The organism is Nocardia vulneris (assembly GCF_001613425.1).
Classification (GTDB): domain Bacteria; phylum Actinomycetota; class Actinomycetes; order Mycobacteriales; family Mycobacteriaceae; genus Nocardia; species Nocardia vulneris.
In genome coordinates this window covers 1-222,296 of record NZ_BDCI01000029.1, presented here as the reverse complement: position 1 = coordinate 222,296, position 222,296 = coordinate 1, and the positions used below count along the sequence as shown (strand labels likewise).

200 protein-coding genes and 1 pseudogene are annotated in these 222,296 nt (G+C 69.2%); 115 read left to right on the top strand and 86 right to left on the bottom strand.

The features are described 5' to 3' along the window. The 8 genes from NVU01S_RS28515 to NVU01S_RS43625 form a co-directional block, all read left to right on the top strand. Positions 1-644 (top strand): NlpC/P60 family protein (locus tag NVU01S_RS28515; protein ID WP_169815268.1); only part of this gene is annotated, 644 nt, incomplete at its 5' end. Between the two features lie 157 nt (positions 645-801). Continuing rightward, on the top strand, positions 802-2,022 hold the full coding sequence (locus NVU01S_RS28510; protein WP_043669334.1) for an AAA family ATPase: 1,221 nt from the start codon (positions 802-804) through the stop codon (positions 2,020-2,022). Continuing rightward, positions 2,019-3,005 carry a DUF58 domain-containing protein gene (locus NVU01S_RS28505; RefSeq protein WP_226887274.1) on the top strand — a complete coding sequence of 329 codons (987 nt, stop codon included), beginning with the start codon at positions 2,019-2,021 and terminating at the stop codon, positions 3,003-3,005. The genes NVU01S_RS28510 and NVU01S_RS28505 overlap by 4 nt, the downstream gene beginning before the upstream one ends. Beyond that, positions 3,002-4,003, top strand: a complete 1,002-nt coding sequence (locus tag NVU01S_RS28500) for a VWA domain-containing protein (RefSeq protein ID WP_014986315.1) — start codon at positions 3,002-3,004, stop codon at positions 4,001-4,003. Before NVU01S_RS28505 ends, NVU01S_RS28500 begins: the two co-directional genes overlap by 4 nt. Before the next feature lie 206 nt (positions 4,004-4,209). Next, positions 4,210-4,932 (top strand): 3-oxoacyl-ACP reductase FabG1, encoded by a 723-nt coding sequence (fabG1, locus tag NVU01S_RS28495; RefSeq protein WP_014986314.1) that lies wholly within the window; start codon positions 4,210-4,212, stop codon positions 4,930-4,932. Positions 4,933-4,974: 42 nt separating this feature from the next. Beyond that, complete coding sequence (gene inhA / locus NVU01S_RS28490) at positions 4,975-5,811, top strand: NADH-dependent enoyl-ACP reductase InhA (RefSeq protein WP_014986313.1); 837 nt, start codon at positions 4,975-4,977, stop codon at positions 5,809-5,811. Between the two features lie 20 nt (positions 5,812-5,831). Then, entirely contained in the window at positions 5,832-6,893 is a 1,062-nt protein-coding gene (locus NVU01S_RS28485) for a ferrochelatase (RefSeq protein WP_043669328.1), read from the top strand. A gap of 73 nt (positions 6,894-6,966) precedes the next feature. Beyond that, complete coding sequence (locus NVU01S_RS43625) at positions 6,967-7,545, top strand: hypothetical protein (protein WP_063048181.1); 579 nt, start codon at positions 6,967-6,969, stop codon at positions 7,543-7,545. A gap of 136 nt (positions 7,546-7,681) precedes the next feature. Here the strand turns inward: NVU01S_RS43625 and NVU01S_RS28475 are convergent, their stop codons facing one another. From NVU01S_RS28475 to NVU01S_RS28465, 3 genes are all read right to left on the bottom strand, one after another. Then, positions 7,682-8,425, bottom strand: coding sequence for a S1 family peptidase (locus NVU01S_RS28475; protein ID WP_043669325.1), 744 nt, complete (start codon positions 8,423-8,425; stop codon positions 7,682-7,684). Positions 8,426-8,538: 113 nt separating this feature from the next. Further along, entirely contained in the window at positions 8,539-9,351 is an 813-nt protein-coding gene (locus NVU01S_RS28470) for an Rv1486c family protein (protein WP_043669322.1), read from the bottom strand. A gap of 90 nt (positions 9,352-9,441) precedes the next feature. Next, positions 9,442-10,269: a DUF3097 domain-containing protein gene (locus NVU01S_RS28465; RefSeq protein WP_043669319.1), complete on the bottom strand. Its 828-nt coding sequence runs from the start codon at positions 10,267-10,269 to the stop codon at positions 9,442-9,444. Positions 10,270-10,412: 143 nt separating this feature from the next. Between NVU01S_RS28465 and NVU01S_RS28460 the strand changes: the two genes are divergently transcribed. The 6 genes from NVU01S_RS28460 (at position 10,413) to NVU01S_RS28435 (ending at position 17,999) form a co-directional block, all read left to right on the top strand. Then, positions 10,413-10,844, top strand: coding sequence for an NfeD family protein (locus NVU01S_RS28460; RefSeq protein WP_029900578.1), 432 nt, complete (start codon positions 10,413-10,415; stop codon positions 10,842-10,844). Further along, the gene (locus tag NVU01S_RS28455) at positions 10,844-12,121 is read left to right on the top strand and encodes an SPFH domain-containing protein (protein ID WP_043669316.1); all 1,278 of its coding nucleotides are present in this window, start codon (positions 10,844-10,846) and stop codon (positions 12,119-12,121) included. The genes NVU01S_RS28460 and NVU01S_RS28455 overlap by 1 nt, the downstream gene beginning before the upstream one ends. 36 nt (positions 12,122-12,157) lie before the next feature. Beyond that, positions 12,158-13,450 (top strand): ABC transporter substrate-binding protein, encoded by a 1,293-nt coding sequence (locus NVU01S_RS28450; protein WP_043669312.1) that lies wholly within the window; start codon positions 12,158-12,160, stop codon positions 13,448-13,450. Next, positions 13,447-15,354: a hypothetical protein gene (locus NVU01S_RS28445; protein ID WP_043669309.1), complete on the top strand. Its 1,908-nt coding sequence runs from the start codon at positions 13,447-13,449 to the stop codon at positions 15,352-15,354. The genes NVU01S_RS28450 and NVU01S_RS28445 overlap by 4 nt, the downstream gene beginning before the upstream one ends. 55 nt (positions 15,355-15,409) lie before the next feature. Then, positions 15,410-17,113, top strand: coding sequence for a hypothetical protein (locus tag NVU01S_RS28440; RefSeq protein ID WP_043669306.1), 1,704 nt, complete (start codon positions 15,410-15,412; stop codon positions 17,111-17,113). A gap of 208 nt (positions 17,114-17,321) precedes the next feature. Beyond that, the gene (locus NVU01S_RS28435; protein WP_043669303.1) at positions 17,322-17,999 is read left to right on the top strand and encodes an O-methyltransferase; all 678 of its coding nucleotides are present in this window, start codon (positions 17,322-17,324) and stop codon (positions 17,997-17,999) included. Between the two features lie 43 nt (positions 18,000-18,042). Here the strand turns inward: NVU01S_RS28435 and NVU01S_RS28430 are convergent, their stop codons facing one another. From NVU01S_RS28430 to NVU01S_RS28420, 3 genes are all read right to left on the bottom strand, one after another. Further along, the gene (locus NVU01S_RS28430) at positions 18,043-18,615 is read right to left on the bottom strand and encodes a 3'-5' exonuclease (protein WP_043669299.1); all 573 of its coding nucleotides are present in this window, start codon (positions 18,613-18,615) and stop codon (positions 18,043-18,045) included. Between the two features lie 49 nt (positions 18,616-18,664). Beyond that, the gene (locus NVU01S_RS28425) at positions 18,665-19,660 is read right to left on the bottom strand and encodes a zinc-binding dehydrogenase (RefSeq protein WP_043669297.1); all 996 of its coding nucleotides are present in this window, start codon (positions 19,658-19,660) and stop codon (positions 18,665-18,667) included. 85 nt (positions 19,661-19,745) lie between these two features. Further along, positions 19,746-20,426: a TetR/AcrR family transcriptional regulator gene (locus NVU01S_RS28420; protein ID WP_029900570.1), complete on the bottom strand. Its 681-nt coding sequence runs from the start codon at positions 20,424-20,426 to the stop codon at positions 19,746-19,748. A gap of 92 nt (positions 20,427-20,518) precedes the next feature. Here NVU01S_RS28420 and NVU01S_RS28415 point away from each other — a divergent pair, with 92 nt between their 5' ends. Next, the gene (locus NVU01S_RS28415) at positions 20,519-22,018 is read left to right on the top strand and encodes an MFS transporter (protein ID WP_043669292.1); all 1,500 of its coding nucleotides are present in this window, start codon (positions 20,519-20,521) and stop codon (positions 22,016-22,018) included. 4 nt (positions 22,019-22,022) lie between these two features. Here NVU01S_RS28415 and NVU01S_RS28410 read toward each other — a convergent pair whose 3' ends face one another. Then, positions 22,023-22,892, bottom strand: coding sequence for an SDR family NAD(P)-dependent oxidoreductase (locus tag NVU01S_RS28410; protein WP_244467216.1), 870 nt, complete (start codon positions 22,890-22,892; stop codon positions 22,023-22,025). Positions 22,893-23,048: 156 nt separating this feature from the next. Here NVU01S_RS28410 and NVU01S_RS28405 point away from each other — a divergent pair, with 156 nt between their 5' ends. Genes NVU01S_RS28405 through NVU01S_RS28395 form a run of 3 tightly spaced genes read left to right on the top strand, consistent with a single transcriptional unit; the run spans position 23,049 to position 25,075 of the window. Further along, entirely contained in the window at positions 23,049-23,699 is a 651-nt protein-coding gene (locus NVU01S_RS28405; protein WP_082032002.1) for an urease accessory protein UreF, read from the top strand. A 25-nt stretch (positions 23,700-23,724) separates the two neighbouring features. Further along, a complete protein-coding gene (gene ureG, locus NVU01S_RS28400; RefSeq protein WP_042261910.1) occupies positions 23,725-24,441 on the top strand; it encodes an urease accessory protein UreG in 717 nt (238 codons plus the stop codon). Then, positions 24,431-25,075 (top strand): urease accessory protein UreD, encoded by a 645-nt coding sequence (locus NVU01S_RS28395; RefSeq protein WP_043669285.1) that lies wholly within the window; start codon positions 24,431-24,433, stop codon positions 25,073-25,075. Before ureG ends, NVU01S_RS28395 begins: the two co-directional genes overlap by 11 nt. Positions 25,076-25,428: 353 nt before the next feature. On the opposite strand, the gene NVU01S_RS28390 is transcribed toward NVU01S_RS28395, so the two are convergent. After that, positions 25,429-26,148 (bottom strand): hypothetical protein, encoded by a 720-nt coding sequence (locus NVU01S_RS28390; RefSeq protein ID WP_043669530.1) that lies wholly within the window; start codon positions 26,146-26,148, stop codon positions 25,429-25,431. A 272-nt stretch (positions 26,149-26,420) separates the two neighbouring features. Further along, positions 26,421-27,902, bottom strand: a complete 1,482-nt coding sequence (locus tag NVU01S_RS28385) for an NAD(P)/FAD-dependent oxidoreductase (protein ID WP_052280518.1) — start codon at positions 27,900-27,902, stop codon at positions 26,421-26,423. 302 nt (positions 27,903-28,204) lie between these two features. Here NVU01S_RS28385 and NVU01S_RS28380 point away from each other — a divergent pair, with 302 nt between their 5' ends. After that, the gene (locus NVU01S_RS28380; protein WP_244467215.1) at positions 28,205-29,626 is read left to right on the top strand and encodes a cytochrome P450; all 1,422 of its coding nucleotides are present in this window, start codon (positions 28,205-28,207) and stop codon (positions 29,624-29,626) included. A gap of 43 nt (positions 29,627-29,669) precedes the next feature. Here the strand turns inward: NVU01S_RS28380 and NVU01S_RS28375 are convergent, their stop codons facing one another. Beyond that, positions 29,670-30,560, bottom strand: coding sequence for a serine hydrolase (locus NVU01S_RS28375; protein ID WP_043669524.1), 891 nt, complete (start codon positions 30,558-30,560; stop codon positions 29,670-29,672). Positions 30,561-30,667: 107 nt separating this feature from the next. Further along, on the bottom strand, positions 30,668-30,820 hold the full coding sequence (locus NVU01S_RS28370; RefSeq protein WP_228832178.1) for a hypothetical protein: 153 nt from the start codon (positions 30,818-30,820) through the stop codon (positions 30,668-30,670). A gap of 404 nt (positions 30,821-31,224) precedes the next feature. On the opposite strand from NVU01S_RS28370, the gene NVU01S_RS28365 reads away from it, so the two are divergent. From NVU01S_RS28365 to NVU01S_RS28325, 9 genes are all read left to right on the top strand, one after another. Beyond that, positions 31,225-32,358 carry a GGDEF domain-containing protein gene (locus NVU01S_RS28365; RefSeq protein ID WP_052280516.1) on the top strand — a complete coding sequence of 378 codons (1,134 nt, stop codon included), beginning with the start codon at positions 31,225-31,227 and terminating at the stop codon, positions 32,356-32,358. Between the two features lie 237 nt (positions 32,359-32,595). Beyond that, positions 32,596-35,994: an exodeoxyribonuclease V subunit gamma gene (gene recC / locus NVU01S_RS28360; RefSeq protein ID WP_043669279.1), complete on the top strand. Its 3,399-nt coding sequence runs from the start codon at positions 32,596-32,598 to the stop codon at positions 35,992-35,994. A 100-nt stretch (positions 35,995-36,094) separates the two neighbouring features. Continuing rightward, positions 36,095-39,520, top strand: a complete 3,426-nt coding sequence (locus tag NVU01S_RS28355; RefSeq protein ID WP_052280515.1) for a UvrD-helicase domain-containing protein — start codon at positions 36,095-36,097, stop codon at positions 39,518-39,520. A 67-nt stretch (positions 39,521-39,587) separates the two neighbouring features. Then, positions 39,588-41,504, top strand: coding sequence for an exodeoxyribonuclease V subunit alpha (recD, locus tag NVU01S_RS28350; RefSeq protein WP_043669515.1), 1,917 nt, complete (start codon positions 39,588-39,590; stop codon positions 41,502-41,504). A gap of 43 nt (positions 41,505-41,547) precedes the next feature. Next, positions 41,548-42,027: an RNA polymerase sigma factor gene (locus tag NVU01S_RS28345; protein WP_209444788.1), complete on the top strand. Its 480-nt coding sequence runs from the start codon at positions 41,548-41,550 to the stop codon at positions 42,025-42,027. Next, positions 42,027-42,644 (top strand): methylated-DNA--[protein]-cysteine S-methyltransferase, encoded by a 618-nt coding sequence (locus NVU01S_RS28340; protein ID WP_244467220.1) that lies wholly within the window; start codon positions 42,027-42,029, stop codon positions 42,642-42,644. Before NVU01S_RS28345 ends, NVU01S_RS28340 begins: the two co-directional genes overlap by 1 nt. A gap of 61 nt (positions 42,645-42,705) precedes the next feature. Beyond that, a complete protein-coding gene (locus NVU01S_RS28335) occupies positions 42,706-43,434 on the top strand; it encodes a 2OG-Fe(II) oxygenase (RefSeq protein ID WP_043669272.1) in 729 nt (242 codons plus the stop codon). Positions 43,435-43,441: 7 nt separating this feature from the next. Beyond that, a complete protein-coding gene (locus NVU01S_RS28330) occupies positions 43,442-43,705 on the top strand; it encodes an Ada metal-binding domain-containing protein (protein WP_043669268.1) in 264 nt (87 codons plus the stop codon). 61 nt (positions 43,706-43,766) lie between these two features. Beyond that, positions 43,767-44,273: a methylated-DNA--[protein]-cysteine S-methyltransferase gene (locus NVU01S_RS28325; protein ID WP_043669266.1), complete on the top strand. Its 507-nt coding sequence runs from the start codon at positions 43,767-43,769 to the stop codon at positions 44,271-44,273. A 55-nt stretch (positions 44,274-44,328) separates the two neighbouring features. On the opposite strand, the gene NVU01S_RS28320 is transcribed toward NVU01S_RS28325, so the two are convergent. After that, positions 44,329-45,270, bottom strand: coding sequence for an alpha/beta hydrolase (locus NVU01S_RS28320; RefSeq protein ID WP_043669510.1), 942 nt, complete (start codon positions 45,268-45,270; stop codon positions 44,329-44,331). A 282-nt stretch (positions 45,271-45,552) separates the two neighbouring features. Between NVU01S_RS28320 and NVU01S_RS28315 the strand changes: the two genes are divergently transcribed. From NVU01S_RS28315 to NVU01S_RS28300, 4 genes are all read left to right on the top strand, one after another. Next, the gene (locus tag NVU01S_RS28315) at positions 45,553-46,149 is read left to right on the top strand and encodes a TetR/AcrR family transcriptional regulator (RefSeq protein ID WP_043669262.1); all 597 of its coding nucleotides are present in this window, start codon (positions 45,553-45,555) and stop codon (positions 46,147-46,149) included. 102 nt (positions 46,150-46,251) lie between these two features. After that, positions 46,252-47,454 (top strand): cytochrome P450, encoded by a 1,203-nt coding sequence (locus NVU01S_RS28310; RefSeq protein ID WP_043669259.1) that lies wholly within the window; start codon positions 46,252-46,254, stop codon positions 47,452-47,454. Positions 47,455-47,459: 5 nt separating this feature from the next. Continuing rightward, the gene (locus NVU01S_RS28305; RefSeq protein WP_043669256.1) at positions 47,460-47,690 is read left to right on the top strand and encodes a ferredoxin; all 231 of its coding nucleotides are present in this window, start codon (positions 47,460-47,462) and stop codon (positions 47,688-47,690) included. Between the two features lie 139 nt (positions 47,691-47,829). Then, on the top strand, positions 47,830-49,029 hold the full coding sequence (locus NVU01S_RS28300) for a sensor domain-containing diguanylate cyclase (protein WP_052280514.1): 1,200 nt from the start codon (positions 47,830-47,832) through the stop codon (positions 49,027-49,029). 3 nt (positions 49,030-49,032) lie between these two features. Here NVU01S_RS28300 and NVU01S_RS28295 read toward each other — a convergent pair whose 3' ends face one another. Then, positions 49,033-49,851 carry an SDR family oxidoreductase gene (locus NVU01S_RS28295; protein WP_043669251.1) on the bottom strand — a complete coding sequence of 273 codons (819 nt, stop codon included), beginning with the start codon at positions 49,849-49,851 and terminating at the stop codon, positions 49,033-49,035. 159 nt (positions 49,852-50,010) lie between these two features. Between NVU01S_RS28295 and NVU01S_RS44640 the strand changes: the two genes are divergently transcribed. The 4 genes from NVU01S_RS44640 to NVU01S_RS28275 all read left to right on the top strand — a co-directional run bounded on the left by NVU01S_RS44640 (position 50,011) and on the right by NVU01S_RS28275 (position 54,200). Next, entirely contained in the window at positions 50,011-51,615 is a 1,605-nt protein-coding gene (locus NVU01S_RS44640; RefSeq protein WP_052280513.1) for a protein kinase domain-containing protein, read from the top strand. 114 nt (positions 51,616-51,729) lie between these two features. Then, a complete protein-coding gene (locus tag NVU01S_RS28285) occupies positions 51,730-52,584 on the top strand; it encodes a hypothetical protein (protein WP_082032000.1) in 855 nt (284 codons plus the stop codon). Positions 52,585-52,614: 30 nt separating this feature from the next. Then, entirely contained in the window at positions 52,615-52,929 is a 315-nt protein-coding gene (locus NVU01S_RS28280) for a hypothetical protein (RefSeq protein WP_043669245.1), read from the top strand. Between the two features lie 107 nt (positions 52,930-53,036). Further along, complete coding sequence (locus NVU01S_RS28275; protein ID WP_043669242.1) at positions 53,037-54,200, top strand: alpha/beta hydrolase family protein; 1,164 nt, start codon at positions 53,037-53,039, stop codon at positions 54,198-54,200. Between the two features lie 4 nt (positions 54,201-54,204). On the opposite strand, the gene NVU01S_RS28270 is transcribed toward NVU01S_RS28275, so the two are convergent. After that, positions 54,205-55,092, bottom strand: coding sequence for a Sco1979 family transcriptional regulator (locus NVU01S_RS28270; RefSeq protein ID WP_043669238.1), 888 nt, complete (start codon positions 55,090-55,092; stop codon positions 54,205-54,207). Positions 55,093-55,393: 301 nt separating this feature from the next. Between NVU01S_RS28270 and NVU01S_RS28265 the strand changes: the two genes are divergently transcribed. Both NVU01S_RS28265 and NVU01S_RS28260 read left to right on the top strand, forming a co-directional pair. Then, on the top strand, positions 55,394-56,578 hold the full coding sequence (locus NVU01S_RS28265) for a sensor histidine kinase (protein ID WP_043669236.1): 1,185 nt from the start codon (positions 55,394-55,396) through the stop codon (positions 56,576-56,578). Beyond that, positions 56,575-57,228: a response regulator gene (locus NVU01S_RS28260; RefSeq protein WP_043669233.1), complete on the top strand. Its 654-nt coding sequence runs from the start codon at positions 56,575-56,577 to the stop codon at positions 57,226-57,228. The genes NVU01S_RS28265 and NVU01S_RS28260 overlap by 4 nt, the downstream gene beginning before the upstream one ends. A gap of 1 nt (position 57,229) precedes the next feature. Here the strand turns inward: NVU01S_RS28260 and NVU01S_RS28255 are convergent, their stop codons facing one another. From NVU01S_RS28255 to NVU01S_RS28240, 4 genes are all read right to left on the bottom strand, one after another. Further along, positions 57,230-58,798, bottom strand: coding sequence for an alpha/beta hydrolase (locus NVU01S_RS28255; protein ID WP_043669230.1), 1,569 nt, complete (start codon positions 58,796-58,798; stop codon positions 57,230-57,232). A gap of 182 nt (positions 58,799-58,980) precedes the next feature. Beyond that, positions 58,981-59,826, bottom strand: coding sequence for a hypothetical protein (locus NVU01S_RS28250; RefSeq protein ID WP_156161544.1), 846 nt, complete (start codon positions 59,824-59,826; stop codon positions 58,981-58,983). Positions 59,827-59,963: 137 nt separating this feature from the next. After that, positions 59,964-60,386: an SgcJ/EcaC family oxidoreductase gene (locus NVU01S_RS28245; RefSeq protein WP_043669223.1), complete on the bottom strand. Its 423-nt coding sequence runs from the start codon at positions 60,384-60,386 to the stop codon at positions 59,964-59,966. 33 nt (positions 60,387-60,419) lie between these two features. After that, the gene (locus NVU01S_RS28240; protein WP_043669219.1) at positions 60,420-61,367 is read right to left on the bottom strand and encodes a helix-turn-helix domain-containing protein; all 948 of its coding nucleotides are present in this window, start codon (positions 61,365-61,367) and stop codon (positions 60,420-60,422) included. Positions 61,368-61,437: 70 nt separating this feature from the next. Between NVU01S_RS28240 and NVU01S_RS28235 the strand changes: the two genes are divergently transcribed. Both NVU01S_RS28235 and NVU01S_RS28230 read left to right on the top strand, forming a co-directional pair. Then, complete coding sequence (locus NVU01S_RS28235) at positions 61,438-61,770, top strand: cupin domain-containing protein (protein ID WP_043669502.1); 333 nt, start codon at positions 61,438-61,440, stop codon at positions 61,768-61,770. 46 nt (positions 61,771-61,816) lie between these two features. Continuing rightward, positions 61,817-62,443 carry a LysE family translocator gene (locus NVU01S_RS28230; protein ID WP_244467214.1) on the top strand — a complete coding sequence of 209 codons (627 nt, stop codon included), beginning with the start codon at positions 61,817-61,819 and terminating at the stop codon, positions 62,441-62,443. A 10-nt stretch (positions 62,444-62,453) separates the two neighbouring features. Here the strand turns inward: NVU01S_RS28230 and proS are convergent, their stop codons facing one another. Together proS and NVU01S_RS28220 are read right to left on the bottom strand one after the other, a co-directional pair. Beyond that, positions 62,454-63,893 (bottom strand): proline--tRNA ligase, encoded by a 1,440-nt coding sequence (gene proS / locus NVU01S_RS28225; RefSeq protein WP_043669213.1) that lies wholly within the window; start codon positions 63,891-63,893, stop codon positions 62,454-62,456. Positions 63,894-63,903: 10 nt separating this feature from the next. After that, positions 63,904-64,542 (bottom strand): DJ-1/PfpI family protein, encoded by a 639-nt coding sequence (locus NVU01S_RS28220; RefSeq protein ID WP_043669499.1) that lies wholly within the window; start codon positions 64,540-64,542, stop codon positions 63,904-63,906. Positions 64,543-64,605: 63 nt separating this feature from the next. On the opposite strand from NVU01S_RS28220, the gene NVU01S_RS28215 reads away from it, so the two are divergent. Next, positions 64,606-65,943 carry an aminotransferase-like domain-containing protein gene (locus NVU01S_RS28215; protein WP_043669210.1) on the top strand — a complete coding sequence of 446 codons (1,338 nt, stop codon included), beginning with the start codon at positions 64,606-64,608 and terminating at the stop codon, positions 65,941-65,943. A gap of 204 nt (positions 65,944-66,147) precedes the next feature. On the opposite strand, the gene NVU01S_RS28210 is transcribed toward NVU01S_RS28215, so the two are convergent. Beyond that, complete coding sequence (locus NVU01S_RS28210; RefSeq protein WP_043669207.1) at positions 66,148-67,056, bottom strand: LysR family transcriptional regulator; 909 nt, start codon at positions 67,054-67,056, stop codon at positions 66,148-66,150. A gap of 75 nt (positions 67,057-67,131) precedes the next feature. On the opposite strand from NVU01S_RS28210, the gene NVU01S_RS28205 reads away from it, so the two are divergent. Continuing rightward, on the top strand, positions 67,132-68,643 hold the full coding sequence (locus NVU01S_RS28205) for an MFS transporter (protein ID WP_043669204.1): 1,512 nt from the start codon (positions 67,132-67,134) through the stop codon (positions 68,641-68,643). A 186-nt stretch (positions 68,644-68,829) separates the two neighbouring features. Here the strand turns inward: NVU01S_RS28205 and NVU01S_RS28200 are convergent, their stop codons facing one another. Next, positions 68,830-70,833, bottom strand: a complete 2,004-nt coding sequence (locus tag NVU01S_RS28200; RefSeq protein ID WP_082031999.1) for an FAD-dependent oxidoreductase — start codon at positions 70,831-70,833, stop codon at positions 68,830-68,832. 284 nt (positions 70,834-71,117) lie between these two features. On the opposite strand from NVU01S_RS28200, the gene NVU01S_RS42120 reads away from it, so the two are divergent. Next, positions 71,118-72,131, top strand: a complete 1,014-nt coding sequence (locus NVU01S_RS42120; RefSeq protein WP_082031998.1) for a type IV toxin-antitoxin system AbiEi family antitoxin — start codon at positions 71,118-71,120, stop codon at positions 72,129-72,131. A gap of 188 nt (positions 72,132-72,319) precedes the next feature. Here the strand turns inward: NVU01S_RS42120 and NVU01S_RS28190 are convergent, their stop codons facing one another. Then, positions 72,320-72,772, bottom strand: coding sequence for a GNAT family N-acetyltransferase (locus NVU01S_RS28190; RefSeq protein WP_082031997.1), 453 nt, complete (start codon positions 72,770-72,772; stop codon positions 72,320-72,322). A 172-nt stretch (positions 72,773-72,944) separates the two neighbouring features. Here NVU01S_RS28190 and NVU01S_RS28185 point away from each other — a divergent pair, with 172 nt between their 5' ends. Continuing rightward, on the top strand, positions 72,945-73,790 hold the full coding sequence (locus tag NVU01S_RS28185) for a S1/P1 nuclease (protein WP_052280512.1): 846 nt from the start codon (positions 72,945-72,947) through the stop codon (positions 73,788-73,790). A 77-nt stretch (positions 73,791-73,867) separates the two neighbouring features. Here NVU01S_RS28185 and NVU01S_RS28180 read toward each other — a convergent pair whose 3' ends face one another. From NVU01S_RS28180 to NVU01S_RS28165, 4 genes are all read right to left on the bottom strand, one after another. After that, a complete protein-coding gene (locus NVU01S_RS28180; RefSeq protein ID WP_043669481.1) occupies positions 73,868-74,890 on the bottom strand; it encodes an NAD-dependent epimerase/dehydratase family protein in 1,023 nt (340 codons plus the stop codon). A 136-nt stretch (positions 74,891-75,026) separates the two neighbouring features. Next, positions 75,027-76,025 carry a hypothetical protein gene (locus tag NVU01S_RS28175; protein ID WP_156161543.1) on the bottom strand — a complete coding sequence of 333 codons (999 nt, stop codon included), beginning with the start codon at positions 76,023-76,025 and terminating at the stop codon, positions 75,027-75,029. A gap of 118 nt (positions 76,026-76,143) precedes the next feature. After that, positions 76,144-77,184 carry a fatty acid desaturase family protein gene (locus NVU01S_RS28170; RefSeq protein ID WP_052280511.1) on the bottom strand — a complete coding sequence of 347 codons (1,041 nt, stop codon included), beginning with the start codon at positions 77,182-77,184 and terminating at the stop codon, positions 76,144-76,146. Between the two features lie 207 nt (positions 77,185-77,391). Beyond that, positions 77,392-78,141 (bottom strand): nucleotidyltransferase domain-containing protein, encoded by a 750-nt coding sequence (locus NVU01S_RS28165; RefSeq protein WP_043669192.1) that lies wholly within the window; start codon positions 78,139-78,141, stop codon positions 77,392-77,394. A 171-nt stretch (positions 78,142-78,312) separates the two neighbouring features. Here NVU01S_RS28165 and NVU01S_RS28160 point away from each other — a divergent pair, with 171 nt between their 5' ends. Next, positions 78,313-79,404 (top strand): NAD(P)/FAD-dependent oxidoreductase, encoded by a 1,092-nt coding sequence (locus NVU01S_RS28160; RefSeq protein ID WP_373864218.1) that lies wholly within the window; start codon positions 78,313-78,315, stop codon positions 79,402-79,404. Positions 79,405-79,420: 16 nt separating this feature from the next. Here NVU01S_RS28160 and NVU01S_RS28155 read toward each other — a convergent pair whose 3' ends face one another. The 9 genes from NVU01S_RS28155 to NVU01S_RS28115 form a co-directional block, all read right to left on the bottom strand. Next, positions 79,421-79,621: a hypothetical protein gene (locus NVU01S_RS28155; RefSeq protein ID WP_052280510.1), complete on the bottom strand. Its 201-nt coding sequence runs from the start codon at positions 79,619-79,621 to the stop codon at positions 79,421-79,423. Between the two features lie 83 nt (positions 79,622-79,704). Beyond that, positions 79,705-81,819: an MMPL family transporter gene (locus NVU01S_RS28150; protein WP_043669184.1), complete on the bottom strand. Its 2,115-nt coding sequence runs from the start codon at positions 81,817-81,819 to the stop codon at positions 79,705-79,707. Then, complete coding sequence (locus NVU01S_RS28145) at positions 81,816-83,015, bottom strand: peptide synthetase (protein WP_043669181.1); 1,200 nt, start codon at positions 83,013-83,015, stop codon at positions 81,816-81,818. Before NVU01S_RS28145 ends, NVU01S_RS28150 begins: the two co-directional genes overlap by 4 nt. Positions 83,016-83,046: 31 nt before the next feature. Further along, the gene (locus NVU01S_RS28140; RefSeq protein ID WP_052280509.1) at positions 83,047-84,096 is read right to left on the bottom strand and encodes an NAD-dependent epimerase/dehydratase family protein; all 1,050 of its coding nucleotides are present in this window, start codon (positions 84,094-84,096) and stop codon (positions 83,047-83,049) included. Next, positions 84,093-84,359, bottom strand: coding sequence for a hypothetical protein (locus NVU01S_RS28135; protein ID WP_043669175.1), 267 nt, complete (start codon positions 84,357-84,359; stop codon positions 84,093-84,095). The genes NVU01S_RS28140 and NVU01S_RS28135 overlap by 4 nt, the downstream gene beginning before the upstream one ends. Beyond that, entirely contained in the window at positions 84,356-86,029 is a 1,674-nt protein-coding gene (locus NVU01S_RS28130; protein ID WP_052280508.1) for a fatty acid CoA ligase family protein, read from the bottom strand. The genes NVU01S_RS28135 and NVU01S_RS28130 overlap by 4 nt, the downstream gene beginning before the upstream one ends. Continuing rightward, a complete protein-coding gene (locus tag NVU01S_RS28125; RefSeq protein WP_043669172.1) occupies positions 86,026-86,943 on the bottom strand; it encodes a beta-ketoacyl-[acyl-carrier-protein] synthase family protein in 918 nt (305 codons plus the stop codon). Before NVU01S_RS28125 ends, NVU01S_RS28130 begins: the two co-directional genes overlap by 4 nt. An 8-nt stretch (positions 86,944-86,951) precedes the next feature. After that, positions 86,952-88,001 carry a 3-oxoacyl-ACP synthase III family protein gene (locus tag NVU01S_RS28120; RefSeq protein WP_043669169.1) on the bottom strand — a complete coding sequence of 350 codons (1,050 nt, stop codon included), beginning with the start codon at positions 87,999-88,001 and terminating at the stop codon, positions 86,952-86,954. Positions 88,002-88,492: 491 nt separating this feature from the next. Continuing rightward, positions 88,493-89,158 (bottom strand): TetR/AcrR family transcriptional regulator, encoded by a 666-nt coding sequence (locus tag NVU01S_RS28115; protein ID WP_052280507.1) that lies wholly within the window; start codon positions 89,156-89,158, stop codon positions 88,493-88,495. A 114-nt stretch (positions 89,159-89,272) separates the two neighbouring features. On the opposite strand from NVU01S_RS28115, the gene NVU01S_RS28110 reads away from it, so the two are divergent. Beyond that, positions 89,273-90,151, top strand: coding sequence for a ferredoxin reductase (locus NVU01S_RS28110; RefSeq protein ID WP_156161542.1), 879 nt, complete (start codon positions 89,273-89,275; stop codon positions 90,149-90,151). 68 nt (positions 90,152-90,219) lie between these two features. Here NVU01S_RS28110 and NVU01S_RS28105 read toward each other — a convergent pair whose 3' ends face one another. Continuing rightward, positions 90,220-90,891, bottom strand: coding sequence for a TetR/AcrR family transcriptional regulator (locus NVU01S_RS28105; RefSeq protein ID WP_043669167.1), 672 nt, complete (start codon positions 90,889-90,891; stop codon positions 90,220-90,222). Between the two features lie 148 nt (positions 90,892-91,039). Between NVU01S_RS28105 and NVU01S_RS28100 the strand changes: the two are divergent. Next, a pseudogene (locus NVU01S_RS28100) lies at positions 91,040-92,611 on the top strand (succinic semialdehyde dehydrogenase). 33 nt (positions 92,612-92,644) lie between these two features. After that, on the top strand, positions 92,645-93,475 hold the full coding sequence (locus NVU01S_RS28095) for an SDR family NAD(P)-dependent oxidoreductase (protein WP_043669164.1): 831 nt from the start codon (positions 92,645-92,647) through the stop codon (positions 93,473-93,475). A gap of 4 nt (positions 93,476-93,479) precedes the next feature. Here the strand turns inward: NVU01S_RS28095 and NVU01S_RS28090 are convergent, their stop codons facing one another. Together NVU01S_RS28090 and NVU01S_RS28085 are read right to left on the bottom strand one after the other, a co-directional pair. Next, a complete protein-coding gene (locus tag NVU01S_RS28090; protein WP_043669161.1) occupies positions 93,480-94,280 on the bottom strand; it encodes a putative protein N(5)-glutamine methyltransferase in 801 nt (266 codons plus the stop codon). A 244-nt stretch (positions 94,281-94,524) separates the two neighbouring features. Next, positions 94,525-95,397, bottom strand: a complete 873-nt coding sequence (locus NVU01S_RS28085; protein ID WP_043669158.1) for a YdcF family protein — start codon at positions 95,395-95,397, stop codon at positions 94,525-94,527. A 258-nt stretch (positions 95,398-95,655) separates the two neighbouring features. On the opposite strand from NVU01S_RS28085, the gene NVU01S_RS28080 reads away from it, so the two are divergent. The 7 genes from NVU01S_RS28080 to NVU01S_RS28050 all read left to right on the top strand — a co-directional run bounded on the left by NVU01S_RS28080 (position 95,656) and on the right by NVU01S_RS28050 (position 102,596). Then, positions 95,656-96,507 carry a bifunctional 5,10-methylenetetrahydrofolate dehydrogenase/5,10-methenyltetrahydrofolate cyclohydrolase gene (locus NVU01S_RS28080; RefSeq protein ID WP_043669155.1) on the top strand — a complete coding sequence of 284 codons (852 nt, stop codon included), beginning with the start codon at positions 95,656-95,658 and terminating at the stop codon, positions 96,505-96,507. 222 nt (positions 96,508-96,729) lie between these two features. Further along, on the top strand, positions 96,730-98,037 hold the full coding sequence (locus tag NVU01S_RS28075; protein WP_043669153.1) for an MFS transporter: 1,308 nt from the start codon (positions 96,730-96,732) through the stop codon (positions 98,035-98,037). A gap of 78 nt (positions 98,038-98,115) precedes the next feature. Then, a complete protein-coding gene (locus NVU01S_RS28070) occupies positions 98,116-98,835 on the top strand; it encodes a GntR family transcriptional regulator (RefSeq protein ID WP_043669151.1) in 720 nt (239 codons plus the stop codon). A 122-nt stretch (positions 98,836-98,957) separates the two neighbouring features. Continuing rightward, positions 98,958-99,500, top strand: a complete 543-nt coding sequence (locus tag NVU01S_RS28065; protein ID WP_043669148.1) for a thiamine pyrophosphate-binding protein — start codon at positions 98,958-98,960, stop codon at positions 99,498-99,500. Further along, positions 99,497-100,090 carry a thiamine pyrophosphate-dependent enzyme gene (locus tag NVU01S_RS28060; RefSeq protein ID WP_244467213.1) on the top strand — a complete coding sequence of 198 codons (594 nt, stop codon included), beginning with the start codon at positions 99,497-99,499 and terminating at the stop codon, positions 100,088-100,090. The genes NVU01S_RS28065 and NVU01S_RS28060 overlap by 4 nt, the downstream gene beginning before the upstream one ends. Beyond that, complete coding sequence (locus NVU01S_RS28055) at positions 100,087-101,466, top strand: aldehyde dehydrogenase family protein (protein WP_043669146.1); 1,380 nt, start codon at positions 100,087-100,089, stop codon at positions 101,464-101,466. Before NVU01S_RS28060 ends, NVU01S_RS28055 begins: the two co-directional genes overlap by 4 nt. Then, a complete protein-coding gene (locus tag NVU01S_RS28050) occupies positions 101,463-102,596 on the top strand; it encodes a mandelate racemase/muconate lactonizing enzyme family protein (protein ID WP_043669144.1) in 1,134 nt (377 codons plus the stop codon). Before NVU01S_RS28055 ends, NVU01S_RS28050 begins: the two co-directional genes overlap by 4 nt. A 9-nt stretch (positions 102,597-102,605) precedes the next feature. Here NVU01S_RS28050 and NVU01S_RS28045 read toward each other — a convergent pair whose 3' ends face one another. Then, a complete protein-coding gene (locus NVU01S_RS28045) occupies positions 102,606-103,367 on the bottom strand; it encodes a DUF8176 domain-containing protein (protein ID WP_156161541.1) in 762 nt (253 codons plus the stop codon). 219 nt (positions 103,368-103,586) lie between these two features. After that, the gene (locus NVU01S_RS28040) at positions 103,587-104,012 is read right to left on the bottom strand and encodes a MarR family winged helix-turn-helix transcriptional regulator (RefSeq protein WP_043669463.1); all 426 of its coding nucleotides are present in this window, start codon (positions 104,010-104,012) and stop codon (positions 103,587-103,589) included. A gap of 83 nt (positions 104,013-104,095) precedes the next feature. On the opposite strand from NVU01S_RS28040, the gene NVU01S_RS28035 reads away from it, so the two are divergent. Next, on the top strand, positions 104,096-105,853 hold the full coding sequence (locus tag NVU01S_RS28035; protein ID WP_043669142.1) for an ABC transporter ATP-binding protein: 1,758 nt from the start codon (positions 104,096-104,098) through the stop codon (positions 105,851-105,853). A gap of 6 nt (positions 105,854-105,859) precedes the next feature. Here NVU01S_RS28035 and NVU01S_RS28030 read toward each other — a convergent pair whose 3' ends face one another. The 4 genes from NVU01S_RS28030 to NVU01S_RS28015 all read right to left on the bottom strand — a co-directional run bounded on the left by NVU01S_RS28030 (position 105,860) and on the right by NVU01S_RS28015 (position 109,629). After that, positions 105,860-106,768 carry an alpha/beta hydrolase gene (locus NVU01S_RS28030; RefSeq protein ID WP_043669141.1) on the bottom strand — a complete coding sequence of 303 codons (909 nt, stop codon included), beginning with the start codon at positions 106,766-106,768 and terminating at the stop codon, positions 105,860-105,862. A 145-nt stretch (positions 106,769-106,913) separates the two neighbouring features. Continuing rightward, the gene (locus NVU01S_RS28025) at positions 106,914-107,663 is read right to left on the bottom strand and encodes a L,D-transpeptidase (RefSeq protein WP_043669139.1); all 750 of its coding nucleotides are present in this window, start codon (positions 107,661-107,663) and stop codon (positions 106,914-106,916) included. Between the two features lie 243 nt (positions 107,664-107,906). Beyond that, complete coding sequence (locus NVU01S_RS28020; RefSeq protein ID WP_043669460.1) at positions 107,907-108,872, bottom strand: TIGR03557 family F420-dependent LLM class oxidoreductase; 966 nt, start codon at positions 108,870-108,872, stop codon at positions 107,907-107,909. A 97-nt stretch (positions 108,873-108,969) separates the two neighbouring features. Then, positions 108,970-109,629 (bottom strand): cyclodeaminase/cyclohydrolase family protein, encoded by a 660-nt coding sequence (locus NVU01S_RS28015; RefSeq protein ID WP_043669136.1) that lies wholly within the window; start codon positions 109,627-109,629, stop codon positions 108,970-108,972. 118 nt (positions 109,630-109,747) lie between these two features. Here NVU01S_RS28015 and NVU01S_RS28010 point away from each other — a divergent pair, with 118 nt between their 5' ends. After that, positions 109,748-110,788 (top strand): LLM class F420-dependent oxidoreductase, encoded by a 1,041-nt coding sequence (locus NVU01S_RS28010; protein WP_042261013.1) that lies wholly within the window; start codon positions 109,748-109,750, stop codon positions 110,786-110,788. Positions 110,789-110,795: 7 nt separating this feature from the next. On the opposite strand, the gene NVU01S_RS28005 is transcribed toward NVU01S_RS28010, so the two are convergent. Beyond that, positions 110,796-111,920 (bottom strand): hypothetical protein, encoded by a 1,125-nt coding sequence (locus tag NVU01S_RS28005; protein WP_043669134.1) that lies wholly within the window; start codon positions 111,918-111,920, stop codon positions 110,796-110,798. A 68-nt stretch (positions 111,921-111,988) separates the two neighbouring features. Further along, entirely contained in the window at positions 111,989-113,431 is a 1,443-nt protein-coding gene (locus NVU01S_RS44310; protein ID WP_052280503.1) for a YiiX/YebB-like N1pC/P60 family cysteine hydrolase, read from the bottom strand. Here NVU01S_RS44310 and NVU01S_RS43615 point away from each other — a divergent pair. Then, positions 113,409-113,936: a hypothetical protein gene (locus NVU01S_RS43615; RefSeq protein ID WP_156161540.1), complete on the top strand. Its 528-nt coding sequence runs from the start codon at positions 113,409-113,411 to the stop codon at positions 113,934-113,936. The genes NVU01S_RS44310 and NVU01S_RS43615 overlap by 23 nt on opposite strands. A 1,254-nt stretch (positions 113,937-115,190) precedes the next feature. On the opposite strand, the gene NVU01S_RS27990 is transcribed toward NVU01S_RS43615, so the two are convergent. The 8 genes from NVU01S_RS27990 to mftR form a co-directional block, all read right to left on the bottom strand. Continuing rightward, the gene (locus NVU01S_RS27990) at positions 115,191-115,529 is read right to left on the bottom strand and encodes an STAS domain-containing protein (protein WP_029892966.1); all 339 of its coding nucleotides are present in this window, start codon (positions 115,527-115,529) and stop codon (positions 115,191-115,193) included. 178 nt (positions 115,530-115,707) lie between these two features. Continuing rightward, positions 115,708-116,343, bottom strand: coding sequence for a flavin reductase family protein (locus NVU01S_RS27985; RefSeq protein ID WP_043678436.1), 636 nt, complete (start codon positions 116,341-116,343; stop codon positions 115,708-115,710). A 118-nt stretch (positions 116,344-116,461) separates the two neighbouring features. Further along, positions 116,462-118,807 carry a SpoIIE family protein phosphatase gene (locus NVU01S_RS27980; protein ID WP_043678434.1) on the bottom strand — a complete coding sequence of 782 codons (2,346 nt, stop codon included), beginning with the start codon at positions 118,805-118,807 and terminating at the stop codon, positions 116,462-116,464. Between the two features lie 40 nt (positions 118,808-118,847). Then, positions 118,848-119,483: a SpoIIE family protein phosphatase gene (locus NVU01S_RS27975; protein WP_043678433.1), complete on the bottom strand. Its 636-nt coding sequence runs from the start codon at positions 119,481-119,483 to the stop codon at positions 118,848-118,850. Further along, the gene (locus NVU01S_RS27970; RefSeq protein ID WP_029892962.1) at positions 119,476-119,889 is read right to left on the bottom strand and encodes an ATP-binding protein; all 414 of its coding nucleotides are present in this window, start codon (positions 119,887-119,889) and stop codon (positions 119,476-119,478) included. Before NVU01S_RS27970 ends, NVU01S_RS27975 begins: the two co-directional genes overlap by 8 nt. Then, a complete protein-coding gene (locus tag NVU01S_RS27965; RefSeq protein WP_029892961.1) occupies positions 119,879-120,268 on the bottom strand; it encodes an STAS domain-containing protein in 390 nt (129 codons plus the stop codon). The genes NVU01S_RS27970 and NVU01S_RS27965 overlap by 11 nt, the downstream gene beginning before the upstream one ends. A gap of 14 nt (positions 120,269-120,282) precedes the next feature. After that, complete coding sequence (locus NVU01S_RS27960; protein WP_042259746.1) at positions 120,283-121,188, bottom strand: STAS domain-containing protein; 906 nt, start codon at positions 121,186-121,188, stop codon at positions 120,283-120,285. A gap of 127 nt (positions 121,189-121,315) precedes the next feature. Further along, positions 121,316-121,909 carry a mycofactocin system transcriptional regulator MftR gene (mftR, locus tag NVU01S_RS27955; protein WP_043678431.1) on the bottom strand — a complete coding sequence of 198 codons (594 nt, stop codon included), beginning with the start codon at positions 121,907-121,909 and terminating at the stop codon, positions 121,316-121,318. A 40-nt stretch (positions 121,910-121,949) separates the two neighbouring features. Here mftR and mftE point away from each other — a divergent pair, with 40 nt between their 5' ends. Together mftE and mftD are read left to right on the top strand one after the other, a co-directional pair. After that, on the top strand, positions 121,950-122,717 hold the full coding sequence (gene mftE, locus NVU01S_RS27950; RefSeq protein ID WP_082032336.1) for a mycofactocin biosynthesis peptidyl-dipeptidase MftE: 768 nt from the start codon (positions 121,950-121,952) through the stop codon (positions 122,715-122,717). 12 nt (positions 122,718-122,729) lie between these two features. Beyond that, positions 122,730-123,959 carry a pre-mycofactocin synthase MftD gene (gene mftD / locus NVU01S_RS27945; protein ID WP_043678428.1) on the top strand — a complete coding sequence of 410 codons (1,230 nt, stop codon included), beginning with the start codon at positions 122,730-122,732 and terminating at the stop codon, positions 123,957-123,959. A 4-nt stretch (positions 123,960-123,963) separates the two neighbouring features. Here mftD and NVU01S_RS27940 read toward each other — a convergent pair whose 3' ends face one another. Continuing rightward, complete coding sequence (locus tag NVU01S_RS27940) at positions 123,964-124,434, bottom strand: MarR family winged helix-turn-helix transcriptional regulator (RefSeq protein ID WP_043678425.1); 471 nt, start codon at positions 124,432-124,434, stop codon at positions 123,964-123,966. Positions 124,435-124,732: 298 nt separating this feature from the next. Here NVU01S_RS27940 and NVU01S_RS27935 point away from each other — a divergent pair, with 298 nt between their 5' ends. Continuing rightward, positions 124,733-126,409 (top strand): fumarate hydratase, encoded by a 1,677-nt coding sequence (locus NVU01S_RS27935; RefSeq protein ID WP_167829439.1) that lies wholly within the window; start codon positions 124,733-124,735, stop codon positions 126,407-126,409. 4 nt (positions 126,410-126,413) lie between these two features. Here the strand turns inward: NVU01S_RS27935 and NVU01S_RS27930 are convergent, their stop codons facing one another. Further along, complete coding sequence (locus NVU01S_RS27930; protein ID WP_043678421.1) at positions 126,414-127,580, bottom strand: alkane 1-monooxygenase; 1,167 nt, start codon at positions 127,578-127,580, stop codon at positions 126,414-126,416. A gap of 295 nt (positions 127,581-127,875) precedes the next feature. Between NVU01S_RS27930 and NVU01S_RS27925 the strand changes: the two genes are divergently transcribed. The 7 genes from NVU01S_RS27925 (at position 127,876) to NVU01S_RS27895 (ending at position 134,044) form a co-directional block, all read left to right on the top strand. Continuing rightward, positions 127,876-129,180: a glycosyltransferase gene (locus NVU01S_RS27925; RefSeq protein WP_052281150.1), complete on the top strand. Its 1,305-nt coding sequence runs from the start codon at positions 127,876-127,878 to the stop codon at positions 129,178-129,180. Positions 129,181-129,342: 162 nt separating this feature from the next. Continuing rightward, on the top strand, positions 129,343-129,810 hold the full coding sequence (locus NVU01S_RS27920; RefSeq protein WP_042259754.1) for a hypothetical protein: 468 nt from the start codon (positions 129,343-129,345) through the stop codon (positions 129,808-129,810). Between the two features lie 479 nt (positions 129,811-130,289). Further along, a complete protein-coding gene (locus tag NVU01S_RS27915) occupies positions 130,290-130,544 on the top strand; it encodes a hypothetical protein (protein ID WP_043678418.1) in 255 nt (84 codons plus the stop codon). Beyond that, positions 130,541-130,864 (top strand): hypothetical protein, encoded by a 324-nt coding sequence (locus tag NVU01S_RS27910; protein WP_043678416.1) that lies wholly within the window; start codon positions 130,541-130,543, stop codon positions 130,862-130,864. Before NVU01S_RS27915 ends, NVU01S_RS27910 begins: the two co-directional genes overlap by 4 nt. Before the next feature lie 52 nt (positions 130,865-130,916). Further along, on the top strand, positions 130,917-131,438 hold the full coding sequence (locus tag NVU01S_RS27905) for a M15 family metallopeptidase (protein WP_082032335.1): 522 nt from the start codon (positions 130,917-130,919) through the stop codon (positions 131,436-131,438). Positions 131,439-131,613: 175 nt separating this feature from the next. Beyond that, entirely contained in the window at positions 131,614-132,618 is a 1,005-nt protein-coding gene (locus NVU01S_RS27900) for a poly(ethylene terephthalate) hydrolase family protein (RefSeq protein ID WP_156161855.1), read from the top strand. Positions 132,619-132,646: 28 nt separating this feature from the next. After that, positions 132,647-134,044 carry a serine hydrolase domain-containing protein gene (locus NVU01S_RS27895; RefSeq protein WP_082032334.1) on the top strand — a complete coding sequence of 466 codons (1,398 nt, stop codon included), beginning with the start codon at positions 132,647-132,649 and terminating at the stop codon, positions 134,042-134,044. An 18-nt stretch (positions 134,045-134,062) separates the two neighbouring features. On the opposite strand, the gene NVU01S_RS27890 is transcribed toward NVU01S_RS27895, so the two are convergent. From NVU01S_RS27890 to NVU01S_RS27875, 4 genes are all read right to left on the bottom strand, one after another. Next, positions 134,063-138,247 (bottom strand): TIGR02680 family protein, encoded by a 4,185-nt coding sequence (locus tag NVU01S_RS27890; RefSeq protein ID WP_043678412.1) that lies wholly within the window; start codon positions 138,245-138,247, stop codon positions 134,063-134,065. Between the two features lie 4 nt (positions 138,248-138,251). Next, positions 138,252-139,664 (bottom strand): TIGR02678 family protein, encoded by a 1,413-nt coding sequence (locus tag NVU01S_RS27885; protein ID WP_043678450.1) that lies wholly within the window; start codon positions 139,662-139,664, stop codon positions 138,252-138,254. 85 nt (positions 139,665-139,749) lie between these two features. After that, the gene (locus tag NVU01S_RS27880) at positions 139,750-141,630 is read right to left on the bottom strand and encodes a TIGR02677 family protein (protein ID WP_244467450.1); all 1,881 of its coding nucleotides are present in this window, start codon (positions 141,628-141,630) and stop codon (positions 139,750-139,752) included. A 118-nt stretch (positions 141,631-141,748) separates the two neighbouring features. Further along, on the bottom strand, positions 141,749-142,864 hold the full coding sequence (locus NVU01S_RS27875; protein ID WP_307683570.1) for an NsdA family TPR-like regulatory protein: 1,116 nt from the start codon (positions 142,862-142,864) through the stop codon (positions 141,749-141,751). A 352-nt stretch (positions 142,865-143,216) separates the two neighbouring features. On the opposite strand from NVU01S_RS27875, the gene NVU01S_RS27870 reads away from it, so the two are divergent. Next, the gene (locus NVU01S_RS27870) at positions 143,217-143,522 is read left to right on the top strand and encodes a hypothetical protein (protein ID WP_029902050.1); all 306 of its coding nucleotides are present in this window, start codon (positions 143,217-143,219) and stop codon (positions 143,520-143,522) included. 503 nt (positions 143,523-144,025) lie between these two features. Here NVU01S_RS27870 and NVU01S_RS27860 read toward each other — a convergent pair. Further along, positions 144,026-144,910 carry a PAC2 family protein gene (locus tag NVU01S_RS27860; RefSeq protein ID WP_029902048.1) on the bottom strand — a complete coding sequence of 295 codons (885 nt, stop codon included), beginning with the start codon at positions 144,908-144,910 and terminating at the stop codon, positions 144,026-144,028. 218 nt (positions 144,911-145,128) lie between these two features. Here NVU01S_RS27860 and metH point away from each other — a divergent pair, with 218 nt between their 5' ends. The 6 genes from metH (at position 145,129) to NVU01S_RS27830 (ending at position 155,402) form a co-directional block, all read left to right on the top strand. Next, positions 145,129-148,725 (top strand): methionine synthase, encoded by a 3,597-nt coding sequence (gene metH / locus NVU01S_RS27855; RefSeq protein ID WP_156161854.1) that lies wholly within the window; start codon positions 145,129-145,131, stop codon positions 148,723-148,725. Between the two features lie 391 nt (positions 148,726-149,116). Next, positions 149,117-150,820 carry a serine/threonine-protein kinase gene (locus NVU01S_RS27850; protein ID WP_043678407.1) on the top strand — a complete coding sequence of 568 codons (1,704 nt, stop codon included), beginning with the start codon at positions 149,117-149,119 and terminating at the stop codon, positions 150,818-150,820. A gap of 146 nt (positions 150,821-150,966) precedes the next feature. After that, positions 150,967-151,605 carry an HAD family hydrolase gene (locus NVU01S_RS27845; protein ID WP_052281148.1) on the top strand — a complete coding sequence of 213 codons (639 nt, stop codon included), beginning with the start codon at positions 150,967-150,969 and terminating at the stop codon, positions 151,603-151,605. A 224-nt stretch (positions 151,606-151,829) separates the two neighbouring features. Beyond that, positions 151,830-152,693: a HalD/BesD family halogenase gene (locus NVU01S_RS27840; protein ID WP_043678403.1), complete on the top strand. Its 864-nt coding sequence runs from the start codon at positions 151,830-151,832 to the stop codon at positions 152,691-152,693. 61 nt (positions 152,694-152,754) lie between these two features. After that, positions 152,755-153,591: a class I SAM-dependent methyltransferase gene (locus NVU01S_RS27835; protein ID WP_063048178.1), complete on the top strand. Its 837-nt coding sequence runs from the start codon at positions 152,755-152,757 to the stop codon at positions 153,589-153,591. After that, a complete protein-coding gene (locus tag NVU01S_RS27830) occupies positions 153,588-155,402 on the top strand; it encodes a choline/carnitine O-acyltransferase (RefSeq protein WP_043678398.1) in 1,815 nt (604 codons plus the stop codon). The genes NVU01S_RS27835 and NVU01S_RS27830 overlap by 4 nt, the downstream gene beginning before the upstream one ends. 90 nt (positions 155,403-155,492) lie before the next feature. Here NVU01S_RS27830 and NVU01S_RS27825 read toward each other — a convergent pair whose 3' ends face one another. Continuing rightward, positions 155,493-156,461: an NAD(P)H-dependent flavin oxidoreductase gene (locus NVU01S_RS27825; protein ID WP_043678396.1), complete on the bottom strand. Its 969-nt coding sequence runs from the start codon at positions 156,459-156,461 to the stop codon at positions 155,493-155,495. A gap of 146 nt (positions 156,462-156,607) precedes the next feature. Between NVU01S_RS27825 and NVU01S_RS27820 the strand changes: the two genes are divergently transcribed. The 5 genes from NVU01S_RS27820 (at position 156,608) to NVU01S_RS27805 (ending at position 159,666) form a co-directional block, all read left to right on the top strand. Continuing rightward, entirely contained in the window at positions 156,608-156,871 is a 264-nt protein-coding gene (locus NVU01S_RS27820; RefSeq protein WP_014986213.1) for a phosphoribosyl-ATP diphosphatase, read from the top strand. A 45-nt stretch (positions 156,872-156,916) separates the two neighbouring features. Then, positions 156,917-157,768, top strand: coding sequence for an ATP phosphoribosyltransferase (hisG, locus tag NVU01S_RS27815; RefSeq protein WP_043678393.1), 852 nt, complete (start codon positions 156,917-156,919; stop codon positions 157,766-157,768). 159 nt (positions 157,769-157,927) lie between these two features. Next, positions 157,928-158,062 carry a hypothetical protein gene (locus tag NVU01S_RS45280; protein ID WP_280140878.1) on the top strand — a complete coding sequence of 45 codons (135 nt, stop codon included), beginning with the start codon at positions 157,928-157,930 and terminating at the stop codon, positions 158,060-158,062. Then, positions 158,062-159,252 (top strand): YeiH family protein, encoded by a 1,191-nt coding sequence (locus NVU01S_RS27810; RefSeq protein WP_043678391.1) that lies wholly within the window; start codon positions 158,062-158,064, stop codon positions 159,250-159,252. Before NVU01S_RS45280 ends, NVU01S_RS27810 begins: the two co-directional genes overlap by 1 nt. 189 nt (positions 159,253-159,441) lie before the next feature. Further along, positions 159,442-159,666 (top strand): hypothetical protein, encoded by a 225-nt coding sequence (locus NVU01S_RS27805; protein WP_043678389.1) that lies wholly within the window; start codon positions 159,442-159,444, stop codon positions 159,664-159,666. A gap of 4 nt (positions 159,667-159,670) precedes the next feature. Here the strand turns inward: NVU01S_RS27805 and NVU01S_RS27800 are convergent, their stop codons facing one another. After that, positions 159,671-160,582, bottom strand: a complete 912-nt coding sequence (locus NVU01S_RS27800) for a RecB family exonuclease (RefSeq protein WP_052281147.1) — start codon at positions 160,580-160,582, stop codon at positions 159,671-159,673. 77 nt (positions 160,583-160,659) lie between these two features. Here NVU01S_RS27800 and NVU01S_RS27795 point away from each other — a divergent pair, with 77 nt between their 5' ends. Continuing rightward, positions 160,660-161,493, top strand: coding sequence for a tRNA (adenine-N1)-methyltransferase (locus NVU01S_RS27795; protein WP_043678385.1), 834 nt, complete (start codon positions 160,660-160,662; stop codon positions 161,491-161,493). 115 nt (positions 161,494-161,608) lie between these two features. Here the strand turns inward: NVU01S_RS27795 and NVU01S_RS27790 are convergent, their stop codons facing one another. After that, the gene (locus tag NVU01S_RS27790; RefSeq protein WP_228832190.1) at positions 161,609-162,193 is read right to left on the bottom strand and encodes a WKL family lipoprotein; all 585 of its coding nucleotides are present in this window, start codon (positions 162,191-162,193) and stop codon (positions 161,609-161,611) included. A 107-nt stretch (positions 162,194-162,300) separates the two neighbouring features. Between NVU01S_RS27790 and arc the strand changes: the two genes are divergently transcribed. Further along, entirely contained in the window at positions 162,301-164,061 is a 1,761-nt protein-coding gene (gene arc / locus NVU01S_RS27785) for a proteasome ATPase (RefSeq protein ID WP_014986206.1), read from the top strand. Positions 164,062-164,112: 51 nt separating this feature from the next. Here arc and NVU01S_RS27780 read toward each other — a convergent pair whose 3' ends face one another. Further along, on the bottom strand, positions 164,113-164,457 hold the full coding sequence (locus tag NVU01S_RS27780; RefSeq protein WP_043678383.1) for a hypothetical protein: 345 nt from the start codon (positions 164,455-164,457) through the stop codon (positions 164,113-164,115). A 187-nt stretch (positions 164,458-164,644) separates the two neighbouring features. On the opposite strand from NVU01S_RS27780, the gene NVU01S_RS27775 reads away from it, so the two are divergent. From NVU01S_RS27775 to NVU01S_RS27760, 4 genes are all read left to right on the top strand, one after another. After that, on the top strand, positions 164,645-165,892 hold the full coding sequence (locus NVU01S_RS27775; protein ID WP_052281146.1) for a carboxylesterase/lipase family protein: 1,248 nt from the start codon (positions 164,645-164,647) through the stop codon (positions 165,890-165,892). An 18-nt stretch (positions 165,893-165,910) separates the two neighbouring features. Beyond that, entirely contained in the window at positions 165,911-166,546 is a 636-nt protein-coding gene (locus NVU01S_RS27770) for a TetR/AcrR family transcriptional regulator (RefSeq protein ID WP_043678382.1), read from the top strand. Beyond that, entirely contained in the window at positions 166,539-168,062 is a 1,524-nt protein-coding gene (locus tag NVU01S_RS27765; RefSeq protein WP_244467448.1) for an ArnT family glycosyltransferase, read from the top strand. The genes NVU01S_RS27770 and NVU01S_RS27765 overlap by 8 nt, the downstream gene beginning before the upstream one ends. A 70-nt stretch (positions 168,063-168,132) precedes the next feature. Beyond that, positions 168,133-168,432: a hypothetical protein gene (locus tag NVU01S_RS27760; RefSeq protein WP_175068920.1), complete on the top strand. Its 300-nt coding sequence runs from the start codon at positions 168,133-168,135 to the stop codon at positions 168,430-168,432. 299 nt (positions 168,433-168,731) lie between these two features. On the opposite strand, the gene NVU01S_RS27755 is transcribed toward NVU01S_RS27760, so the two are convergent. Beyond that, complete coding sequence (locus NVU01S_RS27755) at positions 168,732-169,460, bottom strand: peptidylprolyl isomerase (RefSeq protein WP_043678378.1); 729 nt, start codon at positions 169,458-169,460, stop codon at positions 168,732-168,734. A 218-nt stretch (positions 169,461-169,678) separates the two neighbouring features. Beyond that, positions 169,679-171,079 (bottom strand): aminotransferase-like domain-containing protein, encoded by a 1,401-nt coding sequence (locus NVU01S_RS27750; RefSeq protein WP_063776044.1) that lies wholly within the window; start codon positions 171,077-171,079, stop codon positions 169,679-169,681. A 1,493-nt stretch (positions 171,080-172,572) separates the two neighbouring features. Here NVU01S_RS27750 and NVU01S_RS27745 point away from each other — a divergent pair. The 9 genes from NVU01S_RS27745 (at position 172,573) to NVU01S_RS27705 (ending at position 183,104) form a co-directional block, all read left to right on the top strand. After that, the gene (locus NVU01S_RS27745; RefSeq protein WP_042259795.1) at positions 172,573-173,409 is read left to right on the top strand and encodes a nitrilase-related carbon-nitrogen hydrolase; all 837 of its coding nucleotides are present in this window, start codon (positions 172,573-172,575) and stop codon (positions 173,407-173,409) included. A 16-nt stretch (positions 173,410-173,425) separates the two neighbouring features. After that, positions 173,426-174,847: a dihydropyrimidinase gene (gene hydA, locus NVU01S_RS27740; protein WP_043683249.1), complete on the top strand. Its 1,422-nt coding sequence runs from the start codon at positions 173,426-173,428 to the stop codon at positions 174,845-174,847. Between the two features lie 52 nt (positions 174,848-174,899). Next, complete coding sequence (locus tag NVU01S_RS27735) at positions 174,900-175,934, top strand: TIGR03842 family LLM class F420-dependent oxidoreductase (RefSeq protein WP_043683234.1); 1,035 nt, start codon at positions 174,900-174,902, stop codon at positions 175,932-175,934. Positions 175,935-176,241: 307 nt separating this feature from the next. Further along, positions 176,242-177,123 carry an ABC transporter permease gene (locus NVU01S_RS27730; protein ID WP_043683239.1) on the top strand — a complete coding sequence of 294 codons (882 nt, stop codon included), beginning with the start codon at positions 176,242-176,244 and terminating at the stop codon, positions 177,121-177,123. A 220-nt stretch (positions 177,124-177,343) separates the two neighbouring features. Next, on the top strand, positions 177,344-178,252 hold the full coding sequence (locus NVU01S_RS27725) for an ABC transporter ATP-binding protein (protein WP_043683242.1): 909 nt from the start codon (positions 177,344-177,346) through the stop codon (positions 178,250-178,252). Next, positions 178,249-179,037, top strand: coding sequence for an ABC transporter permease (locus NVU01S_RS27720; RefSeq protein WP_052281465.1), 789 nt, complete (start codon positions 178,249-178,251; stop codon positions 179,035-179,037). The genes NVU01S_RS27725 and NVU01S_RS27720 overlap by 4 nt, the downstream gene beginning before the upstream one ends. Beyond that, complete coding sequence (locus tag NVU01S_RS27715; RefSeq protein WP_063048177.1) at positions 179,034-180,176, top strand: ABC transporter substrate-binding protein; 1,143 nt, start codon at positions 179,034-179,036, stop codon at positions 180,174-180,176. Before NVU01S_RS27720 ends, NVU01S_RS27715 begins: the two co-directional genes overlap by 4 nt. 1 nt (position 180,177) lies before the next feature. Beyond that, the gene (locus tag NVU01S_RS27710) at positions 180,178-181,485 is read left to right on the top strand and encodes an aspartate aminotransferase family protein (RefSeq protein ID WP_043679760.1); all 1,308 of its coding nucleotides are present in this window, start codon (positions 180,178-180,180) and stop codon (positions 181,483-181,485) included. Positions 181,486-181,568: 83 nt separating this feature from the next. Further along, a complete protein-coding gene (locus NVU01S_RS27705) occupies positions 181,569-183,104 on the top strand; it encodes a glycosyltransferase family 39 protein (RefSeq protein WP_043679757.1) in 1,536 nt (511 codons plus the stop codon). A 9-nt stretch (positions 183,105-183,113) separates the two neighbouring features. On the opposite strand, the gene NVU01S_RS27700 is transcribed toward NVU01S_RS27705, so the two are convergent. Continuing rightward, positions 183,114-184,589, bottom strand: coding sequence for a bifunctional phosphatase PAP2/diacylglycerol kinase family protein (locus tag NVU01S_RS27700; RefSeq protein ID WP_043679798.1), 1,476 nt, complete (start codon positions 184,587-184,589; stop codon positions 183,114-183,116). A gap of 82 nt (positions 184,590-184,671) precedes the next feature. Between NVU01S_RS27700 and NVU01S_RS27695 the strand changes: the two genes are divergently transcribed. Together NVU01S_RS27695 and NVU01S_RS27690 are read left to right on the top strand one after the other, a co-directional pair. Next, positions 184,672-185,040: an arsenate reductase family protein gene (locus NVU01S_RS27695; protein WP_043679754.1), complete on the top strand. Its 369-nt coding sequence runs from the start codon at positions 184,672-184,674 to the stop codon at positions 185,038-185,040. Between the two features lie 98 nt (positions 185,041-185,138). Continuing rightward, the gene (locus tag NVU01S_RS27690; RefSeq protein ID WP_014986186.1) at positions 185,139-185,819 is read left to right on the top strand and encodes a TIGR00266 family protein; all 681 of its coding nucleotides are present in this window, start codon (positions 185,139-185,141) and stop codon (positions 185,817-185,819) included. 175 nt (positions 185,820-185,994) lie between these two features. Here the strand turns inward: NVU01S_RS27690 and NVU01S_RS27685 are convergent, their stop codons facing one another. After that, complete coding sequence (locus tag NVU01S_RS27685) at positions 185,995-186,498, bottom strand: NUDIX hydrolase (protein WP_043679795.1); 504 nt, start codon at positions 186,496-186,498, stop codon at positions 185,995-185,997. 85 nt (positions 186,499-186,583) lie between these two features. Between NVU01S_RS27685 and NVU01S_RS27680 the strand changes: the two genes are divergently transcribed. Together NVU01S_RS27680 and NVU01S_RS27675 are read left to right on the top strand one after the other, a co-directional pair. Further along, complete coding sequence (locus NVU01S_RS27680; RefSeq protein WP_043679751.1) at positions 186,584-186,967, top strand: nitroreductase family deazaflavin-dependent oxidoreductase; 384 nt, start codon at positions 186,584-186,586, stop codon at positions 186,965-186,967. Positions 186,968-187,111: 144 nt separating this feature from the next. Next, positions 187,112-187,336: a hypothetical protein gene (locus tag NVU01S_RS27675; protein WP_156161908.1), complete on the top strand. Its 225-nt coding sequence runs from the start codon at positions 187,112-187,114 to the stop codon at positions 187,334-187,336. 132 nt (positions 187,337-187,468) lie between these two features. On the opposite strand, the gene NVU01S_RS27670 is transcribed toward NVU01S_RS27675, so the two are convergent. The 13 genes from NVU01S_RS27670 to NVU01S_RS27610 form a co-directional block, all read right to left on the bottom strand. Further along, complete coding sequence (locus NVU01S_RS27670) at positions 187,469-188,599, bottom strand: hypothetical protein (RefSeq protein WP_063776057.1); 1,131 nt, start codon at positions 188,597-188,599, stop codon at positions 187,469-187,471. A 208-nt stretch (positions 188,600-188,807) separates the two neighbouring features. Then, entirely contained in the window at positions 188,808-189,695 is an 888-nt protein-coding gene (yidC, locus tag NVU01S_RS27665; RefSeq protein WP_043679745.1) for a membrane protein insertase YidC, read from the bottom strand. Between the two features lie 94 nt (positions 189,696-189,789). Then, on the bottom strand, positions 189,790-190,089 hold the full coding sequence (locus NVU01S_RS27660; RefSeq protein ID WP_029895741.1) for a DUF6412 domain-containing protein: 300 nt from the start codon (positions 190,087-190,089) through the stop codon (positions 189,790-189,792). Between the two features lie 68 nt (positions 190,090-190,157). Then, positions 190,158-190,943 carry a helix-turn-helix domain-containing protein gene (locus NVU01S_RS27655; protein WP_043679741.1) on the bottom strand — a complete coding sequence of 262 codons (786 nt, stop codon included), beginning with the start codon at positions 190,941-190,943 and terminating at the stop codon, positions 190,158-190,160. 151 nt (positions 190,944-191,094) lie between these two features. After that, complete coding sequence (locus NVU01S_RS27650) at positions 191,095-192,474, bottom strand: condensation domain-containing protein (protein WP_063776056.1); 1,380 nt, start codon at positions 192,472-192,474, stop codon at positions 191,095-191,097. Then, the gene (locus NVU01S_RS27645) at positions 192,474-193,925 is read right to left on the bottom strand and encodes a condensation domain-containing protein (RefSeq protein ID WP_043679738.1); all 1,452 of its coding nucleotides are present in this window, start codon (positions 193,923-193,925) and stop codon (positions 192,474-192,476) included. Before NVU01S_RS27645 ends, NVU01S_RS27650 begins: the two co-directional genes overlap by 1 nt. Continuing rightward, positions 193,916-195,367: a condensation domain-containing protein gene (locus NVU01S_RS27640; RefSeq protein WP_052281246.1), complete on the bottom strand. Its 1,452-nt coding sequence runs from the start codon at positions 195,365-195,367 to the stop codon at positions 193,916-193,918. Before NVU01S_RS27640 ends, NVU01S_RS27645 begins: the two co-directional genes overlap by 10 nt. Before the next feature lie 437 nt (positions 195,368-195,804). Next, entirely contained in the window at positions 195,805-197,862 is a 2,058-nt protein-coding gene (locus tag NVU01S_RS27635) for a CocE/NonD family hydrolase (protein WP_082032385.1), read from the bottom strand. A gap of 250 nt (positions 197,863-198,112) precedes the next feature. Further along, positions 198,113-199,285: a PucR family transcriptional regulator gene (locus tag NVU01S_RS27630; protein ID WP_014986175.1), complete on the bottom strand. Its 1,173-nt coding sequence runs from the start codon at positions 199,283-199,285 to the stop codon at positions 198,113-198,115. Positions 199,286-199,303: 18 nt separating this feature from the next. Continuing rightward, entirely contained in the window at positions 199,304-201,112 is a 1,809-nt protein-coding gene (locus NVU01S_RS27625; protein WP_052281245.1) for an AMP-dependent synthetase/ligase, read from the bottom strand. 165 nt (positions 201,113-201,277) lie between these two features. Further along, positions 201,278-202,900, bottom strand: coding sequence for a right-handed parallel beta-helix repeat-containing protein (locus NVU01S_RS27620; protein ID WP_156161906.1), 1,623 nt, complete (start codon positions 202,898-202,900; stop codon positions 201,278-201,280). 110 nt (positions 202,901-203,010) lie between these two features. After that, positions 203,011-204,777, bottom strand: a complete 1,767-nt coding sequence (locus NVU01S_RS27615; RefSeq protein ID WP_043679728.1) for a DUF4873 domain-containing protein — start codon at positions 204,775-204,777, stop codon at positions 203,011-203,013. Then, a complete protein-coding gene (locus tag NVU01S_RS27610) occupies positions 204,774-205,673 on the bottom strand; it encodes an AurF N-oxygenase family protein (protein ID WP_043679725.1) in 900 nt (299 codons plus the stop codon). The genes NVU01S_RS27615 and NVU01S_RS27610 overlap by 4 nt, the downstream gene beginning before the upstream one ends. A gap of 99 nt (positions 205,674-205,772) precedes the next feature. Between NVU01S_RS27610 and NVU01S_RS27605 the strand changes: the two genes are divergently transcribed. Then, a complete protein-coding gene (locus tag NVU01S_RS27605) occupies positions 205,773-206,483 on the top strand; it encodes a TetR/AcrR family transcriptional regulator (protein WP_029895718.1) in 711 nt (236 codons plus the stop codon). Between the two features lie 17 nt (positions 206,484-206,500). Here NVU01S_RS27605 and NVU01S_RS27600 read toward each other — a convergent pair whose 3' ends face one another. Beyond that, positions 206,501-207,028: an NUDIX hydrolase gene (locus NVU01S_RS27600; protein WP_043679721.1), complete on the bottom strand. Its 528-nt coding sequence runs from the start codon at positions 207,026-207,028 to the stop codon at positions 206,501-206,503. A gap of 64 nt (positions 207,029-207,092) precedes the next feature. Between NVU01S_RS27600 and NVU01S_RS27595 the strand changes: the two genes are divergently transcribed. Then, complete coding sequence (locus NVU01S_RS27595; protein ID WP_156161905.1) at positions 207,093-207,854, top strand: DUF6882 domain-containing protein; 762 nt, start codon at positions 207,093-207,095, stop codon at positions 207,852-207,854. Between the two features lie 11 nt (positions 207,855-207,865). On the opposite strand, the gene NVU01S_RS27590 is transcribed toward NVU01S_RS27595, so the two are convergent. Beyond that, positions 207,866-209,071 carry a DUF418 domain-containing protein gene (locus NVU01S_RS27590; RefSeq protein WP_052281243.1) on the bottom strand — a complete coding sequence of 402 codons (1,206 nt, stop codon included), beginning with the start codon at positions 209,069-209,071 and terminating at the stop codon, positions 207,866-207,868. A gap of 202 nt (positions 209,072-209,273) precedes the next feature. Between NVU01S_RS27590 and dop the strand changes: the two genes are divergently transcribed. The 8 genes from dop to NVU01S_RS27550 all read left to right on the top strand — a co-directional run bounded on the left by dop (position 209,274) and on the right by NVU01S_RS27550 (position 215,580). Next, positions 209,274-210,773, top strand: coding sequence for a depupylase/deamidase Dop (dop, locus tag NVU01S_RS27585; RefSeq protein ID WP_043679717.1), 1,500 nt, complete (start codon positions 209,274-209,276; stop codon positions 210,771-210,773). 287 nt (positions 210,774-211,060) lie between these two features. Next, positions 211,061-211,255 carry a ubiquitin-like protein Pup gene (locus NVU01S_RS27580; RefSeq protein ID WP_014986166.1) on the top strand — a complete coding sequence of 65 codons (195 nt, stop codon included), beginning with the start codon at positions 211,061-211,063 and terminating at the stop codon, positions 211,253-211,255. Further along, positions 211,252-212,109: a proteasome subunit beta gene (gene prcB / locus NVU01S_RS27575; protein ID WP_043679713.1), complete on the top strand. Its 858-nt coding sequence runs from the start codon at positions 211,252-211,254 to the stop codon at positions 212,107-212,109. The genes NVU01S_RS27580 and prcB overlap by 4 nt, the downstream gene beginning before the upstream one ends. Further along, positions 212,106-212,873, top strand: a complete 768-nt coding sequence (gene prcA, locus NVU01S_RS27570; protein WP_043679710.1) for a proteasome subunit alpha — start codon at positions 212,106-212,108, stop codon at positions 212,871-212,873. The genes prcB and prcA overlap by 4 nt, the downstream gene beginning before the upstream one ends. A gap of 168 nt (positions 212,874-213,041) precedes the next feature. Then, positions 213,042-214,400 (top strand): Pup--protein ligase, encoded by a 1,359-nt coding sequence (gene pafA, locus NVU01S_RS27565; protein ID WP_014986163.1) that lies wholly within the window; start codon positions 213,042-213,044, stop codon positions 214,398-214,400. Positions 214,401-214,502: 102 nt separating this feature from the next. Continuing rightward, a complete protein-coding gene (locus NVU01S_RS27560; RefSeq protein WP_043679705.1) occupies positions 214,503-214,880 on the top strand; it encodes a nuclear transport factor 2 family protein in 378 nt (125 codons plus the stop codon). A 60-nt stretch (positions 214,881-214,940) separates the two neighbouring features. Next, positions 214,941-215,180, top strand: a complete 240-nt coding sequence (locus NVU01S_RS27555; RefSeq protein ID WP_043679701.1) for a FitA-like ribbon-helix-helix domain-containing protein — start codon at positions 214,941-214,943, stop codon at positions 215,178-215,180. Further along, on the top strand, positions 215,173-215,580 hold the full coding sequence (locus tag NVU01S_RS27550) for a type II toxin-antitoxin system VapC family toxin (protein ID WP_244467499.1): 408 nt from the start codon (positions 215,173-215,175) through the stop codon (positions 215,578-215,580). The genes NVU01S_RS27555 and NVU01S_RS27550 overlap by 8 nt, the downstream gene beginning before the upstream one ends. Here the strand turns inward: NVU01S_RS27550 and NVU01S_RS27545 are convergent, their stop codons facing one another. After that, positions 215,581-215,889, bottom strand: a complete 309-nt coding sequence (locus NVU01S_RS27545; RefSeq protein ID WP_029895696.1) for an MTH1187 family thiamine-binding protein — start codon at positions 215,887-215,889, stop codon at positions 215,581-215,583. 87 nt (positions 215,890-215,976) lie between these two features. Between NVU01S_RS27545 and NVU01S_RS27540 the strand changes: the two genes are divergently transcribed. From NVU01S_RS27540 to NVU01S_RS27515, 6 genes are all read left to right on the top strand, one after another. Continuing rightward, positions 215,977-216,972, top strand: a complete 996-nt coding sequence (locus tag NVU01S_RS27540; RefSeq protein ID WP_141691999.1) for a helix-turn-helix transcriptional regulator — start codon at positions 215,977-215,979, stop codon at positions 216,970-216,972. Further along, on the top strand, positions 216,969-217,940 hold the full coding sequence (locus NVU01S_RS27535; RefSeq protein WP_043679698.1) for a helix-turn-helix transcriptional regulator: 972 nt from the start codon (positions 216,969-216,971) through the stop codon (positions 217,938-217,940). Before NVU01S_RS27540 ends, NVU01S_RS27535 begins: the two co-directional genes overlap by 4 nt. Beyond that, positions 217,937-218,962, top strand: a complete 1,026-nt coding sequence (locus NVU01S_RS27530; protein WP_244467498.1) for a 2-dehydropantoate 2-reductase — start codon at positions 217,937-217,939, stop codon at positions 218,960-218,962. The genes NVU01S_RS27535 and NVU01S_RS27530 overlap by 4 nt, the downstream gene beginning before the upstream one ends. Positions 218,963-219,074: 112 nt before the next feature. Further along, on the top strand, positions 219,075-219,350 hold the full coding sequence (gene tatA, locus NVU01S_RS27525) for a Sec-independent protein translocase subunit TatA (RefSeq protein WP_014986157.1): 276 nt from the start codon (positions 219,075-219,077) through the stop codon (positions 219,348-219,350). A 129-nt stretch (positions 219,351-219,479) separates the two neighbouring features. Continuing rightward, the gene (gene tatC / locus NVU01S_RS27520; protein WP_043679694.1) at positions 219,480-220,433 is read left to right on the top strand and encodes a twin-arginine translocase subunit TatC; all 954 of its coding nucleotides are present in this window, start codon (positions 219,480-219,482) and stop codon (positions 220,431-220,433) included. A 2-nt stretch (positions 220,434-220,435) separates the two neighbouring features. Then, positions 220,436-222,296: DEAD/DEAH box helicase (locus NVU01S_RS27515; protein ID WP_156522235.1), on the top strand; the 1,861-nt coding region annotated here is incomplete at its 3' end.

The following is a 222,296-nucleotide window of genomic DNA, read 5'->3' as shown; positions in this document are numbered from 1 at the left end:
GCCAGCGGGACGCGTATCTGGCTTGGGATCAACAACGCAAGGCCGAGGAGGCCGCCGTGCGCGCCGCGGCCGCCGCGGCGGCGGCCCGGGCCGCCGCCGACAAGGACGCGCAGGCCCGCGCCGGTCAGCTCAACACCGAGCAGCGCCCGCACACGCAGTTGGGGGACGCGCCGCCGCCGAAACGCTCGACGCCGCGCCCGTCGTACCCGTCGGTCACCGGCTCGGCCGCGGTGGAGACGGTCGTCGACCGCGCCATGTCGCAATTGGGGGTCATCTACTCCTGGGGCGGCGGCGACGCGAACGGTCCGACGCTCGGCATCCGCGACGGCGGTGTCGCGGACAGCTTCGGCGATTACAACAAGGTCGGCTTCGATTGTTCCGGTCTGATGATCTATGCCTTTGCGGGGATCGGGGTTTCGCTGCCGCACTACAGCGGGTACCAGTACAACGCCGGTACCCGAGTGCCGGTGGCCGAGCGCGCTCGCGGCGACATGCTGTTCTGGGGACCGAACGGCAGCGAGCACGTCGCGCTGTACCTGGGTGACGGGCAGATGGTCGAGGCGCCGCAATCGGGCGAGGTGGTCCGGGTTTCGCCGGTACGTGAGGGCGGCATCATGCCGTACGCGGTGCGGATCGTCAGCTGAACTGGTTCGATGACTGCGAACACGCGGCAGCGACGGATTCGCCGCAGCGGAGGAGTCGAAGCTTCGAATTCTCTTCATGTCGGGTCCGGTTGCGGCACATACGGCCATTACCTGGAATAGTTGTGGCAGCACGCACAGGACCAAGGCGAAAGCGGGGATGTTGGTGACTTCGACAGACGGTGTCAGCGGGGCGAAATTGGCGAAAGATGCGCCTGCGTCCACGTCGAACACCCTGGAGCGAGACGTCCAGACCCTGGAGAAGGCGATCTACGAGGTCAAGCGGGTGATCGTCGGTCAGGACCGGCTGGTCGAGCGATTGCTCGTCGGCGTGCTCGCGCGAGGTCACGTCCTGCTCGAAGGTGTGCCCGGCATCGCGAAGACCCTGGCCGTGGAGACCTTCGCCAAGGTGGTCGGCGGCTCGTTCTCCCGCGTGCAGTTCACCCCCGACCTGGTGCCCACCGACCTCATCGGTACCCGCATCTTCCGGCAGGGCCGCGAGGAATTCGATACCGAGCTCGGCCCGGTCGTGGCGAACTTCGTGCTCGCCGACGAGATCAACCGCGCGCCGGCCAAGGTGCAGTCCGCGCTGCTCGAGGTGATGGCCGAGCGGCACGTGTCGATCGGCGGCAAGACCTACCCCATGCCGAATCCGTTCCTGGTGATGGCGACGCAGAACCCGATCGAGAGCGAGGGCGTGTACCCGCTGCCCGAGGCGCAGCGCGACCGCTTCCTGTTCAAGGTCGTCGTCGACTACCCCTCGGTGGAGGAGGAGCGCGAGATCATCTACCGGATGGGTGTCACCCCGCCGGAGGCGACGCGCATCCTGGAGCCCGAGGAGATCGTGCGGCTGCAGAAGGTGGCGGCCAATGTCTTCGTGCACCACGCGCTGGTCGACTACGTGGTCCGGGTGATCGCGGCGACCCGCAGGCCCGCCGATTTCGGCATGCAGGACGTGGCGAGCTGGATCTCCTACGGCGCCTCGCCGCGCGCCAGCCTCGGCATCATCGCCGCGGCCCGCGCCGTCGCGCTGATCCGCGGCCGCGACTATGTGGTGCCGCAGGACGTGGTCGAGGTGATCCCGGATGTGCTGCGCCACCGCCTGGTGCTGTCCTACGACGCGCTCGCCGACGAGATCAGCCCGGAGGACGTGATCAAGCGGGTGCTGCAGACCGTCGGCCTGCCCCAGGTCGCGCCGCAGGCCGTCGCGCCCGGCGCCGCCGCCGGTTCCGCTGCGCCGCAACAGCTTCCGCAGCAGCAGCCGGGTTCGCCGCAGGGCATCCCGCAGCCGCCGCAGCAGCAGCAGGGCGCCCCGCAGCCGGTGCCGCAGCCGCCGAACGGGCAGCAGTCCCAGCCCGCCGGCAACGTCCAGAACAAGTGACCGCAGCGCCGGAACCGCCGTACCGCGTGGCCACGTCTCCGCATGCGCCGCCCTCGTTCCAGGCCGGCGAACTGACCGATCCGCGGCTGACCGCGGCGCTGAAAACGCTGGAGCTGACGGTGCGCCGCCGGCTCGACGGCGTGTTGCACGGCGACCATCTCGGGCTGATCCCCGGCCCCGGTTCGGAGCCGGGAGAGGCGCGCACCTATCAGCCGGGTGACGATGTGCGCCAGATGGATTGGTCGGTCACCGCCCGCACCACCCACCCGCACGTGCGGCAGATGATCGCCGACCGCGAGCTGGAAACCTGGATGGTCGTCGACCTCTCGGCGAGCCTGGACTTCGGCACCGCGCTGTGCCAGAAGCGAGATCTGGCGATCGCCGCCGCGGCCGCCATCACCCACCTCACCAGTGGCGGCGGCAACCGGATCGGCGCGGTCGTGGCCACCGGCGAGCGGTTGGTCCGGGTGCCCGCGCGTAGCGGCCGGGTGCACGCGCAGTCGCTGCTGCGCAGCATCGCGACCACGCCGCACGCGCGCGACGGGGTACGCGGGGACCTGCGCGGCGGCATCGAGTCGCTGCGCCGCCCGCAACGCAAACGCGGTCTCGCGGTGATCATCAGCGATTTCCTCGGCGAGATCGATTGGCAGCGTTCGCTGCGCGCCATCTCGGCGCGGCACGACCTGCTCGCGGTCGAGATCATCGACCCGCGCGATCTGGCGCTGCCCGATATCGGCGATGTCGTGCTGCACGATCCGGAAACCGGGCGCACCCGCGAGTTCAGCGTGACGCCGACGCTGCGCGCGGATTTCGCGGCGGCGGCGCAGCGGCACCGGGAGCAAGTCGAACAGGCCCTGCGCAGCTGCGGCGCGCCGGTCCTCACCCTGCACACCGATAGGGACTGGATCGCCGACGTGGTCCGGTTCGTGTCCACCCGGCGCCACAGCCTCGGCGCCCCGAGCGGGCGGGTCCCACGTCAGTGAGTATTTCGCATTTCACCGCCGCGCTCTGGCTCGGCTTCCTGGCCGTCCTCGCGTTGATCGCGCTCGGCTATGTCCTGGTGCAGCGCGGCAAGTACAAGCACATGCTGCAGTTCAGCAACATGGAGCTGCTGGAGAAGGTCGCGCCCGCGCGGCCGAGCCCGCTGCGGCACGTGCCGATCGCGCTGATGCTGGTCGGCCTGGTGTTCCTGACCATCGCGGCGGCTGGGCCGACCGCGGTGAAGAAGGTCGCGCGCAACCGCGCCACGGTCATGCTGGTGATGGACGTGTCGCTGTCGATGGAGGCGACCGACGTGCCGCCGAGCCGGATCGAGGTCGCGAAGAAGGCCGGTAAGGAATTCGTCGACGGCCTGCCGAACGGTTTGAACATCGGCTTCATCACCTTCGCGGGCACCGCGTCGGTGATGGTGTCGCCGACGACCAACCACGAATCGGTGAAGGCGGCCATCGACAACGCCAAGCTCGCCGAGCGGACCGCGACCGGCGAGGGCATCCTCACCGCGCTCAACGCGATCGACACGCTCGCGTCGGTGCTCGGCGGCGCGCAGGAGCCGCCGCCCGCACGGATCGTGCTGATGTCGGACGGCAAGCAGACCGTGCCCGCGTTCGAGGACGTGGACAACCCGCGCCACGAATTCGTCGCCGCGCGCCTGGCGAAGAACAAGAACGTGCCGATCTCGACGATTTCCTACGGCACCAGGTGGGGCAAGGTCAGCATCCCGCGCGAGGACGGTTCGCGCGACGACGTGCCGGTGCCGGTCGACGACGACGCCATGCGCGAACTCGCCCGGCTCTCCGGCGGCGAGTTCTACACCGCGTCCACCCTGCAGGAACTGAGCAAGGTGTACGACACCCTCGAACAGCAGATCGGGTTCGAGCTGACCCGGGGTGATGCGAGTCGTCCGTGGTTGCTGCTCGGCCTGCTGATCACCTCCGCCGGGGTGATCACCGGACTGCTCTACCGTCAGCGCCTGCCGTAACCGAGTGACCCTGGCGCCACACATGTTTCGGCCTGCGCCGGAGGCGTCGACGCCGGGGTGCCGGGCCGCCGCGGCGTCGCGGATCGGGTCGCGCGCCGGGGCCGGTGACCGTTCTGTCCGAACCGCGCCGCCGTCCTCGCGGACCCGTCCGGACCAGCGCCGGGCGGGTTTCCGGGCGGCGGCTGCCACCAGGTAGGTTGTTCCCCATGTCGAACATCACATCCCGGTCTGTCCTGGTCACCGGTGGTAACCGTGGCATCGGTCTCGCAGTCGCGCAGCGCTTGGTGGCCGACGGTCACAAGGTCGCCGTCACCCACCGCGGTTCCGGCGTGCCGGACGGGATGCTCGGCGTGAAATGCGATGTGACGGACGCGGAATCGATCGACCGCGCGTTCACCGAGGTCGAGGAGAAGCAGGGTCCGGTCGAGGTGCTGGTGGCCAACGCCGGCATCGTCGACAACACGCTGCTGATGCGGATGAACGAAGAGCAGTTCACCCGCGTGATCGACGCCAACCTCACCGGCGCCTTCCGCTGCGCCAAGCGCGCCAACCGCGCCATGCTGCGCGCGAAGTTCGGCCGGATCATCTTCCTCGGCTCGGTGGTCGGCCTCAAGGGCGCACCGGGCCAGGTCAATTACGCCGCGGCCAAGGCCGGCCTGGTCGGCATGGCGCGCGCGATCACCATGGAGATCGGTTCGCGCAACATCACCGCCAATGTGGTGGCGCCCGGTCTGATCGAAACCGATATGACCCGCGAAGAGATGACCGACGAAATGCGGGACCTGGTGCTGAAGTACGGCATTCCGGCCAAGCGGATGGGCCAGCCGGAGGAGGTCGCCGGCGCGATCAGCTTCCTGGCCTCCGACGACGCGGGCTACATCACCGGCGCGGTCATCCCGGTCGACGGCGGCTTCGGCATGGGCCACTAGTCTTTTCACCACACAACCCGAAATCAGGAGAACCGAGAACCCATGGGCGGACTGCTCGAAGGCAAGACCATTCTGGTGACCGGCATCATCACCGACTCGTCGATCGCGTTCCACGCGGCCGCGGTCGCGCAGGAGCAGGGCGCGAAGGTGATCATCACCGGCATTCCGGAGCGGCTGCGGTTGATCGACCGCATCGCCAAGCGGCTGCCGCAGGAGGTCCCCCCGGCCATCCCGCTCGACGTCACCAGCGAGGAGAACCTCGCCGAGCTGCCGGACAAGCTGCGTGAACTGGCGCCCGAGGGCATCGACGGCGTGCTGCACTCCATCGCGTTCGCGCCGCGCACCCTGATGGGCCCCGAGGCGCTGCCGTTCCTCGACGGTCCCGGCCCCGACGCGGCGAAGGCCTTCGAGATCTCGGCGTGGAGCTACGCCTCGCTGGCCCGCGCGGTGCTGCCGGTAATGAACGAGCGCGGCTCGATCGTGGGCATGGATTTCGATCCGCGCACCGCGATGCCGTTCTACAACTGGATGGGTGTGGCCAAGGCCGCGCTCGAGTCGGTGAACCGGTACGTCGCTCGAGAGGTGGGCGCGGCCAAGAAGATTCGCTCCAACCTGATCGCCGCCGGCCCGATCAAGACGCTCGCGGCCAAGGCGATCGCGGGCACCGCGACCGACGACGCCGCCAAGCTCAACCAGCTCAACGAGTACTGGGACGGCGCGTCGCCGATCGGCTGGGACGTCGACGACCCGACCGTGGTCGCCAAGTCGATCGTCGCGATGCTCTCGGACTGGCTGCCGGGCACCACCGCCTCGATCATCTACGTCGACGGCGGAGCCAGCCACAACACCTGGTTCCCCGAGGACATGTCGATCAACTGAGTCATCCCGGAGGAGGGAACGTGGCACGGGCCGCCGACGCACTGCTGTTGCTGTCCTTCGGTGGCCCGGAGCGCCCCGAAGACGTGATGCCGTTCCTGGAGAACGTCACCCGGGGCCGGGGCGTGCCGCGCGCGCGGCTCGACGAGGTCGCGCAGCACTACCTGCACTTCGGCGGGGTGTCGCCGATCAACGCGCTCAACCGGGACATCATCGCGGCGGTCGAGGCCGAATTGGCCGCGGCCGGCATCGATCTGCCGGTGTACTTCGGCAACCGGAACTGGACGCCGATGGTGGAGGACACCGTGGCGCGGATGGCCGCCGACGGTGTGCGTTCCGCGCTGGTGTTCCCGACCTCGGCCTGGGGCGGCTACTCGGGGTGCCTGCAGTACCACGAGGACATCGCCAGGGCGCGAACGGCTTTCGGCGACGGTGCGCCGGAGCTGGTGAAGCTGCGCCAGTACTTCGATCACCCGCTGCTGATCGACGCCTTCGCCGACGCGATTCGCGCGGCGCGGCAAGAACTTCCGGCCGAGCGCCGCGACGCCGCCCGGCTGGTCTTCACCGCGCACTCCATTCCGATCGTCGCCGACACCGCCGCGGGCCCGGCGGCGGACGGCGGCCACCTGTACAGCCGACAGGTCGCCGAGGCCGCCCGATTGGCCGCCGCCGCAACGGGGTTCACCGACTACGACGTCGTCTGGCAGTCCCGCTCGGGTCCGCCGCAGGTGCCGTGGCTGGATCCCGATATCGTGGATCACCTGGACGATCTCGGCGCGAAGAACGTCGAAGCGGTCATCGTCTGCCCGGTGGGCTTCGTCTCCGATCACCTCGAGGTGATCTGGGATCTCGACAACGAGGCCCGGGAGAAGGCCGCCGAACTCGGGATGGCGTTCGTGCGCGCGGGCACCCCCGGCACCGACCCCCGTTTCGCGCGCATGGTCGTCGAGTTGATCGGCGAGCAGCTGGCCGACGCGCCGGCGCGCCGGCTCGGCGAGGTCCCGGGTTACGGCTGCACGCCGAACGGCGCGCCCTGCTTCCTCGGCTGCTGTGCCCTCCCAAGTCGGGGCACCGTTCATCGATGACTCACGAATAGGTCTGCGATAGCATCGCTCTCGCCTTCGGACGAAGCCGAAGCGGGGCGCAAGGTGAGATTTGATGACATATATCGACATGATGACCACTACCGGACTGTTGGACCTGGGGGCATGGTCCGACGACACCGTGTGGACGGCAGCACTGGAGACCACGGAAGCACGCCGGCGGGGGAGCCGGGGCGGCAAAGGTGGCTCCTGGGTCGTGGGGCTGATCTGCCTCGGTCTGGTCGTCGTCGGCATGGTCGTCATCATCTGGCTCTCCCGGAGAAACAGAGGACAGAACCAGAACCAGCTGCCGCCACACGGTAACGGCGCGCAGCCATACCAGCAGCAGGTCGCCGGGCAGCAGCAGTACCCCGGACAGCAGTACCCGCAGCAGCAGGGATATCCGCAGCAGCAGGGGTACCCAGGACAGCAGCCGGGTTACCAACAGCCGTATCAAGCGCAACAGCCCTACCAGGGCCAACAGCCCTACCAGGGCCAACAGCCCTACCAGGGCCAACAGCCCTACCAGGGCCAACAGCCCTACCAGGGCCAACAGCCCTACCAGGGCCAACAGCCCTATCCCGGCCAGCCCTACCAGCCGCAGGGCCAGCAGTACCCGCAGCAGTCCCCGTACCCACCGCACCACCAGCACTGATTCGGGGTTCGCGCACCTTTTCTGACCTCCCGCACCCCGACTCGCCGTGCGACACACCGTGTCTCGCGACAGAAGGGGTGCGGGGGATGAGGCCACCGAATCAGTGGGGCGGCGACGCGGTAGGCGCGCTCGCCTGTCAGAACATGACGGTGGACAGGCGGGTGTAGAGGCCGGGGTAGCCCGGTTCGGCGGCTCCCTTGCCCCACGAGGTGAGGGCGACCAGTTCGCCGTCGACGAGAAGTGGGCCGCCGCTGTCGAATTGGTTGGCGTCGGCGTCGGTCGACCCGGCGCACAACGCTTCTCGGGGGTCGAAGGCGGCGCCGTAGGCGGCGCAGTCGGCGTCGAGCGGGACGGTGGCGGCGTGCAGCAGCGGGTTCGCCCAGTCGTCGTCGGAGGTCGCGCCCCAGCCCAGGATGGTGCCCGAAGTGCCGTGTGCCGCAGCGATACGCACCGTCGGGCGCTGGACCGGATGGTCGAGCGTGAGGATGGCCAGGTCGTTGTGGTAGGCCAGGTCGGTGCCGAACACGGTGACCCGGAAATCCGGATGCACCCGGACGTCGGTGACGCGGACCGAGGTGCCCGCGTCGGTGCGCAGGTCCGATCGGTCGAAGGTGACGCGCAGCGCGGCGGGTACCCGCCCGGTGAATACGGCGCAGTGCGCGGCGGTGACCACCTGGTCGGGGGCGATCAGCGCGCCCGCGCAGAACTGCCCACCGGGGCGCAGCGGCAGCAGGGGCGTGCCGATCGCCACCAGCCACGGGTACGCGGACGCGTCGGCCGGTTGTCCGCCGACCACCGCGGCCGCCTGCGGCATGGCGGGCAGGCCGATGCCGATCGCCGCCGCGGTGACGACGGCCGCGAGTATCGCGGTGCAGCGCATCGCACACCTCCTTTGCTCGACTTCTCGAAGCACACTATTGCGGGACCGCCCCGAGCGCGACCGGAAGCGGATTCGATTGCGGCGCAACGGGACAAACGCCCCGAAGCGGGCACTCAGGCGCTGCGTGCCGCCGCGTGCACCGCGACCAGCCGCGCCGCACGGATCGCGTCCCACAGCGGGCGCAGCAGCGACTCCTGGGCACCGATGGCGGTCGCCGAGGTCGGCGAGGACGCCGGTTCCCGTTGCGCCACAGTGAGAATCGCGGCGACATGGTCGGCGGTGTCCAGAATCTTCCTGGCCCGCAGCGGAATCGAGTCCGGGTAGTCGTGCCGGGAGTAGTCCGCGAGCTCGGCCTCGATGAGTTCGCGCGGATCCGAATCGGCCGACCCCACCGAGGTGGTGTGCAACTGCATCAGCGCGTCGGCGGCGTCGCGGACCGCTTCGCGCATAGCGTATTCCGCCTCGCCGAGCGACATGTCGGGGCCGGGCTCCGCCGGAATCGGTGTGCTGTAGACCGACCACTGCAAGGTGTCCTCGTCGGTCCACTGCGGGATCAGGCCGGTGCCCTCCGTGCCCGGCGCGCCGAGCAGCAGACCCTCCTGCGCCTCGATCGCGTCGGCGGCGAAGGCGGTGCCGACCGGCAGGCCGCGCACGTCGCCCGGCACCGGCAGCACCAGCCGGATCTTCGCGCCCGGCTCGGCCATCGCCTCGCGAATCACCTTGAGCAGCGCCATCATCCCGGTGCCCGGCAGGTTGCCGCGCGAGGACCAGGGCAGATCGGAGCGGCCACCGGTGATCGGGTCGCCGGCCGCGATGGTGTGCCGGCCCGCCCAGGCGTGCAGGGCCTCCAATACGTCGTCGGGCGCGCTGCAGCCGGCCAGCCAGGAGCCGGCCCACACCGTCAGCGTGGCACTAGGAGAGCACATAATTATCGAGCATAAAGGGTGATGGTTATTCACGGGCATTCCCGCGAGGGGCATTCCTGAGCAGCGCCGCGAGTACCTCGGCGGACGCGGCTATTCCGGCTCGGTGACGAAGTCGATGAGTCGTTCCACCGCACCGATGAGCGGTGCCTCGAGGTCCCGGAAGGACTCGACCGCGCCGTAGATCCGGCGCCAGCCGTCCTGCGGGGTGCCCCAGCCCAGCCGGTCGCAGATGCCGGTTTTCCAGTCCTCGCCGCGCGGCACCTGTGGCCACGCGTCGATGCCGACCGTGGCGGGCCGCACCGCCTGCCACACGTCGATGAACGGGTGGCCGGTGACCAGTACGTGCGGGCCGAGCCCGGTGGTGAGCTGGGTCTCCTTCGAGCCGGTGACCAGGTGGTCGACCAGTACGCCCACCCGCCTGCCCGGGCCGGGCTCGAACTCGACGAGCCGCTCGGCCAGGTTGTCCAGCCCCTCCAGATGCTCCACGACCACGCCTTCGACCCGCAGATCGTGGCCCCAGACCCGCTCGACCAGCGCGGCGTCGTGCACGCCCTCCACCCAGATCCGGCTGGTCCTGGCGACCCGCGCGCGCAGCCCCTCGACCCTGGTGGAGCCGGAAGCGGACCGCGTCGGTTTCTGCGGCGCCGCGGCCGTCGGCCGGACCAGCGTGACGGGCTGACCGTCGATCAGGAACGCGGCCTCGCGCAGCGCGAACAGCCGCACCGCGCCGCGTGCGTCCTCCAGCTTGACGAATTCGCCGTCGTAGCTGCGGTCGAAACCCACCACCGCGCCGCAGAATCCGCTGGCCGCGTCCTCGACGACGAGGTCGCGTTCGGCGCTGACCTGCGGTACCGCCCGCTTTTTCGCCCGGGAGTGCCCGGAGAAGATATCGCCGCCGTACCTGTCATGCCCGCTCATCCGCCCGAACTTAGCAGGCGGACATCCGTATTCGGTTCCGCGAATCGCGGGGCGCACGGTCGACACGCCGGTCTACAACATTCCAGGCACACATGATCGACAACCAGCGCATCCGGTTGCCGACGCGCACTAGAGTGGGCAGCGTGGCCGCAATAGTTTGGCTGGTCGCGGGGATCCTGCTCGCGGCCGCGGAAATGCTCACCGGGGACCTGACCTTGCTCATGCTCGGCGTCGCCGCGCTGGGCACCGCGGGTGTGAGTTCCGTCGCGGGCACGTCGGTGGTGGTGGACGCCATCGTCTTCGGCGTGCTGACGTTGGTGTTGTTTCTCGGGGTGCGGCCGGTGCTGCGCCGCCGTTTCGGCAATCCGCCGCCGATCCCGACGAACGTCGATGCCCTGCAAGGCAAGTCGGCGCTGGTGCTGGAGCAGGTGGGCGCGCATTCCGGTCAGGTGAAGCTGGGCGGGGAAGTGTGGACCGCGCGGCCGATGGACGAGTCCGAGGTGTACGAACCGGGTACGAAGGTGTTCGTGATGAGGATCGACGGCGCGACCGCCGTCGTGTGGAAGGGGCCGTGATGGCTGTACTGATCGTTGCCGCCGTACTCGTCCTGCTGGTCGTGGTGGTGGTCTTCAAGTCGATCGCGCTGGTGCCGCAGGCCGAGGCGGCGGTGATCGAGCGGCTGGGCCGGTACTCGCGCACCGTGTCCGGCCAGCTGACGTTCCTCGTGCCGTTCGCCGACCGCATCCGCGCCAAGGTGGACCTGCGCGAGCGGGTGGTGTCCTTCCCGCCGCAGCCGGTGATCACCGAGGACAACCTGACCCTGCATATCGACACCGTGGTGTACTTCCAGGTCACCAGCCCGCAGGCGGCGGTCTACGAGATCAGCAACTACATCGCCGCGGTCGAGCAGCTCACCGTCACCACGCTGCGCAACGTGGTCGGCGGCATGACCCTGGAACAGACCCTGACCTCCCGCGATCAGATCAACGGCCAGCTGCGCGGCGTGCTGGACGAGGCCACCGGCCGCTGGGGGCTGCGTGTCGCGCGGGTCGAGCTGAAGAGCATCGATCCGCCGCCGTCGATCCAGGAGTCGATGGAAAAGCAGATGAAGGCCGATCGCGAGAAGCGCGCCATGATCCTCACCGCGGAGGGCACCCGCGAATCACAGATCAAGACCGCGGAGGGTTCCAAGCAGGCCCAGATCCTGTCCGCCGAGGGCGCCAAGCAGTCGGCCATCCTCGCGGCCGAAGGCGAACGGCAGAGCCGCATCCTGCGCGCCCAGGGCGAGCGGGCGGCGTCCTATCTCCAGGCGCAGGGTCAGGCCAAGGCCATCGAAAAGGTCTTCGCCGCGATCAAGAACGGCAAGCCGACGCCGGAACTGCTTGCCTATCAGTACATGCAGACACTGCCGATGGTCGCGCGCGGCGACGCCAACAAGGTGTGGTTGGTGCCCAGCGATTTCGGTAAGGCGCTCGAAGGCTTCGCGACCAGCTTCGCCACCAAGGGCGAGGACGGCGTGTTCCGTTACGAGCCACCGTCTTCCGACGGCGAGCAGGTCAAGGTGGAGGACGACTCGGACGTCGCCGACTGGTTCGACACCGCGTCGGACCCGACCATCGAGCGCGCGGTCCGCGCGGCCGAGGCCACCGCGCGCACGCCGGTGGAGGGTTTGATGTCGCCGCCGCCCGCGGCGCCGCATCAGCCGGCACCGCATCAGTCGGTGTTGCCGCCGCAGGAGGAACAGCAGGCGCTGCAGCAGCAACCGCCGCAACAACCGCAGCAGCAACCGGCCTACCGGCCCGAGGACCCGCACGGCAGGCCGTGGCAGCCGCCGGAGAACTTCTCGAAGTAGGCCGATTCTCGACGACGAGGCGGCTGCGGGGGGTTGATGCGAACCAGGCGAGAACTCTTGCAGGTGGCGCTCGTCGCGCCGCTCGCCGCCGCCTGCGCGCCCGATCTGCTGCTCGGCAACCCCGGCGCGGTGCGCGTCGGGGTGTCGTGGAGCGGGACCGAGCTGACGGCGTTCCGCGCGGTGCTGGCCCGCCTCGGCTTTCCCCATCCGGTGGACGTGGTGCCGCTCGGCGACGAGATCGAGACCGCGTTCACCGCGGGCGGGCGCTCGGCGCCCGACCTCGTGATGCTGCCGCAGGCGGGCCGGGTGCGCCCGCTCGCGGAGCGACGCAAGCTGCGGCCGGTGTCCGAACGGCTGTGGTCCGACGGCGCGGACCCGGCCTATCCCGAGATCTGGCGACAGCTGTTGCAGCACAACGGGAAACACTATGGCGTACCGTTCAAGGCCGCCGACAAGTCGATGGTCTGGTACGACCGGCAGCTGGTCGAGCGATACCGGCTCGGTGACCCCGCGGGCTGGACCCTCGCGGACTGGCTGGACCGGATGGAGTTCCTCGCCGACTCGCCGGTGCGGTTGCTCGCGCTCGGCGCGGCCGACGGCTGGGTGCTCACCGACGTGTTCGAGAACGCGCTGCTCGCCGAATCCCCGCGCATCTACGACGAGGTCGCCGCGGGCCGCGCCGATCGCACCTGGGAAAGTCCCGCGGTGCGGGCTGCTTTCCGGCATCTGGGCTCGCTGTGGGGGCACCGGCACGCCTTCCCCGGCGGTATCGCGGTGGCCCTGACCAAGCAGTTCCCGGACGCGGTGCGCGAGGTGTTCGAGCACCGGCGCGCGGTGATGGTGGTCGCGCCGGATTTCGCCGAGCCGATCGTGCGCGCCGCGGTGCGCCGGTCGAGACGGCGGGAAGAGGTGGTCGGCGTCGCCGCGTTTCCGGCCGTCACGCCGGAGGTGGCCGCGCCGCGGATCGTCGGCGGCGACGTGATGGTGGTGACCGAGTCGGCCACCGACCGGGCCATGGATCTCGTTGCGGCCCTTGCCGCGCCGACGGCACCGGTCCCGTGGATCGAGGGCTACGGCGGCTTCATCGCGCCGAATCTCCGTACCGAGGCCCGGTATTCGGCGCTCCTGGGACCGGTGGCGCGCACCCTGCGGACGCGCAGCGCGTTCGATCTGTCCGACCGGATCGGCGCCGTCGGCGGCCGGAACGGGCTGTGGCGCATCCTCACCGACTTCTTCACCACGGTCGGCAACGGGGCGACGGAGCGGCTGGACGAGGCGACCGACCGCGCGATCGCCGCCCTCGACGCGGTGGATCGGCGGCGGCGGTGACCGGACAGCAGGACTTCCAGGCGCACGGGCTGCTGCTCGAACTCAGCGGACGCCGGATGCGCGGACCGCTGGTCGCGGGCAGTCACCCGCGGCGGTGGACCGGTCCGGCGGCGGTGCTGCCCGCCACGGTGCTGACCGTGGTGCTGATCGTGGCACCGGTGGTGTGGACCGTGGTGAGCGCGGCCCGGGCGCGACCGCTGCTGGTGGTCTCCTGCCTGGGCGCCGCGCTCGGCGCGGTCGGGCTCACCCAGTTGGCCCGGCAGCGACGGGTCACTGGGTTCCGGCTGCTCGTGCGGTGGCGGAGATGGCTGCTGCGGCACCGGATACCGTTGCCGCGGTGGACGATTCGAGCCGTGTGGTACCCGATCCGGCTGGTCCTGTGGTCAGGTGCGCTGGTGCTCGCAGCCGGTGGGCTGTGGTTGCTCGCGACCGCGCTCGGCCACGACGGCAGGTGGTCTTACCTGCGCACCCTCGGGTGGTTGCTGGTCGTGGTGCTCATGCTGGCGGCGGCGTTGGGCGTGGCGTGGTGGGCGCGCGATTCGCAGTGGCTGTGGCGGCCGCTCATCGTTTCGTTCGGCATCTCGGCGGTGGTGTCCGGCGTGGCCTTCCGGCTGATCTTCGAGTTCTTCGGTGACCTGCTCCGCATCGAAAGCGTTGTGGGGTACTGGCTCTGGTACGGGCTGATGTTGTGCTCGGCCTTCGTGTGGACCTGGTTCGGTTTCGTCACCGGTCTGTTCCGGGCGGGGATCCGGGCTATCGAGCACGATTCGGTCCGTGCGGGCTACCTCTATCACGGCGACGGCCGGTTTCCGTTGCGGCTCTTCGAATTACTGCGTCCGGTGGTGCTCATCGTCGGGCTCGCCGTCGGGGTCGCCGCCGCGCGGGTGTTCGACGTGGTGCTGATCGGCGTGCCCGGTTCGATGCAGTACGAACTGGACAGCGCGAGCGTGTACTGGTGGCGGCTGGCCACCGACTCGGAGATCGACGCGGGCGTGGCGGCGGCCTACGGTCTGCCGCTCGCGGTGTTGGTCGGGTTCCTGGCCTGGCTGTTGCAGACCGACGTGCGCAGGCACCGGACGAGCTTGTCGGCCTCGCCCGCGCCGCCCGCCGTCGCGGCGCGTCCGCGCCGGAAACCGTTGCGACTGCTGGGGATCGTCGCGGTCTCGCTGCTCGCCCTGGTCCCGATCGGCTGGCTGATCTATGCCAGTTTCCAGGACCGCGACGGGTTCGGGACCGGTGCGATCGAACGGGTGTGGCGCGACCCGGCCCTGCTGCGCTCGCTCGAAACGACCGTGTGGGTGGCGGGTTTGGCCACCCTGGTCGTGGTCGCCGCGGCGGTGCCGGTGGCGTATCGGCTCGCCGCGCTGCGGCCGAACCGCTCGGCCGCGACGATCGCGGTGGTGGCGCTGGTCGTGCTCTCGGTGCTGCCGGTGCAGAGCTATCTGGGACCGGTGCACACGTTCATCGACGCCTATGGGCTGTCCGGCACGCGGATTCCATTGATCCTGCTGCATGCCGCCTCGGGTCTGCCGATCGCGATCCTGGTGCTGCGCGGCGCGTTGCTCGCACCGCCGGACAGTCCTGCCGCCGACGCGCTGCACGGACTGGCCGTTCCCGGCACCGTCGCGCGGCGTGTGCTGGCCTCTGCGGGGCCGGCGCTGGGCGCGGTGGCCGTGCTCGAATTCATCCAGGTGTGGAACGATTTCGTGATCGGGCTGCTGATCAGCGGGGCGGGCGCGACGCCGTGGTCGCTGCTGCTGTGGGGCGAGGCGCGCCAATTCGGCGAGAACTCGGCGCAATTGGCGGCCGGTGCGTTGATCTCGGCGATCCTGCCGGTCGCGCTGCTGCTGGCCACCTGGCGGCGCTGGCTGGTGCCCGGACTGACCGGGGGAGCGCTGCGATGAGCGACAGGCGCAGCATCGTGCGGCACGGTAATCCGAGCATCCGTGTGGTGCGGTGATGAGCCGCCCGGACGAGCAGGCGCGCTCCGACGACCAGGCGGCGGCACCGAGTACGCCGAGATCGACCATCTGGCAAGGGTTTCTGGGCACCGCCTCGGTGGTGGCGTACGCGCTGCTGTTCGAGCTGGCGCGCAGTCTGGTGATCAATTCGCTGGGCGACAGCACGGCGGTCAAGGTCCTCGCGGGCACCCTGCGTTGGCTGTCGGTGCTGGTGATCGTCGCGGCGGCGGTGTACGTGGGCTACCGCTTCGTCCAGTGGTATCGCGAAAGAGTGCGCGTCACCGCGGAACTCGCGTTGCTCGCGGATCTGATCGAGCCTGCGCCGCAGCGGGCGGCGGTACACCGGTGTCCGGGTCCGCCGCGCCATACCGCGGCGTTGAACGATCGAATCATCGTGGCGGTGCTGCGCGACCTGCCGGTGCGCGACTTCGAGGCCGCGGCGCTGCTCACGGTCTTGAGCGCGGCGCTCGACGCGCCGGCCAGATTGCCGTTGGAGCGGCTGGCTTCTCGGCCGACGGCCGCGGTGCTGCTCGGCGAGCTGCGCCGGGACAACATCGTGGCCACCGCAGGCGCGCAACGCTATTGCCTGCGCAGAGTGCCCGTGCTGCCGGTACGCACGGACGTGCGCAAGGGCGCGCGCTGGTCCGCGGCAGTGACCGCGCTGGTGCACCATTACGCCGACCGTGCGAGCCGCTGGGCGCTAGCCTTGGAAACGGTGCGTTTCGCGGCCGGTGCGCGTCGCTGGTTCGAAGCGGAGGAAGAGTATCTGCGCACGCTTGTCACGAAATGCGCGGCGCTCGGCGCGAAGCTGCCCGCGGCCGTTGCGCCGGATCTGGTGCGGATCTGCGACGCGCTCGATTCCTGGTACGCGCGAATCGGGTTGGGGGAGAACAACGCCGGACTAGCGGTCCGAGTCTGCGAGCTCCCCGGGATGAACGACCTCGTGCTGTACCGGGATCTGGCGCGGATGCGGGCGAACCGGTTGCGCGGCAGGCCCGGTCGCTATCGGCCGCGGAGTCTGTCCACCAGCCTGGCCGCGCGCTGGGAACATCGTGCCGCGCTGCGCCTGCTGGACCGGGCCCGGCCGCGGGACCTACCCGGGGTGGTCGCGCGACTAGAAGCGTCGTGGTGGTTGCTGCCGCGTGAGGATGTGGCGGGTGAGGTGTGCGCGTTGATCAACCTCGCCATCGCCCATGTCCGCCAGGGGCGGCTCGACGCCGCCCAGGACCGGCTCGACCTCGCCGAATCGCTCACCCGCACCGGTCGCGACCCGGACGGTCGCGCGCACGTGCACGAGATCATGGGCATCGTCTGGTGGGCCCGCGGCGACTCGGCCAAGGCGCTGCGCCGCTGGCAACAGGCGCTCGGCGAGTATCGCGTCATGGTGGACGAGCACGGCATCGCCCGCTGCCTGCAACATCTGGGGTCGGCCCTGCTGGAGGACCCCGGTCACGCCGAGACGTTGCTCGGTCCCGGCCTGTCCGCCCCCGAAGTCACGCGCCAGATCACCGGCTGGCTCGCCGAAGGCCGCCGCCTGCACCGCGGTCTGCGCTACGCCGGACACTATGCGGCCCAGGCCGATTCGCGGTTCGCGGCCGCCCGCCGCGCCGGTCTGCGCGGACTCCTCGACCGCACCCCACCCTTGACCGCGCTGGACCGCATCGATCGCTGGCCGCTGCCGGTCGTCGACGACCCGCATTAGCCGCACCTGTTCGATCCGGAGCGGGCTGTGCGCGCCGGCGGCCGGCATCACGGACATCGTCTGGCTGTCGGGGTTGAGCTGGTGTAGTGCCGCACTCGATCTGGTGTGCGGGGACGGGTGCGTGGATTTCGGAAGGCAGGCGGGAATGTGCGCCACGGCACGCGCGGGCCGGACACGCCGATCCGGTCACGGTGGCAGACTTTTCGGTATGACGACACCTGATTGGGCCGATGTGGACCGCTACCTGGTGGACACCCTCGTGCAGGACGTGGCGACGGCGGCGGCCTTGACCGCGAATGCCGCGGCGGAACTGCCCGCGATCGACGTCTCCCCGCCGCAGGGCAAGTTCCTCTATCTGCTGGCGAAGACGGCGCGGGCGCGGCGCGTGCTGGAGATCGGCACGCTGGGCGGGTACAGCACGATCTGGCTGGCCCGGGCGGTCGGCGCGAAGGGGCAGGTGATCACCTTCGAGTACCAGCCGAAGCATGCGGAGGTGGCCCGGCAGAACCTGGACCGCGCCGGTGTCGGCGACCGCGTCGAGATCCGGGTCGGCGCGGCCTTGGACAACCTGCCGGTGCTGGCCGAGGAGAACCCGGAGCCGTTCGATCTGGTGTTCATCGACGCCGACAAGGTCAACAATTCGAACTATGTGCAGTGGGCGCTGCGGTTGACCCGCCCCGGCTCGGTGATCATCGTCGACAATGTCGTGCGCGAGGGCGGTGTGGCCGACGCGGACTCCGCCGACCCGATGATCCAGGCCAGCCGCGCTGTCCTCGCGCTGCTCGCCGCCGAACCGACCCTCGACGCCACCGTGGTGCAGACCGTCGGCAGCAAGGGCTGGGACGGCTTCGCCTACGCGGTGGTGAACGGCGACGCGGACGACTGAATTCGTTGTGCCGCTGCGGATCACCCGGTCCGCGGCGGCGATGTCAGCCGGTGTTCGTCACCCGCCAGGCCCCGCGGCCGGCGATGTCGAGGACCAGCGCGGCGATGTTCCATGCGTCGTCCGCGCCGCTGTGATGCCACCCTTCCAGCGGTAGCCCCGCGATCTGCAACGCGCCCGCCATCCCCTGCCGCTTCGGCAATCCGTAGGCCTCGCTGAACACCAGCTTGGCGTTGGTGTGCCTGCTGCCGAACGGATAGGCGGTGCCGGTGGCGGCGCACTGGTTGCGGAACTGTTTGCGGTCGTAGTCGCCCCAACTGGCCCAGGGGCGCGTCCCCGCCGCATGTTCGGCCGCGAGCAGGCGGCAGGCTTCGGCGAATTCGACACCTGTGTCCACCTCGTCCTGGGTGAGCCCGGTGAGTTCGGTGCAGAATTCGCTGACCGTGGAACGGGCGGGCCGCACCAGGATCCGATGTTTCGTGGTCCGCGCACCGGAGCCCAGATCGACCACGGTCAGACCGATTTCGATGATCTCGCTGACCGTGCCGGGCGGCGGCGTGCCCGCCCAGCACGTCGCCTCGACGTCGACGACATTGAGTAGCCCCGTATTTCCGCCCATGCTCGTCGAGGGTAGGGAGACGCCGGGTCGCGCTCAATCGCTTTTCGGGTCAGGGGACGAGAACGACCTTGCCGGTGGTGCCGCGCTGCTCCAACGCGCGGTGGGCGGCGGCGGCCTCGGCGAGCGGAAAGCGTTGCACGGCGGGGCGCAGGCGGCCCGCGGCGGCCGCCGCGATGGCCTGCTCTTCGAGCGGGCGCAGGTCGCCGCCGACCCGCTGCAGCATGGCGGGACCGACGACCAGCTGTGAGGTGATGTCCCGGGCCGCCAGCTCGTCCGCGGAAAAGGGCGGTGTGGCAGCATCTTTCGGGCTGGATCCGGAGGCGCCGTAGACAAGGTGCCGCCCGCCCTTCCCTACGAGATCCAATGCCCGGCGGGCGATCTCGCCGCCGACCGAGTCGAACAGGATCGTCGCGGTGCGGTCACCGAGGAAGGTGCGCACCTCGTCCGGCCAGTCGGCTCGCAGATAGTCGACCGCGAGGTCGGCCCCATTGCGTTGCACCAGTTCGACTTTCGCGGGGCCGCCGGCCAGTCCCAGGACGGTCGCGCCCACGTTCTTCGCGGCTTGCACCAGTAGCGTGCCGAGGCCGCCCGCGGCGGCCGTGACAAGGGCGATACTGTCCGGGCCGAGATCGGCGAACAGCAGGACGCCGAGAGTGGTGCGGCCGGTGCCGATCATCGCGACCGCTTCGGCGGGGTCCAGTGCATCCGGAATCTCGTGCAGCCGAGATACTTCGGTGACGGCGAGTGCCGCGTACCCGCCGGGCACCATCCCGAGGTGAGCCACCACCCGCTTGCCGACCCAGCTCGGGTCGACGTCGGCGCCGACCAGATCGACGGTTCCGGCTACCTCGCGCCCGGGCACCGTCGGCAGTTCGGGCGCCGGGTACGGCCCGGCCGCCCCTTTGCGCAGCGCGGTGTCGATCAGGTGGACGCCCGCCGCGGCCACGGCGATCCGCACCTGGCCCGGTGCGGGTTGCGGGTCGGAAACGGTTTCGTAGCGCAGGTTCTCGGCCGGGCCGAAGGCGTGGAGGCGAATCGCGTGCACGGTGGCTCCTGTTCGTGGGGCAGACGCCACCCACCGTGCAACATCAAGTCAGGTTCAGGTCAACTCGGCGTGTCGTCGCGGCGAGTCACGCCGACCCGGCGTGCTGCTTCGCCCTGACCTCGAAACCGTCGCAGAGCGCCGACAGCCCGACGTACAGCAGTTCCTCCTGGGTGAGGTCGCTGACGCCCGTACCTTCCAGATCGGCGAGCGCGGGCGGCACCGGATACTGTGATTCTCCTTTCAGCATGGTGCGCAGCCCGTTGTCGCCTTCGGGGTTCATGCCTTTGCGCGCCATCAGGGTGGCGCTGATGTGCGGCAGCGTCGCCCCGGAGATGTAGTTCCAGATCGTGAACGCCATCGTGGTCGCCTCGCGAGTGGAAACATTGAGTTCGGACAGGCCCTCGACCATCCACGCCAGGCACGCCAGACTCTGCGGGCCGAAGCTGTAGCGCGGCGTGGCGAAGGTGAGCAGAACCCACGGATGTTGCAGGTAGAGCGCCCAATCGACCTCGGCGGCGATCCGCACCCGGTCCCGCCAGGACCACTGCTGTCCCGCCGGCGACGGATACGGATTGCGGCGGGCGACCTCGTCGGTCATGGCCGCGAGCAACTCGTCCTTGTTCGCGACGTGCCGGTACAGCGACATGGCGCCGACGCCCATGGTGTCGGCGATCCGGCGCATCGACAGGGCGTCGAGTCCCTCCTCGTCGGCGAGCGTGATGGCGGTGTCGATGATGGCGGCCCGATTGAGCTTGACCTCAGTCATCCCATGACTCACTTTCACTTCCAGGAGAGGTTGCGTACACTGTACCCGACCTTGTGCGTACGGCGTACGCGAGACGGAGAGGAAATTTCAGGATGACAGACGTCGAGGCCGCGCGCGCCGCGCAGGCGCCGGCCGCCGGCTCGCGCCGTGCCTGGCTGGGCTTGACGGTATTGCTGCTCCCGGTGCTGCTGGTGTCGATGGACATCTCGGTGCTGTTCCTGGCCATGCCGACGCTCACCGAGGATCTCGACCCGTCTGCCGCGCAGCAGCTGTGGATCCTCGACATCTACGGCTTCCTCATCGCGGGCCTGCTGATCACCATGGGCAACCTCGGCGACCGGATCGGGCGGCGCAACATCCTGCTGGCGGGCGCGGCCATCTTCGGTATCGCGTCGGTGCTCGCCGCGCTGGCGCCCAGCTCGGCGGTGCTGATCGCGGCCCGGGCGCTGATGGGTATCGGCGGCGCGACCCTGCTGCCGTCCAGCCTGGCGCTGATCTCGAGCCTGTTCCCCGACGCCAAAGAACGCGCGGCGGCGATCGGCGTGTGGACCGCGTTCTTCGCGGGCGGCTCGGCCGTCGGACCGATCATCGGCGGCGTGCTGCTGCACCAATTCTGGTGGGGCTCGGTGTTTCTCATCAACATCCCGGTGCTGCTGATCCTGCTGGCGCTCGGCCCCTTCGTCCTGCCCGAACACCGCGCGGGCGTGCGCGGACCGCTGGACCTGCCCAGCGTCGCGCTGTCCATCGGCGGCATCCTGCCGCTGGTGTACGGCATCAAACACGCGGCGGCGGAAGGAATCGACGCCGAATCCATCGTCATCGCGCTGATCGGCATCGCGGTGCTGATCATCTTCGTGCGCAGGCAGCGCAAACTCACCGACCCGCTGCTGGATCTGCGACTGTTCACCCGGGCCGGATTCTCGGTGGCGATCGGCTCCAGCCTCGTCGGCATGATGTCGCTGGCCGCGCTGAGCTACCTCACCAGCATCTACCTGCAGTCGGTCACCGGTCGCGATCCGCTCGCCGCGGCGTTGCTCGGCATCCCGATGGCGGTGGCGGTGTTCGTCTTCTCGATGAGCGGCGCGCGGGTCGGCCAGCGCTTCGGCGTCCGCAACAGTTTCACCTTCGCGCTGGCCGCCGCGGCGGTGGGCAATCTGATGCTGCTCGGCGTCGGCGTGCACGGTGGGCTCTGGTGGTACCTGGTCGGGTCCACCATCGCGGGCGTCGGTTACGGCATCGCCTTCACCCTGGTGTCCGATGTCGCGGTGTCCTCGGTGCCGCCCGAGCGGGCCGGTTCGGCGGTCGGCATCTCCGAGACCAGTTTCGAACTCGGCAATTCGCTGGGTCTGGCGCTGCTGGGATCGCTTGCGGCGCTGATCTTCCGGTCCGGCGGCGACTACGCGGCCACCATCGGTGAGACCATCCAGAAGGCGAACGGCGACGCGGCGCTCATCGAGTCCGCGCGCCAATCCTTCGTCTCCGGCATGCATATCGCGACCGCGGTGGGCGCGACCATCCTCGTCGCCATGGCGATGATCGCCTACTTCGCCTCGCCCCGGCGGCTGGCGCCGGGCGCGGGCGCGGCGCACTGAGCGCTCACCGGCGGAAGGCGCGTTCGAAAAAGCGCTGAACCTGGTTGCGGGTCAGGTTGGTCCAGGCCTGGACGGGGCTGGACCACCAGGGCGCGATCTCGCGCGGCTTGGCCGTGACGGCGTGGCAGACCAGGTCGGAGGCTTCGTCGACGGTGAGGCCCGGCACCCGGCTGAAGTCGGTGGGGGCGCTCATCCTGGTGTGCACGAGCGGCATGTAGATCGAGGTGGTGGTGACGCCGTCGCCGGACACCTCGGCGGCGACACTGCGCAGCCAGACGTCGAACGCGGATTTCGACGCGCCGTAGGCCGCCCACTGCGGCGCGGGCGGCATGAGCACGCCCCAGGTGGAGATGTTGACGATATGCCCCTGCCGGCGTTCGCGCATGTCCGGCAGCAGCGCGAGCAGCAGCCGCACCGGGCCGAGATAGTTGATGTCGATGGTGCGGGTGAAATCGTGGAAGCGGTCGTAGGATTCGTCGATCGATCGGCGAATCGACTTGCCCGCGTTGTTGATCACCACGTCCAGGTGGCCGTGCTCGGCGAGCAGCCCGCGCGCCAGTAGTTCGACGGCGTCCATATCGGTGAGGTCGGTGGGGTAGACATGCGCGGTGCCGCCTTCGGCCGCGATATCGGCGGCGACCTGGTGCAGGTCGTCGGCCGAACGCGCGACGAGCAGCACGATCGCGCCCGCGGCGCCGAGCTTGCGCGCGCTGGCCTTGCCGATGCCATGTGACGCCCCGGTCACCAGGACGACCTTGCCCGCGACCGCCTCGCGCAGCGTCTGCTCGCGCGGCCGGGAGGTCGGATACAACAGCCGGCTCGCCACTCGCTCGGCGAGCGGGCGTCCGTTGCTCTGGGCCGGAGTCTCAGTCACTCCTCCGACTTTATTAGCACAGCGTCAATTCGGCGCTCGGTATCGCGATCACGATCGGTCCCGGTGCTACCCGCGACGTGCGCTATCGTCCGCGCCCGGCCGCGTTCGAGGTGGCCGGGACACGCTTGCACGACACGCCGGGCATAAGATCCGTCGGTGGGTGAAATCGGTTCGGCGAGCCTGGCGACGCTGTTCGCGTTGGCGGATTCGCGGTTGCCGATCGGCGGGCACGTGCACTCGGGCGGAGTGGAGGAGGCGATCGCCTCCGGCGTGGTGCGGGACGTGGTGACGGTCGAGCTGTATCTGCGCCGGCGGATCCGGACCTCGGGATTGGTCGCGGCGTCGCTGGCGGCCGCGGTCTGCGCGGGCGCGCTGACGCCGGAGCGGGCCGAGGCCGAGGCCGATGCGCGCACGCCGTCGCCCGCGGCCCGTACGGCGTCCCGGGCACAAGGGCGCGGCCTGCTGCGACTGTCCAAACAACTGTGGCCACACCATGATTGGGCCGCGGTCGGCCCGCGCCCGCACCTGTCCACCGTGTTCGGCATGGTCGGCGCCGCCTGCCTGGTGACGCCGCAGGAGATCGCGGGCGTGGTCGTCTACACCACGCTGACCGGCGCGGCGACCGCCGCGCAACGGCTGCTCGCGCTCGATCCCGCCGCCATCGCGGCCTGCACGGTCCGCCTCGCCGACCTGTGCGACCGCACCGCCGCCGACGCGGTCGACGACCTCGCCTGCCTGTCCGACCCGCTGCAAGACGTGCTCGCGCAACGCCACCTGCACCGCGACATGCCGCTGTTCGCCAGTTGAATCCCGGAAGAAGGAGATCGCCACCATGCCACCGCATCTGATCGACGGTGAACCGCACGACCATTCGCACGATCGCCCGAAGCGCGCGCGCACCGCGGGGGAGGCGCTGCGCATCGGCATCGGCGGTCCGGTCGGCTCCGGCAAGACCGCGCTGGTCGCCGCGCTGTGCAGGCAGCTGCGCGACGAGCTGTCGCTGGCCGTGCTGACCAACGACATCTACACCACCGAGGACGCCGACTTCCTGCGCAGGCACGCGGTGCTGCCGGACGAGCGGATCACCGCGGTGCAGACCGGCGGCTGCCCGCACACCGCCATCCGCGACGACATCACGGCCAACCTGGACGCGATCGACGATCTGATCGCGGCGAACCCGCCGCTGGACCTGATCCTGGTGGAATCCGGCGGCGACAACCTCACCGCGACTTTCTCCTCCGGCCTGATCGACGTGCAGATCTTCGTGGTCGATGTGGCCGGCGGGGACAAGGTGCCGCGCAAAGGCGGTCCGGGCGTGACGTTCTCGGATCTGCTGGTGGTCAACAAGACCGATCTGGCTCCGCTGGTGGGCGCGGATCTCGGCGTGATGGAGCGCGACGCGGCGAAGGTGCGCGAGGGCCGCCCGACCGCGCTGATCTCGCTGACCGACGACCCGGCCGCCACCCCGGTGCTCGCCTGGGTGCGTACCCAACTGCGGCTGCTCGCCGACCAGGACCGCGCCGCCGCCGAAGCCCCTGTTGCGCACTGAACTCCGGATCATCGCGCGGGTGGCGACGCTGCCCGAGATCCACGCGAGCGGCGGGCTCTCGGCCCGCCGCACCGGGCCGGACACGGTGCACCTGATCGGCACCGCCGCGACGCCGCTCGGGGGCGACGAACTCGACATCACGGTGGTGGTCGGGGCCGGGGCGCGGCTGGTCGTGCGCTCGGTCGCGGCCACCATCGCGCTGCCCAGCGCCGCGACGCCGATGTCGTTGGCGCACTGGCGGTTCGAGGTGGGCCGCGGCGGCGAGCTCGACTTCGATCCCGAGCCGACGATCGTGGCGGGCGGGGCGCAGCACCACACCGTCAGCACGGTCCGGCTGGCCGCCGAGGCCCGGCTGCGGCTGCGCGAGCGGGTGCAGATCGGCCGGTCCGGTGAGGCGCACGGCGGCTGGCGCGGCGACCTGATCGCCGATATCGGCAAGACGCCGCTGTTGCGCCATCGCCTGGAACTGGGTCTGGGCGCCGCCGCCGACGACGCCCTGGACGCCCCCCGCGCGCTCGAGAGCGAGCTGCGCTACCCCGACGAGCGCCCCGAGGAAACCGTGGGCCTCACCGACTCCCGCCTCCCGCTCGCCGCGGGCGGCACCCTGCGCACCCGCACCAGCGCCGCGCTCTGACTCCCCGCACCCTTTCCGTCTTCCCGCACCCGCTGCGGCCTGCCACAGCGGGTGCACGAACACGGAAAGGGTGCGCGAACACCGAAGTGGTGCGCGATCGTAGGCGCGGGGACGCTGGAAGCGGTGTGCGAGTTCGGTTTCCGTTCGGTCTCCGCGCGGCGTTTGCTGTTGTGTTGCGAGCCTTTGGCGGGTAATGCGACTCGCCGGAGTGCAGCGCGCGCGGCGCGCCGATGCGCAGAGTGGCGCACGTCACCTCCAGGGTTAGCGCAGCCGGATCGGGACAAAAGGGAAGGGTGGGAACTCGACAGCGTGGTCGGGTTCCCACCCTCGGTGGGTGGCGCACTAGTTCGTGATCAGTCGCCGACGACCCGCGACGGCGCGTTGAACGCATTGACCGCGCCGACGGCCGCACCGGCCGCCGCGCCGATCGCCGCGGCGGGCACGGTGATCACGGCCGCGCCGACGCTCGCGCCGAGCATCGGGCCCGCGACCACGCCGACGGGCAGCAGCGGCAGTCCGAGCGCCAGTCCCACCACGCCGCCGACGAGCGCGGAGGTCGCGGCCACCGGCACGGCCGCCGCGGCACCGGCGACGGCACCCATGGCGGCGGTGCCGACGGTCTGGCCCGCGATCCGGTCGGACCGGCTGCGCTCCATGCCGATCGAGTCGAGGAACGTCGCCAGGTTGGCCTCGGCCATGGCCGCGTTGTCGTTGATCTGGATCGCCTGTTCCTGGTCCATCCAGGTCGGCGCGTCCACCTGCACGTCACCGAAGCGGAACTTGCCCGAGGGCGGCGCGATCGGCGGCACCGGCGCGACCGGGACGGGCGCGTGCAGCACGCCGACCGGGGCCAGGTACTTCTTCTCCGGCAGCGGGCGCGACCACTGCAGCGAGCTGTAGGTGCTGTCCGGGATGTTCAGGCCCTCGTAGGGCATCGCGTTCGGCGGCTCGGCGGCCGGCCACTGGGCCGGCTGAGCGGGCTGCGTCGCGGGATTGGGTTGTGCAGGCTCGGCGTTGGCGGTGCCGGTGCCGACCAGTGCGAGGACCAGCGGAACCGCACCTGCCGCGACCATCGAGCCCACCTTCTGCCGCTGCGGGTTGGGGGCTCTGTGCTTGCCTGTGCCCATAGGTAGATCGCCTTTCGTCAGGTCGGGAATAGCTGTCAGGTTCGACGCCCCACATTCGGATCCACCGGGCACCTGGATGGGTCGAAATTCGGGCGACACAACAGCTTTGGCGTTGCCTGGAAATAGCTACTCGCGGGTCGGCACGGCTGCCCCTCGAACGGCTTCGGCGAGGCCGGTCTGTTGACCGGGCCTCGCCGAAGGGAGCAGGCGCGGGTACGTCAGCTGACGCGGCCCTCCGCCGCGGCCTTGGCCTTCTCCAGCAGCTTGCCGTTGTCCGCGGGCGGCGCGCCGAGCGCGGCGGCGAGCTCGTCCGCGTCTTCCTCGTCGGCATTGACCTGTTCGAGCGCGAGCCGGGCGACCACCCACTGTTCGGTGGCGGCCATCTGCCCCCGGCTACGGCCGAGGAACGTGACGAACCACTGGATCACGGTGACGATCCGGCTGCGGTAGCCGATCAGGTAGTACAGGTGCAGCGCGAGCCAGGCCAGCCAGGCGAAGAACCCGCTGAATTCCAGCTTGCCGACCTGGCACACGGCGTTGAACCGCGACACCGTCGCCATGCTGCCCTTGTTGAAGTACTTGAACGGCTTGCGATCCTGCGGAGCCTGACCGTGCAGGCCCGCCTTGATCTGCTTGGCGGCGTAGGTCGCGCCCTGGATGGCGCCCTGCGCCTGACCCGGCACGTTCGGCACCGACATCAGGTCACCGACCACGAAGACGTTCGGGTGGCCCTTGATCGTCAGGTCCGGTTCGACGATGACGCGCCCGGCCCGGTCCACCTCGGTGCCGTCGGACCGCTCGGCCAGCATCTTGCCCAGCGGGCTGGCCTGCACACCCGCCGACCACACCTTGCACGAGGATTCGATCCGGCGGATCGTGCCGTCGGCGTCCTTCACCGTGACGCCCAGCGCGTCGATATCGGTGACCATGGCGTTGAGCTGGATCTCGACGCCCATCTTCTCCAGCCGCTTCTTGGCCTTGCTGCCGAGCTTCGGGCCCATCGGGCCGAGCACCGCGCCCGCGCCCTCCAGCAGCACCACCCGCGCGTCGCGCGGATCGATGTTGTGGAACGTGCCCTCGAGCGTGCGGTCGGCGAGTTCGGCGATCTGCCCGGCCAATTCGACGCCGGTCGGTCCCGCGCCGACGACCACGAAGGTGAGCAGCCGGTCGCGCATCTCCTGGCTGGTGGCCAGCTCCGCGCCCTCGAACGAGCCGAGAATCCGGCCGCGCAGCTCCAGCGCGTCGTCGATGGTCTTCATGCCGGGCGCGAAGGTCGCGAACTGGTTGTTGCCGAAGTAGGACTGCTGTGCGCCGGTGGCCACGATCAGGCTGTCGAACGGGGTGACCGTGTTCGAGTTGAGCAGTCGCGAGGTGACGGTCTTGGCTTCGAGGTCGATGTCGATGACGTCGCCGAGCAGCACCTGTGCGTTCTTCTGCTTGCGCAGCACCAGCCGGGTCGCGGGAGCGATCTCGCCGACCGAGAGGATGCCGGTCGCGACCTGGTAGAGCAGCGGCTGGAACAGGTGGGAGGTGGTTTTGGAGATCAGCGTGACGTCGACGTCGGCGCGCTTGAGGTGCTTGGTGCCGAACAGGCCGCCGAAGCCCGAACCGATCACCACGACCTGGTGGCGCCGGTTCTCGTGCGTACCCGTCGCCCGGCCACTGCGCCCCGCCGAATCGCTACGCGATGCTGTGGTCATTGTTCATCGTCCTGCTCCTCGACAGACCGGGGATACTCTTCCCCCGCGAACGGTTGCTGACAGGTGTCAACCGTAGCCGGGTCGATCGTGGCCGTCGCGGCGACGTCCCTGTTCCGGGTGTGTCGCGCCGCGCCGGCGCCGGAGTGCGTTGCGGCGAACCGACCTTGGGCACCGGCGAAAAAGAATAGGATGAATACGGTCGTTCAGGGAGGTTTGCCATGGTCGCCGGGGACCGGGTCGTTGGCAGAAAAACCAGCGCGCGCGGGAAATCCGGGAGACCGCCCGATTCCGAGAACATCGGATTGATCGAAATACCGCACGACCATCTCCTGGATCGCGCACTCGATCTGATTCCGGAACGGCACCATATTCTCGCCCGGCCGCCCAGCGGCAGCGAAACCACCGCGGTGCACGGCGACGCCGGGCTGCCGTATCTGGGCCGCATGCTGCAGTACATGCGGTGGGGCCCCGCCGAAATGATGGGCCGGTATCGGAAATACGGTCCGGTCTCGATGAATACCTCGCTCGGGGTCGACCGGGTGCTCGTCGCGGGGCCCGATGCGCTCGAGGAAGTGCTCGGCCGGCGGCGCCGCGATTTCGGCCAGGGCTGGGACTATTTCATCGGCCCGTTCTTTCGGCGCGGTCTGCTGTTGCTCGAGTTCGACGAGCACAAATTCCATCGCCGGATCATGCAGCAGGCTTTCACCAGGGACCGGTTGGCGGCGCACTTGGCGGCGCTGACCCCGGTGGTGCGCGCCGGCATCGAGCGCTGGGTGCCGCAGGGTGGCGACGCCGAACGGACCGTGCGTTTGTATCCGACCTTCAAGGAACTGACCCTCGATATCGCGGGGGAGATGTTCATGGCCGCCGATGTCGGGCCGCAGCGTCGCGAGCTGGTGGACGCGTTCCTCGACTGCACGCACGCGGCGCTCGCGCTGATCCGGCATCCGGTGCCCGGCGGCAATTGGCGGGCGGGCCTGCGCGGCCGTCGCGTGCTGGAGGACTACTTCCGGGCGATGCTGCCGGACAAGCGGCGGACCGAGACCTCGGACCTGTTCTCCGGCCTCTGCCACGCGCGCAGCGAGGACGGCGGCGTGTTCGGCGACGCGGATGTGGTGAACCACATGATCTTTCTGATCATGGCCGCGCACGACACCACCACGACCGCGGCCACCGCGCTCACCTACTACCTGGGCAAGCATCCGGACTGGCAGCAGCGGGTGCGGGCCGAAGTGCTCGCGCTCGATGCCCGAACCGACGGTGCCGCACCGACTATCGCGGACCTGGAGGGCTTGCGTGATCTGGATCTGGTGCTCAAGGAGAGCCTGCGCTTGATGCCGCCGGTGCCCGGTCTGTGCCGGCGTGCGGTGCGCGATACCGAGATCCTGGGCCACTACATTCCGGCGGGCACCCAGATCGACCTCGCCTATCAGGTCAACCATCTGCTCGACGAATTGTGGACCGAGCCAGAGCTGTTCGACCCCGAACGGTTCAACGAGCAACGGCGCGAGGACAAATCGCACCGGCTGGCGTTCCTGCCGTTCGGTGCGGGCGCGCACAAGTGCATCGGCATGCACTTCGGCACGTTCGAGGTGAAGACGGTGATCGCCGCGCTGGTGCGTGCGTACACCTGGCAGATCCCCGACGAGTACCGGATGCCCTGGGGTTTCACCACCATTCCGTTCCCCAGGGACGGGGCGCCGATTACCCTGCGGCGCCGCTGAACTTGCGCGTCCCGCACCCGGAACGGTTGCGGGACAACAGGTATCAGCGTCCGGCGAACAGCATCTCCGCGACCTTGGTGTCGGTGGCCGCGCCGTCTTCGTAGCCGCCCGCGTTACCCATCGCGGTCATGATGGCCAGGGTGTATCGCTCGCCGGGACCCGCGAAGCCGACCGAGTTCACCACCCAGCCGCCCTGCTCCTCGGACCAGCCGTTCTTCAGGCCCGGCCGCATCGGCGCGCCCGCGCCCCACACGCCCCAGTGCTGGTTGCTGTCCACCGAGCGCATCCGGTCCAGCAGGTAGGCGCGGTCGTCGGGGTGCATCTGGTTGAGGATGTTGTCCATCAGCCGGTCCAGGTCGGCGGCGGTGCACTTCTGGAACGACCAGTCCGGGAACAGCGCGGTGTTGGTCGGCTGCGGAACCAGGGTGGCCATGCCGTTGGCGCGGAAGGCGTTGTTGAACGCCATCCGGTCCAGGCCCGCGTACTTGGCCCAGAGCACGTCGGTGGCGCGGTCGTTGGAGGTGGCCAGCATGGATTCCATCAGGCCGCGATCGTCCGGCGTGAGGTTGATCGCGCCGACCCGGGCCCGGTTCAGCAGATCCTCGGCGATGGCGAGCTTGATGGTCGACGCCGTCCAGACCGCGTTCTCGGCGTTCGCATTCGCGTACACGCCACCGGAAACCCGGTCGCGCACAACGTAACCGGTGACGCCGGGGCGCCCCTTCAGGTAGTTGTCCACCTTGCTGATCCGATTGCTCATATCGCAGTCGAACCCGGATAGGCAGGCATCGGTATGCGCCAGCGGCACCGGCACGGCGGACGCGTGCGGGAGCAGGGCGGGCACGCTCGGGATGAGGATCGCCGCGGCGGCGAGGACACAGGCGGAGGCGGCCACACGGGGAACGGCGCGGGTGGCGGGCGACGGGTAACGCACGGTGGAACACGATCGCACATCGGAGCCCGAGACGCACGTCTTGAGCTGAAGTCCGGCTTGTGCTATCACGCTTGTGCCCCAGCGGGTTTCAGCCATCCGCGGGTCGTTCAGCGGAACGCGGCCTGCAGTTCCTCTACTGTGCGGCCGTTCAGCCGATAGCAGTGCTCGAACGCCTCGGAGTGCTGATCGCGCGGCCAGGAATGTAGGACGACGGTGCGGCCGTAGCCTCGCGAGTTGACGAGCTCCCAGCGGTCTCCCACGCGGCGGACTGTGAACCCGCCCCTCGGGACCAGGGGAATCACCATCGCATCCATGAACGCGAACCAGCCTTTCGGTGCTCTCTCGTTCCTCCCCGGATGAGCACTGTCGCACATCGGCGGCGCGGATCCGAGCGGACACGGCGAAGGAACGTGTTCTGGTGTGGTTTAACTCACTCCTCTTGTTGGGTAGACCATTTGGTCGCTTTGCCGCCCCGGGGGCGTGCGGCGTGCGATCGGTGCAGGTGGCCCGGCGTGGCGCGGGATGAGTGAACGTGTTCGATGCAGGTGGGGAGCGATTCATGCTGTGACGTTCCGTTACAGTTAACATGCCGCAATCATGCGGCGCCGTTGTGGGCAGCATGCACAACCGGCCGGACGCTCGAAGACGACGCGAGGCGGTGACCATGACCGATATCCGACGGATCTTCCGGGCCTGGTGGCGTGAGCGGGTCGACTACCGCTGGCTGGTCGAGACCTTCGCCTCGCACTCCGCGCTCGCGGCGCTCAAGCTGATGGTCGGTACCGCGGGACTGGTGATGATGGCGATCACCCTGCTGGCGCTGGTCTCACACGCCGGTCAGGCCGGGCCGGTCGGCGTCACCCAGGCGATCGCGGTGAGCGTGCTGGCCGGGCTGTGGACCTTGCGCTGGTGGCTGCTGCCGTGGCCGTCCGAGCGCGAGTCCCTGGTGTGGGTCGCGGCCATCGATATCGGCATCACCGCGAACAACATCCTGGTCCAGGACCGGCTGCTCGGCGCCCTGGGCATCGTCCTGCTGGCCACCACCGGCGGTTACGTGACGATCTTCCACGGGCCGCGGATCCTGGCCTGGCATCTCGGCTGGTCGCTGCTGTCGATCGTGCTGCTGGCGGTGCTGCTGGTGATCGGCAAGCCGGGCGACAACGCGCACGCCACCGGCGATCCGGCGCTGGCCGTCGGCGTGGTGCTGGCCAATCTCGCGGTGACCGGCGTGGTGCTGCCGGTCGTGCAGTTCTGTCACTGGCTGCTGCGCCTGGACGCGCTGTCCGATCCGCTGACCCGCCTGCTGAACCGGCGCGGCCTCGATTCCCGCCTCGCGCAGTACGCGCACCGCGGCCAGGGTGGCCCGGTCTACGTCGTGATCATCGATCTGGACCGGTTCAAGGCCGTCAACGACACCGCCGGGCACTCGCTCGGCGACGAGGTACTGGTCCGGACCGCGGACTGCCTGCGCGCCGCGGTGCCGCCGGACGCCGTCGTCGCGCGCACCGGCGGCGACGAGTTCGTGGTGGTCGGCACGCTACGTGCGGAAGCACTCGAGGTACTGGCCGAACGCATGCGGCACGCGATCGCCGCGACGGACACGCTGCCGATCCCGATCACCGCGAGCATCGGCACCGCGATATCGGATCAGAACGCGGTATCGGATCAGAACGCGGAAACGAGCATGCGAGACCTGTTCCGGCGCGCCGATTCCGCCATGTACCGCGCGAAACAACTGGGCGGCAACACCGTCATCGCCGGCCGCCCCGACGGCGCCGCGCAGATGGTGCTGGATTGAGCAGGAATTCGGCGGCCGCGTGCCGTGCTGAGCGGTGATCCGGGGGCGGGCCGCCGCGTCGGGCTGGTGCTCCGGCAGCGGATGGGTCGACCGGCACGGCGCTTCGGCGGGTAGTGCGCTCGCCGCGCAAGGGTTGGGCGTATAAACGTGCGGGATGTCGCGTGGTTCCGGCGCGACCGAGGAGCCGCGCGAATTCCACCCCCGCAGTCCGACCCCGCACCGAACGAGAGGGCGCAGATGCCGTTGCACATCCACCGTGCCGAGCGCGCCGACGTGCTGGCGGACGAGCTGGCCGGACTGCTGGCCACGCCGCTGCCGGACCCGTTCGCGGCGGAGGTGGTGGCGGTGCCCGCGAAAGGCGTGGAACGGTGGCTGACCCAGCGCCTGTCCGGGGTGCTCGGCGTCTCCGGTGAGTCGGGCGCGATGGCCTTCGCCCCGTCCACCGGCACCGCGTCGACCGACGGCGTGGCCGCGAACATCCAGTTCCCGTCGCCGGCCGCGCTGGTCGGCACGGCGCTGGCCGCGGCGAGCGGGGTTCGGCCCGAAGACGATCCGTGGGCGCCGGACAATCTGGTGTGGACCTTGCTGCGGGTGATCGACGCCTCGCTCGGGCAGCCGTGGTGCGCGGTGCTGACCCGGCATCTGGGTGCACAGGACGGCACCGGGCGCGATCATCGGATCGGGCGCCGCTACGCCACCGCCGCGCACCTGGCCGCGCTGTTCGACAGTTACGCGAGCCAGCGACCAGGCTTGCTCGCGGCATGGTCCGCGGCATCGGACACCGACGGCGCGGGCAACCCGGTGCCCGAGGACCTGTTGTGGCAGCCGGAACTGTGGCGGCGCCTGCGGGCCGAGGTCGGTACGCCGAGCCCGGCGGAGCGGCTCGACGCCGCCTGCGCACGGCTGCGCGCCGAACCGGAACTCGTCCCGCTGCCCGCGCGCTTCTCGCTGTTCGGCGCGACCCGGCTCGCGACCGATCAGCTCGCCGTGCTCAGCGCCCTCGCGCAGACCCGGGACGTCCATGTGTGGCTCCCGCATCCGAGCCCGGTGATGTGGCGCGCGCTGAGCGCGGCGCCCGCGGCGCGTACCCGCGCGGCCGACCGCAGCGCCGCGGCGGTGCACCACCCGTTGCTCGCGGGGCTCGCCCGGGACGTGCGGGAGCTGCAGCAGCGCCTGGCCGGCGCGGCCGCCACCGATACCCACCATCCGGTCTCGAATGCGGCTGAGCCGCTGTCTGATTCAGTGGAGCCGACGTTGCTCCGCGCGGTACAGGCGGGCATCCGCGACGATCGGTGGCCGCCCGCCGCGGTCCGCGCGGGTGACGGCACGGTGCAGGTGCACGCCTGCCACGGCCCCGCGCGCCAGGTCGAGGTGCTGCGCGAATGCCTGCTCGGCCGGTTCGCCGCGGACACCACGCTGGAGCCGCGCGACGTGCTCGTCATGTGCCCCGAGGTGGAGACCTACGCCCCGCTGGTCCGCGCCGCGTTCGGGCAGCAGAGCGCGGGATCGGCCGGGCCCGTACCGGATTCGGCCCATCCGGCGCACGGGCTGCGGGTGCGGCTCGCCGACCGCGGCCGCGGCATCACCAATCCGCTGCTGGCGGTGATCGGTGTGCTGCTCGAGCTGGCCGACGGGCGGGTCACCGTCACCCAGGTGCTGGATCTGGCAGCGGCCGAAACCGTGCGGCGGCGTTGTGGTTTCGACGACGACGATATCGAGCGGCTGCGCGAGTGGGCCGCCGAATCGGGTGCGCGCTGGGGGATCGGCCAGCGGCAGCGGCAGGCCTTCGGCCTCGCCGACTTCGCGCAGAACACCTTGAACAGCGCGGTGGATCGCATCCTGCTCGGGGTGACCGCGGGCGAAACCTCCGAGGACTGGCTCGATCTCGCGTTGCCGCTGGACGACGTGGACAGCAACGATGTCGACCTGGCCGGCCGGTTCGCGGAATTCATCGATCGGCTCGCGGTGTGCCTGCGCGATCTGCGCGGCCCCCGGCCCGCGCACGAGTGGGCGGCGGTGCTGAGCCGTGCGCTGGATCTGCTGACGGACGTACCGAATTCGCAGTCCTGGGTGCGTACCGAGGCGCGTGTCGAACTCGCCGCCGCGATCGAGCGCGCGGGCGAGATCGACCTGCGCCTCGCCGACGTCGGGGTGCTGCTGCACGCGCGACTGGCCGCCCGCCCCACCCGGGCCAACTTCCGCACCGGCGAGCTGACCGTGTGCACGCTGGTGCCGATGCGGTCGGTGCCGCACCGGGTGGTGGTGCTGCTCGGCCTGGACGACGACGTGTTCCCGCGGGCCGGCGGCGTCGACGGCGACGACGTGCTGGCCCGCGATCCGCTGCTCGGCGAACGGGATCCGCGCAGCGAGGACCGGCAGCTGCTGCTCGACGCCGTCCTCGCGGCGCAGGAGCAGCTGCTGGTGTTCCACACCGGGGCCGACCCGGTGAGCGGCGCGCACCGCCCGCCCGCCATCCCGGTCGCCGAGCTGCTCGACGTGCTGCGGGCGCACGTGGGTGGGCCGGGTATGGACACGGTGGTGACGCGACATCCGTTGCAGGGCTTCGACCGTCGCAACTTCCGGGCCGACGCGCCGTTCAGTTTCGACACGGTGGCGCTGGCCGGCGCGGTGTCCGCGGGGCAGCCGGCGCAACCGCGTCCCGCGTTCCTGCCCGAGCCGCTGTCCACCCCGGAACTCGCCGATGTCGCACTGGCCGACCTGATCTCGTTCGTAGAGCATCCGGTGCGCGCGTTCCTGTGGCAGCGGCTCGGCCTGCGCGTGCCGGAACACGACGAGGACATCGCCGACCGGTTGCCCATCGAACTCGACGGGCTGGCCAAATGGGAACTCGGTGAGCGCCTGCTCGCCGCCCGCCTGACCGGCGCCGACCCGGCGGCCCTGCGCGCCGCCGAATGGCGCCGGGGCACGTTGCCGCCCTTCGGTTTCGGCGCCGCGGTGCTGGACGAGGTCGAGCACACGGTGGACAAACTGGTCCGCGCGTCGCAGGCCGACTACGCGGGTCCGGTGCGGGCCGTCGACGTCGCGGTCGATCTCGGCAACGGCCGCAGGCTCACCGGGACCGTGCCCGAGGTGCGCGGGGAGACCCTGGTTCGCACCACCTTCTCCCGGCTCGCCCCGAAACACCGGATCGCGGCGTGGGTTTCGCTGCTCGCCCTCGCGGTCACCGAGGATCGGTCCTGGCGGGCCGTCACCACCGGACGCGGCCAATTCGGCCGTCCCGCCTGGCGTTCGGAGATCACCGCGCCCGAAATGCCTGCCGCGCGCACGATCCTGCGTGAGCTCGTCGCGCTGCGCGACGCCGGACTCACCGAGCCGTTGCCGATCGCCCCGGGTGCCACCGCGGCGTACGCCGAACGACGTTTCCGCGGTGCCACCGTCGAGGAGGCCGTCGTCGCGGCGGAGCGCGAGTTCAACGGCGGTCCGAACGGGCCGGGCCCGTTCGGCGACCACACCGACCGTCACCTGCGCTACGTGTGGGGCCCCGCGCCTCGTCTCGAACACCTGATGGAGATCCCCGCCCAGGCCGGCGAGCCCGGCGAGACCACCCGCTTCGGCGCACTCGCCCGGCGCCTGTGGGCGCCTCTGCTGACCGCGGAAAGCCAGGGTCAGCCGTGAGCGGTGCACCGGTGCGACGCGTCATGCGTGTCGGTGGGCCGGATGCGCGCATCGACCGGGCAGAATGGCCCTTTCGGCGGGTCGAGAGGCGGGTGTTCGCGTGACCGTACAAGACACCTCGTTCGTGGTGCCCGAGGTCGACGGGCCCGACGCCTTCGAACCCTACGGCCCGCTGCCCACGGGGACGACCGTGCTGGAGGCGAGCGCCGGAACGGGCAAGACGCACGCTATCGTCGGGCTCGCGGTGCGGTATGTCGCCGAGGCGGGCATCGACGTCGCCGAACTGTTGCTGGTGACGTTCAGCCGGGCCGCGACGCAGGAGTTGCGTGAGCGAACCCGGGAGCGGTTCGTGCTGGTCGCGGCCGGTCTGGCGGATCCCGAGCTGGCCCGCGCGCACGCCGACGACCTGGTCCGCTATCTGGCCGAGGCCGACCCGGACGAGGTGCGGCGCCGGCGCGCCCGCCTGCTCGCCGCGCTGTCGGATTTCGACGCGGGCACCATCGCGACCACGCACAGCTTCTGCCAGCGGATGCTCGACGAACTCGGTCTCGCCGGCGAGCACGACCCGGGCGCGCGGCTGGTGGAATCGGTCGACGAACTGGTCGGCACGGTCGCCGACGACCTCTATCTGAATCGGTACGCCCGTGCCGAACCGCCGTTCACGGTGAAGGAATCACACACCCTGGCGCTGGCCGCCGTGCAGGACCGGCACGCCATGCTGGTGCCCGCCGGGGAGTCCGCGGCGGGGGAGCGGGTGGCGTTCGCGACCGCCGTCCGGGCCGAAACCGAGCGCCGCAAGCGGCTGGCGGGGCTGCGCGACTTCGACGACCTGCTGGTGCTGCTGCACGAGGTGCTCGCCGATCCCGACCACGGGCCCCGGGCCTGCCGGCGCATCCGCGCGCGCTACCGGGTCGCGCTGGTCGACGAGTTCCAGGACACCGACCCGCTGCAGTGGGACATCCTGCGCCTCGCCTTCCACGGCCACACCACGATGGTGCTCGTCGGCGATCCGAAGCAGGCGATCTACGCCTTCCGCGGCGCGGAGGTGCTCAGCTACCTGGATGCGGTCGCGCACGCCGACACCCGCAAGGAGCTCACCACCAACTGGCGCAGCGACGCGGGGCTGATCGCCGCGCTGGACCACCTGCAAGGTGGTGCGGCCTTGGGGCACAAGGAGATCAGCGTCTATCCGGTCGCCGCCACCCGCCCGTGGTCGCGGCTGAGCGGACCCGAGGAACTGCGCACTCCGCTGCGCGTACGGTGCCTCACCCGCACCGGCGCGGGTCCGCTGAACAAGTCCGGTTTTCCGGCCGTCGGCCGGATGCGCGCGAAGGTCGCCGACGACCTGGCCGCCGATATCGTCCGGTTGCTCGAGTCCGGGACGACGCTGGACACCACTCCGCACCGCCCCCGTAACACGCCGAACGGTACTGAGCCGCAGCGGAATACGGCAGACACAGCCGGTGACGCGCTGCCGCCGGAGGAGCGGCCGATCGGCCCCGGCGATATCGCCGTGCTGGTCCGGACGCGCTCGCAGATCGACGTCGTGCGAGCGGCACTGGATCGGGTGGGCGTCGCCTCGGTGCTCGCCGGTGGCACCAGCGTGTTCGCGACCGGCAGCGCCACCGATTGGCTCTGGGTGCTGCGCGCGCTCGAACAGCCGCACCGCGCCGACCGGGTGCGCCTGGCCGCCTGCACCCCGTTGCTCGGGGTGACCGCCGCCGAGATCGACAGCGGCGGAGCTGATCTGGTCGGACGGGTGAGCGCGCAACTGCGCGACGCGGCCCGGTTGTTCGCGCGCGCGGGTTTCGCCGCCGTCTTCGAGAAGATCTCGGCCGAAGCCGATCTCGCGCACCGGCTGCTCGCGGTGGAGAACGGCGAGCGTCAGCTCACCGACCTGCGTCACGTCGCGCAGTTGCTCGATCAGGTGGCGCTCACCGAATCGCTCGGGCTCACCGCGCTGACCCGCTGGCTGGCCGATCGGGTGCGCGATCCCGCCTCGGGCACGGTCGCCGACCGCAGTCGCCGGCTCGACCGCGACGCCGCGGCCGTGCAGATCGCCACCGTGCACGCCAGCAAGGGCCTCGAATTCCCGATCGTCTACTTGCCTTTCGCCTGGGACAACGCGAAGAACCCGTATCCGGCGACGCTGCTCTTCCACGACGACAACGGTGCGCGGGTGCTCGACGTCGGCGGCCCGGACGCGTCCGGCTACGCCGAACGCAAGCTGCGCAGCGAAGCCGAGGAGGCGGGCGAGGAACTGCGCCTGCTCTACGTCGCGCTGACCCGCGCCATGTGCCAGGTCGTCGCCTGGTGGGCGCCCGCGATCACCACGGCCGCCTCGCCACTGCACCGGATGGTGCTCGGCAGGCCCGACGGCGGCGACACCGTGCCGCCCCGCGCGTCCGTCCCCGCGGATACCGCTGCGCCAGGGCTGCTTTCGGCCTGGGCCGGGGGAGCGGCGGCGGCCATCTCGGTGACCGCGGTGGCGGGCACCGAGGACGTGACGATCCAGCGGGTGCGTGGCGAACGGGAAACCGGCGCACTCGCCGTCGCGCGCTTCGAGCGCACCCTCGACCAGAACTGGCGCCGGACTTCGTATTCGGCGCTGACCGCCGCCGCGCACGGCCCCGCCGCGGTCGCGCCGGAACTCGAACCCGAGGACGGCCGCGAGCCCGGGGACGAGCCGGACGACGCGCCCGCCGCCGTGCTCGAGGAGGTGTTCGGGGGCGCGCCCTCGCTGATGAACGCGCTGCCCTATGGCGCGGAGTTCGGCACCCTGGTGCACGGCGTGCTGGAGCTGATCGATACCGACGCACCGGATCTGGCCGCCGAGGTTTCCGGGCAGTGCCGCGCCGTGATCGGCGAACTCATGGCCGAGGTGGACCCCGACCTGCTCGCCGCGGCGCTGCTCGCCGTGCTGCGCACGCCGATGGATGTCGGCGCACTCGCCGATATCTCCAGCCGGGACCGATTGAACGAACTGGAATTCGAGCTGCCGCTGGCCGGCGGTGACGCACCGCGCGCCACCGCGGCGACGCTGCGCCGGATCGCCGAGCTGCTGCGCGCGCATCTGCCTTCCGACGACGACCTCTTCGGGTACGCCGACCACTTGGCCACGCTCGACGACCTCCCGCTGCGCGGCTATCTCACCGGCAGCATCGATGCCGTGCTGCGGGTCGCCGCCGGCGCCGACACCCGCTATGTGATCGTCGACTACAAGACCAACCGACTGGGCACCGGCGATCTCACCGTCGAGCACTACACCCGCGAGCGGATGGCCGCCGAGATGCTCCGCTCGCACTACCCGTTGCAGGCACTGCTGTATTCGGTTGCCCTGCACCGCTATCTGCGGTGGCGGCTGCCCGGCTACGATCCGGCCCGGCACCTCGGTGGCGCCCGCTACCTGTTCGTCCGCGGCATGGTCGGCGCCGAAACCCCGCCGGGTCACGGCGTCTTCGACTGGGATCCGCCCGCGCCGCTGATCGTCGCGTTGTCCGGGCTGCTGGCCGGGGACGTGCAGTGAGCGCAGACAGCATCGCCCGGGCCGCGGCCGCGCGGCAACGGTGCGTTCGCGGCGAGCGGAGGCCGCGGTGACCTCGATCCAGTTGGCGCAGCGCGGAACCGGGCTGCTGCGCACCTTCAACGAGGCGGGCGTGCTCTCGGCCGCCGATGTGCACGTCGCGGTGCGGCTCGGCCGGTTGGGACGGGAGGAGACCGGCGAGGTGCTGTTCGCGGCGGCCCTGGCCGTGCGGGCGGTGCGTTCCGGCTCGGTCTGTCTCGAGCTGCACCGGATGCGCGAGATCGGCATCGACGCCGACGAGACCTGGGACACCGGCGAGCGGATCGACCCGGCGACCTTGCCGTGGCCCGATATCGAGGCGGTCGTGGCCGCGCTGCGGGTGAGCCCGCTGGTGACCGGCGGCCCCGCGGGCCCGTTGCGGCCGTTGCGTCTGGTCGAATCGCAGGGCCGCGACGATTCCGGCCCGCTGCTCTACCTCGATCGCTACTACCAGCAGGAGCAGACCGTGCGCCGGGTGCTCACCGAGCGCTCCGGCGACCATCCGGTGGTGGACCCGAATATCGTTCGGCGCGAACTGGATCGGCTGTTCGACGCGTCGATGGACGGGACGCCGGACCGGCAGCGGCTGGCCGCCGCGCTCGCCGCGACGCACTGGACCACCGTGGTGGCGGGCGGTCCGGGCACCGGCAAGACGCACACCATCGCCCGCATCATCGGCCTGCTCGACGCGCATCGCAAAGCCAATCCCAAACTGCCCGCGCTGCGGATCGCGCTGGCCGCGCCGACGGGCAAGGCCGCGGCCCGGTTGCAGGAGGCGGTGCGCGAACAGGCGGCGGCGCTCGGGCTGCCCGATCTGACCGCCGCCACGCTGCACCGGCTGCTCGGCTGGCAGCGCGGCCGCACCACCCGATTCAAGTATCACGAATTCAACCGTCTGCCCTATGACGTGATCGTCGTCGACGAGACCTCGATGGTGTCGCTGACCATGATGAGCAGGCTGTTCGCCGCGCTGCGCCCGGACACCAGGCTGGTGCTCGTCGGCGACCCCGATCAGCTCGCCTCGGTGGACGCGGGCGCGGTGCTCGCCGACCTCGTCGCGGGTCCCGTCGCGGGCACCCCGAATCCGGTGCTGGATCAGATCCTCGGCGCGGATGCGCCGGAATCGGCCGCGCCGGAACAGCATCCGGCCGCCCTGAGCGTGCTGGAGCGCACCCGGCTGCGCGGCGGCATCGTCCGGCTGACCCGGGGTCGTCGCTTCGGCGGCCGGATCGCGGACCTCGCGGTGGCGGTCCGCGCGGGCGACGCCGACACCGCGCTCGAGCTGCTGCGCGCGGGTGGGGACGAGCTGTCGCTCAGCGCACCCGACGAAATGGCCGCCGTGCGTGCCGATGTCGTGACCGCGGCGCGCGCGGTGACCGCCGCGGCGCTCGACGGGGACGCGGCGGGCGCGTTGACCGCGCTCGAATCGCACCGGCTGCTCTGCGCGCACCGGCAGGGCCCGTTCGGCGTCGAGCGCTGGGATCGGATGGCGGCCGAATGGGCGGCCGCCGGCGGAGCAGGGCCCGAATCCCACCATGCGCCTTGGTATCCGGGGCAGCCGCTGCTCGTCACCGCGAACGATCACGAGGCGCGGATCTACAACGGCGACACCGGCGTCGTGGTGCGCATGCCCGACGGGTCGCTGCGCGCCGCGCTGCAACGCGGCAGCGAGCCGTATCTGGTGCACCCCACCCAGTTCCCGGCCGTGGTCACCGTGTTCGCCATGACCATCCACCGCAGTCAGGGCAGCCAGTACGACACCGTCTCGGTGGTGCTGCCCGAACCGGAGTCGACTTTGCTGACCAGGGAGTTGCTCTACACCGCGATCACCCGCGCCCGCCGCCACGTCCGCATCATCGGCACCGACGAGTCCATCCGGGCCGGGATCGCGCGCCGCGTGCTGCGCGCCAGCGGGCTGTCCCGGCCCACCGGGGCGGACGGGCGGTGACCGGCGGATCTCACGTTTCCGGCGACCCGCGCGTCTACCCGGTGTGAGATTGCCTCCGTTCGAGGAAGTGGTGGCCGAGTACGGCCCGATGGTGCTGCGCGTCTGCCGGGCGGTGCTCGGCCCGACGGACGCAGCCGACGCGTGGTCGGAGACGTTTCTCTCCGCGCTGCGCGCCTACCCCGACCTGGACGCCGACGCGAACATCGAGGCCTGGCTGGTCACCATCGCGCATCGGCGCGCGATCGATGTCGGGCGCGCACTGACCCGTGCGCCCGTCCCCGCCGAGACGCTGCCCGAGCGTCGCGCCGCGAGCCCCGACCCGGCGGACTACGACCCCGACCTGTGGGCCGCCTTGAAAGCCTTGCCGCCCAAGCAACGTCAGGCGGTCGCCTACCACTACCTGGCAGGCCTGCCGCACGCCGAGATCGCCCGGCTGCTCGGCAATTCCACCGACGCCGCCCGCCGCGCCGCCGCCGACGGCCTCAAAACGCTGCGCAAGCTCTACCCGAAGGATGAGACATGATGGCCACCATCGACCGTGGCGACCCGGACGGCCTGTTCGACGGCCTCGCGTCCGGCGGCGCCGAACTGCTGGCGGCGCTGCGGCGCCGGCTGGCCGAGCAGGCGCAGGACGCGGGCCTGCTCGATGTCGCCTACCGGACCGTGGACACCCCGGTCGGCACGCTGCTGCTCGCGGCCACCCCCGTCGGGTTGGTGCGCGTCGCCTATCCCAGCGAGAACCACGACGCGGTGCTGCACCTGCTCGCCGAGCGGGTCAGTCCCCGGGTGCTTGCGGCACCGGCGCGGCTCGATGCCGCGGCCCGCGAGCTCGACGAGTATTTCGCCGGTGCGCGAACACATTTCGAGCTGCCGCTGGATCTGCGGTTGACGGCCGGTTTCCGGCGGCAGGTGATCGAGCAGTTGAGCGCGATCGGCTACGGCCGCCGGGAAAGCTATGCCGCGGTCGCGGCCGCGGTCGGCAATCCCCGCGCGGTGCGCGCCGTCGGTTCGGCCTGCGCGCACAACCCGCTGCCCGTGGTAATCCCGTGCCACCGGGTGGTCCGCAGCGACGGCTCGATCGGCCAGTACGTGGGCGGCAGCGCCGCGAAGTCCACGCTGCTCACCCTCGAAGCCGCATGAATTCTCTTGCCGCGCAGGACGAGTGCCGCGCGCCGACAATCCGCTGAACTCTGGAGGCGGTATGAACGACACGAAAACCTCTGTTGCACTGGCTGATCGCGTGGCCACACAATCCTGGCCTGCCCTCATCGAGGAACTCGACGCGTACGGCTGCGCCCAGACCGGCCCACTGCTGACCCCGGCCGAATGCGCCGAATTCACCGGCATGTGGGAAGACCCGGGGCGATTCCGCTCGACCATCGATATGGCCCGCTACCGCTTCGGCCAGGGCACCTACCGTTATTTCACCGACCCGGTACCCGAACCGATCATGGCACTGCGTGCGGCGTTCTATCGAAAGCTGTTGCCCGTCGCGCGTTCCTGGGCCGAACGGCTCGGCGATCCGGCGCCGTGGCCCGACGATTTCGCGGACTGGCTCGCTGCCTGTCATGCCGCGGGCCAGACCAAGCCGACGCCGATCCTGTTGCGCTACACCGCGGGTGACTGGAACGCGCTGCACCGCGACCTCTACGGCGACCTGGTCTTCCCGTTGCAGATCGTGCTCGGCCTGGACCGGCCGGGCGTCGACCACACCGGCGGGGAGTTCCTGCTCGTGGAGCAACGTCCACGAGCCCAGTCGAAGGCCACCGTCACGGTGCTCGAACAGGGACACGGCCTGATCTTCACGACCCGCGACCGGCCGACGCCGTCGAGTCGCGGCTGGTCCCGTGCGCCGGTCCGGCACGGCGTCAGCCGGATTCGCGGTGGGGTCCGGCACACGCTGGGCCTGGTCCTGCACGACGCGCACTAGCGCTCGGATGTACACGCTGCTGGACGGCGCGGGCCGCCCGTACCGGAGCCCGACCCCGGGCCGGTACGGCGGCCATCGGCGCGGCAAGCTCTACGGGCGACTCGACTGTCCGTCCGCGCTGCGTGCGCTGGCGCGCGGCGCCTACCGCGCGCACCGGGTGTTCTTCGCCGACGAGGCCACGGCGCTCAGCGCGGGCTACCGCCCGTGCGCGGTCTGCCTGCCGGAGCAGTACGCGACATGGAAAGCTTTACAGCAGAACGACTCCGAGTGATCTCACGTTCCGGCCCGGGCGGGCGTCTACCGGGGGACGAGATCGAACAAAGGAGCCGATTATGACTACCACCGCCCGCATCGTGCACGCCTCGGTCCTGGGCAACCTGCGGCTGGCGGCAGGGACCGCGGGTCTCACGCGCGTCGAGTTCACGGACGCACCGGACGCCGCGCCGACCGCCGAGAACTCCTGCGCCCTGGAGTATCTGCTCGCCGCGGTCCGCCAGATCGACGCCTACCTGGCGGGCACCCGCCGCGAATTCACCGTGCCCCTGGACCGTTCCGCTCTGAGCGCCTTCGATCGGGACGTGTTGTCCGCGCTCGAGGCCGGCACCCCGTACGGCCACACCACCACTTACGGTGCGCTGGCCCGCACGCTCGGACGTGGACCCGCCGATGCCCGCAAGGTCGGTGGTGCGCTCGCCCGGAATCCGCTGCTGCTGCTCATCCCGTGCCATCGGGTGCTCGGCGCGGACGGTGCGCTCACCGGTTATGCGGGCGGGTTGCCCGCGAAACGCGCGCTGCTCGACCTCGAATCCGCCGAGCTCCGTTTGCCCTTGGCGGTCTGACCCGGCCGTGGCGAGCGCCGAGCTACTTCCGAACGGAGACGGTTGTGGCCAGGTCCTAGGCGCCGATGGCGCGGGCCAGGTGCGGCCACGAGTCGTGCAGGTCGGTCTCGAACTGTCCCCAGGTGTGCGCGCCCTCGGGCCGGTTGACGTGGATCACCGGCAGTCCGAGCTGGGTCAGCCGGGCCGCGAAGGCCGCCGTGCACGAGCTCGCGATCGCCTCGACGGGCGGGAACGGCAGGCCGCCCTCGTCGATCGCGCCCGGCGTGCCGGTCGCGGCGGACAGGTAGATCGTCTTACCGGCGAGCGCGGCCGCGTTGGCGAAGGCGTCGTGCACCCGCCAGATCGCGTCGCCGGGCGCGCCCCACATATTGGCCGTGTTCGCGCCGCCCCGTCCCACCTGCGCGTTGATCATCGCGGTGCCGAGCGCGTCGGCGGTCCACGGGCAGCCGCTGTATGCCGCGACCGCGCTGTACAGGGGACCGGACTGGATCGCGAGATCCACCGCCGAGCCCGCGCTCATCGACACGCCCGCGATCGCGTTGCGCCCGGTGCTGCCGAGCCGGGCGTCGAGCACGCCGGGTAACTCCTGGGTGAGGTAGGTCTGCCACTTGTTGCGGCCGATCACCGGATCGTCGGCCACCCAGTCGGTGTACAGGCTGAACTTGCCGCCCACCGGCATCACCACGTTGACGTGCTTGTCCGCGAAGAACTCTCGTACATCGGTGTCGTCCCACCAGGAGATGCCGTCTTCGCCGCCGCCGATGCCGGTGAGCAGGTACAGCGTCGGCGCGGGCCCGCCGGCGGCCCGGATCACCCGGTTGCTGATCACGCGATCCATCGCGGGCGAGTACACGTCGATCCGCGAGATGGTGTCGGCCAGCGGCACCTCGTCCACCAGGCGCGCCTGCGCCGCGGCGGGCCGCACGGCCAGCACGGTGAGCACGAGGCAGGCGGCCAGCACCCCGGCCGCGGAGATCAAAAACTTTGAAACCGGCATGGTTTCGCTATACCGCCGGATGATCATGATGAAACCCCCTGCGCCGCGACCCGATCCAGAGCTGCCCGGCGGCTGCTGCGCGGCCACGGGCCGAATCACCCACGCACACTGTGCCGTACCTCCGCGCCGCAGTTACCGTCCGGCTTCCAGGCTACGAGCCGCGGCGGCAACGCGGTGGCCCTGAGAAAGAGGGGCACCACGATCCGGGTCGGGCTCGGTGCCCGCCGGTGCGGTCCGCGCTGCAATACGCTGCTCTTCCGAGATCGGGCGACCGGAGGACCTATGACCAGTGACCAGCAGCCGGCCGGCCGCAAGAAGGACGCGGCGAGCACCAGGGCCGCGATTCTGGCGGCGGCCCAGGAGTTGTTCGCCGAGCGCGGCTACGAGCGCGCCACGGTGCGCGATATCGCGGCGCGCGCCGAGGTGAATCAGGCGTTGCTGTTCCGGTACTTCGGCAACAAGGACGAGCTGTTCCGGGCGGCGCTCGCCGATCGCGAGCGGCGGGTGCTCGAGCAGGGGCCGGCCGAAACCCTGCTCGCCCGGGTGCTCGCGCGGGCGTTGCAGTCCGAGGGGGAACCGGCCCGCGGCAACTGGCTGCAGGCCGCCCTGCGTTCGAGCGGCCACGACGAGGGCGCCTCGGCGATCCGGCGGGAACTGGGTGACGACTACGTGCGCGCGCTGTCGTCGCTGAGCGACGAACCGGACGCGGAGTTGCTGGCCGATCTGGTGCTCGCCTGGGTGCTCGGCATCGGGCTGATGCGGTCGGTGCATCGGCGCGAACCGCTGGCGAGCGCCGATCCCGCGGTGGTTGCCCGGCATGTGCTGCGTGCGGCGCAGACGCTGCTCGCCGGGGTCGACGTGAATTTCCCTCCGCCGTAACGGAATCCGTCCGTTGACTGGGCACTGTGAGCTGCCTAACATGGGATGAATGTAAGCGCGTGCTTACATTGCCCAGTGCCGGCGTCGGGAAAGGGAGAGCTCATGACCGCGAGTGCCGAGGTTCGCCGATACCCCTTCGGTGAGCCGTTCCGTCTCGATATCGACCCGCTCTACGCGAAGCTGCGCCGCGAGGAGCCGATCACGCGCGTCCAGCTGCCCTACGGCGGTACGGGCTGGCTGGTCACCCGTTACGAGGACGTCAAACTCGTGCTCGCCGACCAGCGCTTCAGCCGCAGCGCGGCGGTGGAGCGCGAGGACATCCCGCGGGCCACACCCGAACCCGCGCGCCGCAATTCGCTGCTCAGCATGGACCCGCCCGAGCACAGCAGGCTGCGCAAACTGGTGGCCAAGGCGTTCACCGGCCGCCGCGTCGAGCTGCTGCGCCCGCGCGCGCAGGAGATCGTGGACGAGCGCCTGGCCGCGATCGAACGGCTCGGCCCGCCCGCCGATCTGGTCGAACAGCTCGCGCTGCCGCTGCCGGTCACGGTGATCTGCGAAATGCTCGGTGTCCCACCGCGCGACCAGCATCGGTTCCGCGACTTCTCCGACACCGTGCTGTCCACCACCGCGTACACGCGCGAGCAGATCGCCGCGGCGCGGGTGAATCTGGAGGCCTACCTCGCGGAGTTGGTCGCGCAACGCCGGGCGGCGCCGACCGACGACCTGCTCGGCGCGCTGGTCGCCGCCCGGGACGACGAGGACCGGCTGACCGAGGACGAATTGGTCAATCTCGGTATCGGGCTGTTGATCGCGGGGCACGAGACGACGGCCAACCAGCTGGCGAACTTCACCTATGTGCTGCTCACCAACCCCGGGCAGTGGGAAATGCTCTGCGCCCGACCGGATTCGGTTCCCGCGGCGATCGAGGAACTGCTGCGCTACGTCCAATTGGGTTCCGGCGGTTCGTCGCCCAGGATCGCCACCGAAGACCTCGAACTCTGCGGCGTCACCGTGCGGGCGGGGGAGGCGGTTTTCGTGAACACCCAGGCCGCCAACCGCGACGAGGCCGTGTTCGCCGACCCGGCGACCCTCGATCTGGCCCGGCAGCACAACCCGCACTTGGCATTCGGGCACGGCGTGCACCACTGCCTCGGCGCGCAACTGGCCCGGGTCGAACTGCAGGTGGCGCTAGGCTCGTTGCTGCGGCGGTTCCCGACCCTGCGCCTCGCGGTGCCGGTCGAGGACGTGCCGTGGAAAACCGGCCTCCTGGTGCGGGGGCCGAAGGCGCTACCGGTGAGCTGGTGAGACTCATGACCGAGCAGAAATGGCAGATCACAGTCGACCGAGAGCAGTGCCTCGGTTCCGGGATGTGCGTCGGGATGGCACCCGAACACTTCACCCTGGTCGACGGACGCTCCCGCCCGATCGCCGACACCGTCGCTCCGGACGAATTCGTCGTCGACGCCGCCGAATCGTGCCCGATCGAGGCGATCCGGGTGCTGGCCGCCGACACCGGCGAGGTCATCGCGCCCGGTCCCTAGCGAATAAAGCCACCCGAACCGCGATTACCTGCGGCGATAGGGTGAAGCTCACGTTGCGCCAACGGTAGGTGCCGTCCTACTGTCGATCCGCGTGCCGAGTTGGATGACCAGGAGAAGTCCGACCTGAGGCGGTGACCCGATGGCCGACGGGCGATCGATGTTTCGAACGTGGTGGCAGGACCCGGTCGACTATCGCCGGCTGGTCGAGACCTTCGGGTCCCATGCGGCGCTGGGCCGCTTCAAGTTCATGCTCGGCGCCGGTGGGATCGTCATGCTGACCATCGCGGTGCTCGCCTCGATCGCGCAGGGGGACGTGGCCGGTCCGGTCGGCGAGGTGCAGGGCATCGTGGAAGCGCTCGTCGCGGGCGCCTGGACGGTGCGCTGGTGGTTCCTGCCGTGGCCGCGGGAAAAAGAGTCGCTGCTCTGGATCGTCTTCTTCGATCTCGATACCGCCGCCAACGACGTGCTGGTGCACGACCGGGTGGTCGGCGTGCTCGGGGTGGTGCTGCTGACGGCGATCGGCGCGTATGTGACCGTCTTCCACGGTCCGCGGGTGCTCGCGCTGCACATCGGCTGGACGCTGCTGACGAGCGTGGTGCTCGCGACGTTGATGGTGCAGGGCGCGCTGGCGGACAACGGGCCGACCACCCGCACGGCCGATCTCGCCCTCGGTCTCGCGGTGGTGCTGGTGATGATGGTCGTGGTCGGGGTGATGCTGCCGTTCATCCAGTTCAGTCACTGGCTGCTGCGCAAGGACGCGCTCTCCGATCCGCTGACCGGGCTGCTGAATCGGCGCGGGCTCGACAACCGGCTGCCGTCGTATCTCGGCCACGGCCGCCGCGGCGCCGCCTATGTCGCCACGCTGGACCTGGACCGCTTCAAGGTCGTCAACGACACCTTCGGGCATCCGTTCGGTGACGAGGTCCTGGCGCGCACGGGCGAGCGATTGCGCGCGGCCGCCGACGCCGACGCGCTGATCGCGCGCACCGGCGGCGAGGAGTTCGTGGTCGTCGGCTACCTCCGCGAGGACCCGGCGGCGGTCGGCGAGCGTTTGCGCGACGCGCTCGCGACCATGCCGGACCTGCCGGTGCGGATCACGGCCAGCGTCGGGGTCGCCGTGCTCGATCCCTGTCATCCCAAGGCCGTCTACACCCCGGCGCTCTATCGCGAACTGCTGCGCGGCTCCGACTCGGCGATGTACCGGGCCAAGTGGCTCGGCGGCAACGCCGTGGTGCTCGCCGAGCAGAACGAACCGAACTCGGCCCGGCCATGGCGCGTCCCGGACCGGCGCGCCATGGCGGACCTGCGGTGGCATCCGGAGATGCTGTACCGGGGTTGAGGCTCAGTTGCCTTGGGCGGCAGCCGAAACCGGCTGCCACTGCTGCCAGAGCGCGAGCCGGGACTCGTATTCCGCGGTCGCGATGGACAGCGGGACCGCGCCGAGGAACATGCGCAGCGGCGGCTGATCCGCGTCGACGACCGCCAGGATGGCGGCGCCGGTCGCTTCGGGATCACCCGAGCGCTGCAGGGCCCGCTGCGCCGCCCGGCGCTCCCGCGCCGCGTCGTAGGCCGGGTCGGGGGTAGCGTGCTTGGACGACGGACCGGCCCAGTCCGTGCCGAACCCGCCGGGTTCGATCAGCGTCACGTGGATGCCGAACTCCGCGACCTCCTGGGCCAGCGACTGCGAGAACGCCTCCAGGGCCCACTTGGACGCGTGGTACGCGCCGAGATTCATGAACGCCGCGATGCCGCCGATGCTGGAGACCTGCAGAATGTGGCCGCTGCCCTGGGCCCGCAGGATCGGCAGCGCCGCCTGGGTGACCCACAGCGCGCCGAACACGTTGGTCTCGAACTGGGCGCGGAACTCGTCCTCGGTCAGCTCCTCGATCATGCCGAACTGTCCGTAGCCCGCGTTGTTGACGACCACGTCGAGCCGGCCGAAGTGCTGTGCGGCCTGCTGTACCGCGGCGAAGTCGCCCGCCCGATCGGTGACGTCCAGCCGGATCGGCAGGAACGTCTCGGGATACCGGGCGGTGAGATCGTCGAGCGTGCTCAGGTCGCGGGCGGTGCCGGCGACGCGGTCACCGCGGCCCAGCGCGGCGAGCGCCCATTCTCGACCGAAACCACGGGAGACGCCGGTGATGAACCAAATTTTGCTCATGAATGCACGGTAGCCACCTGGAGTGCACTCCAAGCAAGGAGGGAATTCGTCACGCGGCAGCGGCCGGTCGGTCGCCGTCGGCAGGTGGTGCCCCGCCAAGGCGCGTTATGCTCGCCGTCGATCAGCATGCGTTCGACGGGAAGGATCGTAGTGTTAGGGGTGGGTGACACATTCGCCGACTACCTCGTCGACGGCGTGCTCGGACAGGGTGGGATGGGCACCGTCTACCGGGCCCGGCATCCGCGGCTGCCCCGGCTGGTCGCGCTCAAGCTGCTGCATCGGGCGATCTCGGAGGACCCGGAACTGCGCCGCCGGTTCGAGCAGGAAGCCAATGTCGTTGCCCGCCTGGAACATCCGGGCATCGTCGGCATCTACGATCGCGGCACCCAGGACGGGCACCTGTGGATCTCCATGCAGTACATCGCGGGTACCGATGCGGCGCGGATGAATCCGCGCGCCACGGCGCCCGCGCAGATCGTGCGGCTCGTCGCCGAGACCGCCGACGCGCTCGACTACGCGCACAGCCGCGGCGTACTGCACCGCGACATCAAACCGGCGAATATCCTGCTGGCCGAATCGGATTCCGGGCGCGGGCCACGGGCCATCCTCACCGATTTCGGCATCGCCCGCCAGCTCGACTCCGACACCAAGCTGACCGCCACCGGCACGTTCACCGCCACCCTCGCCTACGCCTCGCCCGAGCAGCTCTCCGGTGAGACCATCGATCATCGCGCCGACCAATATTCGCTCGCCTGCACGCTTTTCACGCTGCTGGCCGGGCAGACGCCGTTCCCGGCGACCAATCCGGGCCAGATCATCGCGGGCCACCTCGCCAAACCGGTGCCGCGGCTCAGCGACAGCCGCCGCGATCTTCCCGCGGGTCTGGACGAGGTGATCGGCCGCGCCATGGCCAAGCAGCGACACGAAAGATTCGCCACCTGTAGCGAATTCGCGCATGCTGCGGCAGCCGCGCTGCATCGGCCCGCGGTACCCGCCGCTCGGCTGTCGCCGACGATGCACAATGCGCGGTCCGAGTCCGCGCGATCCGAACCCGTGCGGGCAGAACCCCAGCGTCCGCACCCGCAACGTCCGGAACCGCAACGTCCGGAACCGCAACGTCCGGAACCGCAACGTCCGGAACTCCAGCGTTCGGAACCTCAGCGATCTGAATCTCAGCGCGCCGAGCCGCAGCGGCCCGAGACCCGCCGAGCGACCGTCGTGGACGGCGACCCGCAGCGCCGGGTCGTCCCGACCATGGTGGCCCAGTCGCCGAGTGCGGCCGGGCCCGGGGGCGCGTCGGTATATCCATGGAACATGTCGCCGGTGGGCGATCCGCCGCCGCCCTCCGGCGCGACCGCGCGGACCGCCGCCGTGCTCGCCGGAATTTACGGCTTGATCTCGCTGCTCCCGACGGCCGCCGCGGCGGCCGAGCTGCGGGCGGGCACCCAGCGGGGGCCGGGCTTCGACTTCACCTTCGAATACCTCGCGCTCGGTTTCGTCGGCGCGTTGCTGTCGGTCGTGCTGGTGTTCGGTGCCGTGGCTTTGCTGGCGCGCAAGCGCATCGGCCGCACGGTGGTGGTCGGCGGGTGCGGCCTCGCCGTGCTGGCCGCGTTGCTCGGCTTGGCGGCCAGCGTGGCGAACCACTACCCGATCGGCCGGACGTTCTGCGGCGGCGGGCTGGTCCTGTTCCTGATTCCGCTGTGGTGCGCGCTCGCGCCCGCGACCGGTCGATGGCTCGCCCATCGACGCCCTGCTCGCCGCTGACAGCGGTCCGGCTCGCTAGGGTAGCGGTGTGTTTGCCTGGGAGACTTCACGTGGCGGCCGCCTGCCACTTGCCTGTCGGCCACCTTGCGCTCGCACGCTTCGATGATGTCGAGAATGAAGATCAGCCGCGGTCTCCTCATCGCTGTCGCGGCACTGGCCGTGACCATCGGCAGCACCGCGACGGGAACGGTCCCGGTAGCGGCGGCGGCCTCGAACGCGGAGCCGAGTTTCGAGGTGAAACTCAATCTGGTGGCCGGGGCGCTGGACGCCTCCGGCGCGCCGAACGCGGACGTGCGCACCACCTTCGGGCTCGGCGGCAGCGCCAAGGCGCTCGCCTACGAATACTTCGACACCGCCCCGCTGGACTTGAACGGCGCGGGCTGGAGCGTGCGGTTGCGGCACAAGGACGGCAGCTCGTTCGATCTCAACTACAAGAAGCGCTTCCCGGTCGCCGACGGCGATCTCGACGCCGCGCTGACCAAGGCCAACCAGCAGGGTTTCGACTCCTCCGACACCAACTACGACGCGCAGGTCGACTGGACCTACGACAAGATGACGTTGAGTTTCGCGAACAAGAAGTCCGCGTCGGCGAAGGGCTACCAGGGCACCGCGTTGCCCGCCGCGGCCGAGGCGCGCAAGATCCTGGTCGATCAGATTCCCGGGAAGTTGCAGAACTGGTCCGGCTCGAACTGGGGTAAGACCAAGCTCGCGGACTCCCGGCCGCACGGTCCGGTCCAGGCGAAGAGCTGGTCCGGCAGCTGGCAGGGCGCCGACCTCGACGTCGAGGTGGTGCCGGTGCGCAACGCCGCGGGCGACGGCACCGAGACGATCATCGAATTGTCCTTCAAGACAGACACTTCGGCGCGGGCGAGCACGTTGCGCGACCAGGCGATCAGTACGTTGCGGTCCAAAGGCTGGCTGGCCCCGACCGACGTGCTGAAGACCGACCTGATCCTGCACCGGTACTGAGCCTGCGCTCCGGCATGCCATGCTGGCGGCATGGAGTCGCCCGAGGCCGAGATACTGCGCATCCTCGACCGCGTGCTCGCCGTCGTGCGCGCGGCGCCGCAGGACCTGAGCTGGCAGCGGCGCTACTCGGACGAGCAAGAACTCATCGATGACCTGAGCGACTACGCCGGGCGGCTCCGGCTGCACGACCTGAGCCGCCTGGACGAGCTCCGATTCGTGTTCGCGCCCACCGGTTCGCTCTGCGAGATCGCCGCGAGCAGCGGCTGGCTCGACCTCTACACGGTGCTCGGCAATCGCTTCGACGAGCTCTACGCGCAGCTGCGCAAGCCCGCCGGCGGTGCGTGAGTTCTTACCTGATTTTGCCGTCGCCCTGCCGGAGGTTTGCGCGGCGGCGGTGAATATCGAAGGCAGCACCGGCGATTCGCGCCGGGCCGATCGATGCGGAGTTCACCATGCGCAGTGCCGTCGCCCTCGTGCTCGCCTTGACCGCGACCCTCGCGGTGGCGGCCTGTTCGTCCGGTGCTCCGGACCGACCGGCCGCCGCGCCCGCCACCGTGTCGGCGACAGCCGCGCAGCCCGGTCGGTTGCCCACGCCCACCGGGCAATTCGCGATCGGGCGGGACGTGCTGCATCTGGTCGATCCCGCGCGGGACGATCCGTGGACACCCGGCACGCCGCGCGAACTCATGGTCAGCATGTACTACCCGGCGCATGCGGGCGCCGGGGCGTTCGAGTCGTACGCGAGTGCCGCCGAAATCTCGGCGCTGCTCGCGGGTTCGGCGCTCGACCAAGAGATCCCTGCCGAAACCCTGTCCGCGATACGTATGCACAGCGTCGCGGGCGCGCCGCCCGTGGACGGCACGTACCCGCTCGTCGTGCTGTCGCCGGGCCTCACCGCACCGCGCTACACGCTCACCGCGTTGTCCGAGGAACTGACCAGTCGTGGCTATATCGTCGCGGCGGTCGACCACGCCGGCGAATCGTTCGGCACCGAGTTCCCGGACGGACGCTTGTCGACTTGCGTTGTGTGCCAACGCATCGAGGCAGGTCTACCGCTGTCGGCCGTGGTCGAGACCAGGGCCCGCGACGTGACGTTTCTCCTGGATCGGCTCACCGGCGCGCAGCCGAGCTGGGCGCATACCCAGATGATCGACACCGCCCGGATCGGGATGGCCGGACACTCCCTCGGCGGTGCCGCCGCGGCCGCCACCATGGCCGCCGATTCGCGGGTGCGAGCCGGGGTGAACATGGATGGGAGCTTCTTCGACGACACCTCCGCAACAGGATTGGGCGATCGGCCGTTCCTGCTGTTCGGCACCGACGCCGAAACCCGCCCCGGCGGCCATGATTCGAGCTGGGACCACGCCTGGACCGCGCTGCACGGTTGGAAGCGCTGGCTGACCGTCGTCGGCGCCGATCACAATTCCTTCCTCGACACCCCGGCACTGCTCGGCGCGGACGCCGCGGCCACGCCCGCGCTGCCGGGCCACCGTGCCGTCGAGCTCACCCGCGCCTACGTCGCCGCGTTCTTCGATCAGCACCTGCGCGCGCTGCCGCAGCCGCTGCTCGACGGGGCCGACCCGGCGTTCCCGGAGATCCGCTCGTACACCCCGTGACGGACTACAGCGCCTCGGCGGCCGCGATCAGCAGTTCGCGGGACCGATCCGGCTGCTCGGCCTGCACCGCGAGGCGGTCCATCACCTCGCGGTAGAGCTGGAGATCTTCCCGGCGGTCCAGGTAGAGCGCGCTGGTCAGCTGTTCCAGGTAGACGATGTCGGGCAGTTCGCGCTCGGTGAAGCGGAGCATGGTGAACGAGCTGCCCGCGGCCGGGTGACCGCCCGCCCGGTAGGGCAGCACCTGGATGGTCACGTTGCGCTTGTCCGACATCGTCACCAGATGACGGATCTGGTTGCGCAGCACGTCGCGGCCGCCGATCGGGCGATGCAGGACGGCTTCGTCGAGCACCGCCCAGAGCGCCGGTCCGTTCTCGATGTCCAGGATCTCGCGGCGCCTGCGGCGTAGCTCCACCCGCCGGGTCGCCTCGGCGTTGTGGTGGCTGACCGCGATCACCGCATGCGTGTACTCGTCGGTTTGCAGCAGACCGGGCACGAGCTGGCCTTCGAAGGTTCTGATCGTCTGCGCGGCGCCTTCGAGGCCGAGATACGTCTCGAACCAGGACGGGAGCAGATCGTTGTAGCTGTGCCACCAGCCGGGCTGATTCGCCCCGCGGGCCAACTCGACCAGCACCGTGCGCTGGTCCGGATCCGTGACGCCGTACAGGGTCAGCAGATCGAGGATGTCGCGTTCCTTGAAACCGGTGCGGCCGAGTTCGAGGCGGCTGATCTTGGCGTGTGATCCGCGAATGTAGTCGCCCGCGGCTTCACGCGTGATGCCGCACTCCTCGCGCAGTGCGCGCAACTGACCGCCGACCGCGATCCGCAGCGCCGTCGGTCCGCGGTCCGCGACCCGTGGGTCGACACCGCCGAACCGTCCCGGTTCCGTGATCATGAGCTCCTACTCCGCTGCTCGAAAAAGCCGACAGTATGATGCACGCGCCTGAACACCGCTACGCAAACCGTGGCTATTTTCGATCGTAGACCCCTAGGTTCCAGTTTTACCGTAACTTTCGCTGGACTTCCCCGGCGAATTCGGTTGTCCGGTGCGTCGCCCCGCGTGGCGCGCGATCGATCGGCTACCGGCGTGCACCGTATCGACGGGGTGCGGATATGCCCTGCGGCGTACGGACTGTGGCGGCGGGGTCATCCTGCGGGCAGAGGTGGCGCGACACCGCGAGATCTAGGGTGGTCGGGTGGTCGACGAGCGGGTGGTGGGATGGTTGCGCCGGCGCACGGCGCTGGTGGACGCCGCGACGGCCGGGCTCCTCGTCCTCGTCTGTGTGCTGTTCGGATTGTTGATCGGGGCCGATGCCGCCTACTTCACTTTGTCGGTGCTGGTGCTCGCCCCGGTGACGGTGCGGCGACGATGGCCGGAGGCGGCGGCGCTCGCCGTGGCCGCCGTGGCCTTCGCGCAGTGGTGCGCGGTGCGCGACACCACGGGCGCGCTGCCCGCCGATATCGCCGTGCCGATCGCGGTGTACACCCTCGCCGCGCACAGCCGGCGACTGTGGAGCCGAACGGGTTTGGTCGTGGGGCTGGCCGGGGCGGTGCTCGGCGGCTGGAGCTGGCCGCAGCTGCCGATGTCGGCCCTGGCGCACGTGCTCGTCGGCGGCTTCCTGGCCAGCACGGTGCTCGCGGCCTGGCTGGGCGGTGCGTGGCAGCGCGCCCGGCGCGGCGAATTCCGCGCGCTGGCCGAACACGCCGCCCTGCTCGAGCGCACCCGGGACGAGCGGGCCCGGCTCGCGGTGCTGTCCGAGCGCACCAGGATCGCGCGCGATATGCACGACATCCTCGCGCACTCGCTGGCGGTGATCGTCGCGCAAGCCGACGGCGGCCGCTATGCCGCGCGGGCGACCCCGCAGTCCGCGATCGACGCCTTGCAGGCCATCGGCGATCAGGGCAGGCGGGCGCTGGCCGAGACCCGCCGTGCCATCGGCGTGCTGCGCGAGGACACCGACGCCGAACCGGATCCGGCTCCGCGCGTGGGTGTTTCGGATATCAGCAGACTGGTCGAGGAGGTCCGCGGCGCGGGTGTGCCGGTGGCCCTGGAACTCGAACTGCCGTGCGGGCTGACCGATTCGGGGGTGGGGCTGGTGGTGTATCGGATCGTCCAGGAGGGATTGACGAATGTCGTCAAGCACGCCGGACCCGGTGCGCGCGCCGAGGTTTCGGTGCGACAGGAACGGGATTGGTTGCGGGTCAGCGTCGGGGACGACGGTTCGGCCGGGCAGCGTTCGGGCAGCGCGGGTTACGGCCTGGTCGGCATGCGCGAGCGGGTCGAAGCCTACGGCGGCGAGCTCGAACTCCGGCCGCGCGCGGGGACGGCCGGGCATGTGCTGACGGCGCGAATCCCGGTGCGGGCCGGGCGCACCGGATGATCACGGTATTACTGGTCGAGGACCAGGCGCTGGTGCGGGCCGGGTTCCGGATGGTGGTGGACTCCCAGCCGGATCTGCGGGTGATCGGCGAGGCGGGCGACGGGGAGAGCGGTATCGCCGAGGCCGCGCGGCTCGGCCCCGACGTCGTGGTGATGGATGTGCGCATGCCGCGGCTGGACGGCATCGCGGCCACCCGCCGACTGCTGGCGAGCGCGCAGCCGCCGAAAGTGCTGGTGCTGACCACCTACGACCTCGACGACTACGCGATGGCCGCGGTGCGCGCGGGCGCCAGCGGGTTCCTGCTCAAAGACGCGCCGCCGGAACAGTTCCTGTCCGCCGTGCGATCGGTGCACGCCGGCGACGCGGTACTGGCCGCCTCGACGACCAGGCGCCTGCTCGACCGGCTCGCACCGCCGATCGATCCCGCCGCCCGCCGGCTGGTGGCGACGCTGACCGAGCGGGAAACCGCGGTGTTGCGAGTGCTGGCGCGGGGGTTGTCCAACGCCGAGATCGCGACCGTGCTCGCGGTCGGTGAGGGAACCGTGAAAACCCATGTGCGCCATATCCTTACCAAACTGGGAGTGCGCGACCGAGTGCAGGCGGTGATCGTCGCCCACGAAGCCGGGCTGCGGCAGCCCGGCTCGCGCTAGCTCAATCGCGTTCGCACACCGCGTCGGTCGCGGGGAGCGTGCCGTTCAGCAGATAGTCGTCGACCGCGGCGTCCAGGCACGGTGCCGGATCGAAGAGGTACACACCGTGGCGGAACGCGTCCGCCAGCGTGAGCGATCGGGCACCGGACAGGGCCTGGCGCATCGCCTGCTGTCCGGCCGCCGGTGCCACCGGATCGCCGGACGCGCCGATGAGCAACGCCGGATGCGGGCCAGCGATTTCGACGGCGGGTTCGGCAGGCTCCGTCGGCCACACCGCGCACGGCGTGAGGTGGCGGGCCAGCGCCCCGAAGATCGGTTCCGCGTCGCGATGCCGCTGGATATCGGTGAAGTAGGCCTCGGGGTCGCGGGCGGGGCGGTCGGCGCACTGGTTGGCCACCGTTGCGCTGAAACCGAATTCGGGTACCGCGGCGGTTTCCGCGTACAGCGCGAGCTTCTGCGCGAGGCCCGGCGCGAGGTCGGTGGCGCGACCGCGGGCGGCGTCGCGCAAGGTGCCCACCTGCCTGCTGAACTCGGCGTAGTACTCGTCGGAATCGTCGACGGTCAACAGTAGGCCCGGCACCATGTCGGCGGTGATCGTCAGCCCGCCGAGCGAGATCGGCTGCACGGCGATCGCGCCGACCAGCTCGTCGACCGACCGTAAAACGGCTTGTTCGGTGGTGCCCAAATCGAATTCGTCGTCGTGCGCGGACACCCAGCGCGCCCAGTCCGCGAGGGCGGCCGCGGTGGCGGGGGCCGTGGACCTGGTCAGGTCCGGGCCCGGTGCGGCCGGATCCAGCGCGCTGTCGAGCACCACCCGATCGACGCGCTCGCCGAACAGTTGCAGGTATACCGCGCCCAGGTACGTCCCCCAGGACCAGCCGAGATAGGAGATCTTCGGCTCACCCAGCAGCGTGCGCAGCAGGTCGGTGTCGCGGGCGACGGCCCGCGTCGACGCGTGGGGCAGCAGGGCCCGCTGCGGTGCGCAGCGGGCGGCCAGGTCGCGGGCCGTCTGCACGGTGCGGTCGAAATCTGCCCGGTCGCGCGGCGCGGCCTGGGCGAGCCCGAGGTAGGCGCCGGTGGGCCAACCGCAGTCCAGCGGTGCGCTGGCGCCGAAGAACCGGGGGTCCATGCCGACCAGGTCGTAGCGTTCGGCGAGTGCGGCCGTGGCCGGATGGCCGCCTTCGGGTCCGTCCACCAGGATCGCGACGCCGTCCCGGGACGGTCCGGGACCGCCGGTCTGCACCAGCAGGGTGCCCAGGCGGTGCGCGGTATCGGTGGCGGTGCGTCGCGCGACGGCGATGGACAGTGCGGGGCCGCTCGGATCGGCGTAGTCCAGCGGCGCCTGGAACTCTCCGCATGCCGCGCCCACGGCCGCCAAGCGCAGGCCCACCTCGTCATCCGGCCCGGTGCGGCAGTCGTGCCAGTGGATCACCTGTTCCCGCAACGTATTCGGCAATGCGTTCGCGGTCGGGCGGGGGTCGTCGGCCCCGCCGCAAGCCGTCAGCATGATCGAGGTGATCACTACCGAGAACGCCAGTGCCGCCGTGCCGGCACGGCCGTGTGCGCGCATCAAAACCTCACAGTCAGTAGAGCTTCCATCGCACCTCGGCGACGTGACCGCCGGCCGGAGTGGCGGGCGCTCTGCTGAACGCTAGATATTCGTGCCCGCGGTCGGCGTCTACCCGACGGCCGAATTCGGCCCGCCCGCTCTCACCCGTTCGGTATACATCGCGTGCTCATTCGGCGGGGCGCTCAATGCAAGCCGCAGGTCGCCGGTGCCGAATCGGGTGCCTGCTCGGCCACCGCGCGCAGCGCCGGGCCGAGGACCGGACGCAACCGCGACCAGGGCACCTGCACGCACGGGTAACCGTAGACGTAGACGCCGGTGGCGATATGGATCTGCACGCCCGTGGGGGTGGGCACCCAGTTCGCGTAGTTCCGTTCCGTCGGTTGCAGTGCGTCGGTGATGGTCTTGCTGTCGGCCAGCTCCGGATACACCGCGCGGGTCGCTTCTGTGGTGGCCCTGGCCAATTCGGCGAGGCCGGTGGCCGGGTCGGTGAACAGGTCGCCGATCAGGACCGGCCGGGCGGTGCGGCTGTCGGTGGTGATGGTGCCCAGGATCTTGGTGGGATGCGCCGCGTCCTTGAAAACGATGAGGCCCGAGACCACTTCGCTGACCGTGCTCTCGGTGCTGAAGATCTCGCCGGAGGTCGAGACGGCGCGTTGGCGTTGGTCATCACCGCCGTTCACCAGGTCGACCTGTTCCTTGACATAGGTACGCACCCCGCGGTTGAACACCTCGGTCACCCGCGCATCGCCGCCGGACAGTTCCAGCGAAGCCGCCTGATCGGTAGTTCCGACGCCGTTGGGCACCTCCACCCGCCGGACCGTGTACGTGGACCCGCCGGAGGTGACCTCGGCCGGATCGGCATCACGGGTCGGCGGTGCGGTACCGGTGGTCGGCGGCGCGGACGCGCTCGTCGCCTGTTGCGGGGTCTGCGGCGAACTGCTCGAAGCGCCGTCGCTCGCGCCCTCGGTCCCACACGCGCCGAGCGCCACGATCAGCGTCGCACCCAGCGCAACCCCGTACCTCGTCATCGACCGCACCACAGAACCTCCTCGCTGGGGCGTCGAGGCCCGACACCCGGCTGGCTCAGCACATTGTCCGGCACGAACCCGTCGACGATCCGAAACCCTCCGCCGCGCGTCGCAGGCTTCGGCGATCCGGGCGCGGACTATCCGGTCGAGGCGAAATCGTCGAGTCCGTTCAACCGCGTGTTGTGCGCGGCCCGGATCAGCCAGCGCCCGTCCCGCCGGACCAGCACCATGGTGACCAGGCCGCGCCGGTCCTCGCCCGCGGCCGCACCCGGCAGCACGTGATCGGGCCACGACCACTCGGTGTGCGCCAGCACCACGTCCGGGGCGATGAGCCGGATGTCGAGCACCGTCTGGGTGTAGTTCTTCTTCTGTGCCAGCACGGTTTCCGGTACATCCTCGTGTCCGAGGACGTTGTCCGCGCGCGAGCGCCACCATACGCCGCGGTGCGTGATGAAGTCGCAGTCCTCGGTGAAAAGCCGTCCCCACGCTCGCATCTCGTGCCGAATCCAGAGGTCGGTGGCGTGGTCCAGGAGCTGCCTGGCCTGTTCGATATCGGTCATGCGCCCATTGTTCGATCTCAACTATGGTTGAGGTCAATTGGCGGTGCGGAATGCGCGGCGGTAGGCGCCGGGGGTGGTGCCGAGGGCGCGTAGGAAGCGGCGGCGGAGGTTGGTGGCGGAGGACAGGCCGACTCGGCGCGCGACGGAATCGACTGGGAGGTCGGTGGTTTCGAGCAGGGTGCGGGCCTCGGTGATGCGCTGGGCGAGCAGCCACCGGCCGGGACCGATGCCGAGCTGATCGGCGAAACGGCGAGCGAGTGTGCGGGGGGAGACGCCGGCCCGCGCGGCCAAGTCCTCGACCGTGAGCGGTTCGCCGAGCCGCTCGGAGATCCAGTCCAGCAGCGGTGCCAGTGAACCGTCGATCTGGGTGGGATGCGGGGGCGCCGTGTATTGCAGCTGCCCGCCCTCACGGTGCGGCGGCATGACCATGCTCCGGGCGAGCTGTGCCGCGTATCCCGCCCCCTGATCGGTGCGAACCAGGTGCAGACAGAGGTCGATACCCGCGCCGGCGCCCGCACTGGTGGCCACATCGCCGTGGTCGACATAGAGGACGTCCCGGTCGACCTCGAGGGACGGGAAGCGGGCGGCCAATTCGTCCACGCGCGCCCAGTGCGTGGTCGCGCGCCGTCCGTCCAGCAGTCCGGTGGCCGCCAGCGCGAACGCGCCACTGCAGATGCTGACCAGGCGCGCGCCGCGACTGTGCGCGTCGCGCAAGGCCTGGACGACCCTCGGTGACGGCGTCTCTTCGGTGGGCAGCCAGCCCGGGACGAGCACGGTGTCCGCGCGCTCGAGTTCGTCGAGTCCCGCGGTCACCACCATGTCGTATCCGGCGTAGGTGGCCACGGGGCCGGGCCGCTCGGCGCACACGTCGAAGGTGTACCGCGTGGCGAGGCCGCCGCGCTCGAGCCCGAACACCTCTGCCGCGCAACTGAGTTCGAAGGTCGACTGCGGGGCGTGCACGAGGGCGACGACGCGGTGCATGGCAGAAAAGTACCCCAGCGTGTCATTGCTGACACTCGGCGGGACCGGCGCCGTGCGCGAGGCTGGCGATATGACGACAGAGCAGAACATTTCCGGCTACGAATGGTCCAGCGTGCAGCAGGCACCGGTGCGCGAGATCTTCCCCGGCATTCGGGTCCGTCCGCTGTGGCGCGGCGCGCAGGGTGCGAGCGCGAACGTCCTCGAGATGGACCCCGGCAGCTGCTGGGAGGGCATCGACGTACACGAACCCGGGCCCGAGGAAGTCTACGTGGTCGCCGGGGTCTTCAACGACGGGGATCGGGACTATCCCGCAGGCTCGTTCATCCACGCGCCCGCGGGTTCCTCGCACATCCCGCAGACCACGACCGGGTGCACCTTGTTCGTCTTCTATCCGGAGGGCTAGAAACCCGCTACCTGGCGGCTCGCGTGATCGTTAGGGTGACGAGGTGATGTCTACAGCGCAGGCGCTCGCCCTGGGTGGCGTGGTATTGGTGGCGGCGATGTCGCCGGGTCCGGATTTCGTGATCGTCACCCGGAGTTCGGTGCTGTCGGGACGCCGGGCCGGGATGGCCTGTGCGGCCGGGATCGCCGCCGGCGTCTTCGGCTGGTCGGTGGTGAGCGCGCTCGGCGTCGCCGGGCTGCTCGCCGCGTCGGCCGTGGCGTTCACCGTGGTCAAGCTCATCGGGGCGGCGTACCTGATGGTGCTCGGTGTGCGCGCCCTGCTGGCCGCCCGGCGCGGCGGCTACGACGTGACCGCCGAGGCGCTGGCGAACCGGCCGGGCACGGCCGCGGCGTTCCGTCAGGGGCTGCTGACCAACCTGCTCAATCCGAAGGTCGCGGTGTTCTTCATCGCGCTGCTGCCCCAGTTCCTGCCCGCCGAACCGACTGCCGCCGACAGCATTTCGCTCGGCGTCATCGCCGCACTGGTGTCGCTGACCTGGTTCACCGTGCTGGCGAACGTGGTCGATGCGCTGCGCGGGGTATTGGCGCGGCAGCGGGTGCGCCGCGCCATCGACACCGTGATGGGCACTCTGCTGGTTGCCTTCGGCCTCCGGATCGCTTTGCAGACCAGCTGATTCGCTCTGATCAGTAGGCGCGACCGAAGATCACGCGCTTGCCGTACGCCGCGGGGGCGTCGCAGCGTACACAGTTCCCGGATGCCGAGTCCGCTTGCAAGGGAATGCATCTCGGTGTGGCGGCGGTCCGGGCCTTGATGTCCTCCTCGCAGGCGGTGCTGCCGCAGTGCAGCGCCAGCGCCCAGCCGGTCGCGACCGCGTCGGCGAAATCCGCCCAGGTGTCGACGGTGCGGGTGTGGTTGTCCCGGAACTCGGTGGCCCTGGCGAGCAGGAACGCCTGGAACTCGTCCAGTATTCGCGGCATGGTCTCGGGCAGTGAATCCAGCGGCACCGCTTGCTTTCCTGCGTCGCCGAGGCGTTGCACCATCATGGCGGTGCCCGCCTCGAGGTCGCGCGGCCCGAGTTCGAGCCGGATCGGCACGCCGCGCAGTTCCCACTCGTTGTACTTGAACCCGGGGGTGAGCTGCGCTCGCGCGTCGACGTGGGTGCGCACGCCCGCCGCCCGCAGCCGGCCCGCCAGTTCCGCGGCGGCCGCCTCGACGGCGGTGTTGCCGCCGCGGGTGATCGGGACGATCACCACCTGGTGTGGCGCGAGCCGCGGCGGGAAGACCAGCCCCTTGTCGTCACCGTGCGTCATCACGACGGCGCCGAGCATGCGCGTGGTCATGCCCCAGGAGGTGGTGTGGCACAACTCCTCCCGGCCCGATTCGCCGGTGTAACGGATGTCGAAGGCGGTCGCGAAGTTCGTGCCCATGTAATGCGATGTGCCGCACTGGAGTGCGCGGCCGTCGCGCATCATGCCCTCGATGGTGTACGTGGTGACCGCGCCCGCGAAACGTTCGCCGGGGGTCTTCTCGCCCGGAATCACCGGTATCGCGGCCAGATCCCGCGCCACTTCGTCGTAGATGTCGAGGGCGAGCATGGTTTCGCGCCGGGCGTCCTCGGCGTCGGCGTGCGCGGTGTGCCCCTCCTGCCACAGGAATTCGGTCGTGCGCAGGAACATTCGCGGCCGCAGTTCCCAACGGACCACATTGGCCCACTGATTGAGCAGCAGCGGCAGATCGCGGTGCGAGCTGATCCACTTCGACATCATCTCGCCGATGATGGTTTCCGAGGTCGGCCGAACCACCAGCGGTTCTTCGAGTTCTTTACCGCCGGCGTGGGTGACCACGGCCAGCTCCGGCGAAAAACCCTCGACGTGTTCGGCTTCGCGGCTGAGGTAGCTTTCCGGGATCAGGAGTGGGAAATAGGCGTTCTCGTGTCCGGTGGCTTTGATGCGGCGATCGAGTTCGGCCTGCAGTTGCTCCCATACCCGGTACCCATACGGTCGGATGACCATGGTGCCTTTGGCTGGACCCCGATCGACGAGGCCGGCCTTGAAAACGACCTCGTTGTACCAGGAAGCGAAATCCTCACTCTGGGCGGTTACCCCGCGCTCGTCCCGTGCCATGTCCCAGAGATTAGTGGGCGCGCGCGCCCGCCTCGAGAGTGGCCGGTGCCATCGGCAGATAGGGCGCGATGTTTCGCATCGCGCGGCGCACGTATTCGTCCTTTTCGCCGACGGGAGCCACGTAATGCAGGGCGCTTTCGGCCGCCTCGATGCCGTCCAGCCGGGCGATCAACCAAGCCGCGAGATAGTGCGCGGCGAGACAGCCGCCCGCCGTCGCGATATCGCCTTTCGCGAACAGCGGTTGTTCGAGCACGTCCACCCCGGCCGCCTGCACCCACGGTTTGGTGGTCAGGTCGGTGCAGGCGGGAATGTCGTCGAGCAGCCCGAGTTTCGCCAGAATCAAGGTCCCCGAACACTGTCCGGCCAGCAGCTGCCGGGACGGATCGAGTCGCAGCCGTGCCATGAGCGCCCGGTCCTCGACGACTTCGCGGGTGCGGGACCCGCTGCCGACGATCACCGCGTCCGCGGCGGCCGCCTCTTCGAGCGTGGCCATGGATTCGATCACCACGCCGTTCATCGAACGGACCCGCTCGGTAGGGCAGGCGATCGACACGCGTCGGCCGGGCTGCTGGATTCGGTTCAGTACGCCGAGCGCGATGAGCGAATCGAGTTCGTTGTAGCCCTCGAAAGTGAGAATGGCGATGTGCATCTCGGCACCGTATGTCGCCGGGCGCAGGACAATCAAAGAATTGTCCTGCATACAATTCGGGGCGTGGCGGTCTCGCGATACAAGGCTCTGGTGGACCGGTTGGCGGCCGATATCCGCGCGGGCCGGATATCGCCGGGTACCCGGTTGCCGACGCACCGGGAACTCGCGGCGCGAGAAAGGCTGGCCCTGGCGACGGCGACGAAGGTTTATACCGAGCTGGCAGCGATGGGCTTGGTGAGCGGTGAGCGGGGACGCGGCACGTTCGTCCGCGAACTCGCGCTGCCGCCCGGCCACGGCATCGACCAGCGCGCCGTCGCGACCGACGTGGTGGACCTCAACTTCAACTATCCGGCACTGCCCGGTCAGCCGGATCTGCTGCGAAACGCGTTGCGGGAGTTGGCATCATCCGGCGATATCGAAGCCCTGCTGCGCTATCAGCCGCATGCCGGTCGCCCGCACGAGCGGGCCGCGGTGGCGCGGCACCTGAAGCGACGCGGTGTGCCGGTGACGGTCGACCAGGTGCTGATCGTCAATGGCGCACAGCAGGGTTTGGCCGCCACGGCGATGGCGCTGCTGCGCCCCGGCGACGTGGTCGCGGTCGACGCCCTGACCTATCCGGGCTTCAAAGTCCTTGCCCGGACGCTGCATCTGGAATCGGTGCCGATCCCGGCGACCGAAGACGGCACCGATCTGGACGCGCTGGCGCGGCTGTGCGCGGCACGACGGGTGCGCGCCGTCTACACGATGCCGACGGTGCACAACCCGCTGGGCTGGGTGCTGCCGCTGGAGCAGCGCGAGCGGCTCGCCACAATCGCCCGCCGGCACGGGCTTCTCGTCATCGAGGACGCGGCTTATGCGTTCTCCGCCGTACGGCCGCCGCCTCCGATGGCGGCGCTCGCGCCGGACCGCACCGTGTACGTTTCCGGACTCTCCAAGAGCGTCGCGACGGGGCTGCGCGTCGGCTTCGTCGCGGCACCGCCCGCATCGGTGTCCGCGCTCGAACGCACGATCCGCGCGACCACCTGGAACGCGCCCGCGGTCATGACGGCGATCGCGTGCCGCTGGCTCGACGACGGCACCGTGACCCGGCTCGAGGCGAGCAAGCGCGCCGACGCGCGCGCCCGGCAGGCGATCGCGCGCGACGTGCTCGCGGGACTGCCGCTGCTCGGCCACCCGTGCGCCTATTTCCTGTGGCTGCCGCTGCCCGAGCAGGTCCGAGCCGATCGGATCGTGACAGCCCTTGCCGGCGAACGGATCTCGGTGTCCGCCGCCGAACCGTTCGCCACCACCCGGCATGTGCCGCACGCCCTGCGTCTCGCCCTCGGCTCGACCGACCCGGCGACCCTGCGCACCGCGCTCACCACCGTGCGACAGGTCGTCGATGACCACACTTATCTGTGAAAGTGCTGCTGATCGGGCCGTTTCAGCAGGCTGGTCGCAGGATTACGGACCGATACCGCGATCGCCGAGCCCGGCTGCGGTCAAGCGCGGGTCCGCACAGCCTGGAGCAGGGCGGCTTTCGGATCCCGGTCGCGTCGCCGGTGGTGCGGCCAGCGAGGTGATGCTCGCGCCCGCCGCACCGGGAAGGTAAGGCGCGCAAGGCGATTACTCCGCGTCGTCGCGGAGGGCGGTGCGGATCGTGTCGCGTAACCAGCGCTGGGCCGGGTCGGCGTCGAGGCGGGCATGCCACAGCAGGCGTACCTCGACGTCCGGCAGGTCGGCGGGGATCGGGAACCAGCGCAGGCCGAGGGCGCGACCGTGTTCCTCGGCGAGGCGCTGGGGGACCAGCCCTATGTAGTGACTCGTCGCGACCAGCAACGCGGCCACCGCGGAGGTCGGCACGACGGCGGCGACGTGGCGTTGCAGGCCGGCCGCGGCGAGCGCGTCGTCCAGCGGGCCGCGCTGACGGCCGCGGCGCGACGCGGAGACGTGCGGATAGTCGCACAGCTGGGACAAGGTCGGCGCGCCGTCCAGGCCGAGCGGGCTGTCGGCGCGGACGATGCCGACCACCCGTTCGCGATACAGCAGCGCCGATCGGATGTCGGGCGCCGCGACCTCGCCCGCGCCGATGTCCAGATCGACCGATCCGTCCCGCAGCGCCTCGGCGCTCTCGCTACCCTCCGCGACGAAACGCAGCACCACGCCGGGCGCCACCGCCGAGGTGGCCTCGACCGCCGCCGTCACCGATGTCGCGGCCACACCGTCGTTGATCCGAATCGTGAAGGTGCGCTCCAGTTCCGCGATCGTGATCTCGCGGTCGGCGCTGATCAACGCGGCCGCTTCGTCGAGCAGCGAACGCACCCGCGGCGCGGTGCGCAGCGCGAACGGGGTGGGCGCCAGTCCGCGCCCGGCCCGCACCAGGATGGGGTCCTGCATCGCCCGCCGCAGCCGGCCCAGCGCCCGGCTGGTCGCCGGAATGGACAGGTGCAGGCGCTCGGCGGCGGCGGTGACGCTGCCGTCTTGCAGCAGTGCGTCGAACACGCGCAGGAGATTGAGGTCGAGCTGCTGAGGCATAGTTGCATCGTACGCAAGTAGTTGTTGTGTATGTTGCGTGGCGCGCATACTGCCTGCGTATCTAGCGTTCTGGCCATGTCATCGAATGTTCTGCTCCGTGATCGCGGCTCGGCTGCCCGCGCGCGGCCCGGTGCGCGCCGCGGCTTGCTCGCCGTCATGTGCGCGTGTGTGGCGCTCGTCGTCGGGATGATCGCCGCGACCAATCTCGCCGTCCCCATGCTCGCCGCAAGCGAACTGCACCCTTCGGCCTCGGCGCTCATCTGGATCGTCGACCTGTACGTGATCTTCTTCGCCTGCCTGGTCATTCCCGGCGGAGCTGCCGGAGATCGTTTCGGGCGCAAGGGGGTACTGCTCGCCGGACTCGGGTTGTTCGCGGTGGGCGCGCTGCTCTCGGCCGTCGCGCCCGGTGTCGTGATCCTGCTCGCCGGGCGGGCGATCACCGGCGTGGGCGCCGCCGCCGTGCTGCCCAACACGCTCGCCGTCCTGTTGCACACCGTCCCCGCCGACCGCAAACCCGCGACCATCGCGACCTGGGCGTCGATGTCGGGACTGGGCGGTGTCATCGGCAATGTCGGTGGCGGAGCGATCCTTTCGGGCGGATCGTGGCGCTGGCTGTTCCTCGCGGCCGTGCCCGTCACCCTGCTGCTGCTCGGGCTGGCCGCCCGGGTGGCACCGGTTTCGGCGCGGCACGAACGCCGGATCGACCCGCTCGGCACGCTGCTGCTGGTCGGCGCGTCGGTCGCGCTGCTGCTCGGCATCGTCGAAGGACCCGAGGCGGGCTGGGGAAGTGGTCTCGTCATCGCTGGATTCATTTGCGCGGCAGTGCTTTTCGCGGTGTGGACGGTGGTCGAACTGAAGGTCGGACACCCCCTGCTCGATCCGCGGTTGTTCCGCCTGCCGAGCCTGCGCAGCGCCTGTCTCGGCATGACCACGGTCTTCTTCGGCATGTTCGCGCTGTTCTACGTCAACGCCTCGTTCCTGCAGTACGGCAAGGGATTCAGCGTGCTGCTCACCGGACTGGGGATCCTGCCGCTGACCATCCCGATGCTCTTCGGGGCGCGCTACGTCGGCCGCCTGGTGTCGCGCATCGGCCTCGACGCCACCGTCGCGCTCGCGTTCGTGCTCGTCGGGGGCGGACTGCTGGGGCTGTCCACCAGCAGCGCGCACACGCCCTACGTCGGCTACGCCGCATGGCTGGTCGTGACGGGGGTCGGACTGACACTGGCCCTCCCGACGCTGTCCGGTGCGATCTCGGGTTCGCTACCGCACGCGCAGGCCGGGGTGGGCGCCGGATTGCAGTCCACCACAAGGGAATTCGGCAGTGCGCTCGGTGTCGCCGTGATCGGCACGGTGCTCACCGCCCGGTTCGTCGCCGCGCTACCACCGGACCTCCGCGCCGGCCACGACCCGCACACCGTGGCCCAGGCGCTGGCCGTGACCACGCCGGAACGATCCGGCGATGTGGTCGCGGCGTTCGTCTCGAGCGCCGACCTCGGGTTGCGGGTGATCGGCGTAACCGTGCTCGTCCTCGGCGGACTCGTCGTCCTGGAGTCACTGCTGTCGCGGCGCGCGCGGTCAGCTTCGTGACACACCCACTCTGACCGCGCTGCCTTGTCCGGAACCGCTTCGGCCCCGGGGGTCCGGCGCAATTCGCCGCGCCCACTACCCGGACGTCCTGGACAACCGATCACCAGGCGATGGTGGCGGCATCGGCCGAGAGCGTGCCGCCACCATCACCTGGTGATCACTCGTCGAATCCTGGACAGGTCGATGTCAGGAGGCGAGATGTCCGCTGCGGCGGGCCTGGAGGAGGCGGCGGGCGCCGGTGAGAGTTTCGCTGCCGAGGACCTCTTCCAGTTGTTCCCAGCGCGTGACGAGGTCGGCGAGCATCATCATCATGACGTCGGGGAACGCGTAGAGGAACGTTTTGTAGCGGTAGTGGTCGAGGTAGTAGAGGCGGATCGGCGTCACCGCCGTGACGGAAGTGGTTCTGGCATCGAAGAAGAGGTCGTGACCGCCCAGCACGCTGCCGCGCGAGAGCACGGCGCGTTCGTAGATGCCGCCGAAGTCCACCTCGACCGCACCCGCGGCGACTACGTAGACGCCGTGCGCGGCATCGTCTTCCCGGCAGACCGGATCGCCCGGCGCGTAGGTGAGTTCGTCGAACATCGACGCCAACGTCTCGAGATCGGCGTCGACGAGGGCGCCGAACAGCCGCACGCCGAAGGGGTCGACACCCTCGGCCAGACATGCCACGCGCTCCCGGAGTTGTTCGAAACCCAGGTGGCTCATGCGCATTCGGGCGAAGCGTTTCATTCGCTCGATATCGCGGCGCTGCCTACGCGACGTCTCGGTGGCGGGCGGGCGGTAGATCGCTGGAGCGTCGGCAATGCGCGCCGCCTCCCGCAGCCCCGACTCGTACGCACTGTGCACACAACCCCAATGGAAGCTGTTGGTCGCCTCGCCCGCGAAGAACAGGCGTGCGCCCACCGGTTCGGCCAGGGTGTCGAGATCGCGCGGGGAGGCGTCGACGCCGATGCACGCGTACGACCCGTGCGCGAACGGGTCCGCCGCCCAGGCTGTACGGGAGATACGCTCGGGCGCAGGGGCTTCGGCCCCGAAGATGTCCCGGACCACGGTGCTCGCGTAGTCCTCGACCCGGGTATCGGGCCAGCTCTCCATCGCCCGGCCCAGCGATGCCCCGAGCAGCAACACCAGAATCGGCTTGCCGTGCGATTTCCACATGCTGATCACGACGGTCGGATAGCTGTCGGTCTCCCGGCACAGGTAGCCGAACACGTATTGCTCGGCGGGCCAGAATCTTTCGTCGTAATGCAAGGCGATCTTGTTGAGCGTGCCGAAGCCCAGGGCGTCGATGGCGCGGCGTTTGGCCTCGGGCAGGGGTGGGACGAACTCGATCTCGTTCGCCTTCAGCACGCCCAGCGGCACGGTGATCAGAACCTTGTCCGCCTCGCGGCAGCCCTGGTCGGTGTACACCCGCACCGGTGCCGAGCCGTCGCCGGTATCCACCCGGCGCACAATGGTTCCCAGTTCGATGTGCAGATCCGCGGCGAGCGCGTCCACCAGCGCCCGGTAGCCGCGGTGCAGGACGCTGTCGCCGTATCCGTAGACGCGATAGCCGTCCTCCCAGAACTTGAACGAGAGCTTGCTGGCGTCCTCGGCGACGTCTTCGCGCAGAATCACGTTGAGGTGATACCGAATTGCTTGTTCATCGGCGTGATCGTAATTCGCCTCGGCGAGAATCCGATCGACCACACTCGCCAACGGCATATCCGGATGTCCGCGCCTGCGCGCGATTTCGGCGCGCTGTTCCAGTTCGTGCAGGACTTTGTCGGCGAGTTCGAGCGTATGGTTCTTCGCCATGGTGGGAGCGGCCAGCCGGTCCGGTCCGAACAATGTCAAACTGTCGAATCCGCCGGTGTACGAACTGTCCCCGCCGACATAGCTGTACGGGATCTCGAGTTCTTCGACCAATTCGGTGAGCGGATTCCCTTCCGTGCCATGAATCCAATGCGCCCCCAGGTCGACCCCGTCGGCATCGGTCCAGATCCGCCCCCCGATCCGGTCCCGCGCCTCCACGATGGTCACCGGATGTCCGAGCTTCCGAAGGGCCTGCGCCGCAGCGAGTCCGGCGATCCCCGCACCCACGATCAACACGCTCGACGGTATTTTGCCGGTGCACGCACCCACAATGATCTGCCCCGCGAGAGTGGGCTCCGAATCCGCATTCACCGCATTGTCACCCCGTTGTGCCATCACCCAAGTATCACGGAATCCCCATACCCCACACCACAAATCCTCACATTCCACCCTACCCTCCCGAACTGAAACAGAAACCCCCAACTTTCCCAGACCACTTTTGATTGGACAAGTGATCACCAGGTAATGGTGGCGGCATCGGCCGAGAGCGTTCCGCCACCATTACCTGGTGATCGTGTGTCCAGTAAGAATCAGGTGCGCCGATGGTCCATGCCCGGCCACGCAGTGGTGTGTCTCGCCACGCGAGAACCTGTCGGTGGGGGAGTGCATAGTGCTCGGACATGGGGGCACTCGATGAACCATTTCCAGGGTCCTGGGCGCGGCAGGCCGGGCTGGTCTCGCAGTGGGAACTCCGCCACAACTTCGTGCGGCTGTTCCCAGACGTCTATCTGCGCAAGGGGTTCGCACTGGACGCTGTCACGCGTGCTCGGGCTGCAGGGCACTGGGCAAAGGGGAGCGGTGTCTTGGTCGGGTACTCGGCGGCGGCGCTGCACGGCACGCGCTGGCTGGACCCGGAGCAACTGCCGGAGATCGCGCGGCCCGGTCACTACAGGGCTCCCGCAGGGATCCGCGTAGTTCAAGCCGGGATCGATCCCGTCGAATGTTGTGCGGTGGCGGGGTTTCGGGTGACGACTCCGGCCAGAACCGGCTTCGACCTAGGCCGTCGGCTGGCCCGGGACGAAGCGGTGCCGGTCCTCGATGCCTTGTGCGCCGCGACCGGATTGGTACCGTCCGAGATCGCGGCCGTCGCCCGCGCCCATCCCGGCGCGCGCGGTGTGCACCGCCTGCCCGCCGTGCTCGAGGTCCTCGACGGTGGTGCCGAATCGCCGCCCGAATCACACGTTCGCCTGCTGCTGATGGACAACGGATTGCCCAGGCCGACAACTCAGTTGGTGGTCCGGAACGGTGCAGGCGAGTTCCTTGCTCGTGTCGATATGGGTTGGTCCCCATGGCGCGTCGCAGTCGAATACGACGGTATCCAGCACTGGACCGATCCGGCGCAACGCACCAAGGACATCGACCGCATCGCGACACTCGAGTCCGTCGGCTGGCGCGTGGTCCGCGTCAACGCGACCCTTCTGCGCCAGCGCCCCCACGTCGTGCTGGATCGCGTCCGCACCGCACTCGTGGCCCAGGGTTGGACGAGTGATCACCAGGTAATGGTGGCGGCATCGGCCGAGAGCGTTCCGCCACCATTACCTGGTGATCGGTTGTCCAGGACGAACCGGGTGTGTGAGCGACCCGGTGGGCGTAGTGGGATGAAGGACGCGGGACGGCGTGTGCGCCGAAGCTGATCTCATGGATGCGGGGCGAGGGGGACGTCGAGTGCGCGGGATCGGTCGGTGGCAACGTAATCGAAGTGGTCACGCATCTGTCGGGTTCGGTGCGGATCAGCTCTGTGGGTTCCCGACCTGCCGTGGCAGGTGCATCGTCGTGCTGCCCGGTTGGATCGCAGGATTCACGGGTGCGGGCGGGGGTCAGGTTATTCGAGGACCAGGACGGCGTATTCGTCTGGACCGTTCCAGTCCGATCCGGTGTGACGGAAGCCGTGGTTTTCCAGGAGGCGGATCGAGGCGGTGTTGGCGGTGTGCGGGTCGGCCCAGAGGGGGCGGGTGGTTTCGCGGGTGAGGAATAGGGGGAGGGCCTGGGTGGCGACGCCGCGGCCCCAGTATTGCCGGGCCAGCCAGTAGCCGAGGAAGCGGCGGTCTTCGCGCCACCAGGACACGATGTTGCCTGCGGTTTCGCCGTCGACGGTGACGGTGCGGACGAAAACGGTGGGGTCGCCGAGCACGGTGGTCGCCCAGTGCGTCAGGAAGGCGGCACGGTCGCGCGGGGTGAAGCGCGACCGGCGCAAGGCCTCGGGGTCCTGCTCGTAGTCGAAGAACAGGTCGAGGTCCGCGGGGGTGACCTCGCGCAGCCGGATCGTTTCGCCCATGCACGCCGAGTGTGCCAGTGGGCACCGACAATTCGGGCATGGTGGGCGATGGTCTTGTCGCACACTGTTTATCCGGTGTTCAGTTCTGGATGGAAATTGTCGCGGAGACTCTGAGCGGTAGGGATCATGCACGGTCGGGGCCATCGGACGCTGGTCGAAAGGATTCTTCTCGATGCGAGGTAGAGCTGCTCTAGCGGGCGTGTGTGCGCTCGGAGCCATCCTGTTCGCCGTTGCGCCGCCTGCGAACGCGTGGGGCGTGCAGGGGCACAACACGGTCGGCGCGATCGCCGACCTCCGGCTCGACCCGGCGGCCCGGGATCAGGTCTCGCGGCTGCTGGCCGGCGAGGCGGATCCGACGCTGGCCGGGGTGGCCAACTGGGCCGACGAGGTGCGCCGGGACGACCCGGACCTCGGGAAACGTTCCGCGCCGTGGCATTACGTGAACATCGGGGAGAACGGCTGTGTCTATGACGCGGCGGTGAACGGCAACAACGGCGACAACGTGGTCGACGCGTTGCGCGCGCAGACGAAGATCCTGGCCGACCGCTCGCGGGCGGACGCCGAGCGCGCGCAGGCGCTGAAGTTCGTCGTGCATTTCGTCGGCGACATCCACCAGCCGCTGCACGCCGGGTATGCCCGCGACCGCGGCGGCAACGAGTTCCGGGTCACCTACCTCGGCAAGGCCACCAACCTGCATTCGGTGTGGGACAGCCGGTTGCTCGACACCCGGCACGCGAGCGACGCCGAGGAACTGCAGCGGCTGCTCGCGCTGCCCGCGCCCGCCTTGCCGCCCGCGCAACCGGACAGCGATCCGGTGCAGTGGGCCGAGGACAGCTGCCGGGTGGTGAACACGCCCGGCTTCTATCCGGCCTCGTCCACCATCGGCGACGAGTACACCCAGCAGTTCTTGCCGGTGGCCGAGAACCGGCTGCGCCTCGCGGGGGAGCGGCTCGGGCAGTTGCTGAACACGGTGCTCGGCGCACCGAACGTGCTCGGTTCGGGGTCTTCGCAGTCCTGAGTTCCGGACCGCCCGGCTCGTGCGCACTGCTGTGCCCGACCAGGTTTCGGCCCACGCCCGGCGTGGGCCGGCGGCGCTCACGCGACGCTGTGCGCGATCAGGCTGTTGGCACAGTCGAGGACGGTCTGCTCGGCGGGCCGGGGTTGCCAGTCGAGCAGGCGCTTGGCCTTGTCGGTGCTGTGCCGGTTGCGGCGGCCGAGGGCCGGGGTGATCTCGCCGAGCGGTGCGTCGCTGAAGCGGGCGGCGAGTTTGACCGCGAAATCCGGGAGCTGGCGGGTGGATACCTGCTTGCCACGCGGGCCGAGACCGTCGTGCAGGGTGCGGGCCATATCGCGCATCCAGGTGAATTCGCCGGTGGCGAGGAAACGTTCGCCCGCGGCGGCGGGCGCGGTCATCGCCCTGAGGTGGATGTCCGCGAGATCGCGCACGTCGACGATCTCGAGTCCGATGCGCGGCACGCCGGGCATCTTGCCCGACACCATGCGCGCGACGATATCGACCGAACCCGTGGTGCCGGTGCTCAGGATCGGGCCGAAGACCGCGCCGGGCAGGACCGTGGTGAGCTCGGTGGGTCCGTCGTAGGTCGCCATGAAATCCCAGGCTGCCCGCTCGGCAAGGGTTTTCGAGCGCCGGTACGGGATCAGCGTCGGATCGTCGGGATCGGTCCACAGTGTCTCGTCGGTGATCCCTTCGCTGGCATAGGACGACGGGCTCGCCGCGTTCGCCGCCGACGTCATGACCACACGCCGCACCCCGGCCGCGGTCGCCGCGCGCAGCACGCGCAGTGCGCCGTCGCGGGCGGCGGCGATCAGCGCTTCGGGGTCCGCGGCGGCATCGACACCGAGCGGTGAGGCGACGTGCAGCACGTAGTCGACATCGCGGACCGCGTCGGCCCAGCCGTCGTCGGACATCAGGTCGGCCGTGGCGAAGCTCAACCGGCCCGCGGGATCGATGACCGTGGCGACGGCTCGGCTCACCGCCGGCTCCCGGTCGGGGCTGCGCACAGTGGTGCGCACGTCGTAGCCGCGTTCGAGCAGCGACACGATGCACCACCCCGCGATATAGCCGGTTCCGCCGGTAACCAGAACGAGCTCACTCATGTCGTCCTCCACTGTCCGGTACGTTGACCGCGCAGACCCTACTGGACGCGCATCGGCCGCCGGTCGCACTACGCCGGTGGTTCGCTGAAGTCGCCCGATATGGGCACTGGAAGCGCACCGGGCCAAGGAGATCCGCTCAGGGCTGACGCAGATGCCCCATGCCCGGCAGCTCCCAGATCGGGCGCTGGTCCGACCTGGTGAACAGCCGGGCGAAGGACTGCGGCACGACGGCCCGGTCGGCGATACCACAGGTGAACGCCGAGGGCAGGCTGCCGACCTGCGGCATGACCTCGGTGCTCAGGAAGGCGAAATCGGCACTCGTGGCGGCGGTTACCACGACGGCGGACCCGGCCGGCCCGTCCACGCCGAACCACTGCACCGACGGCGCGGGCAACGCGCCGACCCAGCCGTCCTCGAACGCGAGCGACGTCGCGCCGAAAACCGGTGCGGCCGAGTACACCCCGGCGAAGGTCTCGCTCAGCGCGGCCGCGGAGTACACCAGGACGCTCTGTGGCGCGGTCGCGAGCAGGCGATAGCCGATCTGGATCGGCAGCTCGGACGGTGGTTGCGGCAGCGTGATGGTCGGTTCGTCGGCGGGAGACCCTGCACCCGAACCGTTTTCGTCCGGTTGACGGAAGTGCTCGAGACCCGGTAGCGCCGACAGCGGTTGCAGCGTGGCGTCGGCGAAGATCCGCGCGAAACCGACCGGCACCGAAGCACCGAGACCCAGCACGGTGCCCCATTCGAACGGCGCTTGCAGTGCGGTCCTGCTCAGCGGGCCGTCGATCTGCACCTGCCGGAAGCTGTCCGCGCTGTCCGGCCCGAAGGACATCACGATCGCGGCGCCCGCCGAACCCTGCAGCGCATACCAGAAGACGTCCGGCTCGCCAGAAAATCGGCCGAGCATCCGGTTGTCGGAGACGGTGTTCCGGAAGACCGGCGCGACGGAGGTCAGCGCACGAAAACACTCCCGCACGTCGCCGGGCCCGAAGACAATGTTGGCCAAGCCGATCTCGCACAACGCCCGATACAGCACCTGCCGGGTCTCCGCGTCGGGCAGGCCGGGGTCGGGCAGCGTGACGTACTCGTGCTCGAAACCAGTACGCAGCTCGGACTTTCGACCGAAGAATCCCATCGGAACCTCACCTACCGCAGCGTTGCCGTGGCGGCGGTAGCGCGCCGCCACAGCTCTCTCGACGAGTTTGGCAGCGCCCGGGTGCCGTGTATGTCCGTCGATCGCCCGACAGCCGGTGTCAGGCAGCGGATTCCGTGTGCGCCCTGGTGTGCTTGCCGACGGCGTCGAGGTGGCGCAGCGCCTCGGCGTAGGAGCGGAGCAGGCTCGTCTCGCAGTACGGCACGCCGATTTCGGCGCAGAACTCGGCAACCATGGGCTGGGCCCGGCGTAGGTTGGCCCGCGGCATCGAGGGGAACAGGTGGTGTTCGATCTGATAGTTCAAGCCGCCCAGTGCCGCATCGATGACGACGCCGCCACGGACGTTACGGGAGGTGAGCACCTGCTTGCGCAGGAAGTCGGTACGGTCTCCGGCCGGAAGTACCGCCATGCCTTTGTGATTCGGCGCGAACGTGCAGCCCATGTAGAGCCCGAACAGCCCCTGCTGCACGGCGATGAACACCAGCGCCTTGACCGGTGAGAGGACCAGGAAGACCGTGGCCAGATAGGCCAAGGCGTGCAACGCCAGCAGTGTCGCTTCGATGCGGCGGTTCGGGATCGGCCAGCGCAATGCCGCGCGGGCACTCGCGAAATGCAGGCTGCCGCCCTCCAGCAGCAGCATCGGAAAGAACAGCCAGGCCTGATATCGGAAGATCAGCCGCCGCCAACCCCGTTCGGCCCGGGCGCGCGCACCGGAGTGCGCCAGCACTCCCATGATGTCGGGATCGGCGTCCTCGGTGTTCGGGTGCGCGTGATGGCGGTTGTGGTTGCTGGTCCACCAGCCGATGCTCACCCCGATACCGAGGTTGCCGAAGATCAGCCCGTACACATAGTTGGCGCGTCTGCTCGCGAAGATCTGCTTGTGCCCGGCGTCGTGACCGAGAAAAGCGAACTGGGCGAACACCATTCCGAGGAACGCCGCGACGCCCAGCTGCCACCACGAATCGCCGAGCAGTACGAATACCAGCCAGCCGCCCACGAAGGCGGCGGCGGTCACCGCGCTCTTCCACGCGTAGTACCGCGGCCGCCGGTCGAGCAACCCGGCCTGTCGCACGCGACGCAGCAGCACCGCGTATTCGCTGCCGCGCCGTGTCGCGACGCCTTCCATCACCACAGGCCGCATCGGTCCTGCTCTCACTGTCGTCGGGACGGTCCGCCGAACCGCATCCGGTGACCCTGGTCTCGTCGGCAGTCGGGCAATCCAAAGGATTCAAATCTGTTCGGGTACAGGATGCACGTGCCGCACCACGATCAGGCAAACGGGTGGGCCGCGCGACGGAACATCTCCGTGACGCGACGGCGACGAAACCACGTCGTCGCAGGTGGGCGGTCAGCGCGCGGCGGTCAGTATGCGCTGCACCGTGGCGATCCGCTGCGCCAGCGCTGCCGGGTCCGGTGTCAACTGCCCGACGATCGCGTCGATATCGCGCAGGCCCGCGCGTGCCAGCAGCCGCTTCTCGTTGACGACCCATTCCCCGCGCGCCGCGAGGACCGCGTGCGCCGTGGCCATCGCGGCGATGGCGATGGATCCGGCGACCTCGGTGGCCTGGCCCCGGTGCACGTAGGCGTCCGTGGCGTAACGAAGGGTCAGCTCGGCCCGGTTACGCCAGATCGGCGGGGCGGCGGTGCGCAATGCCGGTGGGTAGCCGGGCCGGGGGAGGGTGCCGTGCAGCACCTCGTTGACGGCGAGTTCGGCCACCAGCAGATAGCTCGGGATGCCCGCCAGATGGAACATCAGTGGCTCCCAATGGAATCGGCCCTGCTCGGCCTCGGCGAGTTCGTGTTCGACCACGTCCAGGTCGCGATAGTGCACGTCGACCTTGCGGCCCTCGATGGTGAACCAGCCGCCGCCGTTGAAGACGCCGCCGCCCCAGCCGCCCAGCTCGGATACTTCACCGTCCCAACCGATTTCACGGAGGGCGGCCGGATCGAACGTGCCTCGGTAATAGATGGCGAGATCCCAGTCGCTCTCGGGCGTGTGGGTGCCCTGGGCGCGGGAGCCGCCGAGCGTCACCGCCCGGGTGCCGGGCAGGGCGGCCAGGCGCGTGGCGACGCGGGAAAGAAATTCTTGATCGGTCATGGATGTCCCTCGATCGGAGTTCGGATGCGGGCAGCGCCGTCCGCGCGCTGAATCCGACACGGCGGCAGCGCTGTCCGGGCGGGCGCACTCGGCATCACTCCATGGCATCGCAGAGTAGCGAGCGGCCGGCCCGCAGTCGACCTGATTTCGGCCCGGGCAGAAATTGCCGCTATGGCAACAAATGTTGCGGTTTCGGTGCGGTTGCTCGCATGGTGGTGGGCGGAGGTGGTCACGGTGACTGAACAGCAAGACGGCTACGACGTGGTGGTGATCGGCGGCGGTGCCGCCGGATTGAACGGTGCGCTGATGCTGGCGCGGGCCAGAAGATCGGTGCTGGTGATCGACGCGGGCACGCCGCGCAACGCACCCGCCGAAGGCGTGCACGGGTTGCTCGCGCGCGACGGGATGCCGCCCGGCGAATTGCTCGAGCTGGGCCGGGCGGAGGTGCGTGGCTACGGCGGCGAGGTGCTGGCCGGCGAGGTCGAAGCGGTGACCGGCGCCGCCGACGGCTTCGTGGTGACGCTGACCGATGACCGCGCGTACCGGGCCCGCCGACTGCTCGTCACGACCGGGCTGGTGGACGAGCTGCCCGAGATCCCCGGCCTGTCCGCGCGGTGGGGACGCGACCTCGTGCACTGTCCGTACTGCCATGGCTGGGAGGTCCGGGACCAGGCCATCGGCGTGCTGGCGACCGGGCCGATGGCGGTGCACCAGGCGTTGCTGTTCCGGCAGCTGAGCAGCGATGTCGTGTTCTTCGCGCACACTGCGGCGCCGCCGGTCGGCGAGGCGGCCGAACAGCTCGCGGCGCGCGGAATCCGGGCGGTGCCAGGCGAAGTGGCGGGACTGGTCGTCACCGACGATCGACTGACCGGTGTTCGCCTGAGCGACGGCACGGTGGTCGCGCGCACCGCGCTGGCCGTGCAGCCGACGATGGTCGCGCGCGCCGGTTTCCTGGACGGGATCGGACTGCGGGCGGTGGCGCATCCGTCCGGCCTCGGCGTACACCTCCCGGTCGATGCCACCGGACGGACCGAGGTGGCCGGTGTCTGGGCCGCGGGCAATGTCACGGATCCGGCGGCGCAGGTCGGCAACGCCGCGGCGGCAGGCGCATTCGCCGCGGCGCAGCTCAATGCCGATCTGGTCGGCGCAGATACCCGCGCGGCGGTCGCGGCCTACCGGCGCGCGATCGAGGATCCGTTCTCGGCGCGGATGGAAGCGCGCGTCGCCGAGCTGGTGGCCGGCGAGCACCGGCACGGACTGTGAACCCCTCGGAGGTCCGTCAGGCCTCGGGCAGCGGAATCAACTCCAGATGCTCGGCGACCTTCGGTGCGGCGCAAGCACTTCGGCCGCTCAGCAGGTTCACCCCGTCCCCGTGCGCCACCAGGAATCTCCCGCACACGCAGCGCAGATAGCGCACCGACCCATGCCGGGAGACGAGCATCGGCGACGGCCAGGAGCAGGCGGGGCAGGCGGCGGACATGGGTGCCAAGCCTGCGGAGTGATCGGATGTATTGCAATCTTCGCTGCGGCGTGGCGCGCGATCTTTCTGGAAATAGCCGCGATTCAGCCGATCGAAGTGGACTCCTGCACCCGTTCGACCGTGGCGGCGACCCGGCGCGTGCGGCGCGCCGGGTGCCACCAGTTGGCCGGGCCCATCAGTTTCACCAGCGCGGGCACCAGCAGCATGCGCACCAGCGTGGCGTCGATCAGCAGCGCGACGATCATGCCCAGGCCGAGAAAGCGCATGGGCGTCAACGGCGAGAGCGTGAACGCGCCGGTGACGATGACCAGCAGGGTGGCCGCGGCGGTGATGACGCGGGCGGTCTTGAGCGTGCCGACGCGGACCGCGGCGGCGGTGTCCGCGCCCGCGGCATGCGCTTCGACCATGCGGGACAGCAGGAATACCTCGTAGTCGGTGGACAGTCCGAACACGACAGCGATGATCAGCACCAGCATGCCGGCGGCCAGCGGACCGGGGCTGACGCCGAGCACGCCCGCGAGGTGGCCCTCGCCGAAGATCCAGGTGAGCACGCCGAAAGTGGCGGCGAGGCTGAGGAAGGCCATCGCGACGGCCTTGAGCGGCAACACGATCGAGCGGAACGCGGCCGCGAGCAGCACGACCGTGGCGGCCACCATCACCAGGATCATCCACGGCATGCCGCGCACGATGGAGTGCACGCTGTCCAGGGTGGCCGCGGTATCGCCGCCGAGGCGCAGCGCCGTGCCGTCCGGCGGGGTCAGCGCGCGCAGGTCTTCGACCGTCGCCGTTGCCCTTTCGCTGCGGTCGGTGGCGTCGAGGAAGAGGTGGAAGACCACGAAATCGTCGGCGCGCCCGACCTGGAGCACCTGACCGACGCCCTCGACCCGGCCGAGCGCGGTGTTCGCCGCGTCCACCGCCGCCGACTGCGGTGGACCGTCGTCCCCCTGCAGGACGGCGGTGACACCGCTGCTCGCGGCGGGGAACCCGGCGGTGAGTTCTTCGACGGTGGTCCGCATCTCGTTGCCGACGGGCAGCGCGCGATGGTCGATATCGCCGAGTTTCGCACCCGTCAGCGGCAGGGCGAGCAGTACCAGCACGACCCCCACCACCACCGTGACCAGACCCGGCCTGCGCAGCACGGCGTCCACCACGCGACCCCAGAAGCGTTCGGTCCGATCCTTTTCCGCGGCCTTGCCGATGCGGTGGCCGAACAGCGCGAGCATGGCGGGCAGCACGGTCAGCGAAAGTCCCGCGGCCAGTGCGACCGCCGCGATCGCGCCGAAACCGAGCGAGCGCAGCACAGCCTGCGGGAAGACGAAAGTGCCCGCGAACGCACAGATCAGCAGCAGGGCCGAGAACGCGACGGTGCGGCCCGCGGTGGCGCAGGTGCGTTCGATCGCCGCCGTGAGCTCGCGTCCGTCCGCGCGTTCCTCGCGAAATCTGGTCACCAGGAACAGCCCGTAGTCGATCGCCATGCCCAGGCCGAGCAGTGAGGCGATATTCACCGCGAACGTGCTGACCTCGGTGAATTCGGTGAGCACCCGAATGGTGCCCATCGCGCCCAAGACAGCGAGCACGCCGACCGCCACCGGGAACGAGGCCGCGACCACACCGCCGAACACCAGCACCAGGATCAGCAGTGTCAGTGGCAGCGACAGGGATTCGGCCCGCACCAGGTCGTGCTGGGACTGCTTGTTGATCTGCGTGGCCAGTGCGCTGTAGCCGGAAAGCTTCGTGTCGAGGCCCGGAACCTGCAGTGCCGCTTCGATCTCCGGGTAGGCGGCGACCCGGCGGTTGTCGTCACCGGCGAGATATACCGCGGCCAGGGCCTGCCGGTTGTCGGCCGAGCGCAGGAACTGTTTGCGCGGCGGCACACTGTTCCAATAGGTTTCGACCGGTCGCTGCAGCAGCGCGGGGTCGATCCGGGCGAGCGACTGCTGTACGGCGGGGCCGATATCGTCGAGCGTCTGCCCGGCCGGTGCGGTGTAGAGCGCGACCGCGTCCGGGGTCTGCGGGCCGAAGTGTGCGCGCACCAGCCGGTCTACCGCGGCGGATTCGCTGTGCGGATCGGTGAATCCGGCGGCGCTCACCTTGTCGGCGGTGTTCATGCCGAGCAGCCCGAACAGCAGCATGGCCCCGACCACGACGGCGAGCACCGTGCGTGGCCGGGCGCTGACGAATCGTGCCCAGGCGGTCATCGGGCCGGCGAATCTTGCGGGGCGAGTTCGGCTTCCAGGGTGCGTGCGATCTTGTCGAGCAGCGCCTCCAGCCGCGCTTCGATACCCGCGCCGTTACGCGCCGACACCATCAGCTCGATCCGCCCGCGCACCTCCACCATGCCGAACAGCAGCGGCATCGAACCGGTGTGCTGGGGCAGCACCCGCATCGTGGTCGGGGTCCAGCCGGGCACGGCCAGCTCGTCCAGATCGACCTTGCCCATATGGGACACCGTGGCGGAGACCATGTTCCGGTTGTGCCGGGCGCCCAGCCAGTTGCTCGCCCGCAGCACCGCGCGGATGACGGCGGGCGGGAACTTCGACAGGCCACCGTTGTCGAGCTGATTCAGCTCGCGCTTCTCCTGCAGGCCGGTGCGCATCTGGGCGCTCACCGACTCCCAGCCCTCGCCGGGACGGACGTCGAGGAACAGCGGCAGCGCCAGGTTGCCGGTGGAGCGCAGCGCGGGATCGTGGCGGCGCAGGTCGACCGGAATCATGAAGCGGGACTGCACCCCCGCCTCCGCGGCGAGGATCGCCGCGACCCGCGCGACGATGCCCTTGCCGGTGCCGTCGATGGTGCGGTGCCGTAGCAACCAGCGCACCGCGGTCGGATCCTGGCGGCCGGTGCCGATGGCGGCCCGGTAGGTCGGCAGCACCAGCGTCTGCTTGCCCGGGGCGCCGACCTGCGCGACCAGTTCGGTGTCCGCGATCGCGTCGGGGGCACCGACCGGCTCGGCGCCGCGCAGCGCGCGCAGCACGTCGTCGGCCCACATGCGCATGCCCATGCCGTCCATCACGCCGTGGAAGACCCGGAACACGATGGTTGTCTCGGCTCCGGTCAGCAGCAGCACCTCGGTGGTCCGCTCGGGGGACGGGCCGATCGGACTGTTGAGCACCGCGTCGTTCTCCAGCGTGGTGTAGTCGAGCGTCCAGTCCGGCACCACCCGGACCGCGGCCGCGACACCGCTGTCCACCCAATACTTTCCGTCCCGGACCAGCCGGGCGCCGGGGTTCGCGGCCGAGGCCACGTCGACGGCGCGCTGCAGGGCGGCGGGGTCGATCGCCCCGTCGCCGTGCACGGCGAGATGCATCAGGAACGGCGGTGTCACCTCGCGGGTGAAGAAGTACAGCCGCTCGGTGGGCGAGATCTTCCGGCGGAAGACGGTGTCGTTGATCATGAGGGCCTCCGATCGCGGCTTTCGCCGAGGGTCAGCGCAGCGTGCGGGTGAGTTCCACGGCCCCACCCTGTTTTTCGAGCCAGGCCAGGAAGGTGGCGAGTCCGGTCTCCCGGTCCACGACCGGTCGATAGCCGAAATCGCGTGCGGCGGCGCCTGTGTCGTAGGTCGCGCTGCGTGTCATCAACGCGACGGCGTAGCGCGACAGCGGGGGAGACCAGCGGGTCGCCACGGCCGGGATCCGCCAGATGGTCTCGATGACACCGACCACCGCGTTGATCACCTTGGGGTTGGGCTTGCGGCTCGGCGGTTCGTACCCCAGCCGGGTGGCCACCGCACCGAGAAACTCCCACACGTTGGTCTTTTCGGCGTCGGCGATGAAATAGGCCTTGCCGCCCACCGTCGCCGGGTTCGCCGCCGCTTTGACGCACGCGTCGACGATGTTGTCGACGTGGCACAGCGAGGCGTACACGTCGCGCCCGAACGAGATATCGGGCAGCTTGCCGGTGCCGGTGCGACCGAGCAGCCGCACGATCGGGCCGGACCGGTCGCCCGCGCCCCAGATCGCCCGCGGTCGCAGCGCACAGGTCCGCAAACCCGTGGTGTCCGCGGCCAATACGGCACGCTCGGCCGCGGCCTTGGTCTCGGAGTACAGGTTCAGGTAGCGCCGCGGGTACGGCACCGACTCGTCGATATCGAGTTGGTCGCCGCCGTCGTAATCCATCAGCGCGCTGGGGCTGGAGATGAACACGAAGCTCGACGCGCCATTGCGGCGCGCGGCGTCCAGCAGCAATTCGGTGGCCCGGACGTTCTCCTGCCAGAACTGCTCGCGGGTGCCCCGCTCGTCGACCCGGGCCGCGCTGTGGAACACGATGTCGACCCCGCTGGTGGCCTGCACCAGCGACGCGGCATCGGTCAGATCGCCGTAGACCAGCTCGACCTTGTCCACGTCGGGACCGAGATCGGCCAGATTGCTGGTGCGCCGCACCAGGATCGACACATCGTGCGCGCCGTCGCGGATCAGTCTGCGCACCAGCGCGCCGCCGAGGAAACCGGACGCGCCGGTGACCAGTACTTTGCTCATTGCGTTCGCCACCAAGTCATTCCGAAGATCTGCGTCAGTACGGCCGTTTCGAGCGGGGACCGGCCCGACCCCTCGGCCGCGCGCAGCGCGGGCCGGATCTGCGCCGCGTGCACCACGATGCTCAGGAACGCGTCGATCCACCACGCGGCGCGCAGCACTCGGTTCGCGGGCGCCCGGTCCGTCGCGGCCGCGACGAGCCCGCCCGCCAGGTAGACCCAGCCGAGCACCGGAATCGCCCGCAGTGCCGTCGTTTTCACGCTCATGCGCGCGCTCCCAGCTGCTCGCCCGCCCACTTTGCGAGCTGCTCGCGCCCGATCTTGGCGTTGTGCCGGATATCGACCGGGAAGCCGGGGTGGATCAGGAAATCGGCGATCGGCCGACTGAGGTCGAACTCGGCGCCGCGGGCCCGCAGCGCCGCCCCGACCGCGGCGCCCTCGGCATCGGGCTTCAGTTCGATGCACAGCACCGGCCGCTGCGCGCCCGGCGCGCCTACGCCGACCAGCGCCGTACGCGCCACGCCCGCAACGGTATTGAAGATCTGCTCCACCTGAACCGTGAACATCGGCCCGTCGGCGGTGACCACCCGCTGACTCTTGCGCCCGCAGAACCAGATGCGGCCCGCGTCGTCGATCCAGGCGAGATCGCCGGTGCGGTGCCAGATCCGGTCGCCGTCCACGATCTTGCCCTGCCGGTTCGCCGCGTCCGGCCAGTAGTAGTGCGTGCTGACATTGGGCCCGGCGACGACGAGTTCACCGATACCCCGCGACTGCGCGAGGTCACCGGCCAGTTCCTCGGCCCGGGCCCAGGTCGGGATCGCGTCATCGGTGATGGCGACGATCCTGGCGTCGATCCGGTCGGCCGGTCGCCCGATGCAGGTGCCCTCGCCACGGTGCGTCCGCTCGACCAGACCGTCGAACAGCTCGCGAGATTCGATGAGCGACATGGGCAGCGCCTCGGTGGACCCGTATCCGGCGAAGATCCGCACGTCCTCGGTCAACGCCGCGCGCAGGCCCGCGATGCACCAGTCCGGCACCGGCGCGCCACCGGAATAGATGCTGGCCAGCGTCTTCAGCTCGTTCGGCTGCTGCTCCAGATGGCGCAGCAGCGGAATCAGCAGCGCGGGCGAGGCGAACATCGTTCGCACGCCGAAGGTTTCGATGGCGTGCGCGACGTGCGCGGGATCGGTCGAGCCGACCTTGCTCGGGATCAACGGCGGTAGCACACAGCGGGATCCGAGCAGCAGGTCGAGAATGCCGACCAGCGGCAGGGTGATCAACGAGGTCTCCGGCGCGATCTCGCCGCGTGCGGTGTGCACCTGGTCGATCATCGAGGCCAGATTGCCGTGGGTCAGCTCCACCGCTTTGGCGGGTCCGGTACTGCCCGTGGTGAATCCGATGACGAGCACGTCGCCGGAATCGGCGGGCACCCGGTCGACCGCGCCGCCGGAAGGCGTGCTGCCCCACGCCGAGAGTTTCGCACCCCGCCAGAACCACCGCTTGCCCACCGTCACCGTGGTGCGCACCTTGCGGAAGCTGCGGCGGAACAGCACGCGCACGGCGTGCGCGGGCGGGATGCCGATGAACGCCTCCGCCTCGACCGCGCGCAGGCAGTGCACCATCTTGCGCAGGCCCATGCCCGGGTCGATCACCACCGGTACGGCGCCGATCTTCAACAGCGCGAACAGGATCGCGTACAGCTCCGGGCTGGGCAGCACCAGCACGATGGTGCGGGTGCCGGACCCGACGCCGGACGCGGTGAGCCGTTCGGCGATGGTTTCGGACCAGTCGTCGAGCTCGCGATAGCTGACATGGCGGTAGGCCGGCAGGCCCGCGGCATCCGTGCCGACCGGGTAGATGACGGCTTCGCGATCCGGCTCCGCGCGCGCGAACGCGCGGAACCGGTCGATCGCCTGCCAGTAGGTGGCCGAACTCACGCAGTCGCTCCGGCGAGCGCGGGCAACCGGTACAGCACCGCCGCGGCCGACGGGCCGGCGCCCGCGGCGACGAACAGCACGTGACCGAACTCGCGCAGCGTCTCGTCCAGCACGGCGCGGTGGTAGGCCTGCGGCAGCGCCGCGGTGTGCGGGTCGCCGTCGGTGAGGTCGGGGGTGCGGACCGCGTCCTCGTCGATGCCGAGCGCGTCCGCGAGCTGCAGCGGGAACTCGGCGGTCGGCGTCGAGGCGATCAGGGCGGTCCCCGACAGGTCGCCGTGGCCGGTTTCGTTGAGCGCGGCCAGCGCGGCCTCGACCGCCACGTTCAGCAGTCGCGCGGCGAAGTCCGGCTCCCGCTCGACCGTCATCAGGCCGCGACCGACGCTGCCCATCGTCGCGGTGTCGACGTAGGCCTCGACCGCGGGCGTGCCCTCGCCGTTCACCGTGTGCACCCGGCCGAAGCCTTCTTCGGGCTCGTCGGTGCGCTCCAGCAGCAGCGCGGCACCCGAAGCGGCATAAGGGAAGTCGTCGGTGGCGGCCTTGCGGGTCATCGACGGATGCGCGTCACCGGAGACGATCAGCACGTGCTCGGCGCTGCCGGTCTCCAGGATCGAGGTGGCCACGCCGACCGCGTTGAGCACGCCGGTCGCGCCGTTCATCAGGTCGAACGAGAAGGTCCGCGGATCGTCCTTGGCGTATTCGAGGCCGATGCCCGCCGCCTTCTGGATCAGCGCGGACACGGCCGGTTCCACCGTGTTGGAGTCCCGGAACACCCCGGCGTTGATCAGCACGCCGACCTGATCGGGCCGGACACCGGCCCGCTCCAGGCTCTGCTTCGCGGCGCGGCCGCTGTTCTCCACGCTGCTGTTGGTGTCGTCGGCGCGGCTGACGCCGGTGGATTTGATGCGAACGCCCATGGCTGACCTCAGACCTTCAGAGACGAGATGGTGGTGGACAGGAAGCCGGTCACGATGCCGGAGGCGGCCGGGATCATCAGCAGCTTCGAGCCCGCCGGAATGTTCTGCTCGCTGAGCTGGTCGTGCAGAACGATGAAATGTGAAGTGGTGGAGGTGTTTCCGTACTTCTCGATAACCCGCAGATCGGGCGGCATCGGGGTGCCGAACTCGCGCTCGCAGATGGCGTTCATCCACGGGATCGCGGCCGCGCCGAACTGGTGGTGGATGACGTAGTCGAACTTCTCGTCGGCGAAGGTGCGGCCCTGTGCTTCCAGATAGTTGATCTGGCTGTTGGTGCCCAAAAGGAAGCGGTCTTCGTTGTGCATTTTGCGGTTGTCGGTGTACAGCGCAACACCCTGGCTCTTGTCGCTCGGCATGCCGAGACACAGGTGCGAGTACTCCGAGGCGGTCATCAACTCGATGTAGTGGATCTTGTCGTCGTCGTCCACCGCCTGGTCGAGCACGACCGCCGCGCCCGAGTCGCCCACCGAGAGCGAGGCGAACTGCAGATCGTATTTCTCGGAAATCTCCGCGACCGCGGTGTCGGCGATCGGAGTAATGGCCTCCCCGCTGACCACCATGCCGTTGCGCACGGCCCCGGAGCGGATCATCCGATCGAGAATGTAGGTGCCGGTGAGCATTCCGGCGCACGCGTTGGAAACGTCGAAAGTAATGGCCTTCTTCGCTCCGATAAGGCGGCTTATCGACCCGGCGAACGAGGGCTCCATGTACATGCGGGTGGCGTGGTTGCTCCGCGTGATCGAGGTGGAGATGATCACGTCGAGTTCCGCGGCTTCGTATCGTGACCTGGACAGACAGTCCTGCGCCGCCTTCATCGCGATCGCGAACGAGTCCTCGTACGACTCCGGCCGGGTGTCGTGCACGCGGCGTTCCTGGACGCCGGTGATCTTCTCGAGATCGAAAGAGGGAGGTTCCTGCAGCCGGGCGAGCAGCTCCTGGGTGGTGACGACATTCGAAGGCAGATAGGCGCCGATGGATTCGAATCGAGAATGCGACACGCGCGCTCCTGAAATCGTGGAGAAAATAAGGTTCCGCGATCGTCTCTGATCTTCGGTGCGTCGGACACTACCCGACGGTAACAACAATCGCCTCGGCCCACATGTCCAGGCGCGCATGCGTTTTCAAGTATGTGTTCCGTGAGGTATCACCAACTGGTGACCGGCTGGCTATGGTGCGATGACAGTGCCGGGCGGGGGCCGCTTTCGGTACTCGCCAACGGGTTTGACGGCCACGCGCCGGGGTCGGACCGTGTGCCCCGGAGGGGCGATCCCAGCGCGCTGGCGAACTTCTGGCTAACTCATTTGGCGCTGCGCTTCGCGTGGTGGGGACTGGCGTGGGATGTGAGTGACTTCACTGCGAGTCACGCAGGGTACTCGGTCGGAAGCCGTCCCGGGTGCTGCTTGCCGTGTCATCAACTGTGTTGCGGCCGAAGGGAACCCGCGCGCAGTGGGTCGTGTGGTTCGAGCGGATACGTCGGATGAATTGGCGCCTAGGTCTCGGAGCCGGCCGAAGAGCGCACTCGGGCAACGTTTTCCAGCACTATCGCGGCGTGCTCGTCGAATCGTTCTCGGGAGACCGGGATCTCGCCGTCCAGCCAGGGCCGGTAGAGATAGGCCAGGGCGCCGAAGATGGCGCTGGCGTTGAGGGCGCTGTCGTGCTCGTCGGGTCCGGGGTCGGTGTAGTCGCCGGCGCCGATCGTCAAGGCGATCGGCGCCGTGAATAATCCGATGAGCTGGTTGGCGCGGGGCATGAGCACCGGGGTGGCCTGCGATTCGACGAACATGATCCGGCCGCGGCGGCGATCCTCGGTGAGGTAGTCGGTGAACACGGTGACCAGATGCCGGAACATGGCGGCGCGCTGGATCGGGGCCGAGGGTAACGCCGCGAGTAGTCGGTCCCGGGCGCCGAGCACCACGGTGTCGAGCACAGTGGTGAGCAATGCGTCGAGATTAGGGAAACTCTCGTAGAAATAGCGTTCGGTGAGCCCGGCCTGCCTGCATACTCCGCGCATCGAGGTTTCCGCCGCGCCGATCGTCGCCATCAGTTCGGTGCACGCCTCGATCAGTTGGTCGCGGCGCATGGCGACTCGAGCGGCGGGGGATCGGCCACGCCAGCGGCGCATCCCCGGGATCGCTCCGTCGTCTTCGGCGGCCATGGCGCCATCTTCTCACAGCTCGGATGTGGACATCGGGTGATGTTGACAGCAGTTGATGTCATCAATAGATTGCGAGAACGCTTGTGCTTCGCCGATCAGAGATGAGGATGCGAGATGGGCTCTACTGGCTACGTCGATCAGCCGCAGGTGCGTCGCACATGCGCCGTGACCTTCGAGTTCGGTACGGGCCCAGCCGCTTTCCGCTCCGGCGAGCCGACGATCGCGCCCCGCGTCGCGCAGCGGCGGCCGGTGCAGCCGACCGGGCAGCGTCCCGCGATGCTCGCCGAGACATTACCGCAGTCACTGCGCCGCAACGGTTTCGACGTTGTCGTCGACCGGATCGAGGCGGAGGCCGACGGCGTCGTCAGCCTGTGCCTACGCGACCCGGATGGCGGCGCTCTGCCCGCCTGGACGCCCGGGGCGCATATCGAGCTGTGTCTGCCGTCCGGTCGGCTGCGGCAGTATTCACTGACCAACGACCCGGCCGAGCGGGGGTACTACCGCATCGCGGTGCGCTACCTCGAGCACGGCGACGGCGGCTCGCGTGAGGTGCACGAGCGGCTGCGCGTCGGCGACCGGTTGCCGATCCGCGGGCCGCGCAACGCCTTTCCGCTGCTGGCTGCTGCGCGCTATCTGTTCGTCGCCGGTGGAATCGGGATCACGCCGATCCTGCCGATGGTCGGCGCCGCCGAGCGTGCCGGAACACCCTGGCGGCTCATGTATTTCGGCCGATCGCGGGCCAGGATGCCGTTTCTGTGCGAGCTGGCCCGGCTCACCGGCGGGGATGTGGTGGTGCGCCCCGACGACGAATTCGGCCTGCCCGATCCGCGCATGATCTTCGCGCAGACACCCACGGGGGCCGCGGTATACGTCTGCGGCCCGCCTGTGCTCGCCGAGGCCGGCCGGGAACTGCTGGCTCTGCACGACCCGACCGCCTCGGTGCACACCGAACGTTTCGCCCCGGCGCCGATGCGAGACAACGCATCCCAATGAACCTGTGAACTCGGCGATCAACGACGCTCGCCGGGTTCGCGGGGCTGAAACGTAAGCGTGCGCTCGGGTCAGTGCGGGAAGAGGCCCGGCAGATCCAGCGCATAGGCGAGATCGGCGCGGGTGCCGAGGGTGGTCAGCAGCACCCGGATCATGGTGAGTCGTGCTTCGGCGACGGTCGCCGGGTCGGGCTCCGCGCCGGGTGCGGTGCCGGAGGAGATCCGGTAGACGACGTACTCGCAGACGTGCAGGGCCGCGTCGAGGTCGAGCGGGCTCGGGACCGGCCGGCCCAGCTCGGTGAACGTCGCGCGGACCAGGTCGCGGATATCGTCGAGTGCGCGCTCCCGGTAAGCCGACACCGGCGAGGCCGGGTCGTGCAGTTCGGCGAACAGCGGCCGCAGCATCGCGCCGTGCCCGCCGGCCCAGGCCAGATAGGCGTCGATCAGCCGGATGCCGAGCTCGACGGGTTCGTCGGTGCCGGTGAGGGCTTCGGCGATGCCGTCGACCAGCCCGGCGTTCGAGGTCTCCAGCAGGACGTGCAGCGGCTCGGTCGCGTTGCCGAAGTAGCGGTAGAAGGTCGGCCTGGCCAGCCCGGCCTGTTCGATGATCTGCGCGACGCTCAGTCCGCGAGAACCGTTGCGGGTGAACACCTCCGCGGTGGCCAGCACGATTCTGGCCCGGACCTCCTCGGCCTGCTCCGGGGTCTGCGGCGGGCGGCCCCGCCGCGTGGTCGCCTCGGTCACGACGCGGCGCCACCCCCATGGTGCTGCCTCACAGTCGGCAGCCTGCCATGTCTGTGTTCCATGACGAACAGCTTGACACGAAGCGCGGCACGTCCATTAATCTAACACTAGTGTTCAGTTAATGGCACACCGATCGAGAGGGCCGACGATGACCACCGCCTCCCCGCTGGCTGCCGCCGACGCCCTGCCGTCGGCGCTGATCCAGCCCCTGCTCGCGCGTGCCGTCGCGGGCGGCGCGCCGGCCGTCGAGGTGTTCGCGCCCGCCACCGGACGCAAGATCGCCGATCTGCCCCAGTCCTCGGTCGCCGATATCGACCGCGCCTTCGCGACCGCGCGGGCGGTGCAGCAGGAGTGAGCGCGCCGCCCGATCCGGGAGCGGGCCGCCGTGCTGCGCCGTTTCCACGACATCGTGCTGGCCGAGCAGGACGTCGTGCTCGACATCGTGCAGACCGAGACCGGCAAGTCCCGGGCGCACGCCTTCGACGAGGTCGGCGATGTCGCGGTCAACGCCAGGTACTACGCGCAGGTCGCCCCGAAACTGCTCGCCACCCGCAAGCCACGCGGTGTGCTGCCGGTGCTGACCCGGGTCGACGTCCGGCACCGTCCGAAGGGCGTGGTCGCGGTCATCTCACCATGGAACTACCCGCTCGCCCTGGCCGTCTCCGACGCGCTGCCCGCCTTGGTCGCGGGCAACGCGGTGGTGGCGCGACCCGACAACCAGACCGCGCTCATCGCGCTGTGGGCGATCGACGCCGCCGAACGGGCCGGGCTGCCGAAAGGGTTGTGGCAGGCGGTACTCGGCCGCGGTTCGGTGATCGGCGGCGAGGTGATCGGCCGCGCCGACTATGTCGACTACACCGGTTCCAGCGCCACGGGCCGCACCATCGCGCGGCAGGCGGGCGAGCGGCTCATCGGCTACTCGCTCGAACTCGGCGGGAAGAACCCGCTGGTGGTGCTGGCTGATGCCGACGTGACGCGAGCCGCCAAGATCGCCATCCGCGCCTGCTTCGCCTCGGCCGGGCAGCTCTGCGAATCGATGGAGCGAATCTATGTGCACGAGAAGGTCTATGACCAGTTCGTCCGCGAATTCGTCGGGCACGTCGAGGAAATCACGCTCGGCGCGGACCTGAATTTCGACAGCGACATGGGCTCGCTCACCTTCCCGCGCCAATTGGACACGGTGCGAACGCATGTCGAGGACGCGGTGGCCAAGGGTGCGACGGTGCTCGCGGGCGGGCGGGCGCGTCCCGATCTGGGGCCGTACTTCTACGAGCCGACTGTGCTGAGCGGGGTGCGCCCCGGCATGACCGTGTACCGCGAGGAAACCTTCGGCCCGGTCGTCTCGATCTACCGGGTCGCCAGTGACGACGAGGCGGTCGAACAGGCCAACGACACCGCCTACGGCCTCAACGCCAGCGTGTGGACGAAAGACACCGAGCGGGGCCGCGCGGTCGCGGCGCGGATCAACGCCGGATCGGTGAACGTCAACGAGGGCTTCATCGCGGCCTGGGGCAGCGCCGACGCGCCGTCGGGCGGACTCGGCATCTCCGGCACCGGCCGCCGGCACGGCCCCGAGGGCCTGCTGAAATACATCGACACCCAGACCATCGCGGTGCAGCGGGTACTGCCGATCGCGCCGTTGCCCGGCATGTCCGAACAGCTGTGGGCCAAGACCATGACGCTCTACTTCGGCGTCATGAAAACACTGCGCCAGAAATGACTTCCGGCGATATCGAGCAAAGACAGGGGACGGATGAAACTCGACACGGTTGCGGGTAAGAAGGTGCTCGTCACGGGTGCCGCCATGGGCCTGGGCAAGCTGTTCGCCGAACGCGCGGTGCGCGAGGGCGCGGCCGCCGTAGTGCTGTGGGACATCAACGAGGTGGCGCTGAAGGAGACCGCCGCCGAGCTGACCGCGCAGGGCGGCGACATCCACCACTTCGTGGTCGACGTGTCGGCGCCGCAGGCCATCGCCGAGGCGGCGGAGTCGGTGCGCGCCGAGGTCGGCGGTATCGACATCCTGGTCAACAACGCGGGCATCGTGCGCGGCAACAGTTACTTCTGGGACACCGAGAACCGGGCCGACATCGCGCAGACGATGGCCATCAACGCGCACGCCCCCATGTACATCACGCTGGAATTCCTGCCCGCCATGGTGGCCGGCTCGACCGAGGCACGCGTGCTGACCATCGCGTCGTCGGCGGGCCTGGTGTCCAACCCGCGGATGAGTGTCTACGCGGCGTCCAAGTGGGCGGCGCTCGGCTGGTCCGATTCGGTGCGGATCGAACTCGAGCAGGCAGGTCACCAGCACGTCAAGGTGACCACCGTTTGCCCGACCTACATCAACACCGGCATGTTCGACGGCGCGAAGGGCTTCCTGTTCACGCCGATCCTGGAGCAGGACGAGGTGGTCGACACCTCGTGGCGGGAGATGAAGAACGGGACGCCGCTGGTGATCCTGCCCTGGACCTCGCGGCTCAACAAGGCGATCTCCGGCCTGCTCCCGATCAAGCTGCGCGATCTGTTCCTCAACTCGGTCGGCGTCTACCACTCGATGGACGAGTTCACCGGCCGCAAGAAGTAGCGCCTCAGCCGGTCGGCCTGGTGCCGATCACGACGGTGGCGTACTGCTCCTCGGAGGCGGCGACGCGGCCGGCGAGACCGTGCTCGGCCAGCACCGCGAGCGCGGATTCTGCCTGTGCCGCACCGGCTTCCACCAGCAGGTGGCCGCCGGGGGCCAGCCAGGACCGCGCGCCCGCGGCGACCCGGCGGAAGATGTCGAGACCGTCGGGGCCGCCGTCCAGGGCGGCGCGCGGTTCGTGGTCCCTGGCCTCCGGGGGCATCCGCGCGATCATGTCGGACGGAACGTACGGGGTGTTGGCCAGCAGGATATCGATGCAGCCGAGCAGTTCCTCGGGGAGCGGATCGAAGAGATCGCCCTGATAGACCGGGGCGCCGAGCGCGGTCAGGTTGCGACGCGCGCAGTCCACCGCGACCGGATCGATATCGGCGGCGGCCAGCGTCGCGGGCCGCCGCTCGGCCGCCAGGGTCGTGGCCAGAGCCAAGCCCAAAGCGCCTGAGCCGCAACATAAATCGACCACTACCTGATGTCGGGTGCGGGTGCGGGCCAGCGCGGCCGCTTGCTCGACCAGGAACGCGGTGCGCTGCCGGGGTACGAAGACGCCCGGTGCGACCACGACGCGCAAGCCGTGGAACTCGGCCCAGCCGAGCAGATGCTCCAGCGGCGTGCCCGCGACGCGCCGGGCCACCAGGTCGTCCAGTTCGGCGCCGGTCTCGGCCGCGGCGGCGGTGAGCAGGCGGGCCTCGTCCTCGGCGAAAACGCACCCCGCCGCCCGCAGCGTCGCGACCACCTCGGTTCTACCTGCCATCACCCGGCCATCCTGCCGTGCCCGGATCAGGTCTGGCCAGCGGTTATCCGGTGACCTCGCGCACGAACCACGACCCCCGCGCCCCTATTGCCGTCCCGCGCGCGTGTCGGTCGACGGAAACGCGCGCGGGAGAACAGGAGGTGCGCGGCAGGGCGGGACGTGCGCGGCGGGGCCGAGATGTGCGCGGGAGAACAGGATGTGCGCGGCAGGAGACGGGGCGTGCGGGGTCAGCCGCTGGGTGGCGTCAGCGGGCGGTGTCCAGTTGGAAGGTGCGGGTGGCGTCGAGGTAGATGCCGCGCTGGGATTGGCGCGAGGGCGGGGGCAACTGCGAGACCAGTTGATCCAGCGACGTGGTCGCGCCGACCACCCGGGTGCCCGCGACGATGAAATCGGCGACCGCACGCCGGATGTGGTTGGGGGAGGTGACCACCACCGCGCTGGTCGCGCCGACATCGCGCAACATCTTGGTGGCGAACAACGCGTTCTGCACGGTCGAACCGGCGCGGTTCTCCACGTGGATGCGGGTCGGCGGTACGCCGTGCCCGATCAGCCAACCGGCCATGGCGTCGGCCTCGGCGATTCCGTTCTGCGGGTTGCCGCCGGTCACCACGATCGGCGACAGCGGCGCCGCGATCGACTGCAACCAGGCCGCGATCAGGCGGTTCACCAGTTCGGGGCGCAGCGCGCCGTCCGGCAGCAGCCCGTAGCCGAGCACGACGATGCCGGTCTCCGGGCCGATCAGCGCGGGCATCGGGTTGGGCAGCGTGCCGACCGCCGCGCCGATGGCGCCGAGCACGTTGTTGGTACCCGCCGCCAATTGCGGATCGAGGAGGTTCAACCGCGCCATGGCGTCGGCGAGCGCGGGCAGGTCGTTCGCGTAGTGCGACCAGATCGCTTGCAGGGCAAGGGCTTCGGCGTCGTTGGGGTCCGCGCCGATCAGGTTGCGCAGGTCGGCGCGGCCGGCGACGTCGTCGCCGTCGGTGAAATTGCGCTGGGCGGAGTTGTAGAGGGCGTCCGTCTCCGGTCCGGCCGCGGCCGGAACCGCGGACAGCGCGGTCAGGGTGAGCGCCGCGAGCACCGTCGCGGCGAGATGTGTCCAGTGCCTCGAGATCTTCACTACAGTCGACACCTTTCCGCGAATCAGACCGGGTTGGGCACGTGCTGGCAGTTAGCCGGGGGCAAGCAGTGCCCACCATACGGTGGGTTGATCTGGAAATCACGTATTAACCGGGGGGATTCTGAGTTTTATTTTTGGGCACGGGGACAAACCGGGCGGCGTCGGCGGGCGAGTTGCCGCAGATGTCCGATGCGCCCTCGGCGCGGGCCCGGAGCCGTTGGGCGGTGCCGCCGCGCCCGCCCGATAAGGTGTCACAACGTGGATACCGTTTCGCTGACCGGCAAGGAACTCGCCGCCGCCCTCAATGCCGACACCAAGCAGCGCGCCGCGGCGCACGCCGAGTCCGGTGCCGCACCGCGCGTGGCGCTGATCGTGGCGAACGACGACCCGGCCAGCGCCTGGTACGTCAACTCGCTGCGCAAGGCCGCCGAACGGCTCGGAATCGCTTGCGACACCGTCGATCTCGGCGCCGATGCGAGCGCGGAGACGATCCGCGCGGAACTCGCGGCGCGCAGCGCGGATCCCGCGACCGACGGCATCATGCTGCAGACGCCGCTGCCCGCGGGCATCACGCTGGAGGAGGTGAGCTCCGCGATCGCCGCGCCGAAGGACGTCGACGGGGTGAGCCCGCTCTCGCTCGGTCTGCTCGCCTCCGGGCTCGAGGGTTTCGTCGCCGCGACCTCCGAGTCGGTCGTCGAGCTGCTGAAGCACCATCAGGTCCCGCTCGCCGGGAAGCATGTGGCCGTCGTCGGGCGCTCCAATATCGTCGGCAAGCCGCTGGCCCAGCTGCTGCTCGCGGAGAACGCCACGGTCACCGTCTGTCATTCGAAGACCACCGACCTGCCCGCCGTCACCTCGGCCGCCGATATCGTCGTCGCCGCCGCCGGCCGGATCGGCCTGGTCACCGGCAAGCACATCCGCGAGGGCGCGGTGGTGGTCGACGTCGGCACCAACGAGGCCGCCGACGGCAGCATCGTCGGCGATGTCGACGCGGAGTCGGTGCGCGGCAAGGCCGCCGCCCTCACCCCGGTCCCCGGCGGCATCGGTCCGGTGACGACCGCCCTGCTGATGCGCCACGTCGTCGTCGCGGCGGAGCACGCCCGCCGCTGACCTTTCCGAGGCACAGTTTCCTCGCCACTTCCGACGGCCGGACCCGGCCCGCAAGGCTCCGGGTCCGGCCGTCGGCGTATTTCCGCCATCTGAGCGAGGCTGTCGTGAAACTCTTGTGCGTCAGGTCACAGCTTGAGTAGCATGCTACTCATCAAGTGAGACATGCTACTTAAGCAAGTGGCATGCCATCACAGCTTGGCTCTGTGCTGTGGAGGAAAGAAAATGGATGCGCTGCAGGCGAATACGATCCGGAAGATCACCCGCCGGATCGTGCCGCTGCTGGTGATCGGCTACATCGTGAGCTACATCGATCGGATCAATGTCAGCTTCGCGAAGTTCGGTATGGAGGAGACGTTCGGGATGAGCGCGACCCAGTACGGGTTCGTCGCGGGCATCTTCTTCGTCGGCTACGTGCTCGCCGAGGTGCCGAGCAACATCATCATGACCAAGGTCGGCGCGCGGATCTGGCTCAGCCGGATCCTGGTGACCTGGGGCATCATCGCGACCCTGACCGCCTTCGCGGTCAACGTGGAGATGGTCTACCTGCTTCGCTTCCTGCTCGGCGTGGCCGAGGCGGGCTTCTTTCCCGGCATCATCGTGTATCTCACCCGCTGGTACCCGAATGCCGAACGCACCAAAGTGATTTCGACCGTCATGGTGGCGATCCCGGTGGCCAGCGTGCTCGGCAGCCCGCTCAACGGCTGGATTCTCGACACCTTCGACGGCGCACTGGGCTTGGACGGCTGGCGCTGGGTGTTCATCGTCGGCGGCATTCCGGCGGTCCTGCTCGGCGTGGTGTTCTTCTTCGGACTCACCGAGACGCCCGCGCAGGCGAAATGGCTCAGCGACGCCGAACGGGCTTGGCTCACCGAGACATTGGCGGCCGAGAACGCCGAACGCGCGCAGACCGCCCCCGCCGGGCATCTCGCCGCACTGCGGAACAAGCGCGTCCTCGCGCTGTGCCTGGCCTACTTCCTGCTGCTGTGCGGTGCGTACCCGCTGGCGTACTGGATGCCGACGGTGGTCAAGGAGGTCGGGCACGGCCTGAGCAGCACGCAGATCGGCTGGCTGTCGGCGGTACCGTTCCTGCTCGCCGCGATCGGAATGTATGTGACCGGACGGTTGGTGCGCGACGAACGTTCCTCGAAACCGGTGCTGGTCGCCCTGGCGATCTCGGTGGTCGCCTTCACCGTGACGGCGTTCGCCCTCGGCTCGCCGCTGCTGGCGTTCACCGCGATCACCGTCGCCACCATGGCGGCGCAGACGGCGAAGCCGCTGTTCTGGGCGGTGCCGACGGCGTATCTGGCCGGGGTCGGCGCGGCCAGCGGTATCGCGCTGATCAATTCGCTCGGCAACGCGGCCGGCTTCGTCAGTCCGTACGCGTTCGGCTGGATCAAGGACGCGTCCGGCGGGCACACCAGTTTCGCGATCGCGGTGATGATCCTGGCCAACGTGGGCGCGCTGGGCGTGGTCGGCGCGATCGCGGTGCGGTCGAAGGCCCGTCGCGCCTCGAAGGTGCCGAGCGCCTGAGCGACTATGCTGGTGAATCGCCCGGGGCCGCTGTGCCACGGGCGTTTTCCCGTTGCGTCGGTCCATTGAAGAGGTGCCTTGTCGGAGGATGCGGTAGAGAGCAAGTCCGAGCAGATCGCGGCCGAGATCCGGGACGCGATCCGGCAGGGGCGGCTCGAGCGTGGCGTGCTCTATTCGTCGCGGGAACTGGGCGAACGGTTCGGGGCCTCGCGGACGCCGGTGCGTGAGGCGCTGTTGAAACTGGCCGATCTGGGCCTGGTCAAGATCGAACGCAATCGGGGCGCACGGGTGCTCGGCCAGGACGGGCGCGGCATCGTCGACCTGTGCAGCCTGCGCGTGCTGCTCGAGCCGCCGGCCTGCCGCAGCGCCGCGGCGGTGATGACCAGCCGCGACGACGAGGCGATGCTGGCCGAATACCGGATCATGGAGCGCACCGCCGACGGCGGCGCCGAATACTTCGCCGCCGACGAACGCCTGCACGAACTGATCCTGGAGGCCGGCGGCAATCGCCGGCTGGCCAAGTTCGTCGCCGAGCTGCGCCAGACTCTCGCCCTGGACGGCAGGCACAGCGTGCCGCGGTACCAGACCGTGGACACGGCTCTGAAGGACCACTGGGACATCATCGACGCCCTGCGCAAACGCGACGGCGTCGCGGCCGAACGCGCGATGCGCAAGCATCTGGTCCGCTCCGGTGACCTGCTCGTCGCGCACAGCAGCGCCGACAATCGCGGCCTGGTCGCCGAATGGCGTCGCTGGGTCTCGGTCTCGGTCCCCGAAGGCGAGCAAGTCACCTACTGACCGACCCCTCGCCATGCCGTGGCTGACCTCTAATTGAGAGTTGCATGCTACTCATTGAGAGTAGTATGTTTCTCATATCAAGTGGGCTGCTACTCGGCAGCCGGTCCGGCGAAGGGACATTCGTGAATTCCAACTCTTATGCGGCGTCGGTCGCCAGAGGTATCTGGGCGGCGGAGGTGGATCTGGTCGGGTACGTGCCGTCGGTGAGCGTGGCTCCCGTCATCAACGCGCTGGTGCACACCAGCGGGGGTGCGGCGGGCCGGTCCGAGCGGGTCTTTCCGCTGTCCAGGGAGGAGGAGGCGGCGGGCGTGCTGGGCGCGCTGCCGCTCACCGGCAAGCTCGGCGCGATCGTCATGCAGGACAACGGCTTCGGTAACGCGCTGACCGCGCTGACCACCTTCAACCTGGCCTACCACCTGCCGCTGCTGATCGTCGCGAATACGCGCGGCGGCCTCGGCGAATACAACTCGATGATCCACACGTTCAGCCAGCATGTCCCCGGCGTGCTCACGCGTTTCGGCCTCCCGTTCTTCGAAGTGGACCGGCGCAGTACGGCTTCGGATTGGGAACAGGTGGTGACCGAGGCGGGCGTCCACGCGCGCATGACATTTCGGCCGGTGGTGGTGCTCGCCCACTTCTGGGCGACCGACGGAAAGGCCGCGTGATCGTGCACCGCATCGACGCTCTGCGACTTGTCGCCGAGCAAACCGCCGACCTGCCCGTCGTCGTGACCTGCGCCGCCTCCAGCCGGGAGCTGGCCGCGGTCGCCGACCGCCCGAACCACCTGTATCTGCTCGACGCGATGGGCCTGGCCGGTTCGGTCGCCACCGGGATCGCCCTGGGCCTCGCCGATACCGGGGTGCCGAAGGTGGTGACCGTCGAGGGCGACGGTTCGCTGCTGATGAACCCGAATGTGCTTGCCACGGGCGGTTTCCTGCGCCCCGCGAAGCTGGTGCTGGTGCTGCTGGACAACGGCGTCTACGGCGCGACCGCGAACCTGCCGACCTACGGTTCGCACATCGACCTGGGGGAGCTGGCGACCGCGGCGGGCTGGACCGTGCTGCGGGCCGCCGATCCCGAACAGCTGTCGGCCCGGCTCGCCGAATCGCTGACCCTGGACGGCCCGGTGTTCCTGCATGTGCAGATCGCGGTGGGCAACGCGACCGGCGTGCCGAAGCTGCTGGCGAATCCGGTGGTGCTCGGCCGCCGCTTCCAGGACTGGCTGGCGGCCCGGGTGACCGAGGCGGCCCGATGATCACCACGATCGACCCGGCCACCGGAAACCCGCTCGAGGCTTACGCTTTCACCCCCGACCATCAGCTGTCCGCCCTGCTGAACCGAGCCGTCACGGCCGCGCGCCGGGCAGCCGACGAGCCGGTCGCGGACCGGGCCGACCGGCTGCGCCTGCTGGCCGCCCGCCTGCGCGCCGACGCGCCGGTGCTGGCGGCGCTGATCACCACCGAGATGGGCAAACCCATCACCCAGGCCGCCGCGGAACTCGAAAAGTGCGCCCTCACTTGCGATTACTACGCCGATCGGGTCGCCGATCTGCTGCGGCCCCAGGCGGTCGACGTGTTCCCCGAGAGCGGGCAGATCCGCGTCCGGCCGCTGGGCGTGCTGCTCGCGATCATGCCGTGGAACTACCCGTTCTGGCAGGTGTTCCGGTCGATGCTGCCCGCCCTCGCGATCGGGAACACGGTGCTGCTCAAGCACGCCGACAATGTCACCGGTTGCGCCGTCGCCGTGCAACGGCTGTTCGACGAGGTGTGCGGCACCGGCGTGCTGACCAGCGTGGTGCTGCCGCCGGACCGGATCGGCCCGCTCATCGATGACGCCCGCATCGCCGCCGTCGCGTTCACCGGCAGCAACCGGGTCGGCGCGATCGTGGGTGCGCGTGCGGGCGCGGCGGTGAAGAAGGTCGTGCTGGAACTCGGCGGTTCCGATCCGTTCATCGTGCTCTCCGACGCCGATATCGCGGCCGCCGCGGCCGCGGCGGTGCGCTCCCGGTTCCTCAACGTCGGGCAGAGCTGCATCGCCGCGAAGCGAATCATCGTCGAACAGCGCGTCTTTCCCGATTTCACCGACGCCATGGTGGCCGAGCTGGACCGGCTCGTCGTCGGCGACCCGATGCTGCCCGGCACCGATATCGGACCGATGGCACGGGCCGACCTGCGCGACGAGCTGCGCAGGCAGCTGACCGCGACGCTGGCCGCGGGCGGCACGGTAGTGACCGGCGGCGCCGCCGATTCCGGCCCGGGCGCCTGGTTCCCGCCGACCATCGTGACCGTGCCGGACACGTATGCCGTTGCCTTTCAAGAGGAAACCTTCGGCCCGCTCGGCGCGGTGCTGCCGGTCGCTTCGGCGGCCGCCGCGCTCACGGCCGCGAACGCCTCCGCCTACGGCCTGAGCTGTTCGATCTGGGGCACCGACCTCGGGCGGGTACAGCAACTCGCGGACCGGGTCGCGGCGGGTTCCGTCTTCGTCAACCGCATCTCCGAATCCGACCCGCGCCTGCCCGTCGGCGGGGTCAAAGCCAGCGGCCACGGCCGGGAGCTGAGCAGTTACGGCGCCACCGAATTCGCCAACATCCAGGCGGTACGCACCGCCTCTTCCGCGAGGAGCAGTCGATGACCATCACCCGTGTCCGAGCCCGCGTCGTCGGTATCCCGGTCGACAAGCCGACCCGAATGTCCAACCGCGACTTGACCGATCGGCACTATGTCCTGGTCGAGATCACCGACGACAGTGGCGCCACCGGGCACGGCTACACCTACGCCGGGACCAGCGGCGGCATGCTCACCAAATGCGCGATCGACGATGTGCTGGCGCCGGTGTACCTCGGCGCGGACCACAACGACGTGTCCGGCCTGTGGAGCCTGGCCTATCAGGAGGCGCTGCTGGCGGGCCGGCGCGGTGCGGTGCTGCGAGCGCTGTCGGCGATCGATATCGCGCTGTGGGATCTGCGCGCGAAGCGGGCGGGCCTGCCCCTGGTGAGCCTGCTCGGCGGCGCGACGGCTCCGCTGCCCGCCTACGCGTCGGGCGGCTACTACCGGCCCGACGAGGGCGAGTGGACGCAGGCGGTGCGCAAGGAGATCGAATTCAATGCGGGCCAAGGCTTTACCGATCACAAGATCAAGGTCGGCGGCCTGAGCGTGGCCGAGGACGCGCGCCGGGTGGCCGCCGCGATCGAGACCATCGGCGACACCGGCCGGCTCGCGCTCGACGCCAACAACGCCTACCGCTCCGTGCACGAAGCCCGCACCGCCATCGAGGCTTTCGAGCGCGCGGCGGGCGAGCACGGGCTGTGGTGGTTCGAGGAACCGCTCGCCCCGGACGCGATCGCCGGGCACGGCGAACTGGCCGCGCAGATCCGCACCCCCGTTGCCACCGGCGAAATCCACCAGACGCGTTGGGAATTCCGCCAGCTCATCGAAGCGGGCGCGGCCGCGGTGCTGCAGGCCGACGCCGGGGTGGTCGGCGGCGTCACCGAATGGCTGCGGGTCGCGCACGCCGCGGACGCGTTCGGCTTGCAGATGGCGCCGCACTGGCACCACAACCTGCACGTGCACCTGTGCGGCGCGGTGAGCAACACGCTCGTGGTCGAGTATTTCGCGCTGGAGAAGGGCATCTACAACTTCGAACGGCTGCTCACGCCCGAGACCCGGCTGCGCTACGGGGCCAACCAGGTGCACATCCCGTCGCGTCCCGGGCTCGGCATCGAATTCGACGAGCGGGCCGTAGCCGAGTACGAATTCGCCTGACGCTCCGGCTCATTGGCCGGGGCTGATGGCACTGATCAGCGTGCGCGCCCCGTCTTTGGTGGTGGTGACCAGCTGCGGGTTGTAGGTGACCGGGGTGCGGCCGGGCCGGTTCTCGGTCACCACCACCATGTACTGCCCGGCGAACGCGCCCGGCGTGATCGCGACGCAGTAGGTGGTGCCCGCCGGGATGGTGTCGATACCGCGCTGGATGGCCTCGGCCGACTCCACCGCGGCATCGGGGGTCGTGGCCGCACGGACCTCTGCGCCGGAACGCGCGACGTAATACGCGTGCTGGAAAGCGAAGATCGCGGCCGGGCCGGAGTCGAATCCACCCGGATCGTTGCCCTTGATCCGGTTACCGACCCGCTCGGCCTCGCACGGTGCGCCCGGCGCGGCGGCGGGCACCAGGGTCTGCGTCGGCGCGGCCGCGGTGTCGGGCGAGGAGTTGGTGCCGAACACCACGAACGCGACGGCGGCCAGCGCGCCGACCACGACCACGCCCAGCACGGGGATCAGCCACCGCTTCGCGGAGCGCCTGCCGCGGGACCGGTCGATCAGCCCGCTGAACTCGTCTTCGAAATAGCCCGACGCGTAACCGGGTTCGTAGGCCGGCTCTGGTTCCGGTTCCGGCAGCCGGTCCATCCAATCCGAGTACGCCCCCTGATACCGGTCGTCGGGTCCGGACGGCTGGTCCGGTCCGCCGCGTCGCATCATCTGTGGCCCCCGCCCGTAATCGTTGTCGGGCCGTGAGCCCATCTCCGGTCGATCCATCGCCCCACCTTCTTCAGGTCATACCGCCAGGTTATCCGCAGCGTTCCCGGAATGCAGCAACGCTCGGACCCGCAAGTCCCGCCGACGACGCCGTCGCCCCGGGCAGAATACTGCTCATTAGCGGGCGTACCCGCTCATCGAGGAGGTACCGGTCGGTAAGTCTCGCGAAATGGGCGAATTGACCGAATCGAGCCGCGGGGATCGGGCAAGTCGACAGTGCTAGCAGGTAGCGGTGTCCAAAGCAGCCAACAGCGCGCGCAGGGTTTCGCGCTGTTCGGCGGTGAGGGTCGCGAAGAGTTCTTCGGCGGCTTCGCGGCGTGCTTCGGCCATGCGGCCGAGGGTGGCGCGACCGGTGTCGGTGAGCGTGACGAGGGTGGCGCGGCGGCTGGCCGGATCAGTGGTGCGGTGCACGAGGCCGGCGGCGCTGAGCGCGTCGACGACGGTGGTCGCCGAGCGGGGGACGATGCCGAGCCGGTCGGCCAGCGCGGTCATCCGCAGCGGTTCGTGCTGGTGGCCGATGATGCGCAGGGCGCGGGCCTGAGCCGGGGTGAGGCCGAGCGGGGCGAGCCGGGACGACTGATTGCGGCGGATACGTTTGGCCGCGCGCAGGAACAGTTCGGGGAGGTCGGTCTCGGCGGTCTCCATGATGCTGAGCATAACTCATTGTTTCGGGAACAATTATGAGCCATGCTCAGTTTCATGACGTAGTTCCTCGGAAGGAGCCGCCTATGCAGCCCCCAGCTCAGCTTCGCCGGATCGTCCGGCTGTTCCACCCCTATCGGGCCCGTCTGGCCGCGGTCGCCGCGCTCGTCGGCCTGTCCTCGGTCGTCGCGCTGGCCTCGCCGTTCATGCTGCGGGCGGTGCTCGACGACGCGCTGCCGCACGGGCGCACCGGCCTGCTCACCCTGCTCGCCGCGGGCATGGTCGCGGTCGCGGCGCTGACCAGTGTGTTCGGCGTTTTGCAGACCTACATCTCGACCACCGTGGGCCAGGATGTGATGCACGATCTGCGGTCGGCGGTGTACGCGCAGTTGCAGCGAATGCCGTTGTCCTTCTTCACCAGAACACGCACCGGTGAGGTGCAGTCGCGCATCGCCAACGATATCGGCGGCATGCAGTCCACCGTCACCTCCACTGCGACCTCGCTGGTCTCGAACTTCACCACGGTGCTCGCCGCGATCGTCGCCATGATCGTGCTGGACTGGCGGCTCACGCTGGTCTCGCTGATCATGCTGCCCTTCTTCGTCTGGGTGAGCCGCCGCGTCGGCAACGAGCGCCGCAAGATCACCGCCCAGCGCCAGCAGAAACTGGCGGGCATGTCGGCGATCGTGGAGGAGTCGCTCTCGGTGAGCGGCATCCTGCTCGGCCGCACGATGGGCCGCGCACCCGCGCTGGTGGACGGTTTCGCGCGCGAATCGCGCGGGCTGGTAGATCTGGAGATCCGGGCGAGCATGGCGGGACGGTGGCGGCAGTCGACCATCACGATCGTCATGTCGGCGATGCCCGCGGTGATCTACTGGGCAGCGGGACTGACCGTCACAGCGGGCAAGCCGCTGGTGTCGATCGGCACGCTGGTCGCGTTCACCACCTTGCAGACCACGCTGCTGCGCCCGATGGTGCAGTTGCTCTCCACCGGCGTCGAGGTACAGAGTTCGCTCGCGCTGTTCGGCCGGATCTTCGAATACCTCGATCTGCAGCCGGATATCGAGGAACCCGCGCGGCCGGTGCCGCTCGGTCCGGTGACCGGCGCGGTGCGCTTCGAACACGTCGGCTTCGCCTACGAAGCGGGTGATCGAGCGGTGTTGCGCGATATCGATATCAGCGTGCCGGCCGGGACGAGCCTGGCCGTCGTCGGCGAAACCGGTTCCGGCAAGACCACACTCGGCTACCTGGTGGCCCGGCTCTACGACGTGAGTTCCGGACGGATCACCATCGACGGAAAAGACGTGCGCGAGTTGTCCTTCGCCGATCTCGCCGGGGCGGTCGGCGTGGTCTCGCAGGAGACCTACCTGTTCCACGCCTCGGTCGCGGACAACCTGCGCTTCGCGAAACCCGATGCGACAGAACAGGAACTGCACGACGCCGCGCGCGCCGCGCAGATCCACGACCACATCATGAGCCTGCCCGAGGGCTACGCCACCATGGTGGGCGAGCGTGGTTACCGGTTCTCCGGGGGCGAGAAGCAGCGGCTGGCGGTGGCCCGTGCGATCCTGCGCGATCCGCCGATCCTGGTGCTCGACGAGGCGACCAGTGCCCTGGACACCCACACCGAGCAGCAGGTGCAGCAGGCCATCGACGCGCTTTCGGCCGGGCGCACCACGATCACCATCGCACACCGCCTGTCCACTATCCGCGACGCGGACCAGATCGTCGTGCTCGATCACGGGCGCGTCGTGGAGAGCGGCACCCACGACGAACTCATGGCGCGCGAAAACCGTTATGCAGCTCTGGTTTCCCGCAACGAGGTGCTGCCCGCCGCCGCGTGAGCGCGATCAGGCCGAGGTAGAACGCACCCCGAGATGCTCGACCAGGAAGGCGGTTTCGTCGGCCACCACCTGGTCGAAATCCGGTGGTACATAGATGTCGAAGTGGCCCGCCTGGTACTCGTGCACCTCGACGTTCGGCCCGGCGGCCGCGGCGTAGCGCAGGGTGCGCCCGGGCGGCGCCACGCTGTCGGTCAGGCAGACGCCGAGGAAGACCGGGCAGTCGATCTTGCGCAGCGCGCGGCCGGGCCGGTACAGGGGGAGGGTGAGCCCGATCCGCGCGGCGATCGCATCGTGGTGGGTGAACTCGGCAGGCACCAGGCCGGTGTAGCCGGGGGCGGCGTCCGGCGCGTTCATCAGGGCCGTCGTGCCGGGCGCGCCGGTCAACGGGACGGTGACCGGCGCGCGGCGCAGCACGGCCGCGCCGACGTCCAGCCCGGCCCGGACCGCGATGCCCAGCAGCGGCCGCACCCCGACGGTCGTCGCCGAGGTCGGTCCGTCGGTGAACGGGCACTGCGAGACGACCGCCGCGACGCGCCGGTCCCGCGCCGCCACCTGCAGCACGTGCCCGCCGCTGAAAGACGTTCCGAACAAAGCGATTCGGGACGCATCGATGCCGTCGAGGGTGCTCGCGTAGTCGATCGCGGCCGACCAGTCCGCCAATTGGCGGCCGATGCTCAGCAGTTGACGCGGCGTACCGTCGCTCGCGCCGAAATGCCGATAGTCGAAAACCAGGGCGGCGAGGCCCGCGGCGGCGAAGCGTGCGGCGAAGGCGTCGAGGCGCATCTCCTTCACCGCGCCGAGTCCGTGTGCCAGCACGACCAGGGGGACGTCACCGTCCGCGGTCTCGGGGCGATACAGCCAGCCGCGCAGTGTCGTTCCGTGCGAACGGAATTCGATGTCCGAACGTGGGGCCATCCGTCAGCTCCTGATGCCGTCGAAAGAGACCGTGTGTCCCATTTGCTCGATCATGGCACGAATCGGAGCCGTAGTACCGGGTGGCGCCCGTCACAGCCGGCCCGCCGCCGTCACCGCGCTCGTGTGCGGCGACGGCAGTGACTGCTCACCAGTGTGTGGTGACGGGATCGCCGATATTGATGGTGTAGTAGACCCACGCGGCGTCGTCCGGGGCCAGGTTGATGCAGCCGTGGCTCACGTTCGAATTGCCCTGCTGCTCCACCGACCACGGCGCTGAGTGGATGTACACCCCGCCCCAGGTCAGGCGCTCGGCGAATTCGCCGTTGATCACGTAGCCTTCGGGCGAACTCAGCGGGATGCCGATGGTCCTGGAATCGAACACGACCGAGCGCGCCTTCTCCAGCACCGGGAACCGGCCGGACGGCGTCTCGAAGCCGGGCTTGCCCATCGAGGCCGGCATCGTCCGGGACTCGCCGCCGACGGTCAGCGTGAAGGTGTGGGCGGACATGTCGGCGTCACCGTAAACGCCTACGTTGGTACGGAATTCGGTGCGGGCCGGGCCGACGCCGACGCTGATACGGGCGCTGGCGGGCAGATACCCGGTCGGCGTCCAGACGACCTCCCGGTCGGTCGTCCACGCGAACGTGCCGGGCAGTGGATCGGTGGCCCGGATATCGACGGTGCGTTCCGTGGCGGCCCGATCGGCGACCGGTTGCGCGAACCGGATGGTGACCGGGTGGGCGACGCCCACCACCTGCCCGTCGGACGGCCCGATCAGCTCGATCGGATTCGCCGTCGCCGTACCGGCCATTGCGGCCGTCGCGGTGCCGGACCACCAGAGGGCCATTGCCGCGACCAAGATCATCAAGAACAGATACCGGAGCACATTTCTCATGGCTCCACCCCTTACGAGATATGGGTAGGCAAGAATGCAATTTTAGGCCTCATGATCAACTCGGTCTATGAATCGATCCCGGCCGTAGTCCAGTCGTAACCGGACCATGCCCCTCTCTACGTTGCCTACCCGCCTTGCCGTCCACCAAACCCGCCGACCACCGCACCAAACGATCGTTCGTGCAGATCAGCGGCCTGCATGCGGGGCAAGGTCGTACTCACCCCGTGGCACGCGCCGAGCTGATCAGGACGGCTCGAGGGTGCGCAGCCGGGGCTCGAGTTCCTGCTGGAAGAAATCGATGAAGCCGTCCGGGTCCGGTCCCGCGTTCTGCATGACCAGATGGTCGAAGCCCGCGTCGACGTACTGCTGCGCGACCTCGACGTAGCGGGCAGGGTCTGGGCCACAGGCGAATTGCGCCAGCACGTCTTCTTCGCGCACGGTGCGCGACGCCGCGTCGAAGTTCACCGGGTTGGGCAGTTCGCTCATCACCTTCCAGCCGGTGAGCGCCCAGCGGCTGGTCTCCAGCACCGCCTTCGCCGCGGTCGACTCGTCGAGGGCCCACGCCATGGGCACCTCGGCGTAGCGGGGACCGTCGCCGCCGCTGTCGCGATAGTGCCCGATGATCTCCGGCTTCGGCTCGGTGGCGAACAGTCCGTCGCCGAGTTCGGCGGCGATCCGGGCCGAGGGCGCGCCGCTGGCCGCGACCGCGATCACGGGCAGTTGCTCGGGCAGATCGAAGACCCGCGCGTCCGACAGCGACAGGTAACGCCCGTCGTAGGACTGATAGCCGCCGCGCCACAGCAGCCGGATGATCTCCAGCGCCTCGCGCAACATCTCCTGCCGGATCCGGGCGTCCGGGAACTCGCGGGCGACCACATGCTCGTTCAACCGCTCACCGGACCCGACACCCAGGGTGAACCGGCCGTCGGAGACCAGCGCCAGCGTCGCCGCGGCCTGCGCGATGATCGCCGGGTGGTAGCGCACCGTCGGGCAGGTCACGCCGGTGGCCAGGCCGATCCGTTCGGTCTGCGCCGCGATCGCGCCGAGCACGGTCCAGGCGAACGGGGAATGGCCCTGTTCGTCCAGCCACGGATGGTAGTGATCGCTGATCTCGACGAAGTCGAATCCCGCCGACTCCGCCCGAACCGCTTGGCGCATCAGTTCTTTCGGCCCGAATGCCTCCGCGGCCAACTTGTATCCGAGCTGCACGGCTACCTCCTCGGCACTGTCGGGCACGGCCGTTCGACCGTGCTCACCTGGCGTTCAGCGCCGACATACCCGACCGGGCGGACCGGAAACCCGCGGGCTATTTGCGCAGGGCGTGCACCACGTCGGCGTGCAGCGCGTCGGCGCGGGCCACCAGCTCCTCGATCCGGAGCAACACCGGGGCGAACCGGTCGCCCTCGGCGGCGGGCAGCGAGGCCACGTTGATCTCGATGTTGAGTTGCGAGCTCGCGGCGGCGGCGCGGCACGCGTCGGCCGCGGCGCCGATATCGGTGACCACGTTCGGGTTGCCGATCGGGAACAGCTCACCGGCCAGCGAGAGCACCTCGTCGGCCTCGTCGACGACGGCGGCCGGCACGCGCGCCGCCTCCAGCAGCGCGGCATTGATGGCCGCCGTGCGGGCCGACTCCTCTTCGGGCGTGCCCTTGGGCAGCTTGTAGGCCGCACCCACCGCGGTGAACGCGGCGGCGTCGGCGTCGGCGAGGGCGAGCGCCCGGCCCCGGGCGGCGTCGGCGGCCTCGATGATGCGGTCGACCACGGGCCGGTTGTCGGCGTCCTTGGCTCGGGTGGTGTAGCGCGCGACCATCGCGACCAGGGCAGCGGCCTGCGCGGCGTGCAACGCGGCGACCGCGCCACCGCCGGGCGCGGGGATCTTGGCAGCCAGGTCGGACAGGTACTGCGCGAGCGTGGCCGCGCCGAAGGACGAGGCGGTTTCCTGGGACGACGTGCTCGGCTGCGACACGGGTGGGTGGCCTTTCGATATCCGGCGAGGGGGAGCGGTGCGCGGTCAACGCTACCGGTTGGCCGTCGCACCCGGCCCACTGCACCGGCCGCCCGTAAACGGCGTTATGTTGAGTGCCATGCGGATCGGATTGAGCATCAACTACTCGGGCGGTTTCAAAGAGGCGGCCGCCGAGGTCGTGGACCTCGAACGGGCCGGTCTGGACATCGTGTTCGTGCCCGAGGCCTACTCCTACGACGCGGTGAGCGCGCTCGGTTACCTCGCGGCCAAGACGTCACGGCTGGAGCTGGCCTCCGGCATCCTGCAGATCTACACCCGCACGCCCAGCCTGACCGCGATGACCGCGGCCGGTCTCGACTTCGTCTCCGACGGCCGCTACATCCTCGGCCTCGGCGCCTCGGGCCCGCAGGTGATCGAGGGCTTCCACGGCGTCCCCTACGACGCGCCGATCGGCCGCACCCGGGAACTGGTGGAGATCTGCCGCAAGGTGTGGCGGCGCGAGCGGCTCGAATACCACGGCAAGTACTACCAGATCCCGCTGCCCGAAGGGCAGGGCACCGGTCTCGGCAAGGCGCTCAAACTCATCAATCATCCGGTGCGCGAACGCATTCCGGTGCTACTCGCCTCGCTCGGCCCGAAGAACGTCGAGCTGACCGCGGAGATCGCCGAAGGCTGGCAGCCGGTCTTCTTCCTGCCGGAGAAGGCCAAGGACGTGTGGGGCGATGCCCTGGCCGCCGGTCTGGCCAAGCGCGACCCGCAACTCGGCGACCTGCAGGTCTACGCGGGCCCGGCGCTGGCCATCGGCGACAACGTCGAACCGCTGCTGGCATTCGTCAAGCCGTACCTGGCGCTCTACATCGGCGGCATGGGCGCGAAGGGCAAGAACTTCTATCACACGCTTGCCACCAAATACGGCTACGGCGCCGAAGCCGACCGCATTCAGGAGCTCTACCTGGCGGGCAAGAAGGAAGAGGCGGCCAAGGCGGTCCCCGACGCGCTGGCCCGCGACGTCTCGCTGGTCGGCCCGGCGGGCTACGTCAAGGAGCGGATCGCCGCGTTCGCCGAGGCGGGGGCGACCGTGCTCAACGTGGTCCCGATGGCGGCCACCCCGGCCGAGCGGGTCAAGCTGATCGAGCAGTTGCGCGGCCTCTGCGACTGAGTCCGCCTCAGCCGAGCCCCGTCATATCGGCGACGGAGTAGATGCTGCCGCCGCTTTCGGTCTCGCTCCCCTCGATGTCGTCGAGCCAGGGGAGCGCGACCGGCCCGGCGATGCGGCGACCCGTCGCGAGTTCGTAGCGGGAGTATTCGGCCTTGCCGCGATAGCTGATCGCCGACACGGTGGGTCCGTGCACCGACAACGCGACCTTGTCGCGCGGTCCGTGCACGGTCCATTCCTTCGTCACGGTGTTCGTTCCGTCCAAGGGCGCCGACAGCACTTCACCGTTCCTGGTGATCCAGTACAACTTGCCGCGCGCCACCGTCAACGAACCGCGATGCGTTTCCCACCCGAAATCGGGCATGTGCAAGGCGGTTTCGGTGCGTGCACCGTCGGCCGTCCGGAATCGCACCAACGTCAGGCCGGTACCCCCGCCGGTCGCGGTCTGCTCGGAGGCGTAGAGCGCGACCAGCTCGCCGCCGTCCTCGGTGCACGCGGAAGTCGTTGTCACCGGCCGGAATTCCGGGTCGTAATCCCACTGACCGCGCACCACCGGTGCGTTGTCGTCGCCGAGTGCGTAGAGCCAGTTCTTCGTCGGGTTCTGCTCGGTGCCGACGAACGATTGCCGCACCACCGCGTAATTGGATTCCCCGCAGTACGAGGTGGTTCCGACGATCCCCGCGACCTGTCCGGTCCGCCTCGCCTCGCCCGCGCCGATCGACACGAAGCGATTGACGTACTCGCCGTTGACAACCCCGGTGTTGTACCAGATGGTGGCCGCGCCGCTACCAGGTTGCCCGGCAGCGGCTTGCACGATGGATTCCCGCTCGATCCCGAACCGCTCGCGGCCGTTGCCCGCCAGCGCCGACACCGAATCGGCGAACGAGGTGACGATCCGCCCCGAGCCGGCGAGCACCCGGCTATTGCTGACCGCAGCTCCGAGCGCCTTCCCGACCACCCGCCCCTCCTGATCGAACACGAAAAGCATCGTCCGATCCTCGTCCCCGACCGCTTCCAACCCGAGCGGTCCGACCACCACCGCCCCCACCGCACCACCGGGCACCCCACCCGACTCGTCCCCGGGATACTCCCGCCGGTCCGCGCAGGAAACCGTCAGCGCCAGCACCAACGCCACCGATCCAGCCGCCCACCGACCCCTGACACACACCATGCGAACGAAGTCCCCACCTTCTCGTAGCAGAGTCACGGGTAATACTTGCGTACCCACCCGGATTTGAAGAGTTCCTTGGGATATACCGAGGGCGTCGGATTCGGGAAACTGTCCTTCATGTCGATGTCGCCGTTGGACGCGTGCATGTAAGCGGCCCAGACGATCTGGGAGCAGTTGTACTGATCGTCCTCGACGTTGCGGTTCCAGGCGAAGTTGTTGTTGTAGGACTTCCCGAGTTTGGCGCGGGCGAAAGTCACCGCCGAAGTGCGGATGGCATCGGAGGTCTCGATCCAGCCCAGTTGTGGTTTGCGTACCTGCCTGCGTCCCCCGTTTGTCGCGGTGCGGTTGTCGATCTCGTGCACGCCCTTGCCCTGCGCCGCTTCGACGGTGTTCGTCGTCGACACGTAGATCCCGTTGTGCCCATGGTTGACCAGCTTATTGATCACCACGAGGTCCGGGCTCGAATCAGCATAGAAGATATCGCCCTTACCCCTGGCGTCCGGAAGATTCTCGTAGTCGTCCTCGGAAGGACTGTCCGGGCTCTTGACCTGGGTGTACTCCCGCGCCTTGCGCAGTGCCTCGACGAGCACATCGATGACCGGAGCGGCGATCTGCTGCGCCCACCGCTGCGCGGCCGCGATCTGCTGCTCGCCGGTCGTGCCGGGATTCAGGTAGGCCAGTTCCGTCGCGGCCGGGCCGGGCGCCGTCAACAGGCCGCCCTGGAACTGTTGCTCGACGGTCACGTTGTTGTCGCGGCTGGTCTGGTCCCCGGTGGGGTAACCGAACGTGCTGCGTTCGTAGCCCGCCTTTGCCCATTTGTCGAGGATCGATCCACCCACGGGGTGCGCACCGGTGCTGGGAGACCAGTAGATGACACCGCTCTGAAAGCGATTCATCCGCCCCTGCCCATCGGGCAGCACGGTCTCATCGGTGCTCGGGTAGCCGAGCCAGCCACCCTCCCAACCGGTTTCGCCCCACTTGTCCCGGATCGCGCCCGCCACGTAGTAGGCCTCGTTGAGTTTCCAGTAGATCGTGCCGCCTTGGAAGTACTGGCGGCGGCCTACTCCGTCGGGATTGACGGCCTCGTCCGACGTCGGGTAGCCGAGCGGTCCGCCCTCCCAGCCGTTGCGTTGCCAGGCGGCGAAGAAATGATTGACCACGGGATGGGCACCGCCGGCCGGAGACCAGTAGATGGGGCCGTTCTGGAACGTCGAGCGCTTACCGACACCGTCCGGGTTGGTCAACTCGTTGCTGGTGGGAAACAACAGGAAACTGTTCGGCCCGCCGAGCTCGTTGTACTTGTCGCGAATCGCCCCGCACACCTCATACGGTGCCGGCCAATACACCTGGCATCCCGGTGTTTCGCGCGTCGACCGGCGGTCCGGGCGCACGGCCGCCGCGGCCTCCATCGTCTCGGCCTTGTCCGCCTGGGCCTTGCTGAATCCGTCAGGAATGGCTTCGCAGTCCGAACGCATCTTCCCCGGCTCGATCGTGGGGCGGGGGTTGGGTGTCGGAGCCCAAGTTCCCGGCTTCGTCTTCGCTCCGGGAGCGCATCGGCTCTCCGGCGCGGTGGTCGGCGCGGTCGAGGTCGTTGCCGGCGGGTTGGATGCTGGCGGGCTCGATGTCGGCGGGCCGGATGTCGGCGGGCTCGTTGCCGGCGGGCCGGATGTTGGCGGGCCGGATGTTGGCGGGCCGGATGTTGGCGGGCTCGATGTCGGCGGGCTCGATCGAGGTGGCCCGCTCGGGACGGGCGTCGTCGAGCCCGGCGCGGCGGTCGTAGTCGTCGGCGTAGCATTCGGCGCTATCGTTGCTGTCGAGGGCATCGGCGTCGTGGTCCCCGCGGCCCCCTGGGACGCCGGCGTCGGACTCGGCTGTGCCAGCACGAGTCCTTCCGTCGTCAAGGCGCCGACCATGACCGCGACCGCCACGGCGCGTGCGAGCGTGCGGCGCGACCGCGACACCGTTTCGGAAGAACGCTGAACGAAAGCCAATGAACCCACCCCATTCCATGCACCCGGACAACGGCGTGTCCGTCAGGTATTTGGGACGGTAAGCGAACCTGTTACCGGGGGGCCAGCACCACCCTCCCCAGTTGCGACCAGTTGGTTCTGGCCACTCGGGTTTGCCCCGGTACCGCACGGACAGGTTCAGCCGTCCACGAAAAGGGTTGCCGGACAGTGTTTTTCGCGTCCGCTCTAGCCGGAGCCGCCCCTCGGCCCGCGAACGAGACGGCGTTCCGCCGCCACGCACCGTCCTACGCTCCCCAGTTGTTCAGAACGGTCCATGCCCAGCCCGTCATCCGAGCCACTCCACTCACCGAGCCCCGGACCACCCCCTGCCCAGCCGCCCCAGCACCGCCGCAAGCTCGCGGTGCGCATAGACAGACCGTTCACGCACGGGTTCCGCGTTCGCGCACCCGCTCTGCCATGCCACAGCGGGTGCGCGAACACGGAACCCGTGCGTGAGCAAAGAACCGTGCGTGGACGCGGAGCCCGTGCGCCAGCGCGGAGCCCTGTGCGTCAGCGCGGAGCCCGTGCGTGAGCACGGAACCGGTGGGTGAGCACGGAACCGGTGCGTGGACGTGGAGCCCGTGCGTGAGCACGGAACCGGTGGGTGAGCACGGAACCGGTGCGTAGACCTGGAGCCCGTGCGTGGACGCGGAACCGTGCGTGGACGCAGTACCGTGCGTGAGCACGGAACCTGTCCGTGGACGTGGAGCCGGTGCGTGAACGCGGAACCCCTGCGTGAGCACAGCACCGTGCGTGGACGCGGAGCCCGTGCGCCAATGCGGAACCCGTGCGCCATCGCGGAACCCGTGCGTGAGCACGGAGCCCGTGCGTGAGTACGGAACCTGTCCGTGGACGTGGAGCCGGTGCGTGAGCACGGAACCTGTCCGTGGACGTGGAGCCGGTGCGTGAGCGCGGAACCGTGCGTGAGCGTGGAGCCGGTGCGTGGACGCGGAACTGTGCGTGGACGCAGAACCGTGCGTGGACGCAGAACCGTGCGTGAGCACGGAACCTGTCCGTGGACGTGGAACCGGTGCGTGAGCGGGGAACCGTGCGTGGACCCAGAACCGTGCGTGGACGCAGAACCTGTGCGTGAACGCAGTACCGTGCGTGAGCACGGAACCGTGCGTGGACCCAGAACCGTTCGTGAGCACGGAACCCGTGCCTCGTCGCGGAACCCGTGTCTGAACCCGGAACCCGTGCCTGAACCCGGAACCCGGAACCGCGCTCAGCGGTTTTGCAACCCGGTGAGTGCTGCCTGGAGGGTGGAGTGGACGGCGAACACCTGGTCGAGGTTGGTCATGCGGAGTTGTCTGCTGGTGGCGGGGCCGTCGGCGACGACTGCGATCGCGGTGGCCGAGCCGGCCCGCTGGTGGGTAGCCACCAGGACGGCCATCCCGGCCGAGGCGAGGAAGCTGACGGCCGTCAGGTCGATGATCAGGGCCGCGGGTTTGCCGTCGAGAATGGCCTCGATCGAGCTTTCCAGCGCCGGTGCGGTCGCCAGATCGACCTCACCGGCCACGGTCAGCACCGTCGCACCGTCCTGCGAGGCGACGGTGGTGGTCATCGTGTCCGCCACGGGGTACGCGTCTCCGGATGTATTACTCACGCGATCACAACACACAAGTAGCGGCGAATTCGCAACCTCGGCGTGTCCATAGCTGTCAACCCTACCGTAGGACGCATACCGAAGTTGCCGTTGTGGCGCTATCGGATTCGCCCGTCTGGGCTGGCGCTGCCGCGGATCACCCGCGGTGACCGAGCGCCGGATGCGGCATCCGCCACCCCGCGGCCAGCCGGGACGGATACAGGCCGGCCCCGCCGCCGAAGAATTCACAGAACTTCATGATGAGCGGATCCCAGCCCACCGGATCGACGTACGCGGTGCCGGGGATGATCAGTTCCTCGGCCACGTGGGCACGGACCACCCGCACGGTGTGGGCGGTCGCGCCGGTATCGACCCCGAACGGCACAGCCGAGACCAGCTCACATTCGAGCTGGATCGGGCACTCGGCCACCCGTGGCGCGCGCACCCGGTCCGCGGCGACCTCGGTGAGCCCCGCCGCGCCGAACTTGTCCGGTTCGTAGCGATACCCCTTCTCGATCCGATGCGCGGTCAGCTCGGGCGCACCGGTCAGCAGTGCCAGCCGATCCACCGCCGGCACCAGCGCCGCGGACGGCAGGTTCAGCACGCATTCGTGCTCGCGCACCATGTTCTGGGTGGTGCGCGACGACGTGCTCATCCCGAGCATGCAGTGGTCGCCGAGCCACCACGCCGACGACATCGGCGCGAGATTGCCTGTCCCATCGGGGTTTCGGGTGCCGACCAAGACCACCGGCGTCCCGAAATACAACACCTTCAGATCAACGACTCGATGCATCCCGCCACCCTCCCGCACTGCGGGCCCCGGTGCTGGCGGCAAACGGACACCGCAGCCCGGAAGTGCTTGGGAGCCTTCGGGTTCGGGCACGCCACGTCGAGCCTCGTAGGTCGAGTTTTCAGTTGGTGATGCGGGGGTGGGTGCCGCGCAGCGGGTTGGCTACGGGAAAGGTGATGGCGGGCAGGGTGACCGACATGCGGACGTGGGTGCCGGGGCCGGTGTGGTCGATGTCGAGTTCTTCGGTGAGGGCGCGCATCATGTCGATGCCGCGACCGCGGTAGCCGGGGTCGGCGGCGCGCGGTTTCCAGCTGCCGGTGTCGGTCACGGTGATCACGACGGTCTCGACGTTGCAGGTGGCGGTGAGGACGACGCGGTCGGCCTCGGCGGCGGGGTCGCGGGGCGGTACCAGGGCGGCGCGGCCCATGGACAGGTCCGTGCCGGCGGGCCGGCCGCTGGGCGGCGCGCCGTTGCGGTAGGCGTGCTCGATGCTGTTGCTGCACGCCTCGTTCGCGGCGGCGACGAGATCCGAGGCCAGATCGTGCGGGACCGCGGCGGCCGCCAGCCACGCTTTGAGCGTACGGCGCAGTGCCGCAAGCTCATCCGGGTGCGCGGGCACCTCCAGCCGCAGCGGCGCGGGCGGTTGCCGGTACACCACCATGGCGACGTCGTCGTCGTAGCCCGCGGCGGGCCGCAGCCGGGACAGCACCGCGTCGGCCACCTCGCGCGGCAGTTTGGCCGCGGTGCCCGCGAGCACGTCGGCGATCTTGGCGAAGCTGTCGTCGATGTCGATGCCGCGCTGTTCGACCAGCCCGTCGGTGAACAGCACCAGGGTCGAACCCGGGGTCAACGCCGTGGTCGCCTCCGGTCGCCGTGGCGGATCGAAGGTGGCCAGCGGCACCGAGCGGCCACCTTCCAGCAGGCGGCCTACGGTGTCGACGTCGGCGAGGATCGGCGGCATGTGCCCGGCGCTGCTGTAGCGGACCAGTCCGCGCACCGGGTCGAGCACGGCGGCGCACACGGTGGTGCACATCGCGCCGGGAATGCGTCCGGCCACCGTGTCCAATTCGGCGAGCAACTGCGCGGGTCCCGCCCCGCGCAACAGCAAAGCCCGTGCGGCCGTGCGTAATTGGCCCATCACGACGGCGGCGGACAACCCGCGGCCGACGCAGTCGCCGACCACGACGCCGATGGTGCCGTCGCGCAGCGGCACCACGTCGTACCAGTCGCCGCCGATCTCCAGTGGCGGCAGCGCGGGTTCGTAGTGCACCGAGAAGCGGGGCGGCAGTTCGATCGGCCCGAGCATGGCCCGCTGCAGGGTCAGCGAGGTCGAACGGGCCTGGTCGAAGTTGCGCGCTCGCTGCACGGCGAGGCTGAGGTGGCCGATGAGCAGGGAGAACAGCGTCCAGTCGGCGGCGCTGATCGCGCGCGGCGCGGCGAAGCGCAGCCAGATCGCGGCGTCTCCGGTTTCGCCGAGCGGGGCGACGATCCCCTCGGAGCTCTCGGTGCCTTCGGGGATGGCGAACAGGCTGCGGCCCGGCCGTCGTCTGGCCCGATCCAGCAAAGCCTGTGCGCGCGCGTCGAGTTCGGTCCGTTCCGGTCCGTCCGGCGCGCCGTCGCCGCCGGAGACGTACACCTCCGGTGCGCTCTGCCGGCTCGGCCACACCGCGACCACCGCGGTCTGCGCCCCGACCGTGCGCCGCAATTCGTCCAGGCCGACCGCGAGCACCTCGACCACGCTGGTCGCCGCGCCGACGGCGGTGGCGAGCCGGGAGGCCGCCTGGTCGCGGGCCTGCGCGTCGTGCTCGGCGGTGACGTCGCGGATGGTGCCGACGAAGATCCGTTCGTTGTTCTCCGGTTTGACCAGCGTGCTGGTGCTGACCGCGAGCCAGACCGAGCGACCGTCGCGATGCCGCACCGGAATGACGAAACGCTGTGCGGCCGTGCCGAGATCGGGATAGCGCGGGCCGTCCGAGATGGACCACGGATGCGGCAGGGGATAGGGCACGTCGGCGGCGCCGTATCCGGTCAGCGCGCCGAACGCGGAGTTGACCTCGACGATGGTGCCCTGCGCGTCGGCGACGAAGAAACCGTCCTGCAGCGATTCGACCAGTGCGGTGCGAAAGGCGTCGCGCCCGGCGAGATCGTCTGCGCGCGAACGCTGTTGCTCGTAGCGGCCGACGCCGTCCAGGTAGCCGCGGGTCGCGATGTCCAGTGCCGCGAGGGTTTGCAGCAGGAACTCCAGCCCCGTCTCCTCGAGCCGGTCCTCCTTCGTGTCCGCGGCTTTCTCGGCGGCCTGCACCACCCGGAAATGATGTTCGGTGAGGTCGAGCAGGCTGACGCCCTCGACCAGCGCCCGTCTGCCGAGTTCGTAGCCCTCGGCGAGGCTGTCCTGCGCGGTCGAATCCAGATGTCGCCGTAGCGCTTTCGCGTAGGCGTCGAGGAATTCGGCCAGCAGGGCGGTCATGTCGCCGCCCCGCTGCGCACGGTCGAAGTAGCGGTATGGCTCATGTCGTCGGTCCGTGGGCTGCGCCGCGGTGCCGCGCGGCGAGTACCAGCGCGTCGTCGGTGTCCTTGGCATGTCTGGCCAGGATGTCGGCGGTGATCTCCGCGGTGGATTTGGACAGGTCGATGCCGTCGGCGGACTCGCTGACGATGCCGTCGGTGGACATCAGCAGCAGATCGCCCGGGCGTACCTGGATGGTCTGCGGTTGCAGGTTCTGCGGTAACCGGTAGCCGACGATGCCCGCGGTCAGCAACACGGTGGCGCGCACGGTGAGCCCGCCGGGGCTCACGGTGAGCACCCGCGACTCGACATTGCCGACGCCGAGCCAGCGCACCGTGTCGCTGGGATCGAACAGTGCGAGCGAGACCGCCGCGCCGCGGGTGTCGGCCATGGCCCGATGACAGAGCACCATCAGCACGTCCAGCGGTTCGGCGCGGTTCTCGGCGAGCACCTGGGTGGCCCGATCGGCGGCGTCGGCGGCCGGTGCGCCGTGCCCCAGGCCGTCGAGTACCGCGAAAAGGACTGTGCCGCCGCCGGTGTCCAGCACGACGCTGCGGTCCCCGGAGACCCGCTGACCCGGCAGCGCGCGACCGGCCACCGCCCATTCGATTCGGCCGATGAACCCATCGTCATGCACCGTTGGGTACCCACTTCCACATCTCGACCAACGTGCCGCGGCCGGGTGCGGAGTCGATGGTGAGCCGGTCCATCAGTCTGCGGGCGCCGGGCAGACCGAGGCCCAGTCCGCGACCGGTCGAATAGCCGTCTTCAAGGGCGCGGGGAATGTCGATGATGCCGGGACCCTGGTCTTCGGCCTGCACCACCAGCGCCTGCCTGCCTTCTCGTTCGTCCACCGTCAGGCGGATCTCGCCGCTGCCGGCGTAACTGGTGATGTTGCGGGCGATTTCGGAGATCGCCGTCGAGATCATGGTGCGGTCTGTCAGAGAGAATCCGAGCTTGGCGGCCAGTTCGTGTCCGGCCTGACGTGCGATCACGATGTCGCCCGACACTCTGACCGCGATCACCAGGTTCTCAGCGGCCACTGTCACGACCGTCTCGCTGGCGTCGGGTGGTGGTCTTGCGGTTCAACCAGGCCAGGCCCTCTTCCAGATCGAGGGCGGTGTGCATGTCTTCGAACGTGAGCCCGAGTTGCACCATGGCGAACGCGACTTCCGGTTGCAGCCCGACGATCACCGTTTCGGCGCCGCGCAGCTGCGTCATGTGCGCGATGGTACGCAACGATCTCGCCGCGAAGGAATCCATGATGTCGATCGCGGTGACGTCGACAATGATGCCGTGCGCCCGGTATTTGCTGACCTGTTTCATCAGGTCGTCCTGCAGCCGTTCGGTATCGGCGTCGGTCAGTGCGGATTGGACCGAAGCGATGAGATAGGTGCCCTGTTTGAGAATCGGTACCGGCATGTGCCCGCCCTGATCTAGCGGCCGTCGCGTTCGGTGACCCGCTCGGCGACCCGGGAAACCTCGTAGCCCAGCAGACGTTCCGCTTCCTCGATACCGCCCTGGAGGTCGCCGACCGCGTTCATCTTGGACAGGTCCAAACCGATGGTGACCAGGGTGAGCGCGATCTCCGAGGAGAGACCGGTGATGATCACGTTCGCGCCCATCAGGCCGGATGCGTCCACGGTCTGCACCAGGTGGTTGGCCACGGTGGAGTCGATCTGCGGCACACCGGTGATGTCGATGACGACGACCTTGGCGCGATTGGCCCGGATGGCGCGCAGCAGCTGTTCGGTGAGCTGGCGCGCGCGCTGGCTGTCGAGCACGCCGATGATCGGCAGAATGAGCAGCTGTTCGCGCACCTGCAGCACCGGGGTGGACAGCTCGCGGATCGCCTCCTGCTGCTGCCGGATGACGCGCTCGCGCTCCTGCACGAAGGACACGCCCACGGTGTTGGCGATGCGGTTGGCGGCCGGTTCGTAGGCGTCGAGCACCGCGTTGAGCAGCTGGAAGTCCGCCTGGTACTTCTCGAACAGCGAGCGGGCGAGCACGTCACGCAGCAGCAGCACGATGCCGAGCACCTCGTCGGTTTCGACGCCTCTCGGAATGATGCGCTCGGACAGATCGCGCGCGTAGGCCTGCAGCGCCTCGACGCTACCGGTCTCGAGCACCTCGACGTAGTTGTCGTAGACGGAGGTCGCCTCGGAGAAGATCTCCTCCGGGGTCATCGCGGTGAGCAGTTGCGCGTCGGTGATGCGCCGTGCCCATTCCTCACGCAGTGCGGTGCGGTTCTGGCGCAGGTGTTCGACCAGCTGCGGCAGCAGATTGTCGACCGGTCCTGCGCGCAGCGAATCCGCCGAAAGGCTCATGGACACCTCGGACATGGAAACTCCTGCCCCTTTCGACGGTTACAGTCGGGATCGTCGTGCGTATCGGTCGTCGGACCGACACCGAGCCTAGTCATACCCCATGGCAGTCGCTGACGAAACCTGCCGGTTGTTCTCCGGTGATTCACGGTGGGGCGGCGAAACCCTGCTCCAGACCGAGCAGTGCCTCGTCCAGATAGACGGTGAGGTCCGCGTCGGCGCGCGCGAGCCAGGCGTCGAAGGCCGCCCGAGCCGCCGCCAGCGTGGTGCGGCCGACGGCCATCGGGATCAGCGCGTCCTCGGGCCGGCCGAGCCGGCGCGCGGCGAACGCGCTGACGGCGCGCTCCCAGGCGTCGTAGTGCGCGCCCGCGGTCGCGGCCAGCGCCGGAATCGTGGCGACCAGCTGCATGCGGGTGCGTAGCTCCGGGACGTCCTCGGCCCGATAGCGATTGGCGTCCACGACAACTCGGCGCACCGCGGTCATCATCGGAACATCGTCGGGCACGGTGGCGAACGCCGAGCGCAGAGCGGCGACTTCGTCATCGAACTGGTACCAGAGCACCTCGGCCTTGGTGGGGAAGTAGCGGAAGAAGGTGCGGCCGCTGATACCGGCGGCGGCCGCGATCTGTTCGACGGTGGTTTCGTCGAAGCCCTGTTCGCTGAACAACCGCATGGCGATCAGTTCCAGCTCGCGTTTGGTGGTGCCGCGGGGGCGGCCTCGGGAGTTCCGGGCGGTCACGGCTATTGATTATGTCAGTGACTGACGATAATCTCGCGGCATGTTCCAGAGTGTCGCAGGACACACCGGCGGCGCGACCGTGCCCGGTGTCGAGCGCGGCCGCCGGGGTGGGCCGGGTATCCGGCCCGTGGCGGATCTGACCTGGCCGGAAGCCGGTGAACGCGCCGCTGCCGGAGCCATTCTCGCCGTCGCGGTCGGCGCCACCGAACAGCACGGTCCGCACCTGCCGCTGTCCACCGACACCGATATCGCCGCGGCACTGTGCCTGCGCCTGGCCGCGCGGCGGCCGGATGTGCTTGTCGCGCCGCCCGTTCCGTACGGCGCGAGCGGCGAGCACGCGGGCTTCCCCGGCACGCTGTCGATCGGCCAGGCCGCGCTGGAACTGCTGATCGTCGAGCTGTGCCGCTCGGCCACCGACACTTTCGATCGCATCCTGCTGGTGAACTGGCACGGCGGCAATCTCGAACCGCTGCGGCGAGCCGAGACCCTGCTGCGCGCGGAATCTCGCGACGTGCGCGTGTATCTGCCGCGCTATCAAGGCGATCTGCACGCGGGCCGCTCCGAAACCGCCGTACAACTCGCGCTGGCGCCGGATCGGGTGTCGCTCGACTCCGCCGCCGCGGGTGACCGCAGGCCGCTGGCGGAACTGCTTCCCCTGCTGCGTGACTCGGGCGTGCGGGCGATCAGCCCCAACGGTGTGCTCGGCGATCCCGCCGGGGCGAACGCCGCGGAGGGGGCCGCGCTACTCGGCCAATTGACCACCGACCTGCTCGACCGAACCCGGCTGTGGTGGCCGGATTCCGCCTGAAAGGACCTGACCATGAACCCGTGGTTCGAAACCGTTGCCGAGGCGCAGCGGCGTGCGAAGAAGCGGCTGCCGAAATCGGTCTACGGCGCGCTGATCGCCGGATCCGAACGCGGCCAGACCATCGAGGACAACCAGCGCGCGTTCACCGAACTCGGTTTCGCGCCGCACGTCGCGGGTCCGATCGGCACCCGCGACCAGTCGACCACCGTACTGGGACAGCAGCTTTCGATGCCGGTCATGATCTCGCCGACCGGCGTGCAGGCGGTGCACCCCGACGGTGAGGTGGCGGTCGCCCGCGCGGCCGCGGCCCGCGGTATCGCGATGGGGCTCAGCTCGTTCGCCAGCAAGCCGATCGAAGAGGTGATCGCGGCCAACCCCGCGACCTTCTTCCAGTTGTATTGGTGCGGTGGCAAAGACGAGATCGTGCAGCGGATGGCGCGGGCGAAGGCGGCCGGTGCGGTGGGCCTGATCCTGACCCTGGACTGGTCGTTCTCGCACGGCCGGGACTGGGGGAGCCCGGTGATTCCGGAAAAGCTCGATCTGCGCACCATGCTGAAGTTCGCGCCGCAGACCCTCGCCCGGCCGCGCTGGTTGGCGACCTACCTGAAGTCCGGGCACATCCCCGACCTAACCGCGCCGAACATGGCGATCGGCGACGCCGCGGCCCCCGGGTTCTTCGGCGCCTACGGTGAATGGATGGGCACCCCGCCGCCGGACTGGGCGGACGTGCGCTGGATCTGCGAGCAGTGGGACGGACCGGTGATGCTCAAGGGCGTGATCCGGGTCGACGACGCGCTGCGCGCGGTCGACGCCGGCGTGGACGCGATCTCGGTGTCCAATCACGGCGGCAACAACCTCGACGGCACCCCGGCCTCGATCCGGGCGCTGCCCGCGGTCGCCGCCGCGGTCGGCGATCAGATCGAGGTGGTGCTCGACGGCGGTATCCGGCGCGGCAGCGACGTGGTCAAGGCGGTGGCGCTCGGGGCGCGCGCGGTGCTGATCGGCCGCGGCTATCTATGGGGCCTGGCCGCCAATGGTCAAGCGGGCGTGGAGAACGTCTTGGACATCCTGCGCGGCGGCATCGATTCGGCGCTGCTCGGGCTGCGCAAGACGAGCGTCACCGAACTCGGGCGCGACGATCTGGTGGTGCCGGACGGATTCGAGCGGGCGCTCGGGGTGCCGGTCGAGTCCGGCACGGCCGCAACGGATTCGAGTGCGGCCAGGCCGGTCGCCGTCGGCTAGCCGGTCAGTTCTCGCTCGCCGCGCTGCGGTGGTGCGCGAGCAGGGTGTCGTAGATGTCGGCGAGCGCGGCCAGTTGCTGGCGGTCCAGCACGTCGATCATGTGCCGGCGCACGCTGCTCACGTGCGCGGGCGCGGCGCCGGTCAGCACCTCGGCGCCGCGCTGGGTGAGCCGCGCCGCGGTGCGGCGCGCGTCGTCGGGGATGGGTTCGCGAACGACCAACCCGCGCTTCTCCATTCGGGTGATCTGATGCGAGAGCCTGCTCTGTGACCACTCCAGTTTCAGTGCCAGGTCGGCGAACGTGCACCGATGCTCCGGGGTGCCGCTCAGGAAGGCCAGCACCGAGTACTCCACGTAGGTGAGGTTGGACTCGCGCGTCGAGTCCCGCCCGACCGCCGCGGCGATGAGGTCGCGGGTGCGCACGAAGCCCACCCATGCGCGCATTTCGACGTCATCGAGCCAACGGGGATCGGTCACGATAGCGCTCCAAACTCTGGCGTGTCATACATTGTCGCGCGCCGTTGTACGTTCGCGTGACGGTTTGCGTGGCGACCGGACGGTCGGACGTCCGAGCGTTTTGTGTGAGACGACAGGTAGCACTACCGGGGTTGAACGTGCAACCTTTTGTGCCAACTGAACGAACGCGAGCAGCCTGGTTGTTCGCGGTGATAAGGCTTGCCTAAGCCGGGGTGGGATGCGGCCGGATGGATAGGCTCGCTCTGCTCGTGACCAGCTGTGGCTACTCGGCCCGGCCCACCTCGAAGGAGTGCGTCTCGTGACCGCGCCGGACTTCCGCTACTCAGACCTGCTGCCGATCGGCCCCGACGACACGTCGTACCGGCTGCTCACCACCGAGGGCGTGCACACCTTCGAAGCCGGCGGCCGGACCTTCCTGCAGGTGGAACCCGAGGCGCTGCGCCTGCTCACCGCCGAGGCGATGCACGACATCAGCCACTACCTGCGCCCCGCCCACCTCGGCCAGCTGCGCAAGATCATCGACGACCCGGAGTCCAGCGGCAACGACCGTTTCGTCGCGCTCGACCTGCTCAAGAACGTCAACATCTCCGCGGGCGGCATCCTGCCGATGTGCCAGGACACCGGCACCGCGATCGTGATGGGCAAGAAGTCCGAGGGCGTGCTCACCGGCGCCGACGACGCCGAATGGATCAGCCGCGGCGTGTTCGACGCCTACACCAAGCTGAACCTGCGCTACTCCCAGCTCGCCCCGATGACCATGTGGGACGAGAAGAACACCGGCAACAACCTGCCCGCGCAGATCGAGTTGTATTCCGCGCCGGGCGATCCCGCGCATCCGGCCTACAAGTTCCTGTTCATGGCCAAGGGCGGCGGCTCGGCGAACAAGTCGTTCCTGTACCAGGAAACGAAGGCCGTGCTGAACCCCACCCGGATGCTGGAGTTCCTGGACGAGAAGATCCGTTCGCTCGGCACCGCGGCGTGCCCGCCCTATCACCTCGCGGTCGTGATCGGCGGCACCAGTGCCGAATTCGCGCTGAAGACGGCGAAATACGCCTCGGCGCACTACCTGGACAACCTGCCCACCGAGGGTTCGCTGGCCGCGCACGGCTTCCGCGATCTGGAACTGGAGGAAGAGGTCTTCAAGCTGACCCAATCCTTCGGCATCGGTGCGCAATTCGGCGGCAAGTACTTCTGCCACGATGTGCGCGTGGTCCGGCTGCCCCGGCACGGCGCCAGCTGCCCGGTGGCGATCGCGGTGTCCTGCTCGGCGGACCGGCAGGCGCTGGCCAAGATCACCGCGGAGGGCGTGTTCCTCGAACAGCTCGAACGCGAACCCGCGCACTACCTGCCGGAGCAGACCGATTCGATCCTCGGCGGCGACGTGGTGCGGGTCGACCTGAACCGCCCGATGTCCGAGATCCGGGCCGAGCTGTCGAAATACCCGGTGAAGACCCGGCTTTCGCTCACCGGGCCGCTGGTGGTCGCCCGCGACATCGCGCACGCCAAGATCAAGGAACGGCTCGACGCCGGCGAGCCGATGCCGGAGTACCTGCGCGAGATGGCCGTCTACTACGCCGGTCCCGCGAAGACCCCCGAGGGCTATGCCTCGGGGTCGTTCGGGCCGACCACCGCGGGCCGGATGGACTCCTACGTCGATCAGTTCCAGGCGGCGGGCGGCTCATTCGTCATGCTGGCCAAGGGAAATCGCTCCGCGCAGGTCACCAAGGCGTGCCAGGAGCACGGCGGTTTCTACCTCGGCTCGATCGGCGGACCCGCCGCGCGCCTCGCGCTGGACTGCATCAAATCGGTCGAGGTGCTCGAGTACCCGGAGCTGGGCATGGAAGCGGTCTGGAAGATCGAGGTCGAGGACTTCCCGGCGTTCATCGTGGTCGACGACAAGGGCAACGACTTCTTCGCCGAGACCCAGAAGCCGATCGCGCTGCGGGTGCGCACCCGCAGCGCCGAACGCGTCTAGCCGGTCAGCTGGTCGCGCGCCGATACGTCAGGGCGGCGCGCAACCGGCCGAGCCGGCGCGGCTGCACGTTGACCCGGGCGAGGTCGCCGTCGTAGTGGGCGAGCACGCGAGGGTCCATCACGGCCCGCCACAGCGGTGGCACGGCGGCGAGCACGATCATGGTCGCGTAGCCCGCCGGTAGCTGTGGCGCCTGCGCCGAGCTGCGCAGGGTCTGGTACCGCCGGCCCGGGTTGGCGTGGTGGTCGCTGTGGCGCTGCAGATGGAACAGGAAGATATTCGTGACGAGCCGGTCGCTGTTCCAGCTGTCGCGCGGGGAGCAGCGCGCGTAGTTGCCGTTCGGGCGTCGTTCGCGCAACAGCCCGTAGTGCTCCACATAGTTCACCGTCTCCAGCAGCGCGATGCCGATCACCGCCTGCAGGGCCAGCCACGGCAGCACCGCGAGGCCGAACGCCGCGATCAGCCCGCCGAACAGCACCGCGGTCATCGACCAGGCCTGCAGGATGTGGTTGTCCACGTGCCACCAGCCCTTGTCCTTGCGCGCGAGGCGCTCGCGTTCCAGCCGGACCGCCGAGCGGAAACCGCCGGATACGCTGCGCGGCAGGAACTCCCAGAGGGTCTCGCCGAACCGGGCGCTGGCCGGGTCCTCCGGCGTGGCCACCCGGACGTGGTGGCCACGATTGTGCTCGACGAAGAAGTGGCCGTACCCCGATTGCGCGAGTGCGATCTTCGCCAGCCAGCGCTCCAGATGCTCGACCCGGTGCCCCAATTCGTGCGCGGCGTTGATGCCGATGCCGCTGACGAAGCCGAGGGTGGCGGCCAAGCCGAGCTTGTCGGCGACGCCGAGTTCGGGACCGGTCCACAGGTAGCAGGCGATGCCGAGCCCGATCAGCTGAATCGGCAGGAAGAGGTAGGTGCACCACCGGTAATACCGGTCGTTGGAGAGCAATTCGTAGTCTTCGTCGCGCGGGTTGTCGCCGTCCTCGCCGACCACCCAGTCCAGCACCGGGATCACGATCAGCACGATGATCGGGCCGATCCACCAGAAGACGGGCGCTCCGGTGTGCAGCACGAGCTGAGAGGGGAGCAGCGCGCACGACGGCGCGATCAAGCCGAGAACCCACAACGGGCGCTTCGAATCCTGACCTCGTGCGGGTCGACGATTGATCTTCATTCCTCTTCCGGTAACACTCCGGCGAACCGCGCGGCCGGAACCTGCTGCGCCTCGCCGCTATTCGCGGATAACCCTGGTGCCTTTGACAGAAGAGTCGCCGCGAATATGTAAGTCGTTACGAGAGCGAAGTGAGTGTATTCCTAATCGGTGCGCGCCGCGACCACCACCCACCCACGCCCGGGAAGCGTTTCCTTTGCTAATTAGCAAACAGTGGGCATCCTTGGGCTTGCCTTTCCGCGGCACGTGCCCCGTCCCGGGGAACGGGTTATGGTCGGAGCGGAAGGGAGGAACTCGGTTGCACGTCGCGATCTTCGCCGACGTATCGCTCGGCACGGTCGGTGGGTCGCACTCCGCGCTGGTCGCGCAGTGGAAGTCGTTGCGGCGGCTGGGACATCGGGTCACGGTCTTCGCACCGGCCGTCGATGCCGCCGCCGCGGACCCGGATCTCGTTGTGTTGGAAGGCGTTTCCGGTTGGCGCTCGGACGGGTCGGTGCTGGTGGTGCCGAACGGTGCGAACGCCGGATCGATCGACGCGGCCTTCGCCGAGCGTGGTCCGGTCGACGTGGTGCACGTGCTCACCGCGTCCGGTGCCGGGATCGCCGGGCTGCAGGCCGCGCGCAGGCACGGCATTCCGCTGGTGCAAACGCTGCGGCGGCACGACGAGGCACTGGTCGAACGGTATTCCGTGCTGCGCTTGGTGACCGCATCGATCCGGCGGTACCTGCGCGGCGGCCACCGCGCCGCGCAGCCGCTGTCGGGCCGGGCGCAGGCCGCCGACCGGGTGGTGACGCCGACGCGACGGCTGGCGCGCACGCTGGTCGCGGCGGGCGTGCGCCGCCCGATTCACGTGGTGCCCAACGGCATCGATGACGAACTGCTGGACGCCGCACCGGACCCGCACTTCACCCTGCCCGATCCGAACGCGGAATCCGCTGCCGCGCAACAACCCCTGCGCGTTCTCTGGTGCGGCCGGTTCGCGCTGGAGAAGCGGCCGCTCGCCGCGCTGGAGGCCGTGCGCCTGGCGCTGGACGCCGCACCAGGCGGGTGCACGCTGGACATGTACGGCACCGGACCGCTGCTGGATCGGGCCTGGTCGTTCGTCGAACGGCACGGTTTGCGTGACCGGGTCCGGTTGCACGGCGAGGTCGGCCGGGCCGAATGCCTGGCGGCCATGCGCACCCACGACGTGCTGCTGTCCTCGTCGTTCGGCGCGGACTCCCAGCACATGGTGGTGCAGGAGGCCGTCGCCGTCGGCCTTCCTCTTCTCTATTGCGACCCGGACTTGGACGAGGCCGTGCCGGACGGCGGGGGAGTGCGCGCCCTCGGGCCGTCGATCCTGGCGCTCGCCGAAGCGCTCGGCAGGCTCGCGAACACGCCGGAACGGCTGGCCGAGATGCGGAAGGTCCTGGTCGGTTGTGCCGATGGGGTGCGGCAGTCGAATTACACGGCCGAACTCGTCTCGATCTATCGCCAAGCGATCGAGCAGGGTGCCGGATCGTGGCGGGAAACCGCGCGGGACACGACGCCGGCCACGGTCTTCGCCTGTCCGCTGTGGGTAGCCGCGGACCCGCTCATCGCGTGGCCCGGCGACGCCCGCTGACGGCTTATCTGGGCGTTCGACCTGGCTAGCGGCTTTTCGCGGACATCGCAGTGTCACCCCGATCGCCGGGGGCCGGGCGGCCGATTCGCGAGGCACCCTTAGCGATGTACGTCGTTGATTCCAGGTGCTCGAGCGCAACTGCCATTGAGGTCGAGGAGGGCAATGAGTACGTTCAGGACGGTCACGAGGACACTGCGTCTCTCGCAATCCGCCAGCCGCAGGCTGGCCGCACGCGCGGCCCGCGAAGGGACAACTTCCGCCGCGCTACTCGACCGCCTCATCCGGGAGGGCGTCGATCAGCTCGATCATCCCGGCATCATCTTCCGGGGACCCATGAGCGATCGGCGCGCGGCGCTGGTCGCGGGGCCCGATGTCTGGGAAGTCGTTGCGCGCCTACAGGAACTGGACGGTCCGGTCGAGCGGCGCATCGAAGTGCTCAGTGCCCGATCGAGTCTGCACGCGGGCAAGATCAAGATCGCCATCGCCTACGCGCGCGACCACGGCGGCGAGATCATCGAACGGATCGGCCGCAATCGGGCGGCCGCCGAGGTCATCCGGCGTGCCACGCCCGCGCGGGCGCCCGCCGTCGATCGCGAGCACCTCTCGCTGGTCACTCCGCTGCCCGAGTGATTCGGCCCAATTATCCGGTGCGGTAGTCGAATTGTCCGTTGTAGTGGCTGTTCACATCGATGGGGAGCGAACTGTGCACACCCTGCCGGGTTGTGCACAACCCCCTCCGCCTGTGAGCGCCGGTCCCGCTACCTCCCTCGGGGACGCCGCCCGCGGCCGAATTGCCCGCGCCCGCCCAGATCGCCGGAACAGGGCATTCGTCAATCCCGGTCGAACACCGCGTATTTCGCGAAACGGACAGTGCTCAACCGTCGTCGAAGTGTGATCCACAGCACTGGCGCGGATTGTGGACAACCCGTGTTCCTTGTGGATTAAAAGATTGCCGCGCAAGGGGATTCGGGTATAACGGTGCCATGTCCAATGACTATGACCCCAGTTCGCTGCGGCGCTCCAGAATCTCGGCGGCACCGTCCGAGGCATTTGCCACCACGGTGCGAAGTTCACCTGCCAGCGGTATGGCCGGTGGTATGGTGAGGAATATGGCAACCCGGAAGATCACGCTGACGGTCGACGAGGCGGTGCTGGCGGGCCTGCAGCAGGGGGCCGCCGAAGCCGGGATGCAACTGTCGCCGTACTTCGCGCGTTGCGCGCACAGTTGGATGCTGTATCAGGACGCTGTCCGTTCCGCGGCCCGCGATCGTGCCCTCGGCATGCACGAGGCGGCGATCGCGGAGGCGGAGTTGGCCGACCTGCAGGCGGCTGAGGCCGAAGTGCGCCGCGGTCGGCGCGCATGAGGCGAGGCGAGGTCTACCGGTTCGAGCGCGACCGGCCATCGCTCGAGAACGATCCCCGCACTCCGTACCGCGTTGTCGTCTCGGCGGATTACCGGCTACCCGACGAGCGAGTTCGGGTGCTGACCGCGCCCGTCGAGCGACTGGACCCACAGTCGATGGTCGCGGTGCGGCTCGGGAATGCCGATCCGGTCGAGGGTTGGATTCGGGTCGACCTGCTCGCGAGCACATACCGACCGTGGCTGGCCGGACCCCTCGGCGAGCTCTGCGTCGAAACGATGGAAAGCCTGTCGTCGAAGTTGCGGATCGAACTGGATCTCTGAGTCGACTCGGTGGTTCCGGGCGGGCGGGCCCGGAGGCACTACCATCGCCGGCATGGTGTTGCGGAGTGGTGTGCGCAGGCGGGTGCTGGTCGGATTGCCGGTGGCGGTGTTGCCGTTGGTGGGGGTGGGGGTGCCGCAGGCGGTGGCGGGGCCGGGGGTGGCGATCGATCAGCGGGAGGCGTCGGGGTCGGCGGCGGGGACCGAGGGGTTGGAACCGCGTTTGGCGTTGGCGTACACGTTGGCCGAGGGCGAGGCGCACGCGCAAGGCGTGCCGCTGTCGATCACCTCCGGCTATCGCTCGCGTGACGAACAGCAGTGGCTGTGGAACGACGGTTTGGCGAAATACGGCAGTCCCGACGAGGCGCGGCGCTGGGTGTTGCCGCCCGAGGAGTCGACGCATGTCTCCGGCCGCGCGATCGACGTCGGCCCGCAGGAGGGCGCGCACTGGCTGGAGGTGAACGGAAACACGTGGGGCCTGTGCCGCATGTTCGACAACGAATGGTGGCACTTCGAACTGGCCACCACTCCCGGCGGCGTGTGCCCGCCGACGAAACCGGACGCGAGCGTGCACTGACCGCGCGCTGACGTCCGTCCGCGAGTGACCCGGCCCGACAGGGCTGGGTCACAGTCGTCTGTGCATCTGCCTCATTGTGGCGTGGCCCACGTCCGAGTACGCTCTGGAATTCGAGACCGAAGGGTTTCACTACCAGATGTTCCGGCGACGTGGCCGGAGGGGATGAGGAGCCTCGATGCGGAGGATTGCCACCCGAATTCGTTCGGGGGTCGTGATTGCGGCGGCCATGCTGACGGTGCTCGGGTGGGTGGCGCCGGTAGCCAATGCCGACCCGGGACCTACCGCGCAGGTCGTATTCAACAAGCCCGGTCCGCACCCGGTCGCGACGGCGGTCCGCACGAATCCCTGCCAGGAATCGGTCTACGGCATGTTCCAGCACATCGTCGTGCACATGCTGGGCAACCGTGACGACATGACCTGTACCCAGGCCTTCCCGAACGGACTCGAATCGCCGATCGGCGTGAACACCTACTACCCGGCCGATATCGCGGACCTGCCGAACGCGCCGCTGCTGGTCTTCACCTCCGGCTTCGACGCGAACCCCGGCATGTACGACGCGCTGGCCAAACAGTGGGCGAGCCACGGATTCGTCGTGGTGATCCCGTACGAGTTCTTCAACTCGCTGATTTACGTGCCCGCGCTCGGGGTGGCGAGCGCCGTGGTGGCCGACCGCGACCCGAATTCGCCGCTGTATCGAAAGGTCGACCTGAGCCGGACGATCTTCGCGGGCCACTCGGGCGGCGGCCAGGCGGCCTTGCAGGCGGGCACTGTGTTCCCGGGCATCGCCGCCGCGATCGATCCGGCCATGCGCGTGCGCGGCGTGCTCGCCGTCCAGCCGGGCCCGCTCGCGGTGGGTGCGCTGGTGTCGGTGCCGACGCTGTTCCTCACCGGCTACAACGATTTCGTGGTGCCCGATTTCGCATGGGTGCGCTGGTGGCAGTACAACCTGACCTTCAACGCCCCGGCCTGGATCGCCAATGCCCGTGGCGTGAGCCATTTTTCACCGGTCGACGGACTGGACAACTATCTGTCCGCCGGTACCGCGGTGGCCTGGCTGCGCTACCTGGCCTTCGGCGACGAGCTCGCCCGGCAGTATTTCGTGGGTCCCGACTGGCGGCTGCCCGCGGACAAGACCTATTTCAGCGTCGAACGCAACGCGCTCGCGAACGCGGTGCAGTGATCCGGGAAGAAACAGGAGTGGGACGAGGATGAATCTCCGTCGGGGATGGCCGAGCGGACTCGTGTGCATTGCGCTGGTCGCGGCCGCACTGGTGTGCCCGCAGGCGGTGGCCGCGCCGGCCGCCGAGCTGTCGTGCGCCGAACCCGCCGCCGGACAGACGGCGCAACGGGCTGATCCGGCGGCCGCGGGCGTAGATCCGGCCGCACTGGACGCCGCGCTGAATTTCGGGTCCGCCAAAGGGGCGTTCGCGATGCAGGTGTATCGGCACGGCTGCCTGATCGGTGATCGCACCGGCACCGGGAATCTGCCGATGCCGCTGGCCAGTTCGTCGAAAGGCGTCGCCTCGGTGGCCGTCGGCCGGGCGATCACGCTCGGCTACTTCGGCTTGGACGATCCGCTCGGCAAGTTCTTCCCGCACGCCGATGCCGCGCATGCCGCGCTCACCGTGCGTCAGGTGCTGAATCAGACGACGGGGCTGCGGTTCACCTGGGCCGCGGACATCGCGGGCATCGCCACCGACGAGGTGTCGCAGACCTTGCAGACCCCGTTCGAGTTCGCGCCCGGCACCACCTTCCAGTACGCGCAGGCGGTGCTCGTGCTGCTGCCGAAGATCGTGGAGATCGCGACGGGTCTGGACTTCCAGGACTTCGTGCAGCGAGAGGTCATGCAGCCGTTGGGCATCGCCCGCGATCAGTGGGTGTGGCTGCGCGATCGCAGCGGCAACACCGCCGTCAACGGCGGACTCGCCATGCGCACCGACGACCTGGCCCGCTTGGCGCTGCTGATGCTGCACGAGGGGCGCTGGGGCGCAACGCAACTCATCGATCCGGACTACATCCGGCAGGCCCGGCAGCCGACCGCGGCCAACGGCGGCTACGGGTTCCTGTTCTGGCTCAACGCCGGTGACTCGTACAAGACCGCGACGGTGCCCACCGCCAAGGTGTTCGAGCACCCGATGTTCCCGGGCGCGCCCCGTGATCTGTACGCCTTCGTCGGGGCGCTCGGCCAGTTCGCGGTGATGATTCCCAGCCGCGACATGGTGATCGTCCGGCTCGGCATCCCGGGCGGCATCGACACCGGCAATGTGCAGACTTCCCTTGCCGCCGAATCCAATCCGGACAACAAGGAGTTCCTGCGCCGGGTGGTCGCGTCCGTCACCGATCAACCCGCCGAGCCGTTCGACGATCCCTACCGCTACGGCGACCATTTCGGCCCGATCATCAGCGACCTCGACGATCTGGCTTTCTGGGTCGATCCCGAACACCTGGCACAGATCCTGCTCGGCGTCGGACCGTACGCGCCGTCGAACTGCAACGTCGCCTGGTGCAACGGAAAGATCCTGCCGCAGGACATCTTCGCGGCCATGCTCGATTCCACCGGCCAGCTCGTCGCCGCGCTGCTCGGCCTCGGGCACGGGCCGCGCTGAGCGGACCTGCCCGAGGGCCTAGCTGACCGGAGTGAGTTCCAGCCCGCCCTCGATGGTGGTGTGGGTACGGCGGCGGTTCGGCGAGCCGAGGGCGGCGGTGAGATCGGTGCCGTCGTGCTCGGCGAGCAGTTCGCCGCTGTCCCAGACCAACAGCGTGGCACTCACCGTGTTCTCGGCCGCGGCGTGCGCGAGATCGTAGTGCGCGCAGCCGGGCACGTGCGCGTAGGTGATCCACAGGTCATAGCCGGTCATGAACAGGTCGAGGTCGAATTGCACACTGAGACCGAGCAATTCGCTGCGGCCGTTGTCGTCGACACCGGCGAAGGCCTCGTCCAGTGCGAGCAGGCGCGGCGCCTGCGGATCGGCCGAATCCAGCATGACGTGCGCCGCGGCGAACAGCGGCAGGTGCAGCGAAACCGACTGCTCACCACCGGACAGCGCGCTGTGCCTGGCCACCGTCAGCTTGTCCTCGCTGCCGTCGGCCGAGATGAGGGTGAACGAGAACACCCGCCAGGTGCGGTAATCCAGCGTCGCCGCCAGGATCTCGGGGTACGAACGTTCCGGGTGCGCGGCGCGTGCGGCCCGGATCTCCGACGCGAAATGCGCTCGGATGGTGGCCAATTCGTCCGCGCCGAGCACCGAGGCGTCCCGGTCGAGCAGCTTGCACATGGCGCGCGCGGGGTCGGAGAGCGTATCGGCGAGCACCCAGTGCACGCCGATGGTGTTGCCCGAGGACATCCGCCGCTGCTTCATCTCCGCGCCCATCTTGGCGATGAGTTCGCGGGCGTCGCTGGTGCGTTCGTAGATCTGCTGGGCGAGCCCGGTGAGCAGCGCGTCCTCCAGGATGCGGCGCTCGGCGTCGGTGAGCAGCAGTTCCTGATCCTTGCGCGCGCTGTCGATGCGGGCGGCGAAATCGGCGAGGGCCGACATGCCGTCGTCGTCCTGCACCTGCACCACGGTGAGCCCGTCGGCAGCATCCCACTGCAGGCGATAGTCACGTCCTGATCCGGCCAGCGCGGCATCGAACTCCTGGAGCGCGGCGGTGACCGCGCTGCGGGTCGATTTACGGGTCGCCTCGCTCGCGCGCACGGACGCCGTTGCGGTGCTGAGGTTCTCGAACAGCTCGGCGACCTCTTCGGGCAGCACCTGCGGCTCGGCCGCCGGCCCCGCCTGCGCGATCCGGTACAGCAGCTGTTCCGGGGTGGACCAGGCGGCGTCGCTGCTCGGCCAGCGGCCGTCCGCGGGCGCGCCCAGCAGCCGCAGCAGGTCCGGCCGGGCATACGGGGCAAGGGCTTTCACGTCGGCGAGCACCTCGTTGAGGGCGGTGCCGAGCGATTCGTGCGCGGTCCGGTAGGCGGCCTCGGCGTCGCCGATCGCCTCGATCGCCTCGTTGGCGGCCTTGCGTGCGGCCTTCTGCTCGGCCTTGGTCGCCTCGATCTTCGCGCGGGCCTTCTCCAGTTCCTGATCGATATCGGCGGCACCCGCCCCCAGCGCCTCGCGCAGAGTTTCCAGCTTGCGCAGCTGTTCCTGATAACCGGACTTGGCCGCCTCGGCCTCCTCGGCGAAGGCTTCGGCGAGATCCTTGGCCTCGGCGTAGCGGTCGGCCCCCTCACGTTCGCGTTCGCGTTCCCGCTCGTGCTCGGTGCGCAGCCGGAGCAGACCGGTGCCGGTGTTCTCGAAATGCCGGATGGCGGCGGCGAGCGCGTCGAGTTCGCGCGGGTCGCGTGGCGTCCGGTGTTTGACGGCGGCGGCGCGCAGCTTCTTCTCCACCGCGGTGACCTCGGCGACCGCCTGGTCGAGGTCGCGCTCGGCCTGCGCGGCCGCCTCGGTGCGCGAGCGCATCATGCCCGCGGTCTCCGAGACCGCCCGCAGGGCGGTGGCGACCGCGGTGGCACGCGGTAAAGCCTTGCCCGCCGCGGAGATTCGCGCGAGCTCCGCTGTCGCGGCGGCCTCCTCGTCCGTAGCCGCCCGCTCGACCGCACCGGCGGCCTCGAGCGCGGCGGCGAGCTCGGTCAGCCGCAGTTCGCGCCTGCGCGCCCGGGCGGTGGCGCCGATGAACTCGGCGTCGGTCTTGTGGTGCCTGCCGAGCTGCACGCCCTGCCGGAAGCCACCCGCGGTGCTCACCGCGAGGCCACCCGCCGGATCGCCCTTGCCCTCGTGCAGCGCGATGGAGGCGAGCACGTCGGCGACGGCCTGTCGCGGCACCGTCAGCGCGTCCGAATCCTCTTCGACGACAAGGACATCGGCGAGCGTGCGACCCTTCGGCCGGTCCGCGGCGGGCAGCGGGACGAGGAACTGATCCGAGTCGTACTGCGCGGGCGGCTCGGCGCACACCCAGCCGTCCAGGAGGTCGGCGGCATGCAGCGCGGCCTCGATCCCCGCGGCGGCCGCCGGTGGTACGTCGTCGGCGAACCGGACCAGCCGCCACAGCGGTGCGCCGGGGCGGTCCGCGGCACTGCGCGCCCGTGCGGCGAAAGCCGGTGGTGCGTCATCGCTTTGCGCGGCCACGCGGTCGCGTTCGGCGCTCAGCTCGGCGATCTGCGCGGCCGCCGTCGCCGCCCGGCCGCGGGCCTCCTGGCGCCGGTTGCGGATCTCGTCCAGCAGCGGTTCGCCGCGTTCGGCGAGCACCTCCGCGACCGTCGCCTCCTCCGAACCCGCCTGGGCCAGTGCGGTGTCGAGGGCCTCGAACAAGCCGTTCTTGATGGGGGCGTACACGTCGCGGTGCTCGTCCCACCAACTGCGCAGCGCCGCTGCGGCTTCGGTGCGGGCGAGCACGACCGCCGCCTCGGCGTGCGCGACCTCGGCGGCGGCCGCTTCGCTCAGCTCGCGGGCGCGTTCGGCGAGACGCTCGGCCCGGGTGCGTTCGGCGGCCGCCTTTTCCATCAGCCCGAGCGTCTGCCGGACCTGGCGCACGTCCGCGTCGCGTTCCTCGGCATGCGACCGGACCGCGGTGGTGAGCTGGTCGGCCCGTGCCGCCTCGGACAGTGGCGTCCAGGCGATGCCCGCTTCCTCTGCGGCGGAACGCAATTCGTCCTCACCGCGGGACAGCGCGGCGGCCGCGCTGTGCACCGCGGTGCGGGCCCGCTCGGCCTCCTGCGCCCGCTGGTCCAGGGTCTGGCGTGCTTTGAGCGCCTTGTCGCCGTGCACGCCCGCCGAGGTCTCCAGCCTGCGGACCGCGTCGGCCAGGTCGTCGAGCTGTTGTTTGCCCTCGTAGGCGCTGGAACGTTGCAGGTTCTCCCGGTCGCCGAGGGCCTCCTCGTAGGCGCGGTCCGCGTCTTCGGCCCGGGTCTCGGCGGTGGCGCGTTCGGCCTCGCGACGTTCCCGCAGCGCGGTCGCGGCGAAGAGCGCGGTGCTCGCATGGGTCACCGCGTCGAGCCGGGTGCGCAGCTGGTCTACGTCGGTCTTGGCCTGCACCGCAAGGTATTTGCGGTAGACCTCGACGAAGGTCCGGGTGGCGCTGTCGGCGTGCACCAGACCCTCCAGGGTGCGCCCGACCTCCTCCATATCGCTGAACGAGCGGGCCGCGTCCAGGATCAGTTGCTCGTCGAGCGGGCGCAGGCCGTCGGTCAGCGCCTGCGAAAGTCCGCGCGGGTCCAGGTTTTTGGCCAGCTGCGGGCGGCGCAGCGTGAGAATCAGATTGATCAGCTGGTCATAACGCTGGGTGCCGAGCCCGAACATGCGGGCGTCGATGGCGTTGCGGTACTCGACCGGGCGGTCGACGATGGCGTCGGTGCCGATCTGCTCGGCGAGTTGTTTGCGGGTGAGCGGCCGGTCGTCGGGACCGATCAGCGAGAAGTCCACGCCGACCCGGCCGTCGGCCACGAAGTACCAGCGGGTGACCTTGTCCGAAGAGCGGGTGGCGCGCATGCCGATGCCGATGGTCACGGCCTCCGGGTCGTCCCAGTTGCCGCGCGCGAACTCCATCCAGACGTAGGAGTACGCCGATTCCTGCTTGCGGTACAGCAGATTCGACTTCATCGTGCGCTCTTCACCGGCGAACGGATTGAGCCGGCGCGGCTCGATCCGGCCGTCCAGCACGAACGGGAACAGCACCTCCAGCGCTTTGGTCTTACCGGACCCGTTGGGGCCGCGCAGCACCAATCTGCCGTCGGCGAAGCAGTATTCCTGGTCGCGGTAGTCCCACAGGTTGATGATCCCGGCGCGGGTCGGGATGAACCGCACTCCGCCGTGAATGAGCGACATCGCCTCAGTTCCCTTCCGTGCCAGTGCTGTCGGACCCGTAGGTGTCGGCCGCGGTGACGAACAGTTCCTCGGTGCGCTTGGTGCGGACGGTGACCACCGCGCCGCGATAGCGCGCCAGGGCGGGCAGGACCAGCAGCCCGTTCTCGACCGAGCGGACCAGGCGCAGCCGTTCGAGCAGCGCGACCACTTCGGTGGTCAGCCCCGGCACGTCGGCCTGCCACTGGGCGGCGAAGGTGGCGCCGTAGCGATCGGTGAGCGCCTGCATGGTCTCGCGCACCCAGGCCGATTCGACCAGCGGGTAGGTCGCCTCGAACGGCTCGTCCTGATCAGGCTCCGTGGCCGAATCGTCTTGCGCCGCCTGGTCTTCGAACACGCTGCGCAGTTCGGCGAGCGGCGCGAAGACGGTGGACTCGGGGATCGCGCCGTCCAGTTGTGCGGCGAGCGCCTCGCCCGCGTCGGGCGGCGCGGGCCGCCGGTCGAGCAGGTTGTCGATATCGAGCACGCGGTCGGCGATCTCGCCCGCCAGCAGCAGACCGACCTGGGCCAGCGTGCCGGTGCTCGGGAAGCGGATATCGGAGAGCCGGCCGGAGGTATCGATCAGGGCGACGCCCTCGGCCCGGCGTTCGGCCCGCAGTCCGGTGAACAGTTCGACATCGGCCACGATCCGGTCGTGTCCGAGCACCGGGCGTTCGGCGGGGGCGAGATCCTCGAGATACACCACCGGGCGCTCGACGAGCGTGCGGCGCACCCGCCTGGCCAGGTCCGCGGCGGTGGGCGCGGGTGTCGCGCCCGCACCCTCCTCGGTGAGCAGCCCGCGCACGCTGTGCAGATGTTGCAGCGCGCGCGGCGGCCGGAACAGGGCGAACACCACGGGCCGGTCGATGTCGTAGAGCGCCTCGCCCGCCTCCGGGTCACTGGCCCAGCCGCCCGCGTCGCCGTCGGCCAGGGTGAGCGCGCCGCGGTGGGTCAGCCAGCCGACCGCGTCCACGAAGGCGTCCCGATCGGCGGCCCGGTCGGTGGACAGTTCCAGTCCCTCGACCCGGCCCGCGTACGCGGCGACCTGATCGGCCAACTCCGACAACGTGATCTGATCGCCCGCCCGGCCCAGCGCGGCCAGCGAGAGCGCGAGGTAGGCGTAGCGCCTGCGGTCGAACACCCGGTCGGCGGGCGTACGGGCGGGCTTGCCCGCGTCGAGCCGGTCGATGATCGGGAACACCCGGGCCGTGGTCTCGGTGACCTCGAGCCGGTAGCCGAACAGTTCGGCCAGGTCCTCGCGTAATTCCGTGGCCCAGCGCCGGATCAGCGGCAGCGCGATCCGGTCGGGATAGGTCCTGGTCACCAGATGATTGGCGAGGATGACCCGGGCGGCGCGCTGGTAGTTGTCCAGCGCGAGCGAGTCGATCTTGCGTCCGTGCATCATGAGCGCTCCAGTGTGTCACGCAGATTCCGGCCGGCCCGCGGCGTGCCGTCTCGGCGCGCGGCGGGAGTCGGCGCCGTGGTGTTCATCGAGCGTTCCGGTTCGCGCGGGTCCGCGTCGTCTCGCGCACCTCCAGCCTGCGGTTGTTCAGGTGCAGCAGTCCGTGCGCGGTGCGCACCACCGTGGAACTGGGATGTTCGGACACGGTCAGGGTCACCCCGCTGTCGGATCCCGTTGTCCCCGCGACCCGCCCGCTCACCGGCACCCACGCGGTGGACGCGGCATCCAGCAGGCGCAACAGTACTTCGGTCTCGCGCTCGTCGAGCACCCGGTTGTGCACGTCGGCACGGGCCAGGGATTTGGCCGCCTCGGCGCGGGCGCGCTGCGCGTCCAGCTGGGCCTCGCGCAGTCGGCGAATTCCCGCGTCGTTGCGATGGATTCGGGCGGGCGCGCCGGCCGAGGGCGGCCGTCCGGTCTCGGCCAGGGTGCGCGAGATCTCCAGCGGCGGGGCCTCCCACCAGGAACGCAACGCCGGGATGACGTCCGCGTCCGGATGTTCCATCGCGAGATGCCGTGGCCTGCCCAGCCCGAAGACCGCGTCGAACAGGGCGTGCGCGCTGTCCGCGCTCGGCGCGGCCGTGAACCAGCCCGCGAGATGCCGCAGCGCGGACTCCCGGCTCACCCCGCCGCGGCGGGTCTCGGTGACCCGCCGCAGCAGCGAGAGCACCGCCGCGATCGCGCTCATGGTGGCCTCGCGCAACCGCTCGGCCTCGGTGGTGCCCACCGACTCGCCCGTACCGGAGGCGACGAACCAGGTCCGCAACCCGTCCCAGCGCGCCTGCCAATCCGCCTGTCGCTCGGCCGGACTCAGCAGTACCCGCTCGTCACAGCCGGCCGCGCGCTCGATCAGATTCTCGACGCCGGTCTCCTCGATCTCGGCGATCGCGGCGGCCAGGCGCGGGGTGAACCGGGCCAGGTCGAGGCTGAATTCACGCATGTGCGCGAGCAACGCGTCCTTGTGCGCGAGAAACGATTCCGGCGTGATCTCGGTGGTGCGCACCAGATCGCCGAGGGAGAGATAGAAGTGCGCGGCGCGCGCGGCCATATCGGTGAGCGCGGCGTCGAGGCGGCGCAGCGTGCGGTAGACCCGCTCGGCGTCGCCGTCCCGGTTCGCCGCGGCGAGCGTGTGCAGATCGGCGAGCAGTTCGGGCAGCACCAGACGCGACAGCGAGGCCTCGTCGAGCCGGGCGTTGAGCACACCGGCCACCGCGCGATAGGCCTGGAATCCGGCCTGGGAGAACTGATAGACGAAGTGCCGGTTGCGATATTCGGCCAGTGTGGCGGCGCGAGTGCCGTCGTAGCTGCGCTCCAGCACGCCCCACTGATGCAACTGGTCGAGCAGCGGGCCGATCTCGGCGGCGGTCAGGCGGGGTGCGGCCGGGCGGTCGCCCTGGACATCCGACCAGGCTGCGGCGCTCGCGGGACCCTCGTCGGCGGCGTTCTCGGCGGCTCGATTGTCCTCAGTTGGTTGCTGGCTCGCGACGTCAGCGGGTTGCTGGAGGGGCGCGGGCGCGATGGCTCCGCGGGCGGCGGCATCGAACCCTGCGGTTCCAGGCACGGTGGTGTCGGACCCGGTGGTCTCGGGTGTGGTGGTGCTGGACCGGGTCGCCTCGGCTGCGGTGACATCGGACGTGGCGGCTGCGGGAGTCGTGGCACCGGGCCCGGTGGGCGCGGACGGTGCAGCGAACTGGGCCGGGGTGCGCGGCACCTGCCCGTTGCGCTCGATCCACTCCGCCACATCGTCGGCGTGCAGCAACACCACGTACGCGGCGCGGGCGCTGTCGAACGCGCGCAGCACCCACAGGTAATCGGTGCGGCGCTCTGCGGTGGCGAAGGAGAACAGCCGCAGCCGGTCGTCCCAGAGGACGGAGGCGGCGTTCGCGGCGCCGTCGGCGGAGTCGGTCACCGGGAACAGGGTAGTAGCGGGCCGGTCGCCCACGGCACGAACGGGGCCGGTTCGGCGTGCCCGTGTCCGGTTTGCCGCATGTTCGCCGCCGAATTCGGCTGTGCCGGTGCGCTCCCGGTTACTCCGTCGAGAGCGATCGCAGCTGGTCCAGGTACACGCGGGTGCGCGGATCGCCCGGGTAGCGGGCGATGATCTCGCGTGCCGCCTCGCCCGCGATCCACATCAGCGAGGGCAGCGAACGGCGTTTACCCGCGAACGCGCGCAGTCCCTCGTCGACCGCGAGTTCCAGATCGCGATTGCGGACCGCGACCACCGCGAGGGTCAGGTGCGCCTCGGACACCCGCATGGGATTGCGCACGGTGCCGTCGGCCCGGGTCGAGTTGCGGATGACCTCGTTCGCGTAGGTCTCGGCGAGCCGATCCTCACCCGCGACGCGGCAGCAATCCATCGCGTAGAAGTCGAACTTCTGCGGATCGACGACGAAATGGTTGTCCAGGTTGATCGGATGATCGAGTCGCTGCAAAATTGCCCGGCCCTCGTCGAGCGCCGTCTCGACCTCGTGCCGATCGCCGAGGCGGGCCCAGGCTTTCGCTCGTTGCGCGGCCAGCTGTACCCCGACGCCCAGGTTCCGGCTGGCCTCGAGCGCCTGGTCGACGGCGTCGATCGCGCCCCGATAGTTGCCCTGGGTCAGTGCGAACCAAGCGGCCATTTCCGCACTCCACCCGGTGATTTCGGTGTTCTCCGCCTCTTGGCCGAGCGAGTACGCGGCGCGGCGGGTGGCCTCGGCGGCGGTCCGGCGGCCCAGGTCGTAGTCGACGCAACCGACGAGCAGTGCGACCCATCCGGCGAGGACCAGGATGTCGCGGTGCTGGGCGAGAGTCAGCCGGCCGTCCAAGAGCGCGGTGATCCGGCGCAACCAGCCGGTGCCCTCGGCGTGGAGCTCGTGCGGATCGGCGTAGGAGTACTCGCAGCACAGGCGTTCGGCGGTGATCCGGATGGCGTCGAGGGTGGCGGGGGAGACGTCGGACATGCGGAGTCGGCCGATGAACTCGAGGGTGTCCATGCCGGTTGCCGAGAGCACCTCGTCGTCGCGATTCGGCCTGGCTTTGGGGAAGAACGCCGCCGTGACGGTGTCGAAGGCGGCGGCGATGATGGGGGCGTAGAAATCATCCGGTCGCGACTCGCCCGATTCCCAGCGGCGCCAGTTACGGAGCAGTGTACTGTCGGTCGGCAAGTTGTGAGATGACTTGGCGCGCATCACGCGGACGGCATCGGCCTGTGACCACCCCCGCGCATCGCGTTCGGAGCGCATCCGGACTGCCCAGACGGGTCGATCGTCTCCAGCGGCCACGACAGTAGTATCGCACCAGTTAACGCTCGGTGGCCGAGATAGGGCATATAGGTGTCAGTGGGTTGACATCTGCATTCGCAGTTTGGCGTTGTGCATGCTGGACATGGGAGCGGAAAGTTTGCCGGACCCGTTTCGTCCGACACAGATGCAATTGCATCTGTCCTTGCACGGCAAAGTGCTACACAATGAGATGATCCACATGAGAACAGCGGTACCCAATCCAACGGAGGTTCGGGTGGAAGCGTTGATCTATGGATACGTGCGTGACGATCTGGCCGATGGCCACAGCGAAGAGCTCGAGGATGCGATGAACACCCTCGCCCGCGAGGAAGGGCTCTGCTTCGCCGCAACGTTCCATGAATCGACTTCCGGTGACGGCACGGCATTCGTCGAGCTGACCCAGGAACTCAAGCGAGCCGACGCGCACCACGTCGTGGTCCCGTCGCTCGATCATCTTGCCGGCCAGACGATCCCGCGCGACATACTGCTCGCGAAGCTGGCGCAGGAGGCCGCGGCCCAGGTCTGGACCATCGAGACCTGAAGAGCCCGACGGCATCGCTGATCGCCGCGGCGCCACCCGCGCCCGAGCCGGTCTGCACGCCGTCAGGCCTGCGCAACCACCCTCGCCGCGACCACACCGGCCGCCAGCGAGCCGAGCAGCGCCCACCAGGATGCTGCCCGACCAGTGGAACAACCTGCCGCACGGCAGATCCCGACCACCAAGCTGATCCTCGGCACCGCCCTCGACGGCGCGCGCACCCGGACCCCGTGCAGCCGGATCAGCATCAGCCCGGCCATCGCCGTTCCCCATCGGGAACGCCGAAAGCGCCAGGCCCCCAAGCCGACCGGCCGCTGCCGACCAGCAGGCCCGCTACTGCCCCGTCGCCTCGCGACCGCGCAGCCGATGGCGGACAACCACATGACACAGCCGAACGCCTCCGGCAGTCGGCGGTGTCATCGTCCTGCGGCGAGGAATCTTGTTGAGCAGCAGTACATTCTGCGAGCTGCCGCGAAAGGCATCGGCTGACCGGGGGACCGCGGCGGTCAGAGGCCGAAGCTGCCCGGGCCGCGGCGGCGCAGATATTTTTCGAACTCGGCGGCGATGGCGTCGCCGTCGATCTTGGCCATGGCCTCGTTCACGTCGACGGCGGCGTCGCCGCGTTCCTCGAGCGACCGGACGTATTCGCTGACCTCGTCGTCGCCCTCGGTCATCTCGTTGACCGCGGTCTCCCAGTCTTCGGCCTGCTTGGGCAGTTCGCCGAGCGGCACCTCGATATCGAGCACGTCCTCGACCCGGTGCAGCAGCGCGATGGTGGCCTTGGGGTTGGGCGGCTGGGACACGTAGTGCGGCACCGCGGCCCAGAACGACACGGCGGGCACGCCCGCTTTCACGCATTGATCCTGCAGCACGCCGGTGATGCCGGTCGGCCCCTCGTAGCGGGTCTGTTCCAGGTTGAACCGTTCCGCCGCTTCCTTGCTGTAGGCGGATCCGGTGACCGGGACGGGACGGGTGTGCGGGGTGTCGGCGAGCAGCGCGCCCAGGATGACGACGGTCTGCACGCCGAGCTGTTCGATGAATTCCAGCAGATCCGCGCAGAAGCTGCGCCAGCGCATATTGGGTTCGATGCCGCGCAGCAGCACGATATCGCGGTCGCTGCCGGGCGGCGAGCACACCGAGAGCATGGTCGAGGGCCACTGGATTTCCCTGGTCACGCCGTCGACCTGGCGTACCGTCGGCCGGTTGACCTGATAGTCGTAGTAGTCCTCGGAGTCGAGTTCGGCTAGCGGCTCGGCGTCCCAGATCAGTTCCAGATGCTCTACGGCGCCGCTCGCGGCATCGCCCGCGTCGTTCCAGCCCTCGAAGGCGGCGACCAGCACCGGATCCCGCAACGTCGGCAGTTCCGGATCGGGAGTTTCACTGGGGTTCACTCGGTCAGCATAGTGGGCAGCGCGCGGCGAAGTCCGGCATCGAATCGCGGATGGGGACGGCGCGGCCCGCGGTGGGCCCGATGGTCGCGATGCGGCGGTGTCCCGGATGCCGGGACCGGGTTCGGCGTGTTCCCGCCGACGGCGGATCTGTGCGTGTGGCAGGGCAGACAAAGATGCGGCAGGCTGTGCTGTCGCAGTCGACCATTACCCTTGATCACATGTCTGCGTCCATTCCCGCCGAGTTCGACACCACGCTACTCGACACGCTGCGCCGTCGTGTCGTGATCGGTGACGGTGCGATGGGCACGATGTTGCAGGCGGCCGACCTGACCCTGGACGACTTCCTGGGACTCGAAGGCTGCAACGAGATCCTCAACGAAACCCGCCCCGACGTGCTGCGCCATATTCATCGCGCGTACTTCGAGGCGGGCGCGGACGCGGTCGAGACCAACACCTTCGGCTGCAACCTGCCGAACCTGGCCGACTACGACATCGCCGACCGCATCCGGGACCTGTCCGAGCGCGGCACCCGCCTGGCCCGCGAGGTGGCCGACGAGATGGGCCCGTCCTCGGACGGGACGCCGCGCTATGTGCTCGGCTCGATGGGGCCGGGTACCAAGCTGCCCACGCTGGGCCATGCTCCTTATACCGTGCTGCGCGACGCCTACACCGAGGCGGCGCTCGGCATGCTCGACGGCGGCGCGGACGCCATCCTGGTCGAGACCTGCCAGGACCTGTTGCAGGTCAAGGCGGCGATCACCGGCAGCCGGGCGGCGATGCGCCGGGCCGGGCGCCGGATTCCGATCATCACCCACGTCACCGTGGAGACCACCGGCACCATGCTGGTCGGCAGCGAGATCGGCGCGGCGCTCACCGCGCTCGAACCGCTCGGCATCGACATGATCGGCCTGAACTGCGCGACCGGTCCCGCCGAGATGAGCGAACACCTGCGTCACCTGTCCCGGCACGCGCAGGTGCCGGTGTCGGTGATGCCGAACGCGGGCCTGCCGGTGCTGGGCGCGAACGGCGCCGAATACCCGCTGACGCCCGAGGAGCTGGCGGTCGCGCTCAGCGGTTTCGTCTCCGAGTTCGGGCTCGCCCTGGTGGGTGGCTGCTGCGGCACCACCCCCGAGCACATCCGGCAGGTCACCGCCGCGGTGCGGGAGATCGAGCCGAAGTTGCCGCCGATCGATCAGCGCCGCCACCCGGAACACGAACCGAGCGTCGCCAGCATGTACACGGCGGTGCCGTTCGAGCAGGACGCCTCGATCATGATGATCGGCGAGCGCACGAACGCCAACGGCTCCAAGGCTTTCCGGGAGGCGATGCTCGCCGAGGACTGGCAGAAGTGCCTCGACATCGCCAAGGACCAGACCCGCGACGGCGCGCACATGCTCGACCTGTGCGTCGACTACGTGGGCCGCGACGGCGCCAAGGATATGGAGGCGCTCGCGAGCCGCCTGGCCACCTCCTCGACCTTGCCGATCATGCTCGACTCGACCGAGACCCCGGTGCTGCAGGCCGGCCTGGAGCATCTCGGCGGTCGCTGCGCGGTGAACTCGGTGAACTACGAGGACGGCGCGGGCCCCGAATCGCGCTTCCAGCAGACCATGGCGCTGGTGGCCGAGCACGGCGCGGCCGTGGTCGCGCTCACCATCGATGAGGAGGGCCAGGCCCGCACCGCCGCCAAGAAGGTGGAGATCGCCGAACGGCTGATCGCCGACATCACCGGCAACTGGGGACTGCTGGAGAGCGACATCATCATCGACACGCTCACCTTCACCCTAGGCACCGGCCAGGAGGAGTCGCGCAAGGACGGCATCGAAACGATCGAGGCCATCCGGGAATTGAAGCGCAGGCACCCGGATGTGCAGACCACCCTCGGCCTTTCGAACATCTCCTTCGGTTTGAATCCGGCCGCGCGCCAGGTGCTGAACTCGGTGTTCATGCACGAATGCGTCGAGGCCGGACTGGATTCGGCGATCGTGCACGCCTCGAAGATCCTGCCGATGGCGCGCATTCCCGACGAGCAGCGCGAAACCGCGCTCGACCTGGTCTACGACCGGCGCACCGAGGACTACGACCCGCTGCAGAAGCTGATGGCGCTGTTCGAGGGCGTCTCGACGTCCTCGTCCAAGGCCTCGCGCGCGGAGGAGCTGGCGGCGCTGCCGCTGTTCGAGCGGCTGGAGCGGCGCATCGTCGACGGCGAGAAGGCCGGGATGGACGCGGATCTGGACGAGGCGATGACGCAGGTGCCGCCGTTGCAGATCATCAACGAGACGCTGCTCGCGGGCATGAAGACCGTCGGTGAGCTGTTCGGGTCGGGGCAGATGCAGCTGCCGTTCGTGTTGCAGTCGGCCGAGGTGATGAAGACCGCGGTCGCCTATCTCGAGCCGCACATGGAGGCCACCGACGACAGCGGCAAGGGCCGGATCGTGCTCGCCACCGTCAAGGGCGACGTGCACGACATCGGCAAGAACCTGGTCGACATCATCCTGTCCAACAACGGCTACGAGGTGGTGAACCTCGGGATCAAGCAGCCGATCGCGACCATCCTCGACGCGGCGGTGGACAAGAAGGCCGATGTCATCGGCATGTCCGGGCTGCTGGTGAAGTCGACGGTGGTGATGAAGGAGAACCTGCAGGAGCTCAACTCCAAGGGTGTCGCCGAACAATTCCCGGTGCTGCTCGGCGGCGCGGCGCTGACCCGCGGTTACGTGGAGAACGACCTCACCGACGTGTACGAGGGCGATGTGCACTATGCCCGCGACGCGTTCGAGGGCCTGCGGTTGATGGACGACATCATGACCCGCAAGCGCGGCGGCGGCCCCGATCCGGACAGCCCGGAGGCGATCGCCGAACGCGAGAAGGCCGCCGAGCGCAAGGCCCGCCACGAACGGTCCAAGCGGATCGCCGAGCAGCGTAAGGCCGTCGAGGTGCCGATCGAGGTGCCCGAGCGCTCCGATGTCGCGGCCGACGTGCCGGTGCCGGTGCCGCCGTTCTGGGGTACGCGTGTGGTGAAAGGCTTGGCGCTGCAGGAATATTCGGGCCTGCTCGACGAGCGCGCGCTGTTCCTCGGGCAGTGGGGGCTGCGCGGCCAGCGCGGCGGCGACGGGCCCAGCTACGAGGAACTGGTGGAGACCGAGGGCCGGCCGCGGTTGCGCGCCTGGCTCGACCGGCTCAGCACCGAGGGCGTGCTGCAGCACGCCGCCGTGGTCTACGGCTACTTCCCCGCGGTGTCCGAGGGCGACGACGTGATCGTGCTCACCGAACCCGAACCCGATGCGCCGCAACGGTATCGGTTCACCTTCCCGCGCCAGCAGCGGGACCGGTTCCTGTGCATCGCCGACTTCATCCGCTCGCGCGAGCGGGCGAAGGAGACCGGGCAGGTGGACGTGCTGCCCTTCCAGCTCGTCACGATGGGGCAGCCGATCGCCGATTTCGCCAACGAGCTCTTCGCGGGCGACAGCTACCGCGACTATCTCGAGGTGCACGGCATCGGCGTGCAGCTCACCGAGGCGCTGGCCGAGTACTGGCACCGCCGGGTCCGCGAGGAACTGACCCTGGAGGGGCACGCGGTGGCCGACTCCGATCCGACCGACGTGCTGGAGTACTTCAAGCTCGGCTACCGCGGCGCGCGCTACTCCTTCGGCTACGGCGCCTGCCCGGAGCTGGAGGATCGCGCCAAGCTGGTGGACCTGCTCGAGGCCGACCGCATCGGCGTCGTGCTGTCGGAGGAACTGCAGCTGCATCCCGAGCAGTCCACCGACGCGTTCGTGCTGCTGCACCCGGAGGCGAAGTACTTCAACGCCTGACCCACGACCCGCGCGGCTTCAGCAGGTGAAGTCCGTCCGCAGTGATCGTGGTCACGGTGGCGGAACACTGTTCGCGTCTCGACAGGGCCTTGGCTACCTGCCCATATGTCATGATGCGCGGAGATTCCGACGCGCCGACGGCATTTCGGCTCTCGGCGTGGCGGGGCGCTGACCTGGGGGATCGCCCGGGCGTTCGCGGTGAGGTGGATGTGTGTCGGGTGGGTATGCCATTGTCGGAAGCGTTGCAACTGCATCCGGGGCAGTCGGCGGATGCGTAGCCATCGCTGTTTACGGGTGCAAAGTACTTCGGCGCGTAGCAATTTCGGACATCTCCGAGCGTTGCGCGCCGGTGCGGTACAGGCTCGGGGCGTAAGCAGGAAGGCACAACACCATGACGGCGGACCGATTGATCGCGGGACGGTATCGACTCACGGATCCGATCGGCACAGGTGCCATGGGGGTTGTCTGGCGCGGCACGGATGTCCGGCTGCGACGCACGGTCGCGGTGAAGCAGCTCATCCTCGCGCCGGGGCTGACCCGCTCGGCGGCGCTGGAGGCGAAGTTGCGCGCCATGCGCGAGGGCCGCATCGCCGCCCGGCTGCATCATCCGAACGCGATCACCGTCTTCGACGTCGCCGAGGAAGACGGCCAGCCGTGGCTGGTGATGGAGTACATGAACGCGCCGAGTCTGGCGGCCAAGCTCTCCGGCAAGCGCACCCTGGCGCCCACCGAGGTGGCCAAGATCGGCGCGCAGGCCGCGGGGGCGCTGGCCGCCGCGCACGACGCGGGCATCATGCATCGCGACGTGAAGCCGGCGAACCTGCTCGTCGGTGACGACGGCACGGTCAAGATCACCGATTTCGGCATCTCCCGCGCGGTCGGCGATGTCACGGTGACCGCCACCGGCTTCCTCGCGGGCACACCCGCCTACCTGGCGCCCGAGGTGGCACGCGGCGAGAACCCGGAACCGGCTTCGGACGTATTCGCCCTCGGCTCAACGTTATACGCGGCGGTCGAGGGGCTGCCGCCGTTCGGCGAGGGGGACAATCCGCTCGCCGTGCTGCACGCCGTCGCGCGCGCGGAGATCGCGGAGCCGAAGGACGCGGGCGCGCTCGGCCCGGTGCTGATGCGTCTGCTCGCGCCCACCATCGATGCCCGCCCGACCATGCGCGAGGCGCAGCAGGCGCTGGAAGCCGTTGCGGAGGGCCGGGTTCCGACGCTCGGTCCGCCGCCCTCGACGAAGGTCATGCCCGCCCCCGGTGGGGACGGCGCGACCACCGTGCTACCGCGCCCCGGCGCCGACACCGCGAACGCGACCGCGGCCACCACCGTGGTGCCCGCCGCCGGGCTGACGAATCCGCCTGTCGCCGAGTCCGTTTCCGCGCAGCCGCCGATTCCGCCCGGCCGGGCCGGCGGCACGCTACCCGCCGGTGCCGGGGCCGCGCCGGAGCGCAACCGGGCGCTGCTGCTCGGCGCGGGCGCATTCGTCGCGGTGCTCGTCGTGATCGGTCTGGTCGCTGTCCTGGTGAAGGGCACCGGCGGCGACGGCGACAAAGCGGCCCCGCCGGGACCGAGCAGCGCGGCCCCGGCCGTCGCGGGCCCGCCGCCCGCGACCGAGGCGCCCTCGCCCCAACCACAGCAGCCGCAGGAGCCGGCGCCCACCACCACACCGGCACCCACCTCGAGCACCGCCCCGAGCCCTACGCCCACGCCGACGCCGTCCTCGGCCCCGCCGTCCTCGTCGGCCAAGCCGCCGACCACCACGGTCACCGCGACCCCCTTCGGCCCGCCGACCCCCGAGAAGGTCGCGCAATTCGTGCAGGGCTACTACGGCATGCTGCCCGGCAATCCGAGCGCCGCGTGGTCCCAGCTCGCGCCGTCGTACCAGGGCGTGGCCGGCGGTTACAACGAGTACGTCCGCTGGTGGGGCACGATCAGTTCGATCACCGTCCGTTCGGCGACGCCGAACGGCGAGAACCGTGCCGTCGCCTCGCTCGTCTATGTGAAGAAGAGCGGGGAGACGGTGAACGAGACCCGCTGGTTCCAGGTCTCCTCGGAGAACGGCCGCATGCTGATCACCGCCTCGGGCACGTGAGCAGGCCGCTCGGGGCGTGGTAGAGGCCACAACTCGGCAACTGGCCACGGTGGTGGTTCGGGGGTGACGGTTATCGTGGCTACGGCCTGATCGGTAATCGGACGAGGAGATGTGTGACCGCGCGACCAGCTGCTGTTTTGTGGGATATGGACGGCACGCTCCTGGATTCGGAGAAGCTCTGGGACGTCGGCGTGCGGGAGCTGGCCACCGAACTCGGGCACGAGATGACCGACGAGATCCGGCACGCGCTGATCGGCGCGTCCGGGGACGACGCGATGCGGATCATCTTCACCAGTCTCGATATCGATCCGACGCCGGTCGCCGTGCAGGAGGCGGCCGAGTTCCTCGATCGGCGGGTGGCCGAGCTGATGACCGGGCCGATTCCGTGGCGGCCCGGTGCCAAGGACGCGCTCGCACTGGTGCGTGCGGCCGGGCTTCCTTCCGCCCTCGTCACCAATACCAAGCGGTCGCTCGCCGAGTTCGGACTGGACACGCTGGGCCGCGATTTCTTCGACCTCTCGGTGTGCGGTGACGAGGTGTCGCGCGGCAAACCGGAACCGGATGTCTATCTGCGCGCCGCCGAGCTGCTCGGCGTCGAGCCGCGACACTGTGTGGCCGTGGAGGATTCGCCGACCGGTGTCCGGGCGGCGCACGCGGCGGGGTGTGCGGTGCTCGTGGTGCCGTGTGAGATCGCGGTTCCGGACGGACCGGGACGGATGTTCCGCGATTCGCTCGTGGGACTCACCCTCGCCGATCTGGAACGCGCTTTGTTGCTGCGCAACTGAGCATTTCGTCACCGCAGCGGCGTCGCGGGGGAACGCGGCGACGGGTGAAACCGGCCCGCGGCGCTCGGAGTCGATCATGGTCGGCGCGCGACACACCCGAGCGCGTTTGCCGAGAGTTACTGTGCCGCAACGGTAGTGCGCCCAGCTGATACCTGTGACCGCGATCACCGGCAATCTCGGCGAATCTCGGGCGTGTCGGCCGTTCGCTCTACCAGAATGTCGCCATGGCAGCCACGGGTGTGCTCGACGAGATCGTTGATACCGCTCGGTATCCACTGGCGGATGCGGCGGACCCGGGCCGGCGGGCCGCGGTGGCGTCGGCGCGGGCGGAACTGGCCGCGAGCGGATGTACCGTACTGCGCGGTTTCATTCGGCCCGAACTCACCGAGACCCTGCGCGCGCAGGGCGAGGCGATGGCCCCGCACGCCTATTACGAAGTCGAGCGGGTCAACGCCTACAACATCCCACTGGACACCGAACTGCCCGACGATCATCCCGGCCGGATCGTGCTGGAACGCGGCAACGCCTTCGTGCCCCGCGACCGCATCCCCGGCGACGCGCTGATCCATCGGCTCTACGTCGACGCGCGGTTCCAGCGCTTCGTCGCCGACTGCTTCGACCTGGCCGAACTGCACGAGTTCGCCGACCCGCTGGCCGGTCTGTGCCTGAACGTCGTCGCGCCGGGCATGTCGCATCCCTGGCACTTCGACACCAACGAATTCACCGTCAGCATGCTCACCCAACCGGCGGAGTCGGGCGGAATCTTCGAGTACTGCCCGAACATTCGCACGCCGGAGGCCGAGCGACTCGACGATGTGCGCGCGGTGCTCACCGGCGCGGGCACAGCGCTGATCCAGCGGCTCGAACTGCGCCCCGGCGATCTGCAACTGTTCCGCGGCCGCTTCTCACTGCACCGCGTCTCGCCCGTCGACGGTGCGGCGCAGCGGCATTCGGCGATCTTCGCCTACACCGACCGGCCCGGGGTGATCGGCACGGTGGAGCGCACCCGGCAACTCTTCGGTCGAGTACTTCCCGACCATCTGGCCGCCGCGGCCGACGTCGTCCGCGGTGACCGATTGCTCGACTGAGCCGAACGGCCCGATCGTCCACGTCGATCGGGAAACACCGCTCGACCCGAGAGGAACGACTGTGGCAGTGCCGTTACACACGACCGGGAAAGCCTCCTTCGACGATATCTACGAACGTCCCGATCCCCGCGACTACTACGCCCGCATGTCCGACCTCGACTATCGCATTCCCGAACTGGCGAAACCGATTTTCCAGCAACAGATCCGGGAGTATCGCGCGTCCGCGCGGGTGGCCACGCCCACGGTGCTCGACATCGGCTGCTCCTACGGCGTGAACGCCGCGCTGCTGCGCTTCGACACCACCATGCACGACCTCACCGAGCACTACCGCACCGCCGACGGTGACCGTGCGGCGCTGATCGCCCGCGATCGCGCGGAACTCGGCACCGCCGACGGTCTGCCCGATGTCCGCTTCCTGGGCATGGATGCCTCCGCGCCCGCGCTCGGCTACGCCGAACAGGCGGGACTGCTGCACGACACGGTGCACGCCGACCTGGAGTCCGGTGAGCCCACCGACGAGCAGCGCGAGCTGCTGGCGAGCGTCGATCTCATCATCTCCACCGGCTGTATCGGTTACGTCACCGAGAAAACTCTGGCCCGAGTCGCCACCGCCCATCCGCGCCGCCGGCCCTGGATGGCACACTTCGTGCTGCGCATGTTCGACTTCGCGCCGATCGCCGCCGAACTCGCGGCGCTCGGCTATCGGACCGAGCAGGCGCCCGGGCTGTTCGAGCAGCGCAGGTTCGCCTCCGTCGCCGAGCAGACCCAGGTGCTGAACACCCTGTCCGCCAAAGGGATCGACACTACCGACCGGGAAACCGAAGGCTGGCTCTACGCCGGCCTGTATCTATCGCGACCGTTGCCGAAGCACCACGCCGACACCGAGGACCAGCATTGACCGAACGCACCTTCGCCGCCGACGACACCCTGCCCCGGGTGCCCCTGCCGACGCTGGAGGCCAGCTGTCACCGCTTTCTGGAGTGGTGCACACCGCTGCTCACCGCCGATGAACTGGCCACCACCGAGGCCGCGGTCGCCGACCTGCTGCGCCCGGACAGCCCCGCGCGCACGCTGCACGCGGCGCTGGCCGAATACGACGCCACGTCCGGCGTCGGCAGCTGGCTGGACCTGTTCTGGCCCTCGCGCTACCTGGGCCGGCGCGATCGGATCGCACTGAACGCGAACTTCTTCTTCCTGTTCCGGGAGGAGACCACCCTGGCCACCTCGACCGGCGCGAACCAGGTCGAGCGGGCGGCGGGGATCATCAGCGCCGCAGTCGATTACAAGCTCGCGCTGGACCAGGAAGCGATCCCGCCGGTGCTGCAACGCGGGCAGGCGCTGTCCATGTGGCAGAACAAGTACCTGTTCTCCGAGACGCGGATTCCCGGCGCCGAACAGGACAGCGTGCGCGTCCCCTACAGCGCCGAATGGCCGGGGCCCTCGACCGCCAAGCATGTGGTGGTCTTCTTCCGCGGCAGCATGTTCCGGATGGACGTGCTCGGCGCCGACGGCGCGCCCTACTCGCTCGACGATCTCGCCGACGGCCTGCGCGAGGTGCTCAAGGCCGGCGCCCGCTCGACCCGAACCGATTCCGCGGTCGGGCATCTCACCACCAAGGCCCGCGCCGAATGGGCGGCGAGCAGGCAGTCGCTGCTCGCCGAGCCGGCCAACGCGGCGGCCCTCGACACCGTCGAGACCGCGCTGTTCTGCGTCTGCCTGGAGGATTTCGCGCCGCGCGACGAGTTGCACGCGTGCGATCAACTGCTGCACGGCGACAGCGCGAACCGCTGGTTCGACAAGTCGGTGTCGTTCATCGTCTTCGGCGACGGCCAGGCGGGCATCAACATCGAGCACTGCGGGCTGGACGGCACCACCATCCTGTCCTTCGTGGACGCGATGCTGGAGACCTCGGCGCAGGAGCACGCCGCCCGATCCGGCGCGCGGGCCCAGGGTTTACCGGCCGTCGAGCCGATCGAGTTCGTGCTGGACGCGGCACAGCGTAACGACATCGCCGCCGCGGGCGCCGATTTCGCGCGGTACGCCGCCGACAATGCCACGCAGACCGTCTCTTTCACCGATTTCGGTACCACGCGGGCCAAGCAGCTCGGCATCTCGCCGGACGCGTTCGCGCAGTTGAGTTATCAGCTCGCGCACCGGCGCAGCAAGGGAATCACCGGCGCCACCTACGAATCCATCGCCACCCGGCAGTACCGCAACGGCCGCACCGAGGCGATGCGGGTGATCACGCCGGAGATGGTGGCGTTCGTGGACGCGATGCAGGACGAGTCCGTCGATCGGGACGCGCGGCTCGCGGCGGCGCGGACCGCGGCCACCGCACACGTGACCAGGGCCAAGCAGTGCCAGGCCGGTGACGCGCCGGAACAGCACCTGTGGGAACTGCAGTGGATCCAGCGCCGGCGCGGTGCGGAACTCGGTGTCACCGAGCCGATTCCGCTCTACGACAGCCCCGGCTGGACGATCATGCGCGACGACTACCTGAGCACCAGCTCGGCCCCGTCGGTCAACATCCGCTACTTCGGTTTCGGCTCGACCAGCCCGCGCTGTATCGGAGTCGCCTACGTCCTGCTGCCCGACCGCTGGAACCTCTACCTCGCCACCCCCACTGCGGTCGCCGATCAGATGCACGCCTTCACCGACCACCTCCGCACCGCCGTAGCCGATCTGGAGGCACTGCTCAGCGCAAGCTGATCCCGCGGGTCCGCGCACCCTTTCTGACCTCCCGCACCCCGACTCGCCGTGCGACACACCGTGTTCCGCGACGAAAGGGGTGCGGGAACCTCAGGCGTCGTCGACGAGTCGGCGGGCCGCGCGGGTGAGGGCGGTGGCGGCTTCGTCGGCGATCCTGGTCAGCACCTCGGCGGCGGGGTCGATCGAGGTGATCAGGTCGATGCCTTCGCCTGCCCAGACGGGGATCGCGGCCGGGTCCGCGCGGTCTACGGCGTCGAGGTAGACGTCTTGGGCGGCGGTGTCGGCGCGCAGTTCGTCCTCGCGGTCCTGCCAGCGGTCGAAGAACGGGTTGCGCAGCATGCGTGCGGTGTACTTCGCGGGCCAGGGGGAGCGGCGGGCGATATCGAACACCCGGTTGCGGGAGGTCTCGTCGCCGCGCGCGGCCACGATCGCCTTCGCCTCCGCGGGGGACAGGACCGCCTCGTGGGTGGCCTCGAACCGGGTGCCGATCATGGCCCCGGCCGCGCCCAGCGTCACCGCCGCGGCCAGGCCGCGACCGTCCGCGATACCGCCCGCGGCCAGCACCGGAATGGGATGCACCAGGTCGGTGACGGTCGGCACCATGGTGAGCGTCGAGCGCCCTGCACCGTGCCCGCCGGCTTCGCCGCCCTGCGCGACGATCATGTCCGCGCCGACGTCCGCGGCTCGCCGCGCCTCGTCGTGGTCGGTGACCTGCACCAGCAACGCCGCACCCGCGGCGCGCACCGTCTCGACGAACGGCGTCGGGTCGCCGAACGAGAGCAGCACCGCTCGGGGCCGATACTCGGCGAGCGCCCACCGGAGCGTCGCGTCGTCGACCGCCCAGCTCAGGAACCCGATACCCCACGCCGAGCGCGCCGACTCCGCCACGATCGCCAGCTCGCGTTCGAGCCACGCCCGATCCCCGCTGCCGACCAGCCCGAGTCCGCCCGCATTGGATACCGCGGCCGCCAACTCGCCGCCGGCCACACCGCCCATGGGCGCCAACACAATCGGATGCCGCAAATCGAACATTTCCGTCAACGCAGTCCGCAACCCCATACCCCCATCATCCCCACCCGCGCCGCGTGCGGTCGGCGAGGGGGAACTGGTGGCGGCAACGCCCGAGTGCGCTACGCCACCAGTTCCCCCTCGCCGGAGCGGGGCTGGCAACGGCCCCGCACACCGGTCTGAAAGAATGACTTATCGTGAAGAACTTCGAATCCCTGTTCGCCGAGCTGCAGGATCGTGCGGTCAACCGCCCCGAGGGGTCCGGCACCGTGGCCGCGTTGGACGCCGGCGTGCATAGCCAGGGTAAGAAGGTGCTCGAGGAGGCCGGTGAGGTCTGGCTGGCCGCCGAGCACGAGAGCGACGAGTCGCTCGCCGAGGAGATCTCGCAGCTGCTGTACTGGGTTCAGGTGCTGATGGTGGGTCGTGGGCTGAAGCTCGAAGACGTGTACCGACATCTGTGACGGCCGTCTTGTTCCGCAGTCTCTCTCCGTGAAAGGACCTCAACCATGCTGCGCGTCGCAGTCCCCAACAAAGGCGCCCTGTCCGAAGCCGCCACCTCCATCCTGGCCGAGGCCGGTTACCGCAAACGCACCGATGCCCGCGACCTGACCGTGCTCGACCCGGCCAATCAGGTGGAATTCTTCTTCCTGCGGCCCAAGGACATCGCCATCTACGTCGGTTCCGGCGAGCTCGATCTCGGCATCACCGGCCGTGACCTCGCGCTCGACTCCGGCGCGCCGGTCAGCGAGCGGCTCGCCCTCGGCTTCGGCCGCTCCACCTTCCGGTACGCGGCGCCGGCCGGGCAGGACTGGAAGGTCGAGGACCTCTACGACAAGCGCATCGCCACCTCGTACCCGAATCTCGTGCTCGCCGATCTGCAGCGCCGCGGCATCCAGGCCGAGGTGATCCGCCTCGACGGCGCGGTGGAGATCTCGATTCAGCTCGGCGTCGCCGACGCCATCGCCGATGTGGTCGGCTCGGGGCGCACCCTGCGCCAGCACAACCTGATCGCGTTCGGCGAATCGCTCTGCGATTCCGAGGGCGTGCTGATCGAGCGCACCGGCTCGGATCAGAAGGAGAAGGCGCGCAATCAGCTCATCGCGCGCATCCAGGGCGTCGTCTTCGGCCAGCAGTACATCATGCTGGACTACGACTGCCCGAAGGAGCTGCTCGACGCGGCGGTGGCGATCACCCCCGGGCTGGAATCGCCGACGGTGTCGCCGCTGGCCGACGAGAACTGGGTCGCGATCCGCGCCATGGTGCCGCGCAAGCAGGGCAACGAGGTGATGGACCAGCTCGCCGATCTGGGTGCGAAAGCCATCCTCGCCTTCGACATTCGCTCCTGCCGCGCCTTCTGACACCCCTCCGTACCCGTCCCGGCCGGGACGGGTACGGATTATCGGCGCCTGGTTTGTCTTGTATGCGTGAATAATTCACGGTGAACGCAACCGGTGTGGCTGCCGGTGCGGCGTTGGTACTTTGCGGCCTCCGGATGAGGAATCGCAAGGAGTACCGCCGTGTCGCAGACATCGCCCGAGCAACGTACGGGCAGCCGTTTCGCCTGGAACGAGGATTGGCTGGCGGCGGTCGCCGGCCTGGTCCTGATCGCGTTGGTCCTGATCGGCGCGATCCCCGAGTGGCTGGTGCCGTGATGGCGGATACCGCAGCACGGGCGGGCATTATGGCCGAGCAGGACGAGAGCGGAACGGACGCTGCGTCTTCGGCCGCGGTGCGCTCGGAAACGGCGGCATTACAGGCGGTTTCGCGGCCCACCGGCGCGGCGATCGTGGCGGGTATCGCGGTGGTCCTCGTGCTCGGCGCGCTGACCCGCTACTTCGACACCCATGTCCCGCGGTGGGCGGTGGGCACGCCGCTGCAGCGGGTGGCGAAGTCGATCGAGTTCCCGGTGTACGCCATCGCGATCGGCCTGCTCGGCAACGTCGTGCTCGGCAAACTCGCGCTGCGCGACCGGCTTTCGGCCGGGTTCCGCACCGAGTTCTTCATCAAGACCGGGGTGGTGCTGCTCGGCGCCTCGATCAACCTGAAGATCCTGGTGACCGCGGCGGGGCCGTCGATCCTGCAGGCGCTGTTGCTGATCACCGTGGTATTCGGGTTCACCTGGTGGCTGGGTGGGCGGCTCGGGCTCGACGACAAGCTGCGGGCGCTGCTGTCCTCCGCGGTATCGATCTGCGGCGTGAGCGCGGCCATCGCGGCGGCGGGTGCGGTGCAGGCACGGCGCGAGCAGATCGCTTACGCGGCCTCCCTGGTGATCATCTTCGCGTTGCCGTCGATCTTCCTGCTGCCGTGGCTCGCGGACGTGCTGGGGCTGTCCGACGCGGTGGCGGGCGCGTGGATCGGCGGCAACATCGACACCACGGCGGCGGTCGCGGCCTCCGGCGCGATCGCGGGGGAGCAGGCGCTGCAGATCGCCACCATCGTGAAGACCACACAGAACGCGCTGATCGGCCTCGTCGCGATCGCGTTGACCGCCTACTTCACCGTGCGGGTCGAGCGGGTCGCGGGCGCGGCCCGGCCCTCGGCGCGCGAGCTCTGGGAACGGTTCCCCAAGTTCGTTCTCGGTTTCGTCGCCGCATCGGTCATCGGCACGCTGTATCTCCAAGCGGCCGACAAGAAGTCCGGTGCCGCGCACATCGCGATCGTCAACGATCTGCGCACCTGGTTCCTGATCTTCGCGTTCGTCTCCATCGGCCTCGAGTTCTCGCTGCGCGGTCTGCGCGAGGCGGGCTGGCGGCCGATCGTCGTGTTCGGCTCCGCCGTCGTCGTCAACCTCGCGGTCGGCCTCGGCCTGTCGGTTCTGCTGTTCCGCAACTTCACGATCTGAGGCGGTCCACGACCCGGGTGTGCAGTCGCTGAGTCCAGTTCGCGCACCCGGGTGTGGGGGATCGCGGTCACCGCGTCCGGCCTGTTCCCCTCGACTTCACGAAATGTTCACGATGTGTCGGCAACACTGTGCGGTGTGTCGGGCGAAATACACGGAGAGAACGTCGGAGCGCGGTGGCGGACCCCGGCGATGGGCTACGGGAAGGCGTCGATGGAAGCGGAGACCGAGCGGGCCGTCGGCATCGAGTACGGCAGGCCGCGATCCGTCGTCGACGCGCCGGTGTGGCCGCGGGTGCGCAACATCCTGATCCTGGCCGGTGATGTGGTGGGCGTCGTCGTCCTGATCGTCGCGGTGGCGCTGATCGGATCACACGGCACCGCACTGGATTTCATGACCGTGTTCACCGATCGCTGAACGGTTAGTCGGCGACCGCGTCGGCGAGGGTCTCGGCGGGGGACTCGTTCGCTCCGTCGTCCGGCCAGCCCGGGTAGGGCGGTGGGGTGCCGCCGAATTCGGGGCACAGCGGTTTGTAGTCGCAGTACGCGCACAGCCAGCCGGGGTTCGGCGGGAACTCCCCGGTGCGGCCCGCCTCGCGGATGGCCTGCCACAGCGCGGACAGGGTGCGTTCGAAGCGCAACAGCTCCGCCTCGTCCGGGGCGTAGGTGAGGATCTGCTCGTCGGCCAGGTAGATCAGGCGCAGCTGGGCGGGCACGATGCCGCGGGTGCGCAGCACCACCAGCGCGTAGAACTTGAGCTGGAACAGTGCCCTGGTCTCCTGGGTCGGGCCGGGGGAGCGGCCGGTCTTGTAGTCGACCACGCGCAGCTGTCCGGCGGGCGCCACATCGATGCGATCGACGAAGCCGCGCAACAGAACTCCGTCGTCGAGCTCCACCTCGACGCGGGCTTCCCGCGACTCCGGATCGAAGCGCGTCGGATCCTCCAGCCGGTAGTAGGTCTGCACCAGGGTGCGCACCTCCCCGAGAAATCCGTCCAGCTCGGCATCGGTGATCAGCGTGGCCACCTCGGGGTGCTCCGCCGAGATCCGGGCCCAGGCCGGGACCACGAGCGTGTCCGCGCGCTCCGGTCGCCGCTCGGGCGCGGGCAACCCGTACAGATCCTCCAGTACCGCGTGCACCATGGTGCCGCGCACCGCGTGCCGCGTCGGCGCCTCGGGGATCCGGTCGATCGCGCGGTAGCGGTACTTCAGCGGGCACTGCTTGAAATCCATTGCCCGCGAAGGCGACAGCGCGGGACGCGAACGACTCGCCGGTGTGCCAGGGGTGCGCGGCGGTGTGCCGTCGACAGGGGGCCTGGACACGGGCGAGCTCATACCTGGCAGGCTATCCGGCGGCACCGACAAGCCGGTGCGCGACCAGCAGAGCGTTGCTCTTCAGCGAACGGAGATCCATGACGGCCAGACGGACCGGGCCATTCACCACCGGTGACCGGGTACAGCTGACCGATGCCAAAGGCCGCCTGTACACGGTGGTCTTGGAGCCGGGCAAGGAATTCCACACCCACCGCGGCGGTATCAAGCACGACAGCTTGATCGGCGCCGACGAAGGCTCGGTGGTGAATTCGACCAACGGCACTCCGTATTTGGCCTTGCGCCCCCTGCTGATCGATTACGTGCTGTCGATGCCGCGCGGCGCGGCCGTGATCTACCCGAAGGACGCGGCGCAGATCGTGCACGAGGGCGATATGTTCCCCGGCGCGCGGGTATTGGAGGCCGGCGCCGGTTCCGGCGCGCTCACCTGCTCGTTGTTGCGTGCGGTCGGCCCGCAGGGCGAGGTCGTTTCCTACGAAATTCGCGAGGATCACGCCGAGCACGCCATCCGCAATGTCGAGACTTTCTACGGCGAACGCCCGGCTAACTGGTCGCTGACCGTCGGCGATGTGGCCGATTACGCCGGTGCGCCCGTCGATCGCGCGGTGCTCGACATGCTCGCGCCGTGGGACGCGCTGCCTGCGGTGTCGAAGGCCCTGGTCCCCGGCGGTGTGCTGATCGTCTACGTGGCCACCGTCACACAGTTGTCCAAGGTGGTCGAGGCCCTGCGCGAACAGGAGTGCTGGACCGAGCCGCGCTCCTGGGAGTCGATGGTGCGCGGCTGGCATGTGGTCGGCCTCGCGGTGCGGCCGGAGCATCGCATGCAGGGCCATACCGCCTTCCTGGTGAGCGCACGCCGCCTCGCGGAGGGCACGGTGACCCCCAAGCCGCAGCGCCGTCCGTCCAAGGGCTGACACGCGCGCTGAGACCGCTTTCGCCGCGACCGGAAGATCCCCCTTCGATCGGTACCCCTACCCGGTGAGCCGACCGATCGAAGGTCGCTCCGCGCGGCGAAAGCGGTCGCGGCGATCAGGCCGGGACGCAGGGCGCCTGGGCGAAGCCCAGCAGCAGGCAGCCGCTGGCGTCGGAGAGCTTCCAGGTGCCGCCGACGTTCTCCCACGTGAGTGGCATCGCGGGCGCGGCGCCGTGCGGCGAGGTGATGGTCACCTGCGCGGTCGCGGTGCTGCCCTGGGTTGTGACATCGGCCACTGCGTAGGTCAGGGTGCCGTATCCGGCCAAAGCCTTGTTCATCTGATCGATGTTCGCCGTACGCTTTTCGCCGTCGACGATCAGCTTGGCCTTGTCCGCGGTGGGTACCGCGGGATCGGACAGTTTGACGAGCACGGCCTGCAACGAGTCGGCGGTCGGCGCGCCCGCCGCGGCGCTCGGCGCGGCACTGCTCGAGGCCACCACGCTGGAGGAAGAGGACTTGGTATCGGATTTGCCGTCATCGGAGCCGCAGCCCGACAGTCCGACGGTAACGGCGAGCGCGGCCGCAGCGGTAGCAACAGAAACGCGCAGAATTCTGGTGGAAGGGAGCAATTTCAGCAACCTTTCGGCTCGGTCGGCGAGCGGGCTCACCGAGTTCGGGTTAGGGCAGGCTAACATGGTCATCCGGCGGTCGATCGCAGCCCAGATGTGATCACGACGAAACCATGTCGGAAAGCGAGAACGGTTCGCGCCCGGTAGCGTTGATAGACCGGGACTGGGAGGAGCAGCACATGAGCCCCATCGAGAATTCGGATTCGGCGGCCTGGAGAGAGCTCGAGGCAGTACGCGCCGAGGCCGCTGCGCTCCGAAGGCAACTCGCCGATTCGCCGGATCGCGCACGGGAATTGGAAGCCCGCATCGATTCGCTGACCATTCGCAACACGAAGCTGATGGACACCCTCAAGGAGGCGCGCCAGCAGCTGGTCGCGTTGCGTGAGGAAGTCGATCGGCTGGGTCAGCCGCCGAGCGGCTACGGCATTCTGATCGGCGTGTACGACGATCAAACGGTCGACGTGTTCACTTCGGGTCGCAAGATGCGGTTGACCTGTTCGCCGAACATCGAGACCTCGACCCTCGAATACGGGCAGACCGTACGCCTCAACGAGGCGCTCACGGTGGTCGAGGCCGGCGTCTACGACGCGGTCGGCGAGATCGGCACCCTGCGCGAGATCCTCGACGACGGTCGCCGCGCCCTGGTGGTCGGCCACGCCGACGAGGAGCGCGTGGTCTGGCTGGCGGGCCCGCTGGCCAAGGTCGCCGAGATGGACGATCTGGAAGACCCCGACTCCCCGATTCGCAAACTGCGCCCCGGTGATTCGCTGCTGGTGGACACCAAGGCCGGCTTCGCGTTCGAGCGCATCCCCAAGGCCGAGGTCGAAGACCTTGTGCTGGAAGAGGTTCCGGATGTCGACTACGGCGACATCGGTGGCCTCGGTCGGCAGATCGAGCAGATCCGCGACGCGGTCGAACTGCCCTTCCTGCACAAGGATCTGTTCCGGGAGTACGCGTTGCGCCCGCCCAAGGGTGTGCTGCTCTACGGTCCGCCCGGCTGCGGTAAGACGCTCATCGCCAAGGCGGTGGCCAACTCGCTGGCCAAGAAGATCGCCGAGGCGCGCGGTGAGGATGCCAAGGAAGCCAAGTCGTTCTTCCTGAACATCAAGGGCCCCGAGCTGTTGAACAAGTTCGTCGGCGAGACCGAGCGCCACATCCGGATCATCTTCCAGCGGGCGCGCGAGAAGGCGTCCGAGGGCACGCCGGTGATCGTGTTCTTCGACGAGATGGATTCCATCTTCCGCACCCGTGGTTCGGGCGTGTCCTCCGATGTGGAGACCACGGTCGTGCCGCAGCTGCTCTCGGAGATCGACGGTGTCGAGGGCCTCGAGAACGTCATCGTGATCGGCGCCTCCAACCGCGAGGACATGATCGACCCCGCGATCCTGCGGCCCGGCCGGCTCGACGTGAAGATCAAGATCGAGCGTCCGGACGCCGAATCGGCCCAGGACATCTTCTCGAAGTACCTGGTCGAGGACCTGCCGCTGCACGCCGACGACGTCGCCGAGTTCGGTGGCGACAAGGCGATGTGCATCCGCGCGATGATCGATCGGGTGGTCGAGCGGATGTACGCCGAGAGCGAGGACAACCGCTTCCTGGAGGTCACCTACGCCAACGGTGACAAGGAGGTCCTGTACTTCAAGGACTTCAACTCCGGTGCCATGATCCAGAACATCGTGGACCGGTCCAAGAAGTACGCCATCAAGTCCGTCCTCGACACCGGCAACCCGGGCCTGCGCATCCAGCATCTCTACGATTCGATCGTGGACGAGTTCTCCGAGAACGAGGACCTGCCCAACACCACGAATCCCGATGACTGGGCGCGCATCTCGGGCAAGAAGGGCGAACGCATCGTCTACATCCGCACCCTGGTGACCGGCAAGAACGCCAGTGCCAGCCGCGCGATCGACACCGAGTCCAACACCGGCCAGTACCTGTAGGACACCCACGAAAAGCCGCGCTCCCCTTGGGAGCGCGGCTTTTTCATGCCGTCAGCGGAGACGGACGTTGGTGACGATGCCGAAGAGGCCGATGTTGGGGCTGCCTTTGCCGAGGCAGGAGACCGAGACGCCTTCGGCCAGGTTGCCGAAGGCGTATTGGGTGTAGGGGCCGATCACGGGCTGGAAGCCGTAGGTGAGGTGGAAACCGTTGCAGTCCAGGTCGACCACGCCCCAGCGGGCGGGGTCGCCGGTGCAGGTGACGGTGGCGCCGGTCAGCTGCCGGTCGAAGGCGCAGCCCTGGGCGTTCGCGGTGCCGGTTCCGGCGGCGACGGTGACGGCCGCGGCACCGAGGGCGACGCCGAAGGCGGCGGCCAAGCCGCGCTGGCGCTTGTTCATATGTCCTCCTTGGTCGGAATGACCTGATCATGGCCGGTGGGCACGGCGGCGGAGTCCTCCGAACGGACGACTGCGGGTCGGAGATCGGATGACCGAAATCGCCGGTCCAGTGCTGTGGAGCGGCGGATTTCGCTGCGGGGTCGGCGATGCGACCACCGGGCCGGGGGATCGGGGCAGACTTGGGCGCATGACCAAGGAGATGAATCTGTCGGCGATCGTCGAGACGACCTCGGGCCCGGTGCGGGGCATCGCCGAGGATGGGGTGACGGCGTACCGGGGTGTGCCCTATGCCAGGGCGAAGCGGTTCGGCACGCCGGAACGAGCTGACTGGACAGGCGTGCTGGAAGCGAACGAATTCGGCCCGGCCGCACCGCAACTCGCCTCTCGGCTGGAACGGGTGATGGGTTCGTTCGAGGTGCCGCAGGCCGAGGACTGCCTGTCGCTCAACGTGTGGGCACCACCCGGCGACGGCCATCCCGTGCTGGTGTTCCTGCACGGCGGCGGATTCTCCAGCGGCGCAGGCAGTCTCGACTGGTATGGCGGCGCGGAGTTCGCGGCGCGCGGCGGGGTCGTCGTGGTGACGGTGAACTATCGCCTCGGTGTCCTCGGCTATCTGCGCCTGCCCGGCATCAGCGAGGGCAACCTCGGGCTGCTCGATCAGGTCGCCGCTCTCACCTGGGTGCGCGAGAACATCCGCGCGTTCGGCGGCGATCCGGAGCGGGTGACGGCCGCGGGCCAGTCGGCGGGTGCGATCTCGCTGGTGGCCTTGCTCTCGGGCGAACCCGGCCGCGGGCTGTTCCAGCAGGCCATCTTGCAGAGCACGCCGCTCGGCATGGCACCGGCGACACCGGAGGAAGCCGAGCAGACGGGCGTGAAACTGTTGCAGGAGTTGGGCATCGAGGCCACCCAGCTCGACGCGGTCCCGGTGGCCGACCTGCTCGCCGCGCAGTTCGCGGTCGCGAGCCGAGCCCGGTCGGGGATCCTGCCGCCGTTCCAGCTGACGGGTGACGGGACGCTGGTCGCCGCCGACCCGGTGGCTGCCGTCGGTCGCGAGGTGGACATCCCGATCCTGATGGGCACGACGCGCGACGAGGGGGCGGCCTTCCTCCTCGACGATCGCGGCGCCATGGCGGCGGCGACGGAACACGTCTTCGCCGGTCCGGCCAGGCAACTGGCTGCGACCCTCGCCGCGCGGGGCGTGCCGCCGTGGCTGTTCCGGTTCGACTGGCAGCCGGCCGACAGCCCGTTCGGCGCCTGCCACTGCCTCGAGCTGCCGTTCCTGCTCGGCGACGCGGCGGCGTGGCGGGCCGCGCCCATGTTGCGGGGCGAGCGCCCGCAGCGGCTGGTGGACGAGATGCGGGACAGCTGGCTGGCTTTCGTCACGAGCGGGAATCCGGGCTGGTCACGCGGCGACACTCGGCACTTCACTGGCTGACCGTGTTAATATCTGGCCGTGCGGTCAGAAAATAGTACGGACGGCCAGCGAAGGTCGTTCATCGAGGAGGCGCGGCGCCGGCAGATCATCGCGTCGGCGGTGGAGGTGATCTCCGAGGTCGGGTATGGCAGCGCGTCGCTGGCGCGGATCGCCGAGCACGCCGGGATCTCGAAGGGGGTCATCTCCTACCACTTCGCGGGCAAAGACGAGCTGATGACGCAACTGGTGGTGCAGCTGTACGTGTCCGGTGCCGAACACATCGGCCCGCGGGTCGAGGCGGCGGTCGGGCGGCGGAACAAATTGCTGGCCTACATCGACTCCAATCTGGCTTTCATCGATGCCAACCGGACCTACGTCGCGGCGCTGACCGATGTTGTCTGGAACCTGCGTGACGCGCACGGCAGCCCGAAGTTCGCCTCGGCCGAAGGGGAACGCGAGATCATCACTCCGCTGATCGACCTCATGATCGAGGGGCAGCGGGCCGGTGAGTTCGGCGAGTTCGACGCCGTGGCGATGGCGAAGTCCATTCGCGACGCCATCGACGGCGCGGCCGGACGGACGATTCGGGAGTCCGGCTTCGATATGACCGCGTATGCCGCGCACACGTGCCGGCTGTTCGACCTGGCTACCCGGAAGGTGAGCGACCATGACTGATGTTGCGCAAGAACGAATGTCGCGCGTGGACACGCGAGATCCGGTGCCGCCGTTCGCGTTCGCCGGGGTCGGGGTGATCGCGCTCGCCTCGACGATCGGGCTGATCGCTGCGCTGAACCGATACGGATTCTTCGGTGACGAACTGTATTTCGTGTCCGCCGGGCGCAGGCTCGCCTTCGGTTACGCCGACCAGGGGCCGCTGCTGCCCGCGATCGCCCGGACGATGGATCTGCTCGCGCCGGGATCGGTGATAGCGCAGCGTATTCCGGCACTGCTCGTCACCATCGCCGCGATCGTGCTCAGTGCGCAGATCGCCAGGGAGTTCGGCGGCTCCCGCACGGCGCAGACGCTGACCGCCGCCGCCTACGCGACGTCGCCGTTCCTGCTGGTGCAGGGTACCCAGCTGGCCACCAACACGATCGACACCGCGCTGTGGGTGCTGATCAGCTGGCTGCTCATCCGCTGGGTGCGCACCAGGCAGGACGCGCTGCTGCTGGGTGCGGCGCTGGCCACCGCGCTGGACATGCAGGTGAAGTGGTTGATCCCGTTCTTCTGGATCGCCGTCGCAATCGGCGTGCTGTGCTACGGGCCGCGCGAGCTGCTCCGGCGGCCCGCGCTGTGGCTGGGTGCGGCGCTGGTCCTGCTGGTCAGCGTGCCGAGCCTGCTCTGGCAGGCGAGCCACGACTGGCCGCAGCTGCGCCTCGGCGCGGTGATCGCCGAAGAGCAGGCCACCATCGGCGGTCGCTACACCTGGTTGCCGCTGGCGCTCGTCATGGCCGGACTGCTCGGCGCGGTGCTGCTGATCTACGGAATCGTGGTCCTGTTCCGCTGGGAACCGTTGCGGCCGTACCGGTTTCTGGCGCTGATGCCGATCGTGCTGGCGGTGGTGTTCATCGTCACCGATGGCAGGCCGTACTACGCGGTCGGATGCTATGCCGCGATCATGGCGGCGGGTGCGGTGCACTGGACCGAGCACCGGGCGCGCTGGCGCACCTTCGTCACGGTTCCCCTGGTCGTGGTCTCCGCGGTGATCGTGTACTTCTCGCTGCCGTTCACGCCGGAGTCCGAGATCGAACCGGCGAAGAGCGATGCCGACGTCGGCCTGAACCTCTCGATCTACGGCCGGATCGGCTGGCCCGAACTCGCCGCCGACGTCGCGACCGCGTTCCGGTCGCTGCCCGAACCGGTCCGCGCGGACACCGTCCTCATCGCCGACTCCTATTGGCAGGCAAGCGCTCTCGACGTGTTCGGCGAAGCGGACGGACTTCCCGCGGTCTACAGCCCCAACCGCGGATTCGGCTACTTCGGCACCCCGCCCGACACGGCGACCACGGTCCTCTGGGTGGGCGGCGAGGAAGCCGACCTGCACGCCCTGTTCGGCTCGGTGACGCCGATCGGCCGCGCGGACGCCCGCCTCGGCATCCCGGGCCTCACCCGGGACGCGACGATCTGGCGCTGCGAGCAGCCGCGTCGCCCTTGGTCGCAACAGTGGCCGGACATGTTGCGGCTGAACTGATCTCGCGCCTGGCACCGGGCGCCGCGAAAATCGGTGGCGGCGCACGCCGACGCTCTGTCACGCTTCGCCCATGGTCGACAAGCTCTTCACCGACCACAGCGGCGCCGTCGTGCGATGTGTGTGCGAGGTGCTCGAGCCGGTGGCGGGCGATCTCGTCTCGTTCACCCACACCCTCAGCAGTGCAGGATGGGCGGGGCCGGAGGTCAGCCGTTCCACGTTGCGGTTCCTCGACCCGGCCGGGTTGGCGGAGCTGGTGGGCGGGGCGGGATTGATCGTCGCCGAACAGTTCGGGGACTGGGATCGGCGGGCACTGACGCGGGACTGCCGGGAGATCATCACCGTCGCGCGACATCCTCGATTGCGGGCATGACCTGGTCACCGAGCGCGTAGCATCAGCTCGCCGAGGCGTTGAATTTCCGTCCCTAAAAAGACTTTCCGCCGCTGCAGCCCGGCGCCGAACCCGAACACCGGAGAACCGTTCGGGGAGAGTGCACGCACGCAACCCGCCACCCAGACAATCTACAAAGACGGCGAGCATCCGTCGTCGGTCACCGTGCCGATCATCCCGGCGGGCGATGCCGGACGTACCGAATTCGACCTCACGCCACACAAATAGGCGTGCCTGGACATGACAGTGGCGGCGTCCGGGGACGCCGCCACTGCTGCCGTCTAGTTACGAGTAGTGGCTACGGATTTCAGCACGACATTGCTGACCGGCGCACCGTCCGAACCGCCCTGCGCGCCCGCGGCGGCCACCGCCGCCAGGACGTCCATGCCCGCGGTGACGTGGCCGAACGGGGTGTAGTTCGGCGGCAGCTGGCTGTCCTGGTAGACGAGGAAGAACTGGCTGCCGTTGGTGTTCGGGCCCGCGTTCGCCATCGCGACTGTACCGGCCGGATAGGTTGCGCCCGCCAGGTTCTCGTCCGGGAACTTGTAGCCGGGGCCGCCCATGCCGGTGCCCTGCGGGTCACCGCATTGCAGCACGTAGATGCCTGCCGTGGTGAGCCGATGGCACTTGGTTTTGTCGAAGTACTGTTCGTTGGACAGGAACGCGAACGAGTTGACCGTGCGCGGTGCGCGCGCAGGGTCCAGCGTGAGTTCCACATTGCCGCATGTCGTATCGAGTGTCGCCGTGTAGGTCGCACCGGTGTCGATGGTCATGCCGGGCTCGGCGGGCCACTGCTTGCCGTTCGGCGCCACGGCCACGTCATTCGCGCACTGCGCGGGTTGTTGCGTCCGGACACTCCAGGTCTGCGCGGAGACACCACCGCTGGCGAACGCCGCCAGCGCCGCGGCGACCGCTGCCACACCGACCATCCGTAGGACCCCACGCGGTACCCCGAACCGCCGACCGTGCTTTCCGCTGTCGCTCTGCCGCCCCTGGACTTCGCTGCTCACCGCTAGAAATCTCCTTCGATCGGGTTGCGCACCGGACGATGCCGTGCCGAATCATTCCATCTCCCCGCCCAGAACGGGCCTGGACGGTGGTGATCGGCCGGAAAACATCCGACGACACCCACCCCAACAGTGGTCGCGCGGTGCCGGCCCGGGCCGGATCTACACACGACGCGGACGGTCCCGCCTGCACTGGGTTTCCCACGCGGTGGGCTGCGGGTTCAGGGGCGGCGGATGCGGCGGTAGGTGGGAGCGGCGGTGGTGGCGGCCGCGAGTTCGGTGGCCAGCCAGTCGATGTCGGCGTCGGCGAGTGCGGCGGTAGTGATGCGAAGGTGGTCGGTGGGCGGGGCCGGGCCGACGATGAACGGGCCGCCGGGGGCGGTTTTGATGCCTGCTGCGGCCAGCGAGATCATGGCGGCGTTCTCGTCGGCGACCGGCAGCCACAGATTGATGCCGTCGGCGCGGGCGACGGTGACGCCGCGCCTGCCCAGGGCGCGGCGCAGTTCGGTCGAGCGCCTGCGGTATTCGGTGCGGGCCGCGGTGACGGCGTGCACCGCGTGCTCGTCGTCGAGCATGTTGAGCAGCACCCGCTGCAGCAGTCTGCTCGTCCAGCCCGCGCCGAGCATGCGGCGCTCGATCACCGGATCGAGCAGTTCGGCGGGCCCGCCCACCGCGGCCAGGCGCAGGTCGGCGCCATGCGATTTCGAATACGAGCGGATGTGCACGGTGCGGCCGGGGAGCCTGCCGCCGAGTGAACGCAGTGGGGCGGCGGCGATTCCGGCCGAGTGATCGTCTTCGAGCACCAGGGTGCCGGTGCCCTGCAGCACGTCGGCGAGTTCGCGGATACGCCGCGCGGTGAGCGAGACACCCGTGGGGTTCTGCGCCCGCGGTTGCAGGATCAGCGTCGTCGCCCCGAGTGTGCCGACCGCCCGATCGAGTTCGCCGGGCAGCAGCCCGGATTCGTCCATCCGCACCGGTATCGGTCGCGCCCCGAGCCCGGCCAGCAGGTCGAGAAACGGTGGGAAACAAGGATCTTCGACCGCGACCGCGTCGCCGAGCCGCACCTGCGCCGTCAATATCCGGTCGACCGCGTCCAGCGCCCCGTCGAGGATCGCGAACCGTTCGGCCCGAAACGGCCAGTCCGCCCGCACCTTCGCCGCCAACTCGGGCAGTACCGCCTCGCCGAGATAATCGGCCCCGAGATCGCTCGCCCCGTCCCTGGTGAGCCGTCGCAACGCCGCGCCGAGGTCCGGCAGCAGTTCGGGGTCCGGCGTGCCCCGCGACAGATCGACCCGGAAAGCGCTGTAGGACGGCGGATGCAAGCGCTGATAACGCCCACCCGTCCTCGCGGCGGGCCCACTGCTCGCCGTGCTCACGAACGTCCCCGCCCGCCCCCGCGCGACGATCACCCCCGCCGCCGCCAGCGCCCGCCAAGCCTGATTCACCGTCGCCGGCGAAACCTTCCACTCCCGCGCCACCTCCCGCACCGTAGGCAGCCGCGCCCCCGGCCCCAACGCCCCCGACCGGATCAACCGGCTCACCGCCGCCGCGATCCCCGCCGCCGACCGATCCGCCAAGTCCGCAATGAACGCCCCCTCACCCACCACCGGCTCAACGCTCACACCCACCCCCTCCCAACCCCGCCCACATCCCGTCCCCCCGCGCGCACCCACACACCCCGAAACGCGCACTGCCCCAACGTCCCGCGCACGCATCGCCCTCCCGCGCGCGTGTCAGCCGCACGACACGCGCGCCGCGCACGAAGAGGTGCGCGGCGGCGTGAGAAGTGCGCGCCGGAGCGAAGAGCGCGCGGCAGTGGTCGAACCGGGCCCGCAGGCCCGGGAGGCTCGTTGCCGCAAGGGATCTGGGCACGCTGGTGCCGGAGTGAGCGCCTCGCATGCTCGGCCCCGCCAGTCCTCCGGCTCCGGCCGAAGTGCACAGCAAGCCAGACGCACCCTTTCTGCGGCTTCGCACCCCCTGCGGCCTGCCACAGCGGGTGCGAAGCCGCAGAAAGGGTGCGTCATTCTTGGAACGGCTTCGCGGCTGCCGCCCGCCGCATGTGACCGCGTCGCCCCTAGGTCCCGCGTCGCCCTGGGGTCTCGCGTCGCCCCGGGGTCTCGCGCAGGCTTCGTTCGCGTGCGCGCACCCGCGATCCGCCGCGCACGCATCGTCCTCTCGCGCGCGTGTCAGTCGGTCGACATGCGCGCGGCACGCCAAAAGGCGCGCGGCAGCAGTGTCCTGTAAGTCAGACGCACTCTTTCTGCGGCTTCGCACCCCCTGCGGCCTGCCACAGCGGGTGCGAAGCCGCAGAAAGGGTGCGTCATTCTTGGAACGGCTTCGCGTCCGCCGCCCGCCGCATGCGACCGCGTCGCCTCGAGGTCTCGCGTCGCCCCGGGGTCTCGCGTCGCCCCGGGGTCCCGCGTCGCCCCGGGGTCTCGCGCAGGCTTCGTTTGCACGCGCGCACCCGCGATCCGCCGCGCACGTATCGTCCTCTCGCGCGCGTGTCAGTCGGTCGACACGCGCGCGGCATGCCAAAAGGCGCGCGGCAGCGGTGTCCGGCAAGCCAGACGCACTCTTTCTGCGGCTTCGCACCCCCTGCGGCCTGCCACAGCGGGTGCGAAGCCGCAGAAAGGGTGCGTCATCGTTGGAACGGCTTCGCGGCTGCCGCCGCCCGCCAACTGGCGCATCGTACGTCGCCGACATGTCAACTGGTGACCGGCGCGGACAGCCGGGGTACCGCCGCACCGGCGCATCGCACGTCGTTGATCGGGCAACTGGCACACGGCACGTCGCTGATCCGCCAACTGGCACACGGCAGGTCGCCGACCCGCCAACTGGCACACGGCAGGTCGCCGATCCGCCAACTGGCACACCGCACGTCGCCGACCTGTCAACTGCCACACGGCACGTCACCGACCCGCCGACCGCCACATCGCACCTCCCTGACCGCGAACCCGCGTGTGGAACCGTGTGGGGGGTGGAGGGTGGGTTCGGCTTGCTCACATGGTCATTCTGCGTTGGGGGTGGGGGCCGAGGGGGAAGGTTTACGGCAACGAAATTGTTTCCGCAATTCTGTAACACAACCGAATTGGTCGGGAGTGAAGTATAACAAAGCATGGGAATCGTTCGAGCGGCGCTCGTCCAGACCAACTGGACCGGCGACAAAGAGTCCATGATCAAAGCGCACGAGGATTACGCACGGCAGGCGGCCGCGCAGGGCGCGAAGGTGATCTGCTTCCAGGAGTTGTTCTACGGCCCGTACTTCTGCCAGTTGCAGGATGCGAAGTTCTACGAGTACGCGGAGTCGGTGCCGGGTCCGACCACGGACCGATTCGCCGCGCTGGCAAGGGAATTGGGCATGGTGATGGTCCTGCCGGTGTACGAGCAGGAACAGCCGGGCCTGCTGTACAACACCGCGGCGGTGATCGACGCCGACGGCACGTATCTCGGCAAGTACCGCAAACATCATATTCCGCATGTCAACGGCTTCTGGGAGAAGTTCTACTTCCGTCCGGGCAATGTGGGCTGGCCGGTGTTCGACACCGCGGTCGGCAAGGTCGGCGTCTATATCTGTTACGACCGGCATTTCCCGGAGGGCTGGCGCGCGCTGGGCTTGGCGGGCGCCGAGATCGTGTTCAATCCGTCGGCGACCTCGCGCGGCTTGTCGGCTTACCTGTGGAAGCTGGAGCAGCCCGCGTCGGCGGTGGCGAACGAGTACTACATCGGCGCGATCAACCGGGTCGGCATCGAGGAGTACGGCGACGACGACTTCTACGGCACCAGCTATTTCGTCGATCCGGAGGGCAAGTTCGTCGGGGAGGTCGCCTCCGATACCGATCCGGAGCTGGTCATCCGCGACCTCGACCTGGACCTGATCAAGACGGTGCGCGACCGGTGGGCGTTCTATCGCGACCGCAGGCCCGACGCCTATGGCCCGCTGGTGGCGCCCTGAGGCCGGTGACGTTCCCATGACGCTGACATTCATCCACGGCGGCACGGTGGTCTCGGCCACCGGTTCGCAACTGCTCGATGTGCTGGTGGACGGCGAAACCATCGCCGCCGTACTGCAACCCGGCACCACGATCCTCGGCGCGGACCTCGCCGCGACCGCCGATATCGTCCTCGACGCGACCGGCAAGTACGTGATTCCCGGTGGCGTGGACGGGCATACGCACATGCAGATGCCGTTCGGCGGCACCGAGGCCTCGGACACGTTCGAGACCGGCACCCGCGCGGCCGCCTGGGGCGGCACCACCACGATCGTCGATTTCGTGGTGCAGACGCCGGGGGAGCGGTTGCAGGACACGCTCGGCGCCTGGCATCAGAAGGCGGGCGGCAAGTGCGCCGTCGACTACGGCTTCCACCAGATCATCGGCGAGGTGAACGACGAATCCCTCGAGGGGATGAGCGAACTGGTGTCGGAGGGTGTCACCAGTTTCAAGCTGTTCATGGCCTATCCGGGCGTCTTCTATTCCACCGACGGCCAGATCCTGCGCGCCATGCAGGCGGCGGGCGATCTCGGCGCGCTGTTGATGATGCACGCGGAGAACGGGATCGCCATCGACGTGCTGGTCGAGCAGGCCATCGCCCGCGGCGACACCGCCCCGTACTTCCACGGGACCAGCCGGCCGTGGCAGATGGAGGAGGAGGCGACCCATCGCGCGATCATGTTGGCGCAGTTGACCGGTGCGCCGCTCTACGTGGTGCACGTGTCGGCGAAGCAGGCGCTGGAGCAGATCGCGACCGCACGCGGCAACGGCCAGAACGTGTTCGGCGAGACGTGTCCGCAATATCTGTACCTCTCGCTCGAAGAGCAGTTGGGCGCACCGGGTTTCGAGGGCGCCAAATGGGTGTGCTCGACGCCGCTGCGGGCCAGGGCGGAGGGTCATCAGGACGAGCTGTGGCGCTACCTGCGCACCGGTGACGTGACCACGGTCAGCACCGATCACTGCCCGTTCTGCATGAAGGACCAGAAGGAAATGGGCGTCGGCGATTTCAGCAAGATCCCGAACGGGATCGGCGGCGTCGAGCACCGGATGGATCTGATGTTCCAGGGCGTCAAGAGCGGCCGGATCTCGCTGGAACGCTGGGTCGAGGTCTGCTGCACCACGCCCGCGCGCATGTTCGGCATGTACCCGCGCAAGGGCGTGATCAGCCCGGGTGCGGACGCCGACATCGTGATCTATGACCCGAACGGGCACACCAGCATCGGGCTCGGCAAGACCCATCACATGAACATGGATTATTCGGCGTACGAGGGGTTCGAGATCGACGGTCACGTCGATACCGTGCTGTCGCGCGGCCGGGTGATCGTCGACGCCGGCGAGTATCGGGGCAGTGCCGGGCACGGCCGGTTCGTCAAACGCGCGCTGTCGCAGAACCTGATCTGATTCCGCGGCTGGCCCGCCCAGCCGCATCCGACTTCGAAACGGAGCGTGCCGCATGGACATCGGTGTGGTGCTGCAATGCACGCCGCCCGCCTCCCGGGTGGTCGAACTGGCCCGGCAGGCCGAAACGCACGGCTTCTCCCACGTCTGGACCTTCGATTCCCATCTGCTGTGGCAGGAGCCCTACGTCATCTACAGCCAGATCCTGGCGGCCACCAGGAAGGTCGTCGTCGGCCCGATGGTGACCAACCCGGCCACCAGGGACTGGACGGTGACCGCGTCCACCTTCGCCACGTTGAACGACATGTTCGGCAACCGCACCGTGTGCGGGATCGGCCGCGGCGATTCGGCGGTCCGCACGCTCGGTGGCAAACCGAGCAACCTGGCGACGTTGCGCGAAGCCATCGAGGTGATCCGGGAACTCGGCAACGGGCGCAGCGCCCGGGTGGACGACACCATCGTGCGTTTCCCCTGGGCCGCGAGTTCCCGGCTCGAGGTGTGGGTGGCCGGATATGGTCCGCGCGCACTGGATCTCACCGGCGAGGCGGCCGACGGATTCATCCTGCAGCTGGCCGACCCGGATATCACGGCGTGGACCATCGCCCGGGTGCGTGCCGCCGCCGAACGGGCCGGTCGCGATCCGGACGCGGTGCGGATCTGTGTCGCCGCACCGGCTTACGTCACCGACGGGTCGGCGGCCGCGCTGGCGCACGCCCGCGAGCAGTGCCGGTGGTTCGGCGGCATGGTGGGCAACCACGTCGCCGATATCGTCGCGAAATACGGGACGGGCAGCGATGTTCCGGCCGCGCTCACCGAATACATCGCGGGCAGGCAGGGTTACGACTACAACCAGCACGGGCGCGCGGGCAACACGCACGCGGAGTTCGTTCCCGATGCCATCGTGGACCGTTTCTGCCTGCTCGGCACGCCCGATGATCAGCTGGCCCGGCTGCGCGAACTGGAGAAACTCGGCGTCGATCAGTTCGCGGTGTATCTGCAGCACGATGCGAAGACGGCCACGCTCGAGGCCTATGGCGAATCGGTGCTGCCCCGGCTGGTGCATCCGGTGACCGCCACGGAGGGCGCTTGATGTCGCCGTGGTCCGCTGAGCGGTCCGCGGGCTACCCGGTGCGCGCCGGTTCGAGTACATCTGCGGTGCGGGTGATCGGCGTCGGCGGAGTCGCGCACCGGTGCGGTGGGCGCGGCCACCCGTCCGGCCGGGGATCGGCGCTGTCCGGCGGCGGTCTTCGTCCCCGCCGGGCGGGCGGCCGTTGCGCGGGGACGGCGGTACGAAGGCGCGCGGTGCCGACGGGAATGTGTGGGTTGCCGTCCCTGATCGGTGACCGGCGGATCGGGTCGGGCCGAAACCGGCTGCGCGAGTATGTGAGCGAGGTTCGATGAGGGGTCGTTGGGTGCGGACCGGCTATGCGGTAGCCGTGTTCCTCCTGGTCGTCGGGGTATGGGAGCTGGTCAAGTTCGCGGTGCCCGAACGCGGGGTGAGCATCGGCGAGCAGCGGATCCTGCCGCGCACGGGTGACGGCGCGCTGCCGCATGTGTGGTCGGTGGTGACGGTGCTCGGCGAGCGCGACGGCACCGGCACGGTCGGCGGAACATTGTTGCGCACAGCGGGATTCACATTGGGACTCGCGTTGCTCGCGCTGGCGATCGGGGCGGTGGTCGGGGTGCTGCTCGCGGTGCTGATGCAGCGCTTCGCCTGGGTCGAGCGCGGGCTGCTGCCCTACATCATTGTGTCGCAGACGGTTCCGTTGATCGCCCTGGCGCCGCTGGTGGCGGGCTGGGGCGGCAAGATCGTGATCGCGGGCGAACCGTGGCGGCCGTGGATGAGCATCGCGGTGATCGCGTCCTATCTGGCGTTCTTCCCGGTGGCGGTCGGCATGCTGCGCGGCTTGCAGGCCCCGTCGAAGGCGTCGGTGGAGCTGCTGCACAGCTATTCGGCCGGCTGGTGGGAAACATTGGTGCGCTTGCGTTTTCCCGCCGCCGTACCGCATCTGCTGCCTGCGCTGCGATTGGCCGCGGCGGCCTCGGTGATCGGCGCGGTCGTCGCCGAGATCTCCACCGGCACCGCAGGCGGCATCGGCCGCCAGATCATCGTGTTCGCCCAGCAGGCCACCGGTGATGCTGCGCGGCTGTACGCGGCCGTGCTGGCCGCGGCCCTGCTCGGCGTCGTGATCACCGCCGTCGTCGGCCTCGCCGAATGGACGCTGCGCCGCTACAGCCGGCCGCCCGGTTCGGTCGACGCCAGGAAGTCCGGCCGATGATCGGCGTTGTCCGGCATCGACCCGCCAGGGTGGTGCCGTCGCCGATCGTCTGCCCTGTCGGTCAGGAGCACAACCGACCGCCGCGGAACAGCCGGTCGGCCGGCCTGAACGTGCCCTGCGAGCAGCCGATGTCCTTGGGCACCAGAGTATTCGACCCGGAGTCGACACACCGTCATCACCGCCTGCACGGATGGGCAGGCAGCTTTTCAGGAGGTATCCATTGACCGCCAAAGCAAGACCGGCCGTCGCCACCGCGGCGCCGGACCCGGCGGACGAGCAGGTGGGTGCCGCCGATCTCGCCGGACCGGCCACCCAGCGGCTCGCCGCGGTCGAACTCGGGCATGTGGGCAAGATCTTCGCGGCGGGCTCGGTCACCGCGCTCTCGGACGTCTCGCTCACCGTCGCCGCGGGCGAATTCGTTTCGCTGATCGGCCCGTCCGGCTGTGGTAAGTCGACCCTGCTGCGGATCGTCGCCGACCTGGAGCAGCCGACCAGCGGCACCGTGACGGTGCACGGCAAGAGCGCGCGGCAGGCCCGGTTGGATCAGGACTACGGCATCGCGTTCCAGCAGTCCGGCCTGCTCGACTGGCGCACCGTGCAGGCCAATGTCGAACTGCCGCTCGAATTGCACAAGGTGCCGCGCGGTGAACGCCGTTCGCGCAGTGCGGAACTGCTCGAGATGGCCGGGCTGAGCGAGTTCGCCAAGCGCTATCCCGCCGAGCTGTCCGGGGGCATGCAGCAGCGGGTCGCGATCGTGCGGGCGCTGGCGCCCAAGCCGTCGCTGCTGCTGATGGACGAACCGTTCGGCGCGCTCGACGAGATGACACGGGAGCGGATGCAGACCGAGTTGCTGCGGATCGCGGGGGAGACCGAGGCGGCGGTGGTGTTCGTGACGCATTCCATCCCGGAGGCGGTGTTCCTGTCCGATCGGGTGGTGGTGATGTCACCGCGGCCGGGCCGGATCACCGAGATCGTGCCGACCGGCGGCTGGGGCCGCCGCGACGCCGCCGCGGCCGCCGACGACGTGCGTTCCAGCGCGGCGTTTTTCGAGGCGGTGGCCGCGGTACGGGAGGCGCTGCGCGGCGGGTCGGGCGATACCGGTGCCGTCGCGGGGCGGGACGTGCGATGACGTCCTGGAAGTCGCTGCTGCCGTGGCGAATGGTGTTGCCGCCGTTGCTGTTCGGCCTCGCCGGATTGCTGCTGTGGCAATTGCTCACCACCGTGGCCGGGGTGCCCTCGTTCCTGTTGCCCGCGCCGAGCGCGATCGCGAGCGAGTTCACCGGGAACTTCGACCGCATCCTCGACGCGTCGACCGCGACCGGCACCAACGCGCTGCTCGGCCTGCTGGTCGGCGGCGTGCTCGGCATCGTCGCCGCCATGTTCGCCGTGCGGTTCCAGCTGGTGGACGGCCTGCTCACACCGCTCGCCGCCGCAGCGGCCGCGGTGCCGATCGTCGCCCTTGCGCCCCTGCTGAATTCGATGTACTCGACGACGACCGACACTCCGCGCCGGATGGTCGTCACCATCGTCGTGTTCTTCCCGATGTTCGTCAGCACGGCGCGCGGCCTGCGTCAGGTGCCGCAGGTGCACACCGACCTGATGACTTCGTACGCGGCGGGCGGCTGGCAGGTCACCCGCACGGTCCGGCTGCCCGCGGCGCTGCCGCACCTGTTCACCGGGCTGCGCATCGCCGCGCCCGGCGCGGTGATCGCGGCCGTCATCGCCGAGTATTTCGGCGGCCTGCAGAACGGGCTCGGTAGCCGGATCACCTCGGCCGCCGCCAATACCGCCTACCCGCGCGCGTGGGCCTACGTGGTCGGCGCGATGCTCGTCGGCCTGCTGTTCCTCGCTGCCGTACTGCTCCTCGAACAACTGACCCGCAGACCCCGCACCACCCTCTGGAGAACCCGATGACCCGATCCACCAAGCGATTCCGTGCCTGTCTCGCGCTGGTCACCCTGGCCGCGGCCGCGCTGACCGGCTGCAGCACCACCGACGGCGGCTCGACCACCACGGCCGACGGCCGCACCAAGGTCCGGCTGCAGTTGCAGTGGTTCAAACAGGGCCAGTTCGCCGGCTATCTGGCCGCGGTCGATCAGGGCTTCTACACCGAGCAGGGCTTGTCGGTCGAAATCCTGGACGGCGGAACGGATATCGTGCCACAGACCGTGCTGGCGCAGGGACAGGCCGACTACGCGATCGCCTGGGTGCCCAAGGCGCTCGCCTCCCGCGAGGCGGGCGCGGGCATCACCGAGGTCGCGCAGATCTTCCAGCGCTCGGGCACCAAACAGGTGTCGTTCAAGTCGGAGAACATCGCCGGCCCCGCCGCGCTGCGCGGCAAGACGGTCGGAAACTGGGGCTACGGCAACGAGTTCGAGCTGTTCGCGGGCATGACCAAGGCGGGCATCGACCCGGCGAAGGACGTCAAACTGGTGCAGCAGCAGTTCGATATGAACGCCTTCCTCGCCAAGGACATCGCCGCTGCCCAGGCCATGTCGTACAACGAGTACGCCCAGCTGCTGGAGACGAAGAACCCGGCGACCGGAAAGCTCTACACCGCAGACGATTTCACCACCATCGACTGGAACGAGCAGGGCGTCGCGATGCTGCAGGACGCGATCTGGGCCAACACCGAGAAGTTGCAGGACCCGAAATATCAGGAGCAGACCACGAAATTCGTCGCGGCGTCGCTGAAGGGCTGGGCCTTCTGCCGCGACAACGTCGACAAGTGCCGTGACATCACCGTCGCCGCGGGCAGCACCCTGGGCGCTTCCCACCAGCAGTGGCAGATCAACGAGGTGAACAAGCTGATCTGGCCCTCGCCAGCGGGCATCGGCATGGTGGACAAGGCCGCGTGGGATCGCACGGTGCAGATCGCCAAGGACACCAAGAACCAGGAGGGCGTCACAGTCCTGAAGAAGGACCCGGACGCGAGCGCGTACACGAACGAATACGTCACCAAGGCACTGGAACTGCTGAAGTCCGGTGGCACCGACGTGACCGGTGCGGGCTACGCGCCGAGCCCGGTCACGCTGAACGAAGGAGGCAAATAACTTGGTAGATCACGTCTTCTATCCGTGGAGTGCGCAGGCCGAGCTGAATCCGGTGCCGATCACGGGTGCCTCCGGCGCGTATTTCTGGGACGACCAGGGCAACCGCTACCTCGACTTCTGCTCGCAGATGGTCAATGTCAATATCGGGCACCAGCATCCGGACATCGTCGCGGCGATCGTCGCGCAGGCGCAGGTGCTCACCACCATCTCGCCGACCATGGGCAACGAGGTGCGCAGCGAACTGGCCCGGCTCATCGTCGAGCGGGCGCCGGGCGACCTGAACCGCATCCTGTTCACCACCGGCGGCGCGGAGGCCATCGAGCATGCGGTGCGCCTGGCGCGCAGTTTCACCGGCCGCACCAAGATGTTGTCCGCGTACCGCTCCTATCACGGCGGTACCGGCACCGCGATCGGCCTGACCGGGGAGCCGCGGCGCTGGGGCGCGGAGCCGACGAACGTCGACGTGGTCCGGTTCTTCGGGCCCTATCCCTACCGATCCCCGTGGGGCACAAGCTCTCCCGAGGAGGAGACGGCCGCCGCGCTGAACCACCTGCGGCAGGTGATCGAGCTGGAAGGCCCGCAGAACATCGCGGGCCTGATCCTGGAAACGGTGGTCGGCACCAACGGTGTCCTGATCCCGCCGCCGGGTTACCTGGCGGGTGTGCGCGCGCTGTGCGACGAGTTCGGCATCGTCTACATCGCCGACGAGGTGATGGTCGGCTTCGGCCGGATCGGGGAGTGGTTCGCGGTGCGCGCCTTCGACGTCGCGCCCGACCTCATCACCTTCGCCAAAGGTGTGAACTCGGGCTACGTTCCGCTCGGCGGCGTGCTCATCGCCGAGCGGATCGCGCAGCGCTACGACCACACCGTCTATCCCGGCGGGCTCACCTATGCGGGACATCCGCTGGCGTGTGCGGCCGGGGTGGCCTCGATCGGGGTCTTCGAACGCGACGGCATCCTCGAGCACGTGCGCTCGGTCGGCGCGGATGTGCTCGGAAAAGGGTTGCACGAGTTGGCTACCCGGCATCCCAGCGTCGGCGAGGTACGCGGGCTCGGCTTCTTCTGGGCGCTGGATCTGGTCCGCGACCCGCAGACCCGGGAACCGCTGGTTCCGTTCGCCGCCGCGGGGGCGGCCGCCGAACCGATGGCGAAGGTGACCGCCGCCGCGAAGGCACGGGGGCTGTGGCCGTTCAACGCGGGCAACCGTTTTCAGATCGCACCGCCGCTCACCACCTCGGCGGACGAACTGCGCCTCGGCCTGGAGATCGTCGACGAGGTCCTGGAGGTCGCCGACGCCTACGTGCGGTGAGCGGTCCGCGCGGCGTCCCCGCCGCGCGACCGTTTCCCGCTAGATTCGAGCAGTCCCGTCCCGGAAGTCTTCCAGGAGCCGGCATGACTGATACCGCAGCACGGCCCGAGCTCGAACCGGCCGCCGACTACCGCCCGCCGCTCGCGACGGCATGGCTCACCGTCCTCGGTGCGGTCTCGACGGCCGTGCTGCTGTTCGCCACGAGCCGCTACGACTATTTCGGCGACGAGCTGTATTTCCTGGCGGCCGGGCGGCACTTCTCCTTCGGCTATGCCGATCAGGGGCCGGTGCTGCCGCTGCTGGCCCGGGCGATGGATACCCTCGCCCCGGGTTCGTTCTTCGTACTGCGGTTGCCCGCCGTCGTGCTCACCGTGCTGGCGATCGTGCTCACCGCGGCGATCGCGCGCGAATTCGGCGGCGGGCGCAGCGCGCAGCTCGGTGCCGCGATCGCGTACGCGACCTCGCCGTTCCTGCTGCTGCAGGGCAAGATGCTCACGACCAACGCCGTGGACACGGCGCTGTGGGTGATCATCACCTGGCTGGTGGTGCGCTGGGTGCGCACCCGGCGCGACGGCCTGCTGCTGTGCGCGGCCCTGGTGACCGCGGTCGATATGCAGGTGAAGTGGTTGATTCCGTTCTTCTGGATCGCGGTCGCGGTGACCTCGCTGATCTGCGGACCGCGCGAGCTGGTGCGCAGGCCGCTACTGTGGCTCGGCGGCGCGATCGTGGTGCTGGCGACGGTGCCGACGCTGATCTGGCAGTCCCACCACGATTGGCCGCAGCTCGCGATGGGCGGGGTGATCAGCGGCGAGCAGGGGATCCTCGGCGGGCGGCTGATGTTCGTACCGCTCGCCGTGCTGACCGCGGGCTACCTGGGCGCGGTGGTGCTGCTCTACGGCGTGTGGGCGCTGCTGCGCAATCCCGGTCTGCGGCCCTACCGATTTCTCGGCTGGACCCTGGTGCTGCTGGTCGTGCTCTTCTTGGTGATCGGCGGCCGGATCTACTACGTGGCCGGAATGTACGGCGTGGTGCTGGCCGCGGGCGCGGTCGGGTTGGCCGAGCTGGTGCGGGGGCTCGGCCCGGCCGGGCGACGGGCCGCGCTCGTGGCGGGGGCGGCGCTCGCGCTCGCGGCGACGATGTTCGTGCTGTGGTCGACCCCGTGGCGCGACGCGTCGACGATCCGCCCGCCCGCCGACGACGCCGAGGCCACGATCAACATCGGCGTCTACGGCGAGTTCGGCTGGACCGAGCTGACCGACGCCGTCACCGGGGTGCTTCGAGCGCTACCGCCCGACGAGCGCGCGGGAGCGGTGATCGTCACCGACACCTATTGGCAGGCAAGCGCATTGGATCAGTTCGCCCGAGACGAACTGCCGCCCGTCTACAGTCCGAGCCGGGGCTACGGCTACTTCGGCACGCCGCCGGACGACGCGACGGTGGTGATCGCCGTCGCGCTCAACGAGGCCTTCCTGCGCTGGGACTTCGATTACGTCGAGCCGGTCGCCAAGGTCGACTCGCGGATCGGCTACCCCGGCAACACCCAGAACGTCGTCGTCTGGAAGTGCGCAGGGCTGCGCCATCCGTGGTCGCAGGTGTGGCCGACGCTGATGCACCTGTAGCGGACGGGATCAGCGCTGCTCGTCCGGCTCCCGGAATACCGCCAGTGCGGCGGGACGGCTGGCGAAGGCCAAATGCTGTGCCCGATGGTTCACTTCGCCGTCGGTGGCCAGCGAGACCGGCGCGCCTTCGACCTGCACGTCCAGCCGCGCGACGCGGCGGTGCACGTAGGTGGTCGAGCGGTCCAGCGTGCCGGTGAACGTGGCCCAGATCAGGCGGGCGCGCGAAAAGCGAAGGTCCGCACGCAGATACCGGATGTCCATGGTGCCGTCGTGCAGCCGCGGCCGTGACATCGGGATCTGATCCGCCGGATGGTAGGCGCCGTTGCCGACGAACAGCATCCACAGCGCGCTGCGCGTGCCGTCGATCTCGGCGTGCAGCGGTGCGGCGCGGAACAGCACCCGCAGCATCGCGAAACCGGCCGCGGGCCACTTGCCGATCCGGCGTTCCCACCGTTCCCGCAGGCGCACGAAGTCCGGGTAGCCGCCGAGGCTGGCGGTGTTGACGAACATCCGGTCCTGCTCGTCGTCGAGCTGGACGCGCGCGGTATCGACGAGCACGACCTGGCCGGAGTCGAGCGCGGTGAACGTGGTCTCCGGATCCTCCACGCCGATGTCGCGGGCGAAGTGGTTGAGTGTGCCGCCCGCGAACACGGCCAGTGGAAGACCGTGCTGCACAGCGGTTTCCGCGAGCGCCGAGACGGTGCCGTCACCACCGAGCACGCCGAGTGCGGTGACGCCGTGCCGCCGTACCCGGTCCTCGATCGCCGCGTCCAGATCGCCGTCGCCGACCTCGAGCACCTGCGCCTCGGGCAGGCGTTCGCGCAGCTGATCCAGCGATTCGGTGCCGGTGCCGCTGCCCGAGGCCGGGTTCACCACCAGCAGCAGCCCCCGCCCGGCGGGCAGCGGCTCGAGCCGCTTCGCAGGGCCCAGCGAGGCCGGTTCGTCCGCGCGCACCGCCCACCAGCGGCGGGTGGCCAGCGCGACGCCGGACCCGAGCGCCGCCCCGACCACCACGTCGGAGGGCCAGTGCACGCCGATGTGCACGCGCGAGTAGGCCACCGCCGCGGCGACCGGCGCGAGCACCGCGGCGGTCGCGGGCGACTCCAGCGCGACCGCGGTGGTGAAGGCCGCCGCGGACGCGGAGTGACCCGATGGAAAAGACGAGGACCGCGGCGGCTTGATCAAACGGCGCAACTCGGGCACCGCGTCGACCGGCGGCCGCCGGCGCGGGAACAGCGGTTTGGCGACCCCGTTGGCCAGTGCGCTGGCCAGACCGACCGCGACCAGCCCGCGCACCGCGCCGCGCCGCTGCGCGCGCCCGCCCGCGACGAAAAGCCCTGCGGCGACGGCCATCCAGAGCTTGCTGTGGTTGGCGCTCAGGCTGAGATCGCGCAGCAGATCATCAGCCGGGCTCGGCGGAATCTGGGCGGCGTGCTCGACGAGCCTGCGGTCCAGTGCGTTGATCGAATTACGTCTGTGCGGCATCGAGGCGAGTGTATCCAGCGACGCGGCGCTCAAACGGTGTCGCCGCGCACTGTCCTCGACGCGTGCTGGGTAGCCTGCCGGTATGACTTCTGGACAGACCGAGATCTGGCACAACCCGCGGTGCACCAAGAGCCGCAATGCCACCACGCACCTGGACGAGGCGGGCATCGAGTACAAGGTGCGGCGCTACCTCGACGAGCCGCCCACCGCCGAGGAACTGCGCGCGGTGCTGGCGCGGCTCGGCGCCGAACCGTGGGACATCACCCGCACCGGCGAGCAGGTGGCCAAGGACCTCGGCATGGCACAGTGGGGCCGCACCGCCGCCGACCGGGACCGCTGGATCGCGGCGCTGGCCGAGCACCCGAAACTGATCCAGCGACCCATCGTGCTGACCGCCGACGGCGGCGCGGTCGTGGCCCGCGACGAGGACACGTTGCGCGCACTGGGCTGATTGCACCCGCCCCGTCGGCTCCGCCTCCTGCCATCCCCCTGGGACCCACTGAATTCCGGGTCCCTACCGGGGCGAATCAGGCGGTAGGGTCGCCATTCATGAAGGTACAGTTGCGCCACAACCCGGCCTCGACCATCGCGCGGTGCTTCCTCGCGGGTGGCGAGCCGATGCGGGTCGAGAGCGGCGCCATGGTCGCCCACTCGGCGGGAGTCACGTTGCAGGCCAAGGCCGAAGGCGGCATCTTGGCCGGGCTGAAGCGGTCGGTGCTGGCGGGTGAATCGTTCTTCGTCTCCACGTTCACCGCGCCGCAGCAGGGCGGCTGGGTGGACGTCGCGCCCGCGCTGCCCGGCGACATGCTGAACTTGCAGATCACCCAGGACCGGCCGTTCTTCATCAGCCGCGGCGGCTGGATCGCGAATTCCCATGGCGTGCAGGTGGAAAGCAAGTGGGGTGGTTTCGCGAACCTGTTCGGCGGCGAGGGCGGCTTCGGTCTGCGTGCGCACGGCGACGGTGAGATCGTGGTGGGCGTGTTCGGTGCGATCGATGTCATCGATCTGCAACCGGGCGAGCCGATCACCATCGACACCGGGCACGTGGTGGCCTACGACCTGTCGATGAACTTCACCATCCGGCGCGCGGTGGTGGGGCGGTCGATCCAGTCGATGAAGTCCGGCGAGGGCTTCGTGTTCGACTTCGTCGGCCCGGGCCGGGTGCTGCTGCAGACCCGCAACCCCGGCGCTTTCGCGGCGTGGGCCAGTTCGGTAGCCTCCTCCGGATAACCGGGCGGCGACATCGCGGTCGTCGATGCTCCGGTGCCCCAAATGACAGCGCCAACGTTCGGAGAATCATGGAATTGCTCGAGGTCGTCGCCAACATCTTCACCAACATCCTGTCGCTCGGCAGCGGCAGCGCGGCCTGATCGCACAGTCGGAGTAGGGGTGCGCGATCGCGCGCTCAGGTGAGCAGGTCGTCGACGAGGATCCGGGTGTCCGGCACGAAGGGCCAGTTCGGATCGGCAAGGTGGGCGCGCAGTTGCGCATCGGTCCACCACCACCCGTCGGCGATCTCCTCCGGCTGGTGCCGGATCGGTCCGTCGGAGCGGATCTCGTAGGCGAACAGGTGACAGCGCATCGGGCGTCCCTGCCATTCGCCGTCCCACGACACCGTGCCCGTCGGCTCGGCGGGCAACGCCACATCCGTGATGCCGAGTTCTTCGGCGAGTTCGCGCATGGCCGTTTCGCGCGGTGTCTCCGCCGGTCCCACCACACCGCCCGCGAGGCAGTCGTGCATGCTCGCGAAGACCATCTTGGTGTCGGTGCGCCGATGCACGTAGATCCGGGTGCCGTCGCCGGAGCGGACCAGTACACCCGCGCTGGCGTGCCAGAGTCCGTCCCGGTATACCTCGGCCCGGTCGGCGGCGCCGACCGGATGGCCCGCCGCGTCGTAGACGGCGATCATCTCGGACTTCTGCTGGACCCGTTCGGCTGCCACCGCTCGAGGGTAACGTGAGCGCGGCAGGCTATCCGCAGAGAGGATCGCGCACATGGTGCTTCCCCGCACGCTGGCGAAATTCAACCGATCCGTCACCAATCGCGTCGCCGGGCTGTTCGCGGGCCGAGCGCCCGGGTTCGCCATCCTGCAGCACCGGGGGCGAAAGTCCGGGCGGCTCTACCGCACCCCGATCTCGATCTTCCGTTCCGACGGCGTGTACCGCATCGCCATGACCTATGGGCGCGAGGTCGACTGGGCCAAGAACATCTGTGCCGCAGGCGAGTTCAGCGTCGAGACGCGCGGACAGGTGCTCGACCTGGCCGACCCGGTGGTGCACCGCGATCCCAGCGCCGGGTGGGCGCCCGTCGTAGTGCGGCCTTGGCTGCGGGTGCTGTCGGCCGAGTACTACGTCGAGGCGCGCCCGGTAGCCCGCTGAGTCGGCTGCTGCCGTCGAAAGGCTTGCGCCGCAAAACTTGTCGGTGCCTCTCGATACACTGAACCGGCGTCGGCGATGATCTTGAAAGTGATTCGCCGCCCCGTCCACGCGGGGGTACGCACGTTTGGGAAATGGGAGGGAATCATGAGGAACATCTCTGTCGCAATGGGTTTCGCCGTGCTGGCGGCCACGGGCATCGCGCTCGGAGCCGGTCCGGCACAGGCCGCGCCGCAAAGCCAGACCTACCCGGGTCTGACGTCGAGTGAATGCCGCAAGCTCACCGACGACGCGCGCCGCGCCGGCGCGACCAGCGCCATCTGCTACCCGGACCAGGGGGACAAGAAGAAGGCCGTAGTCACCTACCGCTAGTGACCGATGCCGACTTTGCCTTGACGACGATCGTTTCGGGCGACGCTGAAACCGATTGCGGCTGGGGTGAAGTCGGCATGGCTGCGGCGCGTATCTCGAGTTGTCGGTCACAGGCCGTGCGCTTGTCTGAGATCACTTCAGATCTGAGGTGTCCTTCGCCGACCGGAGCGCGTGATGCGAAAGATAGCGGTGACGCTGCACGAACGCCGATCCCCGACCGGTTTGGCTGTGGGGTATGGCGCTGTTTAGCGTGATCGTTTCAGGGTGCTCAGGTGAACTGAGCAGAAAGATTTGATACCGACCTTCTGGCCAGGCTGAATTGCCTTGGCTCACAGTGATCGCGGCGCCGATCTTGCGATCGTTCTTGTAGGAGTCGCCAGCCAAGCCGGTCAAACGCGTCGCTTCGGCCGCACTCCATTCGACGTTGTCTCGGTGATACAGGATCCGCGCAACCACTGGCTTGATCTCTTTGTCTGCGTAGAAGGCTATGTACTTGCTGGGACGGAAGTTTCGGCCTGGCGGGCAAATGTAGACGCTTGTTGCTTGGTAGAGGCCCCAAGCGTCGTTGGCGGGGACGACGAGGGTGTCGATCGGTGTAACCGGCCGACTGCGGTACAGGGTAGTGACGCGTTCGTGTGTCTCCAGCCAGGTCCGAGCGGTCGGGCTGATCCATTCGACGAGGGTAAGCATCTCGTTGAGCTGGAACAGAACATCCTGTGCCAGTAGGGAATCATGGTGGGCAAGTCGATTTCGGAACGGGCGAAGGCGCTCTAGCTTCGCAGTCACGTTCTTACGTCGACCATTGGGTGTGCCGGGGAAGGCGCTACTGAGTGCGGCGCGCCAAAGGTCTTCGTGTTTAGAGCCGAAGAGTCCCGTCCAGAATCCGAAGGATACGCCTGCGATGATCTGGTCGCGAGAGTCTCGAGTCGAGCTGACCCCGCGCAGCCGTGAGCGGGTGACTTCGATGTCTCTCGTGATCGCCTCGTGGGAGCCACCCGTGATGGATGGAAGCGTGAACCATGGCAGCTTCCGTCGATCTTCGTCAGCGAACTTTGCCAGCTCTCGGTCGACCGCATTGCGAAGGATGACTTCGACATAGGCGAGGACCTCCATGCTCGCAGCGGTGATCGCTGCATTCCAGGTATAGAGCTGGAGTGCGAGGTCAACGTCGTCTTTGCTCTCTCGTAGATAAGGAGCCAGCCGTTCGTCGGTCAGCAGTGCGACAAGTTCGGCTTGTGTGGCTGCGGTCACAACGGAGGTCACGGCGTAGATGCTATCGTGATTCCTGAATGCCCCAGGCCGCCTCTGCCCGCAAGCGACCTGGGGCTCCCCTGTTTCTGGAGTGTTGTCCAGTCGTTCGTAGTGCCATTGCAGTCACAGTGCTTACCAGGTGGGCGTCCATGTCGGTGAATGACCGTCGGGCGAGCGGGGCGGAACCTGCGAAATAGATTCCGCCCCAGTGGTTTTCCGCTTACTTCCGGCGACGGGCGGGTTTGGCGCCCGGTTTCGGGGCGGTCGCCGCGCGGGTCGCCGCGACGAGCTTCGCCTCGGCGGCCGCTTCGGCATCGAGCTTGCGGTAGACGAGGTGCTGCTGGGCGAGGGTCCACGCGTTGTTGGTGACGAAGTAGAGCAGGATCGCGACCGGCAGCAGCGCACCGCCGACGAGGGCCGCGGCGGGGAACGCCCACAGCGTCAGCGGGCGCATGAACGCGAACTGGGCGGGGGTCTCCTGCCGTCCGAGGGAGGCGCGCGCGGTGAAGTGGGTGGCGATCGCGGCGATCAGCATGAGCGGGATCGCGACGGCGGCCACCGTTGCCAGCAGGTCGCCCGCACCGACGACGGTCCGGGAAAGGGGTGCGCTGAACAGGTCGGCGTGCAGGAAGGACCGGACGTCGGCCGCGCTGAAGACGTAGTTGGGGGTGGCGGCGTTCTGTTCAGGGCTCATCGGCGTCTTGATGGCCTGGAACGGGAGATGGCCGAGGGTGGCCGTGCGATCGAAGGATCGTAGGACGTGGAACAGGCCGAGAAAAACGAATAGCTGCACGATGATCGGAATCAAGGTGGCGAAGGTTTTGACACCGTTGTCTTTATAGAGTTTCTGGAGTTCGGTGGCCTGGCGCGTCCGATCGGATGCGTATTTTTGTTTCAAGCTAGCAACCTTCGGTTGCAATTTTTTCACAATGGCTTGGTTGCGTGCTTGCTCGAGAAAAGGGATGAAAAGGGCAGCACGCAATGTGAGGACGAGAAATACCACGGCGAGGACCCAGGACAGGCCGCTGGCGGGTCCGAATACGAAGCCGAAGGCGTTGTGCCAGAACCAGAGAATGGCCGACACCGGGTAGTAGATGAAGTCGAGCATGAGAGCACCTGACTGTGGGCGTGCGAGCGCGCACGAGAACGGAAGGGATGCGGCGACAACGCCGACGCCCGTCCACCACAGGGGCGGAGCGGCGTCAGGCGGGCGCGCAGCCCGGTGCTCGTGGGCGCGGACGGCCCGGGGTGTCAGGATTGCTCTGGCGCAGGAAAGAACCACGTCGGCGGCGTTGCGCGGACGGTGGCGGGCCGGAGTCGAGGACCGCGACCGGCAGCACGACCGCCGGATGCAGCGTGGCGAAGGCGACGATCAGCGAGGCCGCGACCACGCCGACCACGGCGACCGATCCGGGCTCACCCGCCGGAATCGCCAGCAACGTGAGCACGGGCAGCACGAGTGCGACAACCGCACACGTCAACACCCGCACCCGCGTGATCATGCCTAGAGAATACGTGGTGCGGCGTCGTCTCGGTGCGGCGTGCGCACCGAGACGACGGTCACCACTGCTCAGAGCGCGATATCCCACTCCACGTCGCGGCTCAGCATCGACGGCGGCAGCCCGAAGGTCCGCCGGCAGGTGCGGGTGAGCTGGGCGCAGTCGGCGAAGCCCGCCGCATCGGCGGCGGCGGCCACATCGTCGCCGGCCATCACCCGGGTCATCGAGATGTAGAGCCGCAGCCAGAGGATGTAGCGGCGCAACGGAATCCCGACCTGCTCGGTGAACAGATGGGTCAGCCGGGTCGCCGAAATGCCCAGCTGGCGCGCCACATCCGAGCCGCGCACCGAACCGTCGCGGACCAGCTCGGGCAGCAGCTGCAGCGCCGCGGTGACCACGCCGTGCGGACCGTCCGAACCGGTCTCGGTGTCCGGCAACAGATCCGAGAGCACGTCGCGGACGTGACCCGGGAGCCGGCCGTGCGCGGGATCGACCCCGAGCGCGTGCACCCAGCCGTGCAGATGCGCCCGCCGGTCGGCGGCCGCGCCCGCGGTGGTCTCCGGATCGAGATAGACCGCGATGCCATGTACCGCGCCCTCCGCGACCCGGTGCGGTGCGTCGGTGGGCACGATGATGTGCGTGCCCTGTCTACGCACCCCGCTGCCGTCCACGACGACGATCGGAGTGCAGGCGGCGACGATCTGCACGGCGTGATGGGCGTGCAGTTCGGTGGGCCAGATCTCGCCTTCGAAGGCCAGGATGCCCGGCCGCAGTAGTGCGGTGCCCGTCCAGGGGTGCTCGTCGGTGGTTTCGGCGTCCGCTGACGTCGAGAAGTCGTTGGTGACCAGAGCCTTCATCGTCGGATGCTCCCGGCTGACACGAACAGTTCCTCGGTGGATCCTGTGCTGAGACTAACGGGTTCGGCTCCCCGGCCGTCGTGCTTTGTCGATCGCAGGGGGGCGAACCATGCCGTGGTTCCGAACTGCGCGCAGCTCGGGTACCGCCCGGTCATACCCGGACCGAGATCGCCGCGGACAAGGTGGCGGCGACCCGATCGAGGAACTCGCCGAGCAACGGTCCCGCGGTGGGTGTCACCGGGAAGCGGGTGCGCAGGGCGAGCCCGTCGTCGGTGCGGGTGAACCACATCTGCACGTCGTCCAGCGGTGCGCTGCGGCTGAACTGGGCCGGATTGCGCGGCACCGTGCGGGTGGTGTCGCTGCGCGAGCCGCCGGGCAGTCGCCGATAGTCGGTGTAGGAGACGCTGAACAGGTCCTTCCTGGTCCGGCGCAGGTCGCTGCCCATCGCGGCGAGGAACTGCGTGGCGGGCACCTGAGCGAGCCGCTGACCGGTGCGGATCGCCTGGTCGGCGCCCTGCGCGGTGGCGCAGAAGTCGTGCGCCACCGGCACATGCGCCGGTGCGTTGGACACCAGCCAGCCGAAGGTGTTGTGGTGGCGCGGTTCTCGCCGGGTGTGCACCGGGAACACCAGATCGGTGCCCGCCCGCCCACCGAGTTCGGCGGCGGCCAGCGCCACCGCCGCGAGCAGGGCCGCGAACATCGAATATCCGTCCGCGCGCGACTTGCGGTGCAGCGCATCGGTGGCCATCGCGCCGAGCAGCAGGCGGCTGTCGCTGCCGAACGGCGCCAGCGTGCCCGCGGGTACGCCGAGATCGAGCGGGAAGTGCGGCAGGTCGTTGCCCGCGGCGTGCAGGAAATCGCGCCAGGCCCGGATGAGCGGGCCGGTGCCCGCGGCGGGGACCGCGGCCTCCCTGGTGGCGTAGGACAGGAAACTGCCCGGCTCGGGGAGCCGGTCGGCGGCCGCGGCGGCGCCGTCGGGTCCGTCCTCGAGCGCGGCCCGATACAGCACGTCCAGTTCGGTCACCGCGATGGTGATCGACCAGGCGTCGCAGACCGCGTGATCGAAACCGCAGACCACGGTGGAGGTTTCGGGCCTGCTGACGGCGCCGAGGAAATACGGTGCGAAACCGAACGGCGCGCAGGCCGCGTCGAGTCGAGTGCCGAGGACGGTGCGCAGGTCGTCGGTGCTCGAGGTTTCGACGGCGGGCCGGGGGACGAGCCGGATATCGGTGTCCACCACCACGTGGACCGTCGGCGGGTTGCCCTCGGCGGGTGGTTCGAAGCTGCAGTGCAGCGCGTCGTGGCGCGGCAGCCACGCCGAGAACGCGGTCTGCAGGGCGGATTCGTCGATCGGGCCCGCCACGTCGAAGGTGGCGGCCAGCCAGGTCGTCGGTCCGCCCGAGGACAGGTGGATGGTCTGGTTGGACGAAGCGGGTGTCGCGTCCGGCGTGGGGCCGGGTTCGGCGAGCGCGGTCCACTCGAGCAGGGTGCCCGGTGGTGCGCTCAGGTGTTCGAGAAAGAGCAACTGCATCAGGACCTCGCGAAATCCGGGGCGGCCGCCACGTATTCGCCGGTGGTGGCGATGGCGCGCAGAGCGGTGCGAATCGAGTCGAGATAGGCCGCCGCGGATGCCGCGGCGGTGGGGGTGTCGGGGAACATCATGCTGACGTGCAGGCGGTCCAGTTCCCGGCTGAACCACATCGGCGAGGTCTGCCCCATCCGGGCGCGTGAGCCGAGCCCGTTGATCCCGGACACGTTGGGCAGCGCGTTCTCCAGTGCCGCACCGGAAATCGCGCGGACGTCCATGTAGGACACCCACGGCCATTCGGTGGTCACCGGCAGCGGCGCGCCGGTGAGTTCGGCGGCCCGCTGCAACGCTGCGTGGATCGGCACGCCGGCAAGGGGTTTCACCCAGTCCAGTGCGACGCCCGCGCGGCCGACGAGATCGGTGAAGCTGTCGGTGGGATCGAGGTCGAACGAGATCGGCAGCAGGTTGATGAACCAGCCCTGGGCGAGCTGATACTGCGGTTCCTGCCGGGTGCCGACCACGTTCAGCCCGAGATAGTGCGTGCGCCCGGCGAATTGGAGTTCGGCCAGCGCGATCGCCGCGAACAGACCCGCGGAGAACGAGCCGCCCGCCGCCTTGCACGCGTCCGAGAACGCCTCGCACTGCGCGGCATCGAGCAGGTCGACCTTGGTGCCGCGGCTGTCGGCCAGCTCGCCCGGCGCCAAGCCCAGGTCGATGGGCAGCGGCCGCACGTTGTCGGCGTTCTCGGCCAGCACCGTGGCGAGCCGGTCGAGTTCCGGCGGGCGCGCGGCCACCGCGGCCCGTTCGGCCCTGGCGAATTCGACATAGCTGCCGACGGGCAGCAGCACCGGATCCTGACCGGTCGCGTACGCCGTGTACAGCGCGTTCAGCTCGAAGATCGCGGTGACCAGCGAGAGACCGTCGCTGAACGCGTGATCGGTGTTGTAGACCAGGGTGAAGCCGTCGCTGCCGTGGTCGATGGCGCCGCAGAGGAACGCGGGCCACTTGGTCGGCTCGGCGCTCTCGTGGAACTTCTCGACCAGCAGGTCACGCAGTTGCTCACCCGAGTCGAACGTGCCGACGGTGGTGGTCTCGAGTTCGACCGCGGCGGGATCGAGCAGGTAGCGGGTGAGCTCGAACCGGCCCTCGGTCTCGTCCAGGGCGAACCACGAGCGCAGGCTCTCGTGGCGCTGCAGGAACGTGGTGAAGGCGCGGCGCAGCGCGTCCGCGTCCAGCGGGGTGGCGACGGTGAAGCACAGCGACAGTTCCGAGGCCAGCGGATCGTCGGTATGCCGGCGCGCGGCCCAGCGGCGGATGTGCGACTCCTGCACGTAGGTCGGCGGTGCGTCGGAGGGTGCGGTCGCCGCGGTCGCGGCCTTGCTCGCCGCGGTGGTGGTGAACTCCAGCAGGACCCCCGGTTTCGGCAACCAGTCTTCGGTGAGGGTCATCTCCATGACAGCGGCGCTCCTTCGATCGGGCGGATTCGAGCATCTCCGTAGCGGGTGAATTCGGCCAGCAGATCGCGCATGCGCAGCACGTGCCGGTGGATGTCGCGGGTGGCCTTGCTGGTGCCGGGGTAACGCATGTTCAGCGTCACGCCGGTGGGTGTGCGGACGAACCAGAAGAAGAACTCCTCCGGGGACACGTTGCGGCTGCGCAGCCAGCGGGTGCCGGTGTCGACCCAGGTGTCCGCGGCGTGCGCCGAACGAACGTCCATGTAGGACACCATGAAAGAGATGCGCGGCCGCTCGCCGAGCAGTTCGCAGACCCGGGCGAACGGCACCGTCGCCGCGCTGCGGGTGCGCCGCAGTTCTTCCCCGGCCGGGGTGATCAGCTCGGCGAGACTGCGGGCGGGGCCGCAATCCAGTTGGAACGGCGCGAGTCCGACGAACCAGCCGAGGGTATCGGCCCATTGCGGCTCGGAGCGGGTGTGCAGCGGGATCACCGTGCGGAAGTCCCGGCCCGCGCCGAGTTCGGTGGTGGTCACCGCGAACGCGGCGAGCAGCGCGGCGAACAAACCCTGGCCCTGCTGCCTGGCGACCGCAGAGGCGGCGTCGGCGGCGTCGGCGTCGAGCACCTCGACCGACAGATTGCGCTGCGGCACCCGGCGCGGTGGCGCCTCGGCGGGGCCGGTGAGCTGGATCGGCGCGGCCGCGACCTTGCTGAGTGTGCCGCAGGGCAGCGAGTTCTCGGTGTGGTCGGGAAAGAACGTCCGCCAGGTCGTCACCGCCGGGGTGTCCGCGGTGGCGTCCGCCGCGCGGACGCGTTCGTCCTGGCAGAAGTCGACATAGCTGCCGGTGTCGGGCAGGCGGGCCGGTTTCCCTTCGCGCACGGCCTGATAGAGCGCGTGCAGCTCGCCGCCGGTGGAGACGGTGGAGTAGCCGTCCATGATCGAGTGATCGGCCGCGAACACGACGGTGAAGCCGTCGCGGTTCGCGATTGTCACGCAGACGTAGGCGGGCCAGCGCAGCGGCGAGGTTCCGTCGTCGAGCAGCCCGTTGACCAGCCGATAGGTGGCCATCGTCGAGGCAGGCGCGCCCGCGTCGACCGGCTGCACCCGGATTCCACCGGGCGGCAACGTGTATCGGACCGGTCGGCCACCCTCGATGGTGACGTGCGAGCGCAGTCCTTCGTGCCGGTCGATCCAGGCGTCGAAGGCCGTGCGCCAGGCCTGCGGGTCGAGCGGTCCGTCGATCCGGAACGCGTGGCCGAGCCAGTAATGTCGGCGATCTCGTATTCGACTGTGCTCCACCGCGTCCCGGAGGTGGTGCTCGTGGTTATAGGAGACGGCCCGCGTATCTCGTGGCCAGTCGGCCCAGTGCGAAGTGGCCGTCGGGAGCCACTCGATCACCCGGCCGCTCGGCAACGGATAGTCGGCCAGTTCGATGAATTCCATGACACACCTTCAGCTGCCCATCGGCAATCCCCGTGCGCGGTAGGGGAATTACCGATCCGAATAGTGACAAGAATTTCGGCCTGCATCCGAGAACTTTGTCCGAACGGTCCCGGGACGTCATCGTCGGACCGGGACGAGACAAACTGTAGAAGAAATTCCCGGCGAATGTGTCGGTGAGGTGAGTCACCGGTATTTGCCGGAGGTTGCCGGACAACGGTGTTGCGGGCCACGCAATCGCGAGCGGCAGCGCCGCAGCCAGCGGATATATGAAATACTTAATGTTCAGATAGCTGAGAGATAGCGTGACAATGTGTCTCAAACCACCTGGAATTCATCCTAGGTTTTCGCGATTTTTACAGGTGGAGGGTCTGAAGGTGGGCTGAACGTGACCTGCGGCATACCTGGGCCGGTCGGATCGGCCCAGGTATGCCGGGCGGTCAGCCGGTGAACGCGGACGCCGGCGCCAGCGGAACTATGAGGCTGGACGGTCGTACGGCGTCCCGGTGGATCTGCTGCGACGAGCCGGCCAGGCGGGGCAGGTCGGTGGGGATCGGCATGGTCGACGGGAACGTGCCGCTCGTGATGCGCACGCGCAGCGCGTGCCCGGGCTCCAGGCGATAGAAGGTCGGGCGGATCTTGATCGCCAGTTCGGTCACCTCGCCCGGCGTGAGCAATTGCTCGGCATCCTTGCGCACCACGTGTTCCGGTGCGTAGATGGTGCCATCCGTTGCGCGCCAAGTCTTTTCATCGTTCAGGGTGCGCTGGCTGGCGAGCTGGGAGCCGCCGGTGATGTTCACCGCCGTGCCGTCGGGGGCGACATCGTCGAGCCAGACCTGGAAGGCGGCGTCGTTGCTCGTCGAGGACGCGTAGAGCTCGACGCTGCTCGGTCCGGCCAGCACGGTCGGTTCGGTCACCGGATCCATCGTGTAGCGTAGGCCCGCGGTCGGCTCCTGCACCCACTCTGTACAGGGGTTGTAGGCGTTGAACAGCCGGAACAGGAAATCGAACAGGCCGGCGCTGTACTGGCCGAGGCTCTGCCGGTTGCAGATGGTGTCGATGCCGGTGTAGTCCAGCCGATCCGAGGCGTCGGCGGCCGCGGGCGGCTGCGCCACCAGGCGGTTGCCGTCGAAATAGCGCCGCTGAATCGCGGCCTGTTCGAACGGATACCGCGCGGTGGCCACCGCCATATTGTTCGGGTCGATCACATGCAATGGCGTGTCGGTTTTGTCTATTCCGTTCGGAATGTCCTTGAGCCACCGGTCGAACCACGCGACGGTGATCATGTCGGTATCCAGCCGGGAGCCGGGACCGAAGCCCAGACCCACGTGGTACCAGGGGCCCATCAGCAGCTGAAACCGGCCGTCGGTGGCCTGACCCGGCGCCATCGGCGCGAACTGATCCTTGCCCGCGGCGATGTTCTGCAGCTGGGAGTAGTTGCGCCACGGCCCTTCCTGGTACAGATCCCAGAGGCCGCCGACCTGGTACATGGCGATGTCGTTGTCCACCACCCGACGCAGGTCGGTTTCGAAACGCCGGTCCTGCCACCACTGGCCGTCATAGGCGAGCGGGCCGCCCGCATACGCCTCGAGCAGCAGTTTGATGGTGCTGTCGGCGGAGACCACGGCCTGCAGATGGTCGACCAGCGACCGGATGAACTGCTGCGGCGACACCACGGCGGTCATGAACGGGCCGATCAGGCTGAGATAGGGCACCAGCACCGAGATCGCGGTCAGCAGGATCGGGCTCATCATGCCGTCGTGGCCGAGCACCTCGTTGAAGATGTTGTTGGGCATGGCCATCGGCACGATCGCCTTCAACGGCGAACCGGGCGAAACGGATTCGGCGGTCCGCAGCGCCGAGAGCGCGGGGAACGAGTAGCCGTACATGCCGACCTTGCCGTTGGAGCCCGGCAGCTTCGCGGCCCAGTCGACCAACTGCGCGCCGTCCACACCGTCCTGCTGCGAGGCCGGATTCCACGCGCCGGTCGACCCGCCGGTGCCGCGCACGTCCGCGATGACCTCGATGTACCCGCGGCGCACCAGCATGTCCTGGGCGCTGGTGCCCTGGTTGATGATGCGCCGGGCGTCCTTCAGCTGGTCGGGCAGCGGAATGTGGAAGGTGTCGATCACGCTGGTGACGGCGGCGGTGAGCGCGCTCGTCACCGCGCCGTAGGTGGTGAAGTTGACGACGACCGGGAACTCGCCCGCGGCGCGCTGCCCCGTCGCGGGGTCGGTCGGATAGCGCACCTCGGTCTGCAGTTGGGTGCCGTCGGCGAGCGGCACGATATGTCCCAATTCATAAGCGACGCCGTAGCGTTCGGGCGAGGGCTGGTAGCCGGCGGGCAGGCCGAAATCGGCGGGCGCGTTCGGGACCGGGCCTGCGGTGGGGACCGCGTGCGCGGCCGGGGTGAACTGGATGATCAGTCCGACGGCGGTGCACGCGGCGGCGACCGTCACGGTGCGGCGGGAAACCCGCGTCCGGGAAGCAATTCTCAACTACCTGAACCTTTGCTGGGCGGTGGTCGAGGTCAAACGGCCTGCTACCCGTCCATCGGCTGGTGCGCGGATCGAGTGCGGAGAACAGTGGCCGCCGCGTCCCGGATTGTGTCCAGGCGAGTCGGCGCCACGCCTGACCTCATCGTCGGTACCCAGCACAACGCATAGGCGGGGTACCGCAACACTGACAATTCGCAAGAGCGCGCGAACAGTCTTTGGAAAAGTGCCTAAAAGGTTGGGCGTGAGCGGGTTACGGAGCGAACGCCGCGGACTCCAGGCGCCGGGCCAGCCGCGCGGCGGACAGCGTCATCGCGTCGGCGGGACGATGCGGGTCGAGTCCGGTCAGCTCGTGCACCCGGGACAGCCGGTAGGTCACCGTATTCCGGTGCACGTTGAGCTGGCGAGCCGTCGCCAGCTGGTTGAAACCGCTGTCGACGAACACCTCCAGCGTTTCGGCCAGCATCGGCTGCGCGTCCAGCGGCGCCAGCACCGCGGCCAGGCCGGGACGCGCGGCATCGCTCACCGCGACGGTGTATTCGAACTGCAGATTCTGTCTGCGGCACAGGATTTCGCGCTTGGTCAGGCACCGGCCCAGTTCCGCGAGCACCCTGGCCTCGGCGTACATCGCGGGGATGGCGTCCTTGCTGCGGGCGGCGCCGACGCCGACCCAGTACGGCGGTGGCTCGGTGGGCTCCTGCACGGGCAGTCGTGCGGTGAGCCCGCCGAGGGTGGCCGAACCGTCGTCACCCGGTTGCAGCGGGATCAGCGCGGTCCAGCCGCCGGCGTCCAGGCGCAGGAACACGCCCGGGATCGCCTCGACCCGGTGCCGCAGCGCCGACGCGGGCCCGCCCCGGGTGCCGCACAGGCGGAACACCGCGACGAGGAACGCGTCGGCCACCGGGATCACCGGATCGTTGGCCCATTCCACCGGATCGCGGCCGGTGAGCAGCGCGTCGGCGATGCCGCGTCGGCGCTCCATCAGTTCCCAGCGGGGGTCGTGCACCCGCTGGGTGGCCGCGCCGGCGATCCGCGAGGTGACCAGCGTGACGTACTTCAACAGCACCAGCGACGCGTCCAGCAGCAGCTCACGCTCCGGCGGACTCGCCGAGGCGCGCAACCGTTCCCAGATGAACGCCGCGCCGAGCCGGTAGCGCTCCAGCACCTCGGGCAGTGGGGTGCCGTCGCGCAACCGGTCCATCGCGAGTTCGACGAGTTCCCGGGTGTCCTCGTCGGTGGGTTCTTCGCCGCGGCGCAGGTATTCGAAGAACAGGTCGACGTTGAGCTTGGTGCCCCGGGCGAAGTCCGTTTCGACCAGCGACTGGGGCAACCGCTCGTAGGGCGGGATCGACGCGTAGAACCCGTCGAGCATCGACGCGGTCCGTCGATGGAGGTCGTCGAACACCCGTGTCCGCGATGGCATCATGCTGGTCTTCTTCCCGGACTAGGTCGAGTACAGGGCCTCGATCGTATCTGTGTAACCGCTGGAAATCGGCTTGCGCTTGAGTTTGCCGGTGGCCGTCAGATAGTCACTGCCGTTCTCCCACACCTCGGGGAGCACGATGTACTTCTTGATCTGTTCCACCCGGGAGAGTTTGCTGTTGGCCGCCGCGATGCCCTCCTCGATCGCGGTGAGGATCACCGGGTCCTTGGCCAGCTCCGCGACCGTGGTCCCGGTCAGGTTGTGCCGCTGGGCGTAGGCGGCGGCCAGATCGGGGTCGAGCAGCAGCAGCGCGGTGTTGAACGGACGCTGCTCGCCGATCACGACGACCGTGGACACCAGCGAGCAGTTGTCGGTGACGGTGTTCTCGATGTTGGCGGGGGACATGTTCTTGCCCGCCGCGTTGATGATGAGTTCCTTCTTGCGGTCGATGATCGACAGGTAGCCGTCACTGTCGATGGTGCCGATATCGCCGGTGTGCAGCCAGCCGTCGGCGTCGATCGTCTCCGCGGTCTTGGCCGGGTCGTTGCGGTAGCCGCGCATCACCATCTTGCCGCGGATCAGCACCTCGCCGTCTTCCGCGAGCATGATCTCCGCGCCGGGCAGCACGGTGCCCACGGTGCCGATCTTGATCCGCTCCGGCGGGTTCAGCGTGGCGCCTGCCGTGCACTCGCTCATGCCGTAGCCCTCGCACAGCGGCAGACCCAGGCCGAGGAAGAACTCGTGCACCTCGGGCGGGATCGCGACCGATCCGGTCACCGCGACGCGCACCTTGTCCAGGCCGAGCCGTGCCCGAATCGGCGCGAGCACAAGACGATCCGCGAGACCGAGCTGCACCCGGTCGAGCGCGCCCAGGGTGCGGCCGTCGGACACGGCGCGGGCCTGCTTGCGGCCGATGTCGATCGCCCAGCGCACCAGCCTGCGCTTGACCGGAGCCTCCGCGGCGAACCTTTCCTCCAGTGCGCCTTTGACTTTCACCCAGACCCGGGGCACGCCGAGGAACACGCTCGGATGCACCTCGCCGAGCGCGGCGGCGACCTGCTTGAAATCGGGCACCGTGGTGATCTGTGCGCCGGTGAGCATGGTGAGGTAGTGCGCGAACCAGCGGTTGGCGGCATGCGCGTCGGGCAGGTAGGAGATCACCCGGTCGTCGGCGGTGCCGCCGCCGAATTGGTCGAGCACCCTGGCGTTCTCGATGAAGTTGGTGTGGGTGAGCTCCACGCCCTTCGGTGGCCCCGTGGTGCCGGAGGTGTAGACGATGGTGAGCAGATCCTCGGGCCGCACCTTGCGCCAGGTGTCGTCGAAATCGAAGCCGTCGGCCGTGCGCTGCTCGACCTCGGCGAGCGAGAGGGTGCCCTCGGGCGCCTCGTCCACGCTGATCACGTGCTGGACGTGGATGCCCTGCTCGGCCGCCTTGGCGACCGCCGCCAGGATCTTCGGGGCGAACTGCTGCTCGCAGATGACGACCTTGGCGCCCGAGTTGTCGAACTGGTAGGTCAGCAGATCGACCGGGTTGGTGTTGTAGACCGAGAACGGGGTCGCGCCGGTGTGCAGCACGGCGGTGTCGCAGAGGTGGAACTCCGGGCGGTTGGTCAGCATGATCGCGACCGTGTCGCCGGGCGCGACGCCCAGCGCGGCGAGCCCGGTGGCGATGGCGCGGACCCGCTCGCCGTATTCCCGCCACGTGATCGAGACGGCACCGCCGAAGGTGCGCAGCGCGACCGCGTCGGAGTATTTGGCGACATTCGCCTGGAATGCCGCACACAGCGTGTCCGGGCGGCCGGTGACCGCCGGGACTGTCGTTGAAACCAAGACCTAACCTCTGCTACCGAAGGGCTGAGGCCCGCGCCGCTCGTTCGGGGAGACGGAGATGACCTCATCGTCACTATTAAGCACAACGCATGAGTGAGCGTCTTCGCTAGCGGCAAACGCGCAGAGTGTGACGCGCAGCCTTGTGCACTTGACCAAGTTTTTTCCTCACTGGCAGAGCGGCCACGAGCCGGGATGGTCGACCGGCAGGCTCGGCGCCGCCAGGGCGGTCTCGGTGGCTGGGGAGAAGCAGTTCGCTCCGGCGCTGCCGAGCCGGCCGCCGCCGAAATCGATGACGGATCCGGTGCCGAGGGTGCCGGTGCTCTGGGTCAGGACCACGTCGCCGCTGAAGCGCGAACGCTCGACCTTGCCGGTGAGCTCGGCCAGGTCGCCGACGGTGTGCACGTGCAGGTCGGCGACGGCCGCCTCGGTCACCGTGGTGTCGGCGATCTCGAACGTCATGCGCGCCCGGGCGGGCGCGGGACCGCTGGGGGAGTAGGCGTAGACGCCGATGCCGTCGGCGCTGCACTGACTGAGCTGTGCGTTGCGCAGCGTGAGCGCGGTGGTGTTGTCCCGGCCGAAACTGGCCGAGAACAGGCAACTGCCGAGGTTGCCCGGTACCACCGGATTCAGCACCGCGGCCAGGAAGCTGGAGCGGGCGGCGGTGAGCCCGTCGATGGTCATCACGTGGCGCGCGCCTTCGGCGCTCAGATTGAGATTTTCGACGATATCGCCCGGCACGTCGATGAATTCGCTGTTGGTCAGGGTCACCTCGCTGTCCGGGGTGCCGTTGCTGGTGACGAATTCGATGCCGTTGGCCGAGAAGTGGCCGCCGCCGTGCCGATAGCTGTTGCGGTCGATGGTGATTCGCATGCGCGCGCGGTCGGCGGCGTTGACGAACAGGCCCTCGCTGTCGGCCGCGGCGTTGAGCGGGTCGTGCTCGGGCACCGCGATCTCGCGCTGGGTGTTGCCGCGCAAAGCGGCGGTGAGCGAGGAGGTTCCGGTGCTCTGCAGGCCGACGGCCAGGACCGACAGCTTCGCGAGGCCCTGATTGATCCGCTCGGTCAGATTGCCGGTGAGGGTGGCCGACACCTGCGCCGTGCCGGTGGTGCGGACGTCGATGCCGTCACCGCACGGAGTGTCGTGCACGGTGTTGCCCTCGATGGTGAGCGTGCTCGCGCCCGCATCGGAGTCGACCATGATGGCGGCCCAGCCGTTGTTGAGCGCCACCACATTCGGTGCGACCGGCAGTGACGTGCCGAACGGCACGCCCAGCATCGGCGGGAACGGCTGCACCAGGAATCCGTCGTGGCAGGCCCGGTTGGTCGCGGTCACGGTGTTGCCGCTCAGGGTGGTGTTCCCGACGTTGCGACCGTAGATCCCGCCGCGCTGGGCCGCGGTGACCGTGAGATCGCGGACCTCGGTGTCGGGGGCCAGCCGGATCGCGTCGCCGTCCAGTGCGCCGGTCGTATTGGCCACCGCGGCAACGCTTCCCGGCGCCTTGCTGCCGATCAGGTGCTGGCCGCGTTTGAGCGCCAGACCGCCGTCGAGCGGCGCCGTGCCGAGCGGTGCAGGCAGCACGACGATGGTGTCGCCCTCGCCGGAAGCCTGCTGTACGGCCGCCAGACTGGTGAAAGGCGCTGTCTCGGTGCCGCTTCCGCCGGCCGCGGCGGTCGCGCTCACATACCAGGTGCGGCCCTGGTCGGCGACCGCCTGCGTGGGCGCCGCGGCGAAGGTGAGCAGACAGCAGAACGTGCCGATCGCGGCGAGCTGCGGCGAGGTGAGTTTCATGGGGCCTTCCGGATCGATCTGGTTGATCCAGCCCACCTGATGTGCGCCGCGCGGGGTATCGGCAGAATGCCGAACCTGACCTTGCTTCTTTGTGCCTATGCCCGGTCCGGTCAGTGTGCCGCCGCGGCCTCGAGCGGATAGGGCGGATCGCCGATGCCGACGATGCGCAGGTTGCCCCAGGGGTCGCGCTCCTGTAATCGCCCCGCGGTGGGGTAGCGGCCGGGGAGCGCGAGGAACACCTCGGCGCGTCCGGGATCAGGGAGTTCGTCGCCTGCCGTCGCGGTGATCCGGCCGTACCAGTGATACCGGCCGTCGATCGGGTCGGCGTGCCCGCTGAGCGCGACCGTCACCGGTAGCAGCGCGCCGGGCGCGTCGAGCATCGCCGGACCCGAATACTCGTATGCCGGTTCGCGATCCGCGGCCACGGTGAGGTCGTAGTGGCCGGGGTCCGGATGCCGCATGGCCCGCCAGTAGGACACGCTGGAGCCGGGCCACGCGGCGCGGTTGACGCCGTGCTCGTCCAGATACCAGCTCTGGCAGCCGCCCGAATTCCACACTGTCCCGGCGAGTTTCGCTTGGGTGCGGCGGTTGAACTCGTGCTGGGTCGCCGAACGCACCTCGATCCGGGTGTTGCCGGTCTTGCGCAGCAGTTCGACGCACTGGCGGATATAGCGCGCCTGCGCCTCGATCATGAAGATGATCGACTGGTGCCCGCCACCGGAATTGGGGCCGACGATGAGAAACAGGTTCGGGAACCCGTGCACCGCGACGCCGAGGAAGCCTTCCATGCCATTGCGCCACGCGTGCGGCAACGTGAGTCCGTTCGCGCCGACGATGTGCTGGTCGGCGAACCGGTCGGAAATCTTGAAACCGGTGCCGTAGACGATGGCATCGAACGGTTCCTCGGCCCCGTCGACGGTGGCGATGCCGGTCTCGGTGAGCCGGGCGATCGGCGTGGTCTGCAATGTGACGTTCTCCCGCTGCAACGCGGGATAGTAGTTGTTGGACACCAGGATTCGCTTGCAGCCCAGCCGGTAGTCCGGGGTGAGCCGCAGGCGCAGTTCGGGATCGCGCACCTGTCTGCGCAGGTGGCCGCGCGCGACCGACTCCACCCGGCGCATCAGCTCCGGATTCATGAACGCGGGGATCATCGACTCGTAGCCCCAGTAGATCGCCCAACGGTAGAGCCGTTGCGCGCCCGGCAGATACCGGAACGCGCCGTGCTCCAGCGCGGACAGCGGCCGGTCGGGTTTCGGCACGATCCAGTGCGGGGTGCGCTGGAAAACCGTCACCTGCGCGGCGTCCCGGGCGATCTGCGGCACGAACTGCACGGCACTCGCCCCGGTGCCGATCACCGCGATCCGCTTGCCGCGGACGTCGAAGTCGTGATCCCACTGCGCGGAGTGAAAGCTCTTGCCGCGGAACTCTTCCCGACCGGGAAAGGCCGGAATCGAGGGCTCGTGCAGCGGACCGGGCGCCATCACGACCAGGCGCGGACGCAATTGTCGCCCGTCCGCGAGCCCGACGGTCCAGCGGTCCTCGGCATCGTCGAAATCGAGTGTCACCACCTCCGCGTGGAATCGCAGGTGGGTGCGCAGGTCGTACTTGTCCACGGTGTCGCGCAGATAGTCGAGGATCTCCGGCTGTCGCGCGAACATGCGCGTCCAGCGCTGATTCTGCTCGAAGGAGTACGAGTACATCAGCGACATGACATCGCAGCCCGCGCCCGGATACGTGTTCTCCCGCCAGGTTCCGCCGATCTCACCGGCCTTCTCCAGCACGACGAAATCGTCTATGCCCGCCCGGCGCAATTCGATGGCCATGCCGAGACCGCCGAAACCCGCACCGACGATGACGATATCGGGTTCGGGGTTCATCCGAGCAACCCCCGCTGCCGCCAGATCCACTCGCCGATCGGGCCGATGAGTCCTTGTTTCTGCAGGAACGCACCGAGATTCGCGGCACCGACGCCGAGCGCCCGCTTGGCGTCGGGGTTGCTCGCCGCGATCCGGCGGGCCGCCCGGCCGTCGAGGCCGGCGCGGTCGTACATGTGCCGGTTGGTCAGCAGGTAGACGAACAGCGGGGCCGCGACCGCGACACACAGCCGGGTGTAGGCGAGTTCGGCCCGCGACATGGTCGGCACCCGCCTGGCCAGCGCGTCCCTGGCGAAACCGATATGGCGCGCCTCCTCGGTGACGTGGATGCGCATCGCGCGAGACACCAAGGGCTGCAACTCCGGATCGTCGAGCGTGCGGCGCTGGATGGCATCGAAGATCTCCTCGCCGACCAGCGCGCCGACCCAGGTCATGGAGCCGCGCAAGAAGAGCGGCAGCACCCCGATGGCCATCCGGCCCGCCCGGCGCGGCCAGTACGGCCGGGCCTCGATGCGATCGATCAGTTTGCCGAACATCATCATGTGCCGGCACTCGTCGCCCATTTCGACGAGCGTGTAGTGCGAGTGCCTGGTGGTCGGGTCGTCGGCCATCAGCTCGCGCAACAGCAGCCGGTTGAGCAGGTTCTCGAACCAGATGCCGACGGAGAGCACGTTCGCGAGTTCCTGACGGGACAGTTCGCGGCGCTGCTGCGGGGTCATCGATTCCCAGAGTGCGGTGCCGTACAGCGAGACCACCTCGGCGGGCAGGAAGAGTTTGTCCGGATCCAGGGGCGCGTCCCAGTCCATGTCGATCACCGGGTCGTAGGACTTCTTGACCGATCCGGTCAGCAGGCGCTGCGCGAAGGACTCCTGGGGGATCAGTGCGGCGTCGTTGCCCATGACTGCTCCAACATTGTCGATTTAACCGATACAAACTGTTACATACAGGTTAGTGAGACAATATGTCGCAGTCAATCGTGCTGCGGGTATCGTGATGAGGTGACCACGACGAGTGCCCAGTCCGAGCCGCCCGCCGCGGACGGCCGTGCGACTCGCTGGAACGGGCACAAGGCCCGGCGGCGGGCCGACGTGATCGACGCGGCGATCACCGTCATCGAGGAAAACGGCGTCGACGTGTCCGTCCAGCAGATCGCCGACCGGTTGAAGCTGCCCCGTCCGGTGGTCTACCGCCACTTCGACGGCCGCACCGATCTGGACGAGCAGATCCGCCGCCAGATCCTGGAATCGCTATTGGCGCAGATCATGCCGACGCTGCACCCCGATGGCACCGTGCGCGACGCGGTGCGCGGTGCGATCGGCACCTACGTCCGCTGGGTCGAGCGGCACCCGAACCTGCACCGCTTCATCGGCGGCGCCGCGCCGCAGGGCGAAACCTCGCTGGCCGGGGCCAGGGACCGGATCGGCGGGCGCCTGGCCGACATGTTCGCGCTCTGGCTGTCCGGCTTCGGCATCGACCAGGCCCGCGCGCGGCCGATGGCCTTCGGCATCATCGGTTTCGTCGACGGGGTGGTGAACAGCTGGCGCGCCGATGCCGGCACGACGCTCACCTCCGACCAGGTGGAAGGCATTCTCACCGAATCGGTGCTGGCGCTCTTCGAGGGCAACGCGCGCAGCCTCGGCGTACCGCTGGAACGCGATCTGGTCGTGCGGGACCTGCTGGTGGCCCCGGAAGCGCTGAGCGCCAGGTGATCAGCGCGCGCGGCTGCTCACGGCCGATGTAGTTCGACTGCGAGACGGATCAATTCGGGCACGTGCTCGCCGTCGGTGCGGGCGTGCCGCACCGCCTCCTCGACCGGAAATGCTCGCACCTCCACGATCTGCTCGGCGTCGTCCGGATTGGTCGGCGCGGCGTCGAGCGCCACGTCGGCCGCGCACCACAGCCAGGCCTTGTGCGGATGCGGTTGCCAATCCCGAAACGGCGCAGCGCGATTGCTGGTGGCGTAGTGTGCGCCGAGCCACCGCACCGGACCGGTAAGGTAGGCGCCCGCCTCTTCCCGAAGTTCGCGGCGGAGGCACGCGTCGATGGACTCGTCTTTTTCGCGGGTGCCGCCGGGCAGCAGCCAGACGTCGCGTTCGTCGCGGCACAGCACGACGGTGTCGCCGACGAAGCCGACGACGTGGATGTTGGTGACCAGCTCGTCGGGGGGTGCGGCGGTGCGGAACTGCACGTCCATCTCGCCCCACGCCCAGTGGGTCGGGGTGTGCAGCAACGGATATCGATCGGCGAAGGTCACGACACGAAACTAGCGGGGCGAGACGGTACGGAGGAGGGGGACCACGTTGACTACGCTGAGGCCGGTGTCCGAACCTGTGCCATTGACGAGGCTGCTCGACGACGCGGGATTGCTGTCGCTCGAACATCGCCTGCACGTCGAGGAAGTGCTGGGTTCGCATCGGTGGCAGGCCGATATGGAGGCGGGGCGGCTGGAATTCATCGGTGCCGAACGCACGGTGGTCTGTACGAAGTTCCACCTGCTCGGGACCGCGGACACCGAATCATGGCTGTGGGCTTGGGCGAACCCGTGGGGTTTCGGCAAACCGCTGATCGCGGTGGCGCGGATGGTGCGCGAGTTCGGGATTCGCTACGGCGTCGCCGAATTGTGTGCTGCCGAGATGCCGGTCGCGCTCGGCCGGGCGCAGCCGGAGCCGCACCAGGTCGCGAACCTACTGGCCGATGCGGCGAAAGTGGTGTCGGGGCACTGGAGTTCCTACTGCGGAGTCACCGACGGCACGTGCGTCGCGTTTCTGGTCGAGCATCCGGACTTCCGGCTGCCGCCGCCCACCGCGGCCGGGCTGGCCCGGGTGCTCGCGCACGGAGTCAACGCCCTGCCGCTGGTCGACTACCGCCGTGCCATGCAGAGCTACCTCAGCAGGCGGGGCATGGTCACCGAGTTCGTGGAGCGTCAGCGCCTGCTCGAATTCAGCGGCTCCGGCGTCACGGGCACCATCGAATTCGATGGTGGTGGTCACGTGGTGAATCTCGAGGTCGGCGTGGCGATCGACCGTATCGAGCTACCGCCCGCACCCGTCACGCGGGCGGCGAACATCGAGATGTGCTGAGCCGCAGGCGGTCAGCCTTTCGTGCCCGTCAGCAGTTGGTAGCCGCGGTGCCAGGCCCATTCCACCGGCCCGCGCTCGAAACGGCGCAGCCACAGGTGCGCGCTCGTCACGATGATCGCCGACACCAGCAGATACATGCCGACCGTGAACGGGACGTACAGGTCGGGCGCGACCCGCGCGGCGAGGCCGAAACCCCAGCCGTAGCACAGGATCGACGCGACGAGATTCTGCAGGATGTAGCAGCTGAGCGCGGTCCGTCCGACCTCGGTGAGGCGGCGGCCGACGAACCCGGCCTGCGTGCGGCTCAGGTAGAACTGCGCGACCAGCGCGAGAATGCCCAGCGCGACGAAAGGCGCGGTGCCGTAACGGGTGTAGAGGAACAGGTGCCCGCCGCCGAAGACGCCCGCGAGCAGATCGAGCGGTGCGGCGACGCCGAAACCGATGATCATCAACCGTTTGCGCAGCACGGCGCCCTCCGGCCGGAAGACCCCCACCCGGAACAGCCGGGCGCCGAGCAGGAACAGCGCGATCGACATCGCGAAGACGAACAGCGTCTCCACCCGGAACGGGCCCACCTCCTGCACCCGGAACACCACGAGATCCCAGAACGACCCGTCCGCATAGGGATTCGCGCGCTGCTGCGGTACCTCGGGCCCGCTGTCGTCCGGCGCGAAGATCGTCGCGAGCGCGATGAGCGTGAGCATCGCGAGATGGATGCTCGCCGTGACGATCAGCCAACGACGTTGTGCGCGTTCACTTGTCACGAGCAGATAGGCGACGACCAAACCGGTGACGGCGTACCCCATCAGCACGTCGAATTCCGCGACGAACAGATAGTTCAGCACACCGTCGAGCAGCAGCAGTCCCGCGCGCACCGGGTAGGTGCCGGGCCATTTGCGGCCGCCGCGCTGCGCGGAGGCCTGCTGGATCGCCAGGCCGATGCCGAACATGATGGTGAGCAGGCCGAGGAATTTGCCCTGTGCCAGCTGCTGGAGCACCCGCTCGGTCCAGAGCCAGCCTTCGGCCTGGCCTTTGAGCTCGGTGAGATAGCCGAGAATGCCCCGGCTGTTGGTCATGATCCAGATATTGGTGCCGAGGGTGCCGAGGATCGCGATGCCGCGCAACACATCCAGCGCGATCAGCCGCGGGCGTGCGGGCACGACGGGGCCTTGCGCGCCGGGGGCGGCGGCACGCGGATGGGCGAGAGAATCGGTCATGTATCGAGAATCGCCCTCGGGCCGCGCGCGCAGATCCTTCGGAAGTACCACGCGCAGGATGAATTCGCGGGTCGTCCGGCCCCTCCTTCGGCGTAACCCGGCACCGGAGCGCGGCCGATCAGAGGGCGCTCCGACGCGCTGCGCAGCGTCCGGGGAGGGCCGTGCACGGACCGCAGTCGGCAACGCCTACTAGGCTCGACCCATGCAGCGCATCATCGGAATCGAGGTCGAGTACGGGATTTCGACCCCAACCGAGCCGTCGGCCAACCCGATCCTCACCTCCACCCAGGCCGTCCTCGCCTATGCCGCCGCCGAGGGTGTGCCGCGGGCGAAACGCACCAGGTGGGACTACGAGGTGGAGTCGCCGCTGCGCGACGCGCGCGGCTTCGACCTGAGCCGGATGAACGGCCCCGCCCCGGTGATCGACGCCGACGAGGTCGGCGCGGCCAACATGATCCTCACCAACGGCGCGCGGCTCTACGTCGACCACGCGCACCCCGAATACTCCGCGCCCGAGGTCACCGATCCGCTGGACGCGGTGATCTGGGACAAGGCGGGGGAGCGGGTGATGGAGGCCGCGGCGCGGCACGCGTCGAGCGTGCCCGGTGCGCCGCGCCTGCAGCTGTACAAGAACAACGTCGACGGCAAGGGCGCCTCCTACGGCACCCACGAGAACTACCTGATGAGCCGCGACACCCCGTTCAACCAGATCATCCTGGGCCTGACCCCGTTTTTCGTGTCCCGCCAGGTGGTCACCGGCTCCGGGCGGGTCGGCATCGGTCAGTCCGGCGATCACGCCGGTTTCCAGCTCTCCCAGCGCGCCGACTACATCGAGGTCGAGGTCGGCCTGGAGACCACGCTCAAGCGCGGCATCATCAACACCCGCGACGAGCCGCACGCCGACGCGGACAAATACCGCAGGCTGCACGTCATCATCGGCGACGCGAACCTGGCCGAGATGTCGACCTACCTCAAGGTCGGCACCACCGCGCTGGTGCTGGACCTGATCGAGGCGGGCGAGGACCTGTCCGATCTGCAACTGGCCCGCCCGGTCACCGCCGTGCACACGATCAGCCACGACCCGACCCTGCGCGCCACCGTCGCGCTCGCCGACGGCCGCGAGCTCACCGGTCTCGCGCTGCAGCGGATGTACCTGGATCGGGTGATCAAGTTCGTGGATCGCACCGGCAACGACGACAAGCGCGTCCAGGACATCATCGAGAACTGGGCGATGGTGCTCGACCTGCTCGAGCGCGACCCGATGGAATGCGCGAGCCTGCTCGACTGGCCGGCCAAGCTGCGCCTGCTCGAGGGCATGCGTCAGCGCGAGGGCCTCAGCTGGGCCGCGCCCAAGCTGCACCTGATGGACCTGCAGTACTCCGACGTCCGGCTGGACAAGGGTCTCTACAACCGCCTGGTGGCGCGGGGCTCGATGAAACGGCTCGTCACCGAGCAGCAGGTGCTCGACGCGATGACCAATCCGCCCACCGACACCCGGGCCTACTTCCGCGGCGAATGCCTGCGCCGCTTCGGCGCCGATATCGCCGCGGCGAGCTGGGATTCGGTGATCTTCGACCTGGGCGGCGACTCGCTGGTGCGCATCCCCACCCTCGAACCGCGCCGTGGCACCAAAGCCCACGTCGGCAAGCTGCTCGACGGCGTCACCTCCGCTGCTGACCTGGTGGAACAGCTCACCACGTAGGGCGATCGGAACAGGTGAGCCGGCCGAACCCACCCATCCACGACGGAGCGAGTTCGGCGAGCGACTCGCTCGCGGCCGGTCTCGCGTCCGAGCTGTCGAAGCGCATGCGACGAAGTCGCGAGTCTCGACAGCTCGGACGCGAGACACAAGGCGGCCGCGGGCAAGCTGCGGCCACGCAGCCGACCAACACAGTAGTGTTGAAGGACGGGCACGGACATTTGCTCATGATCGGGGCCGTGCTCGCGAGTGAGCTCCGGTCATGATGAGGACAGAGGAGGTCGGCTGCCATGGCACAAGAGCAGACCAAGCGCGCCGGGGGCGGCGACGAGGATGAGGGCCCGGACGGTGTGGACGCCGCCGGTCAGGAGCGCCGCGAAAAGCTTGCGGAGGAGACCGACGACCTACTCGACGAGATCGATGATGTGCTCGAGGAGAACGCCGAAGACTTCGTCCGCGCGTACGTTCAGAAAGGCGGCCAGTGACAGTAGGTGACCCCTCGCGTCTCCACCTGGGGTACGCCCTCTCGTCCTTCTCCGAATACCTTCGTATGCATGCGCCGGACCTGTTGCCCGCCAACAAGTTCGCCGCGATGGACGGCGCCGGGCTCGGCACCGCCGCGAAGGACCTCGCGCCGCATGGGACCACCATCGTCGCGATCAGCTACCGCGGTGGCGTGCTCATCGCGGGCGACCGGCGGGCCACCCAGGGAAACCTGTTGGCCAGCAGGGACATCGAGAAGGTCTACATCACCGACAGCTTCTCCGCGGCCGGTATCGCGGGTACCGCGGGCATGGCCGTCGAGATGGTGCGGATCTTCGCGGTGGAGCTGGAGCACTACGAGAAGCTCGAGGGCGTGCCACTGACTTTCGACGGCAAGGCGAACAAGCTGTCGAAGATGGTGCGTGAGAATCTGCCTGCGGCCCTGCAGGGTCTGGCGGTGGTACCGATGCTGGTCGGCTACGACCACAACGCCACCGATCCGGACCGGTCGGGCCGCATCGTGTCCTTCGATGTGGTGGGTGGACGCAGTGAAGAGCGGTTCGGTTACGCGGCGGTGGGATCGGGTTCGGTCTTCGCCAAGGGATCGCTGAAGAAGCTGTACACCAAGGGAATTGATCAGGAGCGGGCGTTGCGCATCGCCGTCGAGGCGCTGTTCGACGCGGCCGACGACGACACCGCGACCGGTGGTCCCGATCTGCTGCGCGGGATCTACCCGACGGCGATCGTGATCGACGACGACGGCGCGGTCGAGGTGACCGAGGATCGTCTGGCCGAGATCGCGCGGGCGATCGTCACCGACCGTGAGGCTGCGGAAGAAGGGAGCGCTCGCGCATGACACTGCCGTACTACGCGTCGGCCGAGCAGATCATGCGCGACAAGACCGAGCTCGCCCGCAAGGGCATCGCTCGGGGTCGCAGCGTCGTGGTCCTGGTGTACGACAAGGGTGTCGTGTTCGTCGCGGAGAACCCGTCCGCGACGCTGCACAAGGTGAGTGAGCTCTACGACCGGGTCGGGTTCGCCGCGGTCGGCAAGTACAACGAGTTCGAGAACCTGCGCCGGGACGGCATTCTCCGGGCCGACCTGCGCGGATACTCCTACGACCGCCGGGATGTGACCGGGCGGGCGTTGGCCAACGGGTACGCGCAGCTGCTCGGCACCATCTTCACCGACCAGCTCAAGCCGTACGAGGTGGAGATCTGTGTCGCCGAGGTGGGGTATCCCGAGCAGCAGCCGACTTCGGTGCTGTATCGGATCACCTTCGACGGGTCGATCGTGGACGAGCGCGAATACGTGGTGATGGGCGGCACGACCGAACCCATCGTCACGGCGCTGAAGGCGTCCTACCAGCCCGGCCTGGACCTGGCCGCTGCGATCAAGGTCGCGGTGCAGGCCCTGCAGGCCGGGGTGCCCGAGGGCGCGGAGAAGGAGAAGCGCGTGCTCGGCGTGAGCTCCCTCGAGGTCGCCACGCTGGAGCAGGCGCGGCCGCGGCGGGCGTTCCGCCGGGTCACCAACTCCACCCTCGAGCAGCTGCTCGAGCCGCCGAAGAAGACCAAGAAGGCGGAGGAGCCGCCGGCCGCGGAGACCCCGGCCGCGGAGTAGCCGGAAAGCCGGTATCGGGCCCGTAGCGGACAAACGCCGCTACGGGCCCGAGTCGGGTCCAGGCGTCCAGCGAACCGGGCATAACGGGCCGAATCGTTGTGAACCCGTATGCGTTCGTGTTGTCCGCAGCCCCACGCGAGTGCATGACATGGCTGTAATGTCGATGGTGTGCAGCGACGAATCATGGGGATCGAGACCGAGTTCGGTGTGACATGCACCTTCCACGGTCACCGTCGGCTGTCCCCCGACGAGGTGGCCCGGTATCTTTTCCGCCGGGTGGTGTCCTGGGGCCGTAGCTCGAACGTGTTCCTCCGCAACGGTGCTCGGCTCTACTTGGATGTCGGGTCCCATCCGGAGTACGCGACTGCCGAATGCGACAGCCTGCACCAATTGGTGACCCACGACCGAGCAGGCGAGCGGGTCCTCGAAGAGTTGTTGATCGATGCCGAGCAGCGGCTCGCCGAAGAAGGCATCGGCGGCGACATCTACTTGTTCAAGAACAACACCGATTCCGCGGGCAACTCCTACGGCTGCCACGAGAACTTCCTCGTGGTGCGGGCCGGCGAGTTCTCCAGGATCTCCGATGTGCTGCTGCCGTTCCTGGTCACCCGCCAGTTGATCTGCGGCGCGGGCAAGATCCTGCAGACGCCGAAGGCGGCCACCTTCTGCCTGTCGCAGCGGGCCGAGCACATCTGGGAGGGCGTCTCCTCGGCGACCACCCGATCGCGGCCGATCATCAACACCCGCGACGAGCCGCACGCGGACGCGGAGAAATACCGCCGCCTGCACGTCATCGTGGGCGATTCGAACATGGCCGAGACCACCACCATGCTCAAGGTCGGCACCGCCGCCCTGGTGCTGGAGATGATCGAGGCGGGCGTCTCGTTCCGGGACTTCGCGCTGGACAACCCGATTCGCGCGATCCGGGAGGTCAGCCACGACCTGACCGGTCGTCGTCCGGTGCGCCTGGCGGGCGGCCGGCAGGCCAGCGCCCTCGACATCCAGCGCGAGTACTACGCCCGCGCGGTCGAGCATCTGCGCAACCGGGACCGGGATCCGCAGATCGACCAGGTCGTCGACCTGTGGGGCCGCACCCTGGACGCGGTCGAGGCGCAGGACTTCGCCAAGGTGGACACCGAGATCGACTGGGTGATCAAGCGCAAGCTGTTCCAGCGCTACCAGGATCGCTACAGCATGGAGCTGTCCGATCCGAAGATCGCCCAGCTGGACCTGGCCTACCACGACATCAAGCGCGGCCGCGGCGTGTTCGACCTGCTGCAGCGCAAGGGGCTGGCCAAGCGGATCACCGAGGACGAGGCCGTGGACGCCGCGGTCGACACCCCGCCGCAGACCACCCGGGCCAAGCTGCGCGGCGATTTCATCACCGCGGCGCAGGAGGCGGGGCGCGACTTCACCGTCGACTGGGTGCACCTCAAGTTGAACGACCAGGCGCAGCGCACGGTCCTGTGCAAGGATCCGTTCCGCTCGGTCGACGAACGCGTGGACCGGCTGATCGCCTCCATGTAGAACGGGGCGACCGAACCCGATCCGTCGGGTCTCGGTCGCCGTCGGATATCGGGGCTGACGTGCGGTGATGTCGCGCACGCCGATCATGCCTACCGTGGAGGCATGGCAGATACCGAACTCTTGAACGAGCTGCTCGCCGTCGAGCGGCGGGGCTGGGACTCGCTCTGCGACGGCACCGGCGCCGATTTCTACGGTGCCCTGATGACCGGCGACGCCGTCATGGTGCTCGCCGACGGCACGATCTTGGACCGCCCCGGAGTCGTTGCCGCGCTGAAGGATTCACCGCCCTGGCGCACCTACGAGCTCCGCGACCCGCGCCTGGTCGACGTCGGCGTGCACAGCAAAATCCTCGTCTACACCGGCGTCGCCTACCGCGCCGCCCCCGACCCCGCCTTCACCGGCCGCATGTCCAGCGTCTACCTCCGCGCCGGCGGCGAATGGAAACTCGCCCTCTACCAGCAAACCCAACTCACCGACTGAGTTCGTCTTCGAGTGAAAATGATGCCGTAGTCGCGCCGTTCTGACGCTAAAATGCCTCCTATGGCAACTATTCAGGTTCGTGATATCTCTGACGAGGATGCGGAGGCGCTCCGTTCCGCTGCGGCCGAGGCAGGGATGTCCCTGCAGGCGTACATGCGTCGAGAGGTCAGTTCACTCGCCCGGCGACGGGTCAAACAGCAGGCGCTAGCGGAATATCGTGAGGTGTTGGCGCGAGACCCGTCTTCTGGCGTCGAAGGTGATTTCGTCGTCGAGACTCTGCGGGAGCTGCGGGGTGAGTGACGAATTCGTGGTCGACGCGTCGGCGATGGTGGACGCGTTGTTGCGGACCGATGCGGTGGGAGTCGCGCTCGCCAAACGTATTTCGGGATCCGTCTGCCATGCGCCGCATCTCATCGACGCGGAAGTGGGAAGCGTACTCCGGAAAGCCGAACGTCAGGCGAAGATCACCTCCGACGAGGCCCTCGCCGGGATTCGGTTGGCGAAAATACTGATCGATGAGCGCTACGCACATCACGGGCCTCTCGCTGCCCAAGCGTGGCAATGTCGTCACACCATCACGTTCTACGACGGATTGTATGTCGCTTTGGCTGCCGCCCTCGGCATCCCGTTGCTGACGTCCGACGCGCGGCTGAGCAACGCGCCCGGCCTGCCGTGCCGGGTTCAGTTGATCTCGTCGTGATCACCGACTGAGTTCGTCTTCGGCGAGGTAGCGTTCTACGGTCGCGATCTTGGCGGTCATGGCGTCGGTGACGCCGGGGCGGATATCGGCTTTGAGGACCAGGCTGCAGCGGGGGGCGACGGCGATCACGGCGTCGGTGGCCGCTTTGACGACGGCCATCACCTCGTCCCATTCGCCCTCGACGGTGGTGAACATGGCATCGGTGCGATTGGGCAGGCCGCTGGCCCGCACCACACGGACCGCCTCGGCCACCGCCCGGCCCACGTCGACGCCGGTCCCGAGCGGCGTCACAGAAAACGCGATGATCATGTACTCCATAGTGCCCGGGGGTTTCTGTGAGCGAGGAATCGCGCGCCGCCGCGCACGGCGGGCGCGCCGCCCATTACCCTCTATCGGGTGGCGATATCCAAGGTCGAGCGGCTGATGAATCTGGTCATCGCGCTGCTGTCGACCCGGCAGTTCCTGACCGCGGAGCGGATTCGGGACAGCGTCGCGGGGTACGAGGATTCCGTCAGCGACGAGGCGTTCAGCCGAATGTTCGAGCGGGACAAGAACGAACTGCGTGACCTGGGCATACCTCTCGAGATCGGACCGGTGAGCCGGTACTCGTCGGTGGAGGGCTACCGGATCAACCGCGACGCCTACGAACTGCCCGAGATCGATCTGTCCGACGAGGAGGCGGCCGCGGTCGCGGTGGCCGTGCAGATGTGGGAGTCGCCGGAACTGGCCGCCGCCGCGGACGGCGCGCTGCTCAAGCTCCGCGCCGCGGGCGTGCACGTGGAGACCGACGCCACGGTGGCCGCCGTGCCCGCGGTCCCGGCCCGCACCCGCGGTTCCGAACCGGTGCTCGGCAAACTCCTCGCCGCCATCGACGCGGGCCAGGCGGTGCGGTTCGAGCATCGTGGCGCGATCAACGCCCCCTATCTGATGCGCGACGTGGAACCGTGGGGTGTGGTCACCCATCACGGCCGCTGGTATCTGGTCGGGCACGACCGGGACCGGGACGCGGTGCGCAGCTTCCGCCTGTCCCGGATCGGGGACGACGTCACGCCCTACGGTCCGGCGAACACGGTGCGCAAGCCCGACGGCATCGACCTGCGCGCGATCGTCTCGCAGGTGACCAGCTCGGCGCCGGTCAGCGGCACCGCGACGGTGTGGGTGGCCGACGGCCGGGGCCGTGAGCTGCGCCGGATCGGCCAGGTCACCGGCGAACGCACGATCGGTGGCCGGGCCGGCGCGGTGGTCGAGCTGCCGGTGCGTTCGCGCGACTGGATCGCCCGCCTGATCACCGGCCTGGGCCCGGACGCGGTGGTGCTCGCGCCCGAGGAGTTGCGCACCGACGTGGTCAACCGGTTGCGCTCGGTGTTCGATCGCACGGAGGTCACCGCGTGAATTCCCGGCTTTCCGTGCGGCTTTCGCGGCTGCTCAACATGATCCCGTACTTCATCGCGCATCCCGGCATCAGCGCCGCGGAGGCGGCCGCCGACCTGGGCGTCACCTCCAAGCAGCTGATGAGCGATCTCAACCAGCTGTGGATGTGCGGGCTGCCCGGCTACGGTCCCGGCGACCTGATCGACCTCTCGTTCTCCGAGGAGAGCATCGAGGTCACCTTCTCCGCGGGCATCGACCGGCCGCTGCGGTTGACCTCGACCGAGGCGACCGCGCTGCTGGTGGCGCTGCGTTCGATCGTGGAGATGCCGGGCATGGTCGATCCGACCGCGGCGCACGCCGCCATCGCGAAGATCGAGTCGGCGATCGCGGGCGGCTCGGGCGCCGCACCGGAGCAGACCCGCACGCCGCCGCTGGAGGCGCCCGCCGTCGCCACGGTCCGTTCGGCGCTGGCCCGGCAGCACGCGTTGCGCCTGGTCTACTACTCCGCCAGCCGGGACGTGGTGTCCGAGCGGGTGGTCGACCCGATCCGAATCGTCCTGGTGGACAACAACAGCTATCTGCAAGCCTGGTGCAGGCAGGCCGAGGGCGTGCGCCTGTTCCGGTTCGACCGGATCGAGGACGCCACCGAACTCGACGAGCCGGCGCGGCCGCCGAGTCACGCCACCGAGGAGTCCGCCGCGCTCGACCTCTTCCAGGACGATCCCGCGGTTCCCTTGGCGCGCTTGCGCATTCACCCCGACTACGCCTGGGTGCTCGATCAGTATCCGATGAACCGGATCGCGGTGCACGCCGACGGCAGCCTGGAGGCGACGATGCGGTTCGCCACCCTGGACTGGATGGCGCGGCTGCTGCTCGGCTTCGGCTCCGGCGTGACCGCGCTCGGGCCGCCGGAACTGGTCGCCGCGGTGCGCGAACGTTCCAACGCCGCGCTGGCCGCTTATGCCGCAGCGGGATTCGAGCCGACGTGACCAGCCGGGTCATGGTGATCGGTGCGGGCAGCATCGGCATCTTCGTCGGCGGCAAACTGGCCGTCGCGGGCGCGGACGTCACCTTCGTCGGCCGGCCGCGGCTGCTCGACGAGATCGCCGCGTCCGGTATCCGGCTCACCGACCTGGACGGCGGGGACGACGCGCTGGCGGCCGACCGGTTCCGGGTGGCCACCGAGCCGGACGATATCGGCTCGGCCGAGTTGGTGCTGGTCACGGTGAAATCGGCGGCGACCGCCGACGCCGTGCGCGAGCTCGCGGGCAAGATCCGCCCGGGCACCGTGGTGCTGAGTCTGCAGAACGGGATCGGCAACGACACCGTGATCCGGGAGATCCTGCCGCACTGCGTGGTGCTGGCGGGCATGGTCATGTTCAACGTGGTGCATCACGCGCAAGGCCGGTTCCATCGCGGCACCGAGGGCGGCCTCGCCGTGCAGGACGATCCGGAGCTCGCGCCGTTCCTCGGCGTCTTCGAGCAGGCCGGGCTGGCGCTGCGCCGCTACCCGGACCTGCGCCCGGTGCAGTGGGCCAAGCTGCTGCTGAACCTGAACAATCCGATCAACGCGCTGTCCGGGCGCCCGCTGCGCGAACAGCTCGCCGACCGGGACTATCGCCGCTGCCTGGCGCTCACTCAGCGCGAGGCGCTCACGGTGATGAACAAAGCGCGAATTGCGCCCGCGCGGCTGACCCCGGTGCCGCCGCGCGTCATGGCGGCGCTGCTGACCGTGCCCGACGGGATCTTCCGGCGGGTGTTCGGACAGGTGCTCGCCGTGGATCCGATGGCACGCTCGTCCATGTCGGACGATCTGGCTCTGGGGCGCAAAACCGAAATCTCTTGGCTGTGTGGGGAAATCGTGGGACTGGGGGCCATGGTCGATCTGCCGACCCCGGTCAATCAGCGGCTGATCGAACTGGTCGTCGCGGCGGAGCAGGGGGATCGGCGCACGTGGACGGGCCCGGAACTGCTCGCGCAGCTGCGCGCCGCGCGGGCGGCGATCCGGTGAACCGGACCGGCGGGCCCGGCTGAACACCGGACAAACGCGACGGACGGTGGCGTTCGCGCACGTCACCCTCCGGTAGCATCAGAACCATCACCAGTCTTGGGAGGTATTAATCATGGGCAGTCTGAGCATCTGGCACTGGCTGATCATTGCGGTCGTTTTCGTGATGTTCTTCGGTGCCAAGCGGATGCCCGACGCGGCCCGCAGCCTGGGTCGGTCGCTGCGCATCTTCAAGAGCGAGGTCAGCCAGATGCAGCACGAGGGCAAGGACGCCAAGGACGCCGACGCGCCCGCTCCGGCGCAGCCCGCGCAGCCGCAGCAGCTGCCGCCCGCGCAGCCGGTGACGCCGACGGCCACGCAGCAGCCCCACGCCGAGCCGAAGTCGCTCTGAGCTAGATCGAGAGTTATGTGGAGCGGGCCCGGGTCGCGCGGCCTGCTCATGGCGGAGTGCGGAAACTCACTCCGGGCCTAGTGCGCCGTCGCCGAGCGGGGCACTCCTACCCAGGGGCAATCACCAACCATGCGAATCCCGTTCGATCCCCGGCGCAGCAAGCGCAGGACCAACCCCGACGGCACCATGTCGTTGGTCGAGCATCTGCAGGAACTGCGGTACCGGCTACTGGTCTCGATCGCCGCGGTCATCGTCACCACGGTGCTGGGATTCATCTGGTACGAATACGGCTTCCTCGGGGTCTCCAGCCTGGGCGATATCCTGCGCGGGCCCTACTGCTCGCTGCCGGATTCGGCGCGTGCCGCGCTCAGCCCCGACGGCTCCTGCAAGTTGCTGGCCACCGCGCCGTTCGAGCAGTTCACCCTGCGGTTGAAGGTCGGCATGACGGCGGGCATCGTGCTCGCCGCGCCGATCTGGCTGTATCAGCTGTGGGCGTTCATCACACCCGGTCTGTACGCCAAGGAACGCAAGTACGCGGTCGGCTTCGTCTCAACCGGCACGGTGCTGTTCCTCACCGGTGCGGTGCTGGCCTACGTGGTCGTGGCGCACGCGTTGAGCTTCCTGCTCTCGATCGGCAACAACGTCCAGATCACCGCGCTCAGCGGTTCGCAGTACTTCAGCTTCATCATCCAGCTGCTGGTGATCTTCGGCGTGAGCTTCGAAACTCCGCTGCTGATCATCGGATTGAACCTCATCGGGGTGCTGACCTATCAGCGGCTGAAGGCCTGGCGGCGCGGAATCACGTTCGGGCTCTTCGTGTTCGCGGCCATCGTGACGCCGCAGGACCCGTTCTCCATGCTCGCGCTGGCGTTCGCGCTGACGGTGCTGTTCGAGTTCGCGATCCAGTTCTCCCGGATCAACGACATCCGCAAGGCGCGCAAGGAAGCCGAGAATCTGGCCGCGCTCTCCGACGAGGAGGCGTCCGCGGTGAGCGGCCCGGAGCCGATCGCACCGGCCGAATCGATCGTGACACCCCCGGATAAAACTGCGCGCTCGATGTCGGACTACTCCGATACCCTCTGACGGTGACACATCACCGGTCGCACACGGGCGAGCTAGCGAAGTTCTCCACCGAGCTGAAATTCAGTCTCGATCCCTTCCAGCGCACCGCCTGTGCGGCACTCGAAGAAGGCCACAGCGTCCTGGTCTGCGCGCCCACCGGCGCCGGCAAGACGGTCGTCGGCGAATTCGCGGTACACCTGGCGCTCGCGGCGGGCGGCAAATGCTTCTACACCACGCCGATCAAGGCGCTGTCGAACCAGAAGTTCGCCGACCTCACCGAGCGCTACGGCCGCGAGAGCGTCGGTCTGCTCACGGGTGATCAGTCGATCAACGCCGACGCGCCGGTGGTCGTGATGACCACCGAGGTGCTGCGCAACATGCTGTACGCGTCCTCGGACGCGCTGCGCGGTCTGTCGTACGTGGTGATGGACGAGGTGCACTACCTGGCCGACCGTTTCCGCGGCGCGGTGTGGGAGGAAGTGATCTTGCACCTGCCGCCGGATGTGCGGCTGGTCAGCCTGTCCGCGACGGTCAGCAACGCCGAGGAATTCGGCGCGTGGATGGAGACCGTGCGCGGCGACACCGCCGTGGTGGTGGACGAGACCCGGCCGGTGCCGCTGTGGCAGCACGTCATGGTGGGGCGGCGGATGTTCGACCTGTTCGACACCGACTCCACCGATCAGAAGGTGCTCGTCGACGAGGACCTGGTGCGGTTCATCAAACAGCGCGAACTCGCCGACCGGGCGAACAGCTGGGGCGGTCCGCGCAACGGTCGCGGCGGGCCGCGGCGTGACTTCCGGCCGCTGCCGCGCCCCGAGGTGCTGGCCAAGCTGGACGAAGAGGGCCTGCTGCCCGCGATCACCTTCATCTTCAGTCGTGCGGGGTGCGACGGCGCACTGGCCCAGTGCCTGCGGTCGCGGTTGGACCTGGGCCGGGACGAGGATCGCGCCGAGGTGGACGCCATCATCGAGAAGCACACCGGCGATCTGCCCAAGGCCGATCTCGAGGTGCTCGGCTATTGGGAGTGGCGCGAGTCGCTGCACCGCGGGCTGGCCGCGCACCACGCCGGCATGCTGCCCGCGTTCCGGCACACCGTCGAGGAACTGTTCGTCAACGGGCTGGTGCGGGCGGTATTCGCCACGGAGACACTGGCTCTCGGCATCAACATGCCCGCCCGCACGGTGGTGCTGGAGCGACTGGTCAAGTTCAACGGCGAGTCGCACGCCGAACTCACGCCTGGGGAATATACCCAGCTGACCGGTCGCGCCGGCCGACGCGGCATCGACGTCGAGGGTCACGCGGTGGTGCTGTGGCAGCCCGAGGTGGACACCAGCGCCGTCGCCGGCCTGGCCTCCACCCGGACCTATCCGCTGCGCAGTTCGTTCCGTCCCGGCTACAACATGTCGATCAACCTGATCGACCGGATGGGCGCCGCCGAATCGCGGGCGCTGCTGGAGCGTTCCTTCGCCCAGTTCCAGGCCGACCGGTCGGTGGTCGGGCTGGTGCGCGGCATCGAACGCAACGAGGGCGCGCTACGCAAGCTGCGCGATCAGCTCGGCGGCGCGGAAGGCGGCTTCCTGGAATACATTTCGCTGCGCGAGCGGATCAAGCAGCGGGAACGCCAGCTGGAACAGCAGGGCCGGTCCGACCGGCGCGGCGCCGCCGTGGACGCGCTGGTCGCACTGCGTCGGGGTGACGTGGTCGCGATCCCGTCCGGGCGGCGCGCCGGGCTCGCGGTGATCCTGGAACCCGATGCGACGCCGGGCGATCCGCGACCGCTCGTGCTCACCGCGGACAAGTGGGCGGGCCGGATCTCGGTGGCCGATTTCCCGGTGCCGGCCGAACCGCTGGGCCATATGCGCCTGCCGCGGCGGGTCGATCACC

Excerpts from the sequence above, each read along its gene's own strand:
- NVU01S_RS28010 (WP_042261013.1), top strand. The coding sequence starts at position 109,748 with ATGCGGATCGGATTGAGCATCAACTACTCGGGCGGTTTCAAAGAGGCG.
- NVU01S_RS27700 (WP_043679798.1), bottom strand. The coding sequence starts at position 184,589 with ATGCCGCACAGACGTAATTCGATCAACGCACTGGACCGCAGGCTCGTC.
- NVU01S_RS28330 (WP_043669268.1), top strand. The coding sequence starts at position 43,442 with ATGTACACGCTGCTGGACGGCGCGGGCCGCCCGTACCGGAGCCCGACC.
- proS (WP_043669213.1), bottom strand. The coding sequence starts at position 63,893 with ATGGCACGGGACGAGCGCGGGGTAACCGCCCAGAGTGAGGATTTCGCT.
- NVU01S_RS27760 (WP_175068920.1), top strand. The coding sequence starts at position 168,133 with ATGGTCGACAAGCTCTTCACCGACCACAGCGGCGCCGTCGTGCGATGT.
- NVU01S_RS27790 (WP_228832190.1), bottom strand. The coding sequence starts at position 162,193 with ATGACCATGTTAGCCTGCCCTAACCCGAACTCGGTGAGCCCGCTCGCC.
- NVU01S_RS28075 (WP_043669153.1), top strand. The coding sequence starts at position 96,730 with ATGGATGCGCTGCAGGCGAATACGATCCGGAAGATCACCCGCCGGATC.
- NVU01S_RS28365 (WP_052280516.1), top strand. The coding sequence starts at position 31,225 with ATGACCGATATCCGACGGATCTTCCGGGCCTGGTGGCGTGAGCGGGTC.
- inhA (WP_014986313.1), top strand. The coding sequence starts at position 4,975 with ATGGGCGGACTGCTCGAAGGCAAGACCATTCTGGTGACCGGCATCATC.
- NVU01S_RS28475 (WP_043669325.1), bottom strand. The coding sequence starts at position 8,425 with ATGCGCTGCACCGCGATACTCGCGGCCGTCGTCACCGCGGCGGCGATC.
- NVU01S_RS43625 (WP_063048181.1), top strand. The coding sequence starts at position 6,967 with ATGACATATATCGACATGATGACCACTACCGGACTGTTGGACCTGGGG.
- NVU01S_RS27680 (WP_043679751.1), top strand. The coding sequence starts at position 186,584 with ATGGTGCTTCCCCGCACGCTGGCGAAATTCAACCGATCCGTCACCAAT.
- NVU01S_RS28200 (WP_082031999.1), bottom strand. The coding sequence starts at position 70,833 with ATGGCACAACGGGGTGACAATGCGGTGAATGCGGATTCGGAGCCCACT.
- NVU01S_RS28115 (WP_052280507.1), bottom strand. The coding sequence starts at position 89,158 with ATGGCCGCCGAAGACGACGGAGCGATCCCGGGGATGCGCCGCTGGCGT.
- NVU01S_RS27765 (WP_244467448.1), top strand. The coding sequence starts at position 166,539 with ATGACTGATGTTGCGCAAGAACGAATGTCGCGCGTGGACACGCGAGAT.
- NVU01S_RS28150 (WP_043669184.1), bottom strand. The coding sequence starts at position 81,819 with ATGACCGCCTGGGCACGATTCGTCAGCGCCCGGCCACGCACGGTGCTC.
- NVU01S_RS27910 (WP_043678416.1), top strand. The coding sequence starts at position 130,541 with ATGAGGCGAGGCGAGGTCTACCGGTTCGAGCGCGACCGGCCATCGCTC.
- NVU01S_RS28160 (WP_373864218.1), top strand. The coding sequence starts at position 78,313 with ATGGCAACAAATGTTGCGGTTTCGGTGCGGTTGCTCGCATGGTGGTGG.
- NVU01S_RS28205 (WP_043669204.1), top strand. The coding sequence starts at position 67,132 with ATGTCATCGAATGTTCTGCTCCGTGATCGCGGCTCGGCTGCCCGCGCG.
- mftD (WP_043678428.1), top strand. The coding sequence starts at position 122,730 with ATGAACCCGTGGTTCGAAACCGTTGCCGAGGCGCAGCGGCGTGCGAAG.
- NVU01S_RS28335 (WP_043669272.1), top strand. The coding sequence starts at position 42,706 with ATGAACGACACGAAAACCTCTGTTGCACTGGCTGATCGCGTGGCCACA.
- NVU01S_RS27960 (WP_042259746.1), bottom strand. The coding sequence starts at position 121,188 with ATGTCCGAGGTGTCCATGAGCCTTTCGGCGGATTCGCTGCGCGCAGGA.
- NVU01S_RS28055 (WP_043669146.1), top strand. The coding sequence starts at position 100,087 with ATGATCACCACGATCGACCCGGCCACCGGAAACCCGCTCGAGGCTTAC.
- NVU01S_RS28440 (WP_043669306.1), top strand. The coding sequence starts at position 15,410 with ATGAGCCGCCCGGACGAGCAGGCGCGCTCCGACGACCAGGCGGCGGCA.
- hydA (WP_043683249.1), top strand. The coding sequence starts at position 173,426 with ATGACGCTGACATTCATCCACGGCGGCACGGTGGTCTCGGCCACCGGT.
- NVU01S_RS28385 (WP_052280518.1), bottom strand. The coding sequence starts at position 27,902 with ATGACCACAGCATCGCGTAGCGATTCGGCGGGGCGCAGTGGCCGGGCG.
- NVU01S_RS27690 (WP_014986186.1), top strand. The coding sequence starts at position 185,139 with ATGAAGGTACAGTTGCGCCACAACCCGGCCTCGACCATCGCGCGGTGC.
- NVU01S_RS28045 (WP_156161541.1), bottom strand. The coding sequence starts at position 103,367 with ATGGATCGACCGGAGATGGGCTCACGGCCCGACAACGATTACGGGCGG.
- NVU01S_RS28125 (WP_043669172.1), bottom strand. The coding sequence starts at position 86,943 with ATGGGCGTTCGCATCAAATCCACCGGCGTCAGCCGCGCCGACGACACC.
- NVU01S_RS27965 (WP_029892961.1), bottom strand. The coding sequence starts at position 120,268 with ATGCCGGTACCGATTCTCAAACAGGGCACCTATCTCATCGCTTCGGTC.
- NVU01S_RS27990 (WP_029892966.1), bottom strand. The coding sequence starts at position 115,529 with ATGACCACCACCGTCGCCTCGCAGGACGGTGCGACGGTGCTGACCGTG.
- recC (WP_043669279.1), top strand. The coding sequence starts at position 32,596 with ATGCCGTTGCACATCCACCGTGCCGAGCGCGCCGACGTGCTGGCGGAC.
- NVU01S_RS27655 (WP_043679741.1), bottom strand. The coding sequence starts at position 190,943 with ATGAAGGCTCTGGTCACCAACGACTTCTCGACGTCAGCGGACGCCGAA.
- ureG (WP_042261910.1), top strand. The coding sequence starts at position 23,725 with ATGCCACCGCATCTGATCGACGGTGAACCGCACGACCATTCGCACGAT.
- NVU01S_RS27645 (WP_043679738.1), bottom strand. The coding sequence starts at position 193,925 with ATGGAGATGACCCTCACCGAAGACTGGTTGCCGAAACCGGGGGTCCTG.
- NVU01S_RS28260 (WP_043669233.1), top strand. The coding sequence starts at position 56,575 with ATGATCACGGTATTACTGGTCGAGGACCAGGCGCTGGTGCGGGCCGGG.
- NVU01S_RS28325 (WP_043669266.1), top strand. The coding sequence starts at position 43,767 with ATGACTACCACCGCCCGCATCGTGCACGCCTCGGTCCTGGGCAACCTG.
- NVU01S_RS28135 (WP_043669175.1), bottom strand. The coding sequence starts at position 84,359 with ATGAGCGTGAAAACGACGGCACTGCGGGCGATTCCGGTGCTCGGCTGG.
- NVU01S_RS28175 (WP_156161543.1), bottom strand. The coding sequence starts at position 76,025 with ATGGGATTCTTCGGTCGAAAGTCCGAGCTGCGTACTGGTTTCGAGCAC.
- metH (WP_156161854.1), top strand. The coding sequence starts at position 145,129 with ATGTCTGCGTCCATTCCCGCCGAGTTCGACACCACGCTACTCGACACG.
- NVU01S_RS43615 (WP_156161540.1), top strand. The coding sequence starts at position 113,409 with ATGGCTTCGCAGTCCGAACGCATCTTCCCCGGCTCGATCGTGGGGCGG.
- NVU01S_RS28310 (WP_043669259.1), top strand. The coding sequence starts at position 46,252 with ATGACCGCGAGTGCCGAGGTTCGCCGATACCCCTTCGGTGAGCCGTTC.
- mftE (WP_082032336.1), top strand. The coding sequence starts at position 121,950 with ATGTTCCAGAGTGTCGCAGGACACACCGGCGGCGCGACCGTGCCCGGT.
- NVU01S_RS27715 (WP_063048177.1), top strand. The coding sequence starts at position 179,034 with ATGACCCGATCCACCAAGCGATTCCGTGCCTGTCTCGCGCTGGTCACC.
- NVU01S_RS28230 (WP_244467214.1), top strand. The coding sequence starts at position 61,817 with ATGTCTACAGCGCAGGCGCTCGCCCTGGGTGGCGTGGTATTGGTGGCG.
- tatA (WP_014986157.1), top strand. The coding sequence starts at position 219,075 with ATGGGCAGTCTGAGCATCTGGCACTGGCTGATCATTGCGGTCGTTTTC.
- NVU01S_RS27890 (WP_043678412.1), bottom strand. The coding sequence starts at position 138,247 with ATGTCGCTCATTCACGGCGGAGTGCGGTTCATCCCGACCCGCGCCGGG.
- NVU01S_RS27845 (WP_052281148.1), top strand. The coding sequence starts at position 150,967 with ATGGACGGCACGCTCCTGGATTCGGAGAAGCTCTGGGACGTCGGCGTG.
- NVU01S_RS28270 (WP_043669238.1), bottom strand. The coding sequence starts at position 55,092 with ATGATCACGGAACCGGGACGGTTCGGCGGTGTCGACCCACGGGTCGCG.
- NVU01S_RS27615 (WP_043679728.1), bottom strand. The coding sequence starts at position 204,777 with ATGAACCCCGAACCCGATATCGTCATCGTCGGTGCGGGTTTCGGCGGT.
- NVU01S_RS28305 (WP_043669256.1), top strand. The coding sequence starts at position 47,460 with ATGACCGAGCAGAAATGGCAGATCACAGTCGACCGAGAGCAGTGCCTC.
- NVU01S_RS28095 (WP_043669164.1), top strand. The coding sequence starts at position 92,645 with ATGAAACTCGACACGGTTGCGGGTAAGAAGGTGCTCGTCACGGGTGCC.
- prcA (WP_043679710.1), top strand. The coding sequence starts at position 212,106 with ATGACACTGCCGTACTACGCGTCGGCCGAGCAGATCATGCGCGACAAG.
- NVU01S_RS27545 (WP_029895696.1), bottom strand. The coding sequence starts at position 215,889 with ATGATCATCGCGTTTTCTGTGACGCCGCTCGGGACCGGCGTCGACGTG.
- NVU01S_RS27780 (WP_043678383.1), bottom strand. The coding sequence starts at position 164,457 with ATGAACAAGCGCCAGCGCGGCTTGGCCGCCGCCTTCGGCGTCGCCCTC.
- NVU01S_RS27695 (WP_043679754.1), top strand. The coding sequence starts at position 184,672 with ATGACTTCTGGACAGACCGAGATCTGGCACAACCCGCGGTGCACCAAG.
- NVU01S_RS28415 (WP_043669292.1), top strand. The coding sequence starts at position 20,519 with ATGACAGACGTCGAGGCCGCGCGCGCCGCGCAGGCGCCGGCCGCCGGC.
- NVU01S_RS28090 (WP_043669161.1), bottom strand. The coding sequence starts at position 94,280 with ATGGCAGGTAGAACCGAGGTGGTCGCGACGCTGCGGGCGGCGGGGTGC.
- NVU01S_RS28340 (WP_244467220.1), top strand. The coding sequence starts at position 42,027 with ATGGCCACCATCGACCGTGGCGACCCGGACGGCCTGTTCGACGGCCTC.
- NVU01S_RS27660 (WP_029895741.1), bottom strand. The coding sequence starts at position 190,089 with ATGATCACGCGGGTGCGGGTGTTGACGTGTGCGGTTGTCGCACTCGTG.
- NVU01S_RS28435 (WP_043669303.1), top strand. The coding sequence starts at position 17,322 with ATGACGACACCTGATTGGGCCGATGTGGACCGCTACCTGGTGGACACC.
- NVU01S_RS28285 (WP_082032000.1), top strand. The coding sequence starts at position 51,730 with ATGAAGATCAGCCGCGGTCTCCTCATCGCTGTCGCGGCACTGGCCGTG.
- NVU01S_RS27800 (WP_052281147.1), bottom strand. The coding sequence starts at position 160,582 with ATGAGCTCGCCCGTGTCCAGGCCCCCTGTCGACGGCACACCGCCGCGC.
- NVU01S_RS28320 (WP_043669510.1), bottom strand. The coding sequence starts at position 45,270 with ATGCCGGTTTCAAAGTTTTTGATCTCCGCGGCCGGGGTGCTGGCCGCC.
- NVU01S_RS28315 (WP_043669262.1), top strand. The coding sequence starts at position 45,553 with ATGACCAGTGACCAGCAGCCGGCCGGCCGCAAGAAGGACGCGGCGAGC.
- NVU01S_RS28295 (WP_043669251.1), bottom strand. The coding sequence starts at position 49,851 with ATGAGCAAAATTTGGTTCATCACCGGCGTCTCCCGTGGTTTCGGTCGA.
- NVU01S_RS27705 (WP_043679757.1), top strand. The coding sequence starts at position 181,569 with ATGACTGATACCGCAGCACGGCCCGAGCTCGAACCGGCCGCCGACTAC.
- NVU01S_RS28255 (WP_043669230.1), bottom strand. The coding sequence starts at position 58,798 with ATGCGCGCACACGGCCGTGCCGGCACGGCGGCACTGGCGTTCTCGGTA.
- NVU01S_RS28245 (WP_043669223.1), bottom strand. The coding sequence starts at position 60,386 with ATGACCGATATCGAACAGGCCAGGCAGCTCCTGGACCACGCCACCGAC.
- NVU01S_RS27985 (WP_043678436.1), bottom strand. The coding sequence starts at position 116,343 with ATGCATCGAGTCGTTGATCTGAAGGTGTTGTATTTCGGGACGCCGGTG.
- NVU01S_RS28240 (WP_043669219.1), bottom strand. The coding sequence starts at position 61,367 with ATGCACCGCGTCGTCGCCCTCGTGCACGCCCCGCAGTCGACCTTCGAA.
- NVU01S_RS27885 (WP_043678450.1), bottom strand. The coding sequence starts at position 139,664 with ATGCACGGACGCAAGATCGACTCGCTCGCGCTGGACAACTACCAGCGC.
- NVU01S_RS28235 (WP_043669502.1), top strand. The coding sequence starts at position 61,438 with ATGACGACAGAGCAGAACATTTCCGGCTACGAATGGTCCAGCGTGCAG.
- fabG1 (WP_014986314.1), top strand. The coding sequence starts at position 4,210 with ATGTCGAACATCACATCCCGGTCTGTCCTGGTCACCGGTGGTAACCGT.
- NVU01S_RS27825 (WP_043678396.1), bottom strand. The coding sequence starts at position 156,461 with ATGGGGTTGCGGACTGCGTTGACGGAAATGTTCGATTTGCGGCATCCG.
- NVU01S_RS42120 (WP_082031998.1), top strand. The coding sequence starts at position 71,118 with ATGGGGGCACTCGATGAACCATTTCCAGGGTCCTGGGCGCGGCAGGCC.
- NVU01S_RS28420 (WP_029900570.1), bottom strand. The coding sequence starts at position 20,426 with ATGACTGAGGTCAAGCTCAATCGGGCCGCCATCATCGACACCGCCATC.
- NVU01S_RS28470 (WP_043669322.1), bottom strand. The coding sequence starts at position 9,351 with ATGTGCTCTCCTAGTGCCACGCTGACGGTGTGGGCCGGCTCCTGGCTG.
- NVU01S_RS27905 (WP_082032335.1), top strand. The coding sequence starts at position 130,917 with ATGGTGTTGCGGAGTGGTGTGCGCAGGCGGGTGCTGGTCGGATTGCCG.
- NVU01S_RS27930 (WP_043678421.1), bottom strand. The coding sequence starts at position 127,580 with ATGAAGATCAATCGTCGACCCGCACGAGGTCAGGATTCGAAGCGCCCG.
- NVU01S_RS28165 (WP_043669192.1), bottom strand. The coding sequence starts at position 78,141 with ATGACCGATCAAGAATTTCTTTCCCGCGTCGCCACGCGCCTGGCCGCC.
- NVU01S_RS27675 (WP_156161908.1), top strand. The coding sequence starts at position 187,112 with ATGAGGAACATCTCTGTCGCAATGGGTTTCGCCGTGCTGGCGGCCACG.
- NVU01S_RS27775 (WP_052281146.1), top strand. The coding sequence starts at position 164,645 with ATGACCAAGGAGATGAATCTGTCGGCGATCGTCGAGACGACCTCGGGC.
- NVU01S_RS28140 (WP_052280509.1), bottom strand. The coding sequence starts at position 84,096 with ATGAGCAAAGTACTGGTCACCGGCGCGTCCGGTTTCCTCGGCGGCGCG.
- NVU01S_RS27850 (WP_043678407.1), top strand. The coding sequence starts at position 149,117 with ATGACGGCGGACCGATTGATCGCGGGACGGTATCGACTCACGGATCCG.
- NVU01S_RS28450 (WP_043669312.1), top strand. The coding sequence starts at position 12,158 with ATGCGAACCAGGCGAGAACTCTTGCAGGTGGCGCTCGTCGCGCCGCTC.
- NVU01S_RS28180 (WP_043669481.1), bottom strand. The coding sequence starts at position 74,890 with ATGAGTGAGCTCGTTCTGGTTACCGGCGGAACCGGCTATATCGCGGGG.
- tatC (WP_043679694.1), top strand. The coding sequence starts at position 219,480 with ATGCGAATCCCGTTCGATCCCCGGCGCAGCAAGCGCAGGACCAACCCC.
- NVU01S_RS28040 (WP_043669463.1), bottom strand. The coding sequence starts at position 104,012 with ATGGAGACCGCCGAGACCGACCTCCCCGAACTGTTCCTGCGCGCGGCC.
- NVU01S_RS28300 (WP_052280514.1), top strand. The coding sequence starts at position 47,830 with ATGGCCGACGGGCGATCGATGTTTCGAACGTGGTGGCAGGACCCGGTC.
- NVU01S_RS27735 (WP_043683234.1), top strand. The coding sequence starts at position 174,900 with ATGGACATCGGTGTGGTGCTGCAATGCACGCCGCCCGCCTCCCGGGTG.
- NVU01S_RS28155 (WP_052280510.1), bottom strand. The coding sequence starts at position 79,621 with ATGTCCGCCGCCTGCCCCGCCTGCTCCTGGCCGTCGCCGATGCTCGTC.
- NVU01S_RS28110 (WP_156161542.1), top strand. The coding sequence starts at position 89,273 with ATGGGCTCTACTGGCTACGTCGATCAGCCGCAGGTGCGTCGCACATGC.
- NVU01S_RS27980 (WP_043678434.1), bottom strand. The coding sequence starts at position 118,807 with ATGACCGCCCTGCTGGCCGAATTCCTCGACGCCTACGCGAAAGCGCTA.
- NVU01S_RS27630 (WP_014986175.1), bottom strand. The coding sequence starts at position 199,285 with ATGATGCCATCGCGGACACGGGTGTTCGACGACCTCCATCGACGGACC.
- NVU01S_RS27555 (WP_043679701.1), top strand. The coding sequence starts at position 214,941 with ATGGCAACTATTCAGGTTCGTGATATCTCTGACGAGGATGCGGAGGCG.
- hisG (WP_043678393.1), top strand. The coding sequence starts at position 156,917 with ATGCTGCGCGTCGCAGTCCCCAACAAAGGCGCCCTGTCCGAAGCCGCC.
- NVU01S_RS27650 (WP_063776056.1), bottom strand. The coding sequence starts at position 192,474 with ATGCAGTTGCTCTTTCTCGAACACCTGAGCGCACCACCGGGCACCCTG.
- NVU01S_RS28280 (WP_043669245.1), top strand. The coding sequence starts at position 52,615 with ATGGAGTCGCCCGAGGCCGAGATACTGCGCATCCTCGACCGCGTGCTC.
- NVU01S_RS28185 (WP_052280512.1), top strand. The coding sequence starts at position 72,945 with ATGCGAGGTAGAGCTGCTCTAGCGGGCGTGTGTGCGCTCGGAGCCATC.
- NVU01S_RS28035 (WP_043669142.1), top strand. The coding sequence starts at position 104,096 with ATGCAGCCCCCAGCTCAGCTTCGCCGGATCGTCCGGCTGTTCCACCCC.
- NVU01S_RS27720 (WP_052281465.1), top strand. The coding sequence starts at position 178,249 with ATGACGTCCTGGAAGTCGCTGCTGCCGTGGCGAATGGTGTTGCCGCCG.
- NVU01S_RS27810 (WP_043678391.1), top strand. The coding sequence starts at position 158,062 with ATGGCGGATACCGCAGCACGGGCGGGCATTATGGCCGAGCAGGACGAG.
- NVU01S_RS28430 (WP_043669299.1), bottom strand. The coding sequence starts at position 18,615 with ATGGGCGGAAATACGGGGCTACTCAATGTCGTCGACGTCGAGGCGACG.
- NVU01S_RS27920 (WP_042259754.1), top strand. The coding sequence starts at position 129,343 with ATGAGTACGTTCAGGACGGTCACGAGGACACTGCGTCTCTCGCAATCC.
- NVU01S_RS27915 (WP_043678418.1), top strand. The coding sequence starts at position 130,290 with ATGGCAACCCGGAAGATCACGCTGACGGTCGACGAGGCGGTGCTGGCG.
- NVU01S_RS27685 (WP_043679795.1), bottom strand. The coding sequence starts at position 186,498 with ATGATCGCCGTCTACGACGCGGCGGGCCATCCGGTCGGCGCCGCCGAC.
- NVU01S_RS28190 (WP_082031997.1), bottom strand. The coding sequence starts at position 72,772 with ATGGGCGAAACGATCCGGCTGCGCGAGGTCACCCCCGCGGACCTCGAC.
- arc (WP_014986206.1), top strand. The coding sequence starts at position 162,301 with ATGAGCCCCATCGAGAATTCGGATTCGGCGGCCTGGAGAGAGCTCGAG.
- dop (WP_043679717.1), top strand. The coding sequence starts at position 209,274 with ATGCAGCGCATCATCGGAATCGAGGTCGAGTACGGGATTTCGACCCCA.
- NVU01S_RS27900 (WP_156161855.1), top strand. The coding sequence starts at position 131,614 with ATGCGGAGGATTGCCACCCGAATTCGTTCGGGGGTCGTGATTGCGGCG.
- NVU01S_RS28455 (WP_043669316.1), top strand. The coding sequence starts at position 10,844 with ATGGCTGTACTGATCGTTGCCGCCGTACTCGTCCTGCTGGTCGTGGTG.
- NVU01S_RS27560 (WP_043679705.1), top strand. The coding sequence starts at position 214,503 with ATGGCAGATACCGAACTCTTGAACGAGCTGCTCGCCGTCGAGCGGCGG.
- NVU01S_RS28510 (WP_043669334.1), top strand. The coding sequence starts at position 802 with ATGTTGGTGACTTCGACAGACGGTGTCAGCGGGGCGAAATTGGCGAAA.
- NVU01S_RS28275 (WP_043669242.1), top strand. The coding sequence starts at position 53,037 with ATGCGCAGTGCCGTCGCCCTCGTGCTCGCCTTGACCGCGACCCTCGCG.
- NVU01S_RS27795 (WP_043678385.1), top strand. The coding sequence starts at position 160,660 with ATGACGGCCAGACGGACCGGGCCATTCACCACCGGTGACCGGGTACAG.
- NVU01S_RS27730 (WP_043683239.1), top strand. The coding sequence starts at position 176,242 with ATGAGGGGTCGTTGGGTGCGGACCGGCTATGCGGTAGCCGTGTTCCTC.
- NVU01S_RS28025 (WP_043669139.1), bottom strand. The coding sequence starts at position 107,663 with ATGAGAAATGTGCTCCGGTATCTGTTCTTGATGATCTTGGTCGCGGCA.
- NVU01S_RS27745 (WP_042259795.1), top strand. The coding sequence starts at position 172,573 with ATGGGAATCGTTCGAGCGGCGCTCGTCCAGACCAACTGGACCGGCGAC.
- NVU01S_RS27805 (WP_043678389.1), top strand. The coding sequence starts at position 159,442 with ATGGGCTACGGGAAGGCGTCGATGGAAGCGGAGACCGAGCGGGCCGTC.
- NVU01S_RS28145 (WP_043669181.1), bottom strand. The coding sequence starts at position 83,015 with ATGATCAACGACACCGTCTTCCGCCGGAAGATCTCGCCCACCGAGCGG.
- yidC (WP_043679745.1), bottom strand. The coding sequence starts at position 189,695 with ATGCTCGACTTCATCTACTACCCGGTGTCGGCCATTCTCTGGTTCTGG.
- NVU01S_RS28050 (WP_043669144.1), top strand. The coding sequence starts at position 101,463 with ATGACCATCACCCGTGTCCGAGCCCGCGTCGTCGGTATCCCGGTCGAC.
- NVU01S_RS28390 (WP_043669530.1), bottom strand. The coding sequence starts at position 26,148 with ATGGTCGCGGCAGGTGCGGTTCCGCTGGTCCTCGCACTGGTCGGCACC.
- NVU01S_RS27640 (WP_052281246.1), bottom strand. The coding sequence starts at position 195,367 with ATGGAATTCATCGAACTGGCCGACTATCCGTTGCCGAGCGGCCGGGTG.
- NVU01S_RS28220 (WP_043669499.1), bottom strand. The coding sequence starts at position 64,542 with ATGCACATCGCCATTCTCACTTTCGAGGGCTACAACGAACTCGATTCG.
- NVU01S_RS28465 (WP_043669319.1), bottom strand. The coding sequence starts at position 10,269 with ATGAGCGGGCATGACAGGTACGGCGGCGATATCTTCTCCGGGCACTCC.
- NVU01S_RS27840 (WP_043678403.1), top strand. The coding sequence starts at position 151,830 with ATGGCAGCCACGGGTGTGCTCGACGAGATCGTTGATACCGCTCGGTAT.
- NVU01S_RS27610 (WP_043679725.1), bottom strand. The coding sequence starts at position 205,673 with ATGGGCAACGACGCCGCACTGATCCCCCAGGAGTCCTTCGCGCAGCGC.
- NVU01S_RS28170 (WP_052280511.1), bottom strand. The coding sequence starts at position 77,184 with ATGCGGCCTGTGGTGATGGAAGGCGTCGCGACACGGCGCGGCAGCGAA.
- NVU01S_RS28030 (WP_043669141.1), bottom strand. The coding sequence starts at position 106,768 with ATGGCCCCACGTTCGGACATCGAATTCCGTTCGCACGGAACGACACTG.
- NVU01S_RS28210 (WP_043669207.1), bottom strand. The coding sequence starts at position 67,056 with ATGCCTCAGCAGCTCGACCTCAATCTCCTGCGCGTGTTCGACGCACTG.
- NVU01S_RS44310 (WP_052280503.1), bottom strand. The coding sequence starts at position 113,431 with ATGCGTTCGGACTGCGAAGCCATTCCTGACGGATTCAGCAAGGCCCAG.
- NVU01S_RS27580 (WP_014986166.1), top strand. The coding sequence starts at position 211,061 with ATGGCACAAGAGCAGACCAAGCGCGCCGGGGGCGGCGACGAGGATGAG.
- NVU01S_RS27590 (WP_052281243.1), bottom strand. The coding sequence starts at position 209,071 with ATGACCGATTCTCTCGCCCATCCGCGTGCCGCCGCCCCCGGCGCGCAA.
- NVU01S_RS27620 (WP_156161906.1), bottom strand. The coding sequence starts at position 202,900 with ATGAAACTCACCTCGCCGCAGCTCGCCGCGATCGGCACGTTCTGCTGT.
- NVU01S_RS28250 (WP_156161544.1), bottom strand. The coding sequence starts at position 59,826 with ATGACGAGGTACGGGGTTGCGCTGGGTGCGACGCTGATCGTGGCGCTC.
- NVU01S_RS27895 (WP_082032334.1), top strand. The coding sequence starts at position 132,647 with ATGAATCTCCGTCGGGGATGGCCGAGCGGACTCGTGTGCATTGCGCTG.